Source organism: Microbulbifer mixtoriginis (SeqCode) (assembly GCF_052467515.1).
Window position 1 is genome coordinate 2,476,443 of the sequence record NZ_CP174314.1, and the last position, 230,686, is coordinate 2,707,128.

At 46.8% G+C, this 230,686-nt stretch carries 196 protein-coding genes, 2 pseudogenes and 1 riboswitch (1 of these 199 running past the window's edge); of the genes and pseudogenes, 81 read left to right on the plus strand and 117 right to left on the minus strand.

All coding sequences use genetic code 11. The annotated features are described in order from the left end of the window. Positions 1–227: the 5' end (the start) of an SDR family oxidoreductase gene (locus tag ACJJIT_RS10490; RefSeq protein WP_252085714.1), read on the minus strand. It extends 742 nt beyond the left edge of the window; the window shows 227 of its 969 coding nt (coding positions 1–227); the start codon lies at positions 225–227; the stop codon falls past the left edge of the window. Positions 228–240: 13 nt separating this feature from the next. Further along, positions 241–1,584, minus strand: coding sequence for a flavin-containing monooxygenase (locus ACJJIT_RS10495; protein WP_444898322.1), 1,344 nt, complete (start codon positions 1,582–1,584; stop codon positions 241–243). A 117-nt stretch (positions 1,585–1,701) separates the two neighbouring features. On the opposite strand from ACJJIT_RS10495, the gene ACJJIT_RS10500 reads away from it, so the two are divergent. Continuing rightward, positions 1,702–2,703, plus strand: a complete 1,002-nt coding sequence (locus tag ACJJIT_RS10500) for an AraC family transcriptional regulator ligand-binding domain-containing protein (protein WP_444898323.1) — start codon at positions 1,702–1,704, stop codon at positions 2,701–2,703. Positions 2,704–2,809: 106 nt separating this feature from the next. On the opposite strand, the gene ACJJIT_RS10505 is transcribed toward ACJJIT_RS10500, so the two are convergent. The 14 genes from ACJJIT_RS10505 to ACJJIT_RS10570 all read right to left on the minus strand — a co-directional run bounded on the left by ACJJIT_RS10505 (position 2,810) and on the right by ACJJIT_RS10570 (position 22,418). After that, the gene (locus ACJJIT_RS10505; protein ID WP_444898324.1) at positions 2,810–3,133 is read right to left on the minus strand and encodes a hypothetical protein; all 324 of its coding nucleotides are present in this window, start codon (positions 3,131–3,133) and stop codon (positions 2,810–2,812) included. 94 nt (positions 3,134–3,227) lie between these two features. After that, positions 3,228–3,545 (minus strand): hypothetical protein, encoded by a 318-nt coding sequence (locus ACJJIT_RS10510; protein WP_444890469.1) that lies wholly within the window; start codon positions 3,543–3,545, stop codon positions 3,228–3,230. Positions 3,546–3,706: 161 nt separating this feature from the next. Continuing rightward, on the minus strand, positions 3,707–4,009 hold the full coding sequence (locus ACJJIT_RS10515) for a hypothetical protein (RefSeq protein WP_444898325.1): 303 nt from the start codon (positions 4,007–4,009) through the stop codon (positions 3,707–3,709). A gap of 905 nt (positions 4,010–4,914) precedes the next feature. Continuing rightward, on the minus strand, positions 4,915–12,048 hold the full coding sequence (locus ACJJIT_RS10520) for an FG-GAP-like repeat-containing protein (protein ID WP_444898326.1): 7,134 nt from the start codon (positions 12,046–12,048) through the stop codon (positions 4,915–4,917). A gap of 691 nt (positions 12,049–12,739) precedes the next feature. After that, positions 12,740–13,636, minus strand: coding sequence for an SMP-30/gluconolactonase/LRE family protein (locus ACJJIT_RS10525; RefSeq protein WP_444898327.1), 897 nt, complete (start codon positions 13,634–13,636; stop codon positions 12,740–12,742). 116 nt (positions 13,637–13,752) lie between these two features. Then, the gene (locus ACJJIT_RS10530) at positions 13,753–15,126 is read right to left on the minus strand and encodes a glutamate decarboxylase (protein ID WP_444898328.1); all 1,374 of its coding nucleotides are present in this window, start codon (positions 15,124–15,126) and stop codon (positions 13,753–13,755) included. A 14-nt stretch (positions 15,127–15,140) separates the two neighbouring features. After that, complete coding sequence (locus tag ACJJIT_RS10535; protein WP_444898329.1) at positions 15,141–16,658, minus strand: amino acid permease; 1,518 nt, start codon at positions 16,656–16,658, stop codon at positions 15,141–15,143. A gap of 135 nt (positions 16,659–16,793) precedes the next feature. After that, positions 16,794–17,597, minus strand: a complete 804-nt coding sequence (locus ACJJIT_RS10540) for a class I SAM-dependent methyltransferase (protein ID WP_444898330.1) — start codon at positions 17,595–17,597, stop codon at positions 16,794–16,796. Between the two features lie 35 nt (positions 17,598–17,632). Then, entirely contained in the window at positions 17,633–18,001 is a 369-nt protein-coding gene (locus ACJJIT_RS10545; RefSeq protein ID WP_252085700.1) for a SpoIIAA family protein, read from the minus strand. A 77-nt stretch (positions 18,002–18,078) separates the two neighbouring features. After that, complete coding sequence (locus ACJJIT_RS10550; RefSeq protein WP_444898331.1) at positions 18,079–18,639, minus strand: hypothetical protein; 561 nt, start codon at positions 18,637–18,639, stop codon at positions 18,079–18,081. Between the two features lie 291 nt (positions 18,640–18,930). Next, positions 18,931–19,386 carry a hypothetical protein gene (locus ACJJIT_RS10555; protein WP_444898332.1) on the minus strand — a complete coding sequence of 152 codons (456 nt, stop codon included), beginning with the start codon at positions 19,384–19,386 and terminating at the stop codon, positions 18,931–18,933. A gap of 340 nt (positions 19,387–19,726) precedes the next feature. Next, positions 19,727–20,374 carry an OmpA family protein gene (locus ACJJIT_RS10560; protein ID WP_252085697.1) on the minus strand — a complete coding sequence of 216 codons (648 nt, stop codon included), beginning with the start codon at positions 20,372–20,374 and terminating at the stop codon, positions 19,727–19,729. A 674-nt stretch (positions 20,375–21,048) separates the two neighbouring features. After that, a complete protein-coding gene (locus ACJJIT_RS10565; protein WP_444898333.1) occupies positions 21,049–21,276 on the minus strand; it encodes a SlyX family protein in 228 nt (75 codons plus the stop codon). After that, complete coding sequence (locus ACJJIT_RS10570) at positions 21,273–22,418, minus strand: serine hydrolase domain-containing protein (RefSeq protein ID WP_444898334.1); 1,146 nt, start codon at positions 22,416–22,418, stop codon at positions 21,273–21,275. The genes ACJJIT_RS10565 and ACJJIT_RS10570 overlap by 4 nt, the downstream gene beginning before the upstream one ends. Positions 22,419–22,527: 109 nt before the next feature. On the opposite strand from ACJJIT_RS10570, the gene ACJJIT_RS10575 reads away from it, so the two are divergent. Beyond that, entirely contained in the window at positions 22,528–22,992 is a 465-nt protein-coding gene (locus tag ACJJIT_RS10575) for a PaaI family thioesterase (RefSeq protein ID WP_444898335.1), read from the plus strand. A gap of 51 nt (positions 22,993–23,043) precedes the next feature. Here ACJJIT_RS10575 and ACJJIT_RS10580 read toward each other — a convergent pair whose 3' ends face one another. Beyond that, positions 23,044–23,877, minus strand: coding sequence for an ion transporter (locus tag ACJJIT_RS10580; protein ID WP_444898336.1), 834 nt, complete (start codon positions 23,875–23,877; stop codon positions 23,044–23,046). Positions 23,878–24,063: 186 nt separating this feature from the next. On the opposite strand from ACJJIT_RS10580, the gene yciH reads away from it, so the two are divergent. After that, positions 24,064–24,387 (plus strand): stress response translation initiation inhibitor YciH, encoded by a 324-nt coding sequence (gene yciH / locus ACJJIT_RS10585; protein ID WP_252085692.1) that lies wholly within the window; start codon positions 24,064–24,066, stop codon positions 24,385–24,387. Positions 24,388–24,421: 34 nt separating this feature from the next. On the opposite strand, the gene ACJJIT_RS10590 is transcribed toward yciH, so the two are convergent. Together ACJJIT_RS10590 and ACJJIT_RS10595 are read right to left on the minus strand one after the other, a co-directional pair. Beyond that, positions 24,422–26,962, minus strand: coding sequence for a hypothetical protein (locus ACJJIT_RS10590; protein ID WP_444898337.1), 2,541 nt, complete (start codon positions 26,960–26,962; stop codon positions 24,422–24,424). A 189-nt stretch (positions 26,963–27,151) separates the two neighbouring features. Next, complete coding sequence (locus ACJJIT_RS10595; RefSeq protein ID WP_252085690.1) at positions 27,152–27,802, minus strand: TetR/AcrR family transcriptional regulator; 651 nt, start codon at positions 27,800–27,802, stop codon at positions 27,152–27,154. Positions 27,803–28,017: 215 nt separating this feature from the next. Between ACJJIT_RS10595 and ACJJIT_RS10600 the strand changes: the two genes are divergently transcribed. The 6 genes from ACJJIT_RS10600 to ACJJIT_RS10625 all read left to right on the plus strand — a co-directional run bounded on the left by ACJJIT_RS10600 (position 28,018) and on the right by ACJJIT_RS10625 (position 35,780). Beyond that, positions 28,018–28,911 carry an SDR family oxidoreductase gene (locus ACJJIT_RS10600; protein ID WP_444898338.1) on the plus strand — a complete coding sequence of 298 codons (894 nt, stop codon included), beginning with the start codon at positions 28,018–28,020 and terminating at the stop codon, positions 28,909–28,911. Further along, complete coding sequence (locus ACJJIT_RS10605) at positions 28,911–30,518, plus strand: acyl-CoA carboxylase subunit beta (RefSeq protein WP_444898339.1); 1,608 nt, start codon at positions 28,911–28,913, stop codon at positions 30,516–30,518. Before ACJJIT_RS10600 ends, ACJJIT_RS10605 begins: the two co-directional genes overlap by 1 nt. Positions 30,519–30,601: 83 nt before the next feature. Further along, positions 30,602–31,768, plus strand: coding sequence for an acyl-CoA dehydrogenase family protein (locus ACJJIT_RS10610; RefSeq protein ID WP_252085687.1), 1,167 nt, complete (start codon positions 30,602–30,604; stop codon positions 31,766–31,768). Between the two features lie 9 nt (positions 31,769–31,777). Further along, on the plus strand, positions 31,778–32,581 hold the full coding sequence (locus tag ACJJIT_RS10615) for an enoyl-CoA hydratase/isomerase family protein (RefSeq protein ID WP_252085686.1): 804 nt from the start codon (positions 31,778–31,780) through the stop codon (positions 32,579–32,581). After that, positions 32,581–34,605 (plus strand): acetyl/propionyl/methylcrotonyl-CoA carboxylase subunit alpha, encoded by a 2,025-nt coding sequence (locus ACJJIT_RS10620; RefSeq protein ID WP_252085685.1) that lies wholly within the window; start codon positions 32,581–32,583, stop codon positions 34,603–34,605. The genes ACJJIT_RS10615 and ACJJIT_RS10620 overlap by 1 nt, the downstream gene beginning before the upstream one ends. 11 nt (positions 34,606–34,616) lie before the next feature. Then, positions 34,617–35,780 carry an acyl-CoA dehydrogenase family protein gene (locus ACJJIT_RS10625; protein WP_252085684.1) on the plus strand — a complete coding sequence of 388 codons (1,164 nt, stop codon included), beginning with the start codon at positions 34,617–34,619 and terminating at the stop codon, positions 35,778–35,780. Positions 35,781–35,864: 84 nt separating this feature from the next. On the opposite strand, the gene ACJJIT_RS10630 is transcribed toward ACJJIT_RS10625, so the two are convergent. Then, positions 35,865–37,610 (minus strand): DUF885 domain-containing protein, encoded by a 1,746-nt coding sequence (locus ACJJIT_RS10630; RefSeq protein ID WP_444898340.1) that lies wholly within the window; start codon positions 37,608–37,610, stop codon positions 35,865–35,867. 919 nt (positions 37,611–38,529) lie between these two features. On the opposite strand from ACJJIT_RS10630, the gene ACJJIT_RS10635 reads away from it, so the two are divergent. Further along, positions 38,530–39,162 (plus strand): YrbL family protein, encoded by a 633-nt coding sequence (locus tag ACJJIT_RS10635; protein WP_444898341.1) that lies wholly within the window; start codon positions 38,530–38,532, stop codon positions 39,160–39,162. A 178-nt stretch (positions 39,163–39,340) separates the two neighbouring features. On the opposite strand, the gene ACJJIT_RS10640 is transcribed toward ACJJIT_RS10635, so the two are convergent. The 13 genes from ACJJIT_RS10640 to ACJJIT_RS10700 form a co-directional block, all read right to left on the minus strand. Continuing rightward, positions 39,341–39,781 (minus strand): hypothetical protein, encoded by a 441-nt coding sequence (locus ACJJIT_RS10640; RefSeq protein WP_444898342.1) that lies wholly within the window; start codon positions 39,779–39,781, stop codon positions 39,341–39,343. A gap of 93 nt (positions 39,782–39,874) precedes the next feature. Then, positions 39,875–40,321 (minus strand): GNAT family N-acetyltransferase, encoded by a 447-nt coding sequence (locus ACJJIT_RS10645; protein ID WP_444898343.1) that lies wholly within the window; start codon positions 40,319–40,321, stop codon positions 39,875–39,877. A gap of 50 nt (positions 40,322–40,371) precedes the next feature. After that, the gene (locus ACJJIT_RS10650; protein ID WP_444898344.1) at positions 40,372–40,833 is read right to left on the minus strand and encodes an N-acetyltransferase; all 462 of its coding nucleotides are present in this window, start codon (positions 40,831–40,833) and stop codon (positions 40,372–40,374) included. Between the two features lie 168 nt (positions 40,834–41,001). Further along, positions 41,002–41,469, minus strand: a complete 468-nt coding sequence (gene ybaK, locus ACJJIT_RS10655) for a Cys-tRNA(Pro) deacylase (protein WP_444885158.1) — start codon at positions 41,467–41,469, stop codon at positions 41,002–41,004. 409 nt (positions 41,470–41,878) lie between these two features. After that, positions 41,879–42,532: a hypothetical protein gene (locus ACJJIT_RS10660; RefSeq protein ID WP_444898345.1), complete on the minus strand. Its 654-nt coding sequence runs from the start codon at positions 42,530–42,532 to the stop codon at positions 41,879–41,881. A gap of 373 nt (positions 42,533–42,905) precedes the next feature. After that, positions 42,906–43,253, minus strand: a complete 348-nt coding sequence (locus tag ACJJIT_RS10665; RefSeq protein ID WP_444898346.1) for a hypothetical protein — start codon at positions 43,251–43,253, stop codon at positions 42,906–42,908. Positions 43,254–43,635: 382 nt separating this feature from the next. After that, a complete protein-coding gene (locus ACJJIT_RS10670) occupies positions 43,636–44,040 on the minus strand; it encodes a hypothetical protein (protein ID WP_444898347.1) in 405 nt (134 codons plus the stop codon). A gap of 63 nt (positions 44,041–44,103) precedes the next feature. Beyond that, positions 44,104–44,436, minus strand: coding sequence for a hypothetical protein (locus ACJJIT_RS10675; RefSeq protein WP_444898348.1), 333 nt, complete (start codon positions 44,434–44,436; stop codon positions 44,104–44,106). Positions 44,437–44,508: 72 nt separating this feature from the next. Beyond that, positions 44,509–44,658 (minus strand): hypothetical protein, encoded by a 150-nt coding sequence (locus ACJJIT_RS10680; protein ID WP_444898349.1) that lies wholly within the window; start codon positions 44,656–44,658, stop codon positions 44,509–44,511. 536 nt (positions 44,659–45,194) lie between these two features. After that, the gene (locus ACJJIT_RS10685) at positions 45,195–45,659 is read right to left on the minus strand and encodes a DUF2489 domain-containing protein (RefSeq protein ID WP_444890497.1); all 465 of its coding nucleotides are present in this window, start codon (positions 45,657–45,659) and stop codon (positions 45,195–45,197) included. Then, positions 45,656–46,588, minus strand: a complete 933-nt coding sequence (locus ACJJIT_RS10690; protein ID WP_444898350.1) for an AEC family transporter — start codon at positions 46,586–46,588, stop codon at positions 45,656–45,658. The genes ACJJIT_RS10685 and ACJJIT_RS10690 overlap by 4 nt, the downstream gene beginning before the upstream one ends. 82 nt (positions 46,589–46,670) lie before the next feature. Beyond that, on the minus strand, positions 46,671–47,600 hold the full coding sequence (locus tag ACJJIT_RS10695; protein WP_444898351.1) for an AEC family transporter: 930 nt from the start codon (positions 47,598–47,600) through the stop codon (positions 46,671–46,673). Positions 47,601–47,606: 6 nt separating this feature from the next. Further along, positions 47,607–49,025: a DNA recombination protein RmuC gene (locus ACJJIT_RS10700; protein WP_444898352.1), complete on the minus strand. Its 1,419-nt coding sequence runs from the start codon at positions 49,023–49,025 to the stop codon at positions 47,607–47,609. A 31-nt stretch (positions 49,026–49,056) separates the two neighbouring features. Between ACJJIT_RS10700 and murI the strand changes: the two genes are divergently transcribed. From murI to ACJJIT_RS10715, 3 genes are all read left to right on the plus strand, one after another. Continuing rightward, positions 49,057–50,097, plus strand: coding sequence for a glutamate racemase (murI, locus tag ACJJIT_RS10705; RefSeq protein ID WP_444898353.1), 1,041 nt, complete (start codon positions 49,057–49,059; stop codon positions 50,095–50,097). A gap of 102 nt (positions 50,098–50,199) precedes the next feature. Next, positions 50,200–52,899 carry a PD-(D/E)XK nuclease family protein gene (locus ACJJIT_RS10710; RefSeq protein ID WP_444897106.1) on the plus strand — a complete coding sequence of 900 codons (2,700 nt, stop codon included), beginning with the start codon at positions 50,200–50,202 and terminating at the stop codon, positions 52,897–52,899. Further along, positions 52,896–56,354: a UvrD-helicase domain-containing protein gene (locus tag ACJJIT_RS10715; protein WP_444898354.1), complete on the plus strand. Its 3,459-nt coding sequence runs from the start codon at positions 52,896–52,898 to the stop codon at positions 56,352–56,354. Before ACJJIT_RS10710 ends, ACJJIT_RS10715 begins: the two co-directional genes overlap by 4 nt. Positions 56,355–56,769: 415 nt before the next feature. Here ACJJIT_RS10715 and ACJJIT_RS10720 read toward each other — a convergent pair whose 3' ends face one another. Together ACJJIT_RS10720 and ACJJIT_RS10725 are read right to left on the minus strand one after the other, a co-directional pair. Continuing rightward, the gene (locus tag ACJJIT_RS10720; RefSeq protein WP_444898355.1) at positions 56,770–57,003 is read right to left on the minus strand and encodes a hypothetical protein; all 234 of its coding nucleotides are present in this window, start codon (positions 57,001–57,003) and stop codon (positions 56,770–56,772) included. Between the two features lie 2 nt (positions 57,004–57,005). Further along, entirely contained in the window at positions 57,006–57,467 is a 462-nt protein-coding gene (locus ACJJIT_RS10725) for a Tse2 family ADP-ribosyltransferase toxin (RefSeq protein ID WP_444898356.1), read from the minus strand. Between the two features lie 710 nt (positions 57,468–58,177). On the opposite strand from ACJJIT_RS10725, the gene csrA (ACJJIT_RS10730) reads away from it, so the two are divergent. The 7 genes from csrA (ACJJIT_RS10730) (at position 58,178) to ACJJIT_RS10760 (ending at position 72,313) form a co-directional block, all read left to right on the plus strand. Beyond that, positions 58,178–58,357 carry a carbon storage regulator CsrA gene (gene csrA / locus ACJJIT_RS10730; RefSeq protein ID WP_444898357.1) on the plus strand — a complete coding sequence of 60 codons (180 nt, stop codon included), beginning with the start codon at positions 58,178–58,180 and terminating at the stop codon, positions 58,355–58,357. Positions 58,358–59,667: 1,310 nt separating this feature from the next. Beyond that, positions 59,668–62,952 (plus strand): DrmE family protein, encoded by a 3,285-nt coding sequence (locus ACJJIT_RS10735; RefSeq protein ID WP_444898358.1) that lies wholly within the window; start codon positions 59,668–59,670, stop codon positions 62,950–62,952. Beyond that, positions 62,952–64,703, plus strand: a complete 1,752-nt coding sequence (locus ACJJIT_RS10740) for an NERD domain-containing protein (RefSeq protein WP_444898359.1) — start codon at positions 62,952–62,954, stop codon at positions 64,701–64,703. The genes ACJJIT_RS10735 and ACJJIT_RS10740 overlap by 1 nt, the downstream gene beginning before the upstream one ends. 3 nt (positions 64,704–64,706) lie before the next feature. Beyond that, the gene (locus ACJJIT_RS10745) at positions 64,707–68,030 is read left to right on the plus strand and encodes a helicase-related protein (protein ID WP_444898360.1); all 3,324 of its coding nucleotides are present in this window, start codon (positions 64,707–64,709) and stop codon (positions 68,028–68,030) included. Positions 68,031–68,059: 29 nt separating this feature from the next. Then, positions 68,060–69,910, plus strand: coding sequence for a DrmB family protein (drmB, locus tag ACJJIT_RS10750; RefSeq protein WP_444898361.1), 1,851 nt, complete (start codon positions 68,060–68,062; stop codon positions 69,908–69,910). 58 nt (positions 69,911–69,968) lie between these two features. Continuing rightward, the gene (locus ACJJIT_RS10755; RefSeq protein ID WP_444898362.1) at positions 69,969–70,379 is read left to right on the plus strand and encodes a very short patch repair endonuclease; all 411 of its coding nucleotides are present in this window, start codon (positions 69,969–69,971) and stop codon (positions 70,377–70,379) included. Between the two features lie 2 nt (positions 70,380–70,381). Then, a complete protein-coding gene (locus tag ACJJIT_RS10760; RefSeq protein ID WP_444898363.1) occupies positions 70,382–72,313 on the plus strand; it encodes a hypothetical protein in 1,932 nt (643 codons plus the stop codon). Between the two features lie 74 nt (positions 72,314–72,387). Here ACJJIT_RS10760 and ACJJIT_RS10765 read toward each other — a convergent pair whose 3' ends face one another. Both ACJJIT_RS10765 and ACJJIT_RS10770 read right to left on the minus strand, forming a co-directional pair. Continuing rightward, positions 72,388–73,431: a DNA cytosine methyltransferase gene (locus tag ACJJIT_RS10765; RefSeq protein WP_444898364.1), complete on the minus strand. Its 1,044-nt coding sequence runs from the start codon at positions 73,429–73,431 to the stop codon at positions 72,388–72,390. 364 nt (positions 73,432–73,795) lie between these two features. Continuing rightward, a complete protein-coding gene (locus ACJJIT_RS10770; protein WP_444900911.1) occupies positions 73,796–73,960 on the minus strand; it encodes a transposase in 165 nt (54 codons plus the stop codon). A 446-nt stretch (positions 73,961–74,406) separates the two neighbouring features. Here ACJJIT_RS10770 and csrA (ACJJIT_RS10775) point away from each other — a divergent pair. Continuing rightward, positions 74,407–74,585 (plus strand): annotated as a pseudogene (csrA, locus tag ACJJIT_RS10775) (carbon storage regulator CsrA). 175 nt (positions 74,586–74,760) lie between these two features. Here csrA (ACJJIT_RS10775) and ACJJIT_RS10780 read toward each other — a convergent pair. The 4 genes from ACJJIT_RS10780 to ACJJIT_RS10795 all read right to left on the minus strand — a co-directional run bounded on the left by ACJJIT_RS10780 (position 74,761) and on the right by ACJJIT_RS10795 (position 76,678). Further along, positions 74,761–75,036: a hypothetical protein gene (locus ACJJIT_RS10780; RefSeq protein ID WP_444898365.1), complete on the minus strand. Its 276-nt coding sequence runs from the start codon at positions 75,034–75,036 to the stop codon at positions 74,761–74,763. A 342-nt stretch (positions 75,037–75,378) separates the two neighbouring features. Further along, on the minus strand, positions 75,379–75,669 hold the full coding sequence (locus ACJJIT_RS10785; protein ID WP_444898366.1) for a hypothetical protein: 291 nt from the start codon (positions 75,667–75,669) through the stop codon (positions 75,379–75,381). A gap of 401 nt (positions 75,670–76,070) precedes the next feature. Continuing rightward, on the minus strand, positions 76,071–76,304 hold the full coding sequence (locus tag ACJJIT_RS10790) for a hypothetical protein (protein WP_444898367.1): 234 nt from the start codon (positions 76,302–76,304) through the stop codon (positions 76,071–76,073). Further along, positions 76,301–76,678, minus strand: a complete 378-nt coding sequence (locus ACJJIT_RS10795) for a Tse2 family ADP-ribosyltransferase toxin (RefSeq protein WP_444898368.1) — start codon at positions 76,676–76,678, stop codon at positions 76,301–76,303. The genes ACJJIT_RS10790 and ACJJIT_RS10795 overlap by 4 nt, the downstream gene beginning before the upstream one ends. Before the next feature lie 455 nt (positions 76,679–77,133). Here ACJJIT_RS10795 and csrA (ACJJIT_RS10800) point away from each other — a divergent pair, with 455 nt between their 5' ends. Then, on the plus strand, positions 77,134–77,295 hold the full coding sequence (gene csrA, locus ACJJIT_RS10800; RefSeq protein WP_444897094.1) for a carbon storage regulator CsrA: 162 nt from the start codon (positions 77,134–77,136) through the stop codon (positions 77,293–77,295). 186 nt (positions 77,296–77,481) lie between these two features. Here csrA (ACJJIT_RS10800) and ACJJIT_RS10805 read toward each other — a convergent pair whose 3' ends face one another. The 4 genes from ACJJIT_RS10805 to ACJJIT_RS10820 form a co-directional block, all read right to left on the minus strand. Next, the gene (locus ACJJIT_RS10805; RefSeq protein ID WP_444898369.1) at positions 77,482–77,676 is read right to left on the minus strand and encodes a hypothetical protein; all 195 of its coding nucleotides are present in this window, start codon (positions 77,674–77,676) and stop codon (positions 77,482–77,484) included. 82 nt (positions 77,677–77,758) lie between these two features. After that, positions 77,759–78,064, minus strand: a complete 306-nt coding sequence (locus ACJJIT_RS10810; protein WP_444898370.1) for a hypothetical protein — start codon at positions 78,062–78,064, stop codon at positions 77,759–77,761. Between the two features lie 286 nt (positions 78,065–78,350). Further along, positions 78,351–79,172: a hypothetical protein gene (locus ACJJIT_RS10815; RefSeq protein ID WP_444898371.1), complete on the minus strand. Its 822-nt coding sequence runs from the start codon at positions 79,170–79,172 to the stop codon at positions 78,351–78,353. A gap of 78 nt (positions 79,173–79,250) precedes the next feature. Further along, entirely contained in the window at positions 79,251–79,856 is a 606-nt protein-coding gene (locus tag ACJJIT_RS10820) for a hypothetical protein (protein WP_444898372.1), read from the minus strand. A 238-nt stretch (positions 79,857–80,094) separates the two neighbouring features. Between ACJJIT_RS10820 and csrA (ACJJIT_RS10825) the strand changes: the two genes are divergently transcribed. Beyond that, positions 80,095–80,259: a carbon storage regulator CsrA gene (csrA, locus tag ACJJIT_RS10825; RefSeq protein WP_444898373.1), complete on the plus strand. Its 165-nt coding sequence runs from the start codon at positions 80,095–80,097 to the stop codon at positions 80,257–80,259. 385 nt (positions 80,260–80,644) lie between these two features. Here the strand turns inward: csrA (ACJJIT_RS10825) and ACJJIT_RS10830 are convergent, their stop codons facing one another. The 4 genes and pseudogenes from ACJJIT_RS10830 to ACJJIT_RS10845 all read right to left on the minus strand — a co-directional run. Beyond that, positions 80,645–81,085, minus strand: a complete 441-nt coding sequence (locus tag ACJJIT_RS10830) for an acyl-CoA thioesterase (protein WP_444898374.1) — start codon at positions 81,083–81,085, stop codon at positions 80,645–80,647. Continuing rightward, positions 81,082–82,248: an iron-containing alcohol dehydrogenase gene (locus tag ACJJIT_RS10835; protein ID WP_444898375.1), complete on the minus strand. Its 1,167-nt coding sequence runs from the start codon at positions 82,246–82,248 to the stop codon at positions 81,082–81,084. The genes ACJJIT_RS10830 and ACJJIT_RS10835 overlap by 4 nt, the downstream gene beginning before the upstream one ends. A 1,246-nt stretch (positions 82,249–83,494) precedes the next feature. Continuing rightward, on the minus strand, positions 83,495–84,094 hold the full coding sequence (locus ACJJIT_RS10840) for a dihydrofolate reductase family protein (RefSeq protein WP_444898376.1): 600 nt from the start codon (positions 84,092–84,094) through the stop codon (positions 83,495–83,497). Between the two features lie 181 nt (positions 84,095–84,275). Next, positions 84,276–84,539 (minus strand): annotated as a pseudogene (locus tag ACJJIT_RS10845) (GFA family protein); the annotation flags it as partial. A gap of 217 nt (positions 84,540–84,756) precedes the next feature. Between ACJJIT_RS10845 and ACJJIT_RS10850 the strand changes: the two are divergent. From ACJJIT_RS10850 to ACJJIT_RS10860, 3 genes are all read left to right on the plus strand, one after another. Further along, positions 84,757–84,993, plus strand: coding sequence for a winged helix-turn-helix transcriptional regulator (locus ACJJIT_RS10850; RefSeq protein ID WP_444898377.1), 237 nt, complete (start codon positions 84,757–84,759; stop codon positions 84,991–84,993). Between the two features lie 278 nt (positions 84,994–85,271). Then, positions 85,272–86,642 (plus strand): MmgE/PrpD family protein, encoded by a 1,371-nt coding sequence (locus ACJJIT_RS10855; RefSeq protein ID WP_444898378.1) that lies wholly within the window; start codon positions 85,272–85,274, stop codon positions 86,640–86,642. A gap of 677 nt (positions 86,643–87,319) precedes the next feature. Then, positions 87,320–88,201 (plus strand): SDR family oxidoreductase, encoded by an 882-nt coding sequence (locus ACJJIT_RS10860; protein WP_444898379.1) that lies wholly within the window; start codon positions 87,320–87,322, stop codon positions 88,199–88,201. Here ACJJIT_RS10860 and ACJJIT_RS10865 read toward each other — a convergent pair. Further along, positions 88,196–89,101 carry a LysR family transcriptional regulator gene (locus ACJJIT_RS10865; RefSeq protein WP_444898380.1) on the minus strand — a complete coding sequence of 302 codons (906 nt, stop codon included), beginning with the start codon at positions 89,099–89,101 and terminating at the stop codon, positions 88,196–88,198. The genes ACJJIT_RS10860 and ACJJIT_RS10865 overlap by 6 nt on opposite strands. A gap of 101 nt (positions 89,102–89,202) precedes the next feature. Here ACJJIT_RS10865 and ACJJIT_RS10870 point away from each other — a divergent pair, with 101 nt between their 5' ends. Beyond that, entirely contained in the window at positions 89,203–89,637 is a 435-nt protein-coding gene (locus tag ACJJIT_RS10870) for a PACE efflux transporter (RefSeq protein ID WP_444898381.1), read from the plus strand. A 708-nt stretch (positions 89,638–90,345) separates the two neighbouring features. Here ACJJIT_RS10870 and ACJJIT_RS10875 read toward each other — a convergent pair. From ACJJIT_RS10875 to ACJJIT_RS10895, 5 genes are all read right to left on the minus strand, one after another. Then, the gene (locus ACJJIT_RS10875) at positions 90,346–90,594 is read right to left on the minus strand and encodes a hypothetical protein (RefSeq protein ID WP_444898382.1); all 249 of its coding nucleotides are present in this window, start codon (positions 90,592–90,594) and stop codon (positions 90,346–90,348) included. A gap of 133 nt (positions 90,595–90,727) precedes the next feature. Beyond that, the gene (locus ACJJIT_RS10880) at positions 90,728–91,159 is read right to left on the minus strand and encodes a DUF1877 family protein (RefSeq protein ID WP_444898383.1); all 432 of its coding nucleotides are present in this window, start codon (positions 91,157–91,159) and stop codon (positions 90,728–90,730) included. Between the two features lie 526 nt (positions 91,160–91,685). Next, a complete protein-coding gene (locus ACJJIT_RS10885; RefSeq protein WP_444898384.1) occupies positions 91,686–92,138 on the minus strand; it encodes a hypothetical protein in 453 nt (150 codons plus the stop codon). Continuing rightward, positions 92,125–92,799, minus strand: a complete 675-nt coding sequence (locus ACJJIT_RS10890) for a response regulator (protein WP_444898385.1) — start codon at positions 92,797–92,799, stop codon at positions 92,125–92,127. Before ACJJIT_RS10890 ends, ACJJIT_RS10885 begins: the two co-directional genes overlap by 14 nt. Beyond that, complete coding sequence (locus ACJJIT_RS10895) at positions 92,799–94,070, minus strand: sensor histidine kinase (RefSeq protein WP_444898386.1); 1,272 nt, start codon at positions 94,068–94,070, stop codon at positions 92,799–92,801. The genes ACJJIT_RS10890 and ACJJIT_RS10895 overlap by 1 nt, the downstream gene beginning before the upstream one ends. Before the next feature lie 190 nt (positions 94,071–94,260). Here ACJJIT_RS10895 and ACJJIT_RS10900 point away from each other — a divergent pair, with 190 nt between their 5' ends. Continuing rightward, a complete protein-coding gene (locus ACJJIT_RS10900; RefSeq protein ID WP_444898387.1) occupies positions 94,261–95,088 on the plus strand; it encodes a DUF2306 domain-containing protein in 828 nt (275 codons plus the stop codon). 357 nt (positions 95,089–95,445) lie between these two features. Here ACJJIT_RS10900 and ACJJIT_RS10905 read toward each other — a convergent pair whose 3' ends face one another. Further along, positions 95,446–96,210 carry a hypothetical protein gene (locus tag ACJJIT_RS10905; RefSeq protein WP_444898388.1) on the minus strand — a complete coding sequence of 255 codons (765 nt, stop codon included), beginning with the start codon at positions 96,208–96,210 and terminating at the stop codon, positions 95,446–95,448. An 89-nt stretch (positions 96,211–96,299) separates the two neighbouring features. Next, on the minus strand, positions 96,300–96,806 hold the full coding sequence (locus tag ACJJIT_RS10910) for a GNAT family N-acetyltransferase (RefSeq protein ID WP_444898389.1): 507 nt from the start codon (positions 96,804–96,806) through the stop codon (positions 96,300–96,302). A 1,079-nt stretch (positions 96,807–97,885) separates the two neighbouring features. Between ACJJIT_RS10910 and ACJJIT_RS10915 the strand changes: the two genes are divergently transcribed. Next, positions 97,886–98,380 (plus strand): DoxX family protein, encoded by a 495-nt coding sequence (locus tag ACJJIT_RS10915; RefSeq protein WP_444898390.1) that lies wholly within the window; start codon positions 97,886–97,888, stop codon positions 98,378–98,380. Between the two features lie 448 nt (positions 98,381–98,828). Here the strand turns inward: ACJJIT_RS10915 and ACJJIT_RS10920 are convergent, their stop codons facing one another. Beyond that, positions 98,829–99,230, minus strand: coding sequence for a VOC family protein (locus tag ACJJIT_RS10920; protein ID WP_444898391.1), 402 nt, complete (start codon positions 99,228–99,230; stop codon positions 98,829–98,831). An 863-nt stretch (positions 99,231–100,093) separates the two neighbouring features. Between ACJJIT_RS10920 and ACJJIT_RS10925 the strand changes: the two genes are divergently transcribed. After that, positions 100,094–101,146 (plus strand): DMT family transporter, encoded by a 1,053-nt coding sequence (locus ACJJIT_RS10925; RefSeq protein WP_252085628.1) that lies wholly within the window; start codon positions 100,094–100,096, stop codon positions 101,144–101,146. A gap of 151 nt (positions 101,147–101,297) precedes the next feature. On the opposite strand, the gene ACJJIT_RS10930 is transcribed toward ACJJIT_RS10925, so the two are convergent. The 11 genes from ACJJIT_RS10930 to ACJJIT_RS10980 form a co-directional block, all read right to left on the minus strand. Next, the gene (locus ACJJIT_RS10930; RefSeq protein ID WP_444898392.1) at positions 101,298–101,741 is read right to left on the minus strand and encodes a hypothetical protein; all 444 of its coding nucleotides are present in this window, start codon (positions 101,739–101,741) and stop codon (positions 101,298–101,300) included. 590 nt (positions 101,742–102,331) lie between these two features. After that, a complete protein-coding gene (locus ACJJIT_RS10935) occupies positions 102,332–102,676 on the minus strand; it encodes a VOC family protein (RefSeq protein WP_444898393.1) in 345 nt (114 codons plus the stop codon). Positions 102,677–103,088: 412 nt separating this feature from the next. Further along, positions 103,089–104,447, minus strand: a complete 1,359-nt coding sequence (locus ACJJIT_RS10940; RefSeq protein ID WP_444898394.1) for a serine hydrolase domain-containing protein — start codon at positions 104,445–104,447, stop codon at positions 103,089–103,091. Positions 104,448–105,164: 717 nt separating this feature from the next. Next, a complete protein-coding gene (locus tag ACJJIT_RS10945; protein ID WP_444898395.1) occupies positions 105,165–106,325 on the minus strand; it encodes an acyltransferase family protein in 1,161 nt (386 codons plus the stop codon). Positions 106,326–106,573: 248 nt separating this feature from the next. Next, a complete protein-coding gene (locus tag ACJJIT_RS10950) occupies positions 106,574–106,930 on the minus strand; it encodes a VOC family protein (RefSeq protein WP_444898396.1) in 357 nt (118 codons plus the stop codon). Positions 106,931–107,035: 105 nt separating this feature from the next. Then, on the minus strand, positions 107,036–107,362 hold the full coding sequence (locus ACJJIT_RS10955) for a hypothetical protein (protein WP_444888810.1): 327 nt from the start codon (positions 107,360–107,362) through the stop codon (positions 107,036–107,038). Positions 107,363–108,012: 650 nt separating this feature from the next. After that, a complete protein-coding gene (locus tag ACJJIT_RS10960; RefSeq protein WP_444898397.1) occupies positions 108,013–108,345 on the minus strand; it encodes an HD domain-containing protein in 333 nt (110 codons plus the stop codon). A 481-nt stretch (positions 108,346–108,826) separates the two neighbouring features. Next, entirely contained in the window at positions 108,827–109,774 is a 948-nt protein-coding gene (locus ACJJIT_RS10965; RefSeq protein ID WP_444898398.1) for a 2-dehydropantoate 2-reductase, read from the minus strand. Positions 109,775–110,289: 515 nt separating this feature from the next. Then, positions 110,290–110,874: a hypothetical protein gene (locus ACJJIT_RS10970; protein ID WP_444898399.1), complete on the minus strand. Its 585-nt coding sequence runs from the start codon at positions 110,872–110,874 to the stop codon at positions 110,290–110,292. Positions 110,875–110,890: 16 nt separating this feature from the next. Beyond that, positions 110,891–112,027, minus strand: coding sequence for a dipeptidase (locus ACJJIT_RS10975; protein WP_444898400.1), 1,137 nt, complete (start codon positions 112,025–112,027; stop codon positions 110,891–110,893). 18 nt (positions 112,028–112,045) lie between these two features. Then, entirely contained in the window at positions 112,046–113,713 is a 1,668-nt protein-coding gene (locus ACJJIT_RS10980; protein ID WP_444898401.1) for an amidohydrolase family protein, read from the minus strand. A 184-nt stretch (positions 113,714–113,897) separates the two neighbouring features. Between ACJJIT_RS10980 and ACJJIT_RS10985 the strand changes: the two genes are divergently transcribed. The 9 genes from ACJJIT_RS10985 to pcp all read left to right on the plus strand — a co-directional run bounded on the left by ACJJIT_RS10985 (position 113,898) and on the right by pcp (position 122,619). Beyond that, the gene (locus tag ACJJIT_RS10985) at positions 113,898–114,803 is read left to right on the plus strand and encodes a LysR substrate-binding domain-containing protein (protein ID WP_444898402.1); all 906 of its coding nucleotides are present in this window, start codon (positions 113,898–113,900) and stop codon (positions 114,801–114,803) included. Then, complete coding sequence (locus tag ACJJIT_RS10990) at positions 114,775–116,061, plus strand: NRAMP family divalent metal transporter (RefSeq protein WP_444898403.1); 1,287 nt, start codon at positions 114,775–114,777, stop codon at positions 116,059–116,061. Before ACJJIT_RS10985 ends, ACJJIT_RS10990 begins: the two co-directional genes overlap by 29 nt. Positions 116,062–116,754: 693 nt before the next feature. Next, a complete protein-coding gene (locus ACJJIT_RS10995) occupies positions 116,755–117,828 on the plus strand; it encodes a 3-deoxy-7-phosphoheptulonate synthase (RefSeq protein WP_444885211.1) in 1,074 nt (357 codons plus the stop codon). Between the two features lie 272 nt (positions 117,829–118,100). Then, the gene (locus tag ACJJIT_RS11000) at positions 118,101–118,556 is read left to right on the plus strand and encodes a hypothetical protein (protein ID WP_444885212.1); all 456 of its coding nucleotides are present in this window, start codon (positions 118,101–118,103) and stop codon (positions 118,554–118,556) included. Positions 118,557–118,737: 181 nt separating this feature from the next. After that, a complete protein-coding gene (locus ACJJIT_RS11005) occupies positions 118,738–119,346 on the plus strand; it encodes an OsmC-related (seleno)protein (RefSeq protein ID WP_444898404.1) in 609 nt (202 codons plus the stop codon). Between the two features lie 262 nt (positions 119,347–119,608). Beyond that, a complete protein-coding gene (locus tag ACJJIT_RS11010) occupies positions 119,609–120,010 on the plus strand; it encodes a hypothetical protein (RefSeq protein ID WP_444898405.1) in 402 nt (133 codons plus the stop codon). A gap of 707 nt (positions 120,011–120,717) precedes the next feature. Beyond that, positions 120,718–121,179, plus strand: coding sequence for a hypothetical protein (locus ACJJIT_RS11015; RefSeq protein ID WP_444885215.1), 462 nt, complete (start codon positions 120,718–120,720; stop codon positions 121,177–121,179). 257 nt (positions 121,180–121,436) lie between these two features. Continuing rightward, positions 121,437–121,856, plus strand: a complete 420-nt coding sequence (locus ACJJIT_RS11020; protein ID WP_444898406.1) for an ester cyclase — start codon at positions 121,437–121,439, stop codon at positions 121,854–121,856. Positions 121,857–121,950: 94 nt separating this feature from the next. After that, the gene (gene pcp, locus ACJJIT_RS11025; protein WP_444898407.1) at positions 121,951–122,619 is read left to right on the plus strand and encodes a pyroglutamyl-peptidase I; all 669 of its coding nucleotides are present in this window, start codon (positions 121,951–121,953) and stop codon (positions 122,617–122,619) included. A 154-nt stretch (positions 122,620–122,773) separates the two neighbouring features. On the opposite strand, the gene ACJJIT_RS11030 is transcribed toward pcp, so the two are convergent. Further along, positions 122,774–123,235 (minus strand): cupin domain-containing protein, encoded by a 462-nt coding sequence (locus tag ACJJIT_RS11030; RefSeq protein ID WP_444885217.1) that lies wholly within the window; start codon positions 123,233–123,235, stop codon positions 122,774–122,776. A gap of 319 nt (positions 123,236–123,554) precedes the next feature. On the opposite strand from ACJJIT_RS11030, the gene ACJJIT_RS11035 reads away from it, so the two are divergent. The 3 genes from ACJJIT_RS11035 to ACJJIT_RS11045 all read left to right on the plus strand — a co-directional run bounded on the left by ACJJIT_RS11035 (position 123,555) and on the right by ACJJIT_RS11045 (position 128,966). Then, the gene (locus tag ACJJIT_RS11035; protein ID WP_444898408.1) at positions 123,555–125,108 is read left to right on the plus strand and encodes an MFS transporter; all 1,554 of its coding nucleotides are present in this window, start codon (positions 123,555–123,557) and stop codon (positions 125,106–125,108) included. Between the two features lie 105 nt (positions 125,109–125,213). Continuing rightward, a complete protein-coding gene (hrpB, locus tag ACJJIT_RS11040; RefSeq protein ID WP_444898409.1) occupies positions 125,214–127,790 on the plus strand; it encodes an ATP-dependent helicase HrpB in 2,577 nt (858 codons plus the stop codon). A gap of 177 nt (positions 127,791–127,967) precedes the next feature. Continuing rightward, positions 127,968–128,966 (plus strand): endo alpha-1,4 polygalactosaminidase, encoded by a 999-nt coding sequence (locus ACJJIT_RS11045; RefSeq protein WP_444885220.1) that lies wholly within the window; start codon positions 127,968–127,970, stop codon positions 128,964–128,966. 68 nt (positions 128,967–129,034) lie between these two features. Here ACJJIT_RS11045 and ACJJIT_RS11050 read toward each other — a convergent pair whose 3' ends face one another. The 8 genes from ACJJIT_RS11050 to ACJJIT_RS11085 all read right to left on the minus strand — a co-directional run bounded on the left by ACJJIT_RS11050 (position 129,035) and on the right by ACJJIT_RS11085 (position 136,099). Beyond that, a complete protein-coding gene (locus ACJJIT_RS11050) occupies positions 129,035–129,469 on the minus strand; it encodes a nuclear transport factor 2 family protein (RefSeq protein WP_444885221.1) in 435 nt (144 codons plus the stop codon). Further along, the gene (locus ACJJIT_RS11055; protein WP_444898410.1) at positions 129,453–130,328 is read right to left on the minus strand and encodes a patatin-like phospholipase family protein; all 876 of its coding nucleotides are present in this window, start codon (positions 130,326–130,328) and stop codon (positions 129,453–129,455) included. The genes ACJJIT_RS11050 and ACJJIT_RS11055 overlap by 17 nt, the downstream gene beginning before the upstream one ends. A 234-nt stretch (positions 130,329–130,562) precedes the next feature. Next, the gene (locus ACJJIT_RS11060; RefSeq protein ID WP_444888793.1) at positions 130,563–131,441 is read right to left on the minus strand and encodes a patatin-like phospholipase family protein; all 879 of its coding nucleotides are present in this window, start codon (positions 131,439–131,441) and stop codon (positions 130,563–130,565) included. A gap of 127 nt (positions 131,442–131,568) precedes the next feature. Further along, on the minus strand, positions 131,569–132,447 hold the full coding sequence (locus ACJJIT_RS11065) for a patatin-like phospholipase family protein (RefSeq protein ID WP_444885224.1): 879 nt from the start codon (positions 132,445–132,447) through the stop codon (positions 131,569–131,571). Positions 132,448–132,482: 35 nt separating this feature from the next. After that, positions 132,483–133,343 carry a patatin-like phospholipase family protein gene (locus tag ACJJIT_RS11070; RefSeq protein ID WP_444888792.1) on the minus strand — a complete coding sequence of 287 codons (861 nt, stop codon included), beginning with the start codon at positions 133,341–133,343 and terminating at the stop codon, positions 132,483–132,485. A gap of 304 nt (positions 133,344–133,647) precedes the next feature. Then, positions 133,648–134,238: a Fe-S biogenesis protein NfuA gene (gene nfuA / locus ACJJIT_RS11075; protein WP_252085598.1), complete on the minus strand. Its 591-nt coding sequence runs from the start codon at positions 134,236–134,238 to the stop codon at positions 133,648–133,650. Positions 134,239–134,354: 116 nt separating this feature from the next. Next, a complete protein-coding gene (locus ACJJIT_RS11080; RefSeq protein WP_444898411.1) occupies positions 134,355–135,035 on the minus strand; it encodes a type 1 glutamine amidotransferase domain-containing protein in 681 nt (226 codons plus the stop codon). Positions 135,036–135,076: 41 nt separating this feature from the next. After that, positions 135,077–136,099, minus strand: coding sequence for an NADP-dependent oxidoreductase (locus tag ACJJIT_RS11085; protein ID WP_252085986.1), 1,023 nt, complete (start codon positions 136,097–136,099; stop codon positions 135,077–135,079). Positions 136,100–136,356: 257 nt separating this feature from the next. On the opposite strand from ACJJIT_RS11085, the gene metH reads away from it, so the two are divergent. Next, complete coding sequence (gene metH / locus ACJJIT_RS11090) at positions 136,357–140,052, plus strand: methionine synthase (RefSeq protein ID WP_444898412.1); 3,696 nt, start codon at positions 136,357–136,359, stop codon at positions 140,050–140,052. Positions 140,053–140,062: 10 nt separating this feature from the next. Continuing rightward, positions 140,063–140,284, plus strand: a complete 222-nt coding sequence (locus tag ACJJIT_RS11095; protein WP_444898413.1) for a DUF2970 domain-containing protein — start codon at positions 140,063–140,065, stop codon at positions 140,282–140,284. 746 nt (positions 140,285–141,030) lie between these two features. Here the strand turns inward: ACJJIT_RS11095 and ACJJIT_RS11100 are convergent. Then, entirely contained in the window at positions 141,031–141,531 is a 501-nt protein-coding gene (locus ACJJIT_RS11100; RefSeq protein WP_444898414.1) for a hypothetical protein, read from the minus strand. Positions 141,532–143,034: 1,503 nt separating this feature from the next. Between ACJJIT_RS11100 and ACJJIT_RS11105 the strand changes: the two genes are divergently transcribed. Both ACJJIT_RS11105 and ACJJIT_RS11110 read left to right on the plus strand, forming a co-directional pair. Further along, positions 143,035–144,696, plus strand: a complete 1,662-nt coding sequence (locus ACJJIT_RS11105; RefSeq protein WP_444898415.1) for a nitrite/sulfite reductase — start codon at positions 143,035–143,037, stop codon at positions 144,694–144,696. Beyond that, on the plus strand, positions 144,680–145,228 hold the full coding sequence (locus ACJJIT_RS11110) for a DUF934 domain-containing protein (protein WP_444888780.1): 549 nt from the start codon (positions 144,680–144,682) through the stop codon (positions 145,226–145,228). The genes ACJJIT_RS11105 and ACJJIT_RS11110 overlap by 17 nt, the downstream gene beginning before the upstream one ends. A 189-nt stretch (positions 145,229–145,417) precedes the next feature. On the opposite strand, the gene ACJJIT_RS11115 is transcribed toward ACJJIT_RS11110, so the two are convergent. Together ACJJIT_RS11115 and ACJJIT_RS11120 are read right to left on the minus strand one after the other, a co-directional pair. After that, positions 145,418–146,026, minus strand: a complete 609-nt coding sequence (locus ACJJIT_RS11115) for a hypothetical protein (protein ID WP_252085585.1) — start codon at positions 146,024–146,026, stop codon at positions 145,418–145,420. Positions 146,027–146,572: 546 nt separating this feature from the next. Then, positions 146,573–147,373 (minus strand): nucleotidyltransferase domain-containing protein, encoded by an 801-nt coding sequence (locus ACJJIT_RS11120; RefSeq protein ID WP_444898416.1) that lies wholly within the window; start codon positions 147,371–147,373, stop codon positions 146,573–146,575. Positions 147,374–147,989: 616 nt separating this feature from the next. Beyond that, positions 147,990–148,106: riboswitch (TPP riboswitch) on the plus strand. Positions 148,107–148,163: 57 nt separating this feature from the next. On the opposite strand from ACJJIT_RS11120, the gene ACJJIT_RS11125 reads away from it, so the two are divergent. From ACJJIT_RS11125 to ACJJIT_RS11155, 7 genes are all read left to right on the plus strand, one after another. Then, positions 148,164–150,332: a TonB-dependent receptor gene (locus ACJJIT_RS11125; RefSeq protein ID WP_444898417.1), complete on the plus strand. Its 2,169-nt coding sequence runs from the start codon at positions 148,164–148,166 to the stop codon at positions 150,330–150,332. A gap of 153 nt (positions 150,333–150,485) precedes the next feature. Further along, complete coding sequence (locus ACJJIT_RS11130) at positions 150,486–150,749, plus strand: hypothetical protein (protein ID WP_444888776.1); 264 nt, start codon at positions 150,486–150,488, stop codon at positions 150,747–150,749. Then, positions 150,742–151,413 (plus strand): nicotinamide riboside transporter PnuC, encoded by a 672-nt coding sequence (gene pnuC / locus ACJJIT_RS11135; protein WP_444898418.1) that lies wholly within the window; start codon positions 150,742–150,744, stop codon positions 151,411–151,413. Before ACJJIT_RS11130 ends, pnuC begins: the two co-directional genes overlap by 8 nt. A gap of 99 nt (positions 151,414–151,512) precedes the next feature. Next, complete coding sequence (locus tag ACJJIT_RS11140) at positions 151,513–152,307, plus strand: phosphotransferase (protein ID WP_444898419.1); 795 nt, start codon at positions 151,513–151,515, stop codon at positions 152,305–152,307. A 233-nt stretch (positions 152,308–152,540) separates the two neighbouring features. Beyond that, positions 152,541–153,002: a nuclear transport factor 2 family protein gene (locus tag ACJJIT_RS11145; protein WP_444888773.1), complete on the plus strand. Its 462-nt coding sequence runs from the start codon at positions 152,541–152,543 to the stop codon at positions 153,000–153,002. A 158-nt stretch (positions 153,003–153,160) separates the two neighbouring features. Next, positions 153,161–153,604 (plus strand): YtoQ family protein, encoded by a 444-nt coding sequence (locus ACJJIT_RS11150; RefSeq protein WP_444888772.1) that lies wholly within the window; start codon positions 153,161–153,163, stop codon positions 153,602–153,604. Between the two features lie 394 nt (positions 153,605–153,998). Next, positions 153,999–154,661, plus strand: coding sequence for a class I SAM-dependent methyltransferase (locus ACJJIT_RS11155; RefSeq protein ID WP_444898420.1), 663 nt, complete (start codon positions 153,999–154,001; stop codon positions 154,659–154,661). Between the two features lie 38 nt (positions 154,662–154,699). On the opposite strand, the gene ACJJIT_RS11160 is transcribed toward ACJJIT_RS11155, so the two are convergent. Beyond that, on the minus strand, positions 154,700–156,055 hold the full coding sequence (locus ACJJIT_RS11160) for a hypothetical protein (protein ID WP_444898421.1): 1,356 nt from the start codon (positions 156,053–156,055) through the stop codon (positions 154,700–154,702). 938 nt (positions 156,056–156,993) lie between these two features. Between ACJJIT_RS11160 and ACJJIT_RS11165 the strand changes: the two genes are divergently transcribed. Continuing rightward, positions 156,994–158,124, plus strand: coding sequence for a hypothetical protein (locus ACJJIT_RS11165; protein ID WP_444898422.1), 1,131 nt, complete (start codon positions 156,994–156,996; stop codon positions 158,122–158,124). A 2-nt stretch (positions 158,125–158,126) separates the two neighbouring features. Further along, complete coding sequence (locus ACJJIT_RS11170; protein WP_444898423.1) at positions 158,127–158,954, plus strand: hypothetical protein; 828 nt, start codon at positions 158,127–158,129, stop codon at positions 158,952–158,954. 237 nt (positions 158,955–159,191) lie between these two features. Here ACJJIT_RS11170 and ACJJIT_RS11175 read toward each other — a convergent pair whose 3' ends face one another. Further along, on the minus strand, positions 159,192–160,196 hold the full coding sequence (locus ACJJIT_RS11175) for a zinc-dependent alcohol dehydrogenase family protein (RefSeq protein ID WP_444898424.1): 1,005 nt from the start codon (positions 160,194–160,196) through the stop codon (positions 159,192–159,194). Positions 160,197–160,871: 675 nt separating this feature from the next. On the opposite strand from ACJJIT_RS11175, the gene ACJJIT_RS11180 reads away from it, so the two are divergent. Continuing rightward, positions 160,872–161,246: a SirB2 family protein gene (locus tag ACJJIT_RS11180; RefSeq protein ID WP_444898425.1), complete on the plus strand. Its 375-nt coding sequence runs from the start codon at positions 160,872–160,874 to the stop codon at positions 161,244–161,246. A 60-nt stretch (positions 161,247–161,306) separates the two neighbouring features. On the opposite strand, the gene ACJJIT_RS11185 is transcribed toward ACJJIT_RS11180, so the two are convergent. Together ACJJIT_RS11185 and ACJJIT_RS11190 are read right to left on the minus strand one after the other, a co-directional pair. Continuing rightward, the gene (locus ACJJIT_RS11185; protein WP_444898426.1) at positions 161,307–162,779 is read right to left on the minus strand and encodes an alanine/glycine:cation symporter family protein; all 1,473 of its coding nucleotides are present in this window, start codon (positions 162,777–162,779) and stop codon (positions 161,307–161,309) included. Between the two features lie 310 nt (positions 162,780–163,089). Beyond that, a complete protein-coding gene (locus tag ACJJIT_RS11190; protein WP_444898427.1) occupies positions 163,090–163,944 on the minus strand; it encodes a 3-keto-5-aminohexanoate cleavage protein in 855 nt (284 codons plus the stop codon). A 291-nt stretch (positions 163,945–164,235) separates the two neighbouring features. Between ACJJIT_RS11190 and ACJJIT_RS11195 the strand changes: the two genes are divergently transcribed. Next, positions 164,236–166,182 carry a prolyl oligopeptidase family serine peptidase gene (locus tag ACJJIT_RS11195; protein ID WP_444898428.1) on the plus strand — a complete coding sequence of 649 codons (1,947 nt, stop codon included), beginning with the start codon at positions 164,236–164,238 and terminating at the stop codon, positions 166,180–166,182. A gap of 38 nt (positions 166,183–166,220) precedes the next feature. Further along, positions 166,221–166,721 (plus strand): transcription elongation factor GreB, encoded by a 501-nt coding sequence (gene greB, locus ACJJIT_RS11200; RefSeq protein ID WP_252085569.1) that lies wholly within the window; start codon positions 166,221–166,223, stop codon positions 166,719–166,721. Between the two features lie 123 nt (positions 166,722–166,844). On the opposite strand, the gene ACJJIT_RS11205 is transcribed toward greB, so the two are convergent. Beyond that, the gene (locus ACJJIT_RS11205) at positions 166,845–168,068 is read right to left on the minus strand and encodes an enterotoxin (HBL) (RefSeq protein ID WP_444898429.1); all 1,224 of its coding nucleotides are present in this window, start codon (positions 168,066–168,068) and stop codon (positions 166,845–166,847) included. Between the two features lie 518 nt (positions 168,069–168,586). Between ACJJIT_RS11205 and ACJJIT_RS11210 the strand changes: the two genes are divergently transcribed. From ACJJIT_RS11210 to ACJJIT_RS11220, 3 genes are read left to right on the plus strand one after another with little or no spacing between them, the layout of a single operon-like run. Next, positions 168,587–170,167: a hypothetical protein gene (locus ACJJIT_RS11210; RefSeq protein ID WP_444898430.1), complete on the plus strand. Its 1,581-nt coding sequence runs from the start codon at positions 168,587–168,589 to the stop codon at positions 170,165–170,167. A gap of 10 nt (positions 170,168–170,177) precedes the next feature. Further along, a complete protein-coding gene (locus tag ACJJIT_RS11215) occupies positions 170,178–170,540 on the plus strand; it encodes a hypothetical protein (RefSeq protein ID WP_444888763.1) in 363 nt (120 codons plus the stop codon). Positions 170,541–170,558: 18 nt separating this feature from the next. After that, on the plus strand, positions 170,559–171,947 hold the full coding sequence (locus tag ACJJIT_RS11220) for a hypothetical protein (RefSeq protein ID WP_444898431.1): 1,389 nt from the start codon (positions 170,559–170,561) through the stop codon (positions 171,945–171,947). Between the two features lie 27 nt (positions 171,948–171,974). Here ACJJIT_RS11220 and ACJJIT_RS11225 read toward each other — a convergent pair whose 3' ends face one another. Further along, the gene (locus ACJJIT_RS11225; RefSeq protein ID WP_444888761.1) at positions 171,975–172,367 is read right to left on the minus strand and encodes a hypothetical protein; all 393 of its coding nucleotides are present in this window, start codon (positions 172,365–172,367) and stop codon (positions 171,975–171,977) included. Positions 172,368–172,902: 535 nt separating this feature from the next. On the opposite strand from ACJJIT_RS11225, the gene ACJJIT_RS11230 reads away from it, so the two are divergent. The 3 genes from ACJJIT_RS11230 to ACJJIT_RS11240 all read left to right on the plus strand — a co-directional run bounded on the left by ACJJIT_RS11230 (position 172,903) and on the right by ACJJIT_RS11240 (position 176,042). Further along, complete coding sequence (locus ACJJIT_RS11230) at positions 172,903–174,627, plus strand: hypothetical protein (protein WP_444890594.1); 1,725 nt, start codon at positions 172,903–172,905, stop codon at positions 174,625–174,627. 228 nt (positions 174,628–174,855) lie between these two features. Then, positions 174,856–175,293, plus strand: a complete 438-nt coding sequence (locus ACJJIT_RS11235; RefSeq protein ID WP_444898432.1) for a MarR family winged helix-turn-helix transcriptional regulator — start codon at positions 174,856–174,858, stop codon at positions 175,291–175,293. Positions 175,294–175,307: 14 nt separating this feature from the next. Then, complete coding sequence (locus tag ACJJIT_RS11240) at positions 175,308–176,042, plus strand: siderophore-interacting protein (RefSeq protein ID WP_444898433.1); 735 nt, start codon at positions 175,308–175,310, stop codon at positions 176,040–176,042. Between the two features lie 215 nt (positions 176,043–176,257). Here the strand turns inward: ACJJIT_RS11240 and ACJJIT_RS11245 are convergent, their stop codons facing one another. After that, positions 176,258–176,803: a hypothetical protein gene (locus ACJJIT_RS11245; RefSeq protein WP_444898434.1), complete on the minus strand. Its 546-nt coding sequence runs from the start codon at positions 176,801–176,803 to the stop codon at positions 176,258–176,260. 796 nt (positions 176,804–177,599) lie between these two features. Here ACJJIT_RS11245 and ACJJIT_RS11250 point away from each other — a divergent pair. Next, a complete protein-coding gene (locus ACJJIT_RS11250) occupies positions 177,600–178,220 on the plus strand; it encodes a hypothetical protein (protein ID WP_444885261.1) in 621 nt (206 codons plus the stop codon). Between the two features lie 1,263 nt (positions 178,221–179,483). After that, complete coding sequence (locus tag ACJJIT_RS11255) at positions 179,484–180,788, plus strand: patatin-like phospholipase family protein (protein ID WP_444898435.1); 1,305 nt, start codon at positions 179,484–179,486, stop codon at positions 180,786–180,788. A 49-nt stretch (positions 180,789–180,837) separates the two neighbouring features. On the opposite strand, the gene ACJJIT_RS11260 is transcribed toward ACJJIT_RS11255, so the two are convergent. The 7 genes from ACJJIT_RS11260 to ACJJIT_RS11290 all read right to left on the minus strand — a co-directional run bounded on the left by ACJJIT_RS11260 (position 180,838) and on the right by ACJJIT_RS11290 (position 189,489). Continuing rightward, positions 180,838–182,517 carry an NAD-dependent malic enzyme gene (locus ACJJIT_RS11260; RefSeq protein WP_444898436.1) on the minus strand — a complete coding sequence of 560 codons (1,680 nt, stop codon included), beginning with the start codon at positions 182,515–182,517 and terminating at the stop codon, positions 180,838–180,840. Between the two features lie 681 nt (positions 182,518–183,198). Then, a complete protein-coding gene (locus ACJJIT_RS11265) occupies positions 183,199–183,648 on the minus strand; it encodes a GyrI-like domain-containing protein (RefSeq protein ID WP_252085556.1) in 450 nt (149 codons plus the stop codon). 175 nt (positions 183,649–183,823) lie between these two features. Further along, entirely contained in the window at positions 183,824–184,207 is a 384-nt protein-coding gene (locus ACJJIT_RS11270; protein WP_444898437.1) for an STAS/SEC14 domain-containing protein, read from the minus strand. Positions 184,208–184,330: 123 nt separating this feature from the next. Next, positions 184,331–184,576 (minus strand): tautomerase family protein, encoded by a 246-nt coding sequence (locus ACJJIT_RS11275; RefSeq protein ID WP_444890603.1) that lies wholly within the window; start codon positions 184,574–184,576, stop codon positions 184,331–184,333. Positions 184,577–184,905: 329 nt separating this feature from the next. Then, entirely contained in the window at positions 184,906–186,066 is a 1,161-nt protein-coding gene (locus ACJJIT_RS11280; protein ID WP_444898438.1) for a serine hydrolase domain-containing protein, read from the minus strand. A gap of 472 nt (positions 186,067–186,538) precedes the next feature. Further along, on the minus strand, positions 186,539–188,221 hold the full coding sequence (locus ACJJIT_RS11285; protein ID WP_444898439.1) for an arylsulfatase: 1,683 nt from the start codon (positions 188,219–188,221) through the stop codon (positions 186,539–186,541). 218 nt (positions 188,222–188,439) lie between these two features. Further along, positions 188,440–189,489, minus strand: coding sequence for an HAD family hydrolase (locus tag ACJJIT_RS11290; protein ID WP_444898440.1), 1,050 nt, complete (start codon positions 189,487–189,489; stop codon positions 188,440–188,442). Positions 189,490–189,696: 207 nt separating this feature from the next. On the opposite strand from ACJJIT_RS11290, the gene ACJJIT_RS11295 reads away from it, so the two are divergent. Continuing rightward, on the plus strand, positions 189,697–191,907 hold the full coding sequence (locus ACJJIT_RS11295; protein ID WP_444898441.1) for a multiheme c-type cytochrome: 2,211 nt from the start codon (positions 189,697–189,699) through the stop codon (positions 191,905–191,907). A gap of 50 nt (positions 191,908–191,957) precedes the next feature. Here ACJJIT_RS11295 and ACJJIT_RS11300 read toward each other — a convergent pair whose 3' ends face one another. The 17 genes from ACJJIT_RS11300 to ACJJIT_RS11380 all read right to left on the minus strand — a co-directional run bounded on the left by ACJJIT_RS11300 (position 191,958) and on the right by ACJJIT_RS11380 (position 209,837). Next, complete coding sequence (locus tag ACJJIT_RS11300) at positions 191,958–193,313, minus strand: hypothetical protein (RefSeq protein WP_444898442.1); 1,356 nt, start codon at positions 193,311–193,313, stop codon at positions 191,958–191,960. A gap of 12 nt (positions 193,314–193,325) precedes the next feature. Beyond that, positions 193,326–194,069 (minus strand): outer membrane lipoprotein-sorting protein, encoded by a 744-nt coding sequence (locus ACJJIT_RS11305; RefSeq protein ID WP_444898443.1) that lies wholly within the window; start codon positions 194,067–194,069, stop codon positions 193,326–193,328. 37 nt (positions 194,070–194,106) lie between these two features. Then, positions 194,107–195,336 (minus strand): ABC transporter permease, encoded by a 1,230-nt coding sequence (locus tag ACJJIT_RS11310; protein ID WP_444898444.1) that lies wholly within the window; start codon positions 195,334–195,336, stop codon positions 194,107–194,109. A 2-nt stretch (positions 195,337–195,338) separates the two neighbouring features. Continuing rightward, positions 195,339–196,043: a hypothetical protein gene (locus ACJJIT_RS11315; protein ID WP_444898445.1), complete on the minus strand. Its 705-nt coding sequence runs from the start codon at positions 196,041–196,043 to the stop codon at positions 195,339–195,341. After that, positions 196,040–196,774 carry an ABC transporter ATP-binding protein gene (locus ACJJIT_RS11320; RefSeq protein WP_444898446.1) on the minus strand — a complete coding sequence of 245 codons (735 nt, stop codon included), beginning with the start codon at positions 196,772–196,774 and terminating at the stop codon, positions 196,040–196,042. The genes ACJJIT_RS11315 and ACJJIT_RS11320 overlap by 4 nt, the downstream gene beginning before the upstream one ends. Next, a complete protein-coding gene (locus tag ACJJIT_RS11325; protein ID WP_444898447.1) occupies positions 196,774–197,508 on the minus strand; it encodes a hypothetical protein in 735 nt (244 codons plus the stop codon). Before ACJJIT_RS11325 ends, ACJJIT_RS11320 begins: the two co-directional genes overlap by 1 nt. 21 nt (positions 197,509–197,529) lie before the next feature. After that, positions 197,530–197,784, minus strand: coding sequence for an acyl carrier protein (locus tag ACJJIT_RS11330; protein ID WP_252085543.1), 255 nt, complete (start codon positions 197,782–197,784; stop codon positions 197,530–197,532). A gap of 2 nt (positions 197,785–197,786) precedes the next feature. Next, positions 197,787–198,923, minus strand: coding sequence for a hypothetical protein (locus ACJJIT_RS11335; protein ID WP_444898448.1), 1,137 nt, complete (start codon positions 198,921–198,923; stop codon positions 197,787–197,789). Then, positions 198,920–199,834: an alpha/beta hydrolase gene (locus tag ACJJIT_RS11340; protein ID WP_444898449.1), complete on the minus strand. Its 915-nt coding sequence runs from the start codon at positions 199,832–199,834 to the stop codon at positions 198,920–198,922. The genes ACJJIT_RS11335 and ACJJIT_RS11340 overlap by 4 nt, the downstream gene beginning before the upstream one ends. Next, positions 199,831–201,798, minus strand: a complete 1,968-nt coding sequence (locus ACJJIT_RS11345; protein ID WP_444898450.1) for an NAD(P)/FAD-dependent oxidoreductase — start codon at positions 201,796–201,798, stop codon at positions 199,831–199,833. Before ACJJIT_RS11345 ends, ACJJIT_RS11340 begins: the two co-directional genes overlap by 4 nt. Continuing rightward, complete coding sequence (locus tag ACJJIT_RS11350; RefSeq protein ID WP_444898451.1) at positions 201,798–203,651, minus strand: acyl-CoA dehydrogenase C-terminal domain-containing protein; 1,854 nt, start codon at positions 203,649–203,651, stop codon at positions 201,798–201,800. Before ACJJIT_RS11350 ends, ACJJIT_RS11345 begins: the two co-directional genes overlap by 1 nt. Then, complete coding sequence (locus tag ACJJIT_RS11355; RefSeq protein WP_444898452.1) at positions 203,644–204,702, minus strand: hypothetical protein; 1,059 nt, start codon at positions 204,700–204,702, stop codon at positions 203,644–203,646. The genes ACJJIT_RS11350 and ACJJIT_RS11355 overlap by 8 nt, the downstream gene beginning before the upstream one ends. Next, on the minus strand, positions 204,665–205,192 hold the full coding sequence (locus tag ACJJIT_RS11360; protein WP_252085537.1) for a hypothetical protein: 528 nt from the start codon (positions 205,190–205,192) through the stop codon (positions 204,665–204,667). The genes ACJJIT_RS11355 and ACJJIT_RS11360 overlap by 38 nt, the downstream gene beginning before the upstream one ends. Next, entirely contained in the window at positions 205,189–206,025 is an 837-nt protein-coding gene (locus ACJJIT_RS11365) for a hypothetical protein (RefSeq protein WP_444885280.1), read from the minus strand. Before ACJJIT_RS11365 ends, ACJJIT_RS11360 begins: the two co-directional genes overlap by 4 nt. Then, the gene (locus ACJJIT_RS11370; RefSeq protein WP_444898453.1) at positions 206,022–207,062 is read right to left on the minus strand and encodes a hypothetical protein; all 1,041 of its coding nucleotides are present in this window, start codon (positions 207,060–207,062) and stop codon (positions 206,022–206,024) included. Before ACJJIT_RS11370 ends, ACJJIT_RS11365 begins: the two co-directional genes overlap by 4 nt. A gap of 3 nt (positions 207,063–207,065) precedes the next feature. After that, positions 207,066–208,214, minus strand: a complete 1,149-nt coding sequence (locus ACJJIT_RS11375) for a PLP-dependent decarboxylase (protein WP_444898454.1) — start codon at positions 208,212–208,214, stop codon at positions 207,066–207,068. Between the two features lie 150 nt (positions 208,215–208,364). Beyond that, positions 208,365–209,837, minus strand: a complete 1,473-nt coding sequence (locus tag ACJJIT_RS11380) for a class I adenylate-forming enzyme family protein (RefSeq protein ID WP_444898455.1) — start codon at positions 209,835–209,837, stop codon at positions 208,365–208,367. Positions 209,838–210,811: 974 nt separating this feature from the next. Between ACJJIT_RS11380 and ACJJIT_RS11385 the strand changes: the two genes are divergently transcribed. Beyond that, positions 210,812–212,383 carry a DUF1254 domain-containing protein gene (locus ACJJIT_RS11385; RefSeq protein ID WP_444898456.1) on the plus strand — a complete coding sequence of 524 codons (1,572 nt, stop codon included), beginning with the start codon at positions 210,812–210,814 and terminating at the stop codon, positions 212,381–212,383. On the opposite strand, the gene ACJJIT_RS11390 is transcribed toward ACJJIT_RS11385, so the two are convergent. Further along, positions 212,377–213,393: an AraC family transcriptional regulator ligand-binding domain-containing protein gene (locus ACJJIT_RS11390; protein ID WP_444898457.1), complete on the minus strand. Its 1,017-nt coding sequence runs from the start codon at positions 213,391–213,393 to the stop codon at positions 212,377–212,379. The two genes, ACJJIT_RS11385 and ACJJIT_RS11390, sit on opposite strands and share 7 nt — an antisense overlap. A gap of 111 nt (positions 213,394–213,504) precedes the next feature. Here ACJJIT_RS11390 and ACJJIT_RS11395 point away from each other — a divergent pair, with 111 nt between their 5' ends. Next, positions 213,505–215,034: a flavin-containing monooxygenase gene (locus tag ACJJIT_RS11395; protein ID WP_444898458.1), complete on the plus strand. Its 1,530-nt coding sequence runs from the start codon at positions 213,505–213,507 to the stop codon at positions 215,032–215,034. Positions 215,035–215,136: 102 nt separating this feature from the next. On the opposite strand, the gene ACJJIT_RS11400 is transcribed toward ACJJIT_RS11395, so the two are convergent. The 4 genes from ACJJIT_RS11400 to ACJJIT_RS11415 form a co-directional block, all read right to left on the minus strand. After that, positions 215,137–216,360 (minus strand): phytanoyl-CoA dioxygenase family protein, encoded by a 1,224-nt coding sequence (locus ACJJIT_RS11400; protein ID WP_444898459.1) that lies wholly within the window; start codon positions 216,358–216,360, stop codon positions 215,137–215,139. A 71-nt stretch (positions 216,361–216,431) separates the two neighbouring features. Continuing rightward, positions 216,432–218,444 carry an alkyl/aryl-sulfatase gene (locus tag ACJJIT_RS11405; RefSeq protein WP_444898460.1) on the minus strand — a complete coding sequence of 671 codons (2,013 nt, stop codon included), beginning with the start codon at positions 218,442–218,444 and terminating at the stop codon, positions 216,432–216,434. 281 nt (positions 218,445–218,725) lie between these two features. Next, positions 218,726–219,880, minus strand: coding sequence for an acyl-CoA dehydrogenase family protein (locus tag ACJJIT_RS11410; RefSeq protein ID WP_252085529.1), 1,155 nt, complete (start codon positions 219,878–219,880; stop codon positions 218,726–218,728). 303 nt (positions 219,881–220,183) lie between these two features. After that, entirely contained in the window at positions 220,184–220,693 is a 510-nt protein-coding gene (locus ACJJIT_RS11415) for an Lrp/AsnC ligand binding domain-containing protein (RefSeq protein WP_252085528.1), read from the minus strand. A 141-nt stretch (positions 220,694–220,834) separates the two neighbouring features. On the opposite strand from ACJJIT_RS11415, the gene putA reads away from it, so the two are divergent. The 12 genes from putA to ACJJIT_RS11475 all read left to right on the plus strand — a co-directional run bounded on the left by putA (position 220,835) and on the right by ACJJIT_RS11475 (position 230,626). Further along, the gene (putA, locus tag ACJJIT_RS11420; protein WP_444898461.1) at positions 220,835–223,981 is read left to right on the plus strand and encodes a bifunctional proline dehydrogenase/L-glutamate gamma-semialdehyde dehydrogenase PutA; all 3,147 of its coding nucleotides are present in this window, start codon (positions 220,835–220,837) and stop codon (positions 223,979–223,981) included. Positions 223,982–224,414: 433 nt separating this feature from the next. Beyond that, on the plus strand, positions 224,415–224,690 hold the full coding sequence (locus ACJJIT_RS11425) for a hypothetical protein (RefSeq protein ID WP_444898462.1): 276 nt from the start codon (positions 224,415–224,417) through the stop codon (positions 224,688–224,690). Between the two features lie 20 nt (positions 224,691–224,710). Beyond that, positions 224,711–224,911, plus strand: coding sequence for a super-infection exclusion protein B (locus ACJJIT_RS11430; RefSeq protein ID WP_444900912.1), 201 nt, complete (start codon positions 224,711–224,713; stop codon positions 224,909–224,911). Between the two features lie 187 nt (positions 224,912–225,098). After that, positions 225,099–225,590, plus strand: coding sequence for a hypothetical protein (locus ACJJIT_RS11435; RefSeq protein ID WP_444898463.1), 492 nt, complete (start codon positions 225,099–225,101; stop codon positions 225,588–225,590). Between the two features lie 91 nt (positions 225,591–225,681). After that, positions 225,682–225,906 (plus strand): DUF6882 domain-containing protein, encoded by a 225-nt coding sequence (locus tag ACJJIT_RS11440; protein WP_444898464.1) that lies wholly within the window; start codon positions 225,682–225,684, stop codon positions 225,904–225,906. A gap of 330 nt (positions 225,907–226,236) precedes the next feature. Then, positions 226,237–226,638 carry a hypothetical protein gene (locus tag ACJJIT_RS11445; protein ID WP_444898465.1) on the plus strand — a complete coding sequence of 134 codons (402 nt, stop codon included), beginning with the start codon at positions 226,237–226,239 and terminating at the stop codon, positions 226,636–226,638. 93 nt (positions 226,639–226,731) lie between these two features. Next, the gene (locus ACJJIT_RS11450) at positions 226,732–227,169 is read left to right on the plus strand and encodes a hypothetical protein (protein ID WP_444898466.1); all 438 of its coding nucleotides are present in this window, start codon (positions 226,732–226,734) and stop codon (positions 227,167–227,169) included. A 70-nt stretch (positions 227,170–227,239) separates the two neighbouring features. Then, positions 227,240–227,686, plus strand: coding sequence for a DUF4240 domain-containing protein (locus ACJJIT_RS11455; protein WP_444898467.1), 447 nt, complete (start codon positions 227,240–227,242; stop codon positions 227,684–227,686). Positions 227,687–228,272: 586 nt separating this feature from the next. Further along, positions 228,273–228,830, plus strand: a complete 558-nt coding sequence (locus ACJJIT_RS11460) for an NADAR family protein (RefSeq protein ID WP_444898468.1) — start codon at positions 228,273–228,275, stop codon at positions 228,828–228,830. A gap of 131 nt (positions 228,831–228,961) precedes the next feature. After that, entirely contained in the window at positions 228,962–229,333 is a 372-nt protein-coding gene (locus ACJJIT_RS11465; RefSeq protein ID WP_444885293.1) for a VOC family protein, read from the plus strand. A gap of 834 nt (positions 229,334–230,167) precedes the next feature. After that, on the plus strand, positions 230,168–230,353 hold the full coding sequence (locus ACJJIT_RS11470; protein ID WP_444898469.1) for a DDE-type integrase/transposase/recombinase: 186 nt from the start codon (positions 230,168–230,170) through the stop codon (positions 230,351–230,353). 105 nt (positions 230,354–230,458) lie between these two features. Next, positions 230,459–230,626, plus strand: a complete 168-nt coding sequence (locus ACJJIT_RS11475; protein ID WP_444900913.1) for an IS3 family transposase — start codon at positions 230,459–230,461, stop codon at positions 230,624–230,626. The last annotated feature ends 60 nt before the right edge of the window (positions 230,627–230,686 follow it).

Consider the following 230,686-nt stretch of genomic DNA (forward strand, 5'->3'; position numbering starts at 1 on the left):
TCACGGCCCGCTGCCATCACCGACGCTAGATGAATCACATGGGTTATAGATTCCGCCTGAATAAACTGGCCAAGGTCTTTATCACAAATATCCCGCGCCAGAACGGGAAAACTTGCGGTTCTAGTTCGAATATCCACCCCGATCACAGGGAAAGTCTTCCTCAATTGCTCCCCGAGCTGATGACCGATATATCCCGCCGCCCCAGTAATCAAAACCCGTTTGTTCATTCTGAGGCTCCTGTCAGGAAGTCGCTTCTGATCTAATTGTATGAAAAACCTCCTCTCGTGGTAGCAGGCCTCTTTGTAAATCTGCCTTATGCGTTCTGAGTGCCTTTAAATAGGCGTCTTTGTGTACGTAATACGCCATGCGCTCAAGGTCCAGATAATGCATACCGCCGTTTACACGATTTGCTGATCTCTGCTGGATGATTTTCCTAAATCTACTAGCAGACGGCGCACCAGAAATTAATTGGCGAATATAAAGGGCAACAAGCTCTGCTTGCTTGTTACGCCCTTCCCAGCCCAATCCAGCCGCCTCCACCATACCCATCATAAATAGGTTATCGGATTCAGGATGAAATACATTCAGATACAGGCTCGGTGCATAACCACTCCAGTTCAGTTCACTGCTATCGATAAACGGATAGTGCAACTTGTAACCGGTGGCCTGTACGATCAGGTCATATTCTCCACATCCACCCTCTGAGAACTTCACCTTATTCCCATGCACCGATTTGATATCAGACCTGGGGTTGATATCGCCATGGCCAATATGATGCAGCAGTAAGGAGTTGACTACCGGGTGGGATTCAAAGAGTCGGTAATTGGGCTCTGGCAAACCATATTGAGATGGGCTGCCTAAAGAGAATTTGACCAGCGCTTTTGTAAGGTGCCGCTTAACAAAGAGCGGTAACCGAAGCTTGCCGCCCAGCTGATCGATAGGCTTACCGGCTATGTACTTCGGCAGAAAGTAATAGCCTCGGCGCAGGCTGATATCAACGCTTTTCGCTTTATGGACTGCGTCTACAGCAATATCCGCTCCACTGTTGCCACAACCAATCAACAGGACTCTTTTTCCAGCAAAGATTTCAGAGGACTGGTATTGTGCAGAATGTAACAACTCCCCGCTAAATTGGCCAGGAAGTGCAGGCTGATTGGGGTGATGCAAAGTGCCGCTGGCAATGAGTAATCCGCTAAACTCCCGAGCTCTTTCCTGCCACTTCCTACGAGTGGTAATCAGCCAGTTTTCTCCACTGCGCTCGCATCTCAAAACTTCTGTGTCGAACTCGTAATGGCCGTAAAGGCCAAATTCTCTCGCATAGGAGCAAAAATAATCCCGCATCTCCCGATGGTTTGGGTAGTCAGCAACACCCTCCCCCATCGGAAACTCAGCGAATTCAGTCATTTTCTTGGAGGAAATAAGGTGGGCCGACTCATACATGGTGCTGGTGGGGTTATCAATATCCCATAAGCCACCCACATCACCGTGCAACTCAAAGCCGATACAGGGAATACCATGCTTGAGTAAATTTCGAACAGTGCAAAGCCCCATAGGGCCGGCACCAATTACGGCGTAAGGTTTCACGGTAGTTGCCCCTCCCTGATGACTTGCTTAAGAGACGTGTCAGAAGGAATATATCGTGACAAACACCCTAAGGATCGTCATTATCGGGCAGGTACTGGTTATTTTGGGACATTCATAATGGATTTGACCGACACCAGAAGCGTTAATCTGAGCTATACCAAAGCTTTACTAGAGGCTTTAGCCAGCATGGATCTCCCTATACCGGGGGAAACCAATAAAATCCTGTCCCAAATACACCAAAAGGAACGCATCTCTATTCATCTGCAGGAGCAGCTGTGGGAGTCGGTAATCAATAGCTACCCCGACACTCTACTGGGCATTAAGCTCGGGCTTGCCATGCAGGCCAACCAAATCGGCTTAGTTGGTTACCTGCTGATGACGCAAAAAGATTTGGGGGAGGCGATAGAGCAATTGATTAGTTACCACCCCTTGCTGGGCGAAGGTGGGCACTTTGAACTGCGACGCGATGCATTCTCGGTAAACCTCTGCTATCACCCCAACTTCCTGAAGTTTGCACAAGTCCGGGTGGAAACGGTGCTCGCTGCCTGTATTGCGCAAACCCGAATTTTAACCGGTGGGAAATTTCAGCCCCTTAAACTACTGCTCGCCTACCCTGCGCCTAGCCTTTCCCTGCAGCAACACTATCAGGCACTGTTACAAATACCCGTTGAGTTCAATGCAGGGGTTTCGGCAATCCAATTTCCCACTAAAGATCTGTCGCTGCCATTAATCGCCGCAGATAAAGAAGTGGAGGCCTGCTTAAAGCCAAAGGCAGAAGCCCTCCTACAGGCGCTTACAAAGAAATCCCTGCACCGGAAAGTAACCCTATTGCTGCAGCAAGCTCCAAACTTAACACGTGAGCAAGTCGCACAGCGCCTTTGCCTTAGCCCAAGGCACCTAGCGCGAAAATTACAAGAAGAACAACTTAACTTCCGTGTACTACAGGATGAGGTACGCAGCTATTATGCGAAGCAGTGGTTAAGAGAGGGCGAAAAAACCAACCTAGAAATTGCCGTAGCACTTGGGTACACGGATGAGAGTGCGTTTGGTAAAGCTTTTAAGCGTTGGGATGGAGTAACGCCTAGCGTTTATAGAGAAAACCACATTATAAATTCTTAATAAACTTGATCAGGTCATTAGAATTTATTGACTTACCTAGCTTATAGGCAGCCGGTAAAAGAGCTAGTCTTTACCACTGCCTTTGCATCTATCATTACCGCAAACCTTAAACGTCTTCGGACACTCTAATAGAGACAGCATTCATATCACTGCCATCACAGCCTTTCACCCTAAGGGTCACCTTCGAGTTAGTATGATAAGCGGAGAGTGCTATAGAGAGAATATGATCAAACATTGGGTTAGTTAAACTGACCTTTAATCTTGCAGAAGCACAGTCTTCCACTATGACATTTTCATTAGACTCGATATAGAGTTCCGCCAAGCCCCAGCCTATCCCAACACTTTTAATGGTAATTGGAGGCGTAGTTGTATCCGCCATAGCGACTTGAGAAATAAAAAACAACAAAAAAACGCAAATAAATTTTTTCACAAAAACTTCCGATACTTTCATTCAACTCAATAACAAACTCTAACCATGCAAGATTCTATTTGGCTTACACCCATAAAGCTTAAAGTTTTAAGGTTTAGTCAGTAATTTTGATCGCCACTGCATTCATATCGGTTCCATCACAGCCTTTCACCCTAAGGGTTACTTTCGACTTAGTATGGTAAGCGGAGAGTGCTATGGAGAGGATATGGTTAAACATTGGATTGGTTGAACTTACCTTCAACCTTACATTTGAACAATCTTCCACAATGACATTTTCATTGGACTCAATAAAAAGGTCACTTGATCCCCAGCCGGTACCAATAGCTTTAATAGTAATTAACGGAGTGGAAGTATCCGCCAAAGAAGCCTGAGCAATAAAAGACAACAAAAAGACACAAATAATTTTTTTCATGAAAAATTCCGCAAACCATACTTACAGCACTTAACAGGTAAGACCTGACATACTGATTGCCACCTTACCAAAAGCTACCAGAGTAGCCTCAAAACCTTATTATCAAGCATTAAAACTTCAGCCGATAAAAAATTACAAAGCCCATTTGGAAATTTAAGAGGTTAGAAATCCTGATAAAGATAATCTATTAACTTTCTATTACCCTCACAAACCTCAACCCTCACTGCAATCTCAGCACCTGTAGCTGCCGCTGATAGCAATATAGAGAACCATGCTTTTTTAATTTCAGAATCAAGTGTAAATTCATAGTACTCATTAAGAGAGCCATTACACGAATCTTCTTTTAACCGGAACTTTACAGATTCACCACTGGGGTAAATTCTATCGACCAGGCCCACATTAGTCACAGCAAACGACTTTGCCGAGAGAATAAGAAGAAACAATAAAATGGATGATTTTTTCATACCAACCTCAGAAACACCAAACAATAAACCAATCAACTTTCACCTGCGCACCCCATCAATAGCCTGAGGCTCACATACAAAAATCCATTTTATTTTTAGGTGAAAACTCAATTACGATAAACATCTACTTATATCGCTTTAACATGCTGAGATAAGTTTTCCACTCTAACGTTCGCCATCCCGCAAGAACTTTATGCAGCAAGCACTAAAGACATCACCATACCTTTCATCTCCGGGTCCTATCTATTGACAAACACTGACTTTATCGTAAAGACAGCTAGCGGCAGTAGGCATAGGGTAAATTGCAAAGGTACCGTTAGATGCCAGCCTAGCCCAAGGAGAGGCATCGGAAATAAATGGACCTTCATAGGCGACCGCCGAAACGCTTAAAAAAAACATACCTAAAAATAAACACTTCTTAAGTCCACTCACTATTAACACCTTACACCATTACTAAAACAGTAAAATCACTTGTAACGAACGAGATAACAGACGAATCACACTCAATCCAACCCTCACCTCAACAGCCGAGCCTGTACCCTAAGAATCAATCTATCCACAGAGAGCCATATAACGCCAATACTTTACCCTGAACCCAATTATTTAAAATTTACTTCGCTCAGAACTACCTCCAACTAATTTTTTCTCAATCGACCAATAGCTCGAGAGACAACAAAGGTAAAGTAGATAAGTGCCCAACCCACTAATATAAAATTTTGAGCAGAGGGATCCACAACCCCCTTTTTTATTAAAAGGATCGGCAATGGAACCAAAAAGAAAACGCAAAGCAAGAATATCGCAATAAATACAGCTTTTATAGGTCGCCCACCCCCCGAAAACAAAAATATTATCAATCTTATTAACGAAAAATACACAAGTAGATAGAAAGTATCCATCCCCAAACCTCACTCAAAATTACTAAGCACCGTAGTCCCACTTGAAAAACCCTCAACAATAAGAGCATCTCTTCCGACCTGATTAATTGCCGGTTCAAAATCCATGGGATCATGTTTATAAAATAAAGGCCTAACTTTATTGCCTAACGAATTAACCTTAGGAACACCTCGAATCAATCCACCAACCGAAGTCCCGAGATCAATACCGCTATTAAGTAAGACACCAATTTCTTTACTACCGGTATAATCAACTAGGAGCTGCTGTGAAACACTATCTGTACCTCGCCATCCAGCTTGAATATTGTCGACTCCTTTTAGGGCAATTAAACTTCCAACTGTGCAAGTTACTGCTCCAGCACAGATAGTGGTTCCGAGTATTACTTGCCCCATACCACCAATCACTTGGCCAGCCTGCAACAACTTATCAATATTCTCTTGCATGAGCTCTTCATTTAACTCAAAGGTTTTCGCTAAATCTGAGCTATAAGCATTAAACGCATATAGGAATGCCCCCGATGTCGCTCCATTGGCAAATTTTCCACCGGTTATTTCAGAAACCGTTCCACTGACAACACCAGAAGCGATACTTTCCGCAGCAATATTATCAAAACTCAGGATTCCTGGCGTTGCTAACTTTGTAAGACCCGCACTGGCAAAGCCATGCCCAAATTTGCCCCCTTGAAGGATAGACATCACGCCGCCCACTGAACCTTGGGCGACAACCAGTTTGGCAAAGTTGCTCGGTGAGAGGTAAAGGTTTTTACCTGCTTTTATCGCATATTGCCCCACTTCAGTAACTTGCATCTGTTCAAAGCCTTTTGCTACCCCATAGAAGGCCATAGCACTAACCCCGCCCATTAGCGCTCCCTTAAAAACATTACCTCCATTGACTCCAGCACCAATACCGCCAGCAATAGCGCCATACACAAAGCTCTGCCACAAACCAGGGCCTAACCATGGCTGCCAAATTGTCAGTGCAATACCAACAATCGCACCTATATACGGTTTGACGCTCTTCCACAGCTTATCTAAGAAGTAGCCACTAGGATCACTAGCATTCAGCGGGTTATTGCGCACATAGCTATAGCGGTTATACATCTGCGTATCTTTAGCGGCCTGAATAAATGGGTCCGCCTGCATAAAGCGCCCCAAACGCGGATCATAGATACGGCCATTCATATGAATCAGCCCCACCTCATCCAGCATTTCATGACCAGTGTAACCACGGGTGGTGCGGCTGTGATCGAAGTTTGAAAGTGCAGTCAGGGATAACGCATTCCAATTGGCGCTATTGCGGCGCTGCCCCCAGGCATCGAAGGACATTTCCTGCACCACCTTACCGGTTTTATCGGTAATCAGGTCCATGGAGCCCAGGTGGTCCTTGTAGAAGAACAGCTTATCGGTAGAGAGGAGCTTGTAGTCCTTGTCAGTTTTTACGGTATAGACCGCCGTACCCACTAAGTGACGCTTCCACTCGATCTCATTGGGCTTACTGGACTTCTGGATACGCTCAATACCGCCGATATACCAGGTCTCTGTCACTTCCCCGTTACTACTATTGGTGTCCTTGCGGTAGTAGCGGCTATGGCTGGGGCCATAGAGGAACTCAGTAGTGTTATTTCCCTTTTTAATCAGGGAGGCTTTATCGAAGGTGGTGTAGCTAATAGTACGGCCACCGTCGAAACCATCGGAGGTCATATTGCCATTGAGGTCATAGTTATAACTAACGCCTCCGGCGGTTGTTACCGCATGGGGGCCAGCACCATTTTCACCATAAACATAATCTCCCACACCGGCTTTGTAGGTGATATTGCCGATAGCGTTATAGCGGATATCCTGTTCAGACGTACTTAAGCCACTACAGTTGACGTTGCTGCTACCTATGTGGGTTTTAATCAAACGGTTGAGCTTGTCATAGCAGAAGCTCTCACGCAGATCCTTGCTTCCGCTCTGGTTGTGACGGCTGGTGAGATTGCCGAGGGTATCCCACTGGTAGCTGATATCTTGGATACCAAAGGCGCCCAATACCGTAGAGATCTGCTTTGTTAGGCGGCCGCTGGCAGCTTCGTAAGTAAAATTAGACGTTGCACCGTTACCCAATAGCTGCTCTTTCAGTTGGCCGCGAGCGGTCTGGGCTTTCACTTCCTGAATCAGGTCTCCAGTGGCCAGGTCTACCACCTTGTAGAGATATCCATAGGCATTGTAGAAATTCTGGGTCCCTGATTTACCACCATCGAGCATGCTATCGAGCGCATCGTAGCTGTATTCGACACGGCCATGGCCATCAAATACCGTGGTGGTGACATAAGAGGGTTGTGTACCAGCCCCATCAAAGTCCACCGCCTGGATATGATTTCGGCCTACCTGGTCATACTCGTACACCGCCTGATATCCAGAGACGCTGTCCATAACCATCTCCACCTGGCCTAAGCCATTGGTGGCACTGTCATAGAACCAGGAGACATCGCTAGAGAATTTAGAGGAACCCTTGGGTTTTTCAATGCGAGTGGACTGTCGACCCAATAGATCATAGGTTAACTCTACGGTGTGGCCATTTGCATTGGTTTGCTTTTTCAACTCACCAAAGCCGGTATATTCGTAGTGCCACTCTCCCTTATCCGGGTCGTCCATACGGATTTTGCGGCCAAGGTCGTCATATTCGATCGTGACCACAATGGGATAACTGAGACCGTCGCCCTCATCGATATGTGCACCGGCAGTATTCGCCTTGCCCCAGGATTTGGCTTTGTGCAAATTGCCCTGGCTGTCGTATTCATAAGTCAGTCGACCATCGATAGCATCAATGACTTCAACCAACTCACCAGCCACATTTTTGATCTCAGTTTTTTGCTGGCCTTTATCATTGGTGGTGATCGTCTTAAGGCCACTATAAGTGATGCTGGACACTGAGCCATCTGGCGCAGTCACACGGCTCGGGCGGCCGAGCAGGTCATACTCCATTTTGGACCATAGGCGGGTATCACCAGAGAAATAAGGCTCACTGGCAAACTTCACGCGGCCCAGGTTATCGTATTCTTTATCGGTATAGATTTTACTGTTGAAGCCCTTGGTTTCAGTCCGTATAGAGCGCCCCAGTGCGTCGAAGTATTCCCTACTCCAGCTACCGGTACTGCTATGAGTGGTCACCATATATTGTGCACCGGCCGGACAGGCGATAACACAGCGCTCATAGTCCGTCAGTTTATCCGCGCCGGTATTACTCTGACTGATGGTTTCACGGCCGAACTTATCGTAGGCAAACCCGGTTTCCAGCCCATTCATCCCCTTCACTTCCAGCGGTGCGCCAAAGTGATTGCGGGAAACTACCCTTTCGGTTAGGTGATCGAGGGCATTGTAGCTTTCAAACACATAGCGGCCGGAAAGGTCATACACCGTTCTTGCGCTACGAGCGGCTTCGCCGGGAGCAGTTACCGTCTTCTTATTAACGTTGCCAAAATTGTCATACTCATAAGCGGTAGTCTGCTTGTATTCTGGCTTATTAGGCTCAATAACCTCGGTTTTTAAAAGGCCGTTGAGCACGCCCGATGCATAATAAGTAAAGGCTGATTCGCGGATATGGCTGGGCATACCCGGGCGAGTACTGGTCACTTTTGTTGCAGTTAGGCGGCCCTTTTCTTTTTCCCAGACACTGCTGCCATAGGTATTTTCTGTTTTCTTAATAAACTGATCGCCGGAGATGCCGTCTTTTGTGACAACGTCGATACTGAGCGCATTGCCATAGGCATCGTAGCTGTTTGTGGTGGTAACGCTTTGCAGCAGTTCTCCCTGGGTGCTACCGGCATCCTTCAGGTCATAAGTTTCTTCCACCGCTTGATAAATATAAGGTTGATAAGGCGGCAGTGGTTTCCCGCTACCATTCCAGCCCTGTAGGCGCCAATTATTGCTCGCCCGGCTTAGCAGCTGCCCATCGGCAGTGCGGGTTTCGGTCTTAAGTGGCATGCCCACAAAGGGGAAGTCCTGACGGTAGGTGGTTTCCGTCACTACGCCGGTTTGGTTATCGGTAGTGCTGATTTTCTGGAAACCCAACATACCCCGGCCAGCGGCCTGGAGTTTCATCTGATGGTAGTGGTAAGAAACCGAGCTGAGGGCAGACTGGTCAACAGAACCCGGGGCTGCAGTGGCGGCAGGGGCAGAACTTTCCACCTTAGCAACCAGGTACATGGGGCTCAGAATATCCAATACCGGCTTATCTTTACCTAAGGTGTGACTATCCGCAGGCAGATCCCAATCGCCATTCAGTGCGGTATAGAAAGCATCAATGCTGCCTTCCGTTGCTACATCCAAACGAGTGTAAAGCTCGTCGTAGCGCATGTTCTGATAAGTAATATTGGTAATATTACCAAGGCCATTATCAATCTTATTAATTACATTGCGCGGAATATTCTTATATTGAGAATCGCGGGTATTATCCAGGCGGGTGTAAACGATACCACTAGAAGCATCATAGCGGTGATAATCGGCTTCTCCATCGCCATTCGTGTCCGCAAACCATATCATGTCATTAGAAGCTATAGTGCCACAATAAGTAGCACTGCCCGAGCAATCAGAGAGATGATCAAAAGGTCTGCTATCGGAAGAGTCAATAAACTCGCCGGCATTTTGATCAAAGTAGCGAACTTTCACATCATTCCAAGGAGAAGAAACCGGCCAGACGAAATCCTGATAACCATCGTTATTCAGGTCTACAAATGAGCCCCTGCTACTTCCTAGATATCCCAGATCCTTAAAGCCTGTGCCAGTGCTGAGCATGCTATAAAAGCTACCGGAATTTCCAGGGTAGGCAATATCCGTGAGGCCATCGCCATTTATATCTATAGCAATTGGGCTTTTTGAAGTATTCGTCGTCGAGAGCACGCCGATAGAGCGGAATTCCTTCGCTTCTTGATCAAATACGGCGGCTTCGAATCCAGCGGAAGTGGCCACCAGAATATCCATAGCGCCATCACCATTAAAATCGCCCAAGGTATCGGGCAGACGTCCGCTGGACTTCATACTGGCAGCGCCAGAAATATTCAATGGGTAACTGGTGTATTCATCACTAAATTTATAGTAATTTTTAATTGACACCTCTCTCCCTGCCGACTCTAAAAGGCGTACAACAACTTTCGCTCCAGAACTGCTGCTGTAGCTAATAGAAATATAATCGGCCAGGCCATCACCGTTAAAGTCGGCAAAAATGACATCTTTATTGGTTCTACGGGTAGTAATTGGCCTGGAATCCAATTTCCAGCGCTTGCTCGCGGTATCGTAACGACTTAGATAAACAAGCCAAGTGTTCGCAGGGAGACCACCATAATTGGAGCGTGGGTCATATATGGCCAGATCATGGCGACCGTCACCATTAAAATCCAATACCCGGATAGCGAAGTCTTCACCAACATTAGCGCCGGTAAAGTACTCAGAAGTGAACACGCCGCCGGTAAAGTCCTGCTTTACAAAAACTGAACCATATGAAATCGCATATTTAACGCGAATATCCGTATCGTTCCCATCATCATCGTACCCTTCGATCCAGACAATATCCTGCTTACCATCACCGTTAAAATCGGCGTACTTGTAATCAGATAGGAAACGGTGCTTAGTGGGCGAGAAATCGATAGCTTCCCACTTCTCTCCAAATTGGTGCCATGGCGCCTGTAGCCATTCGAAGCTAATCGCGGGAAGGCAACTAGAACCTACGCACTCCTGTATGGATGTCAGCAAGGAAGTTCGATCATTATAATTTTCCTTGGGAATGAAGGGCAGAACTGGGTTATACCCCAGATTGTACTCACGAATTACTTTACCATTAGAGCTGGAGGTAATTTTTTCCAGGCGCTGAGTGGTTTTAAGTTCATAGCCTGCGGTATAGCCCCGAAGGTGCTCTGGGCGGTCTTCATAGAAAAATCTTACTTCCGCTTCATAGGAGCCCGAACCATAGGCATAGCGGATAGACCGAACTCGGTGCCCTGACTCCGAATCACCCTCATACAAAAACTCGATTGGATTACCAACACTATCCTCAAAACGATTCTGTGCCCAAGTGAGTACATTGCTCCCTGCAAGTTGCTTGGAATCACTACTATTCCCGTAGTAACTGATCGATCCATCTTTACGTTCCACTTTAAAATAAGACGGCTTACCAAGGCTGCCACCTATTGATGTGACTATGGCAAAAGAATCCATCTCAGTTTTATATACCGCACCAACTGCGCCATATTGAGAGTCACTAACTTGTATTAGGCGCTGACCATCTAAGCAGAATCGATCGGATTCGGTCCAGCTAATAGGCCGAGCATTACCATCAATTGATAATGTCTGGCGGCAGCGGGAAATTCCAGAAAGGCCACCAATAGCCCAACCTTTACCAACCAGGCCGTTGCCACCACTACTGCTATAGTTCAGAGAAATTTCTGGTACAACTCCTGCTGTACCTGCAGCTGTTGCGATTGGGAAGGAGTAGGTTGCCGCGCCGGATTCATTGACTCGGAATTGCCCACCAGAAGCCCCAGCCATATTGGGCGATTGGATAGTGGCTGGAGTGGAATATTCACCAAAAGCACCGGATTCGTCTGCATGAAAAACAAAGTCCCCCGCAGTGATATCCTCTCTGCCATCTTCATTCTTATCCTGTATCACAATAGAGTCGACACCTACACTGGCGAGGATTGCTGCCGCGTAAGCTATTGTGTCATCACTGTTATCGGTGGAGAGAGTTTGAATAAGCGCTGGCAAGCCATTTCCCTGTGCATGAATAATCAGAGGCATAGAGGCAAGAAGTAGCAAATCTGTTGCACCGTCACCATTAAAATCGCCAAATAAGGAAAGGTTTTTTTCTAATTTTTGAAGATTGGCAACTTCCAAATCGGTAAGAGTCGTCTCTAACGGATCTACATAACTTTCCTTGTCCTTGTTTAAGTACAAGACAAAATTAGGTAACTGCGGCATTACCAGAGGGGTAACAATATCTCCATGTAAAAGAACTAATGGACGATTATACTCAAAGTATAAGTCTTCACGGCCATCATCGTCGATATCACCCTGATAAATGGTATATCCATTTTTTTGAATCCCCGTAGCTGCAACTACTTTAGAAGAGAAAGCGGCACAAAAAGCCAACAGAAAAAACAACGAAATACGCATAAATATCTCTACAAAGACATCAACGGGGATTCAATCTATCAAGGCAAAAAATGGAGACTTATACCTTATAACTACGCTATAGAAGTATTATTTTCTAACTAAAACTTCTTAAAAATAAGCATCCCCGGATCACAGCAAACCCCTTTAAATACACTAATCCCGAGGGAGCGCGGAGTATAATAGGCGCATATTTTTTAAACAAACCAAAAACATGACCTGAAATTTATTTTGACTTCTCGGTCAACAAAAGTCGGGATGCAATTTCATTAAAATGGCGTTAGGGATAAAAAAAACCAAATTAACGCAATAAAAAAGAAAACAGTTTTAAAAATTAGGTATCAAAATGTGCAAGAAAAGTTCAAATTTTTATACAGCCTCACTCAAATAAATTACAAATCATAAATACTAGACAGTCTTGTTTTTAATAACCTGCACATCCTGCATCCCCCAAACAAGCAACAAGAGACTAAATAATGCGGACAACAGAAAACAGCACACCAATTAAAAATAAGAAATGAAATTTTGAGATGATTATAGAAAGCCCACTCAGGTGAATCGATAATCTTCGAGAAGAAATTAGAGAATCACAGGCTATTGACCCTGAGCAAGACTCAAATGTGAAGGGCAGTCACATTGACCAAGGAAATTGAGCAGCTAAGACCAATCAACCCCACTGTTTCATTATTAAAATTTATTGTCCCCTAGATAAATCTAGTATCTTAGGGCGATAAAGGTCTCTACCTCTGCAGGACAGGCCGAACCACTCCAGGCAACCAGCATCTAAAACTGTCACCACTGCCCCACCCTTTTGATCTTCACAAAAAGCGATATTGGTAGGGCGCTTCCCGCAAGTCGAAATGCGCTCAGCCACCCTGCCATCGTGATCTAAAACACTCACATCACCCTGACCAAATACGGCACAGTAAAGCCGGCCATCATCACCAAAAGCCATTCCATCAGGCCCAATAAATTCTTCTGGTGATCCCAGGTTAACATTGCCAAATAGCTCAGATTCACCGGGGACTGAGGAGCTGAGATCGTAGCGGTAGATATTTCCTGTTAGGGTTTCTGCCACATGCAGTAAGTCATCGGCATCAAATGCAATGCCATTTGGGAATAACAAACCCGTATCTACTAAGCGTAATACGCGGCCATTACGAGGGTCAATTTCAAATACCCGCCCATCATAATCACACTTTCGGAAGTCAGGGCGGATTGCCTGCCCCTCAACAAAGCTATCCGGATCAATGCCGGAGTCTGTCATATACAGCAAACCATTTCGACCAAATACCAGGTCATTGGGCCAAAGATAGGGGCGTTCTGCAGGTCCCTCATAAATATTGAGGACTGTCCCATCGGGCCTCATGCGTACCAGCTTTTTCCCCCCGCCTCCCGCTATCCAAAAATTGCCATCGCCATCGATCGCCATTCCATTGGGCCGCCAGCCGGGATGGCCGACCTGATGATATCCTCCTCGTATATCAATGCGACTAACACAATTCCGTGCGCTCGACATTTCAGCAACAAATACCTGACCATCAGGCAAACAGACCGGGCCTTCCGGTTCCTGCAAGTCACTGTTCAGCACACACCTTTCCATAGGATTTACCGTTGAATTCGATCTTCTCTGCAGAACAATTTAAGTCGCTCTACTTTTTTACTCATCGATTATTTAAATAATCATTACAGAGATATCTCAAATTCTTAACATTTACTCGCCGCTACCTTATGAGGATCATGCAATTTTGGTGGAGTGGCATTACCCCCATGCTGCTCTAGCCACTCACACGCATGGATAATATCGTCAGCAAGGCCTTCAATCGCATTCAGATTAAGGTGTGGGCGCACTACAATACGCAAGCAATTTACCGATTGAGCATTAGGCGGCATTGAATAGGCGGATAATACCCAGCCGCGTTCACGTACCTTGTCAGATATATCGTATTCATTGAAATTGGTATATTTAGAATTCAGGGTCATCGACACTACAGGAATACGCTGGGTTTTATTCATAATTTCGAAGTAGCCGCTTTCTACCAGACGATGGCGTAATTGCTGCGCATTCGCCAAAGTGTGCTGCATAATATCTCTATAACCTTCGAAACCGAGACGAATAAAGTTGTAGTATTGATAGGCAACCGGTGATGCATTCCGGCTGAAGTTCAAAGTTGCCGTGGGCATCTCTCCACCCAGGTAATTGACATAAAACATCAGATCTTCATCAAAAACGGAACGCTCTCGAAAAATCACCCAGCCTAGCCCCGGTGGCACCAAGCCAAACTTATGCCCCGACGCATTAATAGATTTCACCCGCGGCAGGCGAAAATCCCATTGGTAGTTGGGGTATAAGAACGGGTTTACAAATCCTCCAGAGGCGCCATCAATATGCATTGGGATATCATGACCTGTTTTCTGCTGGTAGCGGTCTAACCAGTTATGGATAGCGCGAAAAGCGTCGTCTTCTCCTGTGAAAGTCTGCCCGGCAATCGCCACCACCGCGATGGTATTTTCGTCTACCAGATCATCCAGATGTTCGCTATTAAAGCGGTAATGCCCGGGCTTTAGGGCTGCTATGCGCGGTTCCACATCGAAATAGCGCATAAATTTTTCCCAGACAATTTGAACATTGGCCCCGGTAACCAGATTTGGCTTGGAAGCATCCCTGCCGGCCTTCTCTCTCTTTTTGCGCCAGTTCCATTTATGAGCCAATCCCGCCAACATACAGGCCTCAGAGGATCCTATAGTTGCAGCACCATAGGGCTCCACTCCTTTAGGCCCATTCCACAGTTGATGCAGCCAGCGCACCATACGCGCTTCCATAGCAAATAACTGCGGATACATATCGTGGTCGATATAATTTTTCAGGTAATGTTTTTTAGCGACATCGAAAGCTTCTGGCTCGGTAAATGTAGTGACAAAAGAAGAAAGATTCATGGCTGGCTTGGCATCAGACCAGGTCTCACTGGTAACAATCGCCTCCGCCGCATGCGCAGAGATACTCCCCCTGGGGAAATGATCCTCGGGGATATCCTCATTGTATTCATCGAAAAACATATCGAATGGCGACTTTTGCTTCACGACCGACCTCCTTGTCACTCGTTAATGTCTGAAAAAGATTGCTGCTTATGCCCACCCTCTTTACGCCAGGAAGGCTTACGCAAGTAGAAAATAAATAGCGGAATAGTCACCGTAATAACAATCCCGGAAAAGACCAAAGCTACATACAGTCTGGGGTCACTCACTGACAGCTGCTGAGGAGGAAAAAAGGACACCAACAGCGCAAAAGAAACTGCAGCCATGCCAGTGCCTGCAGTAATCCAAACGCCGGTGATACCACCGGGAATTTTAAAACCCCTGGGAAGGTCTGGCTGGGTGTAGCGCAAACGGATAACCGCAGCAAACATCATTAAGTACATAATGATATACAGGCTTATCGCCATAACCGAGATCAAAACAAAGGCGGTCGACACATTATCCACCAGGATATAAATCGATGAGATGAGCAAGACAATCAAGCATTGGGCGTAAAGGATATTTTTCTGTACGCCGCGAGCATTTTCCCGCTGAAACCAGGGGGGCAGCATGCCATCCTGAGCGGTGGCCAATAGCCCTCTGCTGGGACCGGCTAACCAAGCCAGGGCTCCCCCGAGGGCACCGTAAGCAATCAATCCCGCCAGAATCTGAACCGGCCAACCAATACCCAGCAACTGGGAAAACCCCTGACCAAACGCTGTGAATAACCCCGCCTCTATAGATATCTGTTGATAGGGAAGGATGGCAGAAATGGCGAGCGCCCCAAGCGTAAAGATCAGAAAAGAAACGGCAGCGGCAATGCCAATAACCACCGGATAACCACGGCGGGCATTGGGCATTTCGGAGACATGGCTGGCCTGGGCCTCAATTCCTGCGAAAGAGAGCAGTATCCCTCCAAGAAAGGCTACTGCACCGAGACCGGTAATGTGGGGAAACCAGCGTGGGTGTACTTGCCCATCTTCCCTTACAGCTACAGCCGGGTCGGTAGCGGTTTCCCAGCCCAAGGGGTTTCCCATCACCACCCAACACACTGCCAGAGCAATAAGAATCAAACAAGGCATTAATGTGCCCACCAGGAATCCATACTTGGTGACTACCACCAGAAATCTGGTTCCCGAAAGGGCGACAGCAGTGGCGATAAGGTAGGCAACAATACAGAAGCCGCCGATATAGTAGGTATTACTGGCGAGATTCTGCTCTCCGAGCGCATAAGCAATAGCGGCTGCGGCAAACCCCAACTCGGTGGGATACCAGACCACACACTCCACCCATTGCAACCAAATAGCGACAAAACCCATCTTGGGCGTAAAAGCCTCTCCCACCCAGGTATAAACACCGCCGGTGCGGTCGGAGAAAGCACTGCCCAGTTCGGCTGCCACCAGTCCAGCCGGAATCAAAAATAAAAGGGCGGAAATGCCGATGTAGAAAAACATCGTCATCTCCTCCTGCGCCATCATGGGCAAATTGCGAAGGCTGGTTACGATCGTTGCCGCGGTGAGAAAGCCTAGAGCGCTGGCAGAGAATATTTTACGGTTGGATATATCTGGCTGCTGCGATTCGTCGATGTTACGCCTCACAGCTACCCCCCCCACTCTATCGGATTAGGCACTTAGCGAATGACTATCTGCCAGTGTAGATAAGCTAGACAATGACTTAAGATGTAGAAAATCCAAAAATACTAGTAGGTGCCAACTCTATTTAAAATCCGCCTATTACCCCGGCACACCGTGCTTGGTGTAAATATCGAAACGCCCTGACTTCCCTTCAAAAGAAAGCATTGGCTTTTTATTTGCAAGATATGGTGCCAGCTTGGGACGTTTGACCACGGTGCGGTAATAACAGGCCCTGAGAGCTGGCTCTAGCAGATCATCCGCGTCCAGGTCCTCTCCAACCAGATGATGAAAAGCCACCATCTCTTTTTTTACCTTGGCACTTTTGCCCCGGGGCGGAAACATGGGGTCCAGATAAACAACCGGCCAAGATTCCTCACTCTGCTGGGCCAGCCAGTCTGCGGCCGGTGCAACATCATCGGCCAGAGATAAAAGCCCAACAATGGCGGCCAATTCCGGGTCGGCAGTGGCAGCCTCCTGCAATCGCCGCAAGCCATCCTGAAGGAGCAAGCGCACAACCGGATTGCGCTCAAGCATCTTCACTTCGCAACCCAGGGTCGCCAACACAAAAGCATCACGGCCCAACCCGGCAGTGGCATCCAACACGCGAGGGTAAAAACCAGGGCGCAAACCCACGGCCTTGGCAACTGGCTGGGCTTTACCCCCACCATATTTGCGTCGGTGCGCCAAAGCCCCACCAACGAAATCAACAGAAACTGGCCCCGGTGCTTTGCGCCCGGTCGCACAGAGTTGCAACTGCTCTCCACAAGCTAATACTTGGGGAACCTCATTAATTTCGCTGGGGGAAGCAACACCCAAACAGGGAAGGTTGAGTTGACTGGATAATTCCTGGGCGTTGGGCAGGTCTGCGGAAGTCGTCGCAATAATGGCCAAGACTGGACTCACCGGCACTCCATATAACAGTTAAACGGTGCGCGATGCTAACCCGGATTTTTTAACCATGCCAGGGCTTCAGGATAATCATTTAGGGGGAAAGGCCGAACCTCCGCACTGATAAAATGGCAAACCAGGTGCGGCATAAATTTCAGAACCGGATTGTCTGACACCACCGCAATCCTCTGGATATGCTTCTCGTGATTATGTACAAAGCGAAAATGCGAGACCATCGCGACAAAATTTTCCCAGCCGGCAAAATCTTCAGCGTCAATCAGTAAACCCTCTATCCTGCCCTGCTCGCGAATAATCGGATCTATTTTTTCTGCCAGCTGATGAAAATCCTCTGCGGTAAATTTTCCACGCGGCCGAACCTGTAAAACGGTATGTCCCTGTAGCCACTTATGTTCGATCATTTTGTACAGGTTGCGGGCCGCCTCAACAGGTGGCCCGCAATATCTCCTTATTAACTGAGTATCTAATAATCCTTTTACTAGGGCTGGTCTTCGTTGTTGTCCACGCCCTGATCCATCTCACTATCGCCATCCGGTGTAGTGCTATCCATATTGTCTGCACCTTCCACAGCTTTCTGGGCCTCATTGGCAGCATCTTCCGCTACGCTGCCCGCTGGGGTATCTGAACCTGCATTAGGAGTATCTGCAGAGTCCCCTTCTGCACCAGGCTCACCAGGACGCCCACGAAGAGCACCTGCGGCGCCAGCATCCCCAGCATCCCCTGTCGATCCAGCCCCCATAGTATCCGGGCCTTCCCCACTGCTGGAGCCACTCCCCCCAGGCGGTGTTGGGTCTGTCTGCCCAGAGCCCTGTGGCATCTGTGCATCGGGGTTACCCATACCATCTGGTGGCGTGGTAGTACTATTGGGAGTAGTTGAATCACTTCCGCTGCCAGGTGGCTTGGAACTGTCATTCATCTGCTCACTATTGGGAGTGTTCATCGAATCGTAGGCTTCCTTGGCCTTATGTTCGCCGCTACGCGACATAAAGTATCCGATGATCAGCAGCAGGATGATCAGTGGAATCAATAGCTTCTTCATATATCGACCTCTCGACCCCAGGCAGTTACAAGAATTGCGCTCTTGCTTGGCCAGCCCCCAGGGTTCTGGGAACCTACTTCCGCGCGATAATCGCTGGCCTTGCAGCCTCTTGACGCCGAAGCAAAGGAAGTTCAACTTCAATCGGCCAAAGAAGGTGGCGCCAATAATGATAAGAATAACCCGGCATGTGGGTTCTTCAAGGCACGGGGGTTACGCAGAAGAGTCTGGATTGCTGTAACCGGCCCGCGACTTACAACCGAATATTCTAATGAGTGTGGCCTTTTGGAGAAATCAGCCTTGGGAGCTGAATTCGTTGAGCTCAGCCAACAGTGCCTCAGCCTCCGATTCAACAACTGCGGAATCACAGCTCTGCAACTGCAACCTGCCGTAGCTATCGAGCCTGGCAAAAATCAGATAGCGCTCGCCCTTTTCAAGCTTCTTGTCGCAATATTCCAATCCCAGGCGAAAGGTAATTTGGTCCGCCACAATACCTTTCCAGACCTGGCCTGGCACCGCAGAATAGACATAACCTGAAATCGCCGTGACACCCGGCTCCGACAGCGCGCTGTCTACATCCCGGTGAATACCTATGACCTCCACCTGTGCCACTACGGCAGCCGCGCCAAATCGGACCTCCAGGTTAGTGCTGGATTCCGCCATTTCCTCCTGCCAGGCAAAAACCTGGATGGCCACTAGCACCAAGGCAAATACCCATAAGGATTTCCATTTGAACAGGCGATGACTCACGGCTTTGCTCCACTATTTACTTATTAGTAGATGTAGAGATAGCACAGCCAACCAGCCAATCGCCGGGTTTTTTAACCTTCAGCTATGCACCGGAATCATTTGTCGGAGCAAAACTTATATGGGTGCAAAAAACGTCCGGGGTGTCCGCTAGAACCTTGTGCAACTCAGTGCCTAATAGAAATCGAAAGGAGAGAATTTATACAGAGGGAAGAGTTTCAACTGGAATCTTATTAGCTGAAAAAGAAAAGTAACTTCACTGCGTACAAGACTTCCACCTGGGCTTGGGGTTATCGAGACGCAGTGATTGACAGTGCAGCCGTTTACCCGCTGCACAAAGTGTTTACAGAGGCAGTAACTCCAACTCAACACGACGGTTGGCCTGACGGCCAGACTCAGAACTATTGCTGGCCAGCGGGTAGCGCTCACCATAACCAACAGCCTGTACGCGGCCGGAAGAAACGCCGTTATGGCTGAAGAAGCTCGCCACAGAGTTAGCCCGCTGCTCACTCAGGGACTGGTTATACACGTCGGAACCAGTGCTGTCGGTATGGCCACTCACGCGGATGGCGGTCTTATTAAACTCTTGCAAAACTACCGTTACGGATTCGAGCGTGTCATAGAAATCCGTGCGAATATCTGAGCGATTGGAACCAAAAGTGATGTTGCCCGGCATGATCAGGCGAATGTTGTCCCCTTCACGTTGGACTCGTACACCACTGCCTTCCAGACGCTGGCGCAAAGCCATTTCCTGGCGATCCATGTAGTAACCGATACCGCCACCAATCGCGGCACCGCCCAGAGCACCAGTCAGAGCTCCCTTCTTGCGGTCTTTCTTACTCGCTGTTGCCACGCCGACAATAGCACCCGCTACGGCACCTATTCCGGCCCCCTTGGCGGCATTACTGGTTTTGCTTTCACCGGTGTAGGGGTCCAGGGTGGAACAGCCTACCAGTGAGCCCATAGCGAGAATTGCTACCCAATGTTTCATTATTGGTTCTCCTAACGCACTTTTAATAAATGGGTATCGGGACGCACTGAACCCAGTGCTCCATCACAGTGCCGGCATTATCCAGCTAAAAGCTGACCGGCGGCTGAATCAACCCAACCAAATTATGTGAAGATTACGGCGAAGCCATTACCAGTTCTATTGACCAGTCCCCATTGCAAGCATCGAGTTTCCAGCTTGCGTCACTTTCGCACTAAGTTGCTGCACAAAAAGTAAACGCTGCAAACTTCTTCCACAGCTTCTGTGGATAACTTTGTGCATTAATAAACGAAGGTCCCCGCCAGGCGGCATTGACTCTCGCTTACAGCGATTTGTTTATTTTTTAAACTCTCTAGTTTTCTCTTTAAAAACAATGAGTTATAGGCGACGAAAAAATTATGTATCAGCTGGGCCGATAAATACTAGAGCGCCAGTTAGCCCACTATTGAGTGTGGAAAAGTTTGTCAATAGCAAAGACGATACAATACAAATTTTTTTAGACGCTTTAATACTTAAGGCAGCGCCGAAGTGACATCGAGTTATTTTCAATAAATTTTGGCGATGCCTGTCGACATAAATTTCATCAAAGCCGGCAAATTTGTATTTCTGCGCCAGCATATTATTAAGGCAATCAAGTAGCGTGCCCGCCTACTTTATTGCCCTGCTTTTAATGTTCCTCAGTAATGAGGGGGTTTTTCGTCGACTGGCTTGCCGCCAGCCTGCATTTCAAAGGTCAGCGCGCTGTACTTCTCTCCAAGCTCACGCATTCTTGCTACGACAGAGCGAATATCCGCATCTTGGCGCGCAATGACATCATTCAATTGAGAAATCGTATCTTCCTGAAAAGCCAAGCGAGTCTCCAGCTCGTCGATTCGCTCCATCAGTTTTAAAACTTCTTCTGTCATTTCAATAATCCGTACAGAGCCTCGACCAAACTAACCGCGCGCCGATCCATAAACAGGCTCTGTCCCAGTCGTGTAGTGATATAACCCACCCCCAGTCCCTGCTCCGGATCGGCAAAGCCGACGCTACCCCCAGCACCAGGGTGACCAAAACCTTGCTTTCCACCAAAACGCAGATCGGCCGCCTGAGCACTACGGATAAAGCCACAGCCAAAACTCACCTCAGCCTGCAATACTTTATCCCGCCCACGGCTCTGCTCTCGTGAAGCCTCATCGACCCATTTTTGCCCCAGGGTAATTGGATTTCCCCCCGCCAGGTCCCCGTAAACTGCGGCAAGATCCCGCGCACTAAAATGGCCATTGGCTGCAGGGATCAGGGCACCGCGCCACTCGGGGCTATTGGTGCCCATCATCAAGCTAACGGGGTTGCTAAACGCCATGGACACGGGGCCTTTGCGATCCTCTTTAATTGCCCGGCCAATGGCATTCTCACGCAACTCCGGCAATGGCTGCTTCAAAGGGCTCACATCGGCAATTCGGCTTGAACTATGCCCCAACGCACCAAAGCCGCCATCGAGATTGAGGGGTTTGGCTAGCATTTCCCGATAAAGTTCCAATAGAGGTTTTTCGGCAACCCGTTCGATCAGGCCGCCCAGGCTCCAGCCGTAGAGAAAAGGCGCATATCCCTGTTCACTACCCGGCTCCCACCAGGGGGCTGTTTCGGCAACCGCATCGCAGGCCGCTTGCCAATCGTAAATAAGGTTGTCTTTAACCCGCTCGTGAAAAGCGACCAAACCACTGCGATGGCTAAGTAATTGTCGCGCGGTGACAGATTCTTTGTGCTGTGCAAATTTCGGCCAATAGTCTGCAACCGGGCGATCCAGATCCAGTTTGCCAGCCTGCACTTGCTGCATAGCCAGCAGTGCCAGTACACCCTTACTGGATGAAAACACATTGACCAGAGTCTCTTCGGTAAAGGGTTGCTCCCCATCCCGATCGGCGCAGCCCGCCCACAGGGAGCAGATCAACTCGCCATGCTGGCGCACCGCGAAGGCGGCACCGGTATCTCCACACTCGCGAAAATTCTTGGCGAAAGCCTCGAACAGGGCTTCAAAACCGGGGGCGCAAAAGCCGTATATTTCCATGTATCTAGGTCCAAATAATTTGGGTAACTCTATTGCAGGTCCGCAAGGTTAGTTTCTTCCCCTCCCTGGCGCAAATCGTTACTATGCGCGTCCACAGCGAGGGATAGTTATGACTGAGCAAATCGCCATTCAGGATCAGATTCAAGGCAACCACTGTTTTGGCTGCGGGCCAGACAATGACCAAGGCCTGCGTATTAAAAGCTATTGGGTAGAGCCGGATAAGTCCCGCTGTCTATTCACTCCCAGCCCTTTCCACAATGCAGGGCCCGCTCAATATTTGAACGGTGGCATTATCGCCACAGTCATTGATTGCCACACTGTGTGTACCGCTATCGCCGATGGCTATCTGCAAGCTGGCCGCAAGGTGGGTAGCGGAGACAAGATCTGGTTCGCCACCGGCAAGCTGGACATAAAATACCTGGCTCCCGCCGCTATTGATCAACCAGTACTCTTGGAAGCCACCATTGTCGAGCGCGGCCCCAAGAAAACTATCCTGCACTGTGAACTCAGCAGTGACGGGCGCCTCTGCGCTAAGGCCGACGTAGTCGCGGTACGTGTACCCGACGAATGGTAATCCGCAAAAATTAGGGTTAGCGGGAGCCTCTGTGAGGCACCCGCAACCAAATCAAACCTCTTCCACTTGTAAAGACGGCTCGAGCCGGTAACCACAAAACTTGCAAAACTCAGCATCTGGATCATGGATGCTGCGGCCGCAGTTATTACAGCGGTGATGCTTGCGTTCACGATGCATTTCACCGGCCAACTCAGCAGTCAAAATTCCGGTGGGTACAGCGATAATTGAGTAGCCAATCAACATGGTCATGGCCGCTATCGCCTGACCCAGTGGCGTCTGTGGAGAAATATCCCCATAGCCAACCGTGGTAATCGTCACAATGGCCCAGTAAACACTGGTGGGAATACTGGTAAATCCATTTTCTCCCCCTTCGACCACAAACATCAATGATCCGAAGATAACGCACATCACTAGTACGCTGGAATAAAACACCAGGATCTTTCGCCGGGCCAAACCCAGGGCCCGCAGTAGCAGGTTGGCATCCTGTAAATAACGCACCAGCTTCAATATCCTGAAGATTCTCAACACCCGCAGCAAACGGATTACCAATAGGTAGGTTGCACCGGTATACAGAAGAGCCAGATAGCTGGGCAGAATTGCCAGCAGATCAACAACACCGTAGAAACTGAAAATATACTTGCGTCTGTTTACTGAACAATAGATACGGGCGGCATATTCCAGAGTAAACAGCCCGGTAAAAAGCCATTCCAATGTGATCAGAAGCGTGCCGTAACGGTCAGCTATTGGTCCAATTGAAGCCAGCAGTACCAGTCCCACACTAATTAAAATTGCCCAGATCAAAAACACATCAAAGTTGCGCCCTGCGGGCGTCTCGGTGCCAAAGATCACTTCATTGAGCAGTTTGCGACGTCCAGTCAACGCCATGGATCAACCTCTTCTACCATCTACCAAGGATTTGCGCTCAAATTTTACCTGCTGGGGGCTGGTGGGTCGCCCCCTATTCCACCCTCATCCAGATATTCGGCCGCGACCTCTTTGACTTCCCCCACGCCTCGGGCACAATCGCGCCCCAGTTACCCTGTGCAACAATTTTTTGGAGAGCGCCCAACCATGGCCAAGGAGAACCGTCTCGTTTATTCCACCGACCGCGGTCGTATCAAAGAAGAGCCCGCAGCAGAGAAGCGTCACCAAGGTGATGGGATTGTGCGCATCCAAAGAGAGACTAAAGGACGCAAGGGCAAAGGGGTTACCTGTGTGCGTGGCGTGGACGGCACCGATGGTGAGCTGAAGTTACTACTGGCGGAATTGAAAAAACGCTGTGGCTGCGGTGGTGCCCTGAAAGACGGTGTGATCGAAATCCAGGGCGACAAGCGCGCGGAAATCAAAGCGCTATTGGAATCCAAAAACTACAAAGTGAAGCTTGCCGGCGGATAGAGCCTGGTGACAACTCATTAAATACCAACAGGCTCTAAACCGCTTGCAGGAGACGTAAAGGATTCACTTCCAGCTGCCCTTCTCTATGCAGACAACGTTGCAGCAGGGCCGCCAGCTGGATTTGATAGCGCTCCAGAATTACCGTACTTGCATAGTTACAGCGGGACTCCATAGTACGCACCACGGCCAACGCCTCCTGGTGGCGCTGCGGTAGCTGTTGCAATGGCTCGCGTTTTGCCTTGATACAAAGTGCGCTATCCAAACCCTGGGCTTTTAATAGCTCAGAAGACTCCACTGTGGCAAAGGTCGCATCCAGCTCTCGAGCGGAGAGGGCCAGGTATTTCTGTACCAATTCCCGCTCGGCAAGACCTGGGGATAAGCGGCGTGAGAATACAGAGAGACTGGTACTGTAGCCCGCAAGGCGCTCAAGGTGTGTGGCCAGCGCGTCGTAGGCAGCCAACTGGCTAAGCATTCCCCTAGCCTGCTGGCGCTCCCGTGCCGGCATAGCGACTAAAGCCAAGCACAACCGTTGGTAAAACACCGAATAGATCTTCTGCAGCTGACGCTCGATTTCCTCCAACTCAGACCGCTTTAACGCCGATGCTTCCTGCGCCGCTGCGAGGCTTGCGCTATTCAGAGAGTATTCCTGTGGATCGATACGCACCTTGGCCCGAATCAGCGCCGCGCCAAGTTGCACTGACACCATAAGCTGACGTGTGTTCTCACGTTGTTCCCGGAGTTCACGCAGCTCAATGAGCTTGCTCCTTAGCCAATTGATACTGGCCTGTAAATCCATCGCCTGCATTTCCTGAGTCGCAGGCCTGCGAAGTGGCAGCAGGTTGAGCGGCGGCAGACGGTTAAAATAAACATCCAGGATCTGTAGCGCCTCCTCCGCTTCGCGACTGGCACAAAGTAATCGGCGATTCTCCACAACCTGACAGTCCGACGCGCCAGCCTCCCCGCTGACCTCACTGGCCAACTTGGGAAAATCGGCAAAAAGCTCCGTGCAGCCAAGCTCCCGTTTTAGACGCCCACTAATATTGCGCTTTTGAACCACCTCAATACGCTGTAGATCCGCCGCCTCAAAAACATCCCAGGGATCACTGGCCTGAGCCATCGCAAGCTCAATGGTATTACTGGTTTCCTCATCCAGATTGTTCAGTGTCCAGGCTACAGCAGCAGGGATATTTTCAAAGCACTGCCCCACTGCCGAGGCCTCGCGGGCAGTCTCGGCAACCATTAGGTCGGCATGCACCAGGCGATGCCAGTTCCCGGCAAATTCGGCAAAAGCCCCACTGCCAATCAAGTCGGCAGCCCAGAAATCAGCCCGGCATTCCAGATAGCGTGCGCTACCCCGAGTGACAATACGGTGCAGATTTTCGAGCCGCTCAATCAATGGCAATAGAAAGTGGCCACAAGTTGCCAGTAATTGATGTAAGGATTTCAGCGGACCCGGTTCCCCGCTTCGGTACAACACACTTCGATCATTTTCCAGTGCCCACTGCATCAGCTCCAAGCGCCTAACACCATCTAACACCAGCCAGGCCAGTAGCCCATTGAGTTTTCCCTGATAAAAGCCAAGGCTGCGTGCCACTAACGCCAGGGTATCGCGGCCACTAAGGGAAGCCACACTGGCCAGGCCCATGTTTAACCGCAATTGCTGACGCATCACCTCAGAAAACCTGGGCTCGCAATAAATACGAGCGTCTGGACTGACTATCAGCTTCTGCACCCTGGGCAGTTTCGTTGCACTAGACAATTGCTCAAGTAAGGGCAATAAATCTTGGTTGTCCGCTTGCTTCAGAGGGACTTCGCCAGGCCTTGGACGCATTTCTCGAGGGAGGCAAAAATAAGGCAAAGCGACCAGTAACAATAAAAAAATAAAGACTGCCGCCCCCCCTAGACTGATGAGTAAAGTGCCACCAGTTAACTCCCCCTGCCAAACTGCCAAGGGTGTTTGCCAGAGCAGTGCACCGGCAGCATAAAGACACAGAGCTGCCAAGCCGATAAAAAAAGTAGGTACCGTTAAAGCAGGGAGTAATCCGAAAAGCACTCGCCAACCCACTGTAGCCAGCTGCGTTTTTCTATTGCCGAAGAACGGCCTCTTTTCATCGGCTTCAGACTCTGTTGCCTGTGGTTTGATCTTTTCAGAATCCAGAGGGGGGGCAACGCTTCCTTTGGCATTGCTCACCGAAAGCGATTTCTCTACCTCTTGCGCTCGTGCAGTCCCAGCCTTGGATACACCTGCCGAGGCCGTACTTGTCGGCATCTTTTCTGCTGCATTGGCCTTGCGCCGTTGGGCCACTTTGATTTTTGCAATCAGCTGTTGGTTATCGAACTTTCCCGCAGGGCAAACCTCGGCACGAAGACCGATCTTGTGCAGCTTGGCCCTGTACTCCAGGGCCTGTGACGATGCCAGTCTGTCTTTAATCACCCAGCCTTTTAACAGTAATCTGCGAGCCTGAGCCTCAGGAACCGAAAATAGTTTGGCGATATCCCGAGTCACAGCCCCTGCTTCTTTGGCGTGGAGTGTCCTTCCCGTGGAAACCACCTGGTATAAATCCTGGCCCGCCATTCCCTTCTCCTGTCACCAAGTGACACTTATTGTCACATTCTTATCATCTTGCGCGCAGGGTAAAAGATTCGGAGAAAAACAGGTGCGCACCAGTTCTCAGGAAGCTCTTCAAAAGAGAGAAATTGGCAGGAAAGGTGGCAAAGTGCACAGTTTTAACGGCACCTTGCCAGTAACTCGTATTGTTAACGCTTAGGATTTGGGCGCGAAGATTTGATAGGCCCGATCGGCGAGCTCGGGAATGGTCAATCCATTTTCCCTAGCTTTAAACCAACTGTAGGTATGGCTCAAAGCACCAACCATAAGTCGGCGCACCACTGTGGCATCCCCACCTGGGCAACGGGCGGAATTGATCGCATCCAGCCATATTTGCTCGTACTCATCGCGCAGCAACAACACCTCTTTCTGGCTTTTGTCTGACAGACTACGCCACTCCATTACCAAGATGGAAAAGCCCGGCACCGCCCGCTCGTGAATCGCCTCAAGCTCAGACTGGATACAGGCCCGCAGCCTTTCCTGAGGTGACGCGGCCTGCTCCACCGCACTACGCATACGAGCACTGGCGAAAATAGTTACCTCCTTCATCACCTCGCAGAGAATCTGCTCTTTGCTGGAGAAGTGATGAAAAATACTGCCAGACAGAATGCCCACTTCCGCCGCCAGGTCTCGCACAGTAGTACGTGAAAACCCCTTTTGCTCAAACAGGCGCGCGGCAGCATTGAGCAATCGCCCCCGCGGGGAGGCCGGGTCTGTAAGCTCTCCTGCCTTTACCAGGGTTCCAATAAGTTGCTGTGGCGACATAGCACCTTGCACCTCTACCACCACTTGTGCGCCCTCTTGCACGAAACACTCCCAATTCTTTGCTTTCTTTTTTGCTTTGTTTTGCAGACTAATCGGCAACCTAACAATCACACAATCAAAAAGGCGCCAACCCTTGAATACCAAGCGCTTGCTTGGTAGCGTTAAGCTATTCTGCGTTTTCCCACACGCAGGCGCAAGCGCCAACAAGAACAATAAAAACTGAATAGGCCTTAAAGGCCCAAGAAAAGGAAACTTTCATGCGCTATCAAAGCCAGCTGCGCTCAGGCAGCTTTAGCGAGCAAACCTATATCGTCACTGGTGGCGGCAGTGGTATTGGCCGTTGTATCGCCCACGAACTGGCCAGCCTCGGCGCCCATGTTGTATTGATTGGGCGCAAATTGGACAAGCTGGAAAGGGTTGCCGGTGAAATCAATAACGATAGTGGCGAGTGCAGTTTGTTCAGCCTGGATATTCGCGATGAAGAGGGTGTTCAGGAAACGGTTGGGCAAATTGTCCAGGCCCGAGGCCAAATTCATGGATTGGTGAACAATGCCGGTGGCCAGTTCCCCTCCCCCCTTGAGCAGATCAACACAAAAGGCTTCGATGCTGTTGTACGCAGTAACCTGCTTGGTGGATTCTTAATGTCCCGCGAAGTTTTTGTGCAGTCGATGAAACAACATAGCGGCAGTATCGTAAATATCACCGCAGATAACGCCGGCGGTATGCCAATGATGGGCCATTCCGGTGCCGCTCGCGCAGGCATGGAAAATATTACCGAAACCGCTGCATTGGAGTGGGCGCCTTTTGGCGTTCGAGTTAACGCCGTGGCGCCAGGCTATATTCTTTCCAGCGGTTTTGATACTTACGACCCCAAATTCCTGCGCGAGCTACTACCGGGCTTCCGCGACAGTATCCCCCTCTACCGATTGGGAGAGGAAGCGGAAGTTAGCGGGGCCGTGTGCTTCCTGCTCTCCGATGCGGCCAACTATATTACCGGGCAAACCCTGCGTATCGACGGTGGCTCCAGCCTCAAGCACCACTCTCCCCTTTGGCAGCCACAAGCCGCGAACAACTCTAAACGCTTTAACGGATTCCATCGCAAACGCCGGCCTCAAGTTGTGGAAGAGTTGGAAGCGGAGGGCAAGCTCTAATGCAGCCGATTGATTCCCAGCTCGACAACCGCTCGGCAGAATTCAATGACAACCAGGCTGCCATGCTGGAACAGATCAACCAGTTTCGTGAAGCTGAGCAACGCCCGGTTCAAGCTGAAAAAAGTAAGGCGGCCCGCTATCGTGAACGGGGCTGGCTGCTGCCACGGGAGCGCCTCAATTTGCTCCTCGACCCCGGCGCCCCTTTTGTTGAACTGTGCTCCCTCGCCGGCTATAAATTGTTTGACGACCAGGACGGTACCGGTGCGGGTGGCGGTGCCATTTGCGGCATCGGTCAAATCAGTGGTCGACGCTGTATGGTTCGGGTTGATAACTATGCCGTAAAAGGCGGCACCATCTCACCAGCCGGGATGGATAAAGCCCTGCGAATGCAGCGGATCGCTCTGGAAAATCATTTGCCGGTAGTCGCCCTGGCGCAAAGTGGTGGCGCCAACCTGATGTACGCCAGCGACACTTTTGCTCCCGGCGGGCGGGGTTTTGCCAACCAGGCGCGAATGTCCGCCGCCGGTATTCCGCAAGTTACTGTGGTACACGGCGGCGCTACTGCCGGCGGCGCCTACCAGCCGGGCCTGTCAGATTATGTCGTTATGGTGCGCGGGCAAACCGGCATGTACCTGGCTGGGCCGCCGTTGCTGAAAGCAGCCACCGGTGAAATTGCCGATGCGGAAAGCCTCGGCGGAGCGGAAATGCACTGTACCGAGTCCGGCAGTGGCGATTACTTAGCAGAGAACGACGCCGATGGTATTCGCATAGCAAGAGAGATTGTTGCCGCACTACCCTCACCCATTAAAAGCTCAGTACAAAAAGATTACCGAGACCCACTGCACCCTATCGACGACCTGCTCGGCCTGATTCCAGCAGACAGCAAAAAGCCCTACGACGTGCGCGAAATTCTAGCTCGTATCGCCGACGGCTCCGCCATGCTGGATTTCAAGCCGGAATTCGATCGACAAACCGTGTGCGGCCATATTCGTATCGAAGGCTTCCCTGTGGGAATTATTGGGAATAACGGCCCGATCACCCCCAAGGGCGCCAACAAGGCCGCGCAGTTTATTCAGTTGTGCGAACAGAGTGGCACGCCACTACTGTTTTTGCATAACACCACCGGATTTATGGTGGGTACCGAGGTGGAGCGCAACGGCATCATCAAGCACGGCGCCAAAATGATTCAGGCCGTGGCCAATGCCAGCGTACCAAAACTCAGCATTGTCGTAGGCGGCTCCTATGGGGCCGGCAACTACGCCATGTGCGGTCGCGGATTCGATCCCCGCTTTATTTTTGCCTGGCCCAATTCCCGCACCGCCGTGATGGGCGCAGCCCAGGCCGGCAAGGTAATGCGCATCGTCACCGAGCAAAAAATGCAACGCAGCGGCAATGTGGATGAGGCGGTATTAGACAAATTGGAAAACGACACCAGCGCATTTATGCAGGGCAATTCCGATGCTCTCGCCTGCAGTGCGCGCCTCTGGGATGACGGCATTATCGATCCCCGCGATACGCGCAAACTTTTAGGCATGTTGCTAGAAATTTGCAATGAGGCCGAACAGAGCAAACTCAACAAAAATACCTTTGGCGTAGCTAGGTTTTAATTCGAAAAACCTGGGCAACAAGGAAGTGCAGTTGCCCATTTACACAATCACCGGGTTCACACTTCAAGGCAGGGAAAATAATAATGATATTTAGCGATCAACACCGGGAACTGCAGCGCACCGTACAAAACTTTGTACAGCAGGAAATTAATCCCAACGTGGCCGAATGGGAAAAGGCCGGCCGCTTTCCCATCCGCGAAATTTTCCAACAACTGGCCGGTCTGGGCCTACTAGGCATCAGCAAGTCCACAGACTTCGGTGGCCTGGGTCTCGACTTCAGTTATGAAACCGTTTTTCTGGAGGAGCTGGGCGGTGCCCACTGTGGCGGCGTGCCCCTGTCGATTTCGGTACAGACTTCCATGTGTACCCCTGCCCTGGCCAACTTCGGCAGCCAGGACCTCAAAGAGCAGTTCCTGATTCCCGCCGTGAACGGAGAGATGATCGGCGCAATCGCTGTATCCGAACCCGGCGCCGGTTCCGATGTTGCCTCAATTAAAACCACCGCCAAAAGCGATGGCGACGACTATGTGATCAACGGCAGCAAGATGTGGATCACCAACGCCCCCTGCGCAGACTTTTTCTGCACCCTGGTCAATACCAGTGAGGGCAAAGCCCACAGCAACAAATCCCTGATCATTATTCCGGCAAAAACGCCAGGGGTACGCATCGGCGAAAAGCTCGACAAACTGGGCATGCGCTCATCAGAAACCGCCCCTATATTTTTTGACAATGTGCGGGTACCCAAACATTTCCGTATCGGCGATGAAGGTGCCGGTTTCCTGTTGCAAATGCTGCAATTCCAGGAGGAGCGCCTCGCCGGCGCCGCACTCAATTTAAAAGGCCTGGAAAACTGCGTGAGCAGCACCATCGACTATGTGCGCGAACGTCAGGCCTTTAAAGCACCATTGATCGACAATCAAACCATTCACTTTGCCCTCGCGGAAATGCAGACCGAAGTGGAGTGCCTGCGCTCATTAACCTGGCGTGCGGTGGAAGCTTATGTAGCTGGTGAAGATGTCACTACCCTCGCCTCTATGGCCAAGCTCAAGGCTGGCCGCCTGTCCCGCTCTATCCCCGATCAGTGCCTGCAGTTCTGGGGTGGCATGGGCTATATCGAGGAAACCGTTATCAACCGCGCTTACCGGGATAGCCGCCTCACCGCTATCGGCGGCGGCGCGGATGAAGTAATGCTCGGCATTATCTGTAAGCTGATGGGCATACTGCCCGGCAAGCGTAAACCCAACGCATAAGGTCAGGCTATGCAGACAATCATTGATGAAACCATTGGCATCGCCTGCCACCTCACGCTAAACCGGCCACAACAGCGCAACGCCATCAGTTTGCAAATGGTAGATGAGCTGCTGCAAAAGCTCGCAGAAGCGGAAGAAGACCCGCAGGTGCGAGCACTGGTGCTGCGGGGCGCAGAACACAATTTCTGCGCCGGTGGGGATATTGCCGATATGCTCAATGCGCAGCAGGGCGCGAGCGATGGAAATAGTGATGTATTTTTTCACCTAAACCGTCGTTTCGGTGAATTGATGGAACGGTTTAATCGCACCTCTTTAATAGTCATTGCCGTATTGGAAGGTGCCGTAATGGGCGGTGGTTTCGGGCTCGCTTGCAGTGCCGATATTGCCATCGCCGATCGCAGCTGCCGCTTTGCCCTGCCGGAAACCCGCCTGGGTTTACCGCCTGCACAAATTGCTCCCTTTGTCGTAGCACGGGTCGGCCTCTCTCAGGCCCGACGCCTGGCCCTCAGCGGAGCAAAAGTCAACGCACAGCAGGCCTTGGAAATTGGGTTAATCCATGAGTTACTCGATAATTCCGAAGCCCTCGAAGGCGCGCTGCAGGAACACCTGGGCGCAATCAATGCCTGCGCACCCGGCGCCCTGGCAACGACCAAGCAGATCTTGCTGGATGCAGCGCGGGTAAGCGATGAAACTGCACTCGGCCAACTACTCGACGGCGCCGCACAGCAGTTTTCCCGCGCAATTCAAGGCCATGAAGGGCGCGAAGGCGCCCGTGCATTTCTGGAAAAACGATCACCGGAGTGGCAGCACTGATGTCGACAACAGAGACCCTGTTAATCGCCAACCGCGGCGAGATCGCACTGCGAATTATGCGTACTGCCCGAGCGGAAGGCTATCGCACAGTCGCCGTCTACAGCGATGCGGACTGCTATGCACTTCACGCACAGACTGCCGATATCGCCGTACCCATTGGCGGGCAGACTTCGGCGGAGTCCTATCTGGATATCCAAAAAATTCTCGCCGCAGCTAAAAAATCCGGAGCCACTGCCGTCCACCCCGGCTACGGCTTTCTCGCTGAGAATGCGGAATTTGCCAGCGCTTGCGAAGAGAATGGACTGAGTTTTGTTGGCCCGAGTGCCGAAGTCATAGAACTAATGGGCAACAAACGCAAAGCCAAGGAGTTTGTTGCCGCTGCCGGCGTACCCTGTATTCCCGGCTTCCAGGGTGCCCAGGACGACGATACCCTGATCGCCGAGGCGCGGCGCATTGGCTTCCCGTTAATGATAAAAGCCGCCGCAGGTGGTGGTGGGCGCGGCATGCGCCTGGCTCACGGAGACAGCGAACTGGCCTCCCAGCTGCGCGCTGCCCGCAGTGAATCCATGAGTGCATTCGGCAGCGACGAGTTAATTCTGGAAAAGGCACTGGTCAACGCTCGCCATATCGAAATCCAGGTATTTGCGGATCGTCATGGCAACTGTATTCACCTGGGGGAGCGAGATTGCTCCGTACAACGACGCCATCAAAAAGTGGTCGAAGAGTGCCCTTCCCCAGCGGTCGACACCCAGCTGCGGGAAAGAATGGGGCAAGCCGCAGTCGATGCCGCGCGAGCCTGCGGTTATCTAGGCGCGGGCACCGTAGAGTTTCTACTCTGCCCCAACGGCGAATTCTATTTCCTGGAAATGAACACCCGGTTGCAAGTAGAGCACGCGGTAACAGAAATGGTAACCGGTTTTGACCTGGTAGCCTGGCAACTGGCAGTAGCACGCGGCGAAGCTCTATGCGTTTCCCAGCAGCAAGTCACCCAGCAGGGGCACGCCATTGAAGTCCGCCTGTATGCCGAAGACCCGGAACAACAATTCCTACCCCAGGCCGGAAAAGTGCTCCACTGGAAGGCGCCAAAGGGGCAAGGAATCCGTATCGACCACGCCTTGAAAAGTGGCTGCGAAATTACGCCATTTTACGACCCTATGCTCGGCAAATTAATTGCCTGGGGGCAGGATCGAGAAGAAGCTCGGCGCAAGCTAACCCAATCCCTAAGCCAGCTGGAATTTATCGGCCCTAAAAACAATATCCATTTCCTGCAGAAGATCCTGGCCGAATCACAGTTTATCGCTGGCGATGCCGATACCAGTTTTCTCGACCAAAACAGCACGCTGACATCCGTAGAATCGGTTCCAGCAGTAGTTGCAGCCCAAGCCGCATTACTGAATCACTTGCACCAAGCCAACCCTCAGGATCGGCGCAGCGGCCGCAGTGACTGGCGCAGTGGCGACAACAGCGTGCCGACCAACTACCGACTGGAAATTTCAGGACAAACCCTAAACTGTGAGCTGCTGGTGTTAGTAGATCATTCTTACCAAATCTCAGTAGGCGAACAGCAGTTCCTGATTCAGTGGGTCCATTTTAAGAAATCACAAAAAGAAAGTGGACTTTACAGTGCTGAACTCCTGCTGGATGGCGTTAGCCAAAAGAGATTGTTCCAAGCCAACCAAAGCAATCTGCATCTCCTGTTAGACGGTAGGCAATTCCATTTTGTCGATATCACCCACGCCCCGGCCAAATCGAGCTTTAACGAAGGCAGTGGCCGCATCACGGCTCCTATGGACGGTTGCCTGGTGCAGGTATTGGTTGAGCCCAATCAAAGCGTTCAGCGGGGAGACACCATCGCCTTAATGGAAGCCATGAAAATGGAGCACGCCCTGCGCGCAGACCGCGACGGTACCGTAATTAAACTGGGCGCCTGTGAAGGAGACCAGGTGCGCGGTGGCCAGCTGCTGGTGCAGATCGAAGACACACCAACTGAAACCGCCAAAATCCCCAGCGACGCCACTTCCTAAAGGAGATCAGCATGTACGATATTGATGCCTCCCGTATGGCAAGCCCCTTTTATGACGAAGGTCATCAGGAATGGCGCACCCAGTTGCGCCGCTTTGTCGACCGTGAGATTACTCCCTATATCACTCAATGGGACGAAGACGGCCAACTGCCCGCCGAGCTTTGGAAAAAAGCGGCAGAAGTTGGCCTTCTGCAGATGAGTTATCCGGAAAACTACGGCGGCATCGAAACCGATGTCTTCCATATGATTGTTGCCGCAGAGGAGTTAGCCCGCCCCGGCGCCGGTGGACTCTACGCCAGCCTAATGGTCCACGGCATTGCCCTGCCCCCATTACTGCACTATGGCAGCGAGGCCCTAAAAGATCAGGTTATCCCCTCGGTATTACGTGGTGATAAGCATATTTCCCTGGCAATTACCGAACCAGGCGCAGGCTCCGATGTAGCCAATCTCCAGTGCCGCGCAGAGCGTGATGGGGATGACTATATCGTTACCGGCGAAAAGACCTATATCACCGGCGGCATGCGCGCTAACTGGTTTACTGCTGCCGTGCGCACTGGTGAAGAAGGCTTCGGCGGTATCTCCCTGCTCTTAATCCCTGCGGATACCAAAGGGGTTAGCCGGCAGCTGCTCGATAAAAAGCAGGGCTGGTGGTGCTCTGATACGGCCAGTATCTTTTTTGATCAGGTGCGCGTGCCCGCGAGCAATCTAATTGGCGGTGAGAACCAAGGTTTCTTACCCATAGTGCACAACTTCAATCGCGAACGCCTGGGCATTGCCGCTTCCTGTGTAGAATTCAGCCGGGTCTGTTTGCAGGACGCCATTGAGTGGGCCCAAGAGCGCCAAACTTTCGGAAAGCGCCTCGCCAATCATCAGGTGATTCGGCACAAGTTTGCCCAGATGCTTCAACGCATCAATGCCACCCAAGCCTATCTCGACCTTTGTGCCTGGGCAGAGCAACAACATCAGCTCAAGGTAGCCGATATCGCTCTACTCAAAGTCCAAGCCACAGAAACCCTTGAATTCTGCGCCCGGGAAGCGATGCAGGTGTTAGGTGGCGCAGGCTATATGCGTGGCAGTCGGATTGAGCGTATCTATCGTGAAGTGCGGGTGAATGCGATTGGTGGCGGATCTGAAGAAATAATGCGGGATCTGGCTTCCAGGCAGATGGGAATTTAGAGGAGCAGGATAAAAGCCTCTTGCTAAGCCTATTTATAACTCAGTCCCGCATGGGTGTGGGACTGAGTTAGTAAAGATCCTAAATTAACCTTTCTTCTTTTTTTCGATAAAGTCCCTTACCTGTTCACTCAGTACGGCCATAGGGACATTGCCATTTCTCAGAATAATCTCATGGAAGTCCTTAATATCGAAGTCCTCACCCAGTTCATTCTGCATCAGTTCTCGCAAGGCGAAAATCTCGAGGGCACCAGAATCATAAGAGGTAAGCTGGGCGGGCATTACTGCCATTCGGTCCATTAGAGTCCTCGGGCCTTTCGCAAATGAAGCGCCAGAATCCTGCAAAAACTCCGCAACTTTTTCATCACTCCAACCGAGTACATGCATTGCGCTATCCGCTACCATACCTCGGGCAGGCCAAGCACGCCTAAGGATTTTGGTGGACCCGTACTGATACATCCCTGCTTCTTCCGCTAGATGTTCAGAGTACCTGCCCCAACCTTCAGCAAAAGCAGAGTTAGACAAGGCATCTTCTATTTTATGAAACTTTTCCTGCTCTTGAACGAGAGCAATTTGCATATGATGGCCCGGGTATCCTTCATGGATAGTTACCTTCTCTGCAGAAGCGTATGACTCATCCTGATAGGTTGTCGGGTCATATCCAAATCTTGCCTTTCGCTCCTTAGTGCCCGGAATATAGTGTGCACTGCGACCAGAACCCTGCTCATGTTCAGGGATGGCCTTCACTTCCATTTCGATCAAAGGCATTTCATGGAAAAAGTCTACGGTTAAATCTCTAGACTTATCTACCAAGCGCTCAAAAAACTGATGCATTTCATCAGCGCTGTTAAATTTCTGAGTTTTATCTTCACTGGCCCTTGCCACTGCCTCAGAATAGGAATCTACTTGATAGAACGCCTTGCCTAAGCGAACCACTTCGCTCTTGTTTGCGTTGACAGCACTTAAACCCAACTCAAAAACTTCTTCAGGTGTTCTCTGCAATGTCGTATAAGAACGATACTGAGCCATATAACATTTACGGCCATTAGGAATCGCATGGATGCCAAGCTCGGCTCTGGCTTCAGGTAAATAGGTGGATTCTAGAAAATTCTTATAATTCACCATTGAGGGGATAACGTGATCTGAAAGCACCTGTTTAAATGCTGCCTCAAATTCCGGGTCCTTAGCTTTCTTCGCTAAACCCAGGAAAGGATGCTCATCAATGGGTACTTGGGTCAAACCATCAACTTGCTGAATGACTCGCTTAACCACACTCTGAGGTGCGGAGTAGCCTTGCTCCAACCCACGGCGGAGATTGGCTATTTCTTGCTCATAGTAACGAGCAGCGTCAAGCCAACGCTCAATCGCATCAGCCCTGTCTTGGGCAGTTTCAACCGGCTGCACCTCCGTCAAAAAGCCAAGTATGATATGGGGGCCAAACATATGATCAACAGACCAGAGTTCAGTCTTACAGACCCTTAAGCCAACATTCGACTCCAATCGCTCTTTCAGCTTGAAGTAGAACACTTTCTCTTGATCACTTTTTAGCCCATTCAGATCTATTTCAGCCAATTTACTGAGAATTTTGTCCTCAGAGGCCGCTAGAGAGGCAGAGTTCGCGGGGGAGTTACTTAAGAAAAGGTTGTGTTTCTCCAGCTCCATATCGGAGAAGTAAGCATATGGTTGGAAGTTTTCTAAATAAACCTCAGCATATTGATCCGCTAGGTCATGGAGTAGTGCTGAGTCATCTACAGCTTCACTGCCTGCCACATCAGTTTGGTTATCGGCAACAGTGCACCCCATAAGAACCGATGAAACTACCAATGCACCCAAACCCGCTCTCTTTACATTAATCATTCTTATAAGACCGCAACATAAAATTAACTAAAAAGGCTTCTAAAAAGAAAACTTCAATTTTCTGTTTTATAGTAAGCACTGAAATAAAATGAGTTTCAACACCCCAAATGCGAAGTATCGGCGAAGCGAGGGTATTGATAGATAAACCCCAAAGATAAAGTGCATGACTCTTTTAGCTGATAGAGTCAACAGTGGGGAGGAATAGTCACTAGGCTTCGGTTAGACTATTGCTTGTGTCTGAAAATTTAAGATAGAAAATCATCGCAGTAAATGATAAGAAGCATAAGTTAATCTTTAAAAAAATCGAGCATTATCAGATTTCATTAAACCTAAAGAAAATACTGCTATTCTTCACCGGCAATAGGTATGCCCACATAGCCATTAACGGCAGCTTTCCCAAAAGAGCACCCTCAGCACACATATAACCTCTATTCAATTTATAAAAACATACTCCTTCAAACGTGCTGCTTAGCACACTCTATTACTTCCTCAACTCAGATTTGTGGCCTCCATGGCCAGCCCTTACGGGGCTTGCAGAGCCATTCATACTTAGCATTGCGACTGTTTGAAAGGTTTAGACACCCCAGCAAAGCCACGTCTTGATTTAAAGGCTAGAGGTATCATGAAATTATTCAGAGACTCTCTTAGTCTTCAGAAAAATACATCTACTCACTCCCTAACTACCAATTTCTAAACTACCGTACCTATACAAATAAAGTCCACTAGAGTTTACAGCCAGTATCAGCACAGCAGTTAAACCCATTTCTCTCAACTAACATTTCGCAAGAGAAAAAGTAAATATTAACTATAATTAAGTAGTCATCCCCTTTGATCAGCTACCAAGCCTCAAAGTGGAATACAAAATAAAAAAGACTAGTTTTCTTGAGCAAGCACTATGGATATGCAGTTAAGGTTAGACCAAGCCATCGCAAAGGGAAATGAGAAGCTAGTATTTCCTCACCCGGAATCAGATGATCTCCTTATTAAAGTAATCAGTGACCAGTTTAGAAGAACAATGGATTACAAGTTTTCCATTTCCACTCGGTTACGCCGACTTACTTACTATTGGCCATATATAAAGGAGGTTTCCGAGCACATCTATTTGCGCGAAGGTAAGGTAAAAGATACGCACTTTGTACAAGAATTTAAAGGATTTGTGGATACTAACTTAGGGCTGGGGATTACTGTAACAGCCGTTAAAAAACATACTGGAGAGCTGGCTGATACTCTTCATAAACTGATCAGCAGCAAAGAGTTCAACCAAAAGCATATCGACGGCCTTATTGACCTACTAAAATGGTTAGAGCAGACCTTTATTGTCGTTCGTGACTTACGTACGGTTAATATTGTATGGGATGAGATTAATAGCCATTTTGTGGTTATCGACGGCATTGGTAGCCGCAGACTCCCTTCTCTACGAACGATATCCCGCTTATATAACCAGAGGGCTAACCGCAGGTGCACAGCCAAATTACGTAGACTCGTTAACAAAGAACTTAAAAAATCAGGGTATGAGTTGCTCTTTTAGAGATACACCCAACTCCATATGCCCTCTTCTTAGAGATGGCAAAGTTATGTTGGCTACATCAGATATTAATGTAAAGCTTTTAGAAACCACTTCTATTTTGAGCAAAAGGATCATGCAAATTAAGCGATGCTTTAGGTTCTTACTGTTGTATTTTTAGTGACAATTCTTGACAGCTTGGTTAGGCCTCGCTGGATAAACGCTCCCATGACTGATGTAAGCCTAGCAAGTAGGTTACACCTAAAGTAAAACACAATGCTGAACTAACAAGCCAAAAGGTTAATGAGTTATCTGGAAAAGCCGGCATTATAAAGTAAAAACCGAGTGCCCTTACAAGCAACACTAGAGATATAAGTGTCAGCCCTGTGCGTAATAATGGGAGTCTGAGTATATGGCCAGCCCCGGAAAAAGCATACGCAGACCAAACTAGCAAAACACTCACAATAATCCCTGTAACTATTGTAGGATAAGAATCTCCAGCTTCAGCCATTTGAGCCATTGCCTCTCCGGCACCTAAAAATCGATACCATTCCGCACCAAACAGAATACAACCAACATGCAACCCTGTAACGATCAGAGTAAGCATTCCCGCCAATTCCAAATAATTAAGTCTACCAGTCATATTTAATTCCTTAGAAAGAACTAGCCCAGCGCCTGGTAAAGCTAGGGCAACCTCTGGGAGCCCTGTAGGGTCGGAGTATTAAGCATCGAGATGCTAACATTTCTTATTTGAACAAACCATTTCGATAGCCTGCACCGGCGTACCATTGTATTCAGCAGTGAACTCTTTAGTTGTTTCAAATCCAACCTTTTGATAACACTTGATTGCAGGCCAATTAGATTTTGCAACGAACAACTTAGCTTGGCCACTGATCTTTCTTAGCAGAAACTCAAGTATCGACTTCCCTACCCCTTCCCCTCTGGCACTCGGGCATACAAACAGAGCTCGAATTTCTTGCTGGAACATTGCGCCATAGCCAAGAATTGTTTCATCTACGTAGACGTAAATATCTGACTCCCTTAGCGCTGACAGCCTCTTCACATCTTTTTCCAACGGTAGAAACTCAAATTCCACAGCTTCAAATCTAAGCTCATCTAACTTAGAGAGAGTATAGATCTCCAAGATTCTTGGAAAGTCTGTAGCAATGAACGTTCGAATCATCCTGAATACTAAATTTTCTAGTGTCTATCAACATTGATTTTTGAACAATGTTATTTCAACTTAATTTTATACGTTGTAAATTTACTGCCATATATTTCAGACTCATGAATATCCTCAGCGATTTTCTCCAAGAACTTATAAATAGGACGAGTGTGATGGAAGTTGACTAATACCTCATCATGATTAAGCTCCCGCGCCCACCTCATTAGATCTTGAAACACTATTCTACCTACCCCCCAAAACTGGCCATCAATGACAATCGCGATCTCATACTTTCCACATTCTTGTTGAATCCCACACCAACCAGCTAATTCATCATCAACAATAATGGCTCTAACTCTACAACCTGCCTCTTTATCTACCTCTATTTTTGAATGCATCCATTCTGTTACTGTTTTAAGTGTAAATATCTCATGCTCAATCAAATGCTTTCTTGTCTTATGGCCATTTAATATAGGCAGAAATTTGTGCGGATTAACCTCGCTAAATTTTAGATATTCGATATCTTTCATAGTATTTTCAGCTTTATTGTTCGCAATGGTGTATCAACCCCCATTACCAGCACACCCCTTCTGTAGTTTGAAACGTATGGAATTGCTAAGTTTAGCCCTTGAAAGTTTGTATTTTGATCATAATCACTCCCCTACTAGTTTAATCACTCAATACAATTAGATATCGAATTACTGACATATTTCAGAAAAAACTCCGCTGACAAGACTTGCCAAGTCATCAGGAGCCAGCTCTATTTCAAGCCCCCTGCGGCCCGCACTAATATAAATCGTAGCGTTATTTCTAGCCGAAGAATCAATGATGGTTTTAAGTCGCCTTTTTTGACCTAATGGGCTAACACCTCCTAACACATAACCAGTTGATCTTTCTACATCTGATTTTGGAGCCATTGTGGCTTTCTTAGCGCCAGCAGATTTTGCTAAGAGCTTCATACTGAGCATTGATGAAACAGGAATTATCCCAACGGCCAGCTCTTTGTTTTCCAGGCTAACAACTAGTGTTTTGAAGACCCTAGACTCGGGCACCCCTAATTTTTCAGCAGCCTCCAATCCGTATGATTCACTCGATGAATCATGCGTGTATTCATGTACTTTATGAGAAATTTTAGCCTTCTTGGCCATAGAAATTGCTGGTGTCATTTTACACTTGAGCCTCTAATATCCGTAACTGGGCGAATGGCAAGTAGCATTACTATCTCATTGAAAACCAAAGGTCTGCTACAACCTATTAGTATTTATGCCTTGCCATACCTTATCAATTAGCCACCATAACAGATTGCAGCTCTCAAACGAATGTAGCAATCGAAATCTGATAATGTAAATATGAAGAAATCTATAGAACCCTGACCGATGAGTTTAGAGTAGAATTTTTACGGCTGAGAAGGTTTTCATAGATACCAAAGGAACCCCCCGCTAAGTTTCTTTCCTAATCTTTTAGATTCAGCCCTTACATTACCTAAAATTTCATACAGCCCAATGCTGAAAATTCGCATCAGGTATTCCTAGTGCAGCACATAAACGAAATAAAGCTGCGATTACTAATTTTATATTAAGAGGACTGATTGATGCGTGGTATCGCCCAACGTACAACCCCAGCAATCCATAGAAACCCTATAAGGCCTCCTAGATAAACATTCATAGTTCCCCCCGGGGCTATAAAGCCTTTGTGACCGAATACAGTAATGGTCTCAATTGCCTGCTCTACAAAGAAAATGATACTGAGCCATGTAAGCCAACGCGGGATCTCAACATATTTATCAAACCCTACAACAAGGAAAGCTATCGCCATCGCAGTTGTTGACCCATTCACCAAAGGCCCCCAATAAGAAGATATGTCAAAGAGTGTGCGCGCAACTGCAGGCTCTAATCCTTCAGGATGAAGTGCCAATCCTGCCCATAGCCAAGCCTGTACCTGGGCAGTGATGGCAAACCCTAGTACACCTGCCAGAAAGATATACCTACTCGGCTTTGGTAACAGAGCTGAAACCTGCCCACCAAAGATAGCGAGACCAAGAGAAAAGAAAGCGGCTGTCCAAGCATAAAATCGAGCATTCGAACCATTATTATAAAACCAATGGACTATTTGCTCACCACTAGAATCGATAGTTGGATACGAGCTGCCTAATGCGACAAAACCAGCCACATAAAATGCACAAGTAATCAATATATTTATCAGTAAAATCTTTGACGGTTTTATGCTCATATAGGGCAGCCCCTTATGAAACGTGAAACATCACCATTTATAGACCTCTGTATCATAAATGATAACCACCCAGCCTAATAAAGATGTAATGACAGTCGCTTTAGCCGTCTATATTGTACTCCTGCGGCCTCTTAGCCAGATATAGGTTGTACCACTTCGCCTATTAGTAGAATTCATATGGGGCTCAGCTTACAAGAGGCGGCTTAGTCTGGTTTTTTACTCTCCATACCACCCTTTCTAATCGAATTAGGTAAGCGCGTCTGTAGACAGCATAACTACCCCAAGCAGCACCAATTGAAGCGACACAGAAGATAATATAAAAGCTTGATAACGCTTGATATCTTACCAAAAAACTAACGGCAGTAAGCATACATCAAACCGCCACACCAGCCACTTTCATTTTTCCGGTAATCACTGCGTAACCTCTATAAACAGAAGAGTGATATAGCCCGCAATCTACCGAAACAACAATACATAAAATCAACCCCTCAATATCGAAATTAGGATTAGCCAAAACAATGAAGGGGAAAAGACACCCTGAAGCGGATGAAATTTTTTCTCCCATAAAGCCAGCCTCCTCCCAAAAAATACTGTAAAGATGATTGGGATCTCGTTCTGACTCGGTTGATACCTTTACCCACAATGGAATCAAAAAAATGATTCCAACTAGACCTAAGACAAGAAGTCCAAATAAAATCACCCCAAGTAAAATATCATTCATAATCTAATTTGTACTTAAAACCTCAGGCGCCCACAACTAAGAACTAACAACATAGAGTGCGGCTATCGGGTGACGATATTTATTAACTTATCAGCAGGATTCAACATGAAGCCTCCACTCTAGTGAATAACAACTGTCTTCCGAGTGTTCACTAATATAACTGTAACCAGAACCTGGCCCCGATAATCCAACTATAAACTGCTGAAAGCTAGTAAAGGTATCACCACTCCCCTATACTTTTAAAATATTCCTGCCACTCCAATCATATAGTGAGAAGCAACTCTTTTGTTTCACCCCAAATAATCTCAACTGAAACGCCTGCACTAACAAAACCATTACTGCTTTATTTAAACTAATTGACGCCTAAAGATGCCAATTTGCGCTAGCGAACCTCAAATATGTATATTTTTTTAGGCTCGCCGTCTAATGGGATCCACACCTCTTTAACGCCCTTAAAGTCAAAAACCAAATCAGCCTCCTCCAAAACTCTCTGACTGTAGAGGAATCTATCCGAGTAAACGCCTCCACAATTGTAGTAGTTTGGGGGCTCTTTTTTAGGAATATTTACTGTGAATTCGCTGCTTTCCAGCTTACTAACTTCTATTTCATACTCTTTGAGAGCAGTTTCCAAAATATAATTCTTGCCTTCAAAATTTAAGATGCTAGGCAGCGCAAGCTCTTTCTGACCCTGACCCTGACCCTGACCCTGACCCTGACCCTGACCCTGACCCTGAGAAGTACAGCCAAATAAAGCTAACAATATAAGACCGATTAAAATCCGATTCATTTAATCCCCACTTAAACCCCACGCAATGACATTAGTCTAAAAACTAAAAAATAACCCACCTTGTTACAACTTGTTGTTACCACCATCTTTCTTTCGGAGCTCTATTACCTTCTTCAATTTTATTGATATCTCTTCATTTCTCCCTGTGAAATACTCCATCAACTTTAAATTATCTTTTTGCCAATTTTCCATATGCGATCCAGCTGCTTTTGAAATCGCCTCACTTATACCGTCCAAATTTTTAAACACAGGCCGTCGATGAATTTCTCTTAACTCCACCAACTCTTCAATAGTGAGCAATGAAACAACATTATCAACTAATATTTTTTCAAAATCCTTGGAATCAAACTTTAATACTTTTGAAACAATCACATCCATGTACAGCTGCTCTTGCAAAGCAATAATTTCCGGCGGTGCTTCACTGGACTCACAGAATGGCTCATTTAACCCTATAAAGGCCTCTCTTTGCTAATCAAAGCGTTCTTTGAGAGTAGCAAATTCTTTCTTGGTAGCTTCATTAATAAATATTTTACGAGCCAAATCCTCACTTGTTTGAGAAAAGACAATCCCCGGTACAAGCAAGCAGATTGACAATAAACCTTTAATAACTCTATTCATTTAACTATTATCCCAGAATCTTCTTTGTATGTCTTACAGCGATTAAACCCAAACAATATACTCAATGCAGGCACCTTTATATCATTCTTCTCTACACATCTATTCGGTTGAAACATCAGAAAATAAGAGCTTCAGCAAATGAAAGCTATTAACGATAGAGTCACCAAGCAGGCAGATAACACGGGTTCTATAAATATCCGCTTTCTTTACTTCAGATAAAGCTGCCAACTTCATTAAAAATCAATGAGTTAGCCCACTTCCAAGTGCTGCAAGCAGACGAAGCTGGTTTTGGCTTTAGATACCTTGAGCGGGATTAGGCTAAAAAGCAGGCTAGATGTCAACTTATAAACATATCTAAGCTGGCGTTTACAATTGATAGCAGGTGAGTTAACTGGGGTATATTTTCACAAATATGAGATTTAATAAAAAATTAATTCAAGTGGCGATTTAGACTGGCTTTAGAGGAAAGGCTTCACCTAATCTCAACGAGCAGATTTCTGCTCGCTGAGTACTTTTTCACTTGTCAGTTTTTAAGTTCAAAAAGTACGACCCAAAATACGCTTAGCTGCATCTAGGGCGAAATCTTTATAATCCGCTTCCACCTGCGCCATCTCCAACTCATACTGGAATTGTTCTTTGCGCGGGAGTGCTTTCCATTCTTTTAGAATTGGAATATGGCTGGTTTTTTCTGCGATGGTGTAGAAAGCAACAAACTCTTCTCGCACACTATCTTCCACCTGAAGCGCATCCAGAAGTACGCGGATGCGAATGGAAGCTTCAGTAAGCCCTACTCCATCATCCAGTAGGGAACGCGCAATAATCTGAATGCTATCGTTCACTCTTTGGCGCTGCTCTTGTGCGGCCTGCTCCAATTCAGCCAGTTGTTCGGCTTGTTTTTTTTGAGCGACAGCAAGCTTGCGCAAGTAGTAACCGGCAAGAGTAGCGAGGAAGAAAATTATTAATGCTGCAATAACTAACACAAAAACTGGAAAAACAGTCATTCAAATAACACCTTAAAGATCGTCAATACAAAACTAGCAGTAATGATAGAAAGCAATGTACTTAGCCCAATTATATTTGCTGCCATACGGCTGTTTCCACCCATACCTTCTGCAGTCACAAAGCAAACGGAAGAACTGGGAACTGCAGCCATTAATACCAATACACCCAATTCTTGTTGCTCAAGACGAAACAGCCAACCTAGTATTAGCATCGCCATAGGCACCAGTAATAACTTGATCGCTGACGCTCCAAATGTTGCTAATGAACTATCACGAAGCAATTTAAAATCAAAACTAGCGCCAATACACAGCAAAGCCAGTGGTAACGTAATTGATCCCACCTCAGTTCCCGCTTGCAAGAGGACTTGAGGAAGTTGTACATTTAATTCTCGCAACAAAAGTGCTAACAAAACTGAAAAAATCAGGGGGTTTTTTCCAATCTCTTTGAGTAACACTTTCCAGCTGAACTTTCTATCTTCACTATAATAAGCAAGCAGAACTACTGCAGCTGCATTGTAAACAATACTGACAAAAGCAACTAAGAGTTCTCCTTGGGCCAGGCCACTCAAGCCATAAGCACTTTCCACCCACGCTAACCCAACAATTGCCATATTGCCTCGAAAGGCGGCATGAATAAACGTGCTTCGATCACTGTGCCTTACATGAAATGCAAGAAAAAAGGCCATTGGGATTGTTATAAAAGTACCGAGAACTCCTGCAATTAAAAATAAAAACTCTTCCTTCGGACCAGCATCTGACATGTAAATATTAAAAAATAACAGGGCTGGCAATGTTATGTTAAAGACAAACCTGGATAATTTATCAACAAATTGTTTTTCTAGCACTCTAAAACGAGCAAAAAAATATCCTGCAGTCATGGTAAGGAAAATTGGACTAATTACTGAAAACGAAAATGCCAGCTCCTCCATATTAGTCCTCTCTATTCACAAACCACCCATCACAACAACCTTTATCTTACACTTTGATATATTTAGACTTAGTCCTTCGAACTCACAAATACACCTTAAGCAATGCCAGCCCGATGCTGGCAGTAACAACAGAGAGCAATGTGCTAAGTCCTACAATATTGGCGGTAAGCTGGCTATTCCCACCCATCGTATGCGCCATAATAAAGGCTGAGATCGCACAGGGAGCACCCGTCATCAGGATCAGGTATCCCAAGTACTCAGGGCTCATGCCCAATGCCAAACCAATCAGCAGGCAAACAATCGGAGCAACAACCAGTTTAAGTAATGAGGCCGCCAGCGCCGTAGGAGAACTGCGCATCAGTGTTCGCATTTTCATGCTGGCACCAATACAGATAAGTCCCAGTGGCAGGCCTACAGATGCAAGATACTGAATGGTATCGTGCAGCACTTCCGGCAGCCTTACAGCCAACAAACGGCACACAATGGCTGCGATGACACCGAGGATAAGAGGGTTCTTGACCAGCTCCCACAGCATCACCCGCCAGCCAAATTTTCTGTCCTTATTGTAAAGCACGAAAAGAGCGACGGCGATAACATTAAACTGAATCGTAAGTGCCGCCACCAACCCTGCAGAGTTGGAAACACCTTCGCTTCCGTAGGCTTTTTCAATCCAGGCAAGGCCGACAATTGCCACATTTCCACGAAAAGCCCCCTGGATAAAAGCACTGCGATCCATTGGCGCTACCGGCCGCGCCAGCAACCAAGCCAAAGGGAGCATTACAAAAGTGCCGAGAACCCCTGCTGTCAGTAGGTCTATTTCTTGAGCGGGGTTAGTATCCGAGGAATAGATATTAATAAAAAGCAGTGCCGGCAAAGCTACGTGGAAAACAAGCCTTGAAGCATCATCAATAAAGCTGTCCCGAACTATCCCTTTATACTTGAGCAGGTATCCGCCAATAATCATCAGGAAAATCGGCCCTGTGACTGATAGCGCGAATACAAGATTTTCCATAAAAAGTTATTCTTCCGCAGCAGTTTCCTCAGCCTGTGGCAATCCCTTTACCTCAGGCTGATCCGCTCGTTCCCTTAAGTCCGCAGAGATCTGTTTACGGGTTTTAGCACCCAGCTTACGCAAGCTGTCGATACGCTTCACCGCATTACCACGCCCTGTCGCCAGTCGCTTGTAGGTCTGCTGGTAGGCGTCATCCGCTTGGCGCAGGCGGTCACCAAGAACATCCAGTGACTCCAGCACCATAGCAAACTGGTCGTGCAGCTTGCCGGCTTCGTCGGCGATTTTTTCCGCGTTCTTGTTTTGTTTCTCGTAGCGCCAGATATTCTCGACGGTGCGCAGAGTCGCCATCAGGCTGGTGGGGCTCACCAGGACAATTTGCTTCTCATAAGCGAAACGGAACAGGTCCGGGTCCGCCTGCATAGCCAACATATACGCAGCTTCAATGGGCACGAAAATAAAGACGAAATCCAGGGTGCGCACACCCTCCAGCTGCTCGTAGGCTTTCTTGTTAAGGCCGGTGATATGGGCGCGCAGGGAATTCACATGCTGTTTCAGGGCCTGAGTGCGCTCCTCATCGGTTTCCGCCGAGCTATAGCGCTCGTAATCCACCAGGGAGACCTTGGAATCGATAATCAGGTCTTTATTTTCCGGCAGGCGCACAATCACATCTGGCTGGCGCCTGCGGCCATCACTCGTCAGGGTTACTTGCGTTTCGTATTCGCGACCCTTCTGCAAGCCGGACTCTTCCAACAAACGCTCAAGCACCACTTCCCCCCAGTTACCCTGGATCTTGCGGTCTCCTTTCAAGGCCGAAGTCAGGTTCAGGGCCTCATCGCTGATGCGTTGAGTTTGCTCGCGCAGGGCTTTGATCTGCCCCAGCAGGCTGTTGCGCTCGGCATTTTCGCGATCGTAGACATGCTCCACCCGCTTACGGAAATCCCCCAGCTGGCGCTCCAGAGGATCGAGACTTTTGCGAAGGCTGTCTTCACTGCGGCGCACGAAGCTCTGCTGCTTCTCCTCGAAAATCCGGTTGGCCAGATTCTCGAACTGTTCCCCCATAGCAACGCGCATCTGCTCCATCAGCTTGCGCTGCTCTGCCAGGGCCTGCTCTCCTTTTTCTACCAGTACCTGGCTGCGGGTGAGCTGTTGTAACTTAGCCGCCAGCTCACCGCGCAAAGTATCCACCTCTTCACCCAGCTGGGTTTCCCGCTCACGGCTGGTATCCAGGCGTGCCTGTATGACTTGCTGCGCCGCTAAGGTTTCTCTCTGAGCTGCTACCGCCTCCTGCTGCGCTGCTTGCACTTGCAGGATTCGTCTGCGCCCAGCAGAACGGCCCACCCAGAAGGTGAGTCCCAGCAAAATCAACAAGGCGACAGCCGCCAATAGCACGTGATCGGCGTTTAATTGCAGCGGGAACGCTGGCATATAGAGGTACTCCCAGACCCGGAATAGAAGTGTGAAGCAGGCTTCTGCTCAGACCAAGCGCCCGCAATCGACATACCCACTACTAGCCGTGGGCGAGGCGGCCATTCTAACAGCTTGGCCAGGGAAAGTACTCTTAACCCCAATGAAGCCTACCGAGGATGCGTGGCGCAGCAGTAACTTACAAAGGGTTTTAGGGTATTCTTGGAGGATTGGTTTCGATGTTGGTACTCCAGAACGCATGCACAAACACAGCGCCCACCCAGATAGCCCAGCCCCCAGCGCCCTGATCTTTGATTCCGGCGTGGGCGCCGTCAGCATTGCGCGGGAAATCCGCCGCCTGATGCCGGGCCTGACCTTGCACCTGGGTGTGGACAACGGCTTTTACCCCTACGGCAACAAAAGCGAAGAGGAATTGCGCCCCCGGATCGTCCAGCAGGCCCAGGCCATGATGGAACACTGCGGTGCCGATATTTTAGTAGTGGGCTGCAATACCGCCAGCACCCTGGCCTTGCCCCAGCTGCGCGAATCCCTGAAGAAACCCGTAGTGGGCGTTGTGCCCGCGGTGAAACCCGCCGCTGCCGCCAGCCGTTCCCGCACTATTGCCCTGATTGCCACCGAGGGCACCGTCAATCGCCGCTACACCCGCGAGCTTATTGAGCAATTTGCCAACGGCAACCGGGTAATTAATGTGCCCGCACCGGAGTTGGTGCATCTGGCGGAAAGCAAACTGCGCGGCGAAGCCATCACCGCAGAGGATTTGGAGCCGGTCTTGCACCGCGTATTCCACACCGCCGGCGGCGATCAAGTGGATATTGCCGTATTGGCCTGCACTCACTTTCCCCTGCTGCGAGAAGAACTGGACCAGTTCGCCCCACGCTCAATCCAATGGCTGGATTCCGGCGAAGCCATCGCCCGGCGCGTACGCTGGTGGTTGGAAGAACTTGAGTTGATGCTGCCGGATGCTCCAAACACTGGCCGCCTGATCACCAGCACGGTTGACCTAACCGGCAATATAGAACGGGCCTTCAGCGAGTTCGCCCCGGTTGCCGAACCCCTCGCACCTAGCCCCTAACAACAAGCCATTAAAAGATGAGAACCGCGCAACAGAGTTGACAGCTCCGTCACAAACCGCGACCGTTCCCCGAATAACAAGCCCTTACCGGTACCCGAATTCATGCTGAAGCCGGCATTTCCCGCTCTCGAAATATTTGCGCAGCTGCCTCCCGGAGGACTGCTGCTCACCCCCAACAACCGTTTGCGCAACCGCTGCCAACAGGTGTTTGCCGCGCAGCAGTCGCCCGGTGCCTGCTGGATGCCGCCGCCGGTGGAATCCCTGCGCAGCTGGCTGGACAAACTCTGGTTCCAGCTGCAACAGCGCAACTGGCAGCCCGCCTTGCAACAGGTATTGAATCGCGAGCAACGGCAGTTACTCTGGCAGCGCGCCCTGGATGAATCCCTGGATCGGCAACTGCTCAACAGCCAGCAACTGTGCCGGGATGCCGATAGCGCCCTGGCGCAGCTGCTCCAATGGCAGCTGATTTCCGATCTCTCGCAAATAGATGAAGCGCTGACTCCGCTTTTGGAGCAGTTCGCACTCTCTATACGCAGCGACGAACTGCCGCTATGCGCCATGATCAAAGCCTTTGCCACTGAGCTTCAGGCCCACAGCGCCATCACGCCAGACCAGCGTGATCAACTGATCCTGCGCGCATTCCAAGAAGGCATTCTGGAACCCCTGCCGCAAATTGATACCGCCGGCTTTGCCCAGATTTCGCCCCTCGCCAATGCCCTGATTCACGCAGGTGCAACAGCCGTTAATGAAAGGCCGGGACTTACCCAGCAAAGTGAATTATCCGTAGCCGCCTGCGCCGATTTGGATGAAGAACTCTACCAGGCAGCCCTTTGGGCTGGGCAAAAGCTCGCCGAAAATCCCGGCCACAGCGTCGGCATAGTGGTGAATAATCTGGGCCAATGCCGCGCCCAGGTGGAAGCGGTATTTTCCCGCGTGCTCGAACCCCAATACCTGGACCCGCAGCAACCGCGCTACACACTGCCGTTTAACTTCTCCGCCGGTACGCCACTGGCGCAAACACCGGTCGGCAGCGCCGCCTTACAATTGCTATCGCTACTGCAAGACGAATGGGATTACCCTCAATTGCAAAATATCCTGTTCAGCCCCTTCTGGGGTGACGACAGTGAAACCTGGCTGCGCAGCGCCCTGTTCCGCCGTTTACAAAAACTGGAACTGCGCCGTATCGACGGCGCAACCCTGCGCTACTGGGCCGAACGCACCGCAGAAGTCCTCCACTTGGAATCACCACAACTGCCCCGCCAGCTGGAACAAATGGCCGAACGCGCCCGGCGCTGGCAGCGAGCGCCCGCTGAAATTTGGGCCGCGCGCTTTTCCGAAACACTTAGCGCATTAAATTGGCCCGGCAGCCGCAACCCGGACAGCCAGGAATACCAGCAGCTGATGCAATGGGAGTCCATCCTGGAAGAGTTCGCCGCACTCAGCGCCTGCGGTGGCAACCTTACCCTCACCCAGGCCCTGCAATTGCTGCGTCAGATTGCCAGCCGCACCCCCTTCCAAGCGGAAACCCGCGATGGCCCCCTGCAAATTCTCGGGGTACTGGAAGCCGGCGGCCTTGCCTTCGATCACCTGCGCCTCGTCGGCTTCGGCCAACAGCAATGGCCGCCGGCCCCAGCACCCAATCCGCTATTGCCAATTCAGTGGCAAAAACACTGGAAAATGCCCCGTGCCAGCGCCGAGCGGGAATTGGAACTGGCCCGAGAACTCACCGCCGACCTGCAGAATGCCAGCGGCGATATCGTCGTGAGTTACACCTGCGAAGAAGATGGTGTGCAGCAGGGCCTGAGCAGCTTGTTTGAAAGCCCGCAACAAGCCCAGCACTTTGCCGAAGGCGCCCTGCACAATCACTACAGCCAACTGGCGCAAGCCTGCCAACTGGAAAAAATCGAAGACAAAAAGCTACCGCCACTCACCCCCGCCGAATGCGAACGGGTGCGCGGCGGTGCCTCGGTGCTCAAGGCCCAAGCCCTGTCCCCGTTAAATGCGCAGTTGCTCTTCCGCCTCGGCGCCAGCAGTTTTACCCAACCGGATATCGGCCTCGGCCCCGCCGAGCGCGGCAATGTGGTGCACCAGGTACTGGCGGAATTCTGGCAACAGTGCGGCACCCTCGCACAACTGCAAACCATGGACGATGAGAAACGCCAAGCGCAAATCGAGCGCGCGGTGGAGCGCTCCCTCGGCAGTGTGCGCAAAAAATACAATCACCTGCCGATCGGATTTTGGGCCATGGAAAAGCAGCGCCTGGAGCGCCTGCTGCAACAATGGCTATCCGTCGAACTGGACAGGCCCAATTTCTCCGTAGAAAAAGTCGAATGGGAACAAGCCGTGGAAATCGGCGGGCTGCACTTTAACCTGCGCCTGGACCGATTGGACCAACTCGCCAGCGGCGAACAATTGGTGATCGATTACAAAACTGGCGTCCCCAGTATTCGCGACTGGCTTACCCAGCGTATCCGCGAACCCCAGCTGCCGCTCTACGCCCTATTCCAACCGGACGCCCACGCCATCGCCTTCGGCCAGGTGCGCAACGGCGACTGCAAATGGAATGGCTGCGGAGACCTGGAGCACCCCATCACCGGCATTAAAGCCGTGGGCGATACCGAAAAGGAATCCCCCTACGGCACCTGGAGCAATCTGGTGGAGCACTGGCGCTACAGCCTGGAATCCCTCGCCACCGAATATCGCAGTGGTGTAGCCACCCTCGCCTTTGATCGCCCCACCGATAACAACAGTGAACTCTGGCCCCTGAACCGCTGGCCGGAAAGGGAGCAAATAACCGAATGAACGAAGTTGTGACCACTCCCGCCCTGCGCCGCCCCATCGATGCCGACGCCCGCAGCCAAGCCCTGGATATCAGTCGCAGCTTTGCCGTGTCTGCCCCGGCGGGTTCCGGTAAAACCGGCCTGCTCACCCAGCGCGTATTAAAGTTGCTCGCCGCCTGCCAGCAACCGGAAGAAGTGCTGGCCATTACCTTCACCCGCAAAGCTGCCGGTGAAATGCGCGAGCGCCTGATCGACGCCCTGCACAGCGCCCGCGACCAAGCCCGGCCAGATAACCCCCACGATGCCATCACCTGGGATTTAGCCCGCGCCCTGCTGGAGCGGGATCGCGAGCTGGAATGGGAACTGCTGCAAACACCCCAGCGCCTGCGTATTCAAACCATTGACGGCCTCTGCCGCAGCCTCGCCAGCCAACTGCCAATCGAAAGCGGCCTGGGCGCACCGGGTGAACCCCTGGAGCGCACTCAAATCGCCTTTGAGCTAGCGGTGGTGAACCTGCTCAAACACCTCGATGGCGAAACCCCAGACGCAGACCTACAGCAGCTACTGCTCCACCTGGACAACGACCTAGGCCAGCTCAATAAACTGCTGCGTATTTTGCTGGATAAGCGCGAGCAATGGCTCGGCCCACTTTTGAGCGTCAACTTCGACGGCGCCCAGGATTATTTCCATTTTGTTATCGACGAACTGGTGGCAGAAAAGCTGCAAGACCTCACCACAGCCCTCGGCAGTTATGCCGGGGAACTGCTGGAGCTGGCCAGTTATGCAGGCAGCAACTTACAAAAGGAAAACCCCAGCCACGGCCTGTGCCTCTTCGCCGAACTGGACGATTTTCCCAGCACAGACAGCAGCGGCCTACCCGCCTGGCTCGCCCTCGGCAGCCTGCTCCTCACCACCACTGGTGATCTGCGCAAAGGCGGCGGCATCAATAAAAAACTCGGTTTTGGCCTGCCAGATAAAAAAGATCCCGAGCGCCCCATCGCCGAAGAATACAAACAGCGCATGAAAGACCTGCTGGCGGAACTGGCCGGCAACGAACCGCTGCTCTCCGCCCTGCGGGAAGTAGGCAAACTCCCCAGCGGACTGCAACAGAGCCAATGGCAACTGCTGCAAGGGCTGGCCCAGGTACTGCCCAAGTTAGTCGCCGAACTAAAACTGGTATTCCAACAGCTGGGCGCCACCGACTATACGGAAGTGGCCCAAGCCGCACTGATCGCCCTGGGCGATAGCGATAACCCCACAGACCTGGCCCTAAAACTGGACCTGCAAACCCAGCATATTCTGGTGGACGAGTTCCAGGACACCTCCCACACCCAGCTACAACTACTGGAAAAACTCACTGCCGGCTGGCAGCAGGGAGACGGCCGCACCCTATTTATTGTCGGCGACGGCATGCAATCCTGTTACGGCTTCCGCAATGCCAACGTGGGTATTTTCCTGGATGCGCGCAAACGCGGTATCGGTGAAGTCCCCCTGGAAGCCCTCGATCTCCAGGTAAATTTCCGCTCCGAAAGCGCAGTGGTGAACTGGGTCAACGAGACTTTCCAAAGAGCCTTTCCGCAAGCAGACAATATCGGGCGCGGCGCCGTGCGCTATCTGCAATCCGAAGCTTTTAAAGGCAGCAAATGGGCCGAGCCCTCGGTGAATTTCTACGGCTGCATCGATGACGAAGACCGCAACCGCGAAGCCACCCAAGCGGTTGAGCTGGTGCAGCAATTACAAGCGCAAGATCCGGAAAGCCGCATCGCCATTCTGGTGCGAAAGAAAAAACATCTGCAAAAAATTCTGCCGGCCCTAAGTACTGCCAATATCGCCTTCCAGGCCCCAGAGCTGGCGCCGCTCGCCAGTAAAATGGTGGTGTTGGATTTACTCAGTCTCACCCGCGCCCTACTCGACCCCAGCGACCGAATCAGCTGGCTGGCTGTACTGCGCGCCCCCTGGTGCGGACTGCAACTGCCAGACCTTTACACCCTGGCCAACTGGGGCAATGGGGATATCACCGTAACCGATACCAGCGCACGCCCATTATTAATGGCCTTGCAGGAAGTGGACGATATCGCCCTGCTCAGCGATGAAGGACGCACACGCCTGGCCCAAGTGGCTCCCAAACTACTGCACGCCTGGCAACAGCGCGGCCGCAAACCCCTGCGCACCTGGATTGAAGGCCTCTGGCTGGAACTGGGCGGCCCCGCCACCGTAGCGCAAAAATCTGACTTAAATAATGTGCAGGATTTTCTGCAATTATTAGAAGCCTTCGATACCGGCGGCGCCATTACCGACTGGCAACAGTTCATCCTGGCCCTGGAACAGCTCTACGCCCGCCCCGCCCAGGATGCCAAAGTGCAGGTGATGACCATTCACAAATCCAAAGGGCTGGAGTTCGAACACGTACTGATCCCAGGACTGGACCAAGGCGGCAACCCCGGCAGCGACCAACTGCTGCGCTGGAGCGAATGGCTCAGCCGCGAAGGCGAAAGCCGCTTCCTGCTCGCTCCCAAAAATGCGCGCGGCGGCCGCGACCCGGTTTTTGAATACCTGAAGCACGACAACAGCGAACGCGAACGTCTGGAAGGCACCCGCCTGTTGTATGTAGGCTGCACCCGCGCCATCCGCTCACTGCATCTTTTAGCCTGTATCAACCGGGATGAAAAAAAGGGCCACCTAAAAGCCCCCGGCAGCGCCGCCCTACTCGCCGGCATTTGGCCCGGTGTTTTGCACCATCGGGAAAGCGACTGGTGTCACTGGTTGGAAGCAGAAGAACCCCTGCTCAACCAGGAAGAAACCAGCAGAGATCACGACTACCTGCTGCGCCTGCCCAAGCAATGGCAACCCCAAGCCATGCCCCGACAGGAGTGGCTGGCCCAATACCGCATGCCAGACTACCAACCCAAAACAGAGGAAGAAGACAACATTCCCGAACTGGGCCAGGTAGCCCTGCGCTGGCTCAAACACGCCGGCACCGTAGCCCACGAAACCCTCGCCACCATTGCCGAGACCAATATCAACGACTGGGCACCCAGCAAACTGGAAGCCCAACGCCCCCTGTGGCAACTGCGCCTGAAACAATTGGGGCTATCCGCCACCAGCCTGGATCGCGCTGCTGAGAAAGTGGAGATCGCCGTACGCAACAGCCTCAACTGCCCCACCGGCCGCTGGCTATTGGATGGCTCATTAAGGGAATCCGCCTGCGAACTGGAACTCCACAGCGGCGGCCGACAGTTACGGCGCTCCATTGTGGACCGCACCTTTATTGATAACGAAGGTACCCGCTGGATTGTCGATTACAAAACAGCTGAGCCCAGTGGTGAAGAAAGCCAGGAGGAATTTATTGCGGCTCAGCTGGAGCAGTATCGGAATCAGTTGGAGAATTACCGCAAGCTCTTTTATGCGCGGGGAGAGCGGAATATTCGGTGTGCTCTGTATTTTCCGTTGATGCAGAGGTTGGTGGAGTTGGATTAGGGTACGCTAGGCTTGGTGCAGGGCTCGTACCTGCACTTTTTATAAAGTGGTAAGAGATAAGCTATCCCCAAAACTACGCCTATTAGATTTGACTCGAATCGTGGTCCAGAGAAACCTGAGTTACCTGGCTAGCCTAATAGCCCTGGCAGATAAGCCATATAGTATCTGCAAACTTTGTCAATCTTACTCACTTCTGCTAGAGAAATACTGATAAAGCTTTAAAACAAAAAGCAGGGAGTCAAATGATGAACACAGAATTTTGAACACCCTCCCAAAGGATGGAGGCTCCTCTCGAGCCTCCATCCATCTAGTGCCTGACTCTTATCTGACACAGCGACATCGATTTTTACGTTAAGTCTTTAAGCATGGAAAAAAATACGGCAAAGCTGCTGCTTTTCTCCAACACCTTAACTCGCTAACTTTTCCCAATTAATTCTATGTAGTCGTCATATTTTGGATAAACAGAGTAGTCGGGGTTCTTGCCCTCATACATTTGTTTAAGTTTTTTAGCCAGGTTTTCAGTCTGAATTACAATTTCACCAGCATTATTTCGTGTTTCTTCGTCTTCAGACTCTAATTCTTTATATATTTTTTGTAACTCGAGTTCGTTCAATCGTACCAAGTTTAAAATATCGGCTATATCAAGCATGTTCATACCTTCTGTAAACATTCTGCTAGGTTGTCAAGCAACATACAAAATTTGGTAACCGGCATATCCCAATTTGGGCGAATCGTGTAATGAAAACACTTAAATCTCTTATGCCAATCATCCTTTGTAATCACTAAACCTTTAGGGATTTTGGTATTATCAAATGAAAGCAAGAAGTATTCCCAAGACTTAACTGGACACCCCTTAGCATCAAATAGTGATATCCCACCAGATTTACAGTCAACCCATAACTCTCCACCCTTTCTATAAGTCTTGATGTCTTCATTTCGAACACGGCCATTAGATAGAAGAAATGACTTCAAAATTGGATACAGGATTGGATCACTATTGTTAGGGTTTCTTCCTCTAAATAGATTCACATTCAGATCAAAGCTAGAGTCAAAAAGCTCCCCTAGCTCTCGTTTATCAACAAAAAATTGATCTTCCTTCTCATCTTCTTTCATTGATTAAAACTCTCCTTGTATTCTTAAGCTTTCGCTTTACTCTGCTCTCTCCGCTAGTAGTAAAGTGCAATACATGGTAGGCAGAGCGCAAAGACGATCCTGCACTTTCAGCGAATTGAAGTATAAATCTTCGAGCGTTTTGACTAAAGAAGAAAGTCACAAAACACTGGCTGCACAATAAAAACCTGATAGCTCTTATACGAACATATAGAAAAATATAGGCGTCAAAATTATCTTATTGGAATTTATTAGGTTTTTCTAAGTATCAATTCTGCGTAGAATTGACTGATAACTATCAGATTTTAGGGCAGTGAGTAGGCAAATTCTGTAAGGGCCCACCCTAAAGATAGATCCAGGAATTTTCTAAAAAGAGTCACCTCTTCAACAGGAGAACGGCAGCGTAAAGTAAGAATAGAGAAAAGGCGCTGACCCAAGGTGCTGCAACACCAGGGGCCAGCTAACCAAATTGATAAGGACGCTATCAAGATGGCTGTATGCATACTACGCTAGAAACCCGCTCGTCTTCAATAAAGTGGAGCACAATTAGCAGCTTGGAGCGATTCTTCAAGCTCTGGGAGCCTAGCGCCCGCCTTTTCCTATTCTGCGCCCACCGCCCCCGCGCCCCACCCCACTCTTCCACCAAGTATCACTTACCAAACTTCCCTCCAGGGAATGCCCACCCACAGCTTGAGTATCGCTAGGAAACAAACATGTTGATCCTAAAGCGCCGAACAGGCGAAAACCTCAGAATTGGAATGAATGTCTCGATCACAGTGTTAGAAGTGAAGGGAAATCAAGTAAAGATAGGCATCCGCGCCCCTAAATCTCTTCCCGTACATCGAGAAGAGATCTATGTGCGCATTGAAAAAGAACACAAAGTAGGCAATTGAGGGTGTTGAGGACAAATGCTCCAAGGAAGGAGGCCCGGCCGCGAGCTAAAGCCAGTGCAGAAACTAAATTTTATCAGACACTAAAGCGCTTTCGCTTTGTTTATTTCAGTGGAACGGTGGTCATACGAAGACCCAGCCCAGTAGAGGCTATCCACTGAAATCTGAGTATTGTTTACGTTACGAGTGGTTTTGGCTGGTTTACTTGGTCTTGCCATAGAGCACCTCAACTGCATAGTTTATCACTTAAGAGAGCATCAGGCGTTGGTGTATAGGATCAATGTGCTTTTGGTGAATATAAGAGCTCTCTCTGTGCGCGACAACTTTAACTTCCCATACTTTTAATAGCGCAAGTTCCACTCCAATTATGGGTTTATCTGAAGGGATATGATTAGGGTGATAAACCCTTTCGATCAGTGGCAATCAGAGGCCATCCAACCACCATCAAAATCAGCCTTCTTGGAAAGCCAAGCCATTACTGCCAGAAAGACAGTCACGCCAGCAAAATTAGTAACATCAGTCATCGGGCCATAGTAAAATCCACACATAATTTAAGACCTTTAGGAACAGTAATCCTCAGAAATCTTTCCTCATCTCCCGTTAGATTAGCCGTATTTTTCTAATGCCCCGCAATTTTCTCCTGGCCTATGTAATAAATAGCTATCTCTGATTAGATGTAGAGGAATTTGATATTCTCTCAGGCTCTGCAAGAAGGTTGCCCAACCCTTGTGAGTCAATAGTTTTAGCTGTAACGTAACCTTCCTCCTCCCCCCTCCGGAACACCAATTATTTTGTCGTCGATAAACTATGATTAATTTTCTTTCTGTAGCGGCAGTTAAAAGACTTAGGTTTCCCACCTGAAGAACTCCTCCAGATAGCTTTCCAAAATCCAAACTCTGTGCCATTCGAAGGTCTTTTGTCCAGCTAGGGGGCATTGCTGCTGCCCTCATATAACTTTTTGGGGTGCATGGCGAATCGTACCAATAATCAGTACAATGCTGGGGACATTTCATCATTTTAATATGCTGCCCTGGTCTCTGAGATTAAAAAGCCGAGAATTGATCAGGAACTAAGCGTACGAGCTCTCGCCGAGACTTTAGGAGGGTCACACTCGTTTGCGCAGAAAGTGGAAATGATGAAAAGGCAGTTGGATGTGCATAAGTATTCAATATACTGTAAAGCTCTGGCAGTTAAACTGACAGATTGGATTAGAGCTTTTGGAATAGTAAATGACCAATGGATAAGGTGCAGGACATGAGTTTATCTAATTGGCCAATAACTTTAAGGCAAGATGGTCAAGAATTGACGAAGATATGGATTTTCAATTAACTCATAAAGATCGTTTGCATATCAGGGAATCGTTGCTCAATATTACTCTGGATCCATCAGATAAGGACCAAAGCTTAATCCGCAATGCTTCTTTACACCTAAGAAATAACCCTCCATTCAGCAGTGCTGAAAGAAGCTATCACCAATATACGGTAGATCTAATCAATTTCCTTAGGCGCTACCCCGATGATAGCAGGTCAAAAACAATACGCCGTGCTCTGAAGCTCCTGCAATCGCCAGGTGAATATGCTATCTCTTCGGTTAAGGCATTTATTGCAGGCTTTGCTCTCCATGAGATATCTGATGATGGAAGCCTTCAGGTAGTAGATGAGATCCGGGGACTTTCGCCGAAAGAAAAGCAGGTTGCGGAATCGATGCTACTCGATCTTGCCAGCAGTAGCGGGAAAAATGATGCCGAAATCCTGGAGCAAACTGCTCGCTTTGTGGCCAGTTTCGGTGAGGGTGAGTCTACCTCTTTGGTAACTCGGTTTCTGCGAAATATTAAAAAACTGACAAACGTTCTTACCGATAGCGATGAGTGGACTACAGAACAAAAAACATGGGCCAGAGGGGCTCTGTCTTATCTGCATTTGAATGAAGACACAGTTCCAGATGACATCGGCATAATTGGGCTGTTAGATGATATGTATGTTGTAGCCACCGCTATGAGTTTTATTGGCACCATTGCTCAACCTATCGAAGAAGTTATTTCTGATCTTTATACCTCCTGGCCGTTCCTCCGAGACTTAGTAGTGACCTACAGAGAGACTGAGTACAGCTACAGTGAATTCTCCCTGATTAATACAGCTCTTGCATGCCCGACGTTGACCTTAAGTGATAGCCTGGAACGTTCCGCTCTGATTCTTCCGGTTTCAGGCATCACTCCATTTATAATTGCTTTCGGTGCATCTTTGGGGGCAGCTTATGATGCGGCTTCCACTGGCGATACACCATCGTTTACACTAGGGCAGAAAGTCAGGGCCGATAACAATGCTATTGCGATTTATGATGGTATAGAGGAATGCCAGGGCAATAATTATATCCGGCTTACGCGCCGTTCGACCAGAAAAGGAGAGAAAACTGAGGCTTCTTCCTTTATTCCGGTGGATCAAATCAGTCGATTGTCCCCCGCGCCTGACAATGCCATTCCTAGAGGTGATATTCCGACACAGATAGACTGTGCGGAAATAACGCTTGCGGGGACAGAGGCACTTTTTCATCTGGCTTTACCTCAGCAGTTTAACAGTGTTTTCAGTCGCATATGGTTGGTTTCAAAGGTATCTGTTATTCGGTCGCTTGTATCGGAAGTGCGGCTACACGGACACCCGCTTTCAGGTGTTATACCGATGGGACATATCAAAAAAGACGGTGAGCTGCAACGGTGGGATTCGAGGTTTGGAACAACGGAATGTGTACTGACAACTATTTCAGATCTGGATTTGGCTGCTGAAATACTTGAGGAACAGGATTTAACCCACAAGGATTTAGTGGTGATTGATCTAAGCGGGACCAATAGAAACAGACTTTCAGCACTCAATCAGATTCACTCTCTTGGTACAAGAGTGCTTTGTATCGCAGAAGAGAAAGATACAGACACGATCAGTAGCCTTGAAAATAACAGTTACGACTTTTGGGAGTGGTCTTCAAGAGAAGCGAAAGAGCTTTTTAGTAGTAGAGCGCCAAATACTTACGATGCACACCCTTTCAGTCAAAATGATTACTCTGTAATTCGCAGCTTGGTTTTGGAGCCAAGTGTCCAGGTGCTGAATAGCTCAGATGCTCAGAAGGCAAAAGCTGATCTTTATCATCTTGATGCAGAAGCACGTAAGGCGGGTGAGGATGCAACAGATGAGCTACTGGCGATTCGTGACGAGCTATTTGGTATTAGCCTGGAACTTATCAGGACCCCGGTGGTATTGACTTCATTGTCGAGTGTATACAGTAAAGTCATCCGTAGTCTGAGCCAGCTATTCGAAAAGACACAGAAAAGCCTGTATTTGAGCACGGAAGAAAAGGCACTTACACTTGGTGTGATAGAGTCGCTACGGTGTTTCTCACTAAAGCTAGAGACAGTCAACCTGAAGGAAGACGCCATCATTGAAACTGTCAACTCTGCTACCGACGCAAGGGTTCTTGCACCTCCCCGCTTTCCAGCAAACCTATCCCTTTTGCAAGCTGAGTTGAAAGATGGCCAGCTTTTCCTGCCCTGGCAAAAGGTCCATAAACAGGAGTACGGAACGCTCATCATTCCTTACTGGCCAGGCTACAGAAAGGCTTGGGAAATTCTTTCAAACCCTCCTGCCCGGAAAATATTATTCATTCTATATTCGTTTGAGGATGAATGGCGATCCGCTTTTTACGGCAGACGAGAGAGGTCAAAAACTAAGCGTGCTGAGAGTAGTCGCAGATCTGCAATTTTTAATGGTAATTACCCCTGGAGCCCTCCTCCTGCTTATGTACCTCCGTTTATCGATCAGAGAATTGCAGATCATGCATTGCATGAAGAGCAGGATTTCCGATTTAGACAACAAGTAGTTCATGCAGCATTAAAAGAAGGTGAATTCGCTGATACTGAAGCGCGGATGGTTGCTTTTAATGGTAGTGCTCACGCTTTTTTTACTCAGGAACATGAAGCCTTGTCTGCCTCCCATCTGATACCGGGTGTCATCGATGAAAATACTAGTAAAGATAAGCTCCGCCCTGTAAAAGTTAAAGACCTTACTGAAGGCGATGTGCTCGTATTTCTGCATGGTGCAAACCGTGATGCTATCCGTGAGCTTGCAGATGCAGGTCTCCCTCATGGGATGAGAAAAACTGCTAAGTTATGGCAGAAATCACTCAAGGAATTCGTAGCTGAAAACAGGCTTTCATTAGCCGAACTGAAAAGGAGATTGGAAGCTGCAGGATGCAAGCGTCATATTGTAACGTTGAAAATGTGGCTGGAAAGTGAATCACTTATTGGCCCAAGAAATTATGCTAGTGGTGATCTTGAGGCTATTGTTCAGGTGACTGGCGATAAAGAGTTTCAGGAAAAAATGGCAGAGTGTGCAAATGCGATTTCAAAGGTCTGGGGTGAGCATTTGCGAGTTTCGAGGATGATAGCGGAACGAGTTCTTTCCAGCTTGAGAGGTCGAATGGCTGAGTTGGTCGATCTGACGGCTCCATTAGATGTCGGTGATGGTCTGTTACTTGCCCAGGTGGAATATGTGGAGGATGAAAGTGTCATGGTTCCGCTTTCCACGGTTAATCAACTCAGGGAGAGTATTTAATGGCCAGAATGATACCGCAGACTATCCACCCTGATGTTAAAAGCAGTGCAGAAAAACGAATGTTCCGCCTCCTCAAGGACGCCCCAAATACAGATAACTGGATAATTATACACTCACTTGGACTTTCGCGACATCAGACAAAAAGGCGAGGAGAAATAGACTTCGTCATTTTGTGTGATAGAGGGGTGTTTATCATAGAGGTGAAAGGTGGAAGAATCAGCAGGAACGGGGGGATCTGGCAGACTCAGAATAAGTACAATGAATATTCGAAGCTTCACGAAAGCCCTTACGAGCAGGCTTCATCTGCAATGTTCGCACTTGAGAGGGATGTTCGGGCGAAATTCATGGGCGGTCACCCGCTGCACAAAGTCATTATGGGCTATGGGGTGATGCTGCCTAATACAAGTGAAAGCACTATTGAATTTGGGACAGATGGAGATCGAGATTTAACCTATTGTATTGAGGATTCACGACAACCGATATCTCATTATATCAGCAGAATAGCCAGCTTTTTCGAAAAAAAGAACACATCATTGCAGCGACCGACCCCCAAAGATCTGGAGGTATTGTCCACTTTTCTCCGTGGTGACTTTGATTTACTGCCTCCGCTTTGGTCAAAAGCTAAAGAAACAGAAGAAGAGCTGCTGGAGCTCACCAAGGAACAGTACCAGTTGCTAGATACCATGGTAGGTAGACCGAGAATTATTATTCGGGGCGCTGCTGGTACAGGGAAAACAGAGCTTGCTCGTCGAGAAGTTCTGAATGCTGCCAGGTCCAGAAAAAGTGTACTCCTTTTATGTTATAACAGGTTGCTTGCAGCAAAACTACAGACTGACCCCCTCTGCTCCCAGTATTCTGAAAATATTCAAGTCAGCTCTGTTTATCAATATATGGACGAGCTCATTCGCAGCTCTCCTTACATAGATGAATTCAGAGCGAAACAGGATGAGGAAGATCCCGATTTAATCTATCGAGAACTATATCCAGAATATGCATCCCTTGCGAAGCTAAATGATGAAAATTCGTGGGACATGCTCATCGTGGACGAAGGCCAGGACTTCATAACCGAGTCGGTCCTCGATTTTCTTGGGTTGTGTTTGTCTGGTGGACTTGAGTCTGGTAGCTGGCGCTGGTTTATGGACGATAATAATCAGGCAGCGGTGTATGGTAAGGCTGATCCCTCAAGTATTTCCCGGCTGGAGCAGTTTGGCGTCAGTCACTTGCTGACTATAAACTGCCGAAATACTCGTCAAATTCATGATGAGACCAGCATGCTCACAACCCCTGAAATGCTGGCTGTAGCTCGTGTCGAAGGGCTTCCAGTTCGCTATGTTTGGTATTCGAAATCGTCTGACCAGAAAAAACTCCTTAAAAAGCAAATTAACAGGATTGTATCAGGTGGTATCAGCCGAAAGGATGTAGTAATACTCTCCGGGAGCTCTGGTGCGAAAGCTGTTGCAGGTGAACTGACGGGGAGTGAAGTTAAAGATCTGGATGAAGCATGCCTGACAAATAAGAATGCGGAGGACGTTGTTCGCCGCACTACCATATCTGCCTTTAAGGGGCTTGAGGCAGACGTGATTATTTTAACTGACATAAATGACTTTGAGTCCGACTGGTGGAAGTCTGTTTTATATGTGGGTATGTCGCGAGCGAGGGTTGAACTGGTTATTTTGTTGCCTGAGAAGTTGAGGGTTGTCTACAACCAGAAAGTTCGTGAAATGTTGGATAGCATTAAGGATGAGGTGTGACTTTTGGCTGATTCAAGTAATCTCAAACAGGAATCCCCCCAGGAAACATTCAGAAGCGCACTGATTGATCAGTTGCGTAAAGAGTTAATTGGTCCCTCAGAACCAGCGGAGGTGCTCGATGAGTCACCACGCCAGCGCTATTCTGCTGGAGTGTTATTCCCGTCTCAGATAACCAATCTGGAAATCGAAGATGACGGCGTCTCGGCTGGTAATAATAAGTCAAACCTGGGTGAGGCGACAGAAAATACCGCAGTACAGGAAATCGATATCGCAGAAACCAACCGCAAGCCTGGAAGAGAGGAAATGTTGGTTGGCAATGATGATACCATCACTATGGCGAATACATATATGCCAGCGGCTATGGGTATTTCCTTTATCTGTGACGATGTCAGTAGTGGGCTTTTTATTACTCCCCGTGCTGCTGTCTATACGAGTGAAAAGCGTAAGGAAGAAACGCGAGAGTTTGTGGTTTGGAAGCGCACAGAGCTGAAACTTTCACCTGTCAGAGTTTCACTGTCCCTGGATAGTCAGCAGGACATAAAGATACAGAAATCCAGTCCACATGAATCCCTTCAGATCAGAGGAATCGTCCGGCGCAGAAAGGATGGTACGCGTCTGGTTACAGTATCAATTTACAATACGAAACAGTCGCAGGATGGCCCTATGGTTTCACCTGCTGATTGCTATTTCCAGGTTGGATTCAGTGTTGAGGCAGATGGACAAGCCCCTGTATTCTGCCCTTACCAAGAGTTGACATCCTCTTCGGATGATAAAGAAGAACAGGGGCTTAGGCTGCTGTTCCGCAATCGTCTCTCATTCGGGTTGGGACACGGCTGTGCAGTTAACTGGGGCCAGGTTTCCGGCAACAGAGCAGGTTTGGTTGAAACAGATAGTTTACCGACGCTGAAGATACCTCCTGTAGAGCCCCGGCAGCGGGGTGGCGATGAACTGAGTATGCAGGTACTTGCAGGAGGGGCGGATGGCACAGAGACAGGCCGGATTCCGGATGTACTTAAGGCCTTGGTTGAAGACTATGAGGAATGGATACGTCTACAGACCAGTGAGGCTGTACTGTTGGATCCTGCGTTCGCTGCCGCCGCTGAACGGCATTTGGCTAAATGTAATGAAGCATGTATAAGAATACGGAGAGGAATCAACCTCCTCGAGAGCTCCGAAGAGGCACTGCGCGCGTTCTCACTAGCAAACAGAGCCATCCTCATGCAGCAATACCACTCACGCAGAAAAACCCGTAGTGTTGGCGATGAATGGGAAGACCTAACAGCTGATTACACTCCGAGCAAATCCTGGATGGGGAAATGGCGTACGTTTCAGATCGCCTTTATTCTGATGAACTTGCCATCGGTCACTCCGGATTTAGAAGGAGAATATCCGGAAGACAGGGATCTTGTTGATCTCATCTGGTTTCCAACAGGTGGTGGTAAGACCGAAGCCTATCTGGGACTTGCAGCATACACAATTTTTTTGAGGCGCTTGCTCAATCCTTCTGACAGCGGCTGTACAGTGCTCATGAGGTACACGCTACGCTTGCTGACAGCACAACAATTCCAGCGAGCAAGCGCATTGATTTGTGCGTGCGAAACTATCCGGCAGAGTTCCCCTGAGGAGTTGGGGGAAGACCGGATAACAATTGGTTTATGGGTTGGGCAGTCGCTTACACCGAATACCCGTAAGGAAGCAACGTATACCCTAAATAGCTTGGTTTCCAAACCTAGAGAAACGGAAAATAAGTTTCAGCTATTAAAGTGTCCGTTCTGTGGGACACGCCTGAATGAGCATGGGAGACTGGGTTACCGCGCGACAGGTCGGACACCAAAGAAAGTTCTGTTTGTCTGTCCCGATTCTCGCTGTGTTTATAGCACAATGAAGAACCCTATCCCGGTGCTTGTCACCGACGATGATATCTATAATGAGCCTCCCACACTGCTCATTGGTACTGTTGATAAGTTTGCCATGCTGGCATGGCGCGAGCAGTCAGGCAGGATTTTTGGGGCCGGTATGTCGGTTTCCCCTCCGAACTTGATCATCCAGGATGAGTTGCATCTGATATCCGGTCCGCTTGGAACAGTAGTTGGTTTATATGAAGGGGTGATCGATCTTCTCTGTGCACGCAATGGCATTAAACCAAAAATAGTAGGATCTACAGCCACTATTAGAAGAGCGGAGGAGCAATGCAAGGGGCTCTATAATCGCCCCACATTCCAGTTTCCTCCACCGGGGTTGGACATCTCTGATTCCTATTTTGCTACAGAAAATCCGGACGCCTCCGGACGACTGTATACTGGCGTATTCGCATCGGCAGCCTCTTCTTTTGTAACAGCAAATGTACGTACATCCGCAAGTTTGTTACAGGGCTGCTATGCGCTCGATCTCCCCGAAGGTTCGCCAGAGTCCTTGAGAGATCCGTATTGGACATTGGTGCAGTACTTCAATAGTCTCCGAGAGCTTGGTCAAGCGCTCACATTACTTCAAGCAGATATTCCCGAACATATCCTGACGATCAGAAACAGAACCAAAGGTGAGCGCAGGGACTACCGGTGGCTTAACTCTATAGAAGAGCTTACAAGCCGAAAAACAGCTCAGGAAATTCCAGAGATACTTGAGGATCTGGAAGTTTCCTACCCTCAGGAAAAGGGGGCTGGGAAAAGACCGGTTGATGCGCTCCTTGCCACAAACATGATTTCCGTCGGTGTGGATGTGGATCGCCTTGGTCTTATGTCGATTATAGGCCAGCCTAAAACCACTTCGGAATACATTCAGGCAAGCAGCCGTGTAGGTCGCTCCAAAAATTCACCGGGTTTGGTTGTCACGATGTATAACCCGGGGAAACCCAGAGATAGGTCTCATTTTGAGCAGTTCCGTGCATATCACGCCTCACTTTACCGGTATGTCGAGCCGACCAGTGTTACGCCTTATTCAATTCCCTCGCTGCAAAGAGCCTTGCATGCGTTGACTGTTATCGTTGGTAGGCATATTGGTGGCTGGAAAGTCCCAGGTGATGTGAATTTTAATCAGCCAGAAATATCCGCTGCATTTGATGAATTGATCGAACGATGCAGAGCAATTGATTCCGAGCATCTTAAGGTGTTTGTCGAGCAACTCTCCAGTTTACAGAATCACTGGATAAATGAATCGTTTGACGAATGGGGGAGTTTCTCTTCTCCGGACCCAGATAAGCTGCCGCTAATGCATCCGGCTGGAATGCCTGAGCTTGACGAGTGGACTGATGCCTCATGGTCTACGCCGAGTTCCATGCGCTCCGTTGACAAAGAATCAGAGGCAGAAGTTCTGAGTGTATATCCTGACTAAAGGGTATTTGAGTGTAGGGAATCAGAGAAATGGCAGGTAGAAGCAGTAAGGAACGCAGGGTCAGAAAATCTCAGCTGATCTCTACGTTCGGTGTAGGCGCAATAATGGAGTTTCCTCAGGAAACACTTATGCATGCAGGTATAGAAGCTTGGCAAACCGGGCCTGACCAAGAGCTCGTTGACGATCGTCTCGCCAGGCGGCTTGGAGTGGATGTATTTTATGAGCCGATACAGGCACCTGAGAAAGATATTCCGGGCGGTACAGTTCCGTTTGTACGCTTTCCTCTTTGGCAGGTGTGCCCTAGATGTCGCACAATGCAGAAAGTCGAATGGAATGATCGTGCACCGCGCCGTTGCAGTTCAACGATTAAGCCCCGGTCAGGGGGACAGTCCTGTTCGGGCTTTTCCGAACTTCGCAGACCGAAACTTACGGCGGTACGTTTTATCACTGCCTGTGAGGATGGGCATATAGATGACTTTCCATGGGTGGAATGGGCGCACACTCCCCGTAAAGAGAAGCTGACGCGGGGGGCTGGTTGCAGCAATCCGAATCTCCGACTTAGTGCGACTGGGCGTGCTGGATTAATGGGACTGAATGTCGAGTGTCTTAGCTGCGGTTCCAAAAGATCGATGATGGGAGCGGGATCTCCCGATATTCTGAAAGAATACGGGTGTACAGGAAGCCGTCCCTGGCTGGGGCCTGATTCTGCCGACCCATGCTCTGCTAGTCACCCTCCCAGGGTACTTCAGCGGGGTGCGACAAATGTTTACTTTTCGCAGGTGGTAAGCTCAATTCTTATACCGCCTCATTCGACCGCAATAAGAAGGCTTATAGCGAGAACTAAATTCTGGAATTTCTTATGCAGTGGATCTGATGACGGGCGTGCTGATCCGGCTCGTCTTGAACAGTTCTCAGAAATGCATGACGTATCTCTCGTTGAGCTTACAGAAGCGGTGAATGAACGGCTTGGTATGATCAATGAATCATCAAAAGATCTTACCGAAGACGAATTTCGACTCGCGGAATACAAGGCTTTCTTATCTGGCAGGTGCCAAAATCAAAATGATGATTTAAACCTCAGCCCTCAGTCGGTCACCGATTATGATCCGGAGATACAGCCTTACTTCGACAATATTGTACTGATTGAAAAGTTGACGGAAACCCGAGCGCTTACAGGCTTCTCTCGCTTGAACCCTCCAGGTTCGAGTGAATCTGGACAGCAAAGTATTGCTGCATTATCAAAAAATAAACGTAATTGGTATCCAGCTGTTAGAGCCTTCGGTGAAGGGATATTCATTACTCTAAATCAGAAGTTGCTTGATGAATGGACCGGCAGAGAGCAGGTCCAACGCAGGTCTGAACAAGTACAGCAAAGGCTGAACGATGTAAACCTTTCGCGTAGCAGGGAGCTTCGTCAAATTTCTCCGGCATTTCTGCTCCTTCATACATTGGCGCACCTTCTTATTCGTCGTCTGAGCTTTGATTGTGGCTATGGAAGTTCTTCTCTGAGGGAGAGGCTGTATTGTGTGCAGAATGGCAAGGAAAAAATGTCAGGCATACTGATCTATACAGCGGCATCGGATGCGGAAGGGACGTTAGGGGGCCTTGTTCTTCAAGGGAAAAAGGACCACCTAGAACAGACCCTCAGAAATGCGCTGGTCGATGCAGCCAACTGTTCCTCTGATCCTCTCTGTACGGAAAGTAGTGGTCAGGGGAGTGATACGTTGAATCTGGCTGCTTGTCATGCATGTGCTCTGATTCCGGAGACCAGTTGCGAAGAGGGAAATCGCCTGCTTGATCGTCTTATGGTGATTGGTGAACCCGAAGATGAATCTGTTGGTTTTTTTGGTGATTTACTGAACGCGGTTGTTAAAGGTTAACTTGTGATTTAAAAAAGAATGTATCTTTGATGACTGCTTGTGATTCGGGCTTTTACTAATGGCAGACGTTCTATCTCCTAAGCAGCGTGCATATTGCATGTCTCGTATACAGGGTAAGAATACCAAGCCGGAGGTTGTACTAAGGAAAGCACTTTGGGCCTCTGGTTTGAGATATCGAATAAAGAACAGTTTGCCTGGAAGGCCAGATATTATTTTTCCGAGAAAAAGGATTGCTGTCTTTGTAGATGGCTGTTTCTGGCATAGGTGTCCGAAACACTACCAAGCACCTAAGACCAGAGCAAAGTTCTGGGAAGAGAAAATAGCCGGGAATGTGGCGCGAGATATCAGGAACAATAAAAACCTCGATGAACGTAGCTGGATGGTTGTTCGTGTCTGGGAGCATGAAATAAAGAATGATCTGGAGTCTGTGGTTAATAGGATCATAGCGCTCCACGATTCTGTTGAGTGATCATGATAGTTTTAAGCAAAGATAGAAGAAGAAAATCCAAAGTTGTTGGTAAACAGCTTGATGGTTTGAAGGGCTGCTACTCTGAATTTTTGCAGCATATAGATGCTCATGGGCTTATGGATGAGTTGAAGTACCATCTTTCCAGTAAAAGAAGCTACAACGGTAGTGTCGTAAAGATACTCAATGCGATGCAAAGCCTTGGATCTTATTCAGATCAAGGCGATGTCTTGGGGTTTTTTACATATTCGATTCGCTATCGGGAGAAATATGGAGCTACCCTGTCCGAAAATGTTAATCGTCTCAATTATTACGATCTCTTCTCCTACCTGGAATGGCAACTCCAAAGGTTAGCTCATAAGAATATCGGCTATGACAACAGGGTGGCTAATGAACACGTTTCTGCGTCGATGTTTAGTAGCCTGACCTCAACCATCCCCTGGATTGTTATGATGCTTGATGCTAAAGAGTTGGTGTCAGGTGGTAAAAAGAAGCTTTCGAAGAGGAATTCTGTTGGAAAGAAAATTATAAGTTCAGCTGGGTACTATAGAACCATCTCGAATGAAATATCTAATATATTTAGGGGTGAGTATAAAGTTTTGAGTGGCGAAAAGTTTTTCCATAAGTACCGAGTTTCTGAAAGTCTTCGACTTCAAGGGTTCGAAAAAATGAAGTATTTCCTGGACCTCTATAATAAAGAATGGAGGCCTTCAGAAATATATCGTGATTTGAACTTTCAGTATTACCACCAGAGGGAAGAGAATAAAGATATCATATTGGAATTGGGACGTCGTGCTGGATTTATAAAATCGGATGATTTGAAGAAGGAGATTAGATTTGACTTTGATAAGGGATACAGCTTCCAAAGATTGATGTCTTTTCAAAAGGTAAGGGCTTCGTTGTCAGTTGTTTATGGGGATATATACAGAAAATTCCGGTTTGGTGATTCAACTTACTGCATCGATGATTTGGTTGTGATATGCGAGGCTCTGGATAATGTGTGCAGACGCTACAGTAAAGCCAATAAGTCTAGAGTGGGAAAAGGTAATGCCGAGATATTTTGCGGCAATAAAAATCAATTAATGAAGGCACTTGGGGTTTCTTCCCAAAAGGAAAAATTACTGAGCCTGTTTGTTTTTGATCTTGTTGGAAAGGTAGGCTCCCTAAGTTTTGATGCGCCTATATATAGGGCTGGTCTCAATTATTATTTCATACCCCGTTATGTTATGGATCTTATGTATGAAAAACTGATAGATAGAATTCTGAGCGGGAATGATGTAGGGCTAGATTTTGACAGAGGGGTTCATAAAGGGCATGTTTTCGAGGAATATCTGAAAGAGGAGCTTGGAGAAGCTGGGTATGCTGTAAACAGCATAAAAATGGATCAACGGAAGGGTGTTCCAGAAATTGATGGTCTTTTTCGTTTAGGTTCAGATCATTTGGTAATCTATGAGGCGAAAGCATCCATTCCACCGGAAGAAAGGGATGAGGCTTACCGGTTTGTTGATAACCACATATCAAAGGCGCTTGACCAACTGGATAAAAGAGTTGAGTTTGTTCAACAATCTCCCGGAATGATCGAGGAACGGGTCGGATACCCGGTAAAAAACTTAGAGGTTATACCGCTTATTGTTTCCAACGCGCATTATTTCTCTGGGTCGAGATTTACAACTCCTGGAGGAATTGATGTCTGGTTTCTGGATGCCACGACTTTTCTGAGAATTTTATGCCAGTCAAAAATTAATTCCTGGACAGCTGTAGGCGATAAGCGGGAATATATGTACCGGTATGCCAATAGGCCACTTACAACGGTGGAGAGTAAAATTTCTGCAATTAAAAAACCATACCAGTATTTGAGATCAGTGCATCAGAGCACTGTACAGATTCTGGATCATGGTGTGGGCTTTGAGATCGCTCACGAGGTTTCAGTCCTATAGCTCCCAGATTCAATTTGCCTGGAGTTGCCTGGCAACTATGGGTCAACAATAAGATCGCATTGGGTTAAATCCATTTAAGAGGCAAGCTCCATTTCGCTGGTATAAACCTGGGATATTTTCTTGAAGATAATTTCCATGACGGGCGAGCAGACACCATTCCCGCAGAGCTTTACTTTATCACGCCTACTTCCGTGAGGAAGAGTATGTTTTGACCCAGCTCCCATTGCTTTCATTAACTCAGGAGGTTGGAGCATCCTTAGGTAAGGTGTGTTACCTTGCCAAGTAACAAGGCCAAAACGATCTAATGTAGTGATGGTACGCAGCGGAGAATCAAGGGATTGCCAGCCACCAGCATAGTCGGAGCCGTAGTAGACGACAATGAATTCTTTTTTCCTGCCAAGCTCCTTCATGGCGCGTTCTGCACGGTCAATTGTTGCCTCAGCTCGACCTTCCTTATATAGAGGGGTGCTTTTGTACCGTTCCGACCAGTCAATGACCTCTCTGGCTGACTTACTACCCCTGCGGTGCAAAGACTTGAGATTTTGTTCGGTAATCACAGTACCTTCCCGATCACATATCAGGAACATGCGTTTACGAGCCTGTGGAGTACCGAAATCGGCTGCGTTCAACAGCAAATCGTTGACTTGGTAGCCATATGATTGAATTGTGGATATCAGCTCGTTATGGCGTCCCCACTTCTTCATGCGATTGACGTTTTCCACTATTAGCCAACGAGGATGCATGGCCTCAATCCATGGGATGATGCCTATGGCTGTTTCTTTGCTCTTCTCGCAGCTTGGCTTGGCCCCTCTAGCAATGGAGTGAGAGGTGCATTCTGGCGAGGTCAGCAGTACGTCCGGTTGATGCTTCTTGGCAAGCTGCTTGGGGTTTAGTTCTTCGATTGGTGAACAAATAACCTCTGCGTTTGGAAAGTTGCTTTGATAGGTCTCAGCAGCCAGATCCCAAGCATCCACAGCCAGGATAGGTTCTGCCCCGGCTGTGACGGCACCACGGCCTCCGAAGCCGCCCCCACAGAACAAGTCCACAAATTTAATCATTACTAATAGCCCTTTTTCCTTGGGCTGAATAGTACCAAGTTTATTCGGTTGACGCCTCATTTGGATGGTACTCCCTCCCCATTAAAAATTGCCTGAGGCAAGAAATTACCCCCTTTTAGGTGCGACTTACATAACGATGAATGGAACGCAATAGGTTATGTTCGGATTTCTAATACCAATCTGACAAATATTTATATGAATAGGCACTCAAGGAACCTCTGAAGAATACGGCAGACTTTCCCTATCCTATTTTAAATTAGAAAGTTGGCTGTATCTTGGTCGAAAATTAGTTTCACATGGGTTAACCCCTCAAATTTGCATACCCAAAATCCGTGCTGATCGGACTTTAGGCGCACTTCCCCTAAGTGATGAGAAATTTATTTCCTATCAGTAAGTTTGAAATGCCTGCCAACAAGTGTAGACGTTATGTATTCTTGGCCAATCCTCTGTAGCGTACCTTGCTGTATCCAAAAGCTTGCTTTATATAGCGGAATCGGTGCTCTACTTTTGCATGTATCTGTGCTTTGATCTTCTCAGCTTTCTTTACAGCACCCTTCCCAGGAAGGGGTTTCTGCCTGCTGGGGTTCATCGCAATATGCCAATCCACTTCTTTCAACCATCCAGCCTACGAACAGCAAGCGAGAAAAAGAATGTATTTGGCGCTCCTCCCGAAAGGGCTCGTAGAGCTTTCTCTCTTTTGTAACCATCCCAACTAATTAGGTCAAGCCAAGTTATTAGCTCCTTAGGTTTTGACCAAAGCTTCCACTTGAAAGGCGTGGATTCTCTTAATGCTGAAGAGAACTCTGAGCGTATAAACCGCTCCCAGTAGTCAAAACTGGAAAGAGCAATTCTGGACACCCATCAAATAGAGTAAACTCAAAAGCTTAGAGAAACTCCCTAAGCTCTGAAAGAAAGGTACTGGCTTTTCCCTATTCTGAGTCCCCGCGCACTACCCCACTCTTCCACCAAGTATCACTTACCAAGCTTCCCCACAAAGGAATGCCCACTCACAGCTTGAGTATGCTAGGAAAAAACATGTTGATCCTAAAGCGCCGAACAGGCGAGAACCTCAGTATTGGACGAATAACTCAGTTACAGTGCTAGAATTGAAGGGAAATCAAGTAAAGATAGGCATCCGCGCCCCTAAATCCCTTCCCGTTCATCGAGAAGAGATCTATGTGCGCATTAAAGAAGAACACAAAGTAGGCAATTGAGGGTGTTGAGGAAAGGCTCACCAAGGAAGGAGGCTCCAGACGATTCTCCTTCCTTTGGTTAACAAATCTAGCTCTTTGCTGAGCCGTAACCAAACAGTTAGGGCCTGAGTTTTGCTAATGATTGCTCGGACAAGTAACATTGAGGGCAACACATCAGCACAATAACTTGTTAGAGTTAAAGTGGTTCCCTACTGAAATTGGTAATTTGTTGACCAAAAACTTCTATTGCTTGCTTTTCTAAACGTTCCTTGAGGCCAATAACTTCTAGATAGTCATTCCCAGCATCTGCCACTTCATCCTCATCTTCAGATTTTTCACAAATAGACTTTAGACGCTCAGCTTCATGAGTTATTGCTTCAAGTATTATCCGGGTTTCCCAATCACATAGTGATGAGTTCATTTCTTTTATATGTGTCATAACGCAATCTGCTTTTTGAATACCTTCTGACATTTAATTGCCAATTTTGAAAGTAGACCCTTGAATTCATCCAGAGGCATATTTGCCGTTGGAGCGATACTATTATGCCTATCAAAAGAAAAAAAGTAGGCACTGAAAGGCCGCGGGACCAGATTCACAATGGAGGGAATCCCACCCAAATCTCCTCCCCTCTCTCATCATCATAGTGGCACCTTTGAGCGCACACTATTTCTATGATGGGAAATGTCACAGCCATACAGTTACTTCCAAATGTATTAGAAAACAGCTGCACACACTCTATAAGTGAAAATCGACACTAACTGGGGAGATCAGCTGAGTTCAAGACATAGCTAGCATTGCTGCAATCTGTTCACACTAATTTTTATCAGTTACCTCTTCCCATTCATCTTCATAACCGGCTGAACGAAAATATGCCATCAGCGTAATGATGATTTTCTCAAGGATATATTCACTACTCTCTCCTTGCTTTTCATCTTGCTTGTTAGGCTCGCTAACAGTTCTCCAGAAAAACTCAGCGAAGTGAATGGCCTCTTCTTTATTAGCCAAAGATCCTGAATTGATAATCTCAAGGCTTCTCTTATCATTGAGTAACTCTGCATAATGCAAAAGAAACTCCTTTTCCTCGGGCAATTTATAATTAATCATCCTATCACCTTCGTACCATCTCTTATTACACTCATGCGATCAGCAACCATCTGGAGCTTTTGGACTAGTTGAGAAACCGTCATTCTCCTTGTAATGGTTAGAAAGTAGTGTCTATTATCTTTCTGATCTTGCACAAATTTCAGATCAGGCGGCAAATCTGACTTCTCCAAAACCCAAAATACGTCGACATTTTTCCCAGGGTTTTTAGATGCTTTCAACTTATATATTGACTTTAGGTGCTGCCAGTTCGCTGAAAAACTGAGCCCCATCTGATTATGAGGAATCACCCACTCGTGCTTCCTCTATAGAGATTTAACTTTGGTGTATCAAGCTTTGGTTACCGTACTATCGCCATAAAGAAGCGCATAACGTTGATCGCCGACTGTAATACCCTAGTAAACTTATAGTAGTTCGCGTGAAAAATTAACTATATTTTTTCCGTATTTTTCAACTGCCTTCTCTTTAAGAGGCTTTAGTAGGAGCCTTACTTCAATAAGATCATTACCAACATCCGCGATCTCATCTTCATTATCCGATGTTTCGCAAATATTGGACATTTTTTTCTCCATTTCTATCAGTGCTTCCAGGATAATCTTGAGCTCTGATTCTACTAGGTTTAATTGAAATTCATTCATACCACACTACCTTCTTTCTTAAAAACTCTTGTGGCGCTAAGGGCCATTTCTTCGAGAAGCCCTTTAAATTTATCAACCGGCATATTCTGGGTGGGAGATATGCAATAGTGATGGGCCTTATCTTGAACCATTTTGAGGCCGATTGGTGGTTTAGTATTTGGTTGAAATCTCCAAACCCAACCCGTCATTGGGGATTCATTAATCCCTTCCCGATCAAAAACACTTATACCCTTGCCGTTAGCGATAATTACTCGAATGCCATTGACCTCCATTGTATCAACATCCTTTGGTCTAACATTTGATAACTTTGGGCTTGTTGAATTACCGAGCCTAAATAGCTCTTCTGGAACAATGAAGAATTCCTTTGGGAACATGATGATCTCCTTTTCACAATACTGAATTAATCCTGGCCCCACACCGAACAAAAGTATAAACCGCCAAGGCTATTGGCTGAAGAGGATAATTATACAAAAATTTGGTAATTACGAGTTCTTATTCGAAAATATTAAGCTTTTACCTCTAAGGTCAATTCTGGACACCCACCAAGTAGAATAGCGGGCAGAGCAACAGTAGCCGGATAAGAAAATTGGCATTGATGAAGAGGAGGGTCAAACAAAATAATAGGAGTTAGCTACTTAAAATGCCATAGATACTATGGCGATAAGGTACATTTATCAGCTTGGATCGACTCCCCAAGTTCTGGGCGCCTAGCACCCGACTTTTCCTATTCTGCGCCCCGCGCCCCCCCACTCTTCCATCAAGTATCACTTATCAAGTTTCCCCACCAAGGAATGCCCACCCACGGCTTGAGTATCACTAGGATACAAATATGTTGATCCTAAAGCGCCGAACAGGCGAGAACCTAAGAATTGGAACAAATGTCTCAATCACAGTACTGGAAGTGAAGGGAAATCAAGTAAAGATAGGCATCCACGCCCCCCAAATCCCCTCAGCCCATCGTAAAGGGATCTATGTGCGAATCGAAAGGTAGGCAATAGAAGGAATTCTCCAAGGAAGGAGACTCTACCCCAATAGGGCTCCAGAGAGGCGCTATTGATAGCTAGCTATCTTTCAGGTAACGGGCGGTATGCTCATAGAATCCTTTTCACACCTACAAGGAATTACCTCTCTACAAAGCGGAAAAGACAGTACAAGTTAGAGTGAACAAGTAGCCTAGCTACTTAGCAGAAGGCTTTGATCGTTTTTCAACCTGCTCCTCCTCATCAATACGATCTACTAGGTTTTCTGGTGAACCCAAGGTACTGTTTTTTTCAAGCTCTTTCTTGATATCTTCAGGAAGTGGCTTGAACAACTCTTTTGCTCTCCCTTCAGCATTCCTTTTTACTTTCTCGTATCTTGGTTGGCGCTTCATGAAATTCCTATCAACAAATTAAGGTTAATATAGTTAACGAATGAACCTGAGGCGGAGCTTATAAATCAAGCAGGCAATGCAACTAGCGAGCGAGTGAAATATCGACTACCTGACAGTTTTCACGGTGTAGTTTCACAGTCGGCTGACCACTGCCACGTCCATACTTTGATTCTTCCTTCGGAATCACTAAATAGAAACTGCCATCAACAATCAACTTGTAGTCCCCAACTTTTGCGCTTTTGGCCGGAAACTTTGTAGCAATTTCGGAAACCCCTTTTTCAAGAGCTAGTTCATGTGAACACAAGCAGGCGCTTGCAATGTGGGAACAAACTGTCAATACCATGAAAACTATTATTTTTACATTAAAATTATAGAATACTTTAAACATAGCAAGTTACCTTGTATGTATGGCTACCCATTTAGTAATAAAGCCTTCTTGTTGGAGCGAAACTGAAAACGAGCCTATCAATATGCGCTAGTTAATAGGAATTGGCAGATGCCATTTCCTCTAATTTTCTTTCCGCAAACTTACCCCTTTCTGATACAGGGTGAGACTTATCTGAAGCAAACTTGTTAGCTAGCTCCTTAGCAATAACTGCTTCAATTTTACCCAGCTCTCGTATCAAAATCTCAGCTGAAACTCGTCTAACGATAGACGAGCGATCAGTAGATGATTATTTCAAAAAATCGAGTATAGGGATCTTGATGTCTAGTTTTCGTTCACCTACGATGGGCCTTACCCTACCTTCACAATAGCGTATATCCGTCCATTCCCATTTCCGGCCCTCCATCCATACAATACGGCCTTCAAATAAACTACGATATGCCTTAGCTCTAACCGAAGGTTGAATAGCTAATCTCGCTATTTCCTCTAAATTCTCATCAAGAATAGGTGTGCGCCCAAGCTGGGAAAAAAGTGATGGCATGGGCCCAGACGCAGACGAAATTAACTTACGCCGAAACGACTCTGCTATATCTTTTTCACAAATGATTTGAAGAAGAATCTGCTTGTCTTCTTCCTTGATTCTACCCCATGAGTTCCAATTTGATAGTGCAATACATAGTGCTTCAACTACGTATTTTGGATCAGTCAATTTTGCTATCTCAGGAAGCTTTTCCCTTGCAGCCTCACGTACTTGAGGCACCCAATCATTCAGCCTACGAACGGCAAGCGAGAAAAAGAATGTATTTGGCGCTCCTCCTAACAGGGCTCGTAGAGCTTTCTCTCTTTTGTAACCATCCCAACTAATTAGGTCAAGCCAAGTTATCAACTCCTTAGGTTTTGACCAAAGCTTCCACTTGGGAGGCGTGGATTCTCTTAGTGCTGAAGAGAACTCAGAGCGTATAAACCGCTCCCAATAGTCAAAACTGGAAAGAGATAACTGACTCGTTACATCAACTAATGCAGACATACCAGCTACAACCTTGCTCCCCGAATTTATCGAGTTCGCAAAGTCCTTAACTGCTAAAATAACTTTCTCTTCTATCACCTTCAACTGTTGCACCTATTTCATGGCTTGATAACGCCCAAATCAGCGGAGTTTCAGTTCCGCTGTATTTTCTTATTACATGCCCTACGCCATCTCTCTTAGCAAGTGAGTAGATGTATTTTTTGGCAACCCCATTGAGCTTGCCAAACCATCTATATGATTAGCCACCATGGTAATCTCTGACTCGGCCACCCCTATCGCTTCATACACAGCCTGATAATCAACCTCAATTTTTCTATCTGTGGCGGGGATGAATGGCTCGTCATCAATGCACTCAATTATTACTTTATCGCGCTTTCTAAACGCACGCGGACTTGGATGCCCCTCAATGGCTATGTAGAGATCGGATTCCGACTTCAATCGCACCCAGGACTCAAGATCAGCTATAGTCCCACAACACTGGGGAAGTAATTTATTTACCCCATTTATGACTAGAGCAAAGCCGCCAAAGAACGCGCAACAATCTTTGACTTCAAAATCTGATATATGCAGTTCTATTGCGCGCGCCAAATTGTTGTCATTAAGCTTACTTAACGAATGAAATTGATGATCAGCTGAATATCCGACCAAGTCTCGATATCCACTTACTGTAAGTAGCTCGTCTCTTGTAGTCGAGCTGCATGCTTTCCTAAGATCGTTAGCCTGATCTGATATTGGCAACTCTATTAATGCTTCTAATTTTAATTTCATATTAGTGCAATTCTGGATACCCACTAAATTGAAAGTATAAACCGCAAGAGCTATCAGACTGAAGAGTAGACTCAAATAAAACACCGTGGGACAGCTGGATCTAGAGGCCTAGCTCCGCATATTCTTACTCTAGCCCTACCACTATCTCACCCCACCCCATTCCTCTACAGGGCATCACTTATCAAGCTTCTCTACCAAGGAATGCTCACCCACGGCTTGAGTATGGTAGGAAGAAAACATGTTGATCCTAAAGCGCCGAACAGGCGAAAACCTAAGGATTGGAACGAATGTCTCAGTCACAGTGCTGGAAGTGAAAGGCAATCAAGTAAAAATAGGCATCCGCGCCCCCAAATCCCTTCCCGCCAATCGTGAAGGGATCTATACACGTATCAAAAGAGAATAAAAGTTAGGCACTGAAAGACGGTGGGAGCAGATTTACAATGGAGGGGCCCCCACCCAAACCTCCTCCCCTCTTTCATCATCATAGTGGCACCTTTGAGCGCAGACTATCTCTATGATGGGAAATGTCGCAATCCTATATTTATCTACACATGTATCAGAAAGTAACTCCCCACCCTCTATAAGTGAAAAACCAACACTAGCTGGGACGATCAACTGAGTTCAATAAATAGTGAGCGTTACTGCAATCTGTATACTCTAATTTTATCAGTTACCTTTTCCCATTCATCTTCATAACCGGATGAACGAAAATAGGCCATCAGTGTAAAGAGTAATCCTGGACACCAACCAATTAAAAAGTATAACCCCCAACCCTATCGACTAAAAAGTTAACCAGCACCAAATGATGCACTTTGTAATGCCTTGAACAATTGAGCAGAAATTTTTGTCGGCTGTTCGGTATGGCGATTAACAAAGACATGCGTCATAGAGCCATGCGCACATGCATTTTCTTGATTTTCTTTAAAAATCGCAACACCATATTCCACCGAAGAATTGCCTATTCTATTAACCCTAAAAGCACCAAGTATTTTTTCAGGGTAAGAAATACTGGCCAAATAATTACAATCAGATTTGACTATGTAACCAATATTCTCACTGGTTTTAATATCTAATTCAGCCTTATTAATCAAAAAGCTGTTCACAATGGTATCAAAATAGGAGTAGTAAACTACATTATTTACATGCCCATACACATCATTATCCATCCATCTGGTAGTTAACTCTTCAAAATAAAAATAATCTGTACGTAACACAGCCTGCTTACTCACAAAGCCTCCTCATAAGCAGCCTGATAAATCAGGAGTGCATCATCTTGAGACAGCGGTTTCGGATTATTGATTAGTAAGCGAGTTTGTAGCATTGCATCAGTGGCGAGCATCTCTAAATGATGCTCGCCAATATCTAATTGCTTTAAGGTCCGGGGTAATTTTAATCGCTCAATTAGCCGCTCAATAAAGACAATGAGATCAGAACTCACTTTTTGATCTAATTGAGACGTATTTATGTGTTCACAAATATATGGCGCCAATTCACTATAGAGCTTGGCTGTATCACTCTGATTAAAGCGCATTACATGTGGTAATACTAACGAGTTGCCCAATCCATGAGGTACATGAAAATGCCCCCCCAATGGGTAAGCTAGAGCATGTACAGCGGCAACTGGTGCATTGGCAAAAGCTTGACCTGCAAGGCAGGCACCCAATAACATATTTTGTCTTGCATCTATGTCCTCGCCATGATGTGTGGCCTGTTCTATATTTCTTGATAGCAATAGCAACGCCTGCTTAGCTAGCATATCTGAATAGGCATTTTTTTTATGCTTAGACGTATATGCCTCTATGGCATGCACCATAGCATCAATGCCAGTTGCAGCAGTCACATGAGCTGGCAACCCTAGAGTTAATTGTGCATCTAATAAGGCAACATCTGGTAATAATTGTTTAGCGACGATGCCATCTTTGGTGGTTTCCCCTGTTGTTAAAACCGCGATGGGTGTTACTTCTGAACCGGTGCCAGCAGTGGTAGGTATTAAAACCAAAGGTACGCGACCTCCTTGAACTCGTTCAAGCCCATATAGCTGTTCTAGAGGTTGGTGAGAATCCATCATTACAGCAACAACTTTAGCGGTATCCATTGAACTGCCACCACCAAATCCAATTACACCATCAACATTATGCTGCTTTGCTAAGGCTACTGCCGACAATACGATCTGCTCTTTAGGATCAGCACTAACTCCATCAAAGATAATGGTCGCGAATTTACTATGTAATTGCTCCTTCAGTTTCTCAACCAAACCACAATTTACAATACCTTGATCAGTGACCACTAACAACTTAGTTATATTTAGTTGGTCACATATCTCACTAATTTTATTTAACCCGCCAGGGCCGTTTATAATCGATTTTGTAGTATTAAATTCAAAACTTAACATAGGATTGTCACCGCCTTAATTATTATGTGTCTCAGTTTGTTTGGCAATAGTTCCATTTCAAATCCTAGGGAACTTCTGATTAGCTCAGAGTGAATTTGGTGCTAATCAGTTGTCAGTCAAGACTACGATAAATTAATCACCAAGTCACCAGTGTAGATATGCCGATTAAAGGATTACTCAATAGTATTGCGAAATAAAGATGCAGGTTGATACTGATCGTATTATTGGGCTTAGTGAATAGCTGGTTTGGCTGAATAGGCCCCATGCAAAGCCTTATAACGCAAACTCCCGACTGCAAGTCTACAGAGATGTACTCAAAATGTGCCGCAAGATGCCTATGTTCTTTACTTTTACTACAGTAGCGCCCCTTATAGTAACGGTATTTCGTTTATTCTAGAAATATTATCCCAAGCAGAGATATGAGGTTTATAAGATTCTCTGACGTGTCTAGATTATTTGGCAGCAAAACCTCTCTCCAGCCCCTCACCCGGTGTGAGCCCGCGCTTAACGTATCTAGTAATGACGCACGAGTTGAGCACGGGCCAGCGATAGATCCAAGGTTTCAATGCCATATAGACTAGGCCGTTAACCGAGGTTTATACCTAATTTTCTTCTCCTTCGCGCTACTCCACCATTGGGGAACTCAGGCCAAAGGCGCTTTTCAAACGATATATTGAAGTACACAGAGCCGAAAGACGATCCTGCAAATTTAGCAAATTGTGAGCGTAAAAAAGAACAAGAAGTAGACACTGGACGTGTGTTAAGAACAAACTCTTTAAGGAAGGAAGCTCCAGCTGAGTCTTGTCTATAGAAGATAAAACTGTATTAGACTGTAAGATACAGATATCGCACAAACACCTAAGTCAGTAACTGCATTATTTATCGGCTGATGTATTGACCGGTTATGCCTTTTAACCTAAGGGATGAAGTCGATTGAGATTTCAGACAACTCATTGTGTAAATCTTGATCGATTTAACCAATCTGATTTCTGCAATTCAACAATCTATTCAGATGAGATATGCTATGAAGTATTCTACCTAAAATTTTCATCGTCGATTAAACCATCATTTTGTATTTGGTTTGCAAATAGCTCAATATGCTCTTTAATCTTGTCGAGTGCCATTTGCATCACTGGTCACTCTGTGGATTTTCTTTTGCGTTAACCGCGAAAATTACTCAATACTAAAAGAAATATATTGCCTTGCATCAGAGACTATACGAGTGAGTGTCTATCTAAGTAAAATTTCATACTGCACTGCGATCTAGTGATTGATAGAAGTGCATAAAGGCTCCTGAAGGACACGTCGAAAATTTTATAAGTTTGTATTTCGACGAAATTTCACCGTTTTCAAACAAGCGTTTTCCTTCGCCAACAACTACTGGAAAGGTCCAAAGTCTAAGCTCATCTACCAAGTTATGCTTAAGAAGTAACTGCACTAATTGCCAACTACCGTGAACCTGTAACAGGGGCCCATCTATTTCTTTAATTTTGGCGACCTCTACAGCTGCATTAGAGCCCTTTAGTTTGAAGGAATTATTCCATGTTAGATCATCAGTACCTGATGTCACCACGTATTTTTTTGCCATATTTAGTTTGTCTGCTGCTGGATTATCAGGTTCGGCACTGGCAAAATTTGAGGCAAATAAATTATATGTATTACGCCCTAATAGTAGGTCATACGGTTCATTCATTGCCTCCTTTGAAACTTGTTCCATAACGTCATCCCAACAATCTTTTGCCCAACCTCCATGACGGAAACCACCTGAAAAATCTTCCTCGGGTATACTGGGTGCTTGCATTACACCGTCAAGAGTTTGAAATATCAATAGGGCTAAATTTCTCATTGGCTGATTCTCTCGTGGGGTAATTCATTTATGACATCTTATGCAGACTTACTCGTAGAAATACAAATCTTCAAACGTCTTGGTTTCAAGTAATAACAATCTCAAACAAGCAGGAATATAATAAGCACCCACTAGACATAGCTCGAACTGTCTTGTAGGCCTCTGGCCCGAGTGGCTACAATCACATCTTTGGCACTTTTTCAATCATTTGTAAATCTGGGTCCATATAATCCCAAGGTTCGCCGCTACTTTCATATACGATCATCGTAGGGTTGAATTGCTCCAAATCATGAAGACTTCCGGCATGGACAAATTCTAACCACGGCATACCACTGTTTTCTGCATAATTATGCGAACCACAGCGAGGACAAAAACCCCTCCTTGCTGTATTTCTACTATCCGCCTGCTTCTCATGAAACGCAAGATCACCGTTTATGATTAAATTCCGCGAGGAACAGCAATATCTGAAATGTGCCCTGCGGCACTAACTTTCTGACAATCTGTACATTGGCCATGCCCCGCCATTACAGGCTCTTCGGAGCAATTATAACTAATTAAACAGTACAAACACTCTCCGGATATTTTGGGCATGAATTTCTACCATTACTTACGAAATTGTAGTCACTAGTCTACCATTTCATTTTTTATGTATAAGTGTGTGTATGAGCCCTGACGATCAACTTATCCGTTCCGATTGCCCTATCTTGAATGGACTGGATGTATTTGGCGATAAATGGACGCTAGTTATTCTAAGAGACTTACTATGTGGTAAAGAAACCTATAACGAACTTGCTGATTCACCTGAGAAAATACCAACAAATAGACTAGCAGAGAGATTAAAGATGCTAGAAACAGAGGAAATGTTGGTAAAAGAACAATATCAGTCAAAACCTAAGTGATATAAGTACTTGCTAACACAAAAAGGCAAGGACGTCTTGTCAATCCTTCAGGAACTTGCCAAATGAAGTAATACATACTTTGAAGGCTCATGGGTTCCCCCTAAAGCGGTTCATGGGAACCTAGCCCCAGACTTTGAGTCGGAGCCGTGGCATTGCAGCAAGTCCTCGCCAGGCTGAAAGACTGATGATACCAAATAATATTTGACTTCATCTCACCCAGTTAGATAACCATTGGTAACAATTTACTTTTTACTCTTAACATTAAAAGGGGTTATGTTATGAATCCAGAAAACTTAGATTGTAAAATTTCAGAGGAGCTTGTTAATTTCTCAATTAAAAAGTATACAAACAGAGATTTCCCAAAAGAAGTAGAGACTCACACATTAAAATTATTACTTAATAGTATAGGGCTAATGCTGGCAGGCTCAACATTTAACATACCCAAAGATATCATATCTTTATACGAGAGAAAAAAATTGATTCAAAACTCAAATAAAGCTTCTATAATTGGCTTCAAAAAAAAATCTTTCGCAGTAATTTCCGCAAAAATAAATTCCATCCTAGCAAATCAAACTGAGCTTGATGAGACATCAATGATTGCTATCGTTCACCCTTCCACCATTATTCTATCAACAGCCCTAGCTATAGGTGAAGAGTATAATGCTAGTGGCGCTGATGTATTCTATAGCTACTGCATTGGGCTGGAGATTTTTGTTCGCCTCGGAACTGCATTCAGGGATGACAATTTTTATGGCTTTTACAACCCTACAGTTGTCGGGCCATTGGCGAGCTCCATTACTGCTGGTTTGCTCATGAGATTAAATGAGGAACAGCTTCTAAATGCATTTTGTATTGCCGCTTCTTATAGTGGAGGGGTACAGGAGTGGGCTGATCATGGTGGTAGTGTTAAGAGGATGTTATGTTCAGTAGCAGTTGGCGCTGGTATTGAATCTGCGTATTATGCCTCCATAAATATAACAGCGCCTCATACAGTCATCGAAGGAAAACATGGAATTTGCAATTTTAGCAAGGAGCGAAATTTTAATATCATATTAAATCATCTTGGGCAGAAATTTTTGCTCATGGAAACAGCAATAAAGAAATACAACTGTTGCAACGCTCTTCATGGTGCTGTAGAAGCAGTGGAACACCTGATTAATGCACACCCTATAAATGTTAACTCTATACGTAGTATAAAAATTGGAGTTAGCAAGTTTACAATCGATCACTGCTCTAACAAAAACATAACTGACTCACTAAGCGCCCAACTATCTATATACTATGTTGTAGCTCTCACTTTCACTTGCGGCTCTCCCACCTCCATAAAGTATGATGAAAAGTTATTTAAAGATGAAAAAATATTATCTATCATGGACTCTATTTATTTGCATCAAAATCCAGATTATACGGACAATTGTTTTGGCGCCAACGTTAAAGTTGTACTACTTGATGGAAGCTGCTATGACAAGGAAGTTATTGACTTTAAAGGCTCAGCCAACAATCCTTTATCACTTGAAGAAGTAAAGAATAAATTTTTTAACATATTCCCCACTCCCGAAGCCAACAAGTGTAATAATATATTCAAAGAATGCAGCAAAATAAAATCTTTTGAAAAAATCATAGATTTAACAAAGCTAATGGCCTTATAAAATAAAAAGATAATAGAATTGCACTCCTTGGCAATTACTATTTTGATGCAACTATTTTCCGTGGTCCCGCTATCAATGACCATGAAATCGGCATTGATCTATCGCATATAGGCTAGATGATTAAAAACCTAGTATCAGCAGGATTATCTTTTTACTTTATTATAATATCTATAAGTAATGATCAATTTTAGTTGGCGGCCATTTAAAAAATGGATTAGATAACAATCTAAACCCTAACTCCTTCGGTGTTGTGAAAAGTGCTAGTAGATTCATAGCACAAGCTCATTTCTTGGATCTCATTTGGCACTGCACTAAGTGTCACGTTTTTTCTTACACTTGGAATACTTGCTATACATTAATAATAAATAGATTAGCAAACTAAACTGAATACCAATACCCGATGACACCCGCCACCTAAATTAGATGATCATATGATCAGTCGTCGATATCACCAACTACAAATTTGATGCAGACGATATTTCAGTAATTAGACTAAAGAATAGTCAGTCATGGCCCACTTTAAGTTAATTACGCCCTACAACGTGTCGGTCGCTTAGATACGTTTATGCAGTGAAAACTTCCGTAGTATCTGTTTGATAGATGGTACATAACTGTAGGATTTTTTAGAACTTGGGCAAAGTACGGTCTATCCCATTCATTGCTTTAAAGGTTGAATCATGCAGAAAACTATTACGATTATTGGTGCCACAGGCCATTTAGGTCGTCAGGTAGCACGAAAACTGGACGCTAAAGGTGTCCAGGTAACTGCGCTCGTAAGGGACGCGGTTAGCGCTCGCACTATCCTTCCAGAGGGTATCCAGCTTATCGAGGCAGATGTATCGGATAAAGAAAGCCTGGTGTCTGCACTGGTTGATACCAAAACACTTTATATCACCCTGAATACCACGTCACTCGACCCGACCTTACCCTTTCATAGTGAGCGTGAAGGTGTGATTAATATCGTGGAGGCTGCAAAGGTCACTGGTGTGCAGCACATTATGCAGATTGCGGGTATTGATTATCTCCACCCAGAGTTTGCGGACAAGGGGCTTGAATACAAGACCAATGTAATCCGTAAGCCAGGGATAGAGGCCATTAAAAGTTCGGGTATGGATTTCACCTTCTTCTTCTGCTCGTTCTTCCTGGACTCTTTCCCCACATTTATAGAGAACGGTCAATTTTCTATCATCGGCGATCATGTCCACCCTATCTACTACACCAACACAACAGATCTGGCAGAGATGATCGATAATGCTATCGGGAATGAGATGGCTTACAACCAGAGTTTTTCGGTTCAGGGTACTGAGGGGATGTCTTTGCCTGAAGCAGCCAAGAAGTTTGTCGAGGGCTATTCTCCGGGAACAGAAATTGTCCTCCACCCTATCGCCGCCATTGCAGAAATGGGACTGCCCGAAGAACAGGCAGTATTCATGGAGCATATGCTGACTTACGTTGAACAGCTAAAGGAGCAACCAGTAAGTCAAAAAACCTGGCAGGTGTTAGGCAAACCGGAAGCAACCATCACTGATTTTGCACGAGAACTATCAAACGCTTCATAGCGCCTGGTCCTTATTCAGTATTGCGTCTTCTGTGCTCAGCCGCTTCATCAGATCAGTAGCGGCGGGGCCCAGTGGCCGCTTACTGGACCAAATGATATCTACGCCGTGTGACAGCTCCTTTTCCTGCTCAAACACTAGGGGGAGCTGTATCAGTTTTTTCGCCGCTATCCCCTTCGCAACCACGTGTAGTGGTAATACTGCCCAGCCCAAATTGGCCTCGACAAGGTCAAGTGCATCATCGACACGTGACACACTCCACACGTCGGGAGACACCAGCCAGCGAGTCTGACTGGATATCTCAAACTCCTGCAATAAGATTTGTCGGTGTTGTTTCAGGTCTTCCCAGGTAACTTCAGTGAGTCTCGCAATCGGGTGATCAACGCAGGCGATGCCTGTAAGCTTCAGATGGCCCAGGGCTCTGAAATCGCATCCAGCGGGCACTTCATCCAGCTGTGTGATAATCCCGAGTTGGGCTATATCCCCTTCAACCCAGGTCTGTACATCCTGAACACTTCCCGCTCTGAGCGTAATTTGAACATGCGGATATTTGCTCTCAAACTCTTGAAAGAGTCCCCCCAGGTTTTTAATACGAACATGCTGGGCAATAGCCAACGTCAACCGGGCCTCGACATCCAGAGACAACCCCTGTGCGATCGCCATCAAACGCTCGCGTTGCTCGATAAGACTCCGTGCGCGTTCCAGCAGTGACTCACCAGCGTCCGTCAATCGCGGGTATCGTTGACTTCGATCAAATAGATTGACTCCCAAGTCAACCTCCAGGTTCGATACCAGTGAGCTGATTACCGACTGTGCCTTTCCACATTTACGTGCAGCCGCTGAGAACGAGCCAGCCTGCTCAGTAGCTACAAATGCTTCCAGTTGTTCAATAGAAACTGCCATTCACTCAATCTATCTGTTTAACGTATGGTATCTAACTTTTTCCATCTAGCTTAACTATATATCATTCAAGCATATTTTCTCAAGCAGAGTGAGTAGGGTTGATGACTTATTCATTGAAGAATCGTTTAGTGCAAGCAATTTCCTACGAGTTTTTTCTGCTGCTCACGGGTGGCTTACTAGTGGTTCCAATGTTTGATTTGGAGGTACACCAGTCGCTGGCAATTGCTGCTGGACTATCACTATTTGCGTTGGTCTGGAATATGATTTTCAATCACGCCTTTGACTGGTACTTATTGAATATACGTAAAAACCCAGAAAAGACATTTATCGTTAGAGCCATACATGCGTTATTGTTTGAGGGGGGTATGTTGGTACTGACGTTGCCAGTAATCGCCTGGAGCTTTAATCTGACTATCCTAGAAGCATTTATGCTTGAGATAGTCATGGTGATTTACATCGTGATATATACCTATGTATTCAACTATTGGTTCGATAGGCTGCATAGCTCGTATCGAGTTACTGCACACAAACGTTAAAGGTTTGCTCCACAGTCTATTTTAGGTCAGATGTAGGTACCAATTAAAATACACTACGTCAAAAGCAAATGCCTATTTATCTGTCATTTTTTCCTTTTCTTATTGTATTTTATACCAGTTAATAAAAAAAATAATGATAATCCTGGCTCCTCATTTCTGCCAGACTCAGAGTAATTGAGCCAAAGCAACATCCATCCAATAGGGAGAGTTGCCACCATGAACCGAATTAAGAGAAGAAATGTATTGACTTGATACTTGGCATAACTTCCGTTTGATTTACAAAACATGGCAAACGTACAAAGGATTGCAAATAACTTGGTTTATATAAAAAATACCGAAAATTTGAAATTATTGCCCCTATCACAACTCACCTAAATATATAACCCAAGCATGGACCCGCCGAAGGTCGAGTACACCCGCCTTTTAAAAATTATACTCAGGAATTGAACCCTAAGCTCTTCTCATTTTTTATGGCTTGGATTTTGGGGAATGGGTATTTTCATTCCAAGATACACGCACTCAGCGCCACATGAGGGACACAAACCATTGAATTTTCTGTTGGATCTCACTTGAGTGCTTGCAAACATTCATAACAAACAAATTTATGAGCACTCATAATTCTCTACTATTGATGCATAACGTTCATATTTTCGGTGGTTAAACACTCCGACTTCGATAGCGACGAACAATATAGGCTTGTTAATTGATTTAACATCCACCATCACCACTCCCTCCATCTCCACCACTAAAGCCACCAGAATCACCACCTCCGGAGTCACCAGCAAAGCCAGAGCGCTGAGTCACTCCAAACCTCACAATAAACCATAGTAAACTGGATATTAAAAAAGCTGTAAATACAAACGGGGTAAAAGTAGAATTAAGCGGCTTCTCAGAAGCAAGATCAATCAAATACCATGATCCAACTAAGCCGATTAGACTAATGAGGAATGATTTCATCTACTCTCCATAGGTCATTTGACGTGGTTATATAGACCTTTTGTTATGAAATGTAGTTTGAGGTACTATGGCGTGACCACCTCAAAATAAAGCTTAGTAACAAAAGACACTAAGATAAATTTGTTGTGTTCTGCTAGCATATTACCACCAATATTCCGTTACCCACGTTTTTTGCGGACCGAACAAAATCGGTAAACTGAACTAGGTAGTTACTAATATCTATTTTGGGGTAATCAGCTTTATATACACCTAAGTGCCGCAAAGTGTGTGAATCATAACGCTGCATAATCGCTGACGACTCACATTCGTCTAAATACGTTGCAAGCTCACTAATAGCTTCAGGTGAGTGAGCTTCACAATGTTCACACACATTTTCACATTGCCTGCCGGCATTTAGAAATGATGCGTTTTCATCTTGGGTTATCAGATAACTGATGCAGCCCCAAGACCTACCAAGTGATAGCGGCGTAACAGACTCATCTATTCCATCTACATAGCTCTTACCTTGACCGGTCTCTCGATATTGTTCCTTCGTGATCTGATAAAGAGTCGCTCTTAAACCCATACTCGTAATTTACCTAAGGCACATAACTGTTAACTCAAAAGTAACATCTATATATCATGCTACTCCCTAATTCCAAAGCTCATCACCCAGATCACACAAAAATATACAATGGATCAAGAAGCCTTCTTTAACGAGTATACATATTTAGGGAAAGATTTTGATAGAAGCCTGAACAAGGATCTGCTGGTCTAAACATTAATCATCAAGCAGGTAGATTTTGCTTCAGTAAAGCTTATGCGGGAAGCTATCGATCGAGCTTCGGAGAAAAAGCAATGCACTTACCGGGAAGATTCTTTTCGAGTCATTTCGTGATAATACTAGCGGACAGGTGTTTTACTTTGAAAGTTTTGGTGGTAATCAAAATCATTTAGACGGGTGAAGTTGTTTTGCTAAAAAACGACCCGGTTAGGGCTTCAAAAGTACAAAGAGAAATCGATTTGTCTGACTTCAGAAAGAAGCTAGCAAGTTAATAACAAGCTTGGGGTTTAAGGTGCCGGGTAGCTAGTGCAATCCCCGAGCGTATACATTACTGCATGCCCTTCTCAACCGGCGCTTCTGCTACCGCAGGCCAGACCAGTCCCGCCCTTGTTACTACGAGCAGCAGTACAAAAGACATCTCCAATGCGAGGAAAACGCCAATAGGGTGATTGGGTACGCCGCGTAACAACAGGTAGAGCAAATAGCTCATGGCAAGCAGATTACCCGCAAGCGTAACGTTAAGGGCGTAACCACGTTCTTGCCAGAGTGGTTTGCAGAGCAGGAAGTTCAACACCGCGGTGCCGGCGAGCATCACGCCGGGCAACATCAACAGCAAGCGACGGGATAAACCCATTCCGTCGCTGGTTACCAGTGGCCAAACGGCAGTAAAGTGACCTTGAGCTCCGAGGGTGAGGAACAAACCCAAAATTACTGCGCCGATGGCGGCAAGCCGATACAGTGCATTGCGTTGCAAAACACGTGTTGATCTAGAAGCCGACATCGCGCTCCCCTACGGTGGCCAAACCACATTCGTAAGCGAACACGACCGCCTGAGCACGATCGCGTAGCCCCAGCTTGGAGAGCAGGCTTGAAACGTGGGTTTTAACGGTGGCGGGGCCAATAAACAGGGCCTCCGCAATCTCGGCATTGCTTTTACCGGCGGCGATGGCCTCCAGTACTTCGCGCTCGCGAGTAGTGAGGCGCTCCAGGCGTTCTGACAGGTTGCGCCCTGCCCCCAATTTCTGTGCGAACTGGCTGATCAGGCGTTGAGTGATGCCCGGTGCAAGCATGGCACCGCCCTCTGCTACGGTGCGTACTGCCTGCACCAGTGCCTCCGGGGGAATATCCTTGAGCACAAAGCCACTGGCCCCTGCCCTCAACGCACGAAACACATATTCATCGGGATCGAACGTGGTCAAAATAATGACACGGCAAGTTGTATCACTAGTTTCCAGAATGCGTGCCGTGGCTTCCAGCCCGTCCATCTCCGGCATGCGGATATCCATCAGGATGATATCCGGCTGATGCGCTCGTGCGGCTTCAACTGCCTCAATGCCGGTACCGGCCTCGGCAACCACCTCAATATCGGGCTCATTGTTCAGGATCAGCGCAAAACCACACCGCACCAAAGCCTGGTCATCCACCACCATCACTCGCAACATTATGTTTTCACCATTCCTGTGGGTAGTTGTGCATATACCTCAAAACCACCACCATCGACCGCGCCCACATACAGATGGCCGCCGAGTAATTCCGCGCGCTCGCGCATGCCTGCAATGCCGTGCCCACCGCCAGGCTGCTCGTCAATAGTTGTTTCCACCATGGGCCGGTCGCCAGTGGTGTTGCCATCATCGGCTACACGAATCACTAGAGTCTCATGGTCTACGCGCAGGCTCACTTGAACCCGCGCAGCGGCTCCAACGTGCTTGATGACATTAGTGAGAGATTCCTGAACGATACGATAGGCGGTGAGAGCGACGCTGGTCGGTACATTCTCCAGCATGCCGTGGGTTTCGTAGTCGACCTCGGTTAACACCTGCCGGACCTTTTCAATCAGAGCCGGTAAATCATTGAGACCCGGTTGCGGCGTGAGCGCGGCGTCGCTACTGGCCGGGCGCAGTACGCCAAGTAAATGGCGCATTTCTGTCATGGCCTGACGGCCAGCAGCCTCCACCGAAGCCATGGCCTCACTAGCGGCTTGCGGGTTATTGCGGCTGATGGCCCTGGCGGCACCGGCTTGCACGGTCATAAGGCTCACCTGATGCGCCACCACATCATGCATCTCGCGGGCGATTCGTGTGCGCTCGGCCGCTACCGCACGCTCGGATTCGGCTTTGCGTTCGCGCTCCAAATACTCAGCTCTCTCTTCCAGTAAGCGGAGATATTCGCCGCGAAAACGCAGCCGGCGACCGATATACCACAACGCCCATACCAGCATCACCGTTACTGTGCCTGCCGCGGTTGGTTGAACCGGAATACCCTGATCAATCGCCACAAAAACCAGCGTTGCGATGACTCCGATAAAACTGGCCCGGGTGTTGGCCTCGTAGCGGCCAAGGCTATACAGCGAAACCGCCATGGCAACGATGCCATCCGCCGGTAAACCCAGTTCCAGCAATATTGTTGCGCCGAGAATAACGGCCTGTACCTGCCAGGGGTGTGTGCGACGCCACAACAGAGCGAAGGAGCCAATGAACGCACACTGGAAAGCAATAACATCCCCCAGATTTTGCATGGCCAGCACTTCCCGCGCCTCGTCGCGCGACCACATCAGTAGCGTCAGCAAAAACATGAGCAAGACGATGAGCAGATCAGTCAGGTGCGGCCAGCGTTCGAATGGCCCGCGGAAGGGCTGCCACACCGGAAGCTTGGGTAGTTCCGAGCTGGTGTTGAGCGGATTCGACGCAGGTGTATTTAGGGACGAGGATTTCATTTCCGCATGCTAAACCAGGCGCAACCAGCTGTCATGGGGCTTTCGGGGGAGGCGGGAGCAGTCGCATCTCCACCTTTTGGGGGAGGACAGATTCCTGCCTGTGGCCGATGTGCGTGTGCCTGAAAAAACCGAACATGCTCGGCAGGCACATTCAGCCCAAGCACGTACCATAAACGCCCGGAGAAACCCCATGAACGACGCTGTACTCAGCCAAACACTGCCGCGGTCATTCGACACCCGGCGGGCCGTTAGCCTGTCAGTAAAAACCTGGTTCTGCATCGCGGCCATCGGCCATGCGATCTTCTTTGCCTATATCCTGGCCGTCTTCTACCCACCCATTGCTGAATCGGGGGTGCACGGCTTGAAAGGACTGCACCTTCCGGCAGGCTTCCGCGAGGGAGATACACTGGGTAATCTCGCTTCGGTGAGTCACGTGCTATTGGCCGCAATTGTAATCGGCGGTGGGCCCCTGCAGCTGATCCCTTCGGTGCGACGGCATGCCCCCAACTTCCATCGCTGGCTGGGGCGCAGCTACCTGCTGACAGCCGTCATCGCCAGTATTGCGGGGCTCTACATGACCTGGACGCGGCACACTATTGGTAATCTGGTATCACAGATCAGCATCACCATGGACGGCATACTAATTTTGGTGTTTGCCTTTCTGGCGGTGCGTACCGCGATGGCCAGGCGCTTTGCTGAGCACCGTCGCTGGGCCTTGCGCCTATTTATGGCTGCCAGTGCGGTGTGGTTCTTCCGCGTGGCCTTGATGGGCTGGGCAATGCTCACCGGCGGCTGGGGGGTCGACTGGGAATCTTTTACCGGGCCATTCCTGTATGCACTGGGCTTCGGTCAATACCTGCTCCCGCTGGCCATGCTGGAATGGTATTTTCACTGTCAAAAGCGTGGAACCGCACAAGGTACCCAGATTGCTTTTGTCAGTACGCTGATACCTCTGACTATGTTTATGGCCATTGGTATTTTTGCCGCTACGATGGGCATGTGGTTGCCACGGATCTAAGGTTACATAGCCAAATTATCGTGAATGAAGCTCTTCCGTTAGTTTGGCTGTAGAAGTCCAGGGTTTGTGAATCTAGCTGTTGCAGAGATACTCAAGCTACTGACTGCACTGCGAGAGCTAAACAAAACACTATGAGCCAGCTAACTAAATGGAAGTAGAGACTTACTACTAAAAACTCGCGGAGATCTCCTTATCATCCACAGTATAAGAAAGCAGCTTCAACCACCTTGTACGACAGCAAAAAAAACTGTAAGGATTGATAGCTTAAAAGCTTGAAAAGGTAGCAACGTCAATTTTTATACTAATTCAGATAGAGTTTTATGATGAATATTAATCAAACTATGCTATGAGACATAGTTAACTAGCAGCTATCAAATTACCCCAATAATCTGCGCTGTTATCTGTCCAAAAGAAGCGATCTGGATTCGATTGGCTTCGTGCATATGTATAATCTTTAACCACTCTTTTATTAAATAAGAGTTTTACTGACTTTAATTCATTATGTATCCTATAATCAGCCGAATCTGGACTTGAGCATAATTTGTTATAAAATATAGACTCAAAGACTTCTAAGTCTCCATCAATCATTTTAATTTCGGAGCTATCTGACTCACCAATGATTGAGGTTTGATCAACCTCCACAACACCATTCTCATTCCACAATCTTATATAGTTACTCGCTTTAAAAGTGGAGGAGATATCACACAACAACGTATTCTCAGAGGTTAGTAAACTATCATTACACCTTTCACCAAGTAATTTCTTAATAAAACCATGTAACTTATATATATTTCCGTTAATTAATATTTGGTTTGCAGTATATACGGCAGGCCTGTAGCTATCTTGGACATTAAGGTGAGCAAAGCAATCATGAAAACCACCTTCGTCTGACGTCAATAGCCAAACATCATTATAGCTGAGTATCTTATCCAAATTAGGAGGGTCAAAAGGTCGCTGTGAACAAAATACAAAATCAGTAAAGTTTCTGCCGGTACAGACGGAGTATAAAACTTTCCCGTAGCTAAAATGGTTAATTTCAAATAAAAGCATCTCAATTAAAGATTTGCTTATCTCATTGTTTTTTGGGGAAACACGTATCCGATTTGTAATAACATTTGTCAACTTAAAGTCTCCTTGTCAAGCTGATATAAAACGACTAAAAAAACGGCAAGGCTTAACAAGACTAAGTAGCCAATCAACGTGACCGATTCTTAACCTTGTACCGAGAATGCCTCGTGGTACGCAACCTCTCCCTGCGGAAAACTGCTATCAAATGACAGTGCCAGGAAGTACTCAGCTGGAACCCCTGGCAAAACCAATCCATCGATCACCTTGAAGCCAAAGCGCCCATAGTAATTAGGGTCCCCAAGTACTACACAACCCTCTGCCCCCTTTTCTTTAAGGTCTGCAAGAGCTTTCCCCATAAGTTTCGAGCCAACTCCCCTTCCTTGATACTCTGGCAATACTGAGATCGGCCCAAGTCCAAACCAGTTGGTCGAGTTATCAGAAATGTTTACTGGTGAAATGGCAACGTGACCTACAATTTCTCCATCTGACTCAGCCACCAGAGATAAAGATAATGCACCTGCCTTGCGAAGACCCTCCACAATAAGCTGCTCAGTGTGATCAGTATGTGGAGCATCCCGAAATGCTAGGACTGTAACTCGGTGGATTGTCTCAGCATCTCCACCACTTTCATTACGAATTTTAATATTCAATTTATGATCTCTTAAAGAGGTTAACAGTTAATTCAAAAATAGCTGCTCTATATTATGCATCTTTACATTTACAAAATTTATCATACCTACTATACAAAGAACACAACCCAGGCCCCAACCTTACCTTCCGGCTTTAAGCCACTTTCCAAGCGAACTCATCAAGGAATGCCCACCGCAGTTTGAGCCCGGTAGAAAATAAATAGACTGGTCAAAAATACCGAAACGGTAAAGAATAACAATCGGGGATAATATTTTGGTTACAGAAGAGGAGGCAAAAGGGGCAAACCTTTAAAGAAGAAAGAGTAAGCTTTTTGCTCTTGTTTTTGTCCGAGTTTCTTATAAATTCTTGAATTAAGCCAGGCGGAATTATTCATTTGTATATTCCTCCCCATTAAAATCTCTCTCCTTGATATAGCCACTCACTGCCTCCTGTTCCTTATCGATTATTTTGTTCACCACGATTGCAAAAGGGCTACAGGATATTCTGATCCATCTCCACACTTGACCATAAGTGAGTTCCGGCAAAAATCAGAAATAGCTGTAAAGCTCCCATTGGATAAGAAGGTCTGTGGGCTACCTAACCACAAACACGTCATATGGCGCAGCAAAGGTCAATCGTCGATTTGATTTGCCCTGTCGTTTGAATAGGCTAAGATGGTGGAGGCATAGCGAAATGTACCACGCCTGTCGTGTTTTTTAATATCTCTCTAGCTTTCGTGCCCGACAGTGAGTGCGCAGTCAAGATAGGTCACTGGCATTTAGAATATGCCCAATCATGCCGATTCGATGTATAACGAATAAGGCAATTTGCGTCTGCGCCAGCTATTTTAGCTGCGCTTAATACCTAAATAAAAATAATTTATTTGCGACGCAACATTAATGACTGAGCTGGTTACTTGCTTGCAGACAGCTCTCAGTAAAAAAGATGTTAAAATATACACACCTATAGGTAAGGGTGAAAAAGGTGAGAATGAAAATACTCCAACATTTGGCACAGACTGCAGGGAAGACTTTAAAAGCATACGAAGCATTTAAAATTAAAACTGACAGTTAGAATACAGCTATATAAGAAGGCGCTTATGTTTACACAAGATTCTCCACTGACGAAGAAAATACTTGTTGGTGCTCATAATTGGGAATGGATACCTATCTTGGTAGCACGTGTGTCATTGGGGTTATTCTTCTCAGTATCTGGGTATAACAAGCTATTTGTACCTGAGAGACATGCAGACCTAATAAATTTAATGAAAGAAATAGGTGTGCCCTTTCATGAACTTATGGCTATATTTTTAGCTTCTGTAGAATTTTTTGGTGGCTTACTATTAATAGCAGGGCTTTTTTCTTCAATTGTTGCGATTATACTAATTATCGTAATGATTGTTGCTATCACCACTGTTGAAATTGAGCATGTCATCCCCAAAGGCATAGGGCCATTGGATTGGCTAAGCTGGTTTATTTACCTACCCCAAGTTTTATATATTATTTTATTTGTATGGTTAATAACTACAGGTCCTGGTCGATTTAGCTTAGATTACCTAATCGCTGATAAGCTAGGCATTAATAACCACAATTAAAGAAGTTGGACTGCTGTCATAGTTAGTACAGTTATCTCTTCAATCTTAATCCGAATCTGGCAACCCTATTGAAAACATATACCCCTAGACACCTACAAAACAGAAGTACAATTCATCTAGACTAACAGCGAAAAAGAATACTTAGAAAAATTGAAAATCAGCTAGCCAAATTTACATCCTTTAATATGAAATTCGAGCACCCTGAATAAATTGAAGAGACCCCAAGCTTTAAAAGCCTATTGCCCACCTTCCTCATTAAAAGCCCATCACCTACTCCGCCGCCAGGCACCAGGCATCGCTCACAATGCTTCCCGATCGGGAAACACCCTGAATTGATTTTCAGTAAAGATAAATAGGTTGAACTTGATTAGACTGCAAGATGCATCAAGCCTGGATTATCGAACTAACTTGCTAAGTAATATACAGCTATAGCCACTATCTGTCTTTTTTATTTATCATTACCAGCTACGGTGCATGAAAAATTATTGTAGTACTTAAACTCAAGTAAATTGCCCGCCGGATCTTTAACTACAAATTTACCAGCTTCATTTTTAGAGTCCTCGCCTCTCACTAGTGGTTCCAGTACAAATGGAATCGAACTGTCTTTGAGTAAAGCTAATACTTCACTCCACTGTTTTTTCTCAAGTAATGGACCAAAGTGATCTATAGGCTTGGCTACCATTCCATCCTTTTCTTGATGTATAGTAATCTGATGCCCATAGAATATTACATCAATCCATTCCCCTGTATCTCGGCCTACAGTACAGCCAAGTAGATTTACGTAGAACTCCCTTGCCTTTTCTAGGTCTGGAACAACGAACGATAGATGAAACGGCTTGATATCTAGCACTCCTTTCACAAAGATACAGTCGAAGTAACCATTGGCTACCCACCAGCAAAGTATAAACTACCAAGACTATTGACTGAAGAAGAAAGTTAAACGAAGCATAAAGAACAGCTAACCAAGTTAGTTCGAGATAAAAGAGTAAAATATATTCATTACTCTGGAAAAAATCCCTAATCACTGGGACCTAACACCCACCTTTAACAAGTCGAGACTCTCTACCCTTATGTTCACCAAACTGAGACTACAGGCACCACTTATTACCAAGCTTCCCCAGCTCAGAATACTTACCTTGATCTTGAGTGTCAGCAGAAAACGAGCCGATTAACCATTAGCGCTCAACCGTCCAAAACTAAGAATTATTTACAGTGTCTCAGTCACAGTGCAGGAAGTGAAAAACGATCAAGTAGTTATGAACTTCCAAGCCCTAGGCCTCACCCTATCCACCGAGAAGAGATCTACCACCTTAGGCAGTCGAACATCCAGTTTCATCCATTAGCGTCACAAAACTTTCGGCTCGTAGAAAATATCCATCTCTGGACTGTTTGACGATGCAGCATAAGAGATGAAATTACGCCTATAAAATCCATCCGCTTAATCAGATTTCACGATCATGTTTTCCGAACTAAATTCGAATATTTTACTGAGCGCAGGTAGAAAGTGTGTAACATTGCCTCAAACATTGACCAGAAAAATCACTCTGACGTGGATATATAGATTAATTTTAACAGCTTTTTGGCAGCCGATTTTGAGATTTAGTCTAAACTAATCCAGATTAGAATGACCCACCTTCACTATCAGATAAGTTGTAGTTGGCAAAGGGCGAGGTAAATCCGCTTAAGCTTGCCATAGCACTCAGGGGATTCAAAATGGAAAATCAGCACACCGTAAAAAGTACCCGATTTTGGCTATGGATTTCGATTCTTATCTTTGCCGCTTCCAACTCTGTTGTTGCGAAAATCGGGGAGCTCGGTGCCCATCATCTCATTAATGGAAACAATCCCATCTCTTTTTGCAACCTCTTGTTCGCAGGAAATCTCTTGGCGGGTATCACCCTTTTGATAATCTATAGGAAAGATTGGCGCCTCAGCATCTTAAAACAATACCCTTTCAAAGACTGGTTTTACATGTTTGTGCTCATCTTGATGTCTGGTGTTCTTGCCCCAGCTTTCTTTTTTATTGCTCTAATGATCACAGAGGTGACTAATGTCGTTTTAATCGCAACTTTAGATGCTCCCTTAGGACTCTTATTTGCTTTTTTAATGTTCCGGGAGAAGCCAACAGGGTTCTCAATAGTGGGTGCCCTTGTGGTAACGGTTGGTGTTATTGCAATTTTTGTGCTACATCAACCTCCGATGGAAGATCCAATGAGCATGAAAATGCTGAATCTTGGAAATCCAGCAATGAACCAATTCCTAGAAACCCTCCCCAAAGCTGGAGAAATTTTAACCGCTGTAGCAACACTCTTAGGCGTCATTGCCGTTCAGGTCAGTCGGAAACTGCTTGATCGCGTCCCTATTGGCGTCTTTTCAGTTTTCCGCATGCTTGCAGGTGTGATCCTCTTCTCGGTCATTGTCCTCTCTGTATTTGGAGCCAACCACTTTAACGACCTTCTTTCCCCATTCCTCTGGGTGTGGATGCTTGTATATGGAGCGGTCATTATTGTTTTTGGGCAGATCACCTGGTTTAAAGGGCTCCAAGGAGGGGCCAGCTCTGCCGACATCTCTATCGCTACCGCGATCACCCCCGTAGCAGGCACTTTCTTCGCCTTCGTTATCCTTCAAGAGATTCCAAACTTTGCTCAAATTATTGGAGGAATTATTATCATGGCCGGAATAGGAATCTCACTACTCGGTCAATATCGTGAACAAAAAGCCGTCGAAATGAAGTATGAAAAGCCATGCTCATTTAAGGGTGTATAAATCAGTATTTTACTGATCATATTTTACATTTAATTTAGAGTTACAGGTTTAAGTTAAATCTCTCATTAAAAAGCTACATCATTAGCTTACGTCTTCAAAATCAGGATTCAGAAGCATAGGGAATTTAATTGACGGATGTGCTTATTAAAGGTTATTCAAGTATTTGACTTTCAATTCTTTTTAAATCTGCATGAAAAGCCGCCTCCATCTCTTCAAAAAAATCGTCAGAGGCTTCTTTATCCTTATTTTTAATTTTTTTCATCATTTTTTCCCGCCAAACTTCAATATTTACTTGAGATCTATATACCCTTTCAAAATATGGCTTAAGAGCATTTATTTTAACTCCAGCAATCAGCATATCTCTTTCAGACCTGGCGTTATGAAACTCCAGGACAGCTTTTCTTATACCCTTATATGCTTTTTTACGTTCTTCTAGCTCTTTCATAAGGAGTTCTTGCCTTACCAATAATTTTGCCTTTTTTATATCATTATCATATGAAGCATTTAAAAGTAAATATTGGGATACACCGGTTAAGAAAGAACCAGCGAAAGCGGAGAGTAAAATAACTTTCCACTCTACTTTAACTTTCGACATAGATTTAACCTTAAAATATGATGTTTTAATGAAAAATACTCAAAACAATGAAAAGACCTACGTAAAACGTAAAGCCCGTCAACTGGCGCATATTTAAACCTAAAATCTAAATCCATTATAACATATAAAAAAGAACCATTTGAAACCAAGGTCTTTTAGACACCCCAAATTTGCCAGATTAAACTGTAGTTAAAGGCTTCCTTATTAAAGTTTACATGCATCCAAAATGCGTATTTAACTGTATTACTTGTCTAAGCAGGGATATATGGCGATTTTGTAAAAATTATTCTACTCAGACCAGGCTTCATAATTAGATTAAGTACCGAACCGTCGACCCAATGCTTTGATCACATGCTTAAATCTGGAGCCAGCTGAGCCAGAGATACTTAAATCATTCTCTAGCGGAATACTTACATATAGATTATTGTGTTAAGATAAGATTTAAACTAATTGTTAGAGGGAGAATCCACGCCCCCTAAATTCCTTCTCATCTACCACAAAGATGATTTATATGGTAATCAAAAATTGTTCGATTGTAGGGCTTGTAGAGAATGAACCTAGCTTCAATCATCGTAATAAAATTACCCCTGTCAAACTTGCCAAAAGCCATGATCAACAGCGCCATTAATATAAATAGCGAATACCCCTTTACCAGGTATCTCTAATGGTGGAACAGCAATCTTTGCCCCTTGAGCTTTAACGAGGCTTATGGCTTTTACTATGTCCTCAACAAGCCAATATGGGCGAACTACGGGTTCTTCTGACTCTCGTAAAGGTCGACGCAAACCGACGATACTGCCATCTTTTAAGCTACATGTTCGAGCTCCACCGAGAAGTTCATCGGCATCATCAAATCGGACATTATGAGCAGCTTCGTATGCTGCACATACTTTATCTACATTTAGAGTAACAATTTCTAAATGGTGTATTTTCATAATTCTCAATTGGTAGATTGAATTACAAATTCTTCAGATATGGTTACTGAATATGATGATATTACTCTTTGATTTTTTACAGGGTGATTCCGACATTTCTTTTAATTTATCCAAGCCATTTCAGTTGATTGCCCAAGCGACTTCTGTCGAGCCTTCTACTTTTATTCTGCTGTGCGAAACAAAACTACAAGAATCTTCATGAGTTTCTGGGATTACCCCTCCTGTTATTAGAATAGGCATTAAGAATATACCTATCGTAGCAGTGGGAGCATTATCCATAAGAAGCTTTCCCATATTTGATTACACATGAATACGATAAAGAAAGATCAAGTCAACTTTCATATTATCCTTATACCTGATGACGGCAATTTACCCCCTCTCTATCCTTCTTTTAAGAGGGGGTAAAATATTTCTACAACTTGACTGCCTGCTGGGGCTTTACGGCGAGATCATTATAGAAACTCATGACCTGCTTACCATTTTTATCCTGCTCAATAACCATATAGGTCAACGTATTCTCGAAATAGAAACTATTCTCAGACATTGGAATAATTTCGTATTTTGGACCACCACTTCGTTGAGAATAAAAAATTCCATCCTCCAAAGATAATGTCCTAACGGAATTTTCATCAATCTTATAGCTACCCAGAAGCCCTTTAACTTTACTTTCATCTAATTTGACTGATTTAAACTTCGGCACAGGTATATCAAGAACTTCAGCTGCTAATAACTTACTAATTAAACTTGGGTTACGGCTACTTAGATTACTTAAGACGGCAATGTACAAATCTTCAGATGGAATATAAAATGCATCAGTAGTAAAACCTGGTATACCACCACTGTGTGCTACCATGTCATATTCATTAAGTTTTCCGATGCCCAACCCATAGCCATAATTTGACATAGAATCATCATTCAACTTGAACGGTTCAATCATTTTCTGATAACTTTCTTTGGAAAGTACCTCGCCATCTCGTAAAGCTTTGAACCATATATCCAGATCTGTCACAGTAGATAAAAGTGCTCCAGCAGCATGAGGCCACATCATATCGATATACGTAGCATTAACTATGCCATCAGGTGATGTATCATAACCATTAGCCCTATTTGGGATAACTTTGGAACCACCATAGTAGCTAGATTTCATGCCGACTTTCTTAAAAATATTTTCATCGATAAAATCAGCATATGATTGCCCACTAGCAACCTCAATAATTTTCCCCAAAAGAACATAGCCCGTATTCGAATAACGCATCTGCTCGCCTGGCTTAAATTTCATCGGGTGCTTGGCAAATCGAATTAGCATATCGTCAATGGTTGTCGGCAACTGTATTTCTTTAGCAAAAATCTCCTCATCTTCAGTGTAATTAGCAATACCAGAAGTGTGAGTTAAAAGATGCTCAATGGTTACATCACTCCCTTCAGTTGGAAAATCAGGTGCATATTTATGAATATTATCCGTTAGTGAAAGCTTACCTTGTTCCTGCAACATCATTATTGCTGCTGCAGTAAACTGTTTAGTGATAGAACCCAAGCGAAATACACTATTAGCTGTCAAAGGTATATTGTGCTCTAGATTTGCGAGGCCATAAGCCCCCTGGAAAATCACCTTTCCTTTTTTACTGACAATAACCGCGACGCCAGGCTCACCTATTTTAACGTTTTCCACCAAAATTTCTTTGTAACGCCTCTGTCTATCTTCTATCACATCAGCAAAAGACACATTTAAATTCAACATCAGCAGAAATATGCCAAGTATTAATCTTTTCATTTTACCCCTATCCTTTTGTAACGAAGTTGTACAAAGAAGCTTCTCAAAAATCGAATATAACATTGATTTTAATTTTTATTAAAAGATTATTCCAATTTTCACTTTAAGTAACTGCTATCCTTACAGTTTACTTAATCAAAACTATCAACTTAAGAAGAGCAGTTTTCCGAATCAATATCTGATAGGGCGAGACGCTGAGTAGTCCGGGTTTACTCTGAAGTAAAATTGATACCATGGTCTTACTTGCCATCTTCTAGGTGAGATTTTTGTACTAGATATATTGAGCTGTTCTGCTGTAGTGGGGATAACCATTCATGGCCAAGCAAGCTCCGTAGTCCAATTAAACTTGCAAGATTTTCTTTGCTACTCTTTTCCATTTAAGTACATCTACCGTCTAAAAGACCACCACACTCCTCCAGTACCCCCCCTCATCGCAGAGCCCACTTACAGCTTTGTCATTAGTGGGAAGTTAAGATTTTAATACTAACCCTCAGAACCAGTGACATCCAAAAAATTAAAACATACGTCTCACCTACAATACTAGGTGCTAAAAATTGCTGATTAGAGACAGGTGTCCTCAACCAAAGTAGCCCTATGAATTATTATGTGACCGCTCTTCTAATAAAGTTAGAAAAGCTCATCACGGTACTCCATTTACTTTTTATAACAACCTTGCCTTATCAGTTAGAAACTGCAATTCTCATACTTACACTACTATTACCTGACAGTCCCGTGAATTGTTTTATTGCAAACAATATCATCACTTACGTTACTTCTTCTAGGCTTAAGCCCAAAGAGTCTACGAGTTACATTGAATGGATATACAACTAACAAGCATATAGCTGTAGTTATCAAAAAAGAACCAACAGCTAGTACCATAGCTTTATACGTCAAAGACATTGACAAGCTAATTACAAAGTAACCAAGCACAACGATGACCGTTTGGTGAAAAATGTAAAATGGATATATCAATTCATTACTAAATTTTAGCCATTTAGGGGTGCTTGCTAGGTGGCGCTGAGCATAACCTAACAGGGTCAATAACGCTGACCAGGCGACTAAACAACCTACAAACCACCAAATTGACCAACGAGCTTGCAACGACAAATACTCACTTAAGTCCGGAGAATAGTAATAAGCATAAAAAATTAATGAGCTGACCAGTAACCACACAAAGTTTACCTTCCGATACTTCTTTAATGATGCCCAAATCTTCCGAGATTGTATGAAAAACATACCTACAAAAAAGAAATAAAGATAAAACAAAGTGGAAGACAGATTGCCTATGCCATGACCATTATCAGGAAAATATAATTTCAGCCCCACTCTGATTACAATCAATACCAAAACTAATCCAAATAGACCACTTGATGTATCCGACAACCACTCTACAAATCCTTTAAATGAACTTGACCATTGTGACCTTAGAAAAAAATAAAACGGTACTGCAAGCAATGAAAAGAAGACCAAGTATTCAATAAACCATAGGTGGTTTGAATCAAACTTAAGTGCAAGCTGAGGGAAGGCCTGCAAAAATGAGCCATATTGACCAATATCCTCAATATAATTCTGAGGCGGCACAACAAGCAACACCCCTACAAGCAAAGGAATAAATAATCTAAAAAATTTATCTCGCAAAAACTGAGATGGATAGACTTTACGGAGCAACAATACACTTCCTACACCAGCAATAAAAAATAGTGTTGGCAGCCTGAATTGCTCAAAATATACCATAACATCATCAAGCAGCTTGCTAGACTCCGCATTCATGATATGCCATTCATCCCCATTAAATGGCATTAATGCATGGTGTAGGAATACCGCCAAAATCAATATGACCCTCAACCAATCCAGCTCGGAAAGCCTGACGTTATTCATACAGCTCTTTCCATGACATTCTAAATTTCAATAGCATAAAACTTGCCTACATTCCCTTTTGGCGGTAATAAAAAACAATTTTAGCAGACTTAAGCTTTAACAAAAGCTGCCATCAGGCTACTGTGCATTACTCTTCTTTTCATGACGCTTCCTATCAAACTCTATCAATTGATAGTTATAACTCTATAAACTATTACACCAAAAGCAGACAACCTAAAGTTAAAAATCACCCACCTCATTGAAATATCCTATTCAAAAAAACATATTTTGTTTCCATCTAAATCTCTTACATATGCGGCAAATTTCAAGCCCCGCTGAGCTGGTTTACCCGCACAGGTGCCACCCAATTCAACCGATTTATCATATAGTCTTATCACCTCTTTCTTTGATTCAGTATTAAATCCAATCATTGTTCCATTTCCATTCGTAGCTTCTTCCCCATCAAAGGGCTCTGCCACCGAAAATGTAAACTCTTTGTACCGCCAAAAAGTCATCCTTTCATTAGAGAATAGTTGTTCAAATCCCGTATCTTCAAAAAGTGAATTGTAAAACCTTATTGATGCCTCCAGATTATTACTACCGAGAACCACATAGTTCATCTTCATATCATGACTCCATAAATGTGGCCAACAATATTAAGCACTCAACATAAGAATACATAGACCCTTCACCACAGAGAGGCTGGTTACGAAATATCTACCCACCATGACTTAACCGTCCTTCTCATAATATACCCACAGACAGAAAAAGCCGACCACTGTGCCGACAGGGAAATTGAGTAAGCAGAATATTGAATAAGGGATAGCTATTTTGTATGCCCCTCTATCCTCTTGGATCAACTTTATACCTGCTGCCAGACCAATAGAATTGATAGACATCAATAACACTAAAAGAACTATGAATGCCCACGATAACAACTCAGGAAATTCACTAAAAAAGAAAAAATAGAAAACAACAAAACCAAAAATATATATTATAAGTGACAGAAAAGCATATATTGATAACGCCCAACCAGCCAATTTTCCTTTGCTGCACATTACAATCTTTCCTTGGTGTCCAGCACCTTATTTATAATCTTTCTTTAATGCGAGTATCATTTCACCCTCACACTTGATGCAAGTTATATTTCAACTCACTATCGAGTCTAAAGAATACGGTGCCAATTAAAAATGAGCTCAAAGCCCAACCAAAAATAAACCCAAAAACTTCTATGTTTTAAGTAAGGTTCACAGTAATTCGGCTATCATGGCTTAAGACTACTCAAAATAATCCAGTCGACAATACCCCCTTGATCTGTTAGCTTCGGTTTCCACATCCTACAAAAGTATATCAAGCAGTAGATAATCACTGGCTTCTGCCAACACGTGCATCATTTTTCCCGGTAACCATATCAGGATTTAAGGAAAGAGATAAATCAATTGGCTGTTAATTTATAATCTTGGAGCTTCTTAATAGAGTGACGTCAATTTTGAATGCTTCTTATTAGAAAAAACGTACCATTTTAATCAGAGAAATCTCGAATAATCTATCCACTAGTGACACTCCGCTGTAACCGCATAAGGCCTTCACTAGAAATACTCTCAAAGCATAAATCTAATTCGGAGAAGATATCCCAACGTTCCACATCTAAGATATGTGATATTCGGTCTATTATTTGGAGCTCAAGCTCCTCTACGCGCTTACCTTTCTACAACTTGTCTGAGAGCGCTATCGCTAGCTCTTCTATCGTACATTCCATATCACTCCAACGGGCATGAGAAAGACAGCATCGAGCGATTGCTGGTGTAAAACCTTTTGATAGTAATATCCTTTCACCTTCAGGTTCATGCTGTGATCCTGGGCCATACATTTCATTGGTATATATAATTTTCCCAATATCATGTATCACTACACCAACACGGACAAAGTCCGGATCGAAATTTACTTTCATTTCGATAAACTTTTTAATCAGGAGATCGGCCGCCTCACCAACTAATGTAACGTGATTAATGAGATGCTGGGGCGCATCCAGATTGTCCAATAGCTGAAATGCTTCTTCTCTAGTTCTCAGAACCTAGTCCTCTAGTTGTTGCGAGCGTGCCTTTACTCAGTGGGGATGCCTCCCCTTCATTTATCTGCTGCCTATGGTCCGTGCTGAAGCCACCTTCTAGGTGAGGAACACAGTCACAGGCCCCTCCAGCTAATATTATTACTATAACAATCCTTTTCGATCATGACATCACACTGATCCGGTAGCTCCAGGGGATTCCAGATACGCGAGACCATTGAGGCATAGTTGTAATGGGGAGGGCGAGATAGGTCACTACATGACCACATTGGCGGTATCTGGTAACCGGGAGTTATCGACTACTCCAAACCATTAACCCAAGAACTCCATGATTGTGTTTTTATGAAGTAACCCCGAATCCGGCTCAGCAACGGCTTATTTGTGTACACTGATCAAGGAAATGGGAGCAAAACGTTTGAATCAAGCGCTATATACGGGGTATTTGCTCAACTTGTTATACCCCATTGCGCATAGGCTCGCCATTGGACCAGGGCTTCAATGCCCCGTAGACAAAACTGTTAACCGGTGTTGCTACCTTCAGCTGCTTCCCTCTTTGCACAACAGCACCATTTAGAGACTCAAGCTCTAGGCGCCTTCCAGATGCTATATCGAAGTACATCGAACCAAGAGTCTTATTGAGTACTCCAGGAGGCAACTCCCTCTCCATATGCCTAATTGTACGCTCAACCGTATCCGCCGAAAGCTCTATTCCACTTCGCCGTGCTAAGGAATAAACCTCACACATAATGTCAACAAATAACTCACGAGAGGCATGGCAGGCTAGAAGCGTACCCACAGGCAATCGTGTGAGTGCTGTCATTCCATTCACCGCACAGATGAACAGGAACTTCTCCCAAATAGCCCGAGTGATATCATCACTGACATCAGCGACAACCCCAGCTTGTAGAAATGTATCTTTAAGCACTTGGGTGCGCTTTGAGCCAGTTGCATTTGGATCACCAAAGACAAGTGGGCCGGGATATCTGTGCCGCACAACTCCAGGCTCTTCGATCGCCACATTAGTCCATGAGATACCGCCCAGAATAGCTTTTCGCCCAAAGGCTTCGTTCAGGGAATCCAAGGAGTCGACACCATTCTGCAGGGTAAGCACCTTTGTGTCTTCACCTACAGCACGGGCGATAAGCTTTATGGCTGCTTCGGTATCGTAAGTCTTAACGCAGAATAGGATTAGATCCACTCCCCCCACCGAAGTCGTAGTCTCCGCAGCATCAACCTGGATAGTAAAGGGCTCTTCTTCAAGTGGCATCACGGTTAAACCACGCTCTTTAAGTGCCTTCAGCTGCCTCCCTCGAGCAATAAAGAGCACTTTGTGTCCTGCCCTCGCCAGGTGGCCGCCAAAGTAGCTTCCGAGGGCTCCGGCGCCCATAACAATAATATTCATCTCGTTCTTTTCCCCGCGCTTCAAATGGTCTTTAAACCATATCGACTTGCTAAGAATAGCAATCAAAAGGGCTTTGAAAGCAACGCCTAACTATTACTTTAGCTTTTGCATTAAGACCTGGAGAAAAAAAATCTACTCGACTATTGCTGTTAGGACAATCGAACCATGTTATAAGCCCAACCAGATGCGTTTCTCGTAAAGGTATATATAGCCATCCCTCAGCCTTTGAATGCTGGTAGTAGTGTAGATTCTTTAAAGATAAGAGATACTTTATATAAGAAGGAATTTACTGATAGCCGGATACTAATAAATTGCCGGCTAGGTTGCTACCCCAGACAGCTAAGTCATTGTTTATGACGAACGGAGCTGGCCCAAAGCAGAGAAACACTTAGGGCCTATTCACCTAAAAGACCAAAAAAATTTCTGAAAATCAGATGAGTATAAGCTGTGCGCTTTCTATGATTTTCTCTAAAATAAAATACTTTATAAGGATTGATAACATTTGATTTTTATCACTAACAGCTTTTGGGCTTTATCGACTGAAGTTCTCTCCATACAGGATGAGAGGAATTCTGTGGAGAAACAATAAAGTACCACCGAAGCTCACTCGTTTTTTTACAGTTAACTTGATCCCCTTTAAAGTAGAGGGTCTGTTCTTTTTTAGTTACAAATGGCTCAATCCACTTTATCTGGCCAGTATACTTACCATCAACCCACTCCATTGTAATAGTAGGCTCAAACTCTTTGCCTTCAGTGACAGCTTTGTACAACCCCCTATAGTAGGCGGCTATAAAATCCTGAATTTCTAACTTTCCAAAAAATTGATTCTTCTCTGGCTTGTGAGTCCAAGAAAAAGCATAGCTAAAAAAATCTTCTTTTTCTTGTTTATACATGCCAGGCAGAAACACAAGCTCTTCAATACCATTCAAGGTGATATCTGAGGCAAATTCGATCGGAAAAGGAATTACTTCCGTCTTTGAATCTTTTGGAAATTCTGAGTAAGTGCTAAGCTCTTCAGCAAAAAGCAAAGGTGAAAAGAGAAGCGTAACACAAACAACCAGTCGAGATAGAACATCATCAAACTTTATATATTTAACCATTGAATCTCACCTCCCTTTAATTCCATACGGTAGCAAAAACACGCAACCAGTTTTTACCAATTATTTTTTCTACCACTCGATCAGGAATTCCTTTTTGGCTTAACTTATAGGCAATAAGCTCCATCCGTCTCTCGGAGTTTAATTCCGGAATAAACGGTGGACGATTTGGTGTTTCGCCGGGCGCCGAAATTCCAGCCGCAATACGACGCTCAACTTCCTTACGAATACTTTCTCGATACTCAGGACCATCATTGACCGGCACTACGCCTTGGTCACTACCTATGGCAATATGATCTTCACCGCATACTTTATAGGCATGCAGTATATGTTCTATTACCACATCGGCCTTTATTTCATGCTCGCCACCTTCCAAAAATGGCATTAAGTAGATTCCAACCAAGCCACCGGTGTCTGCAGCAGCTTTTAATTCTGTATCGTCATTATTTCTAGGGTGGTCGTAAATTGCGTTGCAGCCAGTATGAGAGATCACAACCGGTCTTTTTGATTGACTGATAGCACTGGAAACTGTCTTCTTTCCTGAATGCGAGAGGTCGATCAGAACTTTCTCCGCCTCCATTATTTCTATGGCTTTCTTGCCAAGGGAAGTTATCCCTGAATCCTCCTTAACGAGACCGCCGCTGCCAAGGATAGAAGGACCATTATAGGATACCTGCATTATCTTAACGCCCATTTTGGCGAATTCTGAAATACCTGAAAGTGACTCATCAAACATTTCAGTTGATTGGAATCCCATTATGATACCGAGCTTACTCTCCTGCTTCGCTTTCAGGATATCTGATGCGGATTGAATTAAGCGCAAGTAGTTTGAGTTCTGCCCGATAATGGACTTAGCTTTTTCAACCTTCTTTAAAGTCTCGGAATAGTCATCACCTGGATAGGGAACTGTCATATTCAAGGCACTAATCCCCGAGCTCTTGAATATTCCCAGGGCTTCTTCAGAGACTGGCTCCCTGAGCGAGAATGCTACGCTGAGACCATCAATTACAATCGATGAACCGTATGAATTCCACGTTGATTTTCCTGCATTAACCCCAGAAAAAGCATTTAATATACCCGAGTTAATAGCCAAATATGAACCAACGCCACCTGATACTAGAGATTTAATTAGTGCTCTTCTATTTATATCGCTCATAAGATCCCCACTCCAGAATTAATCAGTGCTTCGTGAAGCAATACATTCCACTTCAGCTTTGGCATCAAGTGCCAGGCCGCTTGCTGCAAAAGCACTCCTCGCTGGTTTTTTCCCACTGAAGTACTGGATGTAGACGTTGTTCGCCGCTGGCCAATCATCAATATCAGCGAGCATCAAAGTACACTTAACTACATCGTCAAAGCCCAGGTTTTTGCTCTCAAGAACTTGGCCAATATTCTTCATTGTTTGATGCATCTGAGCTTCCAGACTTTCACCTGCCAAGGTTAAAGTTGAAGGATGATTACCGATTTGCCCGGATAACCAAATGGTTCCATTCATTTCACGTGAAGAAGAGAAAGGCAACTGTGGGTCGTCACCAATAAAAATAAAACGACCGTTCTTTACTACATGAGCTATCGCCTGGCTATTTTCAATATTTGTTTCGGGACTTTCTGAAAGCACAACCATGTTTGCTTTCTTTCCCTCTTCAATACTACCGACAGAACCTTCTATCCCTATCACTTTCGCAGCATTTAAAGTTGCAGCTTGAATTGCCTCGAGAGGTGTCATGCCGATTTCATCTACGAGCAGCTTTAGCTCATGATGAATCATCGGTGTAGTGTCATTTTCAAGGTCACTAAATGCATCCGTGCCAGCCGCAATGGTAATGCCGCTTTGATAGGCAAATTGTGTCATTTGTGTACTGAGCTGATCAATCTGCCTGTATTTTTCGTTTAAGTCATTTCTTCTTTCAAATACTGTAAGCGTCGCATCTAATATTGTCCCTTTCTCTTTCATCGCATCAAAAAGATCTAAATAGCTATCTTTTTGTAGCATTTTTTCCCAAGTTGAATCATCGAATTCAGCAGTTTTCCTGCGCCACGCCTTGAAGTTATCAACTAACTGAGCGGACATATCAGAGGCATGTGAAATAGTCTCAACATCAGCATTGACAATATCCAAAGGTTTGGAGGGGCCAATATAAGCATGCGACCAGACTTTTAAACCATGTCTTTTGGCTGCATTTGCAAGCAATGGCACTGTCTCGGCCTCAACATCTGCATATATCTTGATGCCTGTTGCTCCAGCGCCTATGGCCTGGAGCATTACTGAGTCCATATCTGAATTATGATCTACCGCTCTCATCCATGTTGTGTGGCCTGGTGTACGCCCTTTAGCTGAGGCAATGGTTCTCGGATCCGAGAAGAAGGATTCCCCACCAATAATGACTGAAAAGTAGATGTCTGGCGAAGCGATGGCGTCGACCTCTGCTTGACGCCTTAAGTATGCCAAGGCTCGCGCATCACCGCCCATATCTCTCACAGAAGTGACACCACCACGAAGCAGGTATCGAAGTCGCTCAGTAGTGATTGACAATTTATCCCAGCTATCCGGATCTGTTGCATGGTGGACATGCGCATCTATCAGGCCGGGGATTACAAACTTCCCTTTTAAATCAACAACACTGGCCCCCCTCACTTTGGAGAGCTTATTCGTTGAAGAAATTCTCTTGATCTTATCGCCTTCGATAAGAATCGACTGTCTTTCATCAATTTTGAGCGATTTAACGTCCACTATATTGGCGTTAATGAGCAAGACTTGCTCTAGCTTACTATCCTCTGCGAATACAACGCCGTTGGTAGCAATGTATAGAGCCACTAGAATAAAAATTTGTTTTATTTTCATGTACTTATCTAAAAGAAGACTGTGGGGAATTTTAACCTAATAGCAAAATTTTGCGTCATTTGGGATGCACTTTAAATGTCATTTAAGTTTATAGTATATAAACTATTGGTTTATTATGCTTATCGGTATACTCCAGTTTACGCCCACCTTAAGAAGAGAAGAAGACTAGCCATCAGGGGAGTCAATGAACAAGTTACACGCCCTTGAGGCATACTGTTTGGTATGCGAAAAACAAAACTTTGCAGCTGCTGCTCGCGAACTCGGCATTTCCGCAGCAATGGTTGGTAAGTACATTAAGCAGTTAGAAGAGGAACTGGGCTGCCTGTTGGTGATGCGCAATACACGCAAAGTATCAATAACCGAAGCGGGCGATGATTACTATAAGCAAATTTCACCAATACTAAAAAAACTCCACTCCGTCGACCAGGCGATGTCAGAATATAATCAAGAGCCCAGAGGCAGGCTATCGATATCGACCAGCATAGAGCTAGGCAGTCAATATTTTTCAGGATTGATTGCCAATTACCGCAGGCTATATCCTCAGGTATTCCTGGATTTTCACCTCAGCAATGACCCACTCGATTTACTCGACAATAAAATCGATCTCGTTTTTAGAATCGCACCAGAACTACCCGACTCTAGCTATATCGTCCAATCTATCGCGAAAACTAAGCTAGCACTCTGGGCAAGTGATTCTTACATTGAAAAGAATGGGCTCCCTGAAAACATGGAGTCATTAAAGAAGCATCAATTACTTTTCTTTAACCACAGCATACGAGGGGATCACTGGCTATTTCAAGACAAAGAAGAGATAAAAAAAATCAAACTCCCCTGGGCCTGGCAATCTAACAATGGGAGGCTATTGAATGAGGCAGCTGCTGAGGGACAAGGAATAATCCAAGCCCCTTATTACTCTGTCAAATCTTATGTCGACTCTGGCCAGCTCACTGAGATTCTACCTAGATTCACAATAAAGCCACTAACTATTTTTGCGCTCTACCCTCATCGCTGCGAACTTTCCCTGAAGGTTAAAACCTTTATAGATGTGGCTAAGAGCTATTTTGAGCAACATCATTCCGAGCAGTTCTGATTCAATGGATGTATTCAAACGTACTTACTCAAATCTAGGCCCTGGTATCATTTGGGTTGCAAGCAGTATTGGCATATCTCATATCGTGCAGTCTACTCGCGCAGGTGCAGATTACGCTTTCGCTTTGATTGGTTTTATTTTCCTAGCTCATTTAGTCAAATACCCTTTTTTCAAAATCGGTCCAGAGTACGCTGCTGTCACCGGCGAGAGTTTATTGGAAGGCTATAAAAAACACAGTCGACTTGGTTTTTATAGTTATATGGCTCTCACATTTCTAACAATGTTCTTTGTTCAAGCTGCAGTTACGATTGTCACAGCTGCTTTAGCGCTCAATTTATTTGGCGATATCCTAAATGTTTCAGAGTGGTCTGCCATCATTCTGGTCATTACCTGTGCAATATTGATTGCTGGTCAATTTAAATGGCTGAATGAAAGTTTAAAGTGGATGGTCCTCATACTGGCTATTGCCAGCTTGATCACACTCATTGCTGCAATAAGTCAATATGGGCTTCTTCCCTCTAAATCCCATTTAACAGCCGATATAGTACCAGCTGTGAGCATCGCATTTGTTGTCGCCTTAGTCGGCTGGATGCCAACTTCGATTGAAGTTTCTGTTTGGCACTCTATTTGGTCGGAGCGAAGGATAAAGGAAAAACCAGATAGAGGGTTTGCCAGGAAATCTCTCATATTTGACTTTAAGGTTGGCTATTTCACCAGTTTGTTATTAGCGATTGTATTTGTATGGCTAGGCGCATTAGTAATGTTTGGGAAAGATATTGAACTATCTCAATCTGCAGGCATATTTGCTGGTCAGCTAATCAATATTTATACCGAATCTCTAGGTGACTGGAGCCATTTAACAATCAGTATTATCTGCTTTATCGCGCTTTTCTCAACTACCTTTGCAGTCTCCGATGGGTTTCCTCAAGTTTGGAGAAGTGCCTTGAGATCATCGAATAGTATCAAGATCCCCGAAAACAGAGTATACGTATCCACCCTTGTTATACTAAGCCTTATAAGCTGGTTTATTATCTCCCTATTTGCTGATCAGTTAAAAAACCTTATCGACTTTGTAACCACTTTATCTTTCGTTTGTGCTCCAATCTTTGCTTTACTCAACATTCTTGTTATGAACGGGAAATGGGTACCAAGAGAACATCACTTAAAGGGATGGTACTTAGTTTACACTTATGCCTGCCTGTGCCTAATGATAGGTTTTAGCTTTTACTTTATTTATTGGCGCTTCTTGAGTAACTAACTATTCCTTTGCAACATCAGCCGGCTTGAAAAGTCTATAAAAGTAAAGCTCAGGGATGAGCGCAACATCTAAGGTCATCTAAGCCTTAGAGATCAATCCGTCTTCATCTTAAGCTTTCCTAGTACTTTGTTGACACAAGTTGCAGTCCGGGGAAATCAGCTTACTTCATGAATACTGCCCTCATATTCAGGGGTACTTCTGAACTCTCCCGCAAAGGTTATATAAATCGTTTCAGCTACAGACTAAATTTTTTACCCTGAGTTAAGCCATCTAATCAGTTGGCATTAGATCTATCAAGGTGGTTACTTGGAATGCTATTCCTACCTCTGTAAAACTGAACCTCTCACTTAATGAGTGGCTCATCATAAGCTAGCTCCTTTCAGCATGAACAACCCCAAAAGGAAGGCCCATTGATCACCTCTTAATCACTGGGTACTCATAGGTAGGCTTGTACTCAACTGATGAAGCTCCAAATCATCACTTCTTCCACGCCAAAACTCTCCTAAGCGACTTCCTCTAAACGCTCCTTAAGTGCCAAACTGTCATAGGAAAAATACAAATACACATCCCAATATCAGGCCAAATATTTGGTTGCAAATGAAACCCTCGCCCTATTCTTTGCGGCACAGTAGGATAAGTCATCCGCCTGCAGGTGCAGAGCGGCACTAAGGAACAGAGTAATCAGAAGACGCTATGACTACACAGCAGTTCGACGACCTGAATGTCGTCTCCCAGGAAGTCCTGATCAGCCCGGAGATGCTGAAAGCAGAGCTCCCCATTAGCGATGCAGCCGAAGCGACCGTCGCCAAAGGGCGCAGCGCCGTGCGTGATATCCTCGATCGTAAAGACCACCGCTTGATGGTGGTTATCGGACCTTGCTCCGTTCACGATGTGGACGCTGCAATGGATTATGCCAAGCGCCTGAAAGCGGTGGCAGATAAGGTTTCCGATACCCTGCTGATAGTAATGCGAGTCTATTTCGAAAAGCCCCGCACCACAGTTGGTTGGAAGGGCCTGATCAACGATCCCCACTTGAATGATTCCTTCAAGATTGAGGAAGGCCTTCATATCGGCCGCAAGCTACTTTTAGATGTCGCCGAACTGGGGCTGCCCACCGCGACAGAAGCACTGGATCCAATCTCTCCCCAATACCTGCAAGATCTGATTTCCTGGTCAGCCATTGGCGCACGCACTACCGAATCCCAAACCCATCGGGAAATGGCCAGCGGCCTCTCCTCTGCTGTGGGCTTTAAGAATGGTACCGATGGCGGATTAGAAGTAGCGATTAATGCCTTGCAATCTGTCGCTAATCCCCACAGATTCCTCGGTATCAACAAGCGCGGTCAGGTTGCCATTATTCATACCTCCGGCAACCCTTATGGCCATGTTGTGCTTCGCGGCGGTAACGACAAACCAAATTACGATTCGGTCAGCGTTGCCATGTGTGAACAGGAACTACGCAGCGCCGGTATTACCCCCAATATCATGGTCGACTGCAGCCACGCCAACTCCAATAAAAATCACGAATTACAGCCCCTGGTGGTAGATAACGTGACTCACCAGATTCTTGATGGTAATCAATCAATTATTGGCATTATGGTGGAGAGTAATCTGAAAGCCGGTAACCAGAAGATTCCCGCCAATCTGAATGACCTGGAATACGGCGTCTCTGTTACCGACAAGTGTATCGATTGGGAAACTACCGAGTCCCTATTACTGGGTATGGCCGAACAATTGCGAGAGCCACTGAAGAGTAGAACTTTCTAAGTATGTGACTTTATAGGGGGCTGCGTCCCCCCTTTTCTCTAACTTGCAGCTATTTATTTCTAATACTGACTGCCAGCCCCTCCCAAGCGCCCTCATGGCGAGCTTAGATATCTCCTAACCACCAAAAGCCTCAGAAAGGCTGACAATGGGACGCCGTAGGAGTACCCTCCCCACAGTAAACAGGGCATAGGAAGCGGTTTTCCAGATAGGCAGGGAATCAAGCCTGTACAAATATTGATCAAGAATAAATCTTTTAGAATAGAAGCAGCTAAATGGAACTGCAGTCTAATAAAATACTTACCTATATACTGGGTGGTTTTGTTCTGATATGGCTCTTTGTGAGCCTTAGCTTTGCCCTAGATACTGGCTCTGTATTCTCCTGGATTGCCACCACCCTACTTTGCCTTCTCGCCGTAATCACTTTTTCGTTCAAGAAAGATCACTATATTGATTTTGAAACTAGGCAGTACGTGTCTCAAAATCGAATTCTCTGGCACAACTGGACAGAAGAAAAGCCCCTCACGATTTTCAAAGGTATTAAAATAGTTTCCTACTCTAACCACTCTAAAGAGAGCAGAAGTGGCCATACCAGCTATCAGGTAGTGCTTATTTTCAAATACGCGACTTTTAATGAGGGCATTACGGCAAGGTCCTACCAGCAATTAAAAGAAGCTCAACGCTATGCTTATGAGTTAGAACAACGGACAGGCCTAGCACTGCTTGCCTAAGATCAATAGACAAATACCATAACTCTTGAGGCTCTGCGAAAAGCCTCACATTTACACACCCTGATTTTCCCCCTGCAATTGGGGAGCCCTCAGCAGAAACTCTAAACTACCGACATTTCTATGTTCTTTTGAGCATCTGGCACTTTCAAAGCCAACCCACAACCATTAAGAGGTACCCACTATGGAATCCGTAGAATGGGATATGTCCTCGACAACCATTGTTCGTAAGCTTAATGATGACGCTGAGCAAGATACATTTCCCCCACCTCACCTGGACAAAGTGAAACAGGGGGAGCTTTTAAGATTTCATGCCCATATCAATGTGGAACAAATGCCCCAAGGACATCACTTAAAGAAGGCAACTATTTTCTCGAATGTGCCTAATGGAGGAACTTGGGAGCTGATATGTGATGAAGGAACTGCGGTTGGAGGCCGGGGTAGCGCTCCATCACCCATCATGTACTTTTCTGCAGGGTTGGCACTCTGCATGATGTCTCATGTAGAGATGCTGGCACAACTCTCTGATATTCAACTTAAGCAGGTAAGGCTTGAACAAAAGACCGAATTTTCAACCACTCTTAACTTTGGTGGAATTCAACCCGAAAAGGTATTTGGCCAGGGTGACCGGGTGGAGATTCACTTGATTATAGAAAGTGATGAGACCGAGGAAAAACTCGTGGAGTTTGCCCACTGCTGCCGGCAAGCCTGTATGTCGCTACAAACGGTAGCCAAAGCCACACCTGTCACAACCTCTCTTTATCTCAACGACAAACCTATACCTTTTACATAAACCCAGCTGGCTTCGTGATACTCAGGGTGAAGCGCTAGCAGACAGATTATGAAACCAAAAGCTTCCGAATTCAGACCTCTGCTCCCCATATGCCGCCTCCCTATAGATTAATTTGCTCAATTTTTTGTGAAAAAGTGAAAATGTCTTTATTAATCACATTAAAATTATCTTTCTCACAGCAGATAGGAGCCCTAAAACGCACATTGGGGCTTACATTTGACTAAAGTAAAATTCTGCTAGGTTGCGCGAGGGAGGTCGCACAATGCATTTTTTATTTTTGGTACTATTGTTATTCTCTATTGCCAATATTAGCACGGCTCAAGAGCGACTCGCACAGCTTCCAACTGACGCCCAGCCACTACAAATTCTCGGAAAAACTGACTACCAAAGTGGCAATAACTTCTATGCATTTAGTGAAAAAGGACGTTACTACTATCCGGTAGATCCTCCTACCGCTATTCGCCAATATGAACGCCCAAGAAACCTATCTTTTCGTTCTACTCGTCCGGAAGCAAGGCCGCGGCTGACCCGAGGACAAGTTGCAGGCTGTATGAATATGGCAGCAGACAAGGCTAATGCCAATCCTGCTAAGGGCGGCAAAGTCTATATACGCGAATACAATATGTGTTTAGAAAACACCCGTAGGCTATTACCAAACCCGTAGTAAATGAGGAGCTTAATTCAGAAGACTTTTTAAACCCCTCCATCTTTTGCGAGCGACTAATAGCTAGACTGGGTGACTTTTCATCTGCGCTCAACAATACGCTTTGATACACTATGATAAAAGATTAAGAACTAGCAAAACCAGCCAAATACAAAGCAACAATCCCACCAAGTCAACCGATGTAGCAATAAAACCTAGTAAATACCCTATCCAGCCACTAGCCAACCCTGCTCTGCATGGCAAACATCACTCCCTGGAGACATCCGCACCTCCAGCAAAGTAGGCCCCACTAGTGTCCTTATATAGGTTAAACACAACAGGTATCATTAATACTCACAGAATTCCCCCCCCCAGCCACGCAACTGAAAATAAAAAAATACATTCATCTCATGGCAAAGCCCTTTTCAGTGCTAGACGACCAAAAGACAATCAACTTCATATCCCCCCCAACTGATAAACACTTTTACCTGCCCTGTTGTTACCTTTGCCATGGAATAGAATTTAAATTCCCTAAAAACATCATCAATTAGAGCAATTTTTGCACCCCAAGAAAATATCAGAAAACTTTACTATTGGTTTATTTTCCTTTATTTCGTTGTAGTCTTTAAAACTAGTGGTGAAGCAACCGAAACTTCCAATAGAGCGCATTGGGACACAACACACATTTGAGTAGACTTGTTGCCAAGTTGGGAGAAGGAGAAAACGTTATGCGCTATTTATTTTCAATGATCTTACTGTTCTCTCTTGCGGGGTACGGTGTAGCCCAAGAGCGTCTCGCTCAGCTACCTGCCGGCTCTTCACCAGTACAAATACTCGGCAAGACTTACTATCAAAGCGGAAATACCTTTTATGCCTTTAATGAACAAGGCCGTTATTTTTACCCAGTAAATCCGCCCACTGCTATCCGTCAATATGAGCAGCCCAGAAATATGTATTGGCGCGGTTCTCAGCCCCGTTACTACTGGCGCGGTTCTCAGCCTCGTTATTACTGGCGCGGTTCTCGACCTAACTACTATTGGCGTGCGCCTACGCCTCGCTACTACGGTCTGACTCAAGACCAAGTAAGAGGCTGCATGAATTTCGCGGCAGACAAGGCGAACCGTAACCATGCGAATGGTGGTAAGATCTACATCCGCGAATACAATCAGTGCATCAGTAACTACCGCTAACAGGATTAGTAACTGATGACCTATCAATAGAGTTTGCGAAGCAAACTTAAGGGGCCGCAAGGCCCCTTTCTTGTTGGTTGAACCTTTCTGAAACCTTTGTCGAACAATATCAAAACGATACACAATCGGAAGACTGATCGAATAGCCGTGTAAAAGGACAATTTCTAGCAGCCTCAATAGGGCATTTTTCCTTCTCTACACTATGCTTGCCCTGCCTAACAACACAAATGTCGCCATCCACAATCCTGGAGAGCACTATGTCCGCCAACCATAAAGCAACTTCTAAAAAGTTACTTGAGCTTTGGGGGGACAACACCCCACATGAAGCCTCAGATTATTTATCTGCCAATTACAAAAATCACCAAATGCCAGATGCCTCTGGAGGTACCTCAACAGAAACGCTGGAAGAGTGGCAAGACTTAGTGAAGGAGTTTCACAATAGCTTCTCCGACGTAAAAATGGAGATTTTACTGCAAATTGCAGAGGGTGATTATGTATGTACCCGTTGGCGCGTAACGGCCACTCACACAGGTAAATTCATGCAGTATGAGGCCACCAATAAAACCAGCAGCTGGACAGGCACCCATACTGATCGCTACGAAGGTGGAAAGATGGTAGAAAGCTGGGTGGATTGGGATAAATACTCTTTCCTTGAGGAGCTGGGGCTGATCCAGTAAACCCTAGGAGCTAAAACCCCGGATCTGATAAATGTGAATTCGGGGATTTAGTTAGATACGGATCTCATCGAATTACTATCAACAATAAACTGCCATGACAAAAGTTCTTGTTACTGGATTTGAACCTTTTGGCCATACACCAATCAACCCGGCCGAAACCGTGATGCGTGTACTGGATGGCACCCGCATTGGCAGCGCTGAAGTCTGCGGTCTACTTGTGCCAAACAATTTTTTCGAATGTATCGAGATCGTCACGAGGGCTATTAACGAACTTCGCCCACAAATAGTGATGATGCTCGGTGAATATGCCGGCCGTGCAGTTATCACTGTAGAGAGAATTGCACAAAACTATAATGACTCAACACGCTACCGCCTTAAAGATAACCGCGGGGTGGAGATGCAGGACGAGCCCACCATACCCAATGGCCCGGTGGCCTATCGCAGTAATCTACCACTTCGCGCTATGGTAAAAGCCATGCGCAATGCCGGCGCTCCCGCAGATATTTCCGACACTGCCGCCACCTTCTGCTGTAACCACCTGATGTACGGGGTACTTCACTATATTATTACCAATCAGCTGGATATTCGCGCAGGCTGGATACACCTTCCTCAATTACCTCAAGTAGCCGCGCTGGCAGAAAACATCGGCACCCCCAGTATGTCGAGAGAGACAGCGGCTCTCGGAGTGCATGCCGGAATTGAATCTGCACTGGGGCACACTGAGGATATTGATGAACCTATTCTCTCCAAGCCCCAAATTTAGCCCGGTTTCAGCGTTGTATATTTACACCGCCTGATGCCCAGAGAGATGTCTTTCTAATGAATAGCAAGCCTGCTCCGATAGGCTCACAATCAATAATTCTTCACTTAACTCATGGGTGGCGTATCCTTCCCCACTATCTTTTAATAGCCCGTCGCTAACCGATAGCAGTATCGCCCTGGGCACTGATTAATACGAACGCAATTCTGCAGGGTTTATCTCCCCGATTGACCCAGTTATGAACGGTAGCTCGCTGAATTAAAGCATCACCTTCCGATAAGTGGATTACCGTATCCTCCCCCATCTCCATGTCGATCTCTCCGGAGAGTACAATTGCATAATCCAGGCTATCTGTGCGGTGTATACGAGGAGTTACCCCAGGACCAAACTCCACCACCTTGAAGATTGAGCCACCAGGTATCACAGTGCCAACCTCACGTGCGCCCTTATCACTATTCTCTGAGTCAATCTCAACGGGCAGCTCAACTGTCGTCCAGAATTGTTGCTGTTCCATATGCGAGCGCCAGCTAGATATATGTTCACCGCTGTCATCTAGAACCACAATAGGTCTACCAGAATTATCATGCCCTGTTACTACACGCCTTAAATTTAGCCCCATACCTTTCTCCACTCAGATTTCAGATCAACTTAATCAACAATAGATGCCCCCTAAAATTTGATAGGTTCAAGTAGACAACCAAATAATGAACATCACTGTCATATATTGTTACAGTCCAATCCAATAAGTAATAGCTCCCCTATAAAAAAGCTATAACTTTTAATATCAAGCATTCAATTACCATACATAATGAGATTCTAGAGAAACTAAAGACACTCCAAAATTCTGATAGCAGATACATATTCATTTATTGAGATATTTTACTTACAAGCTAAAAAGATCCCCTCACTTTCCCTAAAGTCATGATTAATTGGACGGCATGAGTAAGCAAACGGAACTTCCTTATCAACATCGATGGTGGGTACTAGGCGGCCTTGGACTTGGCCTAATGATCATCAATATTGATGTCACCGTGATCAACCTTGCGATCCCTACTATAGGAGAAAATTTTTCCGCAAAAATATATCAGCTGCAGTGGGTTAACAATATTTATCTTATTGCCATGGGCGGGCTAATCATTACTACGGGTAAGTTTGGAGATCGATTTGGTCATAAAAACACCCTCATGCTGGGCATAACCATTTTTCTTCTAGGATCAGTAATTGCCAGTGCAGCCCCCAACCTTGAGACCATAATCGCCGGCAGGTTTATACAAGGATCTGGCATGGCAGCCTCTTTCGGCATGATTTTTGTTCTAGCGGAAAGCCACTTTCAAAAGTCTGAACAAGGCCTAGCCGTTGGCCTACTGGTGATCTTTACCGCTACAGCTCAGTCAATAGGCCCGATTCTAGGCGGCTTTATTGTCACCCACCTGGGTTGGAGATGGGCCTTTTTAATCAATATTCCTGTATGCTTGCTATGTCTCACCATCTTGCAAATTTTCGCAAAAAGAGATTCTCAAAACAAAAAAATATATATTCATTACAAATCAGGATTTCTTATTCTAGCGGCCTACCTCCTAATATTACTTTCACTTAACCTTGAACCTCACAAAGGAATAGCCAGCTTTCAGTTTATTCTACCTCTTGCATCCTCTTTAGTTATCTTAATTTTTGTTTTCCTTTGGCAGAGAACCCTACCCCAACCATTGATAAACCTGAACCTACTCCAAAGCAAACTTTTCCAAGGATTACTTATAACTCGCGCATGCTTTCAAATGATATTTGGCTCTTTCCTATTTATTTTACCTTTATACCTAGAGAATATACTTGGCTATGAAGCTGCCAAGGTTGGCCTCATCATTCTCACAATGACAATATTCTTATGCTTTTCCTCAATTGCAGCTGGAATATTCAATAATAAATTCAACCCCATCCCCTCCATCGTCTTTGCCCAATTTACCTGTCTAACAGCTGCTCTATCACTAATACTGATGCCAGATAAACTGTCCTGGCATTACCTCATATTCGGGATGGTCTTTATGGGTATTACTGCCGGAATAATGTACTCCTCAACCAATCTTGCAGCAGTTCAAAGTGCCCCAAAAAATGAAAAGGGAGCAGCTTATGGGCTGTTCATCTCTAACACCTACCTCTGGTATGCTGCAGGAATATCATTCACAGGAATAATAGTAAGCACTGTCAGTGTCCGAACTTTCACAATGCTCTCAAAAGAAACTCTCTCCAATGAGCACCAAGTTAATATGCTGGATGTTCTCCCCTTTATAACTGGAGCTCAACCTCTTAAAAAAATAACAAGAATTTTCCCAGATTCTTCGCTACATTCTCAAGTTTTGGAGTGGGGGCAAGCATCATTTCACTCTGGATTTCATGCGTTAATGATCGCTTTTCTCTGCTTATCTCTCACTGGGTTACTGGCTAGTTTACTTTTCAGAAATACCACTCAGTTTCTTAGCAAAGATGGGGCATTATAAGTAGTCATCAGTTACAAATAGTACTCAGTGCCAAATAATTACTACTTTGTAGGAGTACAATAGCCCCATACACTCACACCCCTTAATCCTCTATAATTCTCTGCTATGCCAGAGTTACCAATTTATTCCGCCCTACCAGAGTTATTCAAAGCACTGGAAACACACAACAATGTGGTACTGCAAGCTCCTCCAGGCGCAGGCAAGACTACCGTTGTTCCCTTGGCCCTGCTCGAAACCGATTGGTTGGGGCAACGCAATATCATTATGTTGGAGCCTCGTCGCCTGGCTGCGCGCACGGCTGCGGCACGTATGGCTGCCCAGCTCGGAGAGAAGCTAGGCGAGACTGTGGGTTACCAGGTACGCGGGGAACGGCGGCGAAGTGCGAAAACCCGTATCCTGGTTGTTACCGAAGGTATTCTTACCCGGCTGCTGCAGTCTGATCCGGAACTGTCAGAAACCTCGCTGGTTATTTTTGATGAGTTTCACGAGCGTAGTCTTCAAGCCGACTTATCCCTGGCACTGTGCCTGCAATCCCAGGAATATCTGCGCGAAGACCTGAAACTATTGGTAATGTCTGCAACCCTGGAAACCGAGGCAGTAGCCAGGGTGCTCGGCGGTGCGCCAGTGGTCAGTAGTGAGGGGCGCAGCTTCCCCGTACATATCGATTACCTTGGCCCGCGGGAGGAGCCCGATGATCACCGCTCTATGCCCACGCTCATGAGTCGCAAGATTCTCGAAGCACTTCGCAAAGAGTCAGGCAGTGTGCTCGCATTTCTTCCGGGAGTTTCCGAGATTCGCAAGGTGGAGGAGTTACTGAGCGAACAACTCGCCTCTGCGGCTGATCTCAAACCAGATAGCATTATTCTCGCCCCACTTTATGGAGACTTGACCCGCGAACAGCAGGATCAGGCCATCGCTCCGGCCGCTCCTGATCAACGCAAAGTGGTACTAGCAACCAATGTGGCAGAAACCAGCCTGACGATTGAGGGAATCCGCATAGTTGTGGATTCCGGCTTAATGCGAGAGTCTCGCTTCGATCCTAACAGCGGTATGAATCGGCTGGAGACCTGCCGAATCTCACAAGCCTCTGCCACCCAGCGCAGCGGCCGCGCCGGGCGCCTCAGCGCTGGATTTTGCCTGCGACTGTGGAGCGAGGGCCGCCAACGCAGCCTCAGCAGTAAAAACACCCCCGAAATAATACGCAGCGATTTGGCCCCCCTGGCGCTGGAATTAGCTCAGTGGGGAGTCAGTGATCCCACCGACCTGAGCTGGCTGGACCTTCCCCCCACAGGTCCTCTAGCCCAAGCCCAGGCACTATTAAAGCAACTGGGCGCACTAGACCAAGACTTGCGCATCACTCCACACGGCAGCGCCATGCTCACCCTGGGTTGCCATCCACGCCTCGCTCATATGATGCTTCGCAGCCTCGACTGGCATCTATCACAACAGGCCTGCCTGTTAGCCGCGCTACTGTCAGAGAGGGATATCTTCCGGGGAGAAGCACGCTGGGATAGAGACATCAGCAAACGTATCGAAGCACTACAGGCCCATTCTAAGGGGCAAAATATCGACCGCGGTGCTGTGCAACGTATTTGCCAGCAGGCCAACACTTGGCAAGGGCAATTAAAGGATTTCAAGCCGCAAGAACCTCGTAACAGCGATAGCATTGACCAGGCCGATAGAATCGGGGTGCTATTGGGGCTCGCCTATCCGGATAGAATTGCCAAAAGCCGCCAAGATAGTGCACGCCGCTACCTGCTTTGCAGCGGCCGAGGCGCACATTTCTCGCACGAAGACGCCCTGGCTCTCAGCGACTTCCTTGTGGTTGCCGAACTGGATGGACTGGGGCGCGATGCGAGAATACAGCTGGCCGCTCCAATTTCAAAAAACGCCTTACAGCGCTGTTTTGCCGACCAAATCGAGCAAAATACCACTATTCGCTGGGATGATACCGCCGGGCGTGCCGAAGCCCTGGAGCAGGTCACACTGGGCAAACTGGTGCTGCAGCAGCAAGTCGCCAGAGATGTTCCATCAGAGTTATTGAGCCGGGCACTACTCGATGCCATTCGCCAAAAAGGGCTTTCTCTACTGCCTTGGAGTAAAGAAGCCCTACAATTTCGTGCGCGGGTGGCGTTTTTGCGAAAGGAGGAAAGTGGCAAGTCACCACTGGAAGGCACTCCGCTGCCCGACTGGAGTGATGATACGCTGTTGCAGGCCCTTGAGCGCTGGCTATTACCGCATCTACATGGCTTCCATAAATTTGAGCAGCTCAAGCAGCTGGACCTGCTCAATATTCTGCGCGCACAACTCGACTGGGCCCATATTCAGCAGGTTGATGAGCTGGCTCCCAGCCACTACACCGTACCCAGCGGCTCACGCATTGCTATCGATTACGAAGCATCCCCACCAATCCTGGCTGTGCGCTTACAGGAACTCTTCGGCCTGGCACAAACCCCCGCAGTTTTGCGTGGGGGATACCCGCTAATGATTCACCTGCTCTCCCCTGCTCGTCGCCCGGTACAGATCACTCGCGATCTGGCTAATTTTTGGGCAAACACCTACGAAGAGGTCAAAAAGGAGTTGCGTATCAAATATCAGAAGCACTACTGGCCAGATGACCCCCGTACCGCGGTCGCCACCAACAAGACTAAAAAGAGAATGGATAACCCCAGGGGCTCCTAAGAGCCCCAAATCAAGTTTTTCAGCCATGTTAAGTCCACATTCAGCAATCCCCCACTAGATTACAGCAATTTAAGTTGGCGTTTGCCAATGGGGAACAATATCTGTACTTTTCTGCCAATAGATTACTAACAGACAAAACATCTAAGCTTAACTATTACATCTAGTTGGAGAACGACCTTGCATAGGAAGCTAGCGCTATTTTTCAGCCCACTACTCTTTCTTGGCTGTAGTGATGATTTACCCGACATCATTATTCCCGTAAATATCGATTACGATGAAGAAATGCGCCTGTTTGTGGAGGATATCAGCAAGTATGCAAAGGGCCTTGAGCGAGACTTTATTATCGTTCCGCAAAACGGTATTGAGCTGATCACCACCAATACCAGGACCAATGGCCCGGTAGATGACGCCTATGTGAACTCTACCGATGGTATCGCCCAGGAGGCGGTCTTCTTTGGGCAGAACGGTAATGTAGACCAACCCACCAGCGAAACTGAAAGCAAGCGCCTGCAGGACTATCTCAACCTGGCCAAGGAGAAAGGCCGTGAAATCCTGGTGACCGATTACGCCTATAGCGAACGCAATATTGACGAGTCTTACGAGGAGAACGAGAAAGCCGGCTACATCTCCTTCGCAGCCGACAATACGCTTCTGAACAATATTCCTCCCTACCCGGAAAAACCTTTCAATGTGAACAATGACGACATTGATAAGCTGGAAGATGTCAAAAATTTCCTCAATATCACCAATACTTCGAACTACTCCTCGCCTGAAGTTTTTGTTGACGAGTTATCCAAAACTGACTACGACCTGCTGATTATCGACTTCTTCTTTGATGGCGAGCCCTATACCGAAGAGCAGATCAAGCAGTTAAAAAAGAAGAACAATGGCGGGGACCGCCTGTTGATGGCCTATGTCAATATTGGCATGGCCCAGAGCAACCGCTACTACTGGCAAAACTCTTGGTCCGCCAATCCGCCGGCCTGGCTACTGGACGAAGTCCCCAATGAATCGGGCAACTATTACGTGGAGTACTGGAAAGCCGGCTGGCAGGACATTATCTATGGCAACAACAGCTCCTATATCTTCAGGATCGTAGATGCAGGCTTCGATGGTGCTTATATGGATGGCATCGACGTTTTTGAATATTTCGATTCCCTCGAAACCGAGGAATAAGAGCAAACCTCGCTTTCATAGCGCCTAAAACCCCACCCATCACCAACTGGATGGGTGGAGATTGGGAATCAGGCCGGCTGGGAATCCTTGTACTGAGTCACATACTGGGACAGGCGGCCGGACATCTCTTCCGCCAGCTTCTGCAGGGCATTGAGGGGACGTATCATCACCTCAAACTCCACGATCTTGCCATTCTCATCAAAGCGAATGATATCCAGCCCTTTAAGGCTCTTGTCACCGATGCTGGCCTTAAACTCCAAAGCCAAATCGCGGCCTGACTCGGTGGTGAAGCTGCGATCATATTCAAAGCTTTCAAATACCTGCATCACTGTATTGAGGATCAGGCAGACCGCCGCAGAACTGTGGTAAGGCTTAAAGAACGCCGGTGAGCGGAATACCGCATCCTCCGCAACGATAGTGGGCAGGCGACTGAGGTCCCGCTCCGCAACCATCTCGTGCCACAGGGCGATTGACTCCGCTATTGGATTATTGGTATTGCTCATCGAGCATCTCCTGTTCAAGCATGTGTTTTTGTAAAAACTCCCGGCCATCAGTACGGCCGAGCTCGTAAGTCTTTTGTGCCAACTCAGGGTTGGTGTAGTCCCAAACGCTGAGATAAGGCGGCCGCGAGGGCTGCACATAAGTCCAAAGCTGCTCTCCGCGGCGCCTGGTAAAGCGGTTTGGGTAACGGGGGTAGCAGCGACTGAGCAGAATCAACACCCGTCCCGCTTCACTATCCAGCCCAGCCACGGGGATATTGTCCACGACCCCACCATCGAGCACAGGATCTCCTGCACGACGCAAACGCGGTGTAAAAGGCGGCGTACAGGATGAGCAAAGAATGAGCTCTACCAACTCTTCCACACTCTGGCAATCTTGTGCGCGGTAAAAGTTCTGCTTGAAACCCAGGCCCAGAGCTATTTTTGGATGAAGACTGCGCAATAAGTGCTTATCGGTGTAATAGGCCAAAGCCCCCACCCCAAACGCCAACCCAGCAGGCAAAAGGCGCGGCGGGTGTACAATACCAATCTGCAAATCTGCGGCCGCACTCAGGGGCTCAAGGCCATCGCGAAATAACTCCAGCATGGCATTGCGGTAAATACCGTACTGGGGAAACACCCGCTCTTTCTTTAGCACGTTGCCCCAATAAGCGTTCTTGCGGTTGGCGGCAAAAGCCGACCAGAAGTGCTCCCTACCCGCCTCAATACGCCCCATCAAGATCAGGCTTGCCATCAGCCCCCCAGCAGAAACTGCGGTTACCCGCCTTGGAGAAAGCCCGATTTCTGTGGCAACAGACTCCCAAAAGCCAATCTGCCAGGTACAGCGACCGCCGCCACCTGCAAATACAACCTGATCAAACATGCATCCTTTCCTGTTCAATGGACAAACTGCCCTTGTAAAGCCTAAAGCCGCTCTCCACTTAGGGCACCGCCGCACAAAGCTTATATGCAACTAATTGCATAAGCTAATGGATTCAGCAGGCTAGTGCAACCAGAGGCCTCAGCACTGCCATCCCTGGCATTTCCACCAAGAAAGCAGCCCCCTTTACTCCCACGCGGAGCCACCCAACTTTTAAAATTAATCAGCAAAATTAACTTAAAGCGCGATTAGGTCATCACTAAGGGGTGAGCCCTCTCTAAGCCTTCTCAATACGGCCTTACCATCAGCTCGACCTATCTCCAAAGTCCTGTTAACCGCTTCCGGGTTAGTGAAATCCCACACTTTAATCGGCAACGTTTTGGAGGGCTGCACATAGGTCCATAGCTGTTCACCTTGACGCTGGGTGAAACAGTCAGGGAAATCACGGAAGCGACTGGTTAGCAGAATTAACACCCTGCCTTCTTTGCTATCCAATCCGCCAACCGGCACATTGTCCACGATTCCGCCATCCAGAATTTCCCTGCCATTCAGATGGAGCCTTGGAGTAAATGGGGGGGTGCAAGAGGAACTCAGAATTAGATGTTCCAGTTCATCCATATTCTTACAATCTTGAGCGCGGTAAAAATTCTGGCGGAAGCCAAGTTTAGTAGCTGCCGTGGAGTGCAGATTGCGGGTAAATCCCTTGTCGGCATAATAAATAACTGCACCAAAAGTTAGCGCCAAAGGGCCGTACATCCAGGCGGGCGGGTGGCTAACCGCCAGACGCAGCTCAGCCACACTCTGCAGGGCCTGAGGCCCGTTTTCGAACAGCTGCCGAATCCCATCGCGGCAGATAGCGTATTGAGGAAAAACCGCCTCCTGCCTAAATAAATTACCCCAATAGATATTTTTGCGATTGGTACTAAAAACTGAGCGAACATAGTCCACCGCCTCCGGGCCCCTGTCGATCAGCAGTAAGCCCGCCACAAGACCACCCGCCGACACAGCACTCACCACTCTGGGGGATAGATTGATTTCACCAGATACAGATTCCCAAAAACCAATCTGCCAGATACAACGGCCGCCACCGCCGGCAAAAACTACCTGATCAAACATTGAAAAGCTCCCTGTTACCACTGTACCGCTCTTCCTGAGCCGGCACTTACCGAACTTCCCCCGCTGAATAAATCTAATCTGTAGCAATCATCTCTTGGCAACTGTTTATGACGGTTAAAATACCGGGTTACTTTTTCTGCGACCCCGTATAAAAACCCCGCTCAGCCAACATGTTCTGCATAAATATACGTCCATCGCGGCGCCCTATTTCATAAGCATTGATCAAGCCTTCAGGGTTGGTGAAATCCCAAACACTAATGGGGGGCGACTGTGATGGCTGCACATAAGTCCACAATTGCCTGCCTTGAGACTGGGTAAACCAATCGGGAAAGCCCCGATAGCGACGGGTCAGTAAAATAAGGACTCGCCCTTCACCAGGGTCAATGCCCTCAACCGGTACATTGTCCACTACCCCGCCATCCAAAACTTTTTTCCCCGCCAAGCTCAGCCTTGGCGTAAATGGTGGTGTGCACGATGAACTCAGGATCAGCTGCGTAAATTCTCCGATATCAGTACATTCTTGAGCGCAGAAAAAATCCTGTTTGTAACCCAACCGCCGCGCCGCTTTTGGATGCATTTTGCGGTGCAAATATTTGTTGGAATAATAAATTGCCCCTCCAACAGCCAATGCCACTGATGCTGGCAGCCAATTGGGTGGCCGGGAAACAGCAACCCTGAGTTCCGCGGCGGATTTCAAGTCTTTAAAGCGGTCGCTAAATAGCTCTTGGATACCTTCCCTATAGATTTCATAATGGGGAAACACTGGCGCCTTACCCAAAAGGTTTCTCCAATACACATTGCGAGGATTCGCATTGAATACCGATGAGAAGTAATCCACCGAAGCAGTTGCTCTACCAATCAATATCAAACCTGCAATCATGGCCCCCGCAGAAACCCCTGTGAGCACTCTCGGTTTGAGCTTTATCTGGTCGGCAATCACTTCCCAAAACCCAATTTGCCAAGTACAGCGGCCACCCCCACCGGCAAATACCACCTGATCAAACACCCTTTAATTGCTCCACCTAGCAATAACCCAATTCTTCACTTGGCGCTCCCCTCGGGAGAATATGCCGCCAGGAATGCCTCTCCATCGGCATAACCCGCATCAAAGGCCTGCCACACACTCTGTGGATTGGAAAAATCCCAGACGCTCACCGGCAAGGGCCGGCTCGGCTGCACATAGGTCCAGAGTTGCTCACCCTTTTGGCAACTGAAATGATTTGGGTACTGGGGGTAATTGCGGGTTAACAGAATCAGTACCTGACTAGGCCCCGGCTTGAGCCCGCCTACCGGCACGCTATCTACGATACCGCCATCCAGAACCTCTCTACCCCCGTCCTGTTGTCTGGGCGTAAAAGGTGGCGTGCAAGAGGAAGAGAGGATCAGTTTTTGCAGGTCTCCCACATTGTTACAGCCTCTTACCGAGTAAAAAGACTGTCGATAACCAAGGCGCTTGGCGGTGTTTGGGTGCAGAGAACGAGTGAGAAAGGTATCGGAGTAATCAATACCAACTCCGATAATTAGTGCTAAAGAGCCATTTAACCAGCCCGGCGAATGGCTAACTGCTATTCGCATTTCCGCAGCCTCTCGCAGGCGTTCAAAACCGCCCTCAAACAGTCGGTTCATGCCATTACGGTAGATGTGGTGATGGGGAAATAGCGGGTCTTTACGAAAGAGATTGCCCCAGTGAACATTACTGGGATTTTCCTCGAAGGCCTCGGCAAAATACTCTACTGCATCCAAGGACTTGCCCATCAATATCAGGCTGGAAACCAGAGCGCCGGCTGAGACGGCACTCACCACCTTGGGTCTAAGTTGAATCCTGTCTGCAACAGACTGCCAAAACCCAATCTGCCAGGTACAGCGCACTCCTCCACCGGCGAATACCACCTGATCGAACATAGAACTCTATCCCGGCCTGCCCGCTATAGCCACTGAAGTCAGAGCGCCCACAAGGCGCCATACACCCCTTTTGAGCGTGGATACCACCCCAGCTACAAATCCAAGAGGTCTTTAAAATATATACGGGGCAGGCAAAGTCCGGGGCGGCCCAGGCGCCTTCAGAAGTTAATAAGGAGTGCAGCGACAGGTAAGAAGGGAGGCAAAATCATAAGAAAGGAACTAACCAGTTCAGATAAGCAAGAAAAAAGGCGAAGTATTACTTCGCCTTTTAATTCTCTCCGGGAAGAGCATACGGGCCCAACTATTAGTAATAAGCCTGAGACTTATCAGTGTGATCGGTAATATCTTTAACACCGGCCAGTTCGGGGATTTTCTCTTTTAGAGTTTTCTCAACACCTTCTTTCAAGGTCATATCCACCATGCCACAACCCTGGCAGCCGCCGCCAAACTTCAACACGGCAAATTTATCCTCTGTGACCTCCACCAGGCTCACCTGCCCCCCGTGAGCCGCCAGCCCGGGGTTTACCTCATTGAAGAGTACATAGTTAATACGGTCTTCTATTGGGCTGTCATCGGTGATCTTCGGCATTCGCGAGTTGGGCGCGCGAATGGTGAGCTGGCCACCCATTTTATCGGAGGAGTAGTCAACCCTGGCATCGTCCAGGTAAGGCACACTGCGGCCTTCAAAGTAGGCCTTGAGGCCGTTCATCTCCATCACCACATCTTCTGCCTCCTCCTCGCCGGGGCGACAGTAGGCAATGCAAGTTTCGGCACTGGGAGTACCTGGATTGGAGACAAACATACGAATCGCGATTCCCTCGCAGTCCTGCTTGGCCAGCAGTTCCTTCAGGTACTCCTGCGCGGATTCAGTGATGGTGACATTCAGTTCTGACATAAGCCTTCTCAAATAACCGAGCTTCTTTGTCGGGTATTTTACTCTCAGAAACGCCCAAGTGAAACCGGTGTGTTTTTCGGGAGGGTGACAGCTCCGGACACCCCCCAAAAAATGGCTCAAACGGGGATCATTCCCATCAGGGTTTGTGCCACATCCTCCGAAGAAGCGGGGTTCTGACCAGTGACCAGCTTGCCATCCACGACCACATAGGGTGCCCAATCATCTTCGCTGGAGTAGTTGCCTCCGCGATCTTTAAGCATATCCTCCACCAGAAAGGGCACAACATCCACCAATCCCACCGCCTCCTCCTCGGAGTTACTAAAGCCGGTGACACTCTTGCCGGAAACCAAGGGATGGCCGCCTTTGCGCCGGGTATGGAGAAAAATGGCCGGTGCATGACACACAGCACCTACCGGCTTATCAGCCCCATAGAACGCCTCAATCAGGGAAATGGAATCCTTATCCTCTGCCAGATCCCAAAGGGGGCCGTGACCACCGGGATAAAAAACAGCATCGAAATCCGCCTCCTGCACATCGGCAAGCTTGCCCGTATTGGCAAGCGCTTGCTGGGCTGCCGGATCCTGGCGGAAACGCAGGGTGGCATCGGTCTGGAAATCTGGTTCATCACTTTTGGGGTCTAGCGGTGGTTGCCCGCCCTTGGGGGAAACCAGAGTAACTTGCGCCCCGGCATCTTTGAAGACGTAGTAAGGCGCGGCAAATTCCTCCAGCCAAAAACCAGTCTTCTTAGCGGTATTGCCCAGTTTATCGTGTGAAGTCAAAACCATTAAAATTTTCATCGGCGACCTCCCTGGTGCCTGTTATTGATTCAGTTCTGCAATTAATCGTCGGTACCCAAGCGCACCACGACTTTGCCAAAATTCTCCCCCTGCAATAACCCCATCAGGGCGCGGGGCGCTTTTTCCAATCCCTCAACCAGATCCTCACGGTATTTGATGCGACCCTCGCCAACCCAGTGACTCAAACCAATAATAAAATCGCCGAAACGCTCATATTGATCAAAAATAATAAATCCTTGGATTTTAAGGCGCTTGGTAAGGATTTCACGCATCAACAAGCTCAGGCGATCCGGGCCCTCGGGCAGTGACGTGGCGTTGTAGTGAGCAACCAGCCCACACACGGGAACCCGGGCAAAGTCATTGAGAAGCGGTAAAACCGCATCAAATACATCTCCGCCCACATTTTCGAAATACACATCCACACCGTCTGGACAGGCCTCCTCCAACTGCTCGGGAAACTCCTCTGCTCGGTGGTTGAGACAGATATCAAAGCCCAACTCCTCTACCGCGTAGCGGCATTTTTCTGCTCCACCGGCAATACCAACTACCCGGCATCCCTGAATTTTACCAATCTGCCCTACAGTGGAGCCCACAGGGCCAGTAGCTGCAGCGACAACCAGAGTATCCCCTGCTTTTGGCTGGCCAATTTCCAGCAGCCCGTAATAGGCGGTGATACCCGGCATACCCAAAACACCGAGTGCATAGGAGGGATGGCTGGGATTTTTACCAAGATTCACCAACCCTTCACCATCTGAGATTGCATAATCCTGCCATCCGCAATAACCCAGTACCCAGTCTCCCTCTTCGAAATCATCCAGGTGTGACACAAGCACCCGGCTTACTGTGCCACCCACCATAACGCCCCCCAGGGGTACCGGCTCTGCGTACGATTTGGCATCACTCATGCGGCCGCGCATATAGGGGTCCAGGGAGAGAAAAACCGTTCGTAACAACACCTCACCCCGAGCAGGTTCGGGCACCCCCAACTCCTCAATACTAAAATTGTCTTCGCTCGGTGCCCCTTCCGGCCGGGAAGCCAATACAACCCGGCGGTTCTTATCCATTGATTGCACGATGTATCTCCTTCACTGAGCCAGACTTTCGCTTGGTACAACCTTTTGTACCATTGGCGAGCCAGGCCCTCTCCTGAGTTTTTATGTCTGCTGAAGGCCAAACTATAGATAGAAATTGCACGCCGTTAGTAAAAATTTACCGGTTATTGTGCCGTGGTATTTTTTGTCCATCAATTTAGCCCCTGTTGACAAGTATCCGTGTGCTAAGATTGATGCCTTTCCCGCCATAGACAATTAAGGATTAGTCAATGTCTGCGCTGTCCCGCAATCAACGCCTGGAGCAACTCAAAGCCGCGCTCGCTCAGCGCATCCTGATTCTCGACGGCGCTATGGGAACCATGATTCAGCGGGAAAAATTACAGGAAGAAGATTACCGCGGCGCCCGCTTTGCTGACTTCCATAAGGATCTGAAAGGTAATAACGACCTTTTAAGCATTACTCGTCCCTACCTGATCGAACAGATCCACCGGCAATACCTGGAAGCTGGCGCCGACATTATCGAGACCAATACTTTTAATGCGACTGAGCTGTCCCAGTCTGATTACGACATGGAACATCTTGTAGTAGAGCTGAATCGAACCTCAGCAGAAGTGGCCCGTCGCGCGGCGGATGCCCTCTCCACCCCAGAGCGCCCCCGCTGGGTGGCCGGCGTGATTGGCCCTACCTCACGTACCGCCAGTATTTCCCCAGATGTCAACGACCCGGGTGCGCGCAATGTGACTTTCAATGAGCTGGTACACAATTATGTGGAAGCCGGCCGCGCCCTAATAGAGGGCGGCAGTGACCTGATCCTGATTGAAACCATCTTCGACACGCTCAATGCCAAGGCGGCCATTTACGCCATGCAGCAGCTGTTTGAGGAGCTGGGCTTCGAGTTGCCGATTATGATCTCCGGCACCATCACTGACGCCTCCGGCCGCACCCTCTCCGGCCAGACTACCGAGGCGTTTTACTACTCCATCGCACACGCCAAGCCCATCTCCGTTGGCCTTAACTGTGCCCTAGGGGCCACCGAACTGCGCCCCTATGTAGAGGCTTTATCTGGCGCCTGTGCCACTTATGTTTCCGCGCACCCCAATGCCGGCCTGCCCAATGAGTTTGGCGAATACGACGAAACCCCGGAGCAAACCGCGGCGATCGTGGCGGAGTTTGCCCGCAGTGGTTTTATCAATATTCTCGGCGGTTGCTGCGGCACCACTCCAGAACACATCCGCGCCATTGCAGAGGCGGTATCCGATATCCCTCCACGCCAGTTGCCCGAGATCAAACCGGCTTTACGCCTTTCCGGTTTGGAGCCTTTTGTGGCCGACGAAAGCGCCCTCTTCGTCAATGTGGGCGAGCGCTGTAATGTGACCGGCTCCGCCCGTTTCAAGCGACTGATTCTTGAAGAGGATTACGATACCGCCCTGCAGGTCGCAGCCGCTCAGGTGGAAGATGGCGCGCAGGTGATTGATTTCAATATGGATGAGGCGATGCTCGATGCACATGCCGCCATGCGCCGTTTTCTCAACCTGGCAGCCACCGAGCCCGACATCGCTAAGGTGCCCTTTATGGTGGACTCCTCCAAATGGGAGGTGATCGAGGCCGGGCTGCAGTGTATTCAGGGTAAACCCATCGTGAACTCCATCAGCCTCAAGGAAGGCAAAGAGGAGTTTATTGAGAAGGCGCAACTGTGCCTGCGCTATGGTGCCGCCGTAGTGGTGATGGCCTTTGATGAGCAGGGTCAGGCGGATACCTTTGAGCGCAAAATCGAAATCTGTAAGCGCAGTTATGAAGTATTGGTAGAGGAAGTCGGTTTCGACCCCACCGATATTATTTTCGATCCCAATATTTTCGCTGTCGCCACTGGTATTGAGGAGCACAACAACTACGCGGTGGACTTTATTGAGGCCTGCCGTTGGATTCGTGAGAACCTACCGGGTGCTCAAATCAGCGGTGGTGTCTCCAACGTTTCTTTCTCTTTCCGCGGCAACAACCCAGTGCGTGAGGCCATCCACTCGGTATTCCTATTCCACGCCATCAAAGCCGGCCTGAATATGGGCATTGTCAACGCCGGTCAGCTGGCGGTCTATGACGAGCTGCCTGAAGAACTGCGGGAAAAGGTGGAAGACGTCATCCTCAATCGCAATGACGAAGCCACCGAAGCCCTACTGGATATCGCCCCCAAATATATGGGTGAAGGCGGCGGCACAACGCGCAAGGAAGACCTGAGCTGGCGTGAGCTGCCGGTCAAAGAACGTCTGGCGCACTCCTTAGTAAAAGGAATCAACAACTATATCGAGGCAGACACCGAAGAGGCCCGCGCCAATAGCAGCCGCCCCCTGGATGTGATCGAAGGTCCGCTGATGGACGGTATGAATATCGTTGGCGACCTATTTGGCGAGGGCAAGATGTTCCTGCCCCAGGTGGTGAAATCGGCACGGGTGATGAAGCAGGCCGTCGCCTATTTACAACCGTTTATCGAAGCGGAAAAAACCGAGGACAGCCGGCCCAACGGCCGTATCCTTATGGCCACGGTAAAAGGCGATGTGCACGATATTGGCAAGAATATCGTCGGGGTGGTGCTGGCCTGTAACAATTACGAGGTAATCGACCTCGGCGTGATGGTAGCTGCAGAAACTATTCTGCAAACCGCCCGGGAAAAGAATTGTGACATTATCGGCCTGTCCGGTTTAATCACCCCCTCCCTTGATGAGATGGTGCATGTCGCCGCAGAAATGGAACGCCAGAAGTTCGATATCCCCCTGCTGATTGGCGGTGCCACCACTTCCAAGGCACACACCGCAGTGAAAATTGATCCCCAATTCAATCGCAATCAGGTAGTGTATGTGGCCGATGCCTCGCGCGCTGTGGGGGTGGCCAGCAGCTTGATTTCCGATGAACTGCGCCCCGCCTTTGTTGAAAAGGTCCGCGCGGAATATGAAAAGGTGCGCACCCGCACCGCCAATAGAAAGCGCAACGACACCCGACTGACCTATGCGGAAGCCCGAGATAACGCCCCTGAATTCGACTGGCAAAATTACCAACCTGTAAAACCCAAAAAACTGGGAATTACCGTTATCGAAGATTTTCCCCTGGAAAACCTCCTCGATACGCTTGATTGGACACCCTTCTTTTTATCCTGGGATCTGGCGGGCAAGTATCCGGCTATCCTCAAGGATGAAGTGGTCGGCGAGGCTGCCAGCGATCTCTACCACAATGCCCAGCGCCTGCTGAAAGAGATGATTGCCAAAAAGCAGCTGCGCGCCCGCGCCGTGTTCGGTTTGTGGCCCGCCAATAGCGTCGGCGACGATATCATTGTGTACAAAGATGAAGCGCGCAATGATGAACTGGCGCGTTTACATCATATTCGCCAACAGGTACAAAAGATGGGCGGCGATGGTCTGTGCCGTTCACTGGCAGACTTTGTCGCGCCTCTGGATTCCGGCTATATCGATTATGTCGGCGGCTTCGCAGTTACCACTGGCATCGGCGCCGACGAACTGGCACAGAGCTACGAAGCCAAGCACGATGACTATAACGCAATTATGGTGAAGGCCCTGGCGGACCGACTGGCAGAATCCTTTGCTGAAACCCTGCACCGCCAAGTACGCAAGGAATACTGGGGCTATGCGGCAGATGAAGAGTTGAGCAATGAGCAGCTAATCAAAGAAGCCTATCAGGGTATCCGCCCGGCGCCCGGCTATCCCGCCTGCCCGGACCACTCAGAAAAGGCGACTTTGTTCAGTTTATTGAACGCCGAAGAAAATGCCGGGGTCAGCCTGACCGAGCATTTCGCCATGATGCCAGCGGCCGCAGTCAGCGGCTGGTACTTCGCCCACCCGCAGGCCAAATACTTTAATGTCGGTAAAATCGGTCGGGACCAGCTGCAAAGCCTGGCCAAGCGCAAAGGAATTAGTGAACAGGAACTGGAGCGCTGGCTGCGCCCAAATCTCGAAGAGTGAGGATCCCCCCATGCAGGAAAATAATAATAAACGAGCAAGGAAGCCCGGACTAGGCCAGATTGTACTAAGCACTTTGGCAGGGGCCATTGGAGTTCAGAGCAACAAGAACCGAGAGAAGGACTTTCAAAGCGGCAGCATGATGCACTTTGTTGTCGCCGGAATTGTCTTCACCATTTTGTTTGTCTTAACCCTGATACTGATCGTAAAGACCGTACTGGGCAATATGGGCTAAAGCTCTCCCCCAGCTAGAATTCTCTCAGCAAAAGCGGGCAGTTCGCCCGCTTGATCACTCAAATTTCTGCATAAATAGATTTCAGCCCAAGCAGATAGCCCTATGGAAGGTATTGCTGTGAGTCATAGAGGGGGATTTACGGAGAAGTACCCGGTACGGCTCGGCTCCGGGTCGGGACATCATATGGGTCAGCGGGTAGCAACCCAGAAAATACAGGTTGCAACAAAGATAGCGACCAGAGCTACAGCGGCGATGGCATCTGCGAAATTGTCTTCTTCCGGGGTAACAGCTACTTCTTCCTTCATCGAATTTCTCCGATTACACATTATTGTTATTCAAAGTAGGTGAGCCGCAGGCAGCGGCATATCAAGTAGAGCAAATTGAGTCCGCAGTTGCAAGGTAGGCCGGGGTTGGATCGTAGATCTGTCCATTTATAGGGACAAGGCCTGTCTTACCCAGCGTTTAATGACCGATATTAATGCGATTGCAATTAGGGTGATTACAGGCTCCCACCCGGCAATTTCCATACTCAATCGAAAATTATCTAAATCGGCAATGCTGCGCATACCCTAAAGATAAACATTGCTGACAAATAGAACTCTGAAAAATACTATGCAATTCTTTTAGTAAAAACTATATTTTAGTCTCCAAGAGAAGCAAATGTTCCCTTGAAGACCAAATTATCTAGCCTGGAAGGTTAATCATAAAGCTTCATTACCTAAATCAGTAATTCACCTAAACTCTAACTAAAGCTTCACTTTGATATCTTTCGGTGGATGACAATGAAATACTACATAGGTGGTATCCGGAGTGTAGTAACATGTAACATCATAGTGATAACCATCGTCTTGCTCATCTTTTTGCACAGAGGGGAACATCTTCTTATTTTCTTGAAGTGTCTTTCCTTTTAACCACTGATCAACAAAGTAATCTTTTGCTATCACTGCAGCAGTCTCTGCACGCGCCTTGTAAAAGGTAGTCAGCACCGTATCCGCACTGGGGTTATCCTTATAATAAATCTGGCTTCCATCAGTATTTCTTTGTTGTATATCGTTTTTACTGCAATATCCATGCACTATTTTATCATGCTTAGACTGATAACCGAGCTCAAGATATACCGATACATTCATCGTCAAAATAGAACGACTACCATTTTCATGGGGCTTTGGATTTTGATAGTGCAAATCAAAATCACCAACAGGGTGAACGGCAGCTCCCATCTCCTCTATATCTTTTGGTAATGACATAACATTTCCTTTTATGAAGTTAACTTAAGTTTTCGCTTCAATCCAAATTACACAGCCTTGTTTCTTATGTGTAATCTTTTCTCAAACAAACATGAGCAATCTCAATATGGGAGATAAGAAAGTTGTTATACAGAGTGAAGCTTTTCATCTTCATAAACACGGAAATTAAATCCTTTCAATATCCTAATCTGAGTATTCAGCTATCCACTTACACTGTCAATCCGTCTGTTACTGGCGGCCTCACCGGGGGTGCTGCTCTCAACTGCTTTCTCAATGCTGCCGATCTACAAGGTGGCCATAGTACCTTTGCTATTTTTGATCATACAATGAGCATTAATCAAATCCGCCTGGCTTACGTTTCTTAAGGGGCAGTGAAAAACAATTTCCACAGGAAGATCCACATAAAAAATAACTCATAGTTATTCAGGCCCCCTATAATAAAAAACCAAAAAAGGAAAACACTCTTCAACAAGAAAATTTTTGTGAAAGTCTTATTAGGTCGGGCTTACAAAAAGAATGAATCACGCATAACTATCTTCTCTTACAAAATTATCGGGACGGCAATTAAAACGAAGATATTGATCACGTAAGCAAGACTTCGGAGAAGGAGTATTGAAGGAAATAAAAGGCGGAAAATTATAGGGAAGCCAGACTAAGAGGATTCGAATGGACTACCAATTTTTCTTTTCGAGTGGATACCAGGTGGAGCCTCAATATCGGCCAGAAGATATTGGTGAGCCTATCGGGGTTATGCTTGACTGATATCAATGCCAAGTAATATTGCCCCCCCCTCAAAGACTTATCCAAATGTCGATTCGCGGCAAGAGAATTAAGTGCATTAGTGGAGCCTCAGTAACAAAGAGCTAGTACTATTGATATACAACCTTGCAGGAACTCCATTATCAGAGCCGAAGCTACACCCACAATCTAGCTCTTTATAAACGCAGCACATCTGCATCAACTTCGAATCAAACCTCTTTGCTGTGAGCGATACTGGATTCATCCTCGCTGAGAATACACGAGGAGACTCCCAGTAATGTAATCCTGCGAGAGCCGCTATAGCCACCCGACCAATAAGATCAGACTTACAGCAATCCAGAATCGACATACCTGAGTATCTCTCCCATAGATTCTTAAACCAGTAACCTCCATAACAAGCTCATGACCATTATCGAAGTCCGTAAGGTGGACAACGCAGAAACCCTCTCCATTGGCAATCCTTGGCTTCACACGAGTTATCCAAGCTACCCCTCAGAGAAGTGTTGTCGCTATACTCCACAGGGACAACCGCAATCAAATATGACCAGCGGGAACAGAAAGCGGCCACTTGCCGGTTCTACTAAGCCAGCGGTACCCCTCTTATAACTGTTGGTTACAGACATAGCGGAAAATATTGTTATTTATTGCATAAGCGTACTGGTATGTTAGGCGCCAGCGGAGAACCATCCGGGGCTTGCCCCTCTCTCCACCATCCGCGCACAAAGGCAATGGAATCAAGCTGTTATGTATCGATACGACGACCGGGATCGCGCCATCATCAATGATCGCGTTGCCCAGTTCCGCGGCCAGACGGAACGTTACCTCGCCGGCGAGTTGAGTGAGGAACAATTCCTGCCACTGCGCCTGCAAAATGGCCTCTATATTCAGCGACTGGCCCCCATGTTGCGCATCGCCGTGCCCTACGGCCTGCTCAACAGCAACCAGCTGCGCCGTCTCGCCCGCGTCAGCCGAGACTACGATAAAGGGTACGCTCACTTCACCACGCGCCAGAACCTGCAGTACAACTGGCCCCAGCTGGAAGATGTCCCAGCTATTCTGGCCGAATTGGCTGAAGTGGAGATGCACGCTGTACAGACCAGCGGTAACTGTATCCGCAACACGACTTCTGACCCCTATGCGGGCATCGCTCTCGACGAGATTGCCGACCCCCGCCCCTACTGCGAGCTAATCCGCCAATGGTCCACCTTCCACCCGGAATTCGCCTTCCTGCCGCGCAAGTTCAAAATCGCGGTTAGCGGTTCCGAGCAAGACCGCGCTGCGATTCGTGTACACGATATCGGTGTGCAGATTGTGAAGCGCGGCGAAGAGATTGGCTTCCAGGTGCTTGTCGGCGGCGGTCAGGGCCGCACGCCGGTTATCGCCGAAACCATCCGCGATTTCCTGCCGGAGGAAGATCTGCTCTCCTATCTGGAGGCGATTGTACGGGTATACAACCAGCTGGGCCGTCGCGATAACAAATACAAGGCGCGCATCAAGATTCTGGTGAAAGCCCTAGGCCCCGAAGAATTTGGCCGCCGCGTGGAAGAAGAGTGGCAGCACATTAAAGACGGGGTAGAGAAATTGACCCCAGAAGCTCTGCAGTGGGCCAAGTCCTTCTTTACCGAGCCTGACTACAAGAGCTTTGATGGTACAGCCAGCGAGGCAGCCCTGCAGCAGCAGGCTGATAGCGACAAGGCTTTTGCGCGCTGGCTGGACCGCAATACTTACCCTCACCGAGTACCGGGTTACCGTGCTATCAAGCTCTCCACCAAGCCAACGGGTGTGCCCCCTGGTGATGTCACCGACCGCCAGCTTGAGGCCATCGCCGATCTGGCCGATGCTTACAGTTTCGGCGAAGCCCGTGCCACCCACGACCAAAACGTGGTATTGGCCGATGTGGAACAGGGCCAACTGTACGAGCTGTGGCAACAGGCGCGCAAACACGGCTTTGCCACACCCAATATTGGCACTCTCACCGATATGATTTGCTGTCCCGGCGGCGACTACTGCTCCCTGGCCAACGCCAAGTCGATCCCAGTCGCCGAAGCCATTCAGCGCCAATTCGACGATATGGATTACCTCTACGACCTGGGCGATCTGAATCTGAACATTTCCGGCTGTATGAATGCCTGTGGTCACCACCATGTGGGCCATATCGGCATCCTCGGTGTGGACAAGAAAGGCGAGGAGTTCTACCAGATACAACTAGGCGGCAGTGCTTCCAACGAAGCCAGTCTGGCCAAGGTACTGGGCCCCAGCTTCTCTCGTGCAGAAGTTACCGGGGTGATCGGCAAGATCCTCGATCTCTACATCGAACAGCGCCAGACAGAAGAGCCCTTTATCGACACCTATAACCGCATCGGCCTGCAGCCCTTCAAGGAGAGAGTCTATGCCAAAGCCAGTTAAGCTGGGCCCACAGCCGGGCAACCCCTCCGAGCTAATTCTCAATGGTGAGGTCAGCGCCAATGATTGGCAGCTACTACCTCAACTGGAGGAAGAGGAAACCATTGATCCAAATACCCTGCCCTCCGGCAAGCTGATCCTACCGCTGCGCCAGTGGTTAGCCCATCGGGAGGCCCTGGCAGAACGCAGTGCAGAAGTGGGGGTCTGGATAGACAGCGACGAAGGTGCTGAGCTTATCGGCAACGAGGCGAATAATTTTCCGTTGATCGCAGTTAACTTCCCGGCATTTGCCGATGGCCGCGGCTTTACCGCCGGCCGCATGCTGCGCGAGCGCTTTGGCTTTAAAGGGGAGCTGCGTGCGGTGGGTGGCTTTATGCGCGACCAGCTCACTTACCTGCAGCGCTGTGGCTTTAACGCCTACGCCTTTGAAGGCAACCAATCCCTCACCAGCCTAAAAGAATCCCTACAGGATTTTGGGGACAGCTATCAGTCCGGTGTAGATCAACCTCTGCCAATGTTCCGCAGACGCTTCTAAGGTCGATACTCGACTGAGTGTGCCCCTGTCCACATTGGCAAGGGCACACTGCTTCTACCCCGGCATTGTCCTCTTCTATTTCCCCAATTTTATACCTTGCCTGAACCCCCTCACAAATCTCATATACAGAAAACCGAGGGCGACCCAAGCCCTTTCCAGCTTCCCCCTATTAAGCACCAACCAAACCAACTAGATCGCCGCGTCGAGAAGTGCTAACCCATTACCATAAACAACATCGGGCCCAGCCCCCGATACACGAAATGGTATCTGATTCAAATCCCCACCGAGCGTACTAATAGCAAGCGCCACCCGCTTCAATTCCCGGGCACCTGGCCTGTAGTGACCACTGTGGTTATTGACCTCAAGTATTTGATAACCAGCACCCAGCACAATGGTTCCTGCACCCAACACCGACCCACCAGCCAGAAATGAGGAATGATGGAAATGACCTAAGTTTTTTCTTCCGACATAGAAATTACGCTGTGAATCCACAACATAAATTATGTTGCCCGCAGTGTTTTGCAGGATACCCAGCTCAAACCTTCTTTGCGGAGGAATAACCAGCATGTTTCCTGTAAATGTGGCCAGATGTTTCTGCCTATCCCGGTCGGAGAGATAGCGGACATTGCCATTACGGCCATGGGTCGCCTGGTGGTTGGGATGATGAACTTCCGGCCAATAAGGAGTGGCTACCATTTTTGCCCCCCTTGAGCGACCTAAAAGCCCCAGCGTTTTCAATGTAGAACGCAAATGTCTCCAGCGACTTCTTGCTCTCTGCCTTTTCTCTGCCTCAGTCATAAGATGCTTCCTTCCATCCGGTGAATAAAGTTGAAACAGGGGATCTCCCTAAAGTTCACTGAAAGAATATCGAAAGCAGCATGAACATCTAATGAATACTATGGCTTTAAAAATGCCTCAAGGTGAAAATTACCCTTCACCTGTAAGACCATGTAATGGTACCCAGAAATTTCTAAACCATTATTTAAAAGAGAGTCATGATAAAAGCTCGCCTCCCGTGAAATAGAAAGAAGAAAACTTGATGCTTGAGTTGCATTTACAATACAAGCAATATCTACTGAGAAAACTACAGGAGGTTTAACCAATCCATTTACATCCATCCGGAATGGTAAAATTGTTCAACTGCTCCCTGAAAAAGTAGTGCCAGGACCACCGGTAAGCGCCCTAATTCCAAGCGGTAGAGCTATGCCAGCCAAAACAAAAGTCTTTGTTGATTTTTTGAAAAATGAACTAACTTAAGCTCGCAAAAAAATAAAATTGAGAAGCCGAGAATAAAATATCCACTACCCAAGCTGAATCAGCCAAGCCCCAAGCTTTAAAGAAATATTACTTAAGATTTACATCAAGCACCCAATGAAAAACCTTATCAAAACTTTGTAAATCTAATTTAGGTCGTTCTTCAATTGAGTTAGCCACTCCGCGATCCAGCTTGGCATTAATCCAATCATCAAGTTGACCATCTAGAATCACCAACCTGCCTTCATCCAACCCCTTTTTCTGCTCAATCAAACTGACTATCAGCTTGAATAGCCATTCCTCTTGATCATCCTCTAGTAATTCTTCGCACATTTGCATAAAGTTGACTGGAGGGATTGACAGAAATCTTTTTATATAAAGCGCATTCAGAATTGAGCGTATTACATATAACAGCTTTTTAACCTTAATTTCCTTAACACCAGCGTCCTTTTCTTGCACAAATTTTGTATAACAGTTAAACCCCATGCTGATATAGTGATGCGCTAAGGCCCGCGGCCGCCAACACTTGAGCGCCAGGCTCCGAAGTTCATCCAAAACCTCTTGCCGTTTGAAATACACTTTTGGTGAAAACAGCCACTCGATTAATGTCGGATTGCTGCCCCTTAACAGTCCTAGGGTTTTATTGATATCCCAGCCAACAAGGTCAAGCTCATCCCCCAAGGTCTTATCGAAAGGCACTTCTACAACATCTCTAGGAGTCCCAAGTGTCAAATAGTGGTTAAGATCTCGCTTGTAAATAAAACGTACATCCCAATCACTATCCGGCGACTCAAAGCCCCACGCCCGACTACCAGACTCACAGGCATATAAAATTTCTATACCTTTCTTAGCTTCAAGTGCTTTTAATTTTTCTTGTACTACCAATTCCATCAATTTCTCTCTACCAATCTACCATGGGCAATGGACAAAAGTTACTATTCAAGAGAGTGACACTGCCTTTGAAATGCCACTATTAGCCCCTTCAACGTAGGAAGTCACCACACGATGAATACTTGCATATACCCTACTCTACCTACCGCCCCTTTTCTGCACCTTGTAGCCACCAACCAAATACCCCAGCAACGATCCGATAAGCACAGGGATAGAGATCAAACCAATCAGCAACCACCGGTCCTGCTTAAAATGTACATCGAAGTGAACTAATGCGGTATAAGCAACTGCACCCATCATTACAACAATGACAAACAGTACAAGCCAAGTGACAAAATTTGCTGACAAATTCAAACCGCAGCTTTTACAGACACATTTTATCGAGTTGAGACCACTACACCAGCCAATCAGAGAGATAGGCTTCTCATTACAACCTGGACAATTTTTCACTGTTACTCCAACCCTAAATCTAGCCACAGCCTGGCAACCAAAACTAAAATTATATTGGATATTCTTTAATACCAATACTTCTGCCCCCCATAGCCAGGCGGCCTAATCTCAATCAAAAACGCCTTCCTGCCCATAAAAGGCGAAACATCTGCTATCATCGCGCCCGCAAAAACCTAAGGGGTGGCCAAGGCCTGAGATGCAAAGGGATCAAGAAGATCACCTTAAGCAAACCCTTGAACCTGATCCGGTTAATACCGGCGTAGGAATAGGTAGGCGTGCCAAAGCCCTCCCCTCGTCGCTCTCCGGGTCTCTTTCATTAGTGTTGATTCGAGAGAGAACCATGAAAAAACTGTTCACAATCCGCCCGATTGCTCAATCTATCGGCCTTGTGGCTGGCCTGTCCGCTGGGCTAGCAATGGCCGCTAAGCCCATGGAGGGCGGGCTTGAGGAAGTGGTAGTGACAGCTCAATTACGTGATACCAACCTGCTAGATCTACCCGGCAGTGTCAGTGTAATCGGCACCAGCAGTATTGAGGCGCGCGGAGCTGGCAACCTGGACCAACTCCTGAACATGGCACCTAATGTCAATTTTTCTACGGGCGCCTCACGGGGGCGCTTTATCCAGGTTCGCGGTATCGGTGAACGCAGCCAATTTATCGACCCAGTAAACCCTTCAGTCGGCTTGGTTATTGATGGTATCGACTTCACAGGCCTTGGCCTGGCCGCCAACACCCTGGACATAGAACAAGTCGAGATTCTACGAGGCCCGCAAGGCACCTTGTATGGCGCCAATGCCCTAGCAGGCCTGGTCAATATGCGCAGTGCCGCGCCCACTTCAGAAACAACGGGCAAAGTCTCCGCCGAGTTGAGTGAATACGGTGGTCGTAGCCTTACCGCCATTGGCAGCGGCAGCCTGACTGAGCAGCTTGGCTACCGTATAGCCGCCAGCGAGCGAAAGTCCGACGGCTATATGGAAAATCAGTACCTGGGCCGTGATGACACCAACAATATTGATGAATCCGTACTGCGCGGTAAGCTGGCCTATTCTCCCAGTGACGATTTAAAACTCGGCCTCACCCTTTTCTACCTTGACGCCGATAACGGCTACGATGCCTTCTCTCTATACAATACCCGCAAGACCCTCTCCGACAAGCCCGGTCGGGACCAGCAGGAAAGCTGGGCTGGCGCTTTAACTGGGCAGTGGTCTGGTAACGAGAATTTCACTCTTGAAGCCACCCTAAGCCATGCCAATTCCGATACCGAATACGGATACGATGAGGACTGGAGCTATATCGGATTTCACCCTTGGGAATACAGCCAAACTGACAATTACCAGCGGGACAAAGACAACACCAGCCTGGATTTACGCCTGCTCTCCACTGAAAGCTCCAAACTCTTTGCGGGGCGCACTAGCTGGGTACTGGGGGTTTATCATCGTAATGAGCACGAAGACCTCCTGCAGACTTCAGGAAAAACTGAAGGCACAATCACGGAATACAGTTTTTTTAGCAGTGAGTTTGATACCAAAAACAGCGCTGTTTACGGACAGCTGAGCACCACACTAACCGACACTCTCAACCTGATTACCGGGCTTCGCCTGGAAAAACGCAGCGCGGATTATTCTGATTCCTATTCCACTAAGGCAGATAGCAATGAGGATTTATGGGGTGGAAATATAACCCTGGAATATCATTATTCTGAAGACACGCTACTGTACGCCACCGTTTCACGCGGCTATAAGGCAGGGGGTGTGAACGGTGCGATCATCGCAGAGTTCGCGGGTAATGAAGAAACTTACAGGGAAATGTTCGAGTTCGATACAGAGCATTTGCTTAACTACGAACTCGGCGCCAAAGGCAACTGGCTGGATAACCGCCTACAGGCGCAGCTAGCGGCTTTCTACCAAGACCGCAGCGATGTTCAAGCCAAACAATCACTCTTTAATCCAGAAAGTAAAAAGTTTAGGGAATACCTGGGCAATGCAGCAGGTGGTGAAACTTTCGGCTTTGAGGCGGAAATAAATTTCCAGGCCACGGATACTGTGCGCCTCTTCGCTTCTGCAGGCTGGCTAAACGCCGAGTTTGTTAACTTTATAAGCAGCACCCACGTGGATACAGAAAAGGATGAAGAAACCGGCACGGTACTATCTCCGGTAAATCTGGATGGACGTGATGTCGCTCATGCGCCAAGCTATCAGTTCTTCACTGGCACCGAGATTGATCTTAGTGCTCACTGGGTACTGCGTCTGGAATTGGAAGGCAAGGATGAGTTTTACTTCTCTAATAGCCACAATGAAAAATCCACGGCCTACGAATTGGTTAACGCCCGCCTCACCTATCGGCTTGATAACTGGGAAGTCTCTCTATGGGGTAGAAACCTGACAGGTGAGGATTACTATACCAGAGGCTTTTATTTCGGAAATAACCCAGTTAATGGCTATACCTCAGAAGCTTATTATCAACAGGGTGAACCACGTATTGCCGGGATAACCGGTACTTATACTTTCTAATAGGACACCTTGTAATTTAGCAAATAGCCAATGGTTAACGCCCGTGAATTATCAGATACATAGCTATCTGATAATTCACGAACTTAATCGGGTTGGATAGATAGAAGCCAAGGATAGTTACCCCCTGGCTCTCGGCGAATAATGAGAAAAGCTATGCAGCTCTCCGCAGAAATCAGCATGTACCCTCTCAAAGATGAGTACATACCCAGTATTCGAGCCTTTATTGAACGCCTGAATAGCCATTCAGGCCTGAGAGTAATCACTAACACTATGAGCACTCAGGTATTTGGCGAATATGATTTGCTAATGGATGTTCTCAAAATAGAAATGCGCAAATCCTATGAGCAGTTTGGACGCGCTATTTTTGTTTGTAAATTTATTGATGGCGACCTAGCCCCGGCAAAACCCCATGCTTAACTCAGAGTTCCTAGAAATTCTGCGCACCTCAATTGCAGCCATGTCTCTTTGGGAAGTGGCAGCTGTTGTTCTCGCCCTTGCTTACCTGTTATTGGCGATGCGCGAGAAAATCAGCTGCTGGTATGCTGCCTTTATCAGCACGGCAATCTATTTAGTTTTATTTTGGGATGTCAGCCTGCTAATGGAATCAGCACTGCAAGTGTTCTACCTGGGCATGGCGATTTTTGGCTGGTGGCAATGGCGTCATCACGAGGATAAAAACAAAGATTTAAGAATTCATCGCTGGCCACTGCAAACCCACTTGATGGTGATTAGTGGTGTTTTCCTGCTAACCCTGGTATTCGGTTATCTGCTAGATAACTTTACCAGTGCCGCCCTACCCTATCTCGATTCTTTCACCACTTTGGGAGCTGTGGTCACCACCTACATGGTGACCCGCAAAGTTTTGGAGAACTGGATCTACTGGATTGTAGTGGATGGGGCCTCCATCTACCTTTACCTGGATAGAGGGCTCTACCTGACTGCGCTCCTCTTTTTGCTCTACGTGGTATTGGTTGTTATTGGTTTTTTCCAGTGGAGATCCATCTACAATAAGCAAAATCAGGCCGAGCAGCCCGGGCTAACCTCTTTAACGGGAAGACAAGCCTCCGCCACTTTACAGTAGCAATTCGCCCTCTCTATACCTATGCGCCAAAGCCTAAGCGACATCATTCCCTGCGACTGGCATCAGTGGAGCCAGTCCAGGCCTAGATTTATACGAACCTTGGCAGGTGGGCAGACCAATCGAACCTATTTAGTTTCATCAGGGGAAGAGCTCCTGGTTATTCGCCATAACTCCCCACTTAGCCAAGCGCTGGATCTCGACCGGGCAACAGAGGCCCAAGTCCTCAACCAGGCCACTCGCGCCGGTCTCTGTGCTCCCCTTACCTATTGTGATCCTCAATATCACTATTTGGTAACAAGGTTTATCCAAGGCCAGCCCTGGCACAAAGAGGGCCCCAGCGCTTTGGAGCGGCTTGCCAAACGACTTAATAGCATTCACTCTCTCCCGCCAGTTAAGAACCAACTGAATATTGAGCAGAAAATAGACCGCTATTGGTCATCGATTAATACTCAAGCTGATTTCTATCCACGTCTTAAACAATTACACGGTCAACTATCCAGCAGTATTAGCGCTTTAAAGGCTGTAAGTGATACTCCCGGTCTCTGTCATAATGACCTAACCAAAGAAAACCTGATCGAAAGTACCAACGGGGAGCTAATCGCAATCGACTGGGAATATGCTTCCATGGGAGATCGATTTTATGACCTTGCCGCTTTGGTGGAGGAGCACCAATTTTCCCCTGCGGAGCAACAACAGCTACTGGTCAATTATCTCCATCGCCCACCAAATGGAGATGATAGGCAGCGCCTTTACCATTGGCGGCTTATCTATAAATATCTATGTGTGCTTTGGCATGCACTGCAATGGAGTGCAAAAAAGGCCTCTTGTGACTCAAGCACCATCGAATCTCAATGCCAAGCGATATTAGAGTTAGCTGCATCCCGGCCGGATTAGTAGCTCCTTAGTAAGCCCACCTCATCAACCCGGCAAAAGCCCTGCCGAGCCCCCAAATAAACATAACAGGAATTAAAGGGGAGCCTTTATGGGTGAAGCCTTCCTAAATAATACAGCTCAAGATACCAACCACATAAGATCAGTATTGACCGGCCATTGCTTTGCAAAGATATAATCACTGCAGACCTGCACAGGTTTCCATCAAAATGCATGAGTATAGGGAGATACACATTATGACCAGAACTTTCTTCGGCTTGCTACTCCTCTTCGTCACCGCCAGCTGCTATGCCGACAAGAGGCCTGAAGCTTTTAACACCATCGACAAACTTTTTGCCGCCATGTCAAATTTTGATCATCAGGCAATGAGAAGTACGGTTACTGATTCATTCATCCTTTTAGAGCATGGGGAGATCTGGACCATAGAGGATCTTGTTAATGTAGTTAAGCCCGCTGGTTACACCCGAACGAATTACTTCAGCATCATCAACTACGAGCAGCAAGGCGAATTACTGACTGTCAATTATTGGAACAAAGCCAACTTTACCCAGAAAAACAAAAGCGAGGATGTTATCTGGCTGGAGAGTGCCGTCCTAGCGAAGGTAGATGGGAACTGGTTACTCCGCCAAATGCATTCTACCCGGCTACCAGCTGGTAAAACGCCAGATAAAGTAACCTTTATCAAGCAAAAACTCTAACTTTAAAGTTAAGCTCAATGTGCTGGCCTTAGGGCCAGCCCTACATTCACTGTAGAGGCTGCAGCCAATACCGTGTCTTTTCCTATCCACTGCAGCATCATGTAAAATAAGCCACAACTATACGATACATAGTGCTTATTATCCCAAGAGGCGGCCCCATGAAGCTAAAAGTGTACCTTTCCGGTGAAATTCATTCTAACTGGAGAACCCAAATTATAGAGGGTTGCAAAAATCTAGGGTTAGATATCACCTTTTCATCCGCAGTGACTGATCACGATGCCAGTGATGCGGCTGGTGACGGTCTTGGTGAAGAGCCCAACTCTTTTTGGCGTGATCATAAATCGGCCAAGGTCAATGCCGTCCGAATCAAACACTCTATTGAGAACTGCGACCTGGCGATCATTCGCTTTGGAGAAAAATATAAGCAGTGGAACGCCGCATTCGATGCCGGTTACTGTGCAGCTCTGGGAAAGCCTTATATCACCCTACACGATGAATCCCTGGTTCACGCCTTGAAAGAAGTCGATGGTTCAGCCCAAGCCTGGGCCCAGAGCCCTGCACAAGTTATCGATATTCTGAAGTACCTCACTACCCAAGCTTAACGCCATATGTCACCAGCGCCGGCCAATAGCCGGCGCTGGTTTGTCGTATAATCGCTCACCTTCATTTTCCCCACTCTTTTTAATCTGTAGCTACTTATGCCTGGAGTAACTGATCGGTTTTCCCTTGATATGACCTATTAATCCATTAGCATTTCATACCAACATCTTCATGTTTTGCTATATCCCACTGTGTCCAACCAATCCATCAATAGATGGCGCAGACATAAACCGAGGCAAGGATACTGACCTTAAAGGCCACAAATGTACGATTCATATAATTAAACTCAGGAGATCAATTAAAAGGTTCAGGCGGGTTTCCCACGATAGACGCTTACATCCTCAATCAGGAGCAACCTTATCAGCTATCGGCCACCCCAGTAGCTTGGAGAGTATCATGAGAATAAGTAAAGAAGTCTGGAAGGGCCAAGCCGCATATTCCAAGACACTGTTATGGCTATATGATTTTTGGGTGTTATTTTTATCAAATCGCTTTATTTGGCGCTGCCCTACCCCAACAATTCTTCAGCAGTTTGATGAAAATGTAAGCGTCAACCACTTGGACGTGGGTGTCGGCACTGGCTATTTTATGGATAAATGTCATTTCCCCTCACCTCATATCAGATTGGCACTTATGGATTTAAACCAGAACTGCTTGGATATCTCAGCAAAGCGTGTTGCAAGATACAAACCTATTCTATTTCGCACAAACGTACTGGGTGAAATGCCTAATGATATAGAGCCATTTGATTCCATTTCTGTTAATTATTTATTCCACTGCTTACCGGGGAGACTATCAGAAAAGCTTATTGCCATAGATTATCTTAATAAACTACTCTCAGATCATGGCACTATCTTTGGCTCTACAATTTTACATGAAGGTGTTTACAAAAGTGCAATCGCCAAACGATTAATGACCTTCTACAACAAGAAAGGAATATTCTCTAACACCCTAGACAGCCAGAAAGATCTGGAGAATTTCCTGCAAAGTAGATTCTCAGAATATTCAATAGAAATTCGGGGCTGTGTTGCACTTTTCTCGGCAAAGAACAAGCGATAAACCCATCCTCCAACAATTGCGAGAATACTTGGTAAATATTACTTCATCATTAAGGCCACCTCTCTCCTTGATTTCCTCCTATGTGAAGCAGCAGTATTATTCCATTGTTTGTTCACACCCTTTTGCCAAAGGCCTTCCTGATTTAGATCGTGATACGCTAGCCAAACTGTGGAAGCCCCAGCTCCGATCTTGGCGCTCATAAGGCGTGCATTGTCATAGCCATTGAATGGAACATCGAAAACTGATCCCGGATACTCATATTTACAAGCCACTTCTCCTTGATACCAGTCCGCATCCGCAGCAGTAATCTTCCAGTCACCTTCATCACGGCAAGCAAAGCGATAGCTTTTGGAGCACACCACATCATTAAAACGACCGTTCGCCTTTGAAATAGCGCAATGCTCATTGCCATTCCAGTTGTTCGGCTCCGTACTTTCCCAAGACCAGAGTAGGTCTTCGGGCTCAAGATGCCCCGCACTACCATCGCCATTGAACCAGAACATTTCAAATATATTGAGCCCACAGGAAAGATAGCTTTTTACATTAGACTCAGTGATTTCCTTGTCTTGCGGCCCTTTACCACCACTACCAATGCCATAAAGAGTGCTTGGATCGTGTAACCGCGTCATTTGCTTACTTGCCGAGGTTGTCATTAACTCACAAGTATTGGGATCTGTAGGTTTACTAAATTTGTCTTTGTAGAACCCCTGATATTGCAGACCGAGATGTACCACAGACCTAAAGCTCCCTGATTGTGGACAGATTAAATCCGTATTTACAACGACTATATTTTTTCCAGAATCCAACACATTCTGCTTACTCAAGGAATCCACCGGTAGGCCGGCACAACGATTAGATCCCCCTCCAGAGAAACTCGCCTCATAAAGATAGCTTCCTAACTCAGCACGTAACTGACTGGCTATCTGGCCATGATGATCAGAATTTATTTCAAGTTTCAACAATATGACTGACTGAACATTCCCTTCTTCCAACCAACGAACAATACTTTCCAGCCCACGGCGAAACTTTTTTTCACCACCAAAGCAGACACCATGACATAATCGCAGCTGATTCTCCCCAAAAAATGTTCCGTAATCGCCGATATCTAAAGTAAGCTCACGCACACCGGAGTTTAACTGATCATAGATTGAAACATCCTGATTGGGATCCGCCCAGTAGGCACTGTCCCACTCCCGAGCATTATAAGAGTTGTGAGTACCCACCCATTGCGAATGGTTGAAAGGCACATCTTTATCTAACTGTTCTTGCAGGGACAGTTGTATAACACCCTGAGTTGTTGTCGACTTGACGCCCGGAACTAGAAAAAGGCCCACCATAAGAATTACTAACCGCCCATAAAGGGATAATTTGATCATTTGTTTTTTTATTGTCATGATATACCTGTGTCACTATAGTGACTTTATTGTTATTTTGCCTTGCGAAAGGCATACATTCCAAGTCGGAACCTCTAGATATTAATCAAACAAATAATCAAATCATAGAATGGAACCAAATTTGGTTGACTGGATAGGCACATAAGAAACAAAAGCTTCTATTTTTACCTGACAGGAAAGCCCCCCCAAAATAAAATTAATTAGACTTTAAAGGCGCCATGTTCATGCTAATAGTGCCAACCCTTATAAAGCATACAGCTGACCCGCATATAAACCCATGCTTATATCCGCACCTGGAAAACAGGCCAAGCCCCTCACTCAACACAGCTAAAATAATTTATATTTTTTATTGAAATCACCAACCAAAAAGCGAAATAAAACCATACAAAAGAGGGCTGTATTTCTTACCCAAATAATGAACTCAAACAATTGGATTTGAGAGCCAACCATAAAATTCAGACCAACAACTTCACTGAAGAGCATCGCCTCAGTTACTCCCTCCCAACCGCTATAAAGCGAGAAAAGAATAGGGCTTACAGAAAATTTTCTCTGAAAGAAAACACTAGAAAATCATTTATGAATCGCAATAACACGTATCGCAAAACACAAAAAAATCGCTAAGAAAGCAGAAAATCAAGTGATCCTACAACAGCCATAACCAAAAAGGACACACCCAACCTCCTCTCAGGCGACTATGTCAAGGTTATTCTCAGCACAAAAAATTACAGCCAATTACACCTAAGCAAGGCTCTCAACCCATCACCCACAACCCCAAAATATTACACACGTACCACATTTTCTCTATGTGAAATAAATCACACAAAAACCCTTATGGGCAGTAGTCAAGACTGGCAGATTTCAAGTCACTCCATGATATGATCGCGCAATGGATTTAGCGCCTTAGCGCTATGGTGAATGACTATCAGGGATGAGAGTATATGACTAACCCTCACAATATTGACTACACAGGCTTTATCTTTTTCCACGAAACCACTAAAGGACAAAATGGAAAGCCTGTCTTTATTGATCCAAAACTGCTTCCTCGGTTTATTGATTTGATCGATATCAACTCGGAGGCGGGCAGAAAAACGGCAAACCAAATGAATCAGCTCAGCAGTACCGCTGCTGGAATCACCTCCGAAAGTAACCAAACTAATGGCTTTCAACACCGCGAAAATATAGGGGCTGTACAGGTTAGCTATACCGTGTATCAAGAGGGCAATAGTCATAATAGAGGTCCTGGTGTTTATATCACAGAGCTCAAGCGAGCCAACGGAATTTCCGGAGCGGAGTCTCTGCCAGCAGGATTTTATCTCTCGAAATTAGGACGGGAAGGATGGGGAGTTGAACCTATTGAAGATGACACTATTCCTACAGTAATTGGGGCAATTGGCGCAGAATTTAATGGCACAGCCTACAGCGCAATAACTAGCGCAAAAAAATATGGTAAGTATCTTCTAACCTCAGGAAATGCAAACCAAAAGCAACTAAACGACTGTTTTTCGCTCTACTATGCTCCAAGCTATCTCGTCGATGAGCTTGGAGTCTGGAAAACAGCGACTCAGAAACTCTCTGGGCCAGACGCCGGACCTCGAGAGCTTGCCCGCCTGTTATATAAATCTCTACCTTGGGATGAGAGAGATCAAACTTTAAAGCATCATTGGTATGTTTTTGGAGAAGGAGCCAAGATACTCCATCGCACCCTAAAAGAGTTTAGCCAGATAGCCGGAGGGAAAAAACTACAGCAACACTGTTTTTATTTTGTCAATCCACGAGAAAATCTAGGGCTTTTGATGCGGGAAATTGAAGCCGTAGGTGCACAGACGAAAAAGACCAGTTACAGGCATAGCCTGGATGATATAGCCAGTAAGGTGCACCAAGTAAAGGATGGAGATAACGCGGTGATTGGCCTCCAGAAAATGGATGCGCCCTGGTCTGAGTTCGACAAAATGATACAGGGGGGCAGCAATTATTATCAAAATAAATATATGTATAGCATTGACAATAATCGTACTTTCTCAGACGCGGCTATAAGATTTGTAAGAAATTTCAAAGATGGATGGGGTTAAGTATGGCTAAGGTAGACTCACTGGATCTAGGCCACCCTATTATTGAGCAACTCAATGATATTTACTGGTTGCCCTTCGATGCGCTACCCGTACATCATTACGACCTAGGCGAATGGCATCTATCATTTAATGGGAAGTTGGAAATACAAACTTATGGGGTGTACAATTATACCCCATACAATACGCCTATTAACGCTGAAGAAAGCTACCCAAGATTTTCAGATGGGCGCAGCCTATGGGATAATAAAAGCCCCTATATTTGGTTTGAATTTCACCCTATTAATGTCGGCTGCAGCGTAGATGTCGGGCCGGATGATACCTGGATTGTTGGCACTGCTTGCTTCGAGATTCGAGTGATCCAGATACGGGAACCATCCAAATCTGGAGTCTTCGACCTCTCTGATCACAACCAGTTAAAGCAATTTATATTTAATAAGCACAAAGATAATCTAGGCCATTTCCTTGATTCTGGATTCAATTACGCTTTTAGCGCCTGGAGCATAGAAGAAATTAAAGAATACAAATTCAAGGGCAGAAACTGGTACGAAATTATCGACGGTAACCGAAGTCTAAATTGGCGTTTTAATTTGTACACAAATTTGTCAGACAAACACCTTTTACATATCGCATATACTCCAGACCAGTTCTGGCCACCATTTCATATTCCCAGCGAAAAAGCCTTACGCATTAGCAAATCTCCATTGTGGGACTTTATGGATAACCTGGAGCTTACCAAAATGGAAGAAGGCAGTCAGGTTGTTACCGGCACTGTAGAGCGAGTGACTACAAGCTCCTGGGGAGAAGATACAGAAGATCTGAGCGGCTGGTAAAGTATTTTAATTAGCGGGCTTACCTAGAACAGATTACATATTTACACATTATTATTTGCGAAAACTGTAAAATACAGATTCTTATTTTCTCCGGTGAAAAATTAACTAGCTGATTAGAGTGTAAAATAAGGATAGCCTGAAGTTAATAAGCCACCCCGCAACTCCTACTATAGAGTGCCCTAAAAGGGCACCTATAAGTCAGTGTGACGTTATTCTTACCAGAAGATGTCTTGTAAGTTAAACGTGTAGCGACTCACCAATTAGAAGAACCTTACCGTTACGCTCACCTGCCGCAGCAACTTTAACGGCTTCCTTCACATCGCTAAGGGGATAAGTTGCATGAATTGGTGCAGAAAGCTTACCCTGGGCAACTAGGCTCGTAATGGTTCCAAAAACTTCCTGCTGCCGCTCAGGTGAAGCATTAGCAAACCACTTGGCCAGCCAGAATCCGCGTACAGTAATATCCTTAAAGATAATCACCCCTGGAGCAAGCAGACATGGTTCACCGCTCAGGGCACCATAGTTGACCAGTGTGGCACCCTCGCTAAGGGCTTCACCTAGCCTAGCAGTAGCCATTCCCCCAACGGCATCTATACCCAAGCGAATCTCAGCACCTGCGGTTGCAGCTTTAACCCTCTTGGCTAGGCTCCCCCCTTCCTGATCACCATCCACCAGCACCACATCGGCACCGGCTTCCAGCATTGGCTCGATCAGTGAGGATCTGCGTACCACATTGACTACCTTCAGACCACGAATTTTTGCCAGACTTGTCAGATAAGTTCCTACCGCAGAGTTTGCTGCGTTTTGAATCACCCAATCTCCCTCTTTCAGATCGACGAACTCACTGAGCAGGAGGTAGGCCGTTGGGGGATTAATGGTAATCATGGATAGTTGTATGGGATCTACCTCATTTGGCAGAGGGATAAGTCCCTTAGCATTTGCCACCATGTGGGTGGCCCAGGTGCCACTGCCAACGGGCAACAGAACAGTTTGGCCAATATCAAGTGACACATTCGGACCCTGCTTAACTACCTTGGCAACACCTTCGTTCCCGCCAATGGCAGGCAGAGGCGGTAACATGCCATATTCACCGGTCAGCGTGAGTACATCTGAGGGGTTGATAGGTGTAGCCAGCATTTCCAGTAATACCTGCCCCTCTTCCAGTTCCGGCTCATTAAACGGAACCGCCTCAATCACATCCTGCGGCACAGGGCCGCGCTCACGATACTCTGCCTTTAGCATATCGACATATCCTTTAAGAAAAATAGCTTTCACTAAGCCGTAAACAATTTCTCTCACTGCCTCTCGAGTAACACTCGTATTTACAGGCCATTTCGAATTGTTCAGTCTACTCACCATGAGAGAGAGTTCAAGAATATCCACCAAACAGATGTAGGCTAACTGTAATCGTGCGATAGGAACAGGACTGAATCGTAAAGTCAAAGTATCTATTGAAAGCAAGTTGCTTTACAAAAGCTCACTGGTCTCTCAAACAAATATCTTTGACACCCAGCATCTACTCGGTTGATTTTTTTCAAATTTAATAAAAGCCTGTTACCCCTTTACTCTTTATCTCCTCAGACTCTCACACTATCCTGCATCAGGAACGCAACAAACACTCCAAGATTAAAAAGAAATAGAGGTGAGTCTTAGATAACATCACCGGAGAGAAACTCACCAGCAACTTATCCAAATGTCAACATGGAACCGCTTGTCCACCCATCATTAACTGATAAATATTGAATATGGATAGGGTTCAATTACTTACGCAGAGAAGTACCCTTCTATCTTTTTGATGTACAGAATCGCGATGAGCCGCTATTATCAGCAGCGGCTCTAGTTGCACTCTTAGCAAACTTGGTGACTTTTACACCATGACTAAGAAATTTAATTTGAAACAACCCTTTAGCTTTATAGATGTTTACCTACACACTGATTAAGCATACCCATATCACAGCCGCAGTACTTAGCCTTTCTCTTTTTCTGTTGAGAATGGGGTTGGAGTTCACAGGAAAGCCTCACTGGAGAAAAACCTTCCTTCGCTGGATGCCCCATGCCAATGATACCCTGCTGTTATCTGCAGCTGTAGCGCTGGTTGTTATCGGCAGCTGGAATCCGGCTGTCTTCCATTGGCTTGCAGTAAAGGTTGCACTGGTATTCGGTTATGTGATTGCCGGATTCTTCGCACTGCGCCAATCCATGCCTCAACCTACACGCATCATTGCGGCTCTTTTGGCCATGGTGCAAATTGGCTTTATTTTTTATTTGGCAATTCAAAAGCCTACTCTCTAATACAACTTTTTATTCAATTTGCCCACAAAGCCAGTACTCACAACTCAGTGGGCAGCGAGCTCAATTCCGATCCCATACTGTGTGATCAACCCCTTTAATATCGTATTTTCTCGCATCAAACACCGGCTCCTTAATTCCTTGATTAAGCTGTGCTTCATAGTCTCCCAGCACTTTGAAAGCCACACCGGAGAGCAAGGTAATAGCCAATATATTGGTAGAGGCCATAAATCCCATCGCCACATCTGCCATGCGCCAGAGCAAGGTAAAATTCTCAGTACTTCCACTGTAAGAAACCCAGGCACCAAACAGGATAAAAATTAAAAAAATTATCCGATAACAAAATATAGAAGTGGGAGTATGGTAAAGATAAAAAATATTGGTTTCACCGTAATAGTAATTACCAATAATCGAAGTAAAGGCAAAAAACAGCAGTGCAAACGCCACGAAACCACTTCCCCAGGAACCCACCACGCTAGACAGAGAGTCCTGAGCTAATTTAACTCCCTCCACATTGCCCACCATATACACATCGGCAACTAAAATAATTGCCGCGGTACAGGTACAGATAACAATGGTATCCAGAAAAACGGAAGCCATTTGCACATAGCCCTGCACCAGTGGATGCTTAACATCCGCTGCTGCACCCACATTCGGTGAAGAGCCAAGCCCCGCCTCATTGGCAAATAGCCCACGCTTTATTCCATTGGAAACTACCGCCCCCAGGGCTCCTGCGCCAGCCTGTTCCAGTCCAAAAGCATTCCTTAATATCATACCCAGAATCTTGGGCAACTCCCCCAGGTTCATCAGCAAAACCATAAACGCCACTGTTAAATAGGCGATAGCCATAAAAGGCACCACCACTCCGGCAAAGCGCGCGATAGAGCGGATACCACCAAACACAATAATGCCCGCAATCACAGCTACCACAATCCCGACCAGCATGGGGTTGATTTCCCAGGCGTCGTTAAGGGCCGTAGCCATAGCGTTCGATTGAATGGAGTTGAAGACAAAGCCGTAGCACATCAGTAAGAAGATGGAAAAACTAACTGAAAGCCACTTCCAGTTAGGGCCTAGGCCTTTTTTGATGTAGTAAGCCGGTCCTCCACGGAAGGTCCCAGGTTGCTCACCTTTCTCTTTATAAACTTGCGCGAGGGTATTTTCGACCATGCTGGTGGCCATACCGAGCCAAGCCACCATCCACATCCAAAAAACCGACCCAGGACCCCCAGCAGTAATTGCCACGGCAACACCCGCCAAACTACCGGTGCCAATCCGTGCTGCGGCACTGGTGGCAAACGCCTGAAACGCGGAAATTGAGCCCGGATGATCCTTATGAATACCTCGCACCATCACCATCGCCATATGACCAAAGTGGCGAAATTGAATAAAGCGACTGCGAATGGAGAAGTAAAGGCCAATAGGTAGCAAAGCAATAATCAGGACACCGAGCCACCACTGCCCTTCAATCCCCCCCCACAAAAGCCGGTTGGCCCAATCAATCGCCTTGATTATTCGGTCCAACAACTCTTGCATCCACCGCTCCCTGGCACAGCCTATATTTATGCATAGATCAACCGCTGGAAACGGCTATCCCCACTAAAGACTAGCAGCCGCTACAGTGCTAACGGGTAGGTAACCAAGCGGACCTTTTGCAGGAAAAGTAAGAATCACTTGGTTCTATGGCGCTTAAAAAATCCAAACCAGCTGGAAAGGGAAGCGAAAAGGATTCTTGGCGCTCAATCAAGATAGAGCAGGTATAAAATGGGGAAAAGCCAACAGGAAGTGGGTTCTGAGAGGTAGACCAGTGACACTGAGGGTCCACTGGTCTATGCACTGAAAAGAATTAGCAGAAGATTTCCCGCGCCCGCTCTGGAGACACCACCTTACGACCACTCTCTTCTGCGATCACGGCCAAAGCCTCAATCAACTGGCCATTGCCAGAGGTACGCTCGCCACCAGGCAAATAGAAAGTGTCCTCTACTCCAGAGCGTAAATGGCCGCCCAGCTCCGCAGTCTTGCGGTGCACCGGCCAGATTTCCTCGCGCCCAATCACAGTACTCTGCCACAAGCTATCTGCACGCATATATTTAGGCAGCAACTCCAACAGCTCGGGATCCGCTGGCATACCAGAAGCCACCCCCATCACCAGGTTATAGTTGGGCTTATCGACCATACCCACATCGGCATACATACCAACGGAGCGGACAATACCTACATCAAAGCACTCAAACTCAGGCCTGGTGCCCGTTTCACGACATACCGCCAGCAGTTCCTCCACCTTGTCTACCGGATTATCGAACACCATCGGCGGCCAGGCCCAGGTGCCGTTGGAACGGGCTTTTAAGTAATTCAAGCTGCCCGCATTGCAGGCGGCGATTTCCGGCTTACCTGCGCGCACACACTCGAGAGGTCCGCGCTGGTCCCGACCGATAGTGCCGGTGGAAAAATTTAAAATAACTCCGGGGCACTTAGCCCGGATTGCATCGGCAATTTCCAACGCCACTTGCGGTTCCCAGCTGGGAAGATGCCCCTTGCCCGGCTCTTGAGCCCGAAAATGTACATGCATTACCGAAGCCCCGGCATCAAAGGCTTCACGGGCTGAGTTTGCCATTTGTTCCGGCGTTACCGGAACCGGGTGTTGTTGCGGATTGGTGAGCACCCCGGTTAGGGCGCAGGTGATTACCACTTCATCGGACATCGCAGGCTCTCCTGAATTATCTTTATTTAGGCCGCTTTAGGTTCGGCACACTAGGCTTTGCCGAATTCCGCTGATTGCCATGCTCTCAGTATCTGCGCCTCATCCGTGCGCGAAATACCCTGAGCCGCATCCATACTTTGGGGTTAATGAAGGAGGTATCAAACCCCGCCACCAAGCGCTTGCTTGGTCACCAAAGACTAACACAGGCTTTAACCCATAAAAAGGCACCTTGTATCGCTAAAACAGGCCCGGCAGAATGCAAAAAAATCTAATTTAGGGAACCGGTATCCGATGAGTGATCACTCCATAACAAATTCCACCCCTTATGGCAGCTGGAAATCTGCAATCAGCGCAGAATTATTGGTTGAAGGCAGTGTTCGCCTGGCGGAAGCCAGCTTGGTGGATGGGCGTTACTACTGGTTAGAGTCGCGTCCTTCAGAAAAGGGGCGTAATGTTCTGGTGCAGTATTGCCCGCAAAATGGCCGGCGCGATCTCACCCCCACCCCGCTGAGTATTCGTTCCAAGGCGCACGAATATGGCGGTGGTAGCTACCTTGTCCACGGCGACACCCTGTACTTTGTACTTGCGGAAGATCAGCGTATTTACCGGATAGAGATCGGTAGTGACCTGCCTGAGGCCATTACTCCAGAAAGTGAATCCCGCTATGCAGACCTGCACCTCGACACAAAAAGAAATCGCCTGATTTGTATTGAAGAAGACGACAGCGGCCACGCTCAGGGTCAGGAAGCACGTGCGCGAATTATCGCCATCGACCTACAGTCTCCGCTGACTACCCCCCCAAGGGTTTTGGTTGAAGGCGCAGACTTCTACTCAAACCCCACCTTGAACACCAGCGGAGACCAGTTGAGCTTCTTGCGCTGGCATCACCCCAACCTCCCTTGGGATGGCACCGAACTATGCCTGGCCACTCTGAGTGAGCAAGGAGAGGCCATTGAGATCACTCAAGTGGCCGGTGGAGATAACGAATCCATCTTCCAACCCCAGTGGTCACCGCAGGGGGAGCTTTACTATGTCTCTGACCGCAACAACTGGTGGAATTTATACAAGCTGGGGCAAGATACTCCGCTATGGAAAAAAGAGGCTGAATTCGCCACACCGCAGTGGGTGTTTGGAATGTCCACTTATGGCTTTATCAGTACAGAGGAAATTCTCTGTACTTACACCGAGAATGGTCTTTGGTATTTGGCCAGCGTAAATACCCTTACTGGTGAACACCAGCTGATCCAGCAGCCCTACTGTGATATCGAGAGCCTGCGCTGTGAAAATGGCAAAGCGATTATGATTGCCGCCGCAAGAGACAGCTTCCCTGCAATAATCACTTTTGATCTGGCAAGTGAGGCCCTTGAGACAATCGCCAGCAGTAACAAACGCTCACAGGCTGCCGAACTCTTCTCCAGCGCCCAGGCCATTACTTTCAATGTCGATGAGCGAGAGGTACACGCTTTTTACTATCCCCCGCACAACCCGGACTTCAAGGCACCAGAAGGCGAAAAACCCCCACTTATTGTTTTTAGCCATGGCGGCCCCACTGGAGCCACCTCTGCCGGCCTCAATTTGAAAGTACAGTACTGGACCAGCCGCGGCTTCGCCATTCTGGATGTAAATTATTCCGGTAGCACCGGTTATGGCCGCGAGTACCGCGATCGCCTTACCGATAAGTGGGGCATCTATGATGTGGAAGATGTCTGTGCAGGCGCCGAATACCTGGTCAATCAGGGTTTGGCCGATCCGGAGCGGCTGCTGATCAAGGGTGGCAGCGCAGGCGGTTATACCGTGTTAGCAGCACTGACTTTTCACAACACTTTCAAAGCCGGGGCCAGTCATTATGGAATCGGTGAATTGAGCAGTCTCGCTAAAGACACTCACAAGTTTGAATCCCGCTACCTGGACAAATTAGTCGGCCCCTGGCCATCCGCCGAAGCAATCTATCAGCAGCGCTCTCCTATTCATCATGTGGAGCAACTGAGTTGTCCGGTGATTTTCTTCCAAGGTTTGGAAGACAAGGTAGTACCACCAAACCAGGCGGAAACTATGGTGAGAGCCCTGAAAGAGCGCGGTATTCCGGTTTCCCATATCACCTTTGCCAATGAAGGGCACGGCTTCCGTAGTGGAGACAGCATCAAAATGGCCCTGGAGGGAGAGCTGGAATTTTACAGCCGTATTTTCAATTTTCCCCTGGCTGAAGCCGGCCCCGGAATTACCATTGAGAATCTGTAATCAATCATCCCAAACCTTTAGAGGAAGCCATTAATACCATGGGAAGATGGAGACCACCGCGCCCGCGCGGCTCCCGCTATATCACTGCGGAGGGCGCGCAACGTATGCGCGCCGAAGTTAAGCATCTATGGGAGGAGGAGCGCCCCAGAGTCACCCAGGCGGTAAGTGATGCCGCTAAGCTGGGCGATCGCTCGGAAAATGCCGACTATATCTACGGTAAAAAGCGCCTGCGTGAAATAGACAGCCGTGTGCGTTTTTTGACCAAACGCCTGGAGGAAATCACCGTAGTAGATCAAGTGCCTGAAGACCGTGAAAAAGTCTTCTTCGGTGCCTGGGTCACATTGGAAGATGAAGAAGGTGTAGTCATAAGCTACAGAATCGTTGGCCCAGATGAGTTTGACGTAAAAGCCGGCCTGATCTCTATGGATTCTCCCGTAGCTCGTTCATTGCTAGGGCGCAGACTCGACGATGAGATAGATATTCGTCAGGGGGAAAAATGGCAGACCTATTTTATTACTGAAATCCGTTACGAAGAGTAGAGGCCAACTCCTCATAACCCTAAGCATAACAGCAGGAAAAATAGATAGATTTTTTAATTGATAAATAAAAAAGGCTTATTTCCCTCGAAATAAGCCTTTGAATCAATATTGTGTTATCTATTTCTAGAGGCTGTTGTAGTACTGAATTACTCCAACCGCATTGCCACTGGCAAAAGCAGACTGAACCTGATCTGAGCTCATGCCAATTGTTAGATCTGCATCATTCACATTAAGCTCAAGATACAAGCTGCCCGCCTGGGAATAGGCATCATCCCATTCAGTGATCGCATCATTGAGGTCATTGATCACGACCGAGAAGTTAGCGCCCTCCTCGTCAGAAATGGCTGTCTGAATGTCACTAATGGCCCCAGATACATCACTTTCAAGAGTTTGCCACTCTTGCAATACAGCCTGCAAATTATCTTCTACCTGCTGGGTCTCCTCAGCGAGCTGCCCAAAGCTTTGCGACAACATCTGGAGAGTTGACACATCTGCAGTTACCAGATTCATTTCTGCTTGCTTAGCCTTGATGCTCTTTTGGTCTGCAACAATTTTGGCAGCATCCATTGCAATAAAGGTGCTTGCCACTGCAGCCACTGGCCCCATAACGAACCAGGTTAACAGACCTTCAGGGAAGGCTACTATAGAAGCGACAGTACCCAAAGAAATAGCCGTAGCATCCGCAATACCAAGAGCAACAATGCTTGTTGTCAGTGATTTGATATCTGCCTGAAGATTTTTTATTTCTTTCTTTAAATCAGCAATTTGCTGTTCATCGGCCTGCGCATCCTGAACAGACTTATCGGCAATTGACTGCAATTGAGTCGCCATATCAGGCAATTTATCCTGAAACCCTTGAATTGCCTGAACTGCGCCGCTGATAAAGGTCGAAACAATACCCAGTTGAGAGGTGATTGAATCCAGGTCGTTCTTCAATATATTAAGAGCCGATGTATTACCTGGGTCACTATTGAGTGTATTCGCCTGGGTTAAAGCATCCTGCAACAACTGACTGATAATACCGTTGTAGCTTTGCACCTCACTGGGCACATCCAGAAGCCTGGCCAGTACATTATTCACCCAATCAAGCGCATCGGTATTGGCCTGAGTATAGGCCGCTACAAACTCACTCCAATCCGGTGGGTTTTGATTTAAGGTAGGCAAGCTTGAGGACAAAACGCTAGTCACCAGAGTGTTTATTGCAACTACATTCTGCTTGTACGTATTCTGAGTTTCGCGAATAGATGGAGCACTATGCTTGAAAGCTTTTGCTAATGAAAGTTTCACCACCACTGGACTGGAACTTTTCTCCGCCACCAAATCTACGTCATCACTTACCTGTGACATATTTATTTCTCTCTTAATGAATATTTAAGATGAAACCTGAAATCTCCAAGAAACACCTTGATTTAGGCGCAGCCCAATATAGCAAGCTTTAACTGTAACCAATATGCCACCCCTTATAATGAATCGGAAATAGAAATATATTTATATTCACATCTCAAATATAGAGCGCCAAACCCAACGCAATGAGCATCTCAATAGCCAGTAAAACTTGAAATAAGGGATAGAGTTCTCAACAGCATGCCTGACGGAAAACTCATTTGCTCTGACCTATAGAACTATAAATACCGCACTCATTTTTCAATCCAATAAAATCGTTGAATTAAAGCGTGTTTAAAATACCCCCTAAAAACCTAAAATTTTAGACTTAATCAGACCGACCTATCTTTATATGAGCCCCAACCCTAAGTAAGCATCAAAGCAAATAAGCCTCCGAAAGTATGTCCGCTCAACAATTTACTATGCTTAATAACATGCCAAATAGAAAATATTGAGCCACCCATCGCATCCAGGAGACACTGATGCCAATGGCCAATGAAAGCCCCTACCCACTCAAAGATACTTTAAAGCGTGCCCAGTTTGATTTACTCCCTGCCTTTAACAAACAGCCTACTGAAATATTGAAACTCTTTCGCGAGGCCCTGACTCTTCAACAATCGATATTATCTCACTCATGGAAAGAACTAGATCAACAAGCACGGCTCTGCATAGGGTTGGGCTATGGTGAGTACCGCAATCTTCAAGGCCTCTTAGAAAGCACCAACTATCTGCACACTCTGCATCACCGTATGGGTTTAGAGTTTCTGTTTGTGCTGCGTGGCATTGCTATTGGTGAAAATCGAAACCAATGGGCTGAAAACCTTGAGCGGCGAATTCGCAGCATGGATCCCGAAGGCCGGTTAAATAAGATTCTCGTTAAAGCAGAAGAATTAGCTGGTAATAAGCTCTCAGAACAGACTCTCACGCGTTTACGCAAAAAAATTGCAGGCCTGGACGAGAGAATTAACCTGCAGGAATCCATGGCCAGATTAGCTAATGGGGAGATAAAAAATATAGACTTGTTAAAGGCTTATTTTCCAGAAAATACATCTTCAATGGCCCTGAGATTAAACAGTGCCGCAGATGCTGTCATCATGTGCCTAAGTCGAGGGCTACTCGCGCTAACACATGCTCAATTCAATATTGCTCTAGATACTGAAGCAGCTAGTACCGACTTTTCCAAGCGCAATATACATCCCATTAAAACGATTATAAAAGTATTTTCCAGCCTACTTAAAAGTGGTCACAAGCGTATTTACAGCGCCCTACTTCTTGGAAAATCAGTGGAGATCAAACAGGCGTGCTTGTTTCTGGCCGGAGATATTGAGAGCAAACTCCCCCAGTTCGTAAGCGCTCAAGCTGTAATACACAACACAATTACCGAAATATTGCGACGTGGTAGTGGCGGCCTGGCGGAGAGGCTTGGCGATCTCGCGGTGGATGCGCACTTTCTCACCCGCATCGCCATCGCTAGCCAGGCTGCCTGTTATCGACTTGCGCTGGGTTGCGAGGGGCTTAATTCCGATAGAGACATCAAAAACCTTCAGAAAAATATCTACACCATGCCTTTTTCGACAACGCTTCCCAACGGTAAAAATGTAGAACTGTCGAAGCTAGAAACCAGTCCTGAGGGAGAGTTTGTTGAAATCAGGGGCTTTGTCGAAGAGGTCACCTCCCCACCTCAGGAGGGCGGCATGCTATTAAGCCACCTGATATTGAAAGATCCCTCCAGTAATGCCGAGGCAAATGCCGTGGTGCGCTTTGCTCACCTACCACATGCCGGCATTTGTCCAGGCGCTTTCTGCCGACTCAGTGGCACTTATAGACATCACTCAAGCCTGTTCGATGGTAAACCCGCCGTTGAGATCGATTCCCTGGCCCTGGCCGAGATTGGTAAGTCCAGCTTCGAAGTGAGCTTTATAAGGCTCGCCAACCGTTGGTTCCAGCCCTGGCGTAGCAACGCCAATCTCTACTGGTCTCTTGGTGCCCACCAAGTTGATGAGCACTCTGAGGCCACCTTGGGTGCCGGAGAGCTACTATTTACGCCCCTAATTCGTCCTTAGGAGGGCTACTATGCCACCAGATGATGGATGCATGACAGAACTGGACAGAGTCCACGACCAGATTGCGGAATTAGATGTACTTCTGGCGATGGCACAGCTGGCAAAAGCGGAGTGGCACGCCGCCAAAGAGGCAGTGCGCAGCGAATGCCTGGAGACAGCGATACCCAGCCTGCCCAACTTACATCAAAAGGATGAAATGGATTTTCCCATAGAGCCAATGGATCACGCAGTATCCGAGTGCATTGAAACTCACCCAGACGTGCTCGCTGCCTGGGACCTGTTCGAACAGATAGCCCTGGAGCTCGAAATTGAGTTGGAAGTAGCCCACGCACTACTCGATGAATACAAAGCCTGCTCCCACGCACTGATTTGAGGAGACTTTTGCTGGCAAATGACCACCATGCGATTTATCGCCAATTTACGCCGGCAGACACTAGATGCCTTTGCCAGCCATATGATTACCGCCGGAGGCTACCTGCTATCTGCCCACCGGATTACCAATCCCAATCTGCAAATGGCGGCAGAAGTGCGCCGCAGAGGGTTGCCCCTGTTTGCCGATAACGGCACCAAGCAATTGATTGATGCGGTCATCTCTCAGTTCTCTGAAGAAGCCCGACAAGTAACCCTGCGGGTAAAAGCTCTGCGCCGCCAACTGGGTCAACTGCCCCGAGGCAATGAAGTCCCAAAAGATTTGCGCATATTGGCAGATACACTAGCGGAGAGAGTGCTGACCAACTGTTGTGAACGTTCAAATAGCATTGATACCGATCTCCTGCTGCAACGCCAGCTACTAATGCACCCCACCCACCTGATCGCTCAGGAGGACTTCGCCACTACATGCCTGGTGGCTTTGGACCTGGAGCGGGAAATTACCGGCTGGCGACCAGAGCGTATCGCCGCGCGCAATCGTCAGAGCCTGAGACTATGGGAAAAAATCGCTGAACACCCACTAAGCCAAGGCTTGACTGTTTATGCAGTACTGAGCGCAATGGATTACAACACCGGCCGGGACGCCGGTCGGCTGGCCGCACAAAGCGGGGTGCATTCAGCTGCCATAGGACTGGCCAGTATTTGCGGGGATTTAAATGCGACAGACTTCTTTGTGCTCAACCGAGCCTCTTTCAAACTGGATAGACCTGTACCACGCCGTTATGTGCGCTTGGCACAAGTGCTTAAAGGCATTACAGATGGCTACCAGGATCACAACATACCCTTGCAAAGATTCCACTGCCTCGGACTCGGTGCTCCATCACTGCTGCCGATTGCCGCAGCTGCCCTGCCGGCAAATACCCAGATTACCGCCGATGCCACCAGCCCAATACATGCCGCAGCTAAAGACCGTGTGCTCTACGATCCGGAGAATTTTGGCGACCGGGCAACCACCAGAGAAATCGTTGAGCGAATAGTAAAAGGGGGCAACTGGCCCTTCCTCAGCCCATTCACCCAATCTTTCAAACAACGTTTTGGACACGACCCCGAAGGCGCCCGAGACTGGTGGAAAGCCCAAGGGCAACCACCTATTAGCAGGGAGACCTTACAACAACCCAGCAATCTCAGTACTGCGTTGCCCCTATTCTGTGAGGCAGACCCACAAATTCGGTCTATCGCTCGGGATACCTGGATAGCTCACAATCACTGGGTTCTGGGGGAATTAACTGAGAGTAGAAGCGGCCCGCAAAGACACGAACTTGCTTACCGCATTATTGATCACTGGCTGGAGGGGCCATCAACAACGACCAGCCGGGGCTTGAAAGCCGCCAAAAAAATCCTGTTAATGTAGACCGATCAAAAAAGGAAACAAGCGGAATTACTCAGCCCACTTTATGGTGAGCGCGGTAACAATCCCCCAGATCCAATTAAAAAATACTACAAAAATTGGGGTAAGCGCCCCCAGCTCAAGCCCTGCCATACCTTTACCGGCCATCACAGGAAAAACAACAAAAAGCTGGAACGCCGTGGGGAGTAGGCTCAAGATGCTTCCTTTTAACAACAGCTTTGATGGTAGGAAAGGAAGAATAAAAAACAGACCCCAAATGCCACCCCATACCACTCTGGGATATAGCCATTCAGCAGATAATGTAGGGGTGATAGATACACCGAGAGATGGGGTTATTCCAAAATCCCCAAACAACCAGACCACAACGCTATTTGCCACAGCACCCAAACAGCCGGCCGCAAAGAAAATTAGTAGTTTTTTCATTTTTTGCCCCAGAACCTGTAGAAGCCTAAACCTTAAACGCTGACTTTAAAGTAGCAAACTTAAATCCGCGCCAAGATTTCACGCCTGAATAAATTAGAGACCTCCAAGCCAATCTCCTTATCAACAGACCAACACCACCACTACAAATTTTTACGGCAGCAAAAAGCAGCAACCGTTCAATGTCTTTTATTCGAGCCCTTCTGCACAGCCCTCAAAAGACTACAAAACCCACCAATCTGTAATAGACCATCTACTCCCTAAGCAAATAGCAAACTTATTTTTAATACCATACCGTACCAATTAACAAACACTAAAATTCACTTTTAAGACATAAAAAATAAACAATCAGACCCAAAAGAAACCTGAACAAAAATATATTTTAAAAGTGAGAACCAAGGGACCCAACTGATCGAATCGGCAACCTTCAGCGAGAGAAAATACCTATCGTTTAATCCAATAAATTCCTGTAATACACAAGTGGTACACTTATGGTGTTTAACACCAGAAATCAAAATCAATATAGGAACAAGTACTGATGAAAGTACCAGTAGTAGGAATGCTGTACCCGATTTTTTTAGGATTGGCGATACATTCAGCCAGTGTCAATGCGCAGTCTTTTGATGAGAGCGCCTATCAAGATAGGCAGCTGCAATATATTGAAGAGGGCGTTTCTTCCACTAATGATACCGCTGTCGTCTTACAGGCATACACCGGCGATGAGCTCAATTGGGAGGCGCTGAATAAGAATTTGGATGTCCTGCGTAATGGCGGCAAGAAGAATTCAGACTTCACCCTTACCAGACTCATCCGTATCCTGTTTTTCCGCCCAGAAATTAAAGATGAACTCTTTGCTGCTTTGGACGGATACCACTTCTGGTTTAAGGAAGGCGGCACTGGGGATCACGTCTTCGCCTCTGAAAACCATATGATCATGTACACATCTGCCCAGTATCTTCTACAGGAAAAGTACGGTGCATTTGAAGACGACAGAACTTACAAGCGCTTAAAGCGCTACCTGGAAGTAAAAAACCAGTATGGTTTCTATGAGTTTTACTCCCCGGTCTATTACCCCTACACCTTATCTGCGCTACTTAACCTCGTCGATTTTTCTGAAGATGCAGAAATTCGCGAGCTGGCTACGGGCGCTGCGCAACGCTTGCTGCAGGACATACTGCTGGTCACCAACGACCAGGGCATCCTTTTCTCAGCCGCAGGCCGCAGTAATGATGGCTACCGCAGGAACGGTTCCGGCGGCAACATCAACCGCATCATTTACCTGCTAACGGGTCTCGGTAAGGAATCAGTGAGAACACCGAGTCCCGCAGGTGTAATGCTGGCCACCTCAGGCTTGGAAATTACCGATGACATCTTCAAGTATTTCGGTAAAGACCTGAATATGAATTACTCGGTAGGCCACTCTCTCGGCGATGCCAGAAACGATATTTATGCTGACTTTCCCCGCGAAGAGCGCGTGCCTTTCTATTGGAGTCAAGGGGCTTATTTCCACCCGGATGTAGCTGCCGATACCGCTTGGTTCGTCAGTAAATATCAGCTTGAAGGCTATGAAGGACTGAAGGCCTTCGACCAGTTCCTGGGGCTTTCAGAAGCTGCCGCCCCTGCTGCCGCCAAGGCCGGAGCGGTATTCAGCCGCAGCTCCGTGCTATCTGGTGCTAACTTTTCCATGTATAAGGATGGCGGTGTGATGATGCACTCCATTCAGAATTACTGGGGTGGTCGCCAGGGCTATCAGCAAACGCCCTGGATCGCCACTACCGGCACCCAATCGGTCTGGGCGAAGGTTGGCGATGGCAACAGCACCATGCAAAACGATCACCATCCCAAGATTAAGCAGGTAAATAATGTTGCCGTAATCCAATACAACCCCTATCCGGCAATTGAACTGTTCCATTCCGGCGGCTCCAACGTGGCATTGCAGTGGCCCGAAGGTTTCGAGGAGGAAAAGCGCAGCGGTAACTGGAAATTCGGCAAGGAAGACGACGGCTATATCGCCGTGCGCTATCCCTGCGGTAACGGCGATTCCAACACCGTTAGCTGCGACTGGAACGAACAAACCTGGGTAGTGATTATGGGTAGCGAGGAGCGCTATGGCAGCTTTGAAGCCTTTAGTCAAAAGGTGCTCAATGAGGTCAGCTACGATGCCGACTGGGAGTGGCACGGCTCCTTCTGGAAGGGCACATTGAAATATGTGTATGACTCAGACGTAAAGTTTGATGGAACCGATATCAGCTTAACCTGGTAAGCGCGACTCCTTTCGCTCTTGGGGAGGGGCTCCCCCTCCCCTTTAATCGGCTTTTTAGCTTTCAATACTCTGCGCCCAAAGACGAAAGCTTTCTGCAAAGCTCACCCCCTAATTTCTCCCCCGCCGAAAAGCTTCTTTCGGCCCAAAACAATACCCTTCGATTTGGTTGACACAATCAACCACTCGAAATAAAGTTGACAATATCAATCAAGTTAACGCGACAAACCTGTGAGCTACTCAGTCAACGAAACCCTGCACCAGCTGATCCACGCTTACAAAAAGCAGCTGCGGATCAGCATTCAGGAGCAAAGAATTGACCTTCCGATAAATCATATTCGCGTGCTCAAGGGAATCTGCAAGTATCCGCAGAGTACCGCACGGTCAATTGCACTGCGAATGAATCAAGATAAGGCCCAGATTACACGGGTACTTAATGAGTTGGTTCAATCCAAACTTATCAAAAAAACAGACAACCCTAATGACCGCCGCAGTCAGTTCCTTGCTCCCACAGCATCAGGAAAAAAGATTCTTGAAAAAGTGCAAAACCTGGAAACAGAGGTTATCGCTGTAATGACTCACAACCTGAGCGAAAAAGAACTCAAGGCGTTTGCCCATATCGCCATTGTTATGATCGAGAACCTGACCGAACATCCTACTTCAGATTAAGGAGCCTCAATACTATGGCTGAAAAACGCACACGAGAGCTGGTCGTTTTGCGCTCCACCAAAGTCTCAGAACACATGTTACGTATCACTCTGGGTGGCGAAGAGTTGGAATCCTTCCCCTGCGACCAGGAAAGCGCCTATATAAAACTGGTTTTCCCTCAGGGTGAGGGTGAACGCCCACTGATGAGAAGCTATACCATCAGGCGCCAACGGGAGACAGAAATCGATATCGACTTCGCTTTGCATGAACATGAAGGGCCAGCCTCAAATTGGGCGGCCAATGCACAACCCGGAGACTCTATCCTGATAGGAGGGCCTGGCCCCAAGAAGCTGGTTAACCCCGAGGCCGACTGGTTTTTACTCGCTGGCGATATGACCGCCCTACCTGCCATCAGTGTTAACCTGGCCCAACTACCTGACGAGTCCAGCGGATATGCGGTGATAGAAGTTTCAAGCGAATCAGATGTTCAGCCACTGAAACACCCAAAAAACCTGCAACTGTACTGGGTGGTAAATTCCTTCCCCACCGGCGAACTACTGCTTCCTAAGATTCAGGCACTGCCCTGGCTTCCAGGCCAAGCCGCCATCTGGGCCGCCTGCGAATTTAGTAGCATGCGGCAGTTACGGAAATTTTTTAAGCAGGATAAAGAAATCCCCAAAACCCATATTTACATTTCCAGCTACTGGAAACTTGGGGACTCTGATGAAGGGCACAAGCTCGCGAAAAAACTGGATAACGAGCAGGCCTAAAGGAGAAAATTTGCAGATTTTAGAGACCACAAAAGCAGCGGGGGAGTAACCCCCTCCCCTAGGGCCTTTCCGGCACTAACACTAAGTACGCTAACCCCAAGTGCGCTAAACCCAAAATAGTTTGCCCGCATTTCACAACGGCGTTATGTTTTTACACCTCAGTAGCAGAAGCCCTCCATTACCATAAGGCAAACCACTTTCGCGAAAATTACTCTTTATCCTGATCGATCCATCCGATACCAATAATTAGCAATATAACCCCGCTCATCAACCTGTAGCGCCTGGCGTGTAATTTCTGGAACGCCATTCTCACAGTGCCATGCATAGATAGTCACCCGTCCAGTCACAACGGCTGGTATAGATTCCGACGCAGGGTTGCTCTTACAGTAAGCGGCAATTGCCTCACTTGGCTCCTTCGAAGTGTCCGCCTTTTCTTCACAGGGAAGATTGGCGCCGACAAAGCACGCATAGACTCCGCCATGCATACAACGCCAAAAAGTACCCCCCGCAACCCAATCCCTCGGGGCACCGGCAGAAATACCAGCCGCCTGGTAAATACCCGATAACACTACCTGCGGTTTTGCCGGGCCTATATAGGGTTCTTCCGGGCTATCTGCATTGACCACAACTCGGCAATAAGCCACGGGGTCATTAAAGGCCCCGAGATACCTTCCTTTATTTTGCTCCGTCTCGGCCAGGCTCAAACTCCCACAGAATCCCAGAACCAGGCTCGCCAAGATACATGCACTAAGCCGAATCATATTTGACCTCCTCTCCCTGCTAACAAGCCCCAGCCACTGCTCTGGCGTCATTAGCGCCTCAACAGTCCTTCCGCGAACAGGGCTCTCTATAGATTAGCTACCCCAGCCATACCGAAGGCCCACCACAGCAGCGCAAAAAACAATCAAGGAGAGTCTGTCACCAACACGAGTTATCCGGTAGTGACTCCCACAGCCTAAGCCGCTGCATCACGCTCAGGATAGAAGGGTATAAATGCCCTTGACGCCATCCGGCAGCTGAATCACCATCCCCGACATCTAGGGATCCCGCAATTATTTTATTTTTCTAACTTTTCTTCTATTGGAAGACCATTTCCAAGATGGCACCAACCACCTGTAGGAATCCCCGCCCTTTTAGCGGGGGAGGATATTAAATTACAGACCTTTGCTTTAAGATCGCTTGAAACAACTGATTAGGAGGTTTTTATCAAGCCGAGTGGCCAGTTCTACCCTTCAGTGGACAGAAATATAACCAGCCACAAGGCCTCAATCTCACTTTTTGCAGCAATAGCCGCCATTGAATAGACCGTACCCGGCGAATAGAAAATAAATAAGCCGGCACATGGTAAGTCTTTACTGGAAAGTACTAAGCGTAAATAAAAAACTTATCCTTTCAAAAGGCTACGCATACTTTTCCCTGAAAACTGCCAACAAAAATATTACCAAGGCTCCAGCTGGTTTATTAATTAATTATTCAATGAATTCAACTTAAGTCTTCAGATTTTGGTACCCCGAAGCACTAGAAAGCCCCGATCCAAAAACCCAAAGGAGATTAATCATGGAAATGAACTTTAAAGACAGAGGATTCCTCTCAACGTGGCACTTAAATATGGTCACTTTTGATAGAGAAGATAACCTGTGGTGTGTGGGAACTTCGAATAACATCGGAAAGTGGAATTCAAGAACTTTTGGCCTCGTTGACAAAAAAGAGTACAACCAATCCTGGGATTCCAAAATGATTGCATTTGACAAGTCAAATGCAATGTGGAGCGTTGGAACTAAAGGTAATCTTGCCAAGTGGAATACCACCACTGGAGCATGGGAGGAACCGGACATTGAAAAGCCCTGGGACCTAAAAATGATTGCCTTCGATAACTCCGGAGAAATGTGGTGTGTTGGTGAAAAAGGTAACGTAGGCAAATGGAACCCCATTGACAACAAGTGGGATGATCAGGGTGATCTGGGCGGCTGGAAACTGGACTGGATTGCCTTTAGGCCCGGTGACCCAAGAGGTGATATCTACTGTGTGGGAACCGAAAGCAACCTGGGACTCTACGATCCTAAATTCCCAAATGACACTTTCCATATCGCATCCAACTTTGAATGTAAAAGCCTCTATTTCCACGAAATATTTGGATATTGTGTCGGTACTAAAGACAATATGGGTGTATCAATTTAGTAGGCCGTAATTTCAGCTAGTGGATAATATTAATTATTCACTAGCTATTTGGCAGCCCAACCCAAAAAGTGAACCTCTCGCATTTTTAGGGTGTGGCGCATTAATAACAAGTTTAATGCTCTAGCCGTGACATTAGTACTCGGAAACTACGCACAGTCACTCACACCAAAGTCTACCCAGCCCCAAAACCACTGGATAGTAGAAACAACAACTTGCCCACTACTTTAAACAAGCCTGCAACCTCACAGGCCTCTAACCTATATCACCTATAACACAAGCTCGTTAGTAGCGGACTGGCAATAGCGCTTTATCAGTTTCTCAACAGCCCAGAAAAAATTTTATCTCAATAAGAAACAGATTTCCCTTTGGAGATATCTATTATCGTGGAATTGATTACATAGCCGTACCGAAACTACGAAAAGAATACGCAGTGAAGATCCCCGCGCTGGCCAATACTATACAGTCAGGATTAAGTTTCTGTCTCACTCCGAAGTCACGAAGCCCGCAATAGAAATCTGAGCCGGGTGTGCTCTCGTAAATACTGCACCAAGAGCTGGCGCCAGTGGACCTTTCATTTTGCTGGTGAAAATTGGCCACTTTCATAAAAATCTATAGACCACTTAACTGACATAGTGTGCAGCCCAGCACGGAACAAAGCACTGCCTGCAGAGAGCTGGTCCTGGGTGACAATGATCCAATGATCCAATGATCTACTGTTGATCAGCTAACCGCCGCTCCAACAGCTGCTGAAGGTGATCCCGCTACCGTACTCGGCTCAACAATAAAAACTGTAGGATCGCTGAACGCTACTGGCAGGTATTTGGCACTGTACGGCTACTAGAGCTTATTGCGCAGCTTGGCAGCGAAGGTGGGCGGCATACATTAGCATACCGCAGATTTTGGCAAGCCCTTGACTATGGTACTACAGGCAAGGGACAAGGCGCTGAGCTTCCAGCCGAATCTCAAATCGAATCACCGGATTACTTCACCTTCAGTGCAGACCTGATTGCGCCTATCGATGAAGGCCACCGTAGCAACGAAAACCGTATCCGTGCACGCCCACCTTTGTATCCTCATTTAGTAAAAGCACTGCCTTAGAGATTTTACCGCTTACTGGATCTAGTGATGCCCAAGTGGGAAGACACGAAATCAAACTGGATGCTATGGCGAATTTGATTCTGGATGATACCCTGCCCCATTCTTTTAGCCGATACTAATTTCAACTTTCGTATGGAACCTACTGCCACCTCAGGGAAAGATCATATGAGTAACACAGCGTGGGTGACCAGCGCCATCTCCGAAGCCGATACCCTTTGGCAAAATTCGCGGACATCGATCGAAGGCAAGTCATTTAGTGATGTGCAGGACCCTAACGGCCTCCAGTATGTCGACCTGGTGATGGAAGGCGGTGGCATGTTAGGGATTGCCCTGGTGGGCTACACCTACATCCTTGAGAAGGCCGGTATTCGCTTTCGCAAGGTTGCAGGTACTTCCGCAGGTGCCATCAATGCACTATTTTTAGCCGCTGCCGGTACGCCGAGCTCACTTAAGAGTGCAAAGTTACTGGATATTATGGCTAAGGCGGACTTTGCCAGCTTTGAAGATGGTGAGCGCTTTGCGCGTAAAACGGTGCAGCGCCTGCTCAAAGGTAAAGGGCTTTTTAGTAGCCTGGCCCTACACCCATTCGACTCCCTGCGTACCTGCAAACAGCTATTGCGAGATAAGGGCCTCAATCCTGGCGACGCTTTTAGCCAATGGTTGCAAGAAGAGTTACGCCAGCTGGGCATTACCAATACCGCGCAACTTAAGCAGCGTATCAACCAGTTTCCCACTCTCCATTATCGGGGAGAACCCGATCATCAGGTGGGCGCTGCAGAAGTGGCGCTGGTAGCAGCGGATATTACCACTGAGACACGGGCTGTTTTTCCGGCAAAAGCCCCTCTCTACTTTAGCAACCCGGATGCGATAAATCCCGCCGAATTCGTACGGGCTTCCATGTCTGTGCCGGGCTTTTTCAAACCCTATACAGTGAAGAATATTCCCCAGCTGGATGAATGCAGTTCAGTGGCCGAGAACTGGCGCAGTATCAAGGGAATTGGTGATCCCAGGCTGTTCTTTAAAAATGGTTTTCCTAAAGAAATTCAGTTTGTGGATGGTGGCCTAGTATCCAACTTCCCCTTTGATATCTTCCACAAGCCAGTCGGTACCCCCAAACTACCCACTTTTGGCATTAAGCTGGAAGTGGACCACTATCAACCCAAGTCTGACAAGGTGGGGCGCTTTGCCATGGGGCTAATCAATACCTGCCGTAACATGCTCGACAACCATGTGCGGGCCAGCCTAAATGCGGAATACCACACGCTGGTGAAAGAGATCGCTATAGAACCTATGACCAACGGCGAGCATCCCCACTGGTTGGATTTCGCCATGCCAGGAGAACACTGCGAACACCTGTTCCTGTCCGGCGTAAGGGCGGCGATCGAGTTCCTAAGCAACGGATTTCAATGGGAGGATTATCTTGTGCTGCGCAGGCCGGAAGTTTTCTACTCTGGGGAGCAGTTGGCTTAAGGAAAGAAAGCCGGGTAAAAAATACCCGGCTTAGATTTATTCAGGGTGATTAGAAGGAACGGCGTCGATAACTGCGATAGTTTGCGTGCCAGAAGTTGCGCTTGAGAGACCTCTCTAACTGCTCGTGGCTCACTTTGGGGGCAACTCCATCAAGCTGTGCCTGAGCAGCTACAGCTCTGGCGATATCAATACTCACCTCACGAATATCATCCAAGTGCGGCAGCAGCGCGCCCTCCCCCTGTTTCACTACTGGTGCCTGCTCCGCCAGGGCGTTGGAAGCTGCCATCAACATGCCATCGGTAACCCGCGTGGCGTTGGCTGCGATCACCCCAAGACCAATACCAGGAAAAATATACACATTGTTGCACTGAGCAACCGGGTGGTGGCGCCCATCAATTTCCACGGCAGCAAAAGGACTACCGGTAGCCACCAGCGCCTCTCCCTTAGTCCAGGTATATATTTCCGTAGGAGTCGCCTCCGCGCGGGAGGTGGGGTTTGAAAGCGGCATCACCAGTGGGCGCTCATGGCCAGCTTGTAACGCCTCAATTACTTGTTGGTTAAACAACCCACCCTGCCCGGATACGCCAATAAGAATACTCGGCTTCACCCTACTGATCAGACTTTGCAGGTCTGACTCGGGCGCCCCATCAAAGATATCCGGTGACTGAGCCAGCGCCGCCTGGAAGTCATGCAGCCCCTTCATATCCGAGGTGACCAATCCATAGCGATCAAACATAAAAATACGCGAGCGCGCATCCGTATCACTGAGCCCCGCCTGTACCATGGCAGACACCACCTGCTCAGCGATCCCGCAACCGGCAGAACCAGCACCCACAATCAAAACCCGCTGGGCCGTTAAGGGTTCCTGCCAGGTTTTACAAGCTGCCAAAATAGTGCCCAGGGTAACAGCGGCAGTACCCTGGATATCGTCATTGAAACAGCAGATTTGATCCCTATAGCGTTGCAGTAACGGCATGGCATTCGTTTGAGCAAAATCTTCAAACTGCACCAAAACCTTGGGCCAGCGACGCTTCACCGCCTCAATAAATTGCTCTAAAAACTCATCGTACTCCTTTTGAGAGATACGCTCATGGCGCCAACCCATATACATAGGATCGCTGAGCAGAGTGCGGTTATTGGTGCCAACATCCAAAGTAACCGGAAGTGTGTAAGCTGGGCTGATACCACCACAGGCGGTGTAGAGAGATAATTTACCAATGGGAATCCCCATGCCGCCAATACCCTGGTCGCCAAGACCGAGGATACGCTCACCATCGGTAACGACGATAACCTTGACGTTTTCCTTAGTGGCACTGCGCAAGATATCATCTATGTATTCTCGGTCTGGGTAGGAAACAAACAGACCTCGATGGTTGCGATAAATATTAGAGAATTCCTCACAGGCCGCCCCAACGGTAGGCGTATAGATGATCGGCAGCATTTCATCAATATGATGCTCAATCAGGTAAAAGAACAACGTTTCATTATCGTCCTGTATACCACGCAAAAAGATATGCTTATCCAGGCCAGTCTTACACTGTTGGTACTGGTAATAGGCCCGTCGAGCCTGTTCCTCAATAGTCTCTACATTGGTCGGCAAGAGACCCGCCAGATTAAACTCGAGCCTCTCCTCTAGGGTAAATGCACTGCCTTTGTTTAGCAGTGGCATTTCCAGTAGAGAGGGGCCAGCATGCGGGATATATAAGGGACGCTTTTCGTTGTTGCTCATAAACCTGCTTTTTCAATGCGGTGATAGACGAGACATATTGCGCAAAAAGCTTCCAACCTTACTGAATAATGCAAAGGGAGCCACGAATTTGCACAGACCCGCCAGTCCAAGGGGGCTTAAAGACTATCTAGTGTTATGGACTTTAACAAGGCCTACCCTCTGCACCTTGGGATCAGGATAAGTGCCTTTTAATCATGCTAGCTTGCTTTTTACCGATGCTCTCAGGGCTGAGACTAAACGACTCCAGGAACAACGAGAGTAAGAAAGAAACAACTGCGAAGCCTGTAAGGAGAAGTGTGCTGCCCACCTGTATTTCCCTCCTAGCCCCATAGTTTCATGGGAATTCTCAAGAGGAAGTTAGGAAAATGTGGTTAGAAAACTTGAGGGAGGAAGAGTTGGTACCTGCAAAAACAAAGTATCGAAGAGGTGGGAAATAGGATGTCACCAACCAGCACCTAGTGCACAAGCGAACCGAGACAGCAATAGTAGTACTGTCTATTTTGGCGCTGGGACATGTCCATAGTGACCATGCTGTCTATCTGGGCGTTTTGAAGTTTTGGTAAAGCAGGCGATCATTTTTCAACCATCAGAAAGCCTTTCGGCAAAAGCTCTTTGTAGAAGCGAAGCAAGATAGAGGGGCCCTAAACCTGTAGGCAGTCTTCTTAGGAACCCCCAAGGCCACTATTTGATTGAAATGGCAACTCTTATCTCATTTGGGCTCAGGTAATGTTCAAAGTCTGTGGTGTAGGCTCTTTGATGAGGACAATCCGGTGAAGAAAAGTAATTCCATATCTCACCCCATAAGTCGATAACCGTCTGCGGCATTTCTCCCTGGGCGGAAAACACCAGATACTTACCCGATTGCACATGTATCGGCTTGAAATCTTCGGACATATCTGTTGAAAGCAGATCTGAGCAAGCATAGATATCAAACAACCCGCTATGGTCTGACTCATAGTTGGTATAAACCCCATAAATCTGGGGAGCTCCCGTAAACTTGGGAGCTGCCTCGGTACTAAACTTCTCCCACAGGGGAGCTATTTGCGCAGTAGAGGCATCCGCCTCATTCTCATTCTTTGTTCTTGCGCAGAGCCCCACCAAATCAAAGCCGGGAATTTGTTCAACGACCATAACTACCTCATTTTTATCAATTATTGATGTTACTTGTATTCCAATACACAGCTAAGTGCATGGATGAACAACTAAAGGGGTTCACCTTAAAGCTAAGGGTAGCTCCTTCCCTGTAGTAATTTCCTTGCTTTGAGCCCCAAACCGAAGAAAAATTCCACAACTACCTCTTGCTGAGTTAATCGAGTTTTTCTGGCCTGTAACGGTTGAGAAATTGAACCGCCTCGTCACGCTGTTCCAAAGAGAAGCACTGGATATCTATATTCCTAAATATCTTATCTTCAGCCTTCACAATCTTTTGTAGCCATTGCTTATCCGTCAGAATGGCTGCCGCAAAGATATTAGAAATACCAACATTAACCAAGTATTTCAATTTTTCTAGCACTGCCGAGAACTCAAGCCCCTTAAATGACTCAATTTCCTCATAGATAGTGATCCTCTTATACTTCTCACCAAGCAACTTTGCTTGAGCCAAACTCTCAGAAACATCACTTTCTGTAATTGAATCAGATACCCTGAAAGCGAGGGCATTAGGAATACCGATATCTATCGCTTTGATCATCTCGTTAATCCCATTTCCAATAATCTACAGTCAGAAATTAATAGTATGCTGTGGACAGTACCATCCTATTTATCACATTAAGCTTATTTTAAGCGCAGGATAAAAGTATCAGGAGGAAATACTCTACAACGCTCTACAGGAATCTGCTTTCTTTTTGATTTGCAAGGCAATCTCTTTCGTTAAGATTTGCCCACCTAACGACCAGTTTTCTGCCTCAACCAAGTCTAAAGAAACCCACACATGCTGCCTAAAACTCTCATCTCCGCCGCCTTCGACCTCCACCATAATATCACTGATTTTTTGCAGCAACTCCTTCTTCACACGCTCATCAACTAGCTCTTTAACTGTTGTAATTGTTACATGTGGCATAAAACCCTCCAATTGGTACTAAGTGAAATTTAGAAAATCAATCAAATTTAAAACAACTCAGCAGAAGACAAAAAGGCATTAGATAGAACCATCTCTCAATGGAATGCAATAACTGCAGAGCTAAAAGATGCATGGTAGCAATGACTAAAAATTCATTCTTAAACTCAAACTCTCCACAGGTCAGCACCCCTTCTACTACAAACCTACCAAACACTGTATATAAATACAACAGTGGATCAACAGCAATTAATTTCAACTCAGGATCGGGGATACCTCGCAATCCAGAGACTACGAGGCCGACTTAAGGTACACGCAGAGAGTTGAGTCTTCTATTTTACTTGCTCATTACTATGAAAGAGATCTAGGGTCTTTAGAGAAAGGGCAACCAGATCCACACTGGATTCCAAGTCCACATTCTTTATAACAGTCACTGCCCGCTGGTGTTCAGGACAAAGTATAAGCACACTTGTACTTCCTATACTTAGCCCCGTGTGGTATAGCAAATTAGGGTGTACTTGGAGAATACGCCTTATATCCGCATACTCTTCCGAGTTATATCCAGCTAAGAAATCTTGCCCCCCAAGAAACCAACCAATACCAATATTGGTTTCTGTTCCATCTGAAAGTTTAGAGTTAGTAAATAGCTCAGAAATGGATTCCTCCTGCAGAAAACCAGGCTTCAGATGAGAAAGCGCAAATTTCACCACATCTTTTGGCGTGGATAATATTCCACCGCCAGCATACTTATAGCTACTATTCACCTCTGGAGAATTTATAAGCACACCTGTAAAAAAAGAATAAGCGCCCTGTCTACTTGGGATAATTGGTGCCGCATCATCAAAGGTAGTTCTCTTCAATCCTAGAGGTTCAAAAACTTCAGTACTAACTATCTCCTTAAAGGTTTCCCCTTTTGCTGACTCCATTGCCGCACTCAGTAGAGTCCAATTATAAGTAGAATAACTCTGATCCGAACCGGGAATAAAAAGCAAAGGGTCATTTTTAAAAATATTCAAAGCTTCTAAAGTGTTGTTGTATTGCACATTCGAGAGAAACTCATGCGGAATAATGTAGTCACGAATTCCAGCGGTGTGATTGGTTAACTGGCGCAAGCTTATCGCTGGGTGGGTTTCAGGCCAGTCTGGCACCAAAAGTCTTACCTCTGAATCCAAATTTAAAACTCCCTGCTCTACCAGACGCATCAAAGCAGCCGCAGTAATCACCTTAGAAACGCTTCCAATACGGAGTTTTGTTTTTTTGGTCATAGGAACTTTAGACTCAAGATCTGAATACCCAAATCCTTTAGCCCACTGAGTGCCATTAGTATCGCCAACGGCCACGCTAATACCAGGAACAGTATCTGAGGAAACGGCCTGTTCAAACAAAAGTTTTGCTTGCTGTGGAGCACTATCAGCGCCCTTTGATTGTAGGGGCAACCATAGAGCCGCTGAAGCGATCAATATTATAAATTTATACATATCACCAAATTCCATTTGTAAATTTCATATACAGAAACGCCGATAAGGCGCCTGAGACACTATACAGGCATATAAAGGGAGTAAGCTAATTTAACTTTTGAACAGGCAGATAAGGTACGATAGAACCGAAAACAAGGGGGAAAGATAACTTAAAATAACTTTTTAACTTTAAGAATTGAACACTATTCAAACTTTGGGGAAACGCCTTGTTTTAGATTAAGGGAAAAATCATTAGGTTACCTTTAAAACCACAGCAACTATAATTGACTCCCCTAAACCTGAATGACAATTTGTATCAAACCAGAGCGTTGTTAATTACAACAGCTTATTGCTACGCATCAAAGTGCATCCAGGAAAAATCACCTATGTGCTTTACTTGACTTAAAGCGATTACTATAGACCTGAGCTTCCTACCCTCCCTCTCTATTTAGAGAGTAATTCATCACCTTTTCATGCCCTGTGACCTAATTTAGCGCCCTATGAAAATTCAGTTACTACCCGAAGCTCCAGCCTCTAGCTGTTTTTGTACTTTTTCCAAATTGAAAGAGCCGGGAACTTGACTGGGGGGGTATTCCTTCATGGTGCTCAGGAACTTGGCAGCGAGCTGCTGCATAGGAACCAATACAAATGCACGATCAATAAACCAATCATTATAGGTATTGGAGCTATGTTGTGCTTTTTCGAAAGGATCCTGACGTAAATTAAACAGTAAAGGAATACGCAGTTCAGTAAAAGGTTCGCGCCAGACTTCAAAACCTTTACCACGATTCTCTAGGAAAATGGCTTTCCATGGCTCGTAACGCATAGCGACTATTTGACCATCATCATTAACATATATAAATTCCTTTCGTGGTGACAACTTGGCCTTACCAGAAAAGTAATCCAACATGTTATAACCGTCGACATAGTTGCGGTAGCGACGACCGTTCAATTCTACCCCCTGCTTTAGTTGCTCTTTGATATTAGGGTTTCCGCCGGCGGCAGCCAGTGTTGGCAGCCAGTCTTCATGGGAAACGATGCCCGTCAGGGTAGTGCCAGCTGGGAATTTTCCAGGCCAGCGAACAAAAGCCGGTACCCGATAAGCCCCCTCCCAGTTGGAGTTCTTTTCACTGCGAAAGGGAGTTGTGGCCGCGTCAGGCCAGGTATTGAAGTGTGGTCCATTATCGGTGGAATAAAATACAATCGTATTGTCAGCAATTTTCAGACGATCGAGTAAGCTCAGTAATTTTCCCACCAGAATGTCATGCTCTACCATGCCATCCATATACTCGTTGCTGTTCGGTCCAGCCAGATTTTTATGCTCCTCTCGCACATGAGTACGAAAATGCATCCGAGTAGCGTTCCACCAGACAAAGAAAGGCTTTCCGGCCTGATGAGCACGCTCTATAAAGTCAATAGCTGCAGCTAGAGTTTCATCATCAATTGTCTCCATGCGTTTTTTAGTGAGCGGGCCTGTGTCTTCAATGGAGCCACCCGCATAAGACTTGATCACTCCGCGCGGGCCAAATTTTTTGCGGAATTCAGGATTTTTGGGGTAATCGCGATTCTCTGGCTCTTCTTCAGCATTGAGATGGTAGAGATTTCCGAAAAACTCATCAAACCCATGGTTAGTGGGCAGATGTTCATTCCGGTCACCCTGGTGATTCTTACCAAACTGACCAGTAACATAACCGAGGCTTTTCATAACCGTGGCAATTGTCGCATCACTCTTTTGCCAGCCTTCCTTGGCTCCTGGGAGCCCTACTTTGGTCATTCCAGTACGCACTGGCACATTACCTGCCAGGAAAGCGGCCCTTCCGGCCGTACAAGATTGCTGGCCGTAGTAATCGGTAAATGACAGCCCCTCAACAGCCAATCGATCAATGTTGGGCGTGGCATAACCCATCATGCCTCGGCTATTAAAACTGATATTCCAAATACCGATATCATCCCCCCAAATCACCAGGATATTGGGCTTTGTAAGCGGGGTGTCCTGTACTTGAAGCTCCGGTGGGGCTTGAGTTTGCCCCTGCTCCTCCAACTGAGGCTGAGGCTGAGGCTGAGGCTGAGGCTGAGGCTGAGGCTGAGGCTGAGGCTGAGGCTGAGGCTGAGCAATAACGTGCCATTGCAAAAAACACAATACAATTGCACCCATGAGCAATCGACGGAATACCAGAGTGGATGAAAACATATTGGGTCTCATAAATCATTTAACATCTATAGAGAGTGCATATAGCGACAAATAAACCTCTATTGACAACAAAACCCTTTTAAAAATTACTGGTGCCAATAGATGTAAATTCACGCTTTTTAGGAAGGGTAATACAACAAGATTAGACAAACTTGTTTGAATCGTTCATTACGGGAAGGTTTTTCCGGCAATGAGTTTAAGGGCATGAAAGATGGATGTTAACCACCATCCTCAGCCGGTGTTTCGGATATTTCCTTTTCAGGTGTGGTGACTTTAGACTGAGGAAAAACCACTGCCCAGTCTTTTGCCATATCTACAACCGTCCACCCATAGAGTTTGGCAGCTTTTAAAGCCTTATCCAGGTGCCCTACCTTAGAACCACTATCATAAGACCACTCCCTCTTACTGTCGGTATGGTGAACTAACATGCCAAAACGAGGCCCTTTACCGGAAGTAGACCACTCCAACATCTGCAAATCACCGTCTGAATTTCCAGCAACAAAAATTGGGCGGAACCCTATAACCTGGCTTATGCCAATAGGCTTACCTACACCATCATTCACGAAGTCAAGTTTATCCGTTGTAATGATTTGAGGATGACCATCATCATCTTCATACCGTAATTTAAAACGACTACCAATAACCTGTTCCGGCGGGATACGGTAGAAGCTCATTGAGAGTGCCCTAATAAAATCAACTCCACCACCTGAAGATATATAGGTTTTAAAGCCATTTGCACGCAAGTACTTCAGCAATTCATGCATCGGCTGATAAACCATATTTCGATAAGGCTTTCCTGTAAGGGGATTTTTGGCGGCAGTAAGCCAGGAATTTACAACCTTATTAAATTCCGTATCTGTCATACCTGTTTGAGTCGTACTGATTATTTTTAACCTATCCGCTTTGCCAAGGGTCAATAAGCTGTGAAAATCTTCTTTTAGAATGGAGGCAAAAGGTTGCTCCTTCTGCCACTTCGGGTGCTCAGGTGCCAATCGCTTAATCTCGTCTATCGCAAAAAGTAACTGAACGTAAGCAGGCTTTTCCGCCCACAAAGTGCCATCGTTATCGAATACAGCAATACGTAGCTCTGGAGGAACAAAGTCGGAACTGCCTTCTTGCGTCACTTTCTTTACAAAACTTACGATGGCAGATTTTGTTGACGTATTATTCCATGATGGAAGATCTGCACTCACACCCGTGCTGGAAAAGAAAATATTTATCAGAAGCAGCAAGCAAAAAACTGTCAATTTTCTTTGAGAGAAAGCCATTAGGTTAAGAGACTCAAGTAAACATGGATTGCTTGAAGTGGCACACAATGAACTAATCTTGGCTTGTCAAAGCCGGATCAATTCAACAGAAAAGTCAATAAAACTAAATATATGATAAATATAGCTGGAAAAATTTACATAATTTTCATTGTTCTCGCTCTATTACCACTAGCTGGATGTGGCGGACATAAGAATGAAAAATCCGAAATGGGTAAAACTGATGAAAACGAATCTATCTTAACCACTACCCATCAGATAAATCATTCGGAGAAAGAGCACGCAACATATACCGGTTCAGCATCCTGCCGAAACTGCCACCAAAAAGAAAGCACTGCCTGGAAAGACTCCCATCACGCGCAAGCCATGATGCCAGCCAGTGAAGACACTGTCCTCGGCAACTTCGATGGAACCACCTTTGACCACGGCGGAGTAACTACAACCTTTTACAAGCGCAAAGGAAATTTTTTTGTCGAGACCGAAGGAACTGAAGGTGTTCTAGAAAAATTCTCCATTTCATACACTTTTGGGGTAACTCCTCTCCAGCAATACTTGATTCAATTTCCCGGCGGGAGGCTACAGGCGCTCAGTATCGCTTGGGATAACCGCCCAGCAGTAGATGGTGGTCAACGCTGGTTCCATTTATACCCTAATGAAAAGATCGAACATACAAACTACCTACACTGGAGTGGTATTAATCAAAACTGGAACTTTATGTGTGCGGATTGCCACTCTACTAATCTACAAAAAAATTACGATCTTCAAACCGATACATTTCAAACCAGTTGGTCTGAGATAAATATCGCTTGTGAATCCTGTCATGGGCCCGCCTCCAAGCATCTTGAATGGGCTCAGAATCAACAACAGAGCCTTCAAAATTTTGGCTTTACTCATGAATTACAGAGGATAAATACAAACCAGTGGAAAATGAACCTTGAAACTGGCATAGCGTCAAGTAAATCAACCAAGATCGCCAAAGAAATACAAACTTGTGCACAATGCCATTCCAGGCGCGCGACATTCTCACCTGGCGCAACTGCTGGGAGTAAATTTTTGGATCACTATAACCTCGCCCTGCTACAACCACCTCTCTATCATGCGGATGGTCAAATTAACGAAGAGGTCTATGTCTATGGCTCTTTTTTACAAAGTAAAATGTATAGCGCAGGCGTCACCTGTAGCAATTGTCATGAGCCCCATAGTTTACAGTTACGTAGCAGTGGCGACGGGGTTTGTGCCCAGTGCCATCTACCTGAGAAGTTCGCTCAAACCGATCATCATCTTCACCCAATAAACAGCCCCGGATCGCGATGTATCAATTGTCATATGCCAGCAAAGAACTTTATGCAGGTAGATAGCCGCCGCGATCACAGTTTTCGCATCCCCCGTCCAGACCTTTCAGATCAATTAAAAACACCAAATGCCTGTATCAATTGCCATAAGAATCAAAGCAATCAGTGGGCTGCTGAAGTTCTGCGCAAGCGATTTGGCCCAGCAGAGACAAACCACTTTGGCGAGGCTCTACACGCAGGCCTTACAGGAGCATGGGATGCAGAGAAGAAACTAAGTAAATTGATCCTAGACCGAGAACAGCCAGCAATCGCTAGAGCAACCGCTATAACCTTTCTGGCGGAATACCTCAGCCGCGATTCTGTACAATTATTGCAATCCATAGCACAAAGCGATGAACCACTACTCAGTCTGGCACTGGCACAGTCATTAGATAGAATACCGGAGCAATTACGACCTGCCTTGGGAATACCTCTACTCTACGAGCGAGAACGCGTCACCCGCTCTTTGGCCGCCAATGCTCTAGCAACCTTACCCCTGGGAAATTATCCTGCTCAGGTTCGCCAGCAATTTTCTCTGGCACTTCAGGAATATATAACCTCAGAATTGTTTAACAGTGATCGACCAGAATCCTTATCCAACTTGGCGGGTCTACATCAACAAAGTGATAACTCTAAGCAAGCAGAAGTATTCTATCATCGAGCTATAAGTAAAGCGCCCTATTACACAGCTGCATACATTAATCTGGCAGACCTTTATCGAATAAAGGGAAAAGAGAAAAGTGCAGAAGAAGTGCTGCGAAACGCTCTGGATAAAGCAGAGAGGAAGGCAGCAATACAACACTCCTTAGGGCTATCATTAATACGACAGAAACGCCACTCAGAGGCTATCGGTTATCTCAAACAAGCCTCTGAGGCTAAACAGACTGATAGCCGCTATATATATGTCTATGCGATCGCACTACACTCCGCCGGCAACTCTACACAAGCCCTGGCAACGCTTGAGAAGGGGCTTGAGCAATTCCCTTCCTCAATAGATATCCTTCGGGCTTTAATCTCCATTAATCGGGAATCCGGCAACCTGGAGAGAGCAAAAAAATATGAAAACTTCCTTGCTGGAAGCGATCAGTAGTCCCAAAAGCCTTCTATTGTTTTAGTTGAAGCTAAACAATTAGTAGATTACTAAAAATCGTAATAAAAACTTAAGCGGAGCAAGTGCTCATTCGGAATTAGGCCAAACTCACAGCTCTCACAGCCACTAAACACTTGGGCCTGAAGTCTAGTGCTGAAATGCTCTGTCCAATTTTGGATTAATTCCACGTTATGATACTGGCTCTGATCATCAATGTTGTATTGAATACTCTGGCGATACTGAAACTTCCGTTCAATCCGGGTGTTACCCCACATAAAAAACAAATACTCCCGGCGCAACTGCCCCACCGATAACAGCTCATAGCTATCAATCAGGAAATTAAAGGCAGCTGGCGCCTGAACAGACAGTAAACCTTGCTTGGCAAGATCCACTTGTTCGATAACCTGGTCCCACTCTTCTGACTCATACCCATGTTCGTTGTATAGATATTCTGCCGTAATATCCCAGCCGCCTTTAAGGCTCATCTGAGCACCTAGCACTGCTTTTAGGTAACCGTGATCCTGTAGACCTCCATAGGAGATATCACTAGCCACTGGCAGCTCGCGCTGCTGTTCCCAGGCCCCCTCAAATCGTAGAGTAATATTATCACGTGCCAATGCACTCAAACCCAGGGCCGTATTCAGTTCTCCACCGTCCAACTGGTGTACTACTAACCTGGTATCCAGATCTCCCTCCCTATTCAGAACCAATGCATATTGATACTCGTGGTCAGCAAACGGATGGTCCAGCTTCCGATCCAGATTATCTTCCACTTCAGCAATGTAGATACCCGCGTTCCAGTCACCGTAGCGAAGATCCAGATGCGCCATATCCCAACCCTGTTGTTGAGTCAGATCATCTGTATCCAGATTTGGTCGGTCATAGACAGGCTTGAGTAAGTTGGCAGGGGACCAATTGTAACCATTACTCCACTGAGGTTTGATCCTGCCAATATTAATACCCAGTCTCCGGTTAGATGTGTACGAAGATAAGTAGCCCTCCAATAAGTAGGCATTGAACTCTTCTGAAGAGGCGCCATCATCATCCACCTTATAGTCTTGAATAAAGGCTAGGCGAGCAAAAGTAGAAAAGTGTGGCCCCGATAAAAACTGACTACTGAAATCCAGTGCTAGCAAAGATTCTCTTTCACCAAATTGTAGATTTCCAGGGTTAAAATACTGGTCTTCCCGCACGCTATTCTGCTGCTGATAGGCAATAGCGGAAATATCATAACTCCAATAATAACCACTTTCCCTATTACTGGATGAAAGATCTTGTGATTTAGAACTTTCAGAGAGCTCATTAGAGAAAGGGTCTTTATACTCTTGTGCACTAGCTAAAGCAGCTGAGGCAGAGACACTTAAGATTATGGCCAGTTTATGCTGGGTTAAATTTGGGATCGCCATGGTCTTTCTATATTAATTCAGTTTGCCCAATGAGGCCTTCTGGAAAATAGCCTGATCCAATTCCTTGAGACGGTAATCATCGAATTTCATCCAGGTATAGTTTTCCTGCAACAGGGCATCCACGAGAAGGAGCTTATGTAATTTCAATTCATCGCCAAAGGTTTTATATTCTTTGTAAAAAGCTGTTTTCAATAGGCGATCTGACCGGGAATAGAATTCACTCTTAAAGGGTTGGTTTCCTTCTGTCTTTTCCATCCACACTTTCACTTTTGCATAAGCCACACCGGAAGCCGTTGAAGTTAACTCCAACAACCAGTAATCCTGCCCTTCGAGGGTTTCTTCTCCAATAATTTCTGCACGATAGTCTCTTGAGAAATTAGTCCCAACAACATCTCCATTACTGGTTTCCCCGATCAGCCGCTGAGACGGTGCAATACGAATAACTCGGCGAGTTCCGGGAATATAGAGCCACATATTGTTACCTTCCTTTAACATGGCCCTCCCCTTTTCACGAGCGGGAGATTCAAAGTGAATCAAAGATTTATCGTTAAACACTTTAACACTGAGCGTATTAGTTCGAGGTTCTTTATCTTTCTTATAGCTGATATTAGTAATATTAAAAACAAATCCTTGATCCTTATACCCCCTAACTTCATCTAATCGATTCACCAGGGATTCAGCCGTTACCTCAGCCACTGCTGGCACGACTAGGGAGAATAAAAACCCAACAAAAAAAATAAAACGGCTTCTTTTCATCTTTTTACCCTACACCTATAAACCTATTGCATTACCGTCAAGTGAATCTCAACGCATTCACTACCGGTATTCTGGAAGCCTTTACTGCTGGATAAACACTAGAAATTAAGGAGACCAAAAAACCCAAGGCAAAGGTTTTGATAAGAATTTCATTAACCACAAATACCCTTATCGGGTAATCCTGAGTACTGCCCGGCGGCCGCGGCATCATCCATTCGGCATAAGTAATGCCCTTTGCCGCAAGAATTCCGATAAGCAATCCTAAGAGGCTACCGATAATACCTAAAAACACAGACTCTAAAAGAATTAAGCCAACTACCTGTGTAGGTGTCCCGCCCATGGCTCGAATAGTCCCGATCTCTCGGGTGCGCTCCATCACAGCCATCAACATGGTATTGGATATGCTTAGAGCTACAATCACCAGGACAATTACGGTGATAAAACCAAACACTCCATTAAATAGGCCAACAACCTGATGATAATAAGCCGCCAAGTCCCACCAGCTTCTTAATTCCAGCCCTAGATTCTGTTGCTTAAATGCCTTACGCAAGGCGTCTACAGCCATATCGGTTTGTTCAGTTTCTTCAAGCAATACAACCAGCCGGGTTAGATCCGAGGTATAAAGTAATTCCTGCGCAAGTGGCAAATTGACTCTGAGTAAGCGATCATCCAATTCCTTCACGCCAGTGGTCACCACACCGGCTATCTGAATGTCTACCGCATTTATTGCTCCATCCTGGGTGCTTGCAAGCAATGTTAGGTAGTCCCCTACCTGAGCGTCCAGGGAGTTGAACAACCCCTCTCCCAAATGCGCAGCAGCAACATCCTCAGGAAATAGATCTTCACCTTCTACAATATGGATTGCAGAGGAAAGTAGTACCTCTTTTTCAGCATCGATACCAATACCCGATATTGCAATTGACTGCTTCCCATCACTCAGAAGACCATTAAAATTCAGTCGCGGTGCAACAACCAAAGCCTGGCTCTTCTCTTCAATTAGCTGGGTAATCTGCTCTAAGCTGGCAGAGGGAATCAGGTACTTTTCTGGCTCGGCTTTACCATATTGGTTGTAGCCATCGGCATAAATCTGGATATGCCCTAGCTGCGAGCGAATCATGCTTTCACGCATGCCATCGTACATGGACTGAACAAAACCACCGAACACAATCAAGCTGGTACAGCCAAAAATAACCGCCGCAAGGGTGATTATACTGCGTCGACCGTTTCTAAGAATATTTAACAGCGCTACCTTCCAACCCAGAGTCATAACTAAAGTTTCTCCAGGGCCAGGCGAGATTTTTTCGCCCACTCGGTTTCTGAAGCTGTCAACCTTGTCCAGAGTTCTCTGGCTTTATCTGCCTGATCATTACGTTCATAGGCCTGTGCAAGGTAGTAGTCGACAAATGCCTGGAACTCATCACCGTACTTACCACCAATTTTTTGTTGAACTAACTCCAGGTCTTCTACTGCATAGCGGGCCCGTTTCAAGAAGGCCGGCATATTTGCGCAGCTGATGCCCCTCTGCAATCTTGCCCCAAGATTGAAAGGGGCCTGCTTTACTGCCCTATCCATCATGCGATTTCCCCGCCTTGAAAATAAGGATAGCTTTGCCAATTGATCGAGATAGAAACTAGATCGAAAGGAAATTGCCGATCCTAGAGCGGCACTCAACTCTGGATCATTGTTCAGCGTGCTCTTCAATTTGGTCATTTTTTGTTCCAGGGATTCCACTTGTTCAACTCGTGTATCCCCTGAGGAAGTCAGCAATGCCAATTCGGCCAAATACGCAATTTTCTTTTGTTCTGGTGTGGATTCTTCATTTAAATCTTCAACCAGGCGAACTCTCTCGAGGTTAGAAGAGGGGATCTCTGAAGGGGGTATGTACTCCTCAGCAATCACCTTTGGAAGGCTGACAAACAGAAAAAAGAAAACTGTAAGTACCTTCAGAAAATCCTGTGTGCTAAGTATTTTCATACCTCAACCCCCGAACTTGTAATACTGGATCTATCATACCCACTGGCCAGAACGTCACCACTAAGGCGATCACTCACTAACTCTCCATCTAAAATAGTAATCACTCTGGATGCCAGGCTAGTTACATAATCGTCATGTGTTGAAATAACAAAGGTTATGCCCTGCTCTCTATTCAACTTCTGTATCAGCGCCATGATCGTTTCTGAGGTTTTCGAGTCCAGATTTGCCGTAGGCTCATCTGCTAATACAATATCAGGCCGTGTGACAATCGCCCTGGCTATAGCTACCCGCTGCATCTGCCCCCCCGATAACTGGGTTGGTCTTTGCCCAGCCTGTTTTTCAAGGCCTACATCTTTCAGTGCCTGCAGAGCCCTTGCTTTGGCATCTTTCACTCCCCTAAGAGTCAGCGGATACATCACATTTTCCAGGGCAGTAAGCACTGGTATCAAATTAAAGGACTGAAATACAATGCCAATGTGCCGGTTTCGGAATTTTGAACGCTTGTGCTCTCCCAATTTACCGATATTGACACCGCCAACCTGAACAGTGCCGGAATCGCACTGATCAAGAGCCGACAAAATATTAAGCAAAGTACTCTTACCACTACCGCTAGGCCCCTTCACAGCGAGAAATTCGCCTTTTCCCAAGGAAAGAGTGATATCTTTTAGGGCGTCTACCCAGATATCACCCATGGCATAGCGTTTAGATACATTGCGCAATTCAACCAACATTAGGCTTCGCCCAAAGTAATAACCATTTGACTCAACTGCTCACAGGCATCCAGCATGGTAGAAGGACATTCAGCCAAACTTTCTGCTTTCTGGTAATAATCCAGAGCTATATTAAGTTCATTACTATTATCCAACCCTTTAATCCTGTAGGCATTAGCGAGAGCCAGATACACAAGTTGTTTGACTTCCCCAGGTAAAGCATCATTATCTTTTTCTATCAGAGCTATGAACCAGTCTTCATCTTCAAACACTCTGTCAAAGTGACCGCTAACTTCACCAACAAAAGAAAAAGTGAGCAGCCGAACCAGTCGCACATTAAAGTCAGAGCTAGCTTGTAGCGCCGCTTCATCCACTTGATTCATCGCTTGACGCAGACGATAAAGTTTATACAACCCCATGGCCGGATCGAACATGGCACCAGCCAACTTACCTTCATTGGAAAAATAGGCTGCTTTAATCAGCATATTTTCAGGATCTTGTTGGTAGGCGGTAGCCAGTAAATTATCCGCTCTGTCTATTTCATTGTGGTAGCTGTACAGCTGCCCAAGTTGCAACATTAATTCAGGGGCAGATTGATTCTGACCCAGCTCAGCTGTCAGAAACTCCAATTGTTCAAATTCAGTTTTGCTATAGTCTATCTTTTTGAAGTCAATGGGAGCAGCCCCTGAAAACCAGGCAATAATGTTACCAATCAGAAGACTACTTATTAATATTGTTAGCATTTTCTTAAACATGGGCTACCCCCTAAAAAAGATTTAAATCTCAGCTGAATTTTCGAGCAACTGTGTATCCATTTCCTTTAGGGTAGTGTGCTCATCAAAAACCAGATTTTCTGGGCTCATCACACCAGGATAAAGCTGTTCACAAATCAATATCACTTCAACAATATTGAGTGAATCCACACCCAACTCAGCAATAGGGGTATCCGCATCAACAGAATCAACATTCAGCATAAGAGCGATCTGCTCACAGAGTTCCTGTACTTTGCTCTCTACGACTGCTGTAGACATACCTAATCTCCAGTTACATTACCAACTTTCAAGGGATAGAATCGCAACAAATAATCTAGGGTCAAAGCATATATACATATATGCTGCTCACCTTCAGAGTATTTCTGTTGCCGCTTAATAATCTTGGCGCTAATCATAGGGGGTATAAAAAACCAGATACGTGAAAGCCATCGGTTTCCGTAAAAAAACACCCTCTGAAAAGACTCATAAACATTAACTATAGGGTTATCATCCAAACAGAAAATTTGATTCAGACCACCCTTTTCTTTCAAATTACTCTCATCGACAAGCCTGACCTCCTTACCCAACTCTGCAGCCAGAATATTCAGATGAAAAAGAATAAAAGGATGATACAAATACTCTGCCAGGTAGACATCCCTATCCTGTTCCTTACCAGAAGCTTCCCAGCTCGATTCAAGCTGATCATTAATCTCTCTAACATAGTTTTTCAGATCAATACCTTCAACCTTTCTGGACTTGTGCGCCGCTTTAAAGATATCTGATCTTTGACGATTAAACCCAAATTTTCGCGGCAGGCTATTTTTACTAATTTCGCACAAAAGCTCTTCACAAGCTTCTACTTGCTCAAACACTTGGGCAAAGAACACATGATCGAAAGGTGTAAATAATTGTGAAGCCACCTTAGGGAGAAGATTGTATAAGGACTCCCCTCTACTTTGAGGCTTTACCAAAGCAGCTTTCAAATTAGGTTCTGTAGCAAGAGTATCATCCAGCCAGATTAATGACTCAGCTGTGATCGTCACCTCATCACCCGGAAAAATCATTCTGACATTTTCCAGCAGGCTTTTTCTTTCAGTAGGAAATCCGAAATATTCAAGCTCAACCAAATAGTTCAGATCGACTTTATCTGCACCTACGGCCAAAAATGAGGACAATTTCGCACTGATGAACAGTTGCTCATTCAGGGTAAAGTAATACAGGGGCAAATTGAACAAATCTGTAACTTTAATGTGAAAGCAATTGCGATCACTTCTCTGGATAACACCCTTATGCTTAACCTCTGATGTGCTCAATAATTTTTTATATTTATCGGGGTATAAGTCCAACACAGAGAACTCCGCACCCACTGCTAGTGTTACAGGCTTCACCCCAGAAATATCATAAACCATTTGCTTCACAAAGCAGCCTCCAATCGCCTCTCTACCACCTTATCGAGCCAGCTGGAGATCGGTTTAGCCGAAGCTGAGATAGCTGACATATGGGTAGCATTGGGAATCTCAGTTAAATAGGATTCTACTTTAGGTGAGATATACCAATTCATTACCGTATATAAGGTATGTGCATCGACTACTTCATCGTACTGGCCCACGGTGATATGACACGGGATATCAATACTGGCGAATAGATCGGTATATCTCTTAATAGTGTAAGCACTAAGTAAGTTGAAGCTACAATCAAGTACCCTACCCTGATTACCAGCAGCTGAACCTACTGGAGGGAAGCTTAAAACAGGCATCCGCCTGAATGCAGGAATAAGCATCGCCAGCCAATATTTCCAAAGATTTATTTTGGGCAAATTTTGCTGCTCTGGGCCCGCCATTGGTCTGCTGTGTCGCCGTTTACGAAAATAGCGGATAAAGTACTCAAGTCCTGAAGTGGCAATATCATACTTTCGAGTTTCTTCTGCCTGGGTTAGCGGTGGTGCTATAGCAAAAAAACCCACGATGTCATTGGTACCATATATTCCGAGGTATCGCAGAGAGGCAAGAGAGCCGGCGCTATGCCCACCGAGTACAAAACGGCGAACTCCTCTCTCCTTGAGGTGCGCTATCAGATCCTGCAGATCATCCTGTAATTGGTTCGGATAATCCAGATCTCCAGGACGCCCCTCACTTTTCCCATGCCCTCGCCAATCCGGTAAGCAAATGGACATTCCCTGTTTGTGTAGCATTCGCCCAAACATTAAATACCACTGACTGCTAAAAGTGCTGCCGTGCATACATATGAGCGCGGTCTCTGTATCTTCTGCTGGCAGCCAGCGAAATGCCAGATTCTTGCTATCACGCGCTTTGAAAAACTCTTGAATCACAACGCCTCCACTACAGGACTTTCTGAGGCTTGTTGATCCATTCCCATAGCTTTTCTCTGATCAATTACAGAATCCATAATGCTGTCGGGTTGGCTACGTGCAAATGCCAAGAAAACCGGTACCATACCTGGCATCGCAATGTATTCCTGATTTTGAGACCAGAGCGATTTGGCTTTTTTAGCGAGCTTGTCAAGTTCATCTATAGTTAGCTCTCCCGAAGAATCCTTAATTTCCAGTGCTTCCGTATGGAAAGAGTCTTCCGTCACTCTAACTTGAACAGGGCGCTCCGTCTCATCTGATAGTATTTCTGAAAATTTTTCAGAAATTTTCTCCAGCAACCACCCCTTGTCGGCAGTGCTTAAATTGGGCCTCCCCAATAAATCCGGCAACAATATACTTTGCTGAACTACCATTTTGTTAGCTAGCCCAGGGAAATCCAATTTGGCCTCAATCACCTTGAGAAATATCTCAACCCACAGCTTTACCCTTAAATCAATGCGCCAACCATCCCGACCAGCAGTACCCATCAGGTAGACAAAATACTTGTAATGATCCGCTCCAGACTCAAAAAATCCTTCATCATTCCTACGGTAATAACGACCTTCCGATTTAAGAACTTTCGCGGTATCTATCAACTGCCTCTGCAATATAAGCTCCAATGCCATATAACCTCGGCGCAGGTAACTTTTACGCTGCCAGTACTCCTGATCCAGGTAGCTGCCTGACATATAGTCCCAGGCGATTTCAAGAAAATAAGCAGCAGTGTTGTATGCCAACAGAGGTGAGCAGAGCTCAGCAGAATCAATAACCGGGTATACATTGGCCACATGAGCATAGAGGCCTTGATAAAACTCTTTTACGGTCTGATTCGCAATGGCTAGCTCCTGATTCAGTATATTCTGGGCTTTGCCTCTATCAGGTTCAGCGAGATCCATCAGGATATATTTACAGATATGATCATTAAATAAAGCGATCATATCGCCACCACCACTGAACAGGGGATCGAGAAACATAGAGGCAAAACCAGAGGTGGCCCAACGATCGGGGAAAATAAATTCATCCGCACGATAGGCAAGCTGCCCCCAAGCTTCAAAATCCACCAGCTCAGCGCCATCTAACAATTCTGAAATTGCCTGATAATTCATCAGGAAATCCAGGAAGCTCTCACGCTTGGTGGGTGGTTTTTCAAACTTATCCTTTTCACCGACAATTCCGACACTGGTATAGCCACCACTCAGTGGAATAAACCACACCCAATAGCCATCTCCGGAAAAATGATTGGTAGATAAGAAGCGGCCAAAAGCCCGTTTTCTCCAAGATTCATCTCCCATGGAGTCAATATCCCGGATATTCTTGAAGCGTCCCCAGGAAGAGAAGTGCTCGGGTACATTCTCCTGGCGTGTTAACTTTTTATGTTTCTTTGCAAAGCGATTGCGCCCACTACAATCCACCAACCAGCGGGCTGCAATCTCAGTCTTGCAATCAGCCACAGACAGCTGAACGGAATGACGGTTATCGTCAGACTCAATACTGAGGCCCTTGGCTTTCACACCCATCAGAACTTGAATACCATCTTCCCGGTTCATTTCAACCAGGTCCGCCTCCAAGCGAGCTCTATCCAGCTGGAAAGCTGGATGAGGCGGAATACTAGTAGTTCCGTGCTCACTCATTTCGGTTAGAGACAAGCTGTGATCAGGTTTATCAAAGAAAAAGCGCAAACCGTTTTTCGGAAGGTGGTTCCTATAGAGATAATTAACCAAGCCCAACTGCTTCATAAAGTAATGGCCGGTCATCTCAACAGTAGCTTCCCCCACTTTTGCACGGAAACTATCACTAGCTTCTACAACCAAAATTGAAACATCCTGGTCACCGCGTCTAATTTGCCGAGCCAGAGTCAACCCGGCCCAGCCACCGCCAATGATGACAACGTCATATTCTTTTTGTATTTGATCGAAAGCATTCATCACAGCGATTCCACCCCAGAGAGAAGAGAATCCCATACGGGAGAGTCAACCTGACAAAATGAATCATGATCCTGAATAATGTCCATCACCATCTTGGTTCTGGGTAATTCATTCCTGATAAAGAATTTAGCGCTAGTGACCTTCGACTCGTAGAAAGCTTTATCCCCCTCTCCTTTACTCAGGCGACTGGATGCACTACAGGCAGCTTCTAACAACAACCAGGCAAGAGTAATATCCCCCATCATGTGCAGAATACGAGTACTGTAAGCCGGAATTTTGAACATCTCTTTGGTCCTGACCCACACATGTACGGTTTTCAGGACAGTCTCCAAGTGCTCAAAGGATTCTTGAAGGCGGCTAAATTCGGTTTTGAAATTGGGGAAATCACCCGCTCTATTAATAAATGATTCAAACTCACTCTTATAAATTTGAAACAGCTTGCTGGAGTTGCCCAGCCCTAACTTATCTCGGATAAGATCCTGGCTCTGGATATAATTAGTTCCTTCCCAAATGGCGAGTACCTTGATATCCCGAGCATACTGTTCAATACCCAATTCTTTCAGGTAACCCTGGCCACCACAGGTCTGAATGGCCAGTTCACAAATGCGCCATGCCTGATCACTGATATAGGCTTTCACCACGGGAGTCAGCAGGTTTACCAGCCCCTGATGATAGGTAGCGTCAGTTTTCTTAGCCTCATCCCCCTCGAATGTCTTGAGTAAGCTTTCAGATAGGGTCAGCTTGGCGATCAAGGCCCTGCAGCCCTCAACCTTGGATTTCATTTCCAGTAACATGCGCTGCACATCTACATGCTCAACAATATTGACCCTGCTTGCCGTAGCGCTGAAGCTTTCATGAAAACGTTTACCCTGAATGCGTTTACTGGCATAGGCTAGAGCGTTGTAGTAAGCCGAGGAAGCCATTCCCAGGGCATAAACCCCTGTGCTAATTCTTGCCTGATTCATCAGGGTCAAGAACTGCAATAATCCAACATTTTCCCGATCACCTAGTAAATATGCACGGCATTGGCCATTCTTGCCGAAGGTAAGGTGAGTATTGGCACAACCTTTAAAACCCATTTTGTCAGCAAGGGAGATACATTCAACATGATTAAACTCTCCTAGACTGCCATCTTCTTCAACCCAGTATTTGGGTACGATAAAGCAAGACAAACCATAGGTTCCCGAGCCACTCTTCTCCCCTCTACCCATCACAAAGTACAAGGTATTATCTGTTAGGTCGTGCATACCAGCACTGATTAGGTACTTTTCACCGGTGAGTAAATAGGTACCGTCTGCTTGCCGGGCGGCCTTGGTATCGACCAGGGAAACATCACTGCCAGCCTGTGGCTCAGTCAAACAAAGGCAAGAAGTCCACTCAGAAGTAGCCAATTTGTCCTTAAATAGTGCTTTTTGAATTTCGGAACCATATTTTTCTACCAGGGTAGAAGATGGCAAACAAAAACCACCATAGGTCATAAAGCTGGGGTTGGCCCCCATAAACATTTCTAACAGCATTTGCATTATAAAGGGCGGAAGATCAGTTACCTGACCGCCACTGCTAGAAGATAAGTCTCCCCATTCCTCTTTAAAACGACCCCACATCTCCGGAAAAGAGGAAGGCAGCTGTACCTTGCCATCAATCAAGTGGCAACTTTGTTCATCAGCCTCTTGATAACCTGGTCCCAATACCTCGGTAGCAAATTTTTTCGCACGCTGCAGAACATCATCTACGAATTCAGCAGAGCAATCACTATAGCGAGGGTGCTCAAATAGTGTTTTGGCCTGATGAAACTGGTCTTCAATAAGAAATTTAAATTCCCGCAAATCAGACTTATAGATATTTCTACCCATGTTTGGCTCCTTGATTTTCCAAGAGTGACCGCCAGCTGCCGGAACCCAGCACCCAGTGAAATATTTGATTATGTCTTCCCCGGTATTTTTTCTGGGGATAAATCATGGCGCCGCGAACATGAGGAAGGTGATCCTGGCCGTATGCATCTTCGAGACTTTGTGCTGCATTAAAACCCTGATAAGCCTCTTCAAGAGAAACGGTCTCTGTGTTCACCAGACGGGAAAGCAGCTGTCCATTTGCTTGTGGGGTTCTGTGTACCCGGAGGCAACCAGCCCTACCACCGCCACCAAGAGTGATTATCCAGAGACCTTCAATTTCGTCTCTCAAACAATATTTATCAATCTCCGCAAGAGGCTTAATACTAAGATAGTGAAGCCCATCAAGCTCAACACTAGGCAGCCAATGAGTTTTATCCTCATGAGAAAAGCCTTTCATCAATCCTTTCGCCCAGCGAGATTGAATATCAAAGGACACTACACGGCAGGAATTGTCCAGATCAGTCGCCATTAATTTCTTGAGGTTTTGCACCAGCTCAGGCGCCCCATTGAGTGATGGCGCTTGCGATAAAATATCACAACTGGAAATTTGGCATAAACTCCGTTCGTGGTAATGCCTACATAACCAGGAAACTGCCACTCCTGTAATCACATCCAAACCGTCCTGCCCAGGCTTTATTCCTATACCCAGGGCATCCAGGCATTCCTGCTGCCGCTCTTTACCCAGCTCTAAATTTATAACTAGGGCGTCTTCTTCATGACGTTTGGAATAACTTAAAAGCGCAGCATGAAAACTGGTACATGCACTACCTACAAATTGAATGTTATGCCCAGCCTCTTCCAGCTGAACTAGAAACTCAACAACCGGCCGCTCCAGTAACACATTAGCCTCGCCGGCTGAAACGATATATACAAGCTCTGGGATATAATCTAATCCCAAAAGGTAATGATTTAGGGAGTTCAACAGTTGCTCTGTTTCCCCTTTATGATCAACCCAGAGGCTTCTTATATACATTTTATGCGGTTCCTTCCCTGGCCATTTTTTCAATGGCACCAAAACCTAATTCCAATAATTTTTCAGAGTATAAAGAAACTAATTTTTCACAGTTCTCTGTAGCAGATATCCTGATGTGAATACTATTATTGCCTGCTTCCAGAGGGTGTCGTACCAAGTTATCCTCAATAACCAGATACGGCTTGCCCTCCCTTTGTAAGATATATTCCTCAGCCTGAATATCCTGCAACATTAAGACGCGCTCATGTAGAAATACTTTTGGCATTCTTCCACCAGCAGGCATCTGCATTCTCATCAAGATTGTTTCGATCAAAACCCCAGATTGATCCAAGCACTCCAATAGCTCAACCAAGAGTTGATAGTGCTCAGCAAAGCTTAAAAGTACTGGAGTTGTACCCACCGGTAACTGAGAAATTGCTAGAAAATCGGATTCACCTTTCAAGGGCAATGTCTGGGCTGCGCAGAGTTTAGGGGTTTGCGGATAGGGATTGCGCAGTAACCTACTGGAAAGCTCTATCACTTTACTCATACCGCCTCCGCCAAGTAAAAAGTGCTACCCTGGTCAACCCTAACTTCAGCCGTACAGTAATAGCCATTGAGAGCAATAGAACATACCAATAGCTTCTCTTCCTCTTGGAATCTACCCTCAACTCCGTGGCTAATAATGTTTAACCAGGGATCACTACCAAAACAGTGCCCCCACCTTTCATGAAGATCGGGAAGCTGCTGGAAACTACTGAGTAAACGGGTAAATATTTGTCGTATGTTTTCTGGGAAAAATGGCAAAGATAAAGTTAGATCCTTCCCAGCACTGGCCATCTTTCTGATAATTGTTGCAAACTCTGGTGTTGTGTTATAGGTAACCGCACAACCGGCTGTAATATCTTCCACTCTGAATGAGTCGACTTCCAAGAGCAATGTGCATAAACCAAAGCCGCTCTTGCCCCAATTTTCATTACTCTGCCAAAAGCTTAAATCCAGCACATTGGCATCCAGAATACTGACTAGTACATAACGTACAGCTGGATTTTGTCGCAAGTAATAGCGCAGGCTGTAACCCCAGGATGCACACTCATAAGTGTTCACAAAACTGGTCACAGGAATACTTGGTCGATTTTTCAGAGAGTTTAAATCGTCCGTATTAACGGCCCCAGTCGTAAAAGGTAGCTCAATCATGGTTGAACAAAGAAAGTGTCGGTTAATCTCAGCCCTTACCTCCTCTGGAATAACCTCTGTTACACGAGCACTCTGTTCAGATATAATTTCACCGATTTGTGCGAAGGCTTCTTGCAAGCCTCCACTCTCTGCAAAAGTAATATTTTCTATGGGGGTAAATGCCGCTGACTTCAGGTATAAGCTCATAGCCGATGCCCTTTCGCCTTACTATAAATCTCGAAAAAGCAGCGGTAGGAACTTCCTTCCATCTTGGTAAACGCCAGCAAATCCCGCTGGCGAGTTTTGCTTTGTACCTTACCCGAAGATACCAAGTGCAAAAGTAATTCGTTACTGGCAAATTTTGTTGCCAGCACTCTATTCACACTATGCATTGAGAAGATGGTGGCCGAGGTTTGCTCATTACAGAGATAAATCAGATACTCGACAATCTCCTGATCCGCAACAGACAACTCGACCTCCCCTTGATCTCGTAACCAAAGCACAAAGTGCATCAGAGACTTCACAAAACGGGGACGCACAAGTGTCAGGAAGCGATTAACACTCCCTAGACCACCTTTGCTAAGCAGCATCTCTTTAGTAACTGGGACACGACCACGGCAGTTCCCCAGTTGCAGCTTGCCATCCAGGAAGGGCTCACCAACAGATGACTGCTTCAATTCAGCACAGAGTTCAGGAGGCAGCATCAATGTAACTGGGAATGGCCTTGCTGCCTGTTTGGCAACAACCATGGCAAACCCTAGCTTTTGTGCCTCTATACCATGAATTTTATTGATATTAAGCTGCAAAACACCATCATCATCCTGTATCTCAGTCTTCCAGCTCTGCAGGCTTGGGCCACCGGGGTCTGTCATCAAGAAGTGACCAAAAATCCCCTGCTCCACCCAGTTATTCACTTGAGCCAGCTGATCTTCAGTCGCCGTCAGACTCATCATGATGGAACCAAACAGTCCTATCATTTCATGGAAATGGTGGGCCAACCCCTCATCGCGCACCTTGTCAATAATTTGATCAATAACAAAAGTTTGTTCAAATTGTTCTAGTTGCTGCTTGACCGATGGCTCTCGAAGAGGGGCAGGCTCTGTCAGAGGGTCTTCAATGATCATTGAAGCGTCGAACAGACGCACACAGGCCTCCTCAAGAAGCCCTTGCAGTGAAGCTGGCACTGGAGAAACGGAAGAAAGCTGATTGATTACAAAGCTGCCGGCAATAGATTGCAGTTCCATAAGTTACTCCATGAGGTAGGATTTAGCAGAAGGTAAACTCAGGAATGGAGCAACGGTATAGCTCGCGTTATAGGCTCCACAATTGCTGAAAACAGCCAAGTCGCCAGGCTGTACAGGCCCGCCTTTTATTTCACCGATCACATCTTCCTTGTTACAGGAAGTACCTACCAGCAAACAGCTCTCTGTACTGCTCTCAAATTCCAATATTTCATCGCCACGCAATATCAGTGGCTGACTGAAGCGTTTAAAAGTACTTTCCGTTTTCGCTAAAAGGAAGTTCTGCGCCATGCCGCCATCACAGATTCCATACTGCTGCCCTTCTATCGATTTCACGTAGCGAATCTGAGTTACAAAATATCCCGCACTGGCAACCAGAGCACGCCCACTTTCGTGGGCGATTTTTATGTGAGAGGGAAATTCACCAAGTAATTCCCTATATTGTTCAAAATTAAAATCAATACTTTCCCAATTCAGATCAAAGCCACCGCCAAGGTTAACTAAATCAATGGCATAGCCGAGCTGCCTCTCAAATTTCTCAACTATTTGCAAAGCTGCTTGCGCAGTATTAAAAGCGAGCTTTGCGAAATTATAGGATCCTCGGAACACATGGAATCCAGCAACTTTCAACTCATGTTTTTTACAGAATGCCAAGGCCGTTTCAACATCACTCCAACCAAAGCCAAAGTGGTCTCTTCTCGTGGTTACCGGAGCCTTCTCAAATTGATCCAAGGTGCTGGGGTTCAAACGAAGTATCAGCGGATTAATCGGACGCTTCCCCTGAAATTCCTTAACGATTTCTAACTGGGATAGATTATCGATCACCAGTGTACACTTACTTGCAATTGCCGCTCTGAGGAAACCTTTATCTGCGGAAGGGTTATTGATATAGCGAGGGCTTTCACCTCGAGGGAGAAGATTCAACTCCCCCACAGAGGCAATTTCAACTCCATCTTCAAAAACATGACCACTACGTACGACAAGATCAAGGCAGCTATTCGCCTTTAGGGAATATATGAGAGATGTTCCCAGGCGGCCTTTCAGTTTTTGGTAGTTATCGGCAATATCTTTTAGGGAGTAGACATAGCACGGTGTTGAAAAGTGTTGCCTTTGCTGGCTCAGCTGGGCAACGAGCTTTTCCAATGAAGCTTTCATGATATCACCAGGATAAATTTAAATTCATTCTTATATAGGGCACAAATATTTCAGCCGTATTTACGACTTACCGGTCTAAAATATTATTTATTATTAAGCTAGTACGCTGCCCGCCGACCAAATAGTCTCAGTATTTCCAACTGAGAAAACTCATGCTTGAAGCTCTTGTTCAAGTTTTTTCTTATCAATTTTGCCGTTTGCTGTCAGGTCGATTGATTCAACAAATCGCACTTCCCTCGGAGTGTAATCAGCATCCAGATTCTCTTTCAACCACACTTTGAGCTGCTGTTGATTTTCGGGCGTGTTTTCCTGCAGTTCAACTACACAAACCGCAACCTCATTTTGAAACTTATCTAAAGAACCGAGCACTACACTGAGGTGTACCAACGGGCATGTATCAATTACGGCTTCCAAATCTTTGGGGAAAAGGCAAAAACCTGCTTGCTTGATCAGATCCTTGGAGCGCCCCCTGAAGTAATAGAAACCCTCCTGGTCCCGACTAAATAAATCGCCAGTAGCAAGCCAGTTATCATCCCGGTACAGACCATTAAAGATTTGTGCCCCCCCTTGAGCACAGGGATCGTAATATGCCTGCATAACTCCGGAGCCACGCACGAAAAGCTCACCAATTTCATTGACCTCGGCCTCTCTATAGGCGTTGGTACCGGCATCCATTAGAAAAATTCGAGCATCTAGGCCGGGAATAGGCTTACCCACAGACCCCATCTTCTGCTCCCAAAGCTCCGGTTCCAGATAAAGGGCCCTTTTACACTCAGTGAGACCATACATTGAGAAAACATCGAGCGCCGGACAATATTCTTTCCAAGTGCGAATGACATACTCAGGTAGGTGCCCACCAGTATTGGTTAAAGCACGAAGTACAGAAAGATCAGGTTTTACCAGTGTCAAAAGTTTCGCCAAGGCAGCCCCCATCGCCGGAACAATGGGTAACACTGAAATTTTCTGATCAGATATTACTTTCAAAGCATGAAGAGGGTTGAACGTTTTATCGTAAAGAATTGTTGAGCACCCCGTTTTGAGGGCAAACAACACCTGGTATAAACCGTAATCAAATGACAATGGTGAAAGGCAGAGTATGCGATCCGTCTCAGCCAAGCGAAGATACTGCGAGAGTGAATCCAGAGAAGTAAGCACATTCTGGTGGGTGAGCATTATGCCCTTTGGCTTACCGGTACTTCCCGAGGTATAGATAATGAGGGCCAGGTCAACACCTGTCACCCTGACAGGTGTGCTGAGTTCAAATAATCGCTGCTGCGATCGATAAGTAGCCAGCGAAATAACTTTTTCACCTTCCACAATGGCCTTGGCATTGCAGTCGCTTGCTATTGCACTCACTGAGGATTGTGAGGCATCACCCTTGACGGGAACCACCACCAAACCGAGGTGCCAGGCCGCCAACATTGTTGCCACTGTAGGAATATCGTTTTGCGCTCTGATTACCAGCCTGTCTCCATGGACCAACGGAGTATCGGCCAACTGCAAAAGAGACAGAGCCCTCTCACAGCATTGATTTGATAAGTTTTCCCCAGTCAGATTTTCAAGGCTTCCACTCCAGAAGCCACTAGTAACCCTATCGAACAGGTCGGCAAGCGAGAACATCATTAGTCCAAATATTTTTTTTAAAAATTATTCTATAGCTCCCGACTTCCCCCCAAAAAAGAAACTGGAGCTACCTAGATGGCACGATCATTTTATAAAGTGAGCTCTCCATAATGACAAGCATTATCTTGAAATCCTGTGATGAAGTTTTCATTCCGGCTCATGTAGTTCAGGAAAGTCATAATTTCCTAAATTTTTTTTATGTTGACTTTTGATTATTATTGAACAGGACATTCAGCAGAAAAATAATTTTATTGGTGGGCAGCAAAGGGAAACTATTTTTTAGTGACACCTTGAATTCCGCAAATCAGTTATTAATGTGCAAATTATTTCCATTATTAATGGGGTTTATCTCTAAAGTATCTCGCCACTCCCAATAGCCACATGAACAACCTAAACCTTTATAATTGACATTATATCTTTAAGTTGTTGACCTTTTGTTACATTAAACATCTAACAAAAAAATTATTTACTGTGCTTCTCGGCATTAAATGCATCAGGTACCACGAGCTCAGAACCAACACAACCATTCCAGTGCGTTCTTTGAGGAGTTATTGGCGACACTTCCATCAGACTAATGGCCAAACCCTTAACAAGAATTGGTGGAAAATTAAGCCAAAAAAGGCTTTTAGAAGTAGCGGCTAATATAATCAGACCAACGCTTGGTTTTGATCATGAAGAGTCTTGCGGGATTCACTTGGCTTTTAATTTCATGCGGCACAAATAGTTTCACTGGAAACAATATAGGCAAAGCAGAAGCCGATTTATTGGCTTCCAGCCGCCGCAAAAACCTGAACCATCAGTCACTAAATGTTTCCCAGGATGTGCTTGCGTCGATAGTTTTTTGAACCGCATTCCGGTCAATGCATCTCGCTACAGAAGTTGTAAACGATAAAGATGATTTATGTGATTTGCAGCCCGAGTTTTTACTGCATCAGTCTTATGAGCTGTCATAGAAAATCAAAGAGGAATTGAGATTGAACAGTTGGCCATTGCCGCTCACCCACCAGCCGCAAAAATCCAACATAACCTCGCGGATGATTTTTCTCACTCCATTAATCCTCACTGCGCTATTGCATCCTAACCTAAGCGCTGATGTGAGTAGGGAGTCTGTAGAATCCATCAGTACACCAGATAAAGTAGAAAGCAGCATTGGGCTGCTCAAGTTTCGCGATGGCGCCCCTTATCCCGATACGGCAGAGAAACTCTACGACTACCTGGATCATATGCGTGCAGTAGATAGCTTCTTAAAAGGCATTCAAGGGGCCTCGGTGCACGGATTAATGAAAGGCGCTCGTGAGCTGGGAGCTAAAGCCGCCAATGAGGTTTTAATCTTTGATCGGCTGATGAATTCTGAATCTCTATTTCTAACCGGAAACACATCGACGATTTACACCCTCGCCTTTCTGGATCTCAAGCGCGATGGCCCCACTGTGCTGCATTCACCACCAGCGGTTTCGGGAGCATTTAATGATGCCTGGTTCCGCTATGTAGAGGACATTGGTCGCTCCGGGCCAGATAAAGGGCGCGGCGGTAAATATCTGGTTCTTCCGCCAGACTACAAAGGTAATCTGCCCTTTGGGTATTTTCCCGTCTACCCTCGCTCTTTTCGAGTATGGGTATTTATGCGCTCACCAGGGGAACAGCCATTGGAAGCCGCCGCCCAAAGTGTCAAAGACCACCTCAGGATTTACCCCCTCTCCAGAAAGGGAACCCCCCCGCCGATGGTGTTCATTAGCGCTTCGGGCAAGGCCTTCAATACCATTCATCCCAACAACTACAAATTTTATAAACACCTCAATGAAGTCATTCAGTACGAATGGATTGGCATGCTGAACCCGGAAACCCGCGGCCTGTTTGCCTCTATTGGTATCGAAAAAGGCAAAGCGTTTAGCCCCGATGAACGCATGACCAAGATCCTTACCGATGCCGTTGCCATCGGCAATGGCATCGCCCGCTCTATCGTCTGGTATCCCCGCACCGACAAATCCCTTGCCGATATCAAGATCTACCCCGGCACCGACAGCGCCTGGGTAATGGCATTTCCCGGCAAGAATATTTTCTTTAATGGCCCCGATGGCAAAACCATCAATAGCGATGCACGGGTCAGCTATTTCTACCCCTACACGGGAGTAAGTCCGGCAATGATTGCCCTTGAGCCCGGCAAGGGCTCTGATTACGCCATCGCCTTTGTCGATGAAAATAAGGAGCCCTTCGATGGTGCCAAGAAGTACAAACTGCACTTACCGCCGGAGGTGCCTGTCAACGCTTTCTGGGCCGTTAATATCTACGACAGCCAGACCCGCTCACAGCTCAAGACAAGCCAGAAATTCCCCTCGGTAAGCAGCCAGAGTAAAGGGATCAAACAAAATTCCGACGGCTCTTACGATATCTACTTTGGTCCCCAAGCCCCCAAGGGCTTCGAACACAACTGGCTGGAGACAGTGCCGGGCAAGGGGTTTTTTGTGATATTGCGACTCTATGGCCCCCTGGGGCCCTGGCTGGAGAAGACCTGGCGCCCAGGAGAGGTTGAGCCCACAGACTATTGATCGGCAGGGGCCAGCCGGCGACGGTAGTTACGCGGCGTATCCGAAAACCACCGCCGACAAGCGCGCTGAAAAGTGCTCTGCTCCGCATATCCCAGCAGCCCGGTAATCTGTCCCAGAGCCAGCCCGGTATTTGCCAAGTACTCCGCAGCCATCTCCCTGCGCACCATGTCCAACAAGGCATCAAAGCGCAAACCCTCACCTGCCAGACGTCTCTGCAGAGTACGTGGGTGCAGGCTTAAGTGGGCCGCGACCACCCCCACCTGATACTGGCCAATAGGCAGCAATTGCCGCATCAAGTCCCTAACCTGTGTACTCAGAGAGGCATCAGAAGAAACAGACTGCTGCTCTAAATAATTGATGGCCAACCGTTTGGTAACCGGATCGGCACAAGCGAGCGGAGTATCCAGCTGCTGTGCCGGGTACTCCATGGCGCAGTAACCGGAAAGGAATTCCACCGGGCAGGAAAAGTATTCAAAGTAATCGGCGGGATCGGTCAGAGCGGCATGTGGCAACAGAACTCGCTGCGGTGCCACATTCGCGCCCATCAGCATTTGCAACATCACCAGCGCATTCCCCAAGGTTTGCTCATGGATCTGGTGAAAGCACGATAAAGCCGGATCAAGTTGATCGAATACCAGGCGCTCTAAAGTACCACCAGGGACCGATTCAATCCGCAAGTGAATAGCGGGGCTGTGTAATGACATAAACCTAGCCACCGCCAGAATCGCCTCTCTGGCCGAAGTGGAGTTGCAGGCTATCACCGCAATCCCCCCCAATCGATCGACACCCTGTCTTACTGCCAGACGAAGGGCAAAGTCAGCGCACTGTAACCGCTCGGCGGTTAGCTCCAGCAAGCGCGCTACATCCAAGTGTGACAGCAAGCGGCTATCCGATATGACAATATCCTCAGGAAGACTAAATTCCGTAAGAAATGTGCGGGCATCTCCTCCAAGCTCCGATGCCAGTTCGCTATACCCCGTAAGCACACTGGCTCGTATCAAACTACCCATTGCTCCTCCAGGGCGCCAGCTGACGCCTCAAGATAATTTTTTGTCGCAATGTAGCAATAAAAAGGCTCCACATCTACGCAGTCTATTGCGTCTAAAGACACAAGAAGGATGATGATTTTGCAACCACTTCACTTTGATGTGCTAATTATTGGAGCCGGGCTTTCCGGTATCGGAGCCGCCTGCCACCTGCGCCGCGAATGCCCCTCCAAGAAAATTGCCATCCTAGAGCGTCGCTCTCAAATCGGAGGCACCTGGGATTTATTCCGCTACCCAGGTATTCGTTCGGATTCAGATATGTTCACCTTTGGCTTTGACTTCCGCCCATGGCCGGGACTGAAAGTACTGGCTGATGGACCCTCTATCCGCCAATACCTCATTGATACTGCAGACGAGTATGCAGTTAGTAGAGATATTCACTTTAATGTCGACCTCCTCAGCGCCAACTGGGATAGCCAAAAAGAACTATGGATTCTGCAGGGAAGCAATACTCAGAGCGGCAAACCCTGTTACTACAGCTGCAAGTTTTTAATCTCATGTACCGGGTATTACGATCATTCCCAGGGATATCTCCCAAAAATTCCTGGTGCCGAACAGTTTCAGGGTGACTACATCCACCCCCAGCACTGGCCGGAAGAACTGGATTACCAAAACAAAAAAATTGTTGTGATTGGCAGTGGTGCCACCGCTATTACCCTGGTACCCGCCCTGGCTGATCAAGCCAAGCATGTCACCATGTTACAGCGATCCCCTAGTTATGTTATTTCCGTACCCGCGTTTGATAAACTCTCGGCACTGTTACTAAAGTTTCTACCAAAATCCTGGGTGTTTAATTTTGCGCGCTGGCGAAATATAAAAATACAACGCTGGCTCTTTAAGGCTTCTAAACGCTGGCCACATTTTATGCGCAAACTGTTCCTGCGGGGTGTTCGCAAAAGCCTACCCAACGACTTTGATATGCGTCACTTCACACCGAACTACAGCCCCTGGGATCAACGTATTTGCGCAGTGCCCGATGATGATTTCTTTGCAGCAATAAAATCAGGCAAAGCCTCAGTAGAAACCGGGGAGATAAAAGCCATTGACAGACAGGGTATCGAGTTGGAATCAGGGCAACAGATCGATGCGGATATCATTATCACAGCTACCGGATTAAATATCCAAGTGCTCGGAGGCATGCAGCTGAGTATTGATGGCAAGAAAGTACCCATCAGTGAGAAGCTCACTTACAAAGCTGTGCTCTTGGAGGGTGTCCCCAATATGTCTTGGGTGTTTGGATATACTAATGCCCCCTGGACCCTAAAAGCAGATATCTCTGCCCGCTACATCTGCCGTTTAATCAATTATATGGATGAACATCAGTATGAGATTTGTTTGGCGGAAGATAACGAGGCCTGTGCTGAAATCAACTCTGTGATGAGCAGCCTGAGTTCCGGTTATGTCAGAAGAGGAAATCATGCCCTTCCCCGCCAGGGCAATAAATATCCGTGGCGCCTACTGAATAATTACGAACAAGATTGCAAAATTTTACTACAGGAGCCTATTAAGGATGCTTATCTTACCTTTCAATCAAAAAAGGCTTCCGCAAACTTAGAAAAAGAAACAGCTAACACTAGCATAACAGAAGATATGGCCACCGATTAAACAAGAGAGGATCGTTAAGCGATGCCCCAGTTTTATGTGGAGTAGCAAGGTGCTTAGCTAAGCTAATAAACGAAGGTTTATACAAAATTCAAGAATGAAAACTTAGTCGTCCATTACTTTATTGTAGCCATAACTATCTGTCCCATATACTTGAAAATTGGGTACGTCTGGAAGCTTGTATTCAACTAACCCTTCTGCCGTTGAATACACATCAACTCCTGATGGAGCCACCCTAACATGATTTGGTGTACAGCGAGCCACAACAGAAAACCGTGAATCATCATTACTGGTGTTTGGATATGAAGCGTGCATATTCAAGGAGGAAAAAATCAGGCATTCACCAGCCTTCATATGGAGGTCAACAACTTTAAACTTATCAAAGTAGTCCTCACCTAACAGCTCAACTGCTGTACGAAAAAGTAGTGTACTCTTAACAAAAATAGTTCCATAGAGCGCTATCTTGAGCAACGCATATAAATGAGAAATAGAAAATGGCAACAATGACAAGTAAAAGATTTGATTGTCCTGAACATAACTATAGAGATAATCCATCCGAGCGTCGCCCATTGACCCTGGCAATATACGCAAACAACCATTTTTCTCCGTGCAGTCTGTAAGCGCCACCCAGGCGTTCAACTGGATAACAGCTGGGTCCATCTTCTGGCTTGGCTGTAACTTGGCATACTTCCCTGTCTCTCGGAAAGTAGCATTTTGATGCCATATCGTCCCCCTTGCACCAGGGAACTTATGAAACATTTGGCTCCGCCAACACATAACTTCATCACCCAACAAGCTAGCTAGGCGCTCTGTTATTTGCGGCCTGCGAAATAGTGCTCTTAGTGACTTTATTCTCAATGCCTGATAAAGCCCGGCCACCTCTATCGACCACTGATCGTGCCTTTCAGCAATGTTTTTAACTTTTTCGCTCATGTAATTTTTCCCATGAAAATCACATGAAAACTCGTCCAGTAGCTCACCCCTAAGTTGCTCTGCCTCACTTTTAGAAATAACCTGAAACGGAGGCAGATAACCATTCTTCTCAAAAAAGTCTAAATCTTTTTCATTGAGAAAGCAGCCCCCCTCCTTTGGCCTATCCAGCTTATCTCGAGAAATAGTTACAGTCAGGTTTTTAAGTGAATCCAGATCATCAAGCAATCGTTTTTTCTTTTTCCCCTGCCATGGCAGAACAAATACTTTATGAAGCATTACCAGTGCCACCATCGCCCATACCCGCAGGGATTGCAGACTTGTTATTTCAAACCCACCAGCAACCTCCTCTATAGAGCCAAATCCTTTAAGCATTTCCGCCAAAGTGCCCTTTTTCATAAGCATTCCGACTTATAGTTACCAACGAAAATGAAACCCCATAATTTCTAATATCAGCCAGAGAAAAATGGTTAAGGCTGTTCCGCTGGAGTATTTATATTCATAGGTTCTGGAGTAACCAGATTCCACCAAAAATCAAACTTATCCATAAGGGAAAGCAATACCTTTAATTGCCCCACATCCCCATCAATTTTCACCGCACCTTCATTCAGTTTTTCCTGTATAGAGGATACCCCCAGGATAATATCGTTGAGATCATTGCGATTAATAGTAACGAAGCTTTGGGGCTTTTCTATTGGGGGGCCGTAGTTGAGCACAGCATTCTCAAGCACAAGAGAGTACGCTTCCTGTATGTCCGGCAAACTAATATTAATAGCAATCTGCTTCCCGGTGGCCTTGGGCCCATTTAATCGAATTCCCAGATAATCAAAAATAAGCACAGTAGGCATACTGCGGATGGTATCGGCACTGGCAGTTAATGGCACTGGCAATCGCTCTATACCATCACGCAATTCCCTGGCACCACTTAAAAAAAAGTTCCTCCAGGTACCATTCTCTTGTTGGTAACCCATCTGTTCCAGCGCATTCGCCAGCAGGTCACGGGCAGCGCGGTTGTTGGGCTCAGCGGAAACCAGCTTGTCCAGCACTTCCGCCACCCAGCGGTATTCTCCAGCCTCATAATCTTTCTTGGCTTGCTTTATGAGATTGGCCGCTCCTCCCATATATTGAACGTATTTTTTTCCCGCCGCCGTGGGTGGCATTGGATAGAGCCGCGCTGGATTTCCATCGAAGAACCCAAGGTAATAATTCCAGACCGCTCGGGTATCGTGATTGACACTGCCATAATATCCACGATTGGCCCAGTATTGGGAAAGCTCTGGGGGTAGCTGCATTAACTCGGCAGTCTGGACCATGTTATAGCCGTGATTGGCCAGTCGCAGGGTCTGGTCATTGAGGTACTTATATAGGTCGCGCTGCTTTTTCAAATGGTTGACGACCTTCTCCTGCCCCCAGGTGGGCCAGTGGTGTGGAGCAAAGAGCACCTCCGCCTGCCCCCCCCAACGCTGAAGTGTCTCATTGAGATAGCGAGACCAGGCTCGGGCATTGCGCACCTTGGCGCCGCGCAGGGTGTAAAGGTTGTGCAGTGTGTGAGTGGCATTCTCCGCAGCAGTAAGCGCCTTTAATTCGGGAATATAAAAGTGCATTTCTGCTGGGGCCTCGGAGCCCGGTGCCATCAAAAACTCAAACGTGAGGCCATCAATTTTTCTTGTTTCACCAGTTTTACTGATCGTATCGGTAGGCTCAATCAGAGTGACCGTACCTGTGGACGTTTCCAGCCCCAGGCCCGATCCCAGAGTACCCATTGGGCCTTTGGGTATAAGGTTGCCATACATAAAACTGGCACGGCGCGCCATATGATTACCGGCAAACACATTTTCACTGACCGCCTCAATTAAAAAATCTTTGGGTGCGATCACTTTCACCCTGCCAGATTTTACTTCCTCTTCATTAACAACCCCACGCACACCGCCGTAATGATCGACATGGCTGTGAGTATAAATCACTGCCACTATCGGTTTATGCCCTCGGTGCTCACGATATAAATCCAACCCGGCTTTTGCGGTTTCCGTAGAGATTAAGGGGTCCATAACAATGACCCCAGTATCCCCCTCAATAAAAGTGATATTGGAGAGATCCGCACTGCGCACCTGGTAAATTCGCGGTATCACTTCATAGAGACCGCCCTGGGAGATTAACTGAAGCTGGCGCCAGAGACTGGGGTTAGCTGTGGCAGGGGCTTGTTGGTCATTGGCGAATTGGAAGGCCTGCAGGTTCCATACCTGATCACCTTTTTCATTCTTGATAATACCGTCATTCAAAAGTGGGGCAATAAATCCCCTTTTTACATCAGCAAAATCCTCCCGATTGGCAAAGGGCAACTCTTTCAGTACCGCCTGATTTGCTTTTTTTGTATTTACGCTGGCAGGCTTTGGCTCGTACGCCAACAGTAAACTGGGAATGAATAACAAAAAAAATAAGATCAGAGCGCCATTTCTAGCAATAGCACCTCGTTTTTTTTTCATTTTTCTCACCCGATATTAAATTGCGCCAAACCCTGTAGTGGATCTGCCGATTAGTAAAAAATAATGGTTGAGAGCAAAGTGGAAGAAGAGGCTCTTCTGTAGAGAATAGGAAGGATTATAGGCTGGCAGAGGAAGGTCGTTAGTCACTAGCCCCGCTATGAAGGGCGGGGCCAGCCAGGGTGTCCTGGCTGGGACACTATAAGGTGCGGCTCCGGGGGCACTGGGCAAGTCGGAAATAGTCCACCTCCCCAGGGCCACAAGTCACTGGCTACATAAATCCATCAACGCACATCGAGTAGGTGCCGGGCGATAATCAGGCGTTGTATTTCGCTGGTACCTTCATAGATAGTAGTGATGCGTACATCGCGGCTCATACGCTCCAGCGGATACTCGCGGGTATAACCCACCCCACCGTGAATTTGTAGTGCCAGGTAGCAGGCCTCATTGGCTTTTTCACTGGCAAACAGTTTGCCCATAGAGGCCGCAGGGCCAAAGGCCTGGCCGGCATCTTTTTGCCAGGCAGCCTGTAACAGCAGCAAACGGGCGCCTTCCAGCTCGGTATATTTGTCGGCTAATTGCCACTGCAAACCCTGGAATTGCGCCAACTTCTTGCCGAATTGTTCCCGCTCGTGCATGTAACTGCGAGCGCAGTCCAACGCTTCAAGGCCGATACCCAGCGCCAGTGAGCCGATACCAATGCGCCCACCGGCCAACTCGCCGGCGGCAATGCGGAAACCGCGGTTCTCTGCACCCAACAGATTGGCGGCGGGAATTCTGCAATTGTCGAAGGAGACTTCATTGGTAACAGACGCCTTCTGCCCCATCTTCTCCTCGGCCTTACCGATAATCAGACCCGGTGTGCCAGCCTCCACCAGGAAGCAACTAATGCCTTTGCCTTTGGCCGCCTCGGGATCGGTTACTGCCCAAACTACAAAAATGCCAGCGAACTCAGCACTGCTGATAAACAGTTTGCTGCCACTGAGCACATATTCGTCACCGTCTTTCACAGCGCGGGTGCGCATGGCTGCGGCATCGGAACCTGACCCCGGTTCTGTCAGGCAAAAAGAACCCGCGGCATATTCACCGCTGCAAATCTTGGGTAAATACTTTTGTCGCTGCTCTTCATTGCCGACGGCCTGGATGACCTCGGCCACCATATTGGTAACAGAAGTGGTCGTAGCCGTGGAACTGCAGCCGCGGGCGAGCTCGGTAATCGCCAGGCTGAAAGCTATGGTGCCGGCACCGGTGCCACCGTAGTTGGGATCGATATTGATCCCCATAAAACCCAGTTCAGCCAAGGCTTTCAGCTTGGCCAGCATCAACTCGCGGTTACCGGTTTTATCGAGCTCTGCGGCGATGGGCTTCAGTTCGCTCTCAGCAAACTGACGCGCCGCATCCTGAATCATCTGCTGCTCTTCGCTCAGTGAAAAATCCATACAGTACCTACTTTATCGTTATCGCGGTTGGATGGGCGGCACAGGGCACCGCTCACTCATAATGTTGAGGATAATAAAATCCTGGCAGACATTGGTTGCCAATTCGCCATTTTCCCCTGGGAAATCTGCAATCAATAGAAAGGTTTGCGGTGCTGGGAAGTGTTTAGGTGTGTAGCCCTGTTCGAGCTTATCCCGGAAAGATACCTAAGAGTGCTCTCTCCCCCACCGTCTCGGCAACCTTGTTTGTTTATTATCTGCCAAGTGGTGAGCGTTTCGGCCATCCTTGACCGTTCAAACGCAGGCCTAGCGCCTGGTAGTTTTACCTTTAGGCTCTGGATCAGGTACCGCCACGGCAGTATCTGTTTTTACTTCCTCCATCACCACATAGGTGTGGGTTTCCCGTACACCCGGTACCGAGGCCAGCTTCTCACCGAGAAAACGGCGGTAACCCAGCATATCCTTAATGCGAATCTTCACAAGATAATCAAAGCCGCCGGCCACCATATGACATTCCTGCACTTCCTCAAGGCCTGCCACATGCTGGTTAAAGGCCTCCAGGGCCTCGGTAGCGGTGTTATTCAACGTCACCTGGATGTATACCACCAAGCCGGCATGAACCTTGAGAGGGTCCAGCAACGCCACATAATCACGGATAAAGCCCTCTCGCTCGAGGCGCTTGACCCGCTCCAGGCAGGGGGTGGGACTGAGGTTCACACGGCGCGCCAACTCTACGTTTGGCAGGCGGCCATGCCGTTGAAGAATCCGCAGTATTTGGCGATCGATACGATCCAGATCTTCCAACTGTCGAGACATTACAAAATACCCTACTGGCAATCACGCATTTAGGCGTGATATTTAACCACAACCGTCGCCAAAATGGCGATTAATTCTAAGCACTTTCGCACATAATCCGGTCTTTTATTCTGACCCTAGATATAGAGCTTGGGAGACGATATGTCGACAAACTTCGCCGGAGATCTCCAGAATGCCCGAGAGCGGGCACACGAGTATTTGCACGCCGACGAAAACCAATGTGTTAGCGAGCTCCTGGCCGCCCCCCGCCCCAGTGACGCCCTACGCAAGAAAATTCTGAACACCTCGCGCGAGCTGGTGCGCCACTCGCGCCAGCAGCGCAGCAAGCGCGGCACTCTCGATGCCTTCCTGCAGCAGTTCGGCCTTTCCAATAAAGAAGGCGTGGCACTGATGTGCTTAGCGGAATCCCTCCTCAGGGTTCCCGATGCTGATACTGCCGACAAACTGATTGCCGAGAAAGTGCATTCCGGCAACTGGTCCAGCCATCGTGGCCAGTCAGATTCCCTGTTCGTGAACGCCTCTACCTGGGGGCTGATGCTCACCGGCAGCGTAGTCGAGCTGGACCCGGATATCACCGAGCGCCCCTCTCACTGGATGAAGCGCCTGATCAGCCGCATCGGCGAACCCATGGTGCGCACTTCTATGATGCAGGCCATGAAAATTATGGGCGGCCAATATGTATTGGGCCGCACCATCGAAGAAGCCCTGAAGCGCGGCCCCAAGGAAAACCTGCCCGGCACCCGCTTCTCCTTCGACATGCTCGGCGAAGGTGCGCGCACCATGGCCGACGCCCAGCGCTATTACGACGCCTATATGATGGCCATCGAAGCCATCGGCAAAGACAACAGTAAACGCGATGTCGTCGAAGCCAACGGCATCTCTATCAAACTCTCCGCCCTGCACCCCCGCTACAGCGTATTGCAGCGCGAGCGTGTAATGGGCGAACTGCTGCCGCAGGTAAAACGCCTGTGTGTGGCCGCCGCCAAATACGATATGGGCCTGAATATCGATGCGGAAGAGGCCGAGCGTCTGGATATTTCCCTGGATATTTTTGAAGCCCTGGCCCGCGACCCGGAACTGAAAGATTGGCAGGGCCTCGGCTTTGTTTTGCAGGCCTACCAGAAGCGTGCCCCCCATGTGGCCGACTGGCTGATTGCCCTGGGCCGCGACACCGGCCGCAAGCTGATGGTGCGCCTCGTTAAAGGCGCTTACTGGGATAGCGAAATCAAGCACGCCCAACAAATGGGCTTGAGCGATTACCCGGTGTACACGCGCAAATGCCACACCGACTTGTCCTACCAAGTGTGTGCAAAAAAACTGCTGGACGCGGAAGAAGCGATTTACCCGCAGTTCGCCACCCACAACGCCTATACCGTGGGCCTGATTTTGGAAATGGCCGGCGAGCGCACCAATTTTGAATTCCAACGCCTGCACGGCATGGGTCACCTGCTCTACGCACAGATCGAAGCCGTACACGGCAAGCGTGTACCCGTGCGGGTTTACGCCCCCGTGGGTGCCCACCGCGACCTGCTGCCCTACCTGGTGCGTCGCCTGTTGGAGAACGGCGCCAACAGCTCCTTTGTGAACCGCTTTATGGATGAAGACACACCCATTGAAGCACTGGTGCAGGATACCCTCGATTTAAGCGAAGCCTGCAACCCACTCCGCCACCCGCAAATTCCTGTACCGGAGAATATTTATATGGGCGCAGAGGCCCTGCCACGGAAAAATTCACACGGCATCGAACTGACCGACCCACTCGCAGTAGAACCCCTGCTGGAAGAAGTACAAAAACAACAGGGCAAGCACTTCCTCGGTGGCCCTATTGTTGATGGCGTAATGGGCAAGTCTGAAGAGCCGGTCTACAACCCAGCCAGCGGCGAGGTAATCGGCCATACCGCCAATACCGACAAACATTTAATTGAGCGGGCCTACGCCTCCGCCACCGAAGCGCAGATCGACTGGGACCGACAGGGTGGCAACAGCCGCGCTGAGATTCTCGATCGTATCGCCGACTTCTATGAGAAGAAAACCAACGAACTGGCAGCCATTATCTGCCTGGAAGCGGGCCGAACTCTCAACGACGGTATTAGTGAAGTGCGCGAAGCGGTAGACTTCTGCCGCTATTACGCCAATGCCGCACGCCAACACTTTGCTGAGCCCACCGAGCTGCCCGGCCCTACCGGTGAAAAGAACCAACTGTTCCTTGGCGGCCGCGGCGTATTTGTGGCCATTAGCCCCTGGAACTTCCCCCTGGCCATCTTTACCGGCCAAGTGGTTGCCGCCCTCGCCGCCGGTAATGCTGTACTGGCCAAGCCCGCCGAGCAAACCCCAATCATCGCCGCGCACGCCGTGCGCATCATGCTCGACGCTGGCGTTCCCCCCAAGGTACTGCACCTGATTACCGGTACCGGCGCCGCCGTGGGTAAACTGCTGATCGAAGATCCGCGCCTGGGCGGCGTAGCCTTTACCGGCTCCACCGAAACTGCGCGCCTGATCAACCAACAGTTGGCCGCTAAAGAGGGCCCGATCGTACCGCTGATCGCCGAAACCGGCGGCCAGAATGTCATGGTCGTAGATTCCACTGCCCTGCCCGAGCAAGTAGTGGACGATGTAATTCAATCCGCCTTCCTGAGTGCAGGCCAACGCTGCTCCGCCCTACGTATTTTGTGTGTGCAGGACGTAATTGCAGATAACCTGCTCAATATGCTCAAAGGCGCTTGTGAAGAATTGACCCTTGGCGACCCCAGTAAACTGGAAACCGATATCGGCCCAGTGATCGACGAAAAAGCCCTGGGCTTGCTGGAAACCCACCGGGAACGTATGGCCAAAGAAGCAAAACCGCTATTTGCCTTCGACGAAAACAAAAAACCCATCCAAGGCACCTTCTTCGGCCCGCAAGTGGTAGAAATTGAAGATTTCTCCCTGCTCAAGCGCGAAGTCTTCGGCCCCTTCCTGCACGTAGTGCGCTTTAAAGCCGAAGAACTGGAAGACGTGATCCGCCGTATCAACGCCACCGGCTACGGCCTCACTTTCGGCCTGCACTCCCGCATCGAAGGCCGCGCCGACGCGGTATTCAAGCGTGTGAACGTGGGCAACTGCTACGTAAACCGCGATATGGTAGGCGCAGTGGTAGGTGTAAACCCCTTCGGCGGCCAGGGCCTATCCGGCACCGGCTTCAAAGCCGGTGGGCCCCATTACCTGTTCCGCTTTGCCACCGAGAAAACCAAAACTATTAATACGGTTGCCACTGGTGGTAATACGCAACTGTTTAGCTTGGGGCAGTAGACCTTAAGACCAGAAAGAGCGGGCTTTGCCCGCTCTTTTTTGCTTTAAAATCGCAACCATCCCCTTCCCCAGCGCTCACAGCCCCACCCTATTTAGCCAAACCCAAAAATGTCACTGTTAAATGGCAATAATACTTAAAACAATGTAGCTACGGCGCTGTTCTCTAGATGTATCCAAGATCAAAAGCAGCGGCACATATCCACCGGAGCAACCAGCCAACTCATTGACCTCTAAAGTATTACCAATAGGATCAAAAGCCACGAAATAACAAGATATATAAGGGGCTTCTTATATCCACACTATGACGTTTGTACCAATTAAGTTTAAGGGGCTGAATTTTTGGTTTTTTCACCTGGAAAGTCGATTATGGTGTTGGGATATATGAATGGAGATATAATGCAGCTGCTTTTAGATACACTGTTAGGTGTTACCTATGATTCCAGACTACGAAAAAATCCTAAGCTTTGTGAAAGAATCAACAAAGACATTCTTTATAGCTGGTGGAACTTGCTTAGTTTTGATCTTCTTTTCTGATCTTATTGGGACAGAAAGTATTAGAGATGCCATCAACCCTTTTCTTAAGGTGCTTCTTATTATATGTGTTCTCGGAATTATCTATAGCTGGGGTCAAACTACCATTTCTATTGCAAAGAACTATGTAGATAAGAAACAGAGAAAAAAAATTCGCTTCGTCGAATTAATAGTTTGACTGAATATGAGAAGTTCATATTGCAAATGTTTGTAAAAGAGGGGGTTCGAAGTAAGAGTCTGGACTCAAATGATGGAAGTGTATCGGAGCTAGAGAGAGCAGGTATTATTTTCCAGTCTACTAGATATTTTGATCATGGCTCCCACTGTCAATACAATGTTACTGACTGGGCTTGGGATCATATAAACAAACACCCAGAGGTTGTCACAGAATGCACCTAACAAAGCAACCTACCGGATATCCACTGCCTTGCTTAAAGTGTGCTCAAATAGCACACTTTAAGCAACTCAGTGAAATCGCCACCTGCTTAAAAATTAACAAGTACAAGCAGGTTGCTACGGCCTGAGACCCTTCGCGGGACGACATACACCGCACTCCAACCGCACCCAGTCAATATTTAAAAAGTGTATGGAAAAAAAGCTTGAGCGATCAAACGCAGACAAAATCTTAAGACGTTTTGCTAAAGAAATTAAAAAGCTAGGGTTTAGCCGTACAAAGCCTACATTCTTTGTGCGTGAATCGGGGCTAATTGTAGAATTTGTGCATATTCACAAATATACGTTTGGCCCTTGTTTCCGTATGCACGTTTGTATTCGTGTGCTTAATGAATCATTGGACTTCATTGCTTTAGCAGGGCCAACTGAGCGTGAGTTATCTGAAGGTGTTCGCTTTGACTTTGGTGAAGAAATTGATTCTGTTGAGCGTTGTGCAAAAATCATGTCGGACTTTGTCGTTCACTATGCAGAGCCATGGTTCTTAAAATGGAGTGATAGAACACTACTATTAGAACATAATTCACCCCTCAACGATACTCAAAAGATAGCTCTTGAAGCTGCGCTTAAAGGTAAGTCCAATAGCAAAAATGTAGAAACATCAAAAACCCTATTAAAAATTGCATAACCAGGCAAGGCGCCGGCGCTCCACCTCGCTGCTTGCAGCGTTATGTCTTAGAGGAAAGTCAGTGTTATTGAATTACTTTAAATGGTAGTTGTTGCTCAGCTTATCCGAGACTTACTCTGCTGAGAGACAAGGGCAAATTATAAAAAAGTTTAATCTGAGGAACTGGAAATCTTGGTTTCTAAATCAAGAAGCAGGAGAGCTTACATTTTCTTCAGGTGAAGTTCCAATAGTCGTCGCAAATGTTGAAATAGCCGGAACATACTCAAATGAGACCAAAACTTGGTTGTGGGGCTGGGCAAGCGAGTACATCCTTTAAAAGGTAAAAAGCCGTATCGGGCAAGTAGCTTTAGTCGGTAAAGAACTAAGGCACAAGAAGCTAACCAAACGGAAATCCCCTGTAAGTGAAAAGAATCCTGGGAACTTACCAATATCACTGCATATGTATTAAAAGCAAAAATGGTTTACCAAGCACCAACATCGAACGGGTTCATATATCTATGCATCATGGATATAAAATATGTGAACAAAGTATAACAAATTTCTTTAGCAGACCACCTACACTTCACTCGCTTTGTGCTGTACGCTTACGCTAGTACAATGCGACTCCATTACGGCGCCAACTAAGCAAGGCGTTAAATGCCAAAACATGCATAGCACACTTAAAAGATGGCTCGATGAGCTAGAAACGGAAGTTGAGATTGTTTCTTCTAGTGAAATTAATGAAGAGGCAGACTCAAACATGTTTTCTTTTGGCTTTAACCAGGGCTTACTCTGTGAGTGGGGGCGTGATTCTGTCCAAGAGTTTTTGGTCAGTTGTGCTGATCTTTACAAACGAAAGCGCAGTGGTTCAGCTATGGTTTTTTATTCTTGGCTAGATGACCAAGCCGGCCAAATACGTATTTCAGCAGTCAGTGAATATCATTTTAAGCTACCTTTTCGCTGTAAGCTCAATGTGACAAGCTTGGAGCAAGTTGTAAATGATATCTTTTCCAATGATTCCGGTTTGTATACTAAGGGGGCGCAAGATGTCTGGTGCAAGAAGATTTAACAAGTCAATTAACTACGCACGTTTGGCGCTCGTCAGCTCACACACCGCTTCGCTACGTTTCAGCTACTGGTTATTGAGGCCTTAGAGCACAAGATGCTAATGAATAAAATAATTTGTGTAATTTATCTTCTTTTTATATCGCATACGACTGCGGCATGCTATGTCGCAGCTCAAACAAAAGAGCAAAAATTTGATGAGGCAGAGAAAGTCTTCGTCGGTAAGTTACTGAAAGCAGAGTTAGCGGAAGAAAATCCTACTTATATGGAGTTGAAACTAACATATAAAGTAAAAGAGGGATTCAAAGGCCAGTTGAATGATAAAGAAGTCGTGTATACGGCCATAGATTTGGCTGCATGCGGCCTTGGCGCAAGTGGATTCTATGGCGATCAGGTAATATTTACTGGTTCAGGCTCTCAAACTCAAGCCCCTCCAAGTTTTACTCTTGATAAAAGCTGGACTCCGAATGGCTTTGTGTACTCCAGAGAAAGCCTAGAATGGCTGGAATACTTAAGAAGCAAAAACCACTTATAAACACTGGTACCGTGCCATGGCCTTTTGGTCCTCCATGGGAGGACCTATAACGTTATACGCTAGGAGAATCATGAACGAGAATGAGTTCTGGAGTATTACCGGAATGCTCAATTGGGAGGAATCTGAAGACGACGAAGCCGTCGTTCGATCGGTCGTAGACTACTTATCAAAGAAATCAGACAATGAAACATTTAAATTTGAAGAGCTATTAGCTCAAAACCTCCACGTATTAGATACCAAAGCTCACGCGAAAGAAATAGGCGAAGATGCCTATGTCAATAAAAAAGAGTACTTTTCTGTAGATGACTTTCTTTATTCTAGGTGTGTGGTGGTAGCCATTGGCAAAGAGCTTTTCCAGCTTATCTTAAAGAACCCAAAAGAGTTCCCTAAAGATATGGAGTTCGAGGCCATACTGTACGTCACACAGAAAGCATACGAACTAAAAAATGATAAAGAATGGGAGTATGTTTCTCCTACAGATTATGAAACGTACAAAAATGTCAGTGGCTGGAAGTAAACGTATAGCAAAGCTAGGCACAATCGCCCCTGCGGGGCTGGACCCCACACTGTATGCTCCAGCCTGTGCAGACAGCGCTAACTATAAATAATTTATGAGATTGATACTTTATTCAATTGAAGTTTTAATAGGCTATGGACCAATAATAATTCTTTGGTTCATAGGTATTGGTATGGGATTTCCGTATAGTATTGCTAGTATGGTTGAAGGAGAGCCAATAGGATTTCTGGTGTTTTCATCCCTTTTACTTGGGAGTGTTGGAATGTGGGGTATTATTCAATTACTTAGGAAGCTCATATGGCGAGATATAAATTATCCTATCCAGAAATACCGAATACATCTTTTAGTCGGTTGTATCTCTCTGGTTATAGCCAGCATTGGTTTCATAGGTGTGAATTATCTAATTCCAATCTACTTTGTAGTTCCAATATTAGTCACATGGCACCTTTACTACGTTTGCAAAAATAGTTAACAGTCAAAGCACCTGGACATGGTAAAGCTATCATCTTATTTGCTCCAAAAATTACTAACTTCACTATACGTGTATTTGAAGTGTTGTTCATCAAAACAACATATCGGATAAGACGTGAATATCGAGAATACAGAAGAACTTATCAACTACCTTAACAATGGAAATAGGGTTAAATACGTTTTCTTTTGGGGACATAGGAAACCTAAAAATGGCGTATCAAAATCTTGTTTCAGTCAGTGGTATGACTCCCCATTCAGCTCAGAAGGCAACGAGTTTCTTACGGCTGAGCATTTCATGATGTATGAAAAAGCAAGGTTGTTTGGAGACAACTCTGCAGCAGCAGAACTTCTTAAAATCAAAGAACCAGGTACAGCAAAGGCAATAGGTCGCAAAGTAGCTGGATTCGATCAAGATATATGGGACAAAGAACGCTTTGATATAGTTGTTCGTGTGAATTTCGCCAAGTTCAAGAGTAGTAAAAAGCTTAAAGAATTTCTTCTGAATACTGGCGATAAAATTCTTGTTGAGGCGAATCCAGTAGATAAGATCTGGGGGATAGGTCTGGCAGAAGACGATGATAGATGCCAGAACCCTAATGAATGGAGAGGATTAAACCTCCTTGGTTTTGCGTTGATGATTGTTCGTAATCAGCTTAGAGATAATGGTGCATAGCAAAGTAATGATGTTCACTCCGCTCCTTTGGGGCTGGGATTCAAACGTGGTGCAGCTCCGCCATTTTCGCACAGCCTTTATGCCTTTTTTCTTAGTGTTATTTGTCCAAAATTAATTTTTGAGGATATATTATGATAAAGCTTTCTGTGAGTATTGATGTTTCTAACCTTAAACAAGCTGAAAATTTTTATATTGAAGCTCTTGGCTGTAAAAAACTAAGAGACCAAGGTAGTATGTCAGTAATTTCTGTTGAAAATTGTGATATTTATTTGCAAGAGAAAGAAGCGGGATCAATTTCAGCCCCCACGGAGACAGCCAAGCGAAATTATTCTCGTCATTGGACCCCCGTCCATATTGACTTTCTAACAGAGAACATAGATGAAATAGTTGATCGAGTTCTTAAGCTAGGCGGGAAGCATGAAGGCGGTGAAAGTGGTGAATGGGGTTCCATTGCGTATTGTTCAGACCCTTTTGGTAATGGGTTCTGTGTAATTAATGAGTAAAACACGTAACAGGTACTTTAAAAATCACTCGACTACGCTGCACAGAATGCTTGAAACTGTCTCATTGAGTAGAGGCCTACCTTTTAAATAAGGTAGACGAAAACACCAAAAATACTGAGCGAAAAAATTATTATTGAATACTCAACAGAGTTCAAATTTAGAGCAGCAGCTTTCACTAATCAACTGAAAATAGAAACGACTACTATCACCAATATCATTGACCTACATCCAGCATGATGTATAGATGGTGATAGGAGAGTAGAGAAATTAAGCAGGTCGAGAAGCTCAGTTGTAGAATAAGTATGACGATAACAACGAAATCTCAATCTTAGATTGATAATAAAGAAATAAAGCGCCTAATAAAGCAGATTAAGAAGTTACAGAAGGATAATAGTCTCCTAAAAAAGCGGGAAGCGCACCTGAAAGATCAAAAACTGAAAGATTTGTATTCGTTGTTTATAATCGGATGGACCTTGGTGTCAGGTACTTATGTAGAAATTTAAATATTAAACCTCAAGTTTTTTATAAGCGGCTTAACAGTGATGAGAGTACTCCAGACATAGAAAGTAAACGGATTCTAGGGTGTATAGAGGCTATCTACACGCAGCATAATAGTAATTATTGAAGCCCAAGAATTAGCACAGATCTGAAAGCTAATGGTGAGTGAGCAAATCACAAACGCGTTGAGCACCTTACGCGAGAGATTGAAGTCGTGGGAAAAGCAGGAAAGATCTTTCGTCAACGCCCGTCACCTGAAAACCCTTGTATTAAGATTGAAAATATACAACGAGAGCATGGTATGTCGACGAAACCAGACTCCCATGGGCAAGTGATGTGACCTATCTGAAGATCAATAGGAAATGGCAATATTTAGCCGTGATTATTGACCTTTACTCCCGAAAAGTAGTGGGTTGGGAATTGTTGGATACTCGAACTGTTGAATCGACACTATCAGCGCTAAATAAAGCTTTCTGTCGCAGAAGCGATAAAATCAGATCTAATATTTCACAACGACCATGAGTCTGAGTTCGGTGCCTATGCATACCAAAACCGACTCAAAGAACCAGGTATTGACCCAAGTATGAATCGACCAGGGTTTATGAATAATAATGTGTATGTAGAATCATTTTTCCAGACACTGAAACTGAGAGTATCAAAGGGTTTTACTTTGAGTCGGTTAAGGAACTTAGGGCGAACTTATCTTGGTGCCTTGATAAATGCTATAACTTGAAGAGAAGACATAGTTCAATTGGGTTCAAAACCCCAGTTGAATATGAAAGAATAGCCGCATAAGGTGAATATAAGGTGGCGTCTACTTTCAGGGGGGGCTCCTGCGCTATGCTTCAGCCACCC

Coding starts and splice junctions, on each gene's coding strand:
- ACJJIT_RS10500 (WP_444898323.1), top strand. CDS start 1,702: ATGGATTTGACCGACACCAGAAGCGTTAATCTGAGCTATACCAAAGCT.
- ACJJIT_RS10510 (WP_444890469.1), bottom strand. CDS start 3,545: ATGAAAAAAATTATTTGTGTCTTTTTGTTGTCTTTTATTGCTCAGGCT.
- ACJJIT_RS10515 (WP_444898325.1), bottom strand. CDS start 4,009: ATGAAAAAATCATCCATTTTATTGTTTCTTCTTATTCTCTCGGCAAAG.
- ACJJIT_RS10520 (WP_444898326.1), bottom strand. CDS start 12,048: ATGCGTATTTCGTTGTTTTTTCTGTTGGCTTTTTGTGCCGCTTTCTCT.
- ACJJIT_RS10545 (WP_252085700.1), bottom strand. CDS start 18,001: ATGATCGAACATAAGTGGCTACAGGGACATACCGTTTTACAGGTTCGG.
- ACJJIT_RS10550 (WP_444898331.1), bottom strand. CDS start 18,639: ATGAAGAAGCTATTGATTCCACTGATCATCCTGCTGCTGATCATCGGA.
- ACJJIT_RS10560 (WP_252085697.1), bottom strand. CDS start 20,374: ATGAAACATTGGGTAGCAATTCTCGCTATGGGCTCACTGGTAGGCTGT.
- ACJJIT_RS10565 (WP_444898333.1), bottom strand. CDS start 21,276: ATGACAGAAGAAGTTTTAAAACTGATGGAGCGAATCGACGAGCTGGAG.
- ACJJIT_RS10570 (WP_444898334.1), bottom strand. CDS start 22,418: ATGGAAATATACGGCTTTTGCGCCCCCGGTTTTGAAGCCCTGTTCGAG.
- ACJJIT_RS10575 (WP_444898335.1), top strand. CDS start 22,528: ATGACTGAGCAAATCGCCATTCAGGATCAGATTCAAGGCAACCACTGT.
- ACJJIT_RS10580 (WP_444898336.1), bottom strand. CDS start 23,877: ATGGCGTTGACTGGACGTCGCAAACTGCTCAATGAAGTGATCTTTGGC.
- yciH (WP_252085692.1), top strand. CDS start 24,064: ATGGCCAAGGAGAACCGTCTCGTTTATTCCACCGACCGCGGTCGTATC.
- ACJJIT_RS10590 (WP_444898337.1), bottom strand. CDS start 26,962: ATGGCGGGCCAGGATTTATACCAGGTGGTTTCCACGGGAAGGACACTC.
- ACJJIT_RS10600 (WP_444898338.1), top strand. CDS start 28,018: ATGCGCTATCAAAGCCAGCTGCGCTCAGGCAGCTTTAGCGAGCAAACC.
- ACJJIT_RS10605 (WP_444898339.1), top strand. CDS start 28,911: ATGCAGCCGATTGATTCCCAGCTCGACAACCGCTCGGCAGAATTCAAT.
- ACJJIT_RS10610 (WP_252085687.1), top strand. CDS start 30,602: ATGATATTTAGCGATCAACACCGGGAACTGCAGCGCACCGTACAAAAC.
- ACJJIT_RS10615 (WP_252085686.1), top strand. CDS start 31,778: ATGCAGACAATCATTGATGAAACCATTGGCATCGCCTGCCACCTCACG.
- ACJJIT_RS10620 (WP_252085685.1), top strand. CDS start 32,581: ATGTCGACAACAGAGACCCTGTTAATCGCCAACCGCGGCGAGATCGCA.
- ACJJIT_RS10625 (WP_252085684.1), top strand. CDS start 34,617: ATGTACGATATTGATGCCTCCCGTATGGCAAGCCCCTTTTATGACGAA.
- ACJJIT_RS10635 (WP_444898341.1), top strand. CDS start 38,530: ATGGATATGCAGTTAAGGTTAGACCAAGCCATCGCAAAGGGAAATGAG.
- ACJJIT_RS10640 (WP_444898342.1), bottom strand. CDS start 39,781: ATGACTGGTAGACTTAATTATTTGGAATTGGCGGGAATGCTTACTCTG.
- ACJJIT_RS10645 (WP_444898343.1), bottom strand. CDS start 40,321: ATGATTCGAACGTTCATTGCTACAGACTTTCCAAGAATCTTGGAGATC.
- ACJJIT_RS10650 (WP_444898344.1), bottom strand. CDS start 40,833: ATGAAAGATATCGAATATCTAAAATTTAGCGAGGTTAATCCGCACAAA.
- ybaK (WP_444885158.1), bottom strand. CDS start 41,469: ATGACACCAGCAATTTCTATGGCCAAGAAGGCTAAAATTTCTCATAAA.
- ACJJIT_RS10660 (WP_444898345.1), bottom strand. CDS start 42,532: ATGAGCATAAAACCGTCAAAGATTTTACTGATAAATATATTGATTACT.
- ACJJIT_RS10665 (WP_444898346.1), bottom strand. CDS start 43,253: ATGAATGATATTTTACTTGGGGTGATTTTATTTGGACTTCTTGTCTTA.
- ACJJIT_RS10670 (WP_444898347.1), bottom strand. CDS start 44,040: ATGAATCGGATTTTAATCGGTCTTATATTGTTAGCTTTATTTGGCTGT.
- ACJJIT_RS10680 (WP_444898349.1), bottom strand. CDS start 44,658: ATGAATAGAGTTATTAAAGGTTTATTGTCAATCTGCTTGCTTGTACCG.
- ACJJIT_RS10685 (WP_444890497.1), bottom strand. CDS start 45,659: ATGACTGTTTTTCCAGTTTTTGTGTTAGTTATTGCAGCATTAATAATT.
- ACJJIT_RS10690 (WP_444898350.1), bottom strand. CDS start 46,588: ATGGAGGAGCTGGCATTTTCGTTTTCAGTAATTAGTCCAATTTTCCTT.
- ACJJIT_RS10695 (WP_444898351.1), bottom strand. CDS start 47,600: ATGGAAAATCTTGTATTCGCGCTATCAGTCACAGGGCCGATTTTCCTG.
- ACJJIT_RS10700 (WP_444898352.1), bottom strand. CDS start 49,025: ATGCCAGCGTTCCCGCTGCAATTAAACGCCGATCACGTGCTATTGGCG.
- ACJJIT_RS10710 (WP_444897106.1), top strand. CDS start 50,200: ATGCTGAAGCCGGCATTTCCCGCTCTCGAAATATTTGCGCAGCTGCCT.
- ACJJIT_RS10715 (WP_444898354.1), top strand. CDS start 52,896: ATGAACGAAGTTGTGACCACTCCCGCCCTGCGCCGCCCCATCGATGCC.
- ACJJIT_RS10720 (WP_444898355.1), bottom strand. CDS start 57,003: ATGCTTGATATAGCCGATATTTTAAACTTGGTACGATTGAACGAACTC.
- ACJJIT_RS10725 (WP_444898356.1), bottom strand. CDS start 57,467: ATGAAAGAAGATGAGAAGGAAGATCAATTTTTTGTTGATAAACGAGAG.
- csrA (WP_444898357.1), top strand. CDS start 58,178: ATGTTGATCCTAAAGCGCCGAACAGGCGAAAACCTCAGAATTGGAATG.
- ACJJIT_RS10735 (WP_444898358.1), top strand. CDS start 59,668: ATGGATTTTCAATTAACTCATAAAGATCGTTTGCATATCAGGGAATCG.
- ACJJIT_RS10740 (WP_444898359.1), top strand. CDS start 62,952: ATGGCCAGAATGATACCGCAGACTATCCACCCTGATGTTAAAAGCAGT.
- drmB (WP_444898361.1), top strand. CDS start 68,060: ATGGCAGGTAGAAGCAGTAAGGAACGCAGGGTCAGAAAATCTCAGCTG.
- ACJJIT_RS10755 (WP_444898362.1), top strand. CDS start 69,969: ATGGCAGACGTTCTATCTCCTAAGCAGCGTGCATATTGCATGTCTCGT.
- ACJJIT_RS10760 (WP_444898363.1), top strand. CDS start 70,382: ATGATAGTTTTAAGCAAAGATAGAAGAAGAAAATCCAAAGTTGTTGGT.
- ACJJIT_RS10765 (WP_444898364.1), bottom strand. CDS start 73,431: ATGAGGCGTCAACCGAATAAACTTGGTACTATTCAGCCCAAGGAAAAA.
- ACJJIT_RS10770 (WP_444900911.1), bottom strand. CDS start 73,960: ATGAACCCCAGCAGGCAGAAACCCCTTCCTGGGAAGGGTGCTGTAAAG.
- ACJJIT_RS10780 (WP_444898365.1), bottom strand. CDS start 75,036: ATGTCAGAAGGTATTCAAAAAGCAGATTGCGTTATGACACATATAAAA.
- ACJJIT_RS10785 (WP_444898366.1), bottom strand. CDS start 75,669: ATGATTAATTATAAATTGCCCGAGGAAAAGGAGTTTCTTTTGCATTAT.
- ACJJIT_RS10790 (WP_444898367.1), bottom strand. CDS start 76,304: ATGAATGAATTTCAATTAAACCTAGTAGAATCAGAGCTCAAGATTATC.
- ACJJIT_RS10795 (WP_444898368.1), bottom strand. CDS start 76,678: ATGTTCCCAAAGGAATTCTTCATTGTTCCAGAAGAGCTATTTAGGCTC.
- csrA (WP_444897094.1), top strand. CDS start 77,134: ATGTTGATCCTAAAGCGCCGAACAGGCGAGAACCTAAGAATTGGAACA.
- ACJJIT_RS10805 (WP_444898369.1), bottom strand. CDS start 77,676: ATGAAGCGCCAACCAAGATACGAGAAAGTAAAAAGGAATGCTGAAGGG.
- ACJJIT_RS10810 (WP_444898370.1), bottom strand. CDS start 78,064: ATGTTTAAAGTATTCTATAATTTTAATGTAAAAATAATAGTTTTCATG.
- ACJJIT_RS10820 (WP_444898372.1), bottom strand. CDS start 79,856: ATGAAATTAAAATTAGAAGCATTAATAGAGTTGCCAATATCAGATCAG.
- csrA (WP_444898373.1), top strand. CDS start 80,095: ATGTTGATCCTAAAGCGCCGAACAGGCGAAAACCTAAGGATTGGAACG.
- ACJJIT_RS10835 (WP_444898375.1), bottom strand. CDS start 82,248: ATGTTAAGTTTTGAATTTAATACTACAAAATCGATTATAAACGGCCCT.
- ACJJIT_RS10840 (WP_444898376.1), bottom strand. CDS start 84,094: ATGAGAAATTTAGCCCTATTGATATTTCAAACTCTTGACGGTGTAATG.
- ACJJIT_RS10850 (WP_444898377.1), top strand. CDS start 84,757: ATGAGCCCTGACGATCAACTTATCCGTTCCGATTGCCCTATCTTGAAT.
- ACJJIT_RS10855 (WP_444898378.1), top strand. CDS start 85,272: ATGAATCCAGAAAACTTAGATTGTAAAATTTCAGAGGAGCTTGTTAAT.
- ACJJIT_RS10860 (WP_444898379.1), top strand. CDS start 87,320: ATGCAGAAAACTATTACGATTATTGGTGCCACAGGCCATTTAGGTCGT.
- ACJJIT_RS10865 (WP_444898380.1), bottom strand. CDS start 89,101: ATGGCAGTTTCTATTGAACAACTGGAAGCATTTGTAGCTACTGAGCAG.
- ACJJIT_RS10870 (WP_444898381.1), top strand. CDS start 89,203: ATGACTTATTCATTGAAGAATCGTTTAGTGCAAGCAATTTCCTACGAG.
- ACJJIT_RS10875 (WP_444898382.1), bottom strand. CDS start 90,594: ATGAAATCATTCCTCATTAGTCTAATCGGCTTAGTTGGATCATGGTAT.
- ACJJIT_RS10880 (WP_444898383.1), bottom strand. CDS start 91,159: ATGGGTTTAAGAGCGACTCTTTATCAGATCACGAAGGAACAATATCGA.
- ACJJIT_RS10885 (WP_444898384.1), bottom strand. CDS start 92,138: ATGTCGGCTTCTAGATCAACACGTGTTTTGCAACGCAATGCACTGTAT.
- ACJJIT_RS10890 (WP_444898385.1), bottom strand. CDS start 92,799: ATGTTGCGAGTGATGGTGGTGGATGACCAGGCTTTGGTGCGGTGTGGT.
- ACJJIT_RS10895 (WP_444898386.1), bottom strand. CDS start 94,070: ATGAAATCCTCGTCCCTAAATACACCTGCGTCGAATCCGCTCAACACC.
- ACJJIT_RS10900 (WP_444898387.1), top strand. CDS start 94,261: ATGAACGACGCTGTACTCAGCCAAACACTGCCGCGGTCATTCGACACC.
- ACJJIT_RS10915 (WP_444898390.1), top strand. CDS start 97,886: ATGTTTACACAAGATTCTCCACTGACGAAGAAAATACTTGTTGGTGCT.
- ACJJIT_RS10925 (WP_252085628.1), top strand. CDS start 100,094: ATGGAAAATCAGCACACCGTAAAAAGTACCCGATTTTGGCTATGGATT.
- ACJJIT_RS10930 (WP_444898392.1), bottom strand. CDS start 101,741: ATGTCGAAAGTTAAAGTAGAGTGGAAAGTTATTTTACTCTCCGCTTTC.
- ACJJIT_RS10935 (WP_444898393.1), bottom strand. CDS start 102,676: ATGAAAATACACCATTTAGAAATTGTTACTCTAAATGTAGATAAAGTA.
- ACJJIT_RS10940 (WP_444898394.1), bottom strand. CDS start 104,447: ATGAAAAGATTAATACTTGGCATATTTCTGCTGATGTTGAATTTAAAT.
- ACJJIT_RS10945 (WP_444898395.1), bottom strand. CDS start 106,325: ATGAATAACGTCAGGCTTTCCGAGCTGGATTGGTTGAGGGTCATATTG.
- ACJJIT_RS10950 (WP_444898396.1), bottom strand. CDS start 106,930: ATGAAGATGAACTATGTGGTTCTCGGTAGTAATAATCTGGAGGCATCA.
- ACJJIT_RS10955 (WP_444888810.1), bottom strand. CDS start 107,362: ATGTGCAGCAAAGGAAAATTGGCTGGTTGGGCGTTATCAATATATGCT.
- ACJJIT_RS10965 (WP_444898398.1), bottom strand. CDS start 109,774: ATGAATATTATTGTTATGGGCGCCGGAGCCCTCGGAAGCTACTTTGGC.
- ACJJIT_RS10970 (WP_444898399.1), bottom strand. CDS start 110,874: ATGGTTAAATATATAAAGTTTGATGATGTTCTATCTCGACTGGTTGTT.
- ACJJIT_RS10975 (WP_444898400.1), bottom strand. CDS start 112,027: ATGAGCGATATAAATAGAAGAGCACTAATTAAATCTCTAGTATCAGGT.
- ACJJIT_RS10980 (WP_444898401.1), bottom strand. CDS start 113,713: ATGAAAATAAAACAAATTTTTATTCTAGTGGCTCTATACATTGCTACC.
- ACJJIT_RS10985 (WP_444898402.1), top strand. CDS start 113,898: ATGAACAAGTTACACGCCCTTGAGGCATACTGTTTGGTATGCGAAAAA.
- ACJJIT_RS10995 (WP_444885211.1), top strand. CDS start 116,755: ATGACTACACAGCAGTTCGACGACCTGAATGTCGTCTCCCAGGAAGTC.
- ACJJIT_RS11000 (WP_444885212.1), top strand. CDS start 118,101: ATGGAACTGCAGTCTAATAAAATACTTACCTATATACTGGGTGGTTTT.
- ACJJIT_RS11005 (WP_444898404.1), top strand. CDS start 118,738: ATGGAATCCGTAGAATGGGATATGTCCTCGACAACCATTGTTCGTAAG.
- ACJJIT_RS11010 (WP_444898405.1), top strand. CDS start 119,609: ATGCATTTTTTATTTTTGGTACTATTGTTATTCTCTATTGCCAATATT.
- ACJJIT_RS11015 (WP_444885215.1), top strand. CDS start 120,718: ATGCGCTATTTATTTTCAATGATCTTACTGTTCTCTCTTGCGGGGTAC.
- ACJJIT_RS11020 (WP_444898406.1), top strand. CDS start 121,437: ATGTCCGCCAACCATAAAGCAACTTCTAAAAAGTTACTTGAGCTTTGG.
- pcp (WP_444898407.1), top strand. CDS start 121,951: ATGACAAAAGTTCTTGTTACTGGATTTGAACCTTTTGGCCATACACCA.
- ACJJIT_RS11030 (WP_444885217.1), bottom strand. CDS start 123,235: ATGGGGCTAAATTTAAGGCGTGTAGTAACAGGGCATGATAATTCTGGT.
- ACJJIT_RS11035 (WP_444898408.1), top strand. CDS start 123,555: ATGAGTAAGCAAACGGAACTTCCTTATCAACATCGATGGTGGGTACTA.
- hrpB (WP_444898409.1), top strand. CDS start 125,214: ATGCCAGAGTTACCAATTTATTCCGCCCTACCAGAGTTATTCAAAGCA.
- ACJJIT_RS11050 (WP_444885221.1), bottom strand. CDS start 129,469: ATGAGCAATACCAATAATCCAATAGCGGAGTCAATCGCCCTGTGGCAC.
- ACJJIT_RS11055 (WP_444898410.1), bottom strand. CDS start 130,328: ATGTTTGATCAGGTTGTATTTGCAGGTGGCGGCGGTCGCTGTACCTGG.
- ACJJIT_RS11060 (WP_444888793.1), bottom strand. CDS start 131,441: ATGTTTGATCAGGTAGTTTTTGCCGGCGGTGGCGGCCGTTGTATCTGG.
- ACJJIT_RS11070 (WP_444888792.1), bottom strand. CDS start 133,343: ATGTTCGATCAGGTGGTATTCGCCGGTGGAGGAGTGCGCTGTACCTGG.
- nfuA (WP_252085598.1), bottom strand. CDS start 134,238: ATGTCAGAACTGAATGTCACCATCACTGAATCCGCGCAGGAGTACCTG.
- ACJJIT_RS11080 (WP_444898411.1), bottom strand. CDS start 135,035: ATGAAAATTTTAATGGTTTTGACTTCACACGATAAACTGGGCAATACC.
- ACJJIT_RS11085 (WP_252085986.1), bottom strand. CDS start 136,099: ATGGATAAGAACCGCCGGGTTGTATTGGCTTCCCGGCCGGAAGGGGCA.
- metH (WP_444898412.1), top strand. CDS start 136,357: ATGTCTGCGCTGTCCCGCAATCAACGCCTGGAGCAACTCAAAGCCGCG.
- ACJJIT_RS11095 (WP_444898413.1), top strand. CDS start 140,063: ATGCAGGAAAATAATAATAAACGAGCAAGGAAGCCCGGACTAGGCCAG.
- ACJJIT_RS11100 (WP_444898414.1), bottom strand. CDS start 141,531: ATGTCATTACCAAAAGATATAGAGGAGATGGGAGCTGCCGTTCACCCT.
- ACJJIT_RS11105 (WP_444898415.1), top strand. CDS start 143,035: ATGTATCGATACGACGACCGGGATCGCGCCATCATCAATGATCGCGTT.
- ACJJIT_RS11110 (WP_444888780.1), top strand. CDS start 144,680: ATGCCAAAGCCAGTTAAGCTGGGCCCACAGCCGGGCAACCCCTCCGAG.
- ACJJIT_RS11115 (WP_252085585.1), bottom strand. CDS start 146,026: ATGACTGAGGCAGAGAAAAGGCAGAGAGCAAGAAGTCGCTGGAGACAT.
- ACJJIT_RS11120 (WP_444898416.1), bottom strand. CDS start 147,373: ATGGAATTGGTAGTACAAGAAAAATTAAAAGCACTTGAAGCTAAGAAA.
- ACJJIT_RS11125 (WP_444898417.1), top strand. CDS start 148,164: ATGAAAAAACTGTTCACAATCCGCCCGATTGCTCAATCTATCGGCCTT.
- ACJJIT_RS11130 (WP_444888776.1), top strand. CDS start 150,486: ATGCAGCTCTCCGCAGAAATCAGCATGTACCCTCTCAAAGATGAGTAC.
- pnuC (WP_444898418.1), top strand. CDS start 150,742: ATGCTTAACTCAGAGTTCCTAGAAATTCTGCGCACCTCAATTGCAGCC.
- ACJJIT_RS11145 (WP_444888773.1), top strand. CDS start 152,541: ATGACCAGAACTTTCTTCGGCTTGCTACTCCTCTTCGTCACCGCCAGC.
- ACJJIT_RS11150 (WP_444888772.1), top strand. CDS start 153,161: ATGAAGCTAAAAGTGTACCTTTCCGGTGAAATTCATTCTAACTGGAGA.
- ACJJIT_RS11155 (WP_444898420.1), top strand. CDS start 153,999: ATGAGAATAAGTAAAGAAGTCTGGAAGGGCCAAGCCGCATATTCCAAG.
- ACJJIT_RS11160 (WP_444898421.1), bottom strand. CDS start 156,055: ATGACAATAAAAAAACAAATGATCAAATTATCCCTTTATGGGCGGTTA.
- ACJJIT_RS11165 (WP_444898422.1), top strand. CDS start 156,994: ATGACTAACCCTCACAATATTGACTACACAGGCTTTATCTTTTTCCAC.
- ACJJIT_RS11170 (WP_444898423.1), top strand. CDS start 158,127: ATGGCTAAGGTAGACTCACTGGATCTAGGCCACCCTATTATTGAGCAA.
- ACJJIT_RS11175 (WP_444898424.1), bottom strand. CDS start 160,196: ATGCTAAAGGCAGAGTATCGTGAGCGCGGCCCTGTGCCGCAGGATGTG.
- ACJJIT_RS11180 (WP_444898425.1), top strand. CDS start 160,872: ATGTTTACCTACACACTGATTAAGCATACCCATATCACAGCCGCAGTA.
- ACJJIT_RS11185 (WP_444898426.1), bottom strand. CDS start 162,779: ATGCAAGAGTTGTTGGACCGAATAATCAAGGCGATTGATTGGGCCAAC.
- ACJJIT_RS11190 (WP_444898427.1), bottom strand. CDS start 163,944: ATGTCCGATGAAGTGGTAATCACCTGCGCCCTAACCGGGGTGCTCACC.
- ACJJIT_RS11195 (WP_444898428.1), top strand. CDS start 164,236: ATGAGTGATCACTCCATAACAAATTCCACCCCTTATGGCAGCTGGAAA.
- greB (WP_252085569.1), top strand. CDS start 166,221: ATGGGAAGATGGAGACCACCGCGCCCGCGCGGCTCCCGCTATATCACT.
- ACJJIT_RS11205 (WP_444898429.1), bottom strand. CDS start 168,068: ATGTCACAGGTAAGTGATGACGTAGATTTGGTGGCGGAGAAAAGTTCC.
- ACJJIT_RS11210 (WP_444898430.1), top strand. CDS start 168,587: ATGCCAATGGCCAATGAAAGCCCCTACCCACTCAAAGATACTTTAAAG.
- ACJJIT_RS11215 (WP_444888763.1), top strand. CDS start 170,178: ATGCCACCAGATGATGGATGCATGACAGAACTGGACAGAGTCCACGAC.
- ACJJIT_RS11220 (WP_444898431.1), top strand. CDS start 170,559: ATGACCACCATGCGATTTATCGCCAATTTACGCCGGCAGACACTAGAT.
- ACJJIT_RS11225 (WP_444888761.1), bottom strand. CDS start 172,367: ATGAAAAAACTACTAATTTTCTTTGCGGCCGGCTGTTTGGGTGCTGTG.
- ACJJIT_RS11230 (WP_444890594.1), top strand. CDS start 172,903: ATGAAAGTACCAGTAGTAGGAATGCTGTACCCGATTTTTTTAGGATTG.
- ACJJIT_RS11240 (WP_444898433.1), top strand. CDS start 175,308: ATGGCTGAAAAACGCACACGAGAGCTGGTCGTTTTGCGCTCCACCAAA.
- ACJJIT_RS11245 (WP_444898434.1), bottom strand. CDS start 176,803: ATGATTCGGCTTAGTGCATGTATCTTGGCGAGCCTGGTTCTGGGATTC.
- ACJJIT_RS11250 (WP_444885261.1), top strand. CDS start 177,600: ATGGAAATGAACTTTAAAGACAGAGGATTCCTCTCAACGTGGCACTTA.
- ACJJIT_RS11255 (WP_444898435.1), top strand. CDS start 179,484: ATGAGTAACACAGCGTGGGTGACCAGCGCCATCTCCGAAGCCGATACC.
- ACJJIT_RS11260 (WP_444898436.1), bottom strand. CDS start 182,517: ATGAGCAACAACGAAAAGCGTCCCTTATATATCCCGCATGCTGGCCCC.
- ACJJIT_RS11265 (WP_252085556.1), bottom strand. CDS start 183,648: ATGGTCGTTGAACAAATTCCCGGCTTTGATTTGGTGGGGCTCTGCGCA.
- ACJJIT_RS11270 (WP_444898437.1), bottom strand. CDS start 184,207: ATGATCAAAGCGATAGATATCGGTATTCCTAATGCCCTCGCTTTCAGG.
- ACJJIT_RS11275 (WP_444890603.1), bottom strand. CDS start 184,576: ATGCCACATGTAACAATTACAACAGTTAAAGAGCTAGTTGATGAGCGT.
- ACJJIT_RS11280 (WP_444898438.1), bottom strand. CDS start 186,066: ATGGAATTTGGTGATATGTATAAATTTATAATATTGATCGCTTCAGCG.
- ACJJIT_RS11285 (WP_444898439.1), bottom strand. CDS start 188,221: ATGTTTTCATCCACTCTGGTATTCCGTCGATTGCTCATGGGTGCAATT.
- ACJJIT_RS11290 (WP_444898440.1), bottom strand. CDS start 189,489: ATGGCTTTCTCTCAAAGAAAATTGACAGTTTTTTGCTTGCTGCTTCTG.
- ACJJIT_RS11295 (WP_444898441.1), top strand. CDS start 189,697: ATGGGTAAAACTGATGAAAACGAATCTATCTTAACCACTACCCATCAG.
- ACJJIT_RS11300 (WP_444898442.1), bottom strand. CDS start 193,313: ATGGCGATCCCAAATTTAACCCAGCATAAACTGGCCATAATCTTAAGT.
- ACJJIT_RS11305 (WP_444898443.1), bottom strand. CDS start 194,069: ATGAAAAGAAGCCGTTTTATTTTTTTTGTTGGGTTTTTATTCTCCCTA.
- ACJJIT_RS11310 (WP_444898444.1), bottom strand. CDS start 195,336: ATGACTCTGGGTTGGAAGGTAGCGCTGTTAAATATTCTTAGAAACGGT.
- ACJJIT_RS11315 (WP_444898445.1), bottom strand. CDS start 196,043: ATGAAAATACTTAGCACACAGGATTTTCTGAAGGTACTTACAGTTTTC.
- ACJJIT_RS11320 (WP_444898446.1), bottom strand. CDS start 196,774: ATGTTGGTTGAATTGCGCAATGTATCTAAACGCTATGCCATGGGTGAT.
- ACJJIT_RS11325 (WP_444898447.1), bottom strand. CDS start 197,508: ATGTTTAAGAAAATGCTAACAATATTAATAAGTAGTCTTCTGATTGGT.
- ACJJIT_RS11330 (WP_252085543.1), bottom strand. CDS start 197,784: ATGTCTACAGCAGTCGTAGAGAGCAAAGTACAGGAACTCTGTGAGCAG.
- ACJJIT_RS11345 (WP_444898450.1), bottom strand. CDS start 201,798: ATGAATGCTTTCGATCAAATACAAAAAGAATATGACGTTGTCATCATT.
- ACJJIT_RS11350 (WP_444898451.1), bottom strand. CDS start 203,651: ATGGGTAGAAATATCTATAAGTCTGATTTGCGGGAATTTAAATTTCTT.
- ACJJIT_RS11360 (WP_252085537.1), bottom strand. CDS start 205,192: ATGAGTAAAGTGATAGAGCTTTCCAGTAGGTTACTGCGCAATCCCTAT.
- ACJJIT_RS11365 (WP_444885280.1), bottom strand. CDS start 206,025: ATGAGCTTATACCTGAAGTCAGCGGCATTTACCCCCATAGAAAATATT.
- ACJJIT_RS11370 (WP_444898453.1), bottom strand. CDS start 207,062: ATGGAACTGCAATCTATTGCCGGCAGCTTTGTAATCAATCAGCTTTCT.
- ACJJIT_RS11375 (WP_444898454.1), bottom strand. CDS start 208,214: ATGAAAGCTTCATTGGAAAAGCTCGTTGCCCAGCTGAGCCAGCAAAGG.
- ACJJIT_RS11380 (WP_444898455.1), bottom strand. CDS start 209,837: ATGATGTTCTCGCTTGCCGACCTGTTCGATAGGGTTACTAGTGGCTTC.
- ACJJIT_RS11390 (WP_444898457.1), bottom strand. CDS start 213,393: ATGGGTAGTTTGATACGAGCCAGTGTGCTTACGGGGTATAGCGAACTG.
- ACJJIT_RS11395 (WP_444898458.1), top strand. CDS start 213,505: ATGATTTTGCAACCACTTCACTTTGATGTGCTAATTATTGGAGCCGGG.
- ACJJIT_RS11400 (WP_444898459.1), bottom strand. CDS start 216,360: ATGAAAAAGGGCACTTTGGCGGAAATGCTTAAAGGATTTGGCTCTATA.
- ACJJIT_RS11405 (WP_444898460.1), bottom strand. CDS start 218,444: ATGAAAAAAAAACGAGGTGCTATTGCTAGAAATGGCGCTCTGATCTTA.
- ACJJIT_RS11410 (WP_252085529.1), bottom strand. CDS start 219,880: ATGGATTTTTCACTGAGCGAAGAGCAGCAGATGATTCAGGATGCGGCG.
- ACJJIT_RS11415 (WP_252085528.1), bottom strand. CDS start 220,693: ATGTCTCGACAGTTGGAAGATCTGGATCGTATCGATCGCCAAATACTG.
- putA (WP_444898461.1), top strand. CDS start 220,835: ATGTCGACAAACTTCGCCGGAGATCTCCAGAATGCCCGAGAGCGGGCA.
- ACJJIT_RS11425 (WP_444898462.1), top strand. CDS start 224,415: ATGATTCCAGACTACGAAAAAATCCTAAGCTTTGTGAAAGAATCAACA.
- ACJJIT_RS11435 (WP_444898463.1), top strand. CDS start 225,099: ATGGAAAAAAAGCTTGAGCGATCAAACGCAGACAAAATCTTAAGACGT.
- ACJJIT_RS11445 (WP_444898465.1), top strand. CDS start 226,237: ATGCATAGCACACTTAAAAGATGGCTCGATGAGCTAGAAACGGAAGTT.
- ACJJIT_RS11450 (WP_444898466.1), top strand. CDS start 226,732: ATGCTAATGAATAAAATAATTTGTGTAATTTATCTTCTTTTTATATCG.
- ACJJIT_RS11455 (WP_444898467.1), top strand. CDS start 227,240: ATGAACGAGAATGAGTTCTGGAGTATTACCGGAATGCTCAATTGGGAG.
- ACJJIT_RS11465 (WP_444885293.1), top strand. CDS start 228,962: ATGATAAAGCTTTCTGTGAGTATTGATGTTTCTAACCTTAAACAAGCT.